Annotated in this window: 205 protein-coding genes, 1 tRNA gene and 2 pseudogenes (2 of these 208 cut by a window edge); 114 read left to right on the top strand and 94 right to left on the bottom strand. The window is 68.7% G+C overall.

Translation table 11 applies throughout. The annotated features are described in order from the left end of the window. The 4 genes in view from BM362_RS19450 to BM362_RS19435 are tightly spaced (at most 17 nt apart) and all read left to right on the top strand, a layout consistent with a single transcriptional unit that may run on beyond the window. Positions 1-8,986, top strand: the 3' portion of a protein-coding gene (locus tag BM362_RS19450) for a non-ribosomal peptide synthetase (RefSeq protein ID WP_093574088.1). 695 nt of this gene lie to the left of the window's left edge; only the last 8,986 of its 9,681 coding nucleotides appear in the window; its start codon lies off the left edge, out of view; the stop codon is at positions 8,984-8,986. 5 nt (positions 8,987-8,991) lie between these two features. Then, the gene (locus tag BM362_RS19445; protein ID WP_067591368.1) at positions 8,992-9,798 is read left to right on the top strand and encodes an ABC transporter permease; all 807 of its coding nucleotides are present in this window, start codon (positions 8,992-8,994) and stop codon (positions 9,796-9,798) included. Between the two features lie 17 nt (positions 9,799-9,815). After that, positions 9,816-10,019 carry an MbtH family protein gene (locus BM362_RS19440; RefSeq protein WP_067591365.1) on the top strand — a complete coding sequence of 68 codons (204 nt, stop codon included), beginning with the start codon at positions 9,816-9,818 and terminating at the stop codon, positions 10,017-10,019. A gap of 1 nt (position 10,020) precedes the next feature. Continuing rightward, positions 10,021-10,977: an ATP-binding cassette domain-containing protein gene (locus tag BM362_RS19435; RefSeq protein ID WP_067591362.1), complete on the top strand. Its 957-nt coding sequence runs from the start codon at positions 10,021-10,023 to the stop codon at positions 10,975-10,977. A 9-nt stretch (positions 10,978-10,986) separates the two neighbouring features. On the opposite strand, the gene BM362_RS19430 is transcribed toward BM362_RS19435, so the two are convergent. The 9 genes from BM362_RS19430 to BM362_RS19390 form a co-directional block, all read right to left on the bottom strand. Beyond that, complete coding sequence (locus BM362_RS19430) at positions 10,987-12,273, bottom strand: MMPL family transporter (RefSeq protein ID WP_093574087.1); 1,287 nt, start codon at positions 12,271-12,273, stop codon at positions 10,987-10,989. A 119-nt stretch (positions 12,274-12,392) separates the two neighbouring features. Further along, complete coding sequence (gene sbnA / locus BM362_RS19425) at positions 12,393-13,370, bottom strand: 2,3-diaminopropionate biosynthesis protein SbnA (RefSeq protein ID WP_067591356.1); 978 nt, start codon at positions 13,368-13,370, stop codon at positions 12,393-12,395. Continuing rightward, complete coding sequence (gene sbnB, locus BM362_RS19420) at positions 13,370-14,407, bottom strand: 2,3-diaminopropionate biosynthesis protein SbnB (protein WP_067591353.1); 1,038 nt, start codon at positions 14,405-14,407, stop codon at positions 13,370-13,372. Before sbnB ends, sbnA begins: the two co-directional genes overlap by 1 nt. A gap of 36 nt (positions 14,408-14,443) precedes the next feature. Continuing rightward, entirely contained in the window at positions 14,444-15,814 is a 1,371-nt protein-coding gene (locus tag BM362_RS19415; protein ID WP_093574086.1) for a preATP grasp domain-containing protein, read from the bottom strand. A 68-nt stretch (positions 15,815-15,882) separates the two neighbouring features. Further along, a complete protein-coding gene (gene fabG, locus BM362_RS19410) occupies positions 15,883-16,617 on the bottom strand; it encodes a 3-oxoacyl-[acyl-carrier-protein] reductase (RefSeq protein ID WP_067591348.1) in 735 nt (244 codons plus the stop codon). Further along, positions 16,614-17,690, bottom strand: a complete 1,077-nt coding sequence (locus tag BM362_RS19405; protein WP_093574085.1) for a beta-ketoacyl synthase N-terminal-like domain-containing protein — start codon at positions 17,688-17,690, stop codon at positions 16,614-16,616. The genes fabG and BM362_RS19405 overlap by 4 nt, the downstream gene beginning before the upstream one ends. Next, a complete protein-coding gene (locus BM362_RS19400; protein ID WP_067591342.1) occupies positions 17,687-18,940 on the bottom strand; it encodes a beta-ketoacyl-[acyl-carrier-protein] synthase family protein in 1,254 nt (417 codons plus the stop codon). The genes BM362_RS19405 and BM362_RS19400 overlap by 4 nt, the downstream gene beginning before the upstream one ends. Before the next feature lie 5 nt (positions 18,941-18,945). Next, positions 18,946-19,197 (bottom strand): acyl carrier protein, encoded by a 252-nt coding sequence (locus BM362_RS19395; RefSeq protein WP_037812007.1) that lies wholly within the window; start codon positions 19,195-19,197, stop codon positions 18,946-18,948. 171 nt (positions 19,198-19,368) lie between these two features. Beyond that, complete coding sequence (locus BM362_RS19390; protein WP_093574084.1) at positions 19,369-20,121, bottom strand: AfsR/SARP family transcriptional regulator; 753 nt, start codon at positions 20,119-20,121, stop codon at positions 19,369-19,371. Between the two features lie 1,381 nt (positions 20,122-21,502). Here BM362_RS19390 and BM362_RS19385 point away from each other — a divergent pair. Beyond that, the gene (locus BM362_RS19385) at positions 21,503-22,147 is read left to right on the top strand and encodes an NB-ARC domain-containing protein (RefSeq protein ID WP_167545368.1); all 645 of its coding nucleotides are present in this window, start codon (positions 21,503-21,505) and stop codon (positions 22,145-22,147) included. Between the two features lie 429 nt (positions 22,148-22,576). Next, on the top strand, positions 22,577-23,167 hold the full coding sequence (locus tag BM362_RS19375) for a tetratricopeptide repeat protein (protein WP_093574081.1): 591 nt from the start codon (positions 22,577-22,579) through the stop codon (positions 23,165-23,167). A 201-nt stretch (positions 23,168-23,368) separates the two neighbouring features. On the opposite strand, the gene BM362_RS19370 is transcribed toward BM362_RS19375, so the two are convergent. The 7 genes from BM362_RS19370 to BM362_RS19335 all read right to left on the bottom strand — a co-directional run bounded on the left by BM362_RS19370 (position 23,369) and on the right by BM362_RS19335 (position 30,968). Beyond that, positions 23,369-23,791, bottom strand: a complete 423-nt coding sequence (locus tag BM362_RS19370; protein ID WP_093574080.1) for a hypothetical protein — start codon at positions 23,789-23,791, stop codon at positions 23,369-23,371. A gap of 92 nt (positions 23,792-23,883) precedes the next feature. Then, complete coding sequence (locus BM362_RS19365) at positions 23,884-25,545, bottom strand: alpha/beta hydrolase (protein WP_093574079.1); 1,662 nt, start codon at positions 25,543-25,545, stop codon at positions 23,884-23,886. Next, a complete protein-coding gene (locus tag BM362_RS19360) occupies positions 25,545-25,847 on the bottom strand; it encodes a type VII secretion target (protein WP_167545367.1) in 303 nt (100 codons plus the stop codon). The genes BM362_RS19365 and BM362_RS19360 overlap by 1 nt, the downstream gene beginning before the upstream one ends. Before the next feature lie 602 nt (positions 25,848-26,449). After that, positions 26,450-27,280, bottom strand: a complete 831-nt coding sequence (locus BM362_RS19350) for a GntR family transcriptional regulator (protein ID WP_093574076.1) — start codon at positions 27,278-27,280, stop codon at positions 26,450-26,452. After that, a complete protein-coding gene (locus BM362_RS19345) occupies positions 27,277-28,434 on the bottom strand; it encodes an acyl-CoA dehydrogenase family protein (RefSeq protein WP_093574075.1) in 1,158 nt (385 codons plus the stop codon). The genes BM362_RS19350 and BM362_RS19345 overlap by 4 nt, the downstream gene beginning before the upstream one ends. A 52-nt stretch (positions 28,435-28,486) precedes the next feature. Further along, positions 28,487-29,731 (bottom strand): CaiB/BaiF CoA transferase family protein, encoded by a 1,245-nt coding sequence (locus tag BM362_RS19340; RefSeq protein ID WP_093574074.1) that lies wholly within the window; start codon positions 29,729-29,731, stop codon positions 28,487-28,489. Position 29,732: 1 nt separating this feature from the next. Beyond that, positions 29,733-30,968, bottom strand: a complete 1,236-nt coding sequence (locus tag BM362_RS19335; RefSeq protein ID WP_093574073.1) for an MmgE/PrpD family protein — start codon at positions 30,966-30,968, stop codon at positions 29,733-29,735. 356 nt (positions 30,969-31,324) lie between these two features. Here BM362_RS19335 and BM362_RS19330 point away from each other — a divergent pair, with 356 nt between their 5' ends. The 3 genes from BM362_RS19330 (at position 31,325) to BM362_RS19320 (ending at position 34,969) form a co-directional block, all read left to right on the top strand. Beyond that, positions 31,325-32,347 carry a hotdog family protein gene (locus BM362_RS19330; protein WP_093574072.1) on the top strand — a complete coding sequence of 341 codons (1,023 nt, stop codon included), beginning with the start codon at positions 31,325-31,327 and terminating at the stop codon, positions 32,345-32,347. Between the two features lie 55 nt (positions 32,348-32,402). Beyond that, positions 32,403-33,398, top strand: coding sequence for an AraC family transcriptional regulator (locus BM362_RS19325; protein ID WP_244287209.1), 996 nt, complete (start codon positions 32,403-32,405; stop codon positions 33,396-33,398). 65 nt (positions 33,399-33,463) lie between these two features. Further along, positions 33,464-34,969 carry an aldehyde dehydrogenase gene (locus BM362_RS19320; protein ID WP_093574071.1) on the top strand — a complete coding sequence of 502 codons (1,506 nt, stop codon included), beginning with the start codon at positions 33,464-33,466 and terminating at the stop codon, positions 34,967-34,969. 603 nt (positions 34,970-35,572) lie between these two features. Here the strand turns inward: BM362_RS19320 and BM362_RS19315 are convergent. Beyond that, positions 35,573-36,280, bottom strand: a complete 708-nt coding sequence (locus BM362_RS19315) for a type 1 glutamine amidotransferase domain-containing protein (protein WP_093574070.1) — start codon at positions 36,278-36,280, stop codon at positions 35,573-35,575. Positions 36,281-36,662: 382 nt separating this feature from the next. On the opposite strand from BM362_RS19315, the gene BM362_RS19310 reads away from it, so the two are divergent. The 15 genes from BM362_RS19310 (at position 36,663) to BM362_RS19245 (ending at position 46,246) form a co-directional block, all read left to right on the top strand. Continuing rightward, the gene (locus tag BM362_RS19310; protein WP_093574069.1) at positions 36,663-37,682 is read left to right on the top strand and encodes a DJ-1/PfpI family protein; all 1,020 of its coding nucleotides are present in this window, start codon (positions 36,663-36,665) and stop codon (positions 37,680-37,682) included. Positions 37,683-37,694: 12 nt separating this feature from the next. Next, positions 37,695-38,222 carry a nuclear transport factor 2 family protein gene (locus tag BM362_RS19305; RefSeq protein WP_093574068.1) on the top strand — a complete coding sequence of 176 codons (528 nt, stop codon included), beginning with the start codon at positions 37,695-37,697 and terminating at the stop codon, positions 38,220-38,222. Between the two features lie 21 nt (positions 38,223-38,243). Beyond that, complete coding sequence (locus BM362_RS19300) at positions 38,244-38,720, top strand: nuclear transport factor 2 family protein (protein WP_093574067.1); 477 nt, start codon at positions 38,244-38,246, stop codon at positions 38,718-38,720. 15 nt (positions 38,721-38,735) lie between these two features. Continuing rightward, positions 38,736-40,262 (top strand): ferritin family protein, encoded by a 1,527-nt coding sequence (locus tag BM362_RS19295; protein ID WP_093574066.1) that lies wholly within the window; start codon positions 38,736-38,738, stop codon positions 40,260-40,262. Continuing rightward, entirely contained in the window at positions 40,262-40,570 is a 309-nt protein-coding gene (locus BM362_RS19290; RefSeq protein ID WP_093574065.1) for a toluene-4-monooxygenase system B family protein, read from the top strand. The genes BM362_RS19295 and BM362_RS19290 overlap by 1 nt, the downstream gene beginning before the upstream one ends. Before the next feature lies 1 nt (position 40,571). Beyond that, complete coding sequence (locus BM362_RS19285) at positions 40,572-40,877, top strand: MmoB/DmpM family protein (protein ID WP_244287208.1); 306 nt, start codon at positions 40,572-40,574, stop codon at positions 40,875-40,877. A 16-nt stretch (positions 40,878-40,893) separates the two neighbouring features. Beyond that, positions 40,894-41,934, top strand: coding sequence for a ferritin family protein (locus BM362_RS19280; RefSeq protein ID WP_093574064.1), 1,041 nt, complete (start codon positions 40,894-40,896; stop codon positions 41,932-41,934). A 118-nt stretch (positions 41,935-42,052) separates the two neighbouring features. Further along, the gene (locus BM362_RS19275) at positions 42,053-42,391 is read left to right on the top strand and encodes a Rieske 2Fe-2S domain-containing protein (protein ID WP_093574225.1); all 339 of its coding nucleotides are present in this window, start codon (positions 42,053-42,055) and stop codon (positions 42,389-42,391) included. Continuing rightward, positions 42,276-42,734 carry a putative quinol monooxygenase gene (locus BM362_RS49060; RefSeq protein ID WP_244287221.1) on the top strand — a complete coding sequence of 153 codons (459 nt, stop codon included), beginning with the start codon at positions 42,276-42,278 and terminating at the stop codon, positions 42,732-42,734. The genes BM362_RS19275 and BM362_RS49060 overlap by 116 nt, the downstream gene beginning before the upstream one ends. Positions 42,735-42,787: 53 nt before the next feature. Then, the gene (locus tag BM362_RS19265) at positions 42,788-44,032 is read left to right on the top strand and encodes an NAD(P)/FAD-dependent oxidoreductase (protein ID WP_093574062.1); all 1,245 of its coding nucleotides are present in this window, start codon (positions 42,788-42,790) and stop codon (positions 44,030-44,032) included. Between the two features lie 3 nt (positions 44,033-44,035). Further along, positions 44,036-44,449 (top strand): uL22 family ribosomal protein, encoded by a 414-nt coding sequence (locus BM362_RS19260; RefSeq protein ID WP_093574061.1) that lies wholly within the window; start codon positions 44,036-44,038, stop codon positions 44,447-44,449. Then, positions 44,449-44,811 carry a metal-sulfur cluster assembly factor gene (locus BM362_RS19255; RefSeq protein WP_093574224.1) on the top strand — a complete coding sequence of 121 codons (363 nt, stop codon included), beginning with the start codon at positions 44,449-44,451 and terminating at the stop codon, positions 44,809-44,811. The genes BM362_RS19260 and BM362_RS19255 overlap by 1 nt, the downstream gene beginning before the upstream one ends. A gap of 127 nt (positions 44,812-44,938) precedes the next feature. Then, on the top strand, positions 44,939-45,124 hold the full coding sequence (locus BM362_RS50590) for a hypothetical protein (RefSeq protein WP_208865271.1): 186 nt from the start codon (positions 44,939-44,941) through the stop codon (positions 45,122-45,124). Beyond that, a complete protein-coding gene (locus BM362_RS19250) occupies positions 45,121-45,909 on the top strand; it encodes a metal-sulfur cluster assembly factor (protein ID WP_093574060.1) in 789 nt (262 codons plus the stop codon). Before BM362_RS50590 ends, BM362_RS19250 begins: the two co-directional genes overlap by 4 nt. A 46-nt stretch (positions 45,910-45,955) precedes the next feature. Next, the gene (locus BM362_RS19245) at positions 45,956-46,246 is read left to right on the top strand and encodes a putative quinol monooxygenase (RefSeq protein ID WP_067591336.1); all 291 of its coding nucleotides are present in this window, start codon (positions 45,956-45,958) and stop codon (positions 46,244-46,246) included. Positions 46,247-46,452: 206 nt separating this feature from the next. On the opposite strand, the gene BM362_RS19240 is transcribed toward BM362_RS19245, so the two are convergent. Beyond that, positions 46,453-47,742 carry an alpha/beta hydrolase gene (locus tag BM362_RS19240; protein WP_157905083.1) on the bottom strand — a complete coding sequence of 430 codons (1,290 nt, stop codon included), beginning with the start codon at positions 47,740-47,742 and terminating at the stop codon, positions 46,453-46,455. 321 nt (positions 47,743-48,063) lie between these two features. On the opposite strand from BM362_RS19240, the gene BM362_RS19235 reads away from it, so the two are divergent. Further along, positions 48,064-48,699 (top strand): TetR/AcrR family transcriptional regulator, encoded by a 636-nt coding sequence (locus tag BM362_RS19235; RefSeq protein WP_067591330.1) that lies wholly within the window; start codon positions 48,064-48,066, stop codon positions 48,697-48,699. A 1-nt stretch (position 48,700) separates the two neighbouring features. On the opposite strand, the gene BM362_RS19230 is transcribed toward BM362_RS19235, so the two are convergent. Genes BM362_RS19230 through BM362_RS19220 form a run of 3 tightly spaced genes read right to left on the bottom strand, consistent with a single transcriptional unit; the run spans position 48,701 to position 53,097 of the window. Next, positions 48,701-49,501: an enoyl-CoA hydratase/isomerase family protein gene (locus tag BM362_RS19230; RefSeq protein WP_067591328.1), complete on the bottom strand. Its 801-nt coding sequence runs from the start codon at positions 49,499-49,501 to the stop codon at positions 48,701-48,703. Next, a complete protein-coding gene (locus BM362_RS19225) occupies positions 49,498-51,393 on the bottom strand; it encodes an AMP-binding protein (RefSeq protein ID WP_093574058.1) in 1,896 nt (631 codons plus the stop codon). The genes BM362_RS19230 and BM362_RS19225 overlap by 4 nt, the downstream gene beginning before the upstream one ends. A gap of 30 nt (positions 51,394-51,423) precedes the next feature. Then, on the bottom strand, positions 51,424-53,097 hold the full coding sequence (locus tag BM362_RS19220) for an AMP-binding protein (RefSeq protein WP_093574057.1): 1,674 nt from the start codon (positions 53,095-53,097) through the stop codon (positions 51,424-51,426). 142 nt (positions 53,098-53,239) lie between these two features. Here BM362_RS19220 and BM362_RS19215 point away from each other — a divergent pair, with 142 nt between their 5' ends. Further along, positions 53,240-54,271, top strand: a complete 1,032-nt coding sequence (locus BM362_RS19215; protein ID WP_067591320.1) for an LLM class F420-dependent oxidoreductase — start codon at positions 53,240-53,242, stop codon at positions 54,269-54,271. A gap of 7 nt (positions 54,272-54,278) precedes the next feature. Here BM362_RS19215 and BM362_RS19210 read toward each other — a convergent pair whose 3' ends face one another. The 7 genes from BM362_RS19210 to BM362_RS19180 are packed head-to-tail and all read right to left on the bottom strand — an operon-like array spanning position 54,279 to position 63,029. Further along, the gene (locus BM362_RS19210; protein WP_093574056.1) at positions 54,279-54,866 is read right to left on the bottom strand and encodes a TetR/AcrR family transcriptional regulator; all 588 of its coding nucleotides are present in this window, start codon (positions 54,864-54,866) and stop codon (positions 54,279-54,281) included. Positions 54,867-54,871: 5 nt separating this feature from the next. Then, the gene (locus BM362_RS19205; RefSeq protein WP_280142737.1) at positions 54,872-56,641 is read right to left on the bottom strand and encodes an acyclic terpene utilization AtuA family protein; all 1,770 of its coding nucleotides are present in this window, start codon (positions 56,639-56,641) and stop codon (positions 54,872-54,874) included. Positions 56,642-56,646: 5 nt separating this feature from the next. Next, complete coding sequence (locus BM362_RS19200; RefSeq protein WP_093574054.1) at positions 56,647-57,462, bottom strand: TIGR03084 family metal-binding protein; 816 nt, start codon at positions 57,460-57,462, stop codon at positions 56,647-56,649. Position 57,463: 1 nt separating this feature from the next. Further along, positions 57,464-58,225, bottom strand: a complete 762-nt coding sequence (locus BM362_RS19195) for an enoyl-CoA hydratase/isomerase family protein (protein ID WP_067591314.1) — start codon at positions 58,223-58,225, stop codon at positions 57,464-57,466. Then, a complete protein-coding gene (locus BM362_RS19190) occupies positions 58,225-60,240 on the bottom strand; it encodes an acetyl/propionyl/methylcrotonyl-CoA carboxylase subunit alpha (protein ID WP_067591311.1) in 2,016 nt (671 codons plus the stop codon). Before BM362_RS19190 ends, BM362_RS19195 begins: the two co-directional genes overlap by 1 nt. Before the next feature lie 11 nt (positions 60,241-60,251). Beyond that, positions 60,252-61,850 carry an acyl-CoA carboxylase subunit beta gene (locus tag BM362_RS19185; RefSeq protein WP_067591308.1) on the bottom strand — a complete coding sequence of 533 codons (1,599 nt, stop codon included), beginning with the start codon at positions 61,848-61,850 and terminating at the stop codon, positions 60,252-60,254. Positions 61,851-61,874: 24 nt separating this feature from the next. Next, positions 61,875-63,029 (bottom strand): acyl-CoA dehydrogenase family protein, encoded by a 1,155-nt coding sequence (locus BM362_RS19180; protein WP_093574053.1) that lies wholly within the window; start codon positions 63,027-63,029, stop codon positions 61,875-61,877. Between the two features lie 614 nt (positions 63,030-63,643). Between BM362_RS19180 and BM362_RS19175 the strand changes: the two genes are divergently transcribed. Together BM362_RS19175 and BM362_RS46890 are read left to right on the top strand one after the other, a co-directional pair. Continuing rightward, a complete protein-coding gene (locus BM362_RS19175; protein ID WP_093574052.1) occupies positions 63,644-63,892 on the top strand; it encodes a hypothetical protein in 249 nt (82 codons plus the stop codon). Between the two features lie 235 nt (positions 63,893-64,127). Further along, on the top strand, positions 64,128-64,460 hold the full coding sequence (locus BM362_RS46890) for a hypothetical protein (protein WP_093574051.1): 333 nt from the start codon (positions 64,128-64,130) through the stop codon (positions 64,458-64,460). On the opposite strand, the gene BM362_RS46290 is transcribed toward BM362_RS46890, so the two are convergent. Together BM362_RS46290 and BM362_RS19165 are read right to left on the bottom strand one after the other, a co-directional pair. Then, on the bottom strand, positions 64,361-64,909 hold the full coding sequence (locus BM362_RS46290; RefSeq protein WP_425285712.1) for an IS30 family transposase: 549 nt from the start codon (positions 64,907-64,909) through the stop codon (positions 64,361-64,363). The genes BM362_RS46890 and BM362_RS46290 overlap by 100 nt on opposite strands. A gap of 488 nt (positions 64,910-65,397) precedes the next feature. Next, positions 65,398-65,470: transfer RNA gene (locus BM362_RS19165), tRNA-Ala, on the bottom strand. Positions 65,471-66,389: 919 nt separating this feature from the next. On the opposite strand from BM362_RS19165, the gene BM362_RS19160 reads away from it, so the two are divergent. From BM362_RS19160 to BM362_RS19150, 3 genes are all read left to right on the top strand, one after another. Beyond that, positions 66,390-67,997 carry a coagulation factor 5/8 type domain-containing protein gene (locus BM362_RS19160; protein ID WP_208865269.1) on the top strand — a complete coding sequence of 536 codons (1,608 nt, stop codon included), beginning with the start codon at positions 66,390-66,392 and terminating at the stop codon, positions 67,995-67,997. A gap of 108 nt (positions 67,998-68,105) precedes the next feature. Continuing rightward, the gene (locus tag BM362_RS19155) at positions 68,106-69,758 is read left to right on the top strand and encodes an NAD(P)/FAD-dependent oxidoreductase (protein ID WP_067592182.1); all 1,653 of its coding nucleotides are present in this window, start codon (positions 68,106-68,108) and stop codon (positions 69,756-69,758) included. Next, the gene (locus tag BM362_RS19150; RefSeq protein WP_093574049.1) at positions 69,755-71,182 is read left to right on the top strand and encodes an ATP-binding protein; all 1,428 of its coding nucleotides are present in this window, start codon (positions 69,755-69,757) and stop codon (positions 71,180-71,182) included. Before BM362_RS19155 ends, BM362_RS19150 begins: the two co-directional genes overlap by 4 nt. 300 nt (positions 71,183-71,482) lie before the next feature. On the opposite strand, the gene BM362_RS49055 is transcribed toward BM362_RS19150, so the two are convergent. Then, positions 71,483-72,802 carry a hypothetical protein gene (locus tag BM362_RS49055; protein WP_244287207.1) on the bottom strand — a complete coding sequence of 440 codons (1,320 nt, stop codon included), beginning with the start codon at positions 72,800-72,802 and terminating at the stop codon, positions 71,483-71,485. A gap of 224 nt (positions 72,803-73,026) precedes the next feature. Between BM362_RS49055 and BM362_RS19135 the strand changes: the two genes are divergently transcribed. The 3 genes from BM362_RS19135 to BM362_RS19125 are packed head-to-tail and all read left to right on the top strand — an operon-like array spanning position 73,027 to position 74,999. After that, positions 73,027-73,650 carry a pentapeptide repeat-containing protein gene (locus BM362_RS19135; protein WP_093574048.1) on the top strand — a complete coding sequence of 208 codons (624 nt, stop codon included), beginning with the start codon at positions 73,027-73,029 and terminating at the stop codon, positions 73,648-73,650. Positions 73,651-73,698: 48 nt separating this feature from the next. Then, on the top strand, positions 73,699-74,298 hold the full coding sequence (locus tag BM362_RS19130; protein WP_067592191.1) for a molybdopterin-dependent oxidoreductase: 600 nt from the start codon (positions 73,699-73,701) through the stop codon (positions 74,296-74,298). Further along, entirely contained in the window at positions 74,268-74,999 is a 732-nt protein-coding gene (locus BM362_RS19125; RefSeq protein ID WP_093574047.1) for a ferredoxin reductase, read from the top strand. The genes BM362_RS19130 and BM362_RS19125 overlap by 31 nt, the downstream gene beginning before the upstream one ends. Before the next feature lie 13 nt (positions 75,000-75,012). Here the strand turns inward: BM362_RS19125 and BM362_RS19120 are convergent, their stop codons facing one another. Beyond that, on the bottom strand, positions 75,013-77,694 hold the full coding sequence (locus BM362_RS19120; RefSeq protein WP_208865257.1) for a helix-turn-helix transcriptional regulator: 2,682 nt from the start codon (positions 77,692-77,694) through the stop codon (positions 75,013-75,015). Next, complete coding sequence (locus BM362_RS19115; protein ID WP_093574046.1) at positions 77,691-78,833, bottom strand: Hsp70 family protein; 1,143 nt, start codon at positions 78,831-78,833, stop codon at positions 77,691-77,693. Before BM362_RS19115 ends, BM362_RS19120 begins: the two co-directional genes overlap by 4 nt. A gap of 304 nt (positions 78,834-79,137) precedes the next feature. Between BM362_RS19115 and BM362_RS19110 the strand changes: the two genes are divergently transcribed. The 3 genes from BM362_RS19110 (at position 79,138) to BM362_RS19100 (ending at position 84,233) form a co-directional block, all read left to right on the top strand. Then, positions 79,138-80,475: an IniB N-terminal domain-containing protein gene (locus BM362_RS19110; RefSeq protein ID WP_208865256.1), complete on the top strand. Its 1,338-nt coding sequence runs from the start codon at positions 79,138-79,140 to the stop codon at positions 80,473-80,475. Positions 80,476-80,572: 97 nt separating this feature from the next. Then, on the top strand, positions 80,573-82,345 hold the full coding sequence (locus BM362_RS19105; RefSeq protein WP_167545366.1) for a dynamin family protein: 1,773 nt from the start codon (positions 80,573-80,575) through the stop codon (positions 82,343-82,345). Positions 82,346-83,033: 688 nt separating this feature from the next. Next, positions 83,034-84,233, top strand: coding sequence for a GTPase (locus tag BM362_RS19100; RefSeq protein WP_167545365.1), 1,200 nt, complete (start codon positions 83,034-83,036; stop codon positions 84,231-84,233). Positions 84,234-84,627: 394 nt separating this feature from the next. Here BM362_RS19100 and BM362_RS19095 read toward each other — a convergent pair whose 3' ends face one another. Beyond that, positions 84,628-85,014, bottom strand: a complete 387-nt coding sequence (locus BM362_RS19095; RefSeq protein ID WP_093574043.1) for a pyridoxamine 5'-phosphate oxidase family protein — start codon at positions 85,012-85,014, stop codon at positions 84,628-84,630. A 99-nt stretch (positions 85,015-85,113) separates the two neighbouring features. On the opposite strand from BM362_RS19095, the gene BM362_RS19090 reads away from it, so the two are divergent. The 5 genes from BM362_RS19090 to BM362_RS19065 all read left to right on the top strand — a co-directional run bounded on the left by BM362_RS19090 (position 85,114) and on the right by BM362_RS19065 (position 90,285). After that, entirely contained in the window at positions 85,114-86,061 is a 948-nt protein-coding gene (locus tag BM362_RS19090) for an ABC transporter substrate-binding protein (protein WP_093574042.1), read from the top strand. Continuing rightward, a complete protein-coding gene (locus tag BM362_RS19085; RefSeq protein WP_093574041.1) occupies positions 86,048-86,941 on the top strand; it encodes an amino acid ABC transporter permease in 894 nt (297 codons plus the stop codon). Before BM362_RS19090 ends, BM362_RS19085 begins: the two co-directional genes overlap by 14 nt. Continuing rightward, entirely contained in the window at positions 86,934-87,701 is a 768-nt protein-coding gene (locus tag BM362_RS19080; RefSeq protein WP_067592391.1) for an amino acid ABC transporter ATP-binding protein, read from the top strand. The genes BM362_RS19085 and BM362_RS19080 overlap by 8 nt, the downstream gene beginning before the upstream one ends. Then, a complete protein-coding gene (locus tag BM362_RS19075; RefSeq protein WP_093574040.1) occupies positions 87,698-89,425 on the top strand; it encodes an aminotransferase class V-fold PLP-dependent enzyme in 1,728 nt (575 codons plus the stop codon). Before BM362_RS19080 ends, BM362_RS19075 begins: the two co-directional genes overlap by 4 nt. 464 nt (positions 89,426-89,889) lie before the next feature. Next, positions 89,890-90,285 carry a hypothetical protein gene (locus BM362_RS19065; protein WP_093574038.1) on the top strand — a complete coding sequence of 132 codons (396 nt, stop codon included), beginning with the start codon at positions 89,890-89,892 and terminating at the stop codon, positions 90,283-90,285. Here the strand turns inward: BM362_RS19065 and BM362_RS19060 are convergent. Beyond that, a complete protein-coding gene (locus tag BM362_RS19060) occupies positions 90,245-91,411 on the bottom strand; it encodes a macrolide family glycosyltransferase (RefSeq protein ID WP_067592218.1) in 1,167 nt (388 codons plus the stop codon). The two genes, BM362_RS19065 and BM362_RS19060, sit on opposite strands and share 41 nt — an antisense overlap. 285 nt (positions 91,412-91,696) lie before the next feature. Here BM362_RS19060 and BM362_RS19055 point away from each other — a divergent pair, with 285 nt between their 5' ends. From BM362_RS19055 to BM362_RS19030, 6 genes are all read left to right on the top strand, one after another. Further along, a complete protein-coding gene (locus BM362_RS19055; protein WP_067592221.1) occupies positions 91,697-92,599 on the top strand; it encodes an ABC transporter ATP-binding protein in 903 nt (300 codons plus the stop codon). Next, on the top strand, positions 92,596-93,330 hold the full coding sequence (locus BM362_RS19050; RefSeq protein ID WP_093574037.1) for an ABC transporter permease: 735 nt from the start codon (positions 92,596-92,598) through the stop codon (positions 93,328-93,330). The genes BM362_RS19055 and BM362_RS19050 overlap by 4 nt, the downstream gene beginning before the upstream one ends. A gap of 54 nt (positions 93,331-93,384) precedes the next feature. Further along, positions 93,385-94,032: a hypothetical protein gene (locus BM362_RS19045; RefSeq protein WP_093574036.1), complete on the top strand. Its 648-nt coding sequence runs from the start codon at positions 93,385-93,387 to the stop codon at positions 94,030-94,032. After that, positions 94,025-94,330: a winged helix-turn-helix domain-containing protein gene (locus tag BM362_RS19040; RefSeq protein WP_067592229.1), complete on the top strand. Its 306-nt coding sequence runs from the start codon at positions 94,025-94,027 to the stop codon at positions 94,328-94,330. Before BM362_RS19045 ends, BM362_RS19040 begins: the two co-directional genes overlap by 8 nt. 1 nt (position 94,331) lies before the next feature. Continuing rightward, a complete protein-coding gene (locus tag BM362_RS19035; protein WP_093574035.1) occupies positions 94,332-95,651 on the top strand; it encodes a DNA polymerase IV in 1,320 nt (439 codons plus the stop codon). A gap of 79 nt (positions 95,652-95,730) precedes the next feature. After that, positions 95,731-96,858: a CapA family protein gene (locus tag BM362_RS19030; RefSeq protein WP_425285711.1), complete on the top strand. Its 1,128-nt coding sequence runs from the start codon at positions 95,731-95,733 to the stop codon at positions 96,856-96,858. A 616-nt stretch (positions 96,859-97,474) separates the two neighbouring features. Here the strand turns inward: BM362_RS19030 and BM362_RS19025 are convergent. Beyond that, a complete protein-coding gene (locus BM362_RS19025; RefSeq protein ID WP_093574034.1) occupies positions 97,475-98,497 on the bottom strand; it encodes a family 2 encapsulin nanocompartment cargo protein polyprenyl transferase in 1,023 nt (340 codons plus the stop codon). Positions 98,498-99,010: 513 nt separating this feature from the next. Between BM362_RS19025 and BM362_RS19020 the strand changes: the two genes are divergently transcribed. From BM362_RS19020 to BM362_RS19010, 3 genes are all read left to right on the top strand, one after another. Further along, positions 99,011-99,772: a bestrophin-like domain gene (locus BM362_RS19020; protein ID WP_093574033.1), complete on the top strand. Its 762-nt coding sequence runs from the start codon at positions 99,011-99,013 to the stop codon at positions 99,770-99,772. A gap of 3 nt (positions 99,773-99,775) precedes the next feature. Continuing rightward, complete coding sequence (locus BM362_RS19015) at positions 99,776-101,056, top strand: DUF6923 family protein (RefSeq protein WP_107309545.1); 1,281 nt, start codon at positions 99,776-99,778, stop codon at positions 101,054-101,056. Between the two features lie 90 nt (positions 101,057-101,146). Further along, on the top strand, positions 101,147-102,706 hold the full coding sequence (locus BM362_RS19010; protein WP_167545364.1) for an esterase-like activity of phytase family protein: 1,560 nt from the start codon (positions 101,147-101,149) through the stop codon (positions 102,704-102,706). Positions 102,707-102,712: 6 nt separating this feature from the next. On the opposite strand, the gene BM362_RS19005 is transcribed toward BM362_RS19010, so the two are convergent. Both BM362_RS19005 and BM362_RS19000 read right to left on the bottom strand, forming a co-directional pair. Continuing rightward, the gene (locus BM362_RS19005) at positions 102,713-103,726 is read right to left on the bottom strand and encodes an autoinducer 2 ABC transporter substrate-binding protein (RefSeq protein WP_093574031.1); all 1,014 of its coding nucleotides are present in this window, start codon (positions 103,724-103,726) and stop codon (positions 102,713-102,715) included. A gap of 98 nt (positions 103,727-103,824) precedes the next feature. Beyond that, positions 103,825-105,291, bottom strand: coding sequence for an alpha/beta hydrolase (locus BM362_RS19000; RefSeq protein WP_208865255.1), 1,467 nt, complete (start codon positions 105,289-105,291; stop codon positions 103,825-103,827). A 97-nt stretch (positions 105,292-105,388) separates the two neighbouring features. On the opposite strand from BM362_RS19000, the gene BM362_RS18995 reads away from it, so the two are divergent. Beyond that, positions 105,389-105,847, top strand: a complete 459-nt coding sequence (locus BM362_RS18995) for a DUF4396 domain-containing protein (protein ID WP_093574218.1) — start codon at positions 105,389-105,391, stop codon at positions 105,845-105,847. A 3-nt stretch (positions 105,848-105,850) separates the two neighbouring features. On the opposite strand, the gene BM362_RS18990 is transcribed toward BM362_RS18995, so the two are convergent. After that, entirely contained in the window at positions 105,851-106,537 is a 687-nt protein-coding gene (locus BM362_RS18990; protein WP_342029807.1) for a hypothetical protein, read from the bottom strand. 154 nt (positions 106,538-106,691) lie between these two features. Continuing rightward, on the bottom strand, positions 106,692-109,568 hold the full coding sequence (locus tag BM362_RS18985; protein WP_093574028.1) for an AfsR/SARP family transcriptional regulator: 2,877 nt from the start codon (positions 109,566-109,568) through the stop codon (positions 106,692-106,694). A 926-nt stretch (positions 109,569-110,494) separates the two neighbouring features. On the opposite strand from BM362_RS18985, the gene BM362_RS18980 reads away from it, so the two are divergent. After that, positions 110,495-112,465, top strand: a complete 1,971-nt coding sequence (locus BM362_RS18980) for a S53 family peptidase (RefSeq protein ID WP_093574027.1) — start codon at positions 110,495-110,497, stop codon at positions 112,463-112,465. A gap of 62 nt (positions 112,466-112,527) precedes the next feature. Here BM362_RS18980 and BM362_RS18975 read toward each other — a convergent pair whose 3' ends face one another. Then, positions 112,528-113,748 (bottom strand): MFS transporter, encoded by a 1,221-nt coding sequence (locus BM362_RS18975; protein ID WP_093574026.1) that lies wholly within the window; start codon positions 113,746-113,748, stop codon positions 112,528-112,530. A 101-nt stretch (positions 113,749-113,849) separates the two neighbouring features. Here BM362_RS18975 and BM362_RS18970 point away from each other — a divergent pair, with 101 nt between their 5' ends. The 7 genes from BM362_RS18970 (at position 113,850) to BM362_RS18940 (ending at position 120,842) form a co-directional block, all read left to right on the top strand. Further along, entirely contained in the window at positions 113,850-115,223 is a 1,374-nt protein-coding gene (locus tag BM362_RS18970) for a purine-cytosine permease family protein (protein WP_093574025.1), read from the top strand. Between the two features lie 43 nt (positions 115,224-115,266). Further along, positions 115,267-115,941 (top strand): SDR family NAD(P)-dependent oxidoreductase, encoded by a 675-nt coding sequence (locus tag BM362_RS18965; protein WP_067592263.1) that lies wholly within the window; start codon positions 115,267-115,269, stop codon positions 115,939-115,941. Beyond that, positions 115,938-116,963, top strand: a complete 1,026-nt coding sequence (locus BM362_RS18960) for an S-adenosylmethionine:tRNA ribosyltransferase-isomerase (protein ID WP_093574024.1) — start codon at positions 115,938-115,940, stop codon at positions 116,961-116,963. The genes BM362_RS18965 and BM362_RS18960 overlap by 4 nt, the downstream gene beginning before the upstream one ends. Before the next feature lie 114 nt (positions 116,964-117,077). Further along, positions 117,078-118,133: an ABC transporter substrate-binding protein gene (locus tag BM362_RS18955; RefSeq protein WP_093574023.1), complete on the top strand. Its 1,056-nt coding sequence runs from the start codon at positions 117,078-117,080 to the stop codon at positions 118,131-118,133. Positions 118,134-118,158: 25 nt separating this feature from the next. Continuing rightward, positions 118,159-118,935: an ABC transporter ATP-binding protein gene (locus BM362_RS18950; RefSeq protein WP_067592269.1), complete on the top strand. Its 777-nt coding sequence runs from the start codon at positions 118,159-118,161 to the stop codon at positions 118,933-118,935. Further along, positions 118,922-119,806, top strand: coding sequence for an ABC transporter permease (locus BM362_RS18945; RefSeq protein WP_067592271.1), 885 nt, complete (start codon positions 118,922-118,924; stop codon positions 119,804-119,806). The genes BM362_RS18950 and BM362_RS18945 overlap by 14 nt, the downstream gene beginning before the upstream one ends. A 46-nt stretch (positions 119,807-119,852) precedes the next feature. Further along, the gene (locus tag BM362_RS18940) at positions 119,853-120,842 is read left to right on the top strand and encodes a YdcF family protein (RefSeq protein ID WP_093574217.1); all 990 of its coding nucleotides are present in this window, start codon (positions 119,853-119,855) and stop codon (positions 120,840-120,842) included. Here the strand turns inward: BM362_RS18940 and BM362_RS18935 are convergent, their stop codons facing one another. From BM362_RS18935 to BM362_RS50585, 3 genes and pseudogenes are all read right to left on the bottom strand, one after another. Beyond that, on the bottom strand, positions 120,843-121,058 hold the full coding sequence (locus BM362_RS18935; RefSeq protein ID WP_093574216.1) for a cold-shock protein: 216 nt from the start codon (positions 121,056-121,058) through the stop codon (positions 120,843-120,845). Between the two features lie 133 nt (positions 121,059-121,191). Then, complete coding sequence (locus BM362_RS18930) at positions 121,192-121,758, bottom strand: tachylectin-related carbohydrate-binding protein (RefSeq protein ID WP_167545362.1); 567 nt, start codon at positions 121,756-121,758, stop codon at positions 121,192-121,194. An 89-nt stretch (positions 121,759-121,847) separates the two neighbouring features. Continuing rightward, positions 121,848-122,147: pseudogene (locus BM362_RS50585) on the bottom strand (trypsin-like serine protease); the annotation flags it as partial. Between the two features lie 311 nt (positions 122,148-122,458). On the opposite strand from BM362_RS50585, the gene BM362_RS46885 reads away from it, so the two are divergent. Further along, positions 122,459-122,767 carry a hypothetical protein gene (locus BM362_RS46885; RefSeq protein ID WP_143132452.1) on the top strand — a complete coding sequence of 103 codons (309 nt, stop codon included), beginning with the start codon at positions 122,459-122,461 and terminating at the stop codon, positions 122,765-122,767. Between the two features lie 159 nt (positions 122,768-122,926). On the opposite strand, the gene BM362_RS18920 is transcribed toward BM362_RS46885, so the two are convergent. Continuing rightward, positions 122,927-124,459 (bottom strand): DEAD/DEAH box helicase, encoded by a 1,533-nt coding sequence (locus tag BM362_RS18920; RefSeq protein ID WP_067592281.1) that lies wholly within the window; start codon positions 124,457-124,459, stop codon positions 122,927-122,929. Between the two features lie 277 nt (positions 124,460-124,736). Between BM362_RS18920 and BM362_RS18915 the strand changes: the two genes are divergently transcribed. Together BM362_RS18915 and BM362_RS18910 are read left to right on the top strand one after the other, a co-directional pair. Beyond that, positions 124,737-126,065: a serine hydrolase domain-containing protein gene (locus tag BM362_RS18915; protein WP_167545361.1), complete on the top strand. Its 1,329-nt coding sequence runs from the start codon at positions 124,737-124,739 to the stop codon at positions 126,063-126,065. A gap of 12 nt (positions 126,066-126,077) precedes the next feature. Then, positions 126,078-127,805: an acyl-CoA dehydrogenase family protein gene (locus tag BM362_RS18910; protein WP_067592287.1), complete on the top strand. Its 1,728-nt coding sequence runs from the start codon at positions 126,078-126,080 to the stop codon at positions 127,803-127,805. Positions 127,806-127,862: 57 nt separating this feature from the next. Here BM362_RS18910 and BM362_RS18905 read toward each other — a convergent pair whose 3' ends face one another. Then, positions 127,863-130,265 (bottom strand): Tex family protein, encoded by a 2,403-nt coding sequence (locus tag BM362_RS18905; protein ID WP_208865254.1) that lies wholly within the window; start codon positions 130,263-130,265, stop codon positions 127,863-127,865. A 126-nt stretch (positions 130,266-130,391) separates the two neighbouring features. On the opposite strand from BM362_RS18905, the gene BM362_RS18900 reads away from it, so the two are divergent. Beyond that, positions 130,392-131,879: a chitinase gene (locus BM362_RS18900; RefSeq protein ID WP_208865253.1), complete on the top strand. Its 1,488-nt coding sequence runs from the start codon at positions 130,392-130,394 to the stop codon at positions 131,877-131,879. Between the two features lie 8 nt (positions 131,880-131,887). On the opposite strand, the gene BM362_RS18895 is transcribed toward BM362_RS18900, so the two are convergent. Both BM362_RS18895 and BM362_RS18890 read right to left on the bottom strand, forming a co-directional pair. Next, positions 131,888-133,336, bottom strand: a complete 1,449-nt coding sequence (locus BM362_RS18895; protein WP_093574019.1) for a flavin-containing monooxygenase — start codon at positions 133,334-133,336, stop codon at positions 131,888-131,890. 98 nt (positions 133,337-133,434) lie between these two features. Next, a complete protein-coding gene (locus BM362_RS18890; RefSeq protein ID WP_093574018.1) occupies positions 133,435-134,529 on the bottom strand; it encodes a winged helix DNA-binding domain-containing protein in 1,095 nt (364 codons plus the stop codon). A gap of 80 nt (positions 134,530-134,609) precedes the next feature. Between BM362_RS18890 and BM362_RS18885 the strand changes: the two genes are divergently transcribed. The 3 genes from BM362_RS18885 to BM362_RS18875 all read left to right on the top strand — a co-directional run bounded on the left by BM362_RS18885 (position 134,610) and on the right by BM362_RS18875 (position 137,521). After that, the gene (locus BM362_RS18885; protein ID WP_067592304.1) at positions 134,610-135,626 is read left to right on the top strand and encodes an AraC family transcriptional regulator; all 1,017 of its coding nucleotides are present in this window, start codon (positions 134,610-134,612) and stop codon (positions 135,624-135,626) included. A gap of 42 nt (positions 135,627-135,668) precedes the next feature. Further along, on the top strand, positions 135,669-136,268 hold the full coding sequence (locus BM362_RS18880; protein ID WP_067592306.1) for a TetR/AcrR family transcriptional regulator: 600 nt from the start codon (positions 135,669-135,671) through the stop codon (positions 136,266-136,268). Between the two features lie 68 nt (positions 136,269-136,336). Beyond that, entirely contained in the window at positions 136,337-137,521 is a 1,185-nt protein-coding gene (locus BM362_RS18875) for an MFS transporter (RefSeq protein WP_244287205.1), read from the top strand. Here BM362_RS18875 and BM362_RS18870 read toward each other — a convergent pair. Beyond that, a complete protein-coding gene (locus tag BM362_RS18870) occupies positions 137,479-138,093 on the bottom strand; it encodes a TetR/AcrR family transcriptional regulator (RefSeq protein ID WP_067592312.1) in 615 nt (204 codons plus the stop codon). The genes BM362_RS18875 and BM362_RS18870 overlap by 43 nt on opposite strands. Positions 138,094-138,163: 70 nt before the next feature. Between BM362_RS18870 and BM362_RS18865 the strand changes: the two genes are divergently transcribed. Further along, positions 138,164-138,547: a hypothetical protein gene (locus tag BM362_RS18865; RefSeq protein ID WP_425285710.1), complete on the top strand. Its 384-nt coding sequence runs from the start codon at positions 138,164-138,166 to the stop codon at positions 138,545-138,547. Positions 138,548-138,561: 14 nt separating this feature from the next. Here BM362_RS18865 and BM362_RS18860 read toward each other — a convergent pair whose 3' ends face one another. Continuing rightward, positions 138,562-139,863 (bottom strand): MFS transporter, encoded by a 1,302-nt coding sequence (locus BM362_RS18860; protein WP_093574016.1) that lies wholly within the window; start codon positions 139,861-139,863, stop codon positions 138,562-138,564. Continuing rightward, positions 139,860-141,086 carry a M20 metallopeptidase family protein gene (locus BM362_RS18855; protein WP_067592327.1) on the bottom strand — a complete coding sequence of 409 codons (1,227 nt, stop codon included), beginning with the start codon at positions 141,084-141,086 and terminating at the stop codon, positions 139,860-139,862. The genes BM362_RS18860 and BM362_RS18855 overlap by 4 nt, the downstream gene beginning before the upstream one ends. A 43-nt stretch (positions 141,087-141,129) precedes the next feature. Between BM362_RS18855 and BM362_RS18850 the strand changes: the two genes are divergently transcribed. After that, the gene (locus BM362_RS18850; protein WP_244287204.1) at positions 141,130-142,239 is read left to right on the top strand and encodes an Lrp/AsnC family transcriptional regulator; all 1,110 of its coding nucleotides are present in this window, start codon (positions 141,130-141,132) and stop codon (positions 142,237-142,239) included. On the opposite strand, the pseudogene BM362_RS50580 reads toward BM362_RS18850, so the two are convergent. Beyond that, positions 142,236-143,167: pseudogene (locus BM362_RS50580) on the bottom strand (GlxA family transcriptional regulator). The gene BM362_RS18850 and the pseudogene BM362_RS50580 sit on opposite strands and share 4 nt — an antisense overlap. A gap of 242 nt (positions 143,168-143,409) precedes the next feature. On the opposite strand from BM362_RS50580, the gene BM362_RS18840 reads away from it, so the two are divergent. After that, on the top strand, positions 143,410-144,234 hold the full coding sequence (locus tag BM362_RS18840) for a saccharopine dehydrogenase NADP-binding domain-containing protein (RefSeq protein WP_208865252.1): 825 nt from the start codon (positions 143,410-143,412) through the stop codon (positions 144,232-144,234). A 4-nt stretch (positions 144,235-144,238) separates the two neighbouring features. On the opposite strand, the gene BM362_RS18835 is transcribed toward BM362_RS18840, so the two are convergent. Genes BM362_RS18835 through paaI form a run of 3 tightly spaced genes read right to left on the bottom strand, consistent with a single transcriptional unit; the run spans position 144,239 to position 146,507 of the window. After that, positions 144,239-144,829, bottom strand: coding sequence for a TetR/AcrR family transcriptional regulator (locus BM362_RS18835; RefSeq protein ID WP_067592331.1), 591 nt, complete (start codon positions 144,827-144,829; stop codon positions 144,239-144,241). After that, positions 144,826-146,115: a phenylacetate--CoA ligase PaaK gene (paaK, locus tag BM362_RS18830; protein WP_198545618.1), complete on the bottom strand. Its 1,290-nt coding sequence runs from the start codon at positions 146,113-146,115 to the stop codon at positions 144,826-144,828. Before paaK ends, BM362_RS18835 begins: the two co-directional genes overlap by 4 nt. Next, the gene (gene paaI, locus BM362_RS18825) at positions 146,112-146,507 is read right to left on the bottom strand and encodes a hydroxyphenylacetyl-CoA thioesterase PaaI (protein WP_067592400.1); all 396 of its coding nucleotides are present in this window, start codon (positions 146,505-146,507) and stop codon (positions 146,112-146,114) included. The genes paaK and paaI overlap by 4 nt, the downstream gene beginning before the upstream one ends. Before the next feature lie 200 nt (positions 146,508-146,707). Between paaI and paaZ the strand changes: the two genes are divergently transcribed. From paaZ to paaE, 6 genes are read left to right on the top strand one after another with little or no spacing between them, the layout of a single operon-like run. Then, positions 146,708-148,735, top strand: a complete 2,028-nt coding sequence (paaZ, locus tag BM362_RS18820; RefSeq protein ID WP_067592333.1) for a phenylacetic acid degradation bifunctional protein PaaZ — start codon at positions 146,708-146,710, stop codon at positions 148,733-148,735. Continuing rightward, positions 148,732-149,667: a 1,2-phenylacetyl-CoA epoxidase subunit PaaA gene (gene paaA, locus BM362_RS18815; protein ID WP_093574015.1), complete on the top strand. Its 936-nt coding sequence runs from the start codon at positions 148,732-148,734 to the stop codon at positions 149,665-149,667. Before paaZ ends, paaA begins: the two co-directional genes overlap by 4 nt. Then, positions 149,664-149,948 carry a 1,2-phenylacetyl-CoA epoxidase subunit PaaB gene (gene paaB, locus BM362_RS18810; RefSeq protein ID WP_009073848.1) on the top strand — a complete coding sequence of 95 codons (285 nt, stop codon included), beginning with the start codon at positions 149,664-149,666 and terminating at the stop codon, positions 149,946-149,948. Before paaA ends, paaB begins: the two co-directional genes overlap by 4 nt. A 13-nt stretch (positions 149,949-149,961) precedes the next feature. Continuing rightward, positions 149,962-150,819 (top strand): 1,2-phenylacetyl-CoA epoxidase subunit PaaC, encoded by an 858-nt coding sequence (paaC, locus tag BM362_RS18805; RefSeq protein ID WP_067592346.1) that lies wholly within the window; start codon positions 149,962-149,964, stop codon positions 150,817-150,819. A gap of 47 nt (positions 150,820-150,866) precedes the next feature. Then, positions 150,867-151,382, top strand: coding sequence for a 1,2-phenylacetyl-CoA epoxidase subunit PaaD (paaD, locus tag BM362_RS18800; RefSeq protein ID WP_093574214.1), 516 nt, complete (start codon positions 150,867-150,869; stop codon positions 151,380-151,382). After that, positions 151,383-152,459 (top strand): 1,2-phenylacetyl-CoA epoxidase subunit PaaE, encoded by a 1,077-nt coding sequence (gene paaE, locus BM362_RS18795; protein WP_093574014.1) that lies wholly within the window; start codon positions 151,383-151,385, stop codon positions 152,457-152,459. 184 nt (positions 152,460-152,643) lie between these two features. On the opposite strand, the gene BM362_RS18790 is transcribed toward paaE, so the two are convergent. From BM362_RS18790 to ccrA, 4 genes are all read right to left on the bottom strand, one after another. Beyond that, entirely contained in the window at positions 152,644-153,753 is a 1,110-nt protein-coding gene (locus BM362_RS18790; RefSeq protein ID WP_093574013.1) for an adenylate/guanylate cyclase domain-containing protein, read from the bottom strand. Positions 153,754-153,757: 4 nt separating this feature from the next. Next, on the bottom strand, positions 153,758-154,207 hold the full coding sequence (locus tag BM362_RS18785) for a universal stress protein (protein WP_093574012.1): 450 nt from the start codon (positions 154,205-154,207) through the stop codon (positions 153,758-153,760). 57 nt (positions 154,208-154,264) lie between these two features. Beyond that, positions 154,265-155,536, bottom strand: coding sequence for a coiled-coil domain-containing protein (locus BM362_RS18780; RefSeq protein ID WP_067592406.1), 1,272 nt, complete (start codon positions 155,534-155,536; stop codon positions 154,265-154,267). Positions 155,537-155,665: 129 nt separating this feature from the next. Further along, positions 155,666-157,006: a crotonyl-CoA carboxylase/reductase gene (gene ccrA, locus BM362_RS18775; protein ID WP_093574011.1), complete on the bottom strand. Its 1,341-nt coding sequence runs from the start codon at positions 157,004-157,006 to the stop codon at positions 155,666-155,668. A gap of 199 nt (positions 157,007-157,205) precedes the next feature. Between ccrA and BM362_RS18770 the strand changes: the two genes are divergently transcribed. Both BM362_RS18770 and BM362_RS18765 read left to right on the top strand, forming a co-directional pair. After that, on the top strand, positions 157,206-157,574 hold the full coding sequence (locus BM362_RS18770) for an SPW repeat domain-containing protein (protein ID WP_067592353.1): 369 nt from the start codon (positions 157,206-157,208) through the stop codon (positions 157,572-157,574). 32 nt (positions 157,575-157,606) lie between these two features. Beyond that, positions 157,607-158,200 (top strand): TetR/AcrR family transcriptional regulator, encoded by a 594-nt coding sequence (locus tag BM362_RS18765; protein ID WP_067592354.1) that lies wholly within the window; start codon positions 157,607-157,609, stop codon positions 158,198-158,200. A gap of 105 nt (positions 158,201-158,305) precedes the next feature. Here BM362_RS18765 and mce read toward each other — a convergent pair whose 3' ends face one another. Further along, positions 158,306-158,770: a methylmalonyl-CoA epimerase gene (gene mce, locus BM362_RS18760; RefSeq protein ID WP_093574010.1), complete on the bottom strand. Its 465-nt coding sequence runs from the start codon at positions 158,768-158,770 to the stop codon at positions 158,306-158,308. A gap of 140 nt (positions 158,771-158,910) precedes the next feature. Between mce and BM362_RS18755 the strand changes: the two genes are divergently transcribed. Both BM362_RS18755 and meaB read left to right on the top strand, forming a co-directional pair. Next, positions 158,911-160,098, top strand: a complete 1,188-nt coding sequence (locus tag BM362_RS18755; RefSeq protein WP_093574213.1) for an acetyl-CoA C-acetyltransferase — start codon at positions 158,911-158,913, stop codon at positions 160,096-160,098. Position 160,099: 1 nt separating this feature from the next. Further along, complete coding sequence (meaB, locus tag BM362_RS18750; RefSeq protein WP_067592356.1) at positions 160,100-161,065, top strand: methylmalonyl Co-A mutase-associated GTPase MeaB; 966 nt, start codon at positions 160,100-160,102, stop codon at positions 161,063-161,065. Between the two features lie 32 nt (positions 161,066-161,097). On the opposite strand, the gene BM362_RS18745 is transcribed toward meaB, so the two are convergent. Next, on the bottom strand, positions 161,098-162,066 hold the full coding sequence (locus BM362_RS18745) for a trypsin-like serine peptidase (protein ID WP_093574009.1): 969 nt from the start codon (positions 162,064-162,066) through the stop codon (positions 161,098-161,100). 117 nt (positions 162,067-162,183) lie between these two features. Between BM362_RS18745 and BM362_RS18740 the strand changes: the two genes are divergently transcribed. The 5 genes from BM362_RS18740 (at position 162,184) to BM362_RS18725 (ending at position 164,680) form a co-directional block, all read left to right on the top strand. Further along, the gene (locus tag BM362_RS18740) at positions 162,184-162,924 is read left to right on the top strand and encodes a peptidylprolyl isomerase (RefSeq protein ID WP_067592357.1); all 741 of its coding nucleotides are present in this window, start codon (positions 162,184-162,186) and stop codon (positions 162,922-162,924) included. 79 nt (positions 162,925-163,003) lie between these two features. Beyond that, positions 163,004-163,291, top strand: coding sequence for a DUF6886 family protein (locus BM362_RS50575; protein ID WP_425285709.1), 288 nt, complete (start codon positions 163,004-163,006; stop codon positions 163,289-163,291). Further along, entirely contained in the window at positions 163,212-163,427 is a 216-nt protein-coding gene (locus BM362_RS50570; protein WP_425285716.1) for a DUF6886 family protein, read from the top strand. The genes BM362_RS50575 and BM362_RS50570 overlap by 80 nt, the downstream gene beginning before the upstream one ends. Positions 163,428-163,493: 66 nt before the next feature. Continuing rightward, positions 163,494-163,943 (top strand): carboxymuconolactone decarboxylase family protein, encoded by a 450-nt coding sequence (locus BM362_RS18730; RefSeq protein WP_067592361.1) that lies wholly within the window; start codon positions 163,494-163,496, stop codon positions 163,941-163,943. Then, complete coding sequence (locus BM362_RS18725; protein ID WP_093574008.1) at positions 163,940-164,680, top strand: isocitrate lyase/PEP mutase family protein; 741 nt, start codon at positions 163,940-163,942, stop codon at positions 164,678-164,680. The genes BM362_RS18730 and BM362_RS18725 overlap by 4 nt, the downstream gene beginning before the upstream one ends. A 56-nt stretch (positions 164,681-164,736) precedes the next feature. Here BM362_RS18725 and BM362_RS18720 read toward each other — a convergent pair whose 3' ends face one another. The 11 genes from BM362_RS18720 to BM362_RS18665 all read right to left on the bottom strand — a co-directional run bounded on the left by BM362_RS18720 (position 164,737) and on the right by BM362_RS18665 (position 176,433). After that, positions 164,737-166,368, bottom strand: a complete 1,632-nt coding sequence (locus tag BM362_RS18720; protein WP_093574007.1) for a solute symporter family protein — start codon at positions 166,366-166,368, stop codon at positions 164,737-164,739. Beyond that, entirely contained in the window at positions 166,365-166,715 is a 351-nt protein-coding gene (locus BM362_RS18715; protein WP_067592372.1) for a DUF485 domain-containing protein, read from the bottom strand. The genes BM362_RS18720 and BM362_RS18715 overlap by 4 nt, the downstream gene beginning before the upstream one ends. Before the next feature lie 72 nt (positions 166,716-166,787). Then, complete coding sequence (locus tag BM362_RS18710) at positions 166,788-168,500, bottom strand: sodium/solute symporter (RefSeq protein WP_093574006.1); 1,713 nt, start codon at positions 168,498-168,500, stop codon at positions 166,788-166,790. An 824-nt stretch (positions 168,501-169,324) separates the two neighbouring features. Next, positions 169,325-169,675: a DUF485 domain-containing protein gene (locus BM362_RS18700; RefSeq protein WP_093574005.1), complete on the bottom strand. Its 351-nt coding sequence runs from the start codon at positions 169,673-169,675 to the stop codon at positions 169,325-169,327. Beyond that, entirely contained in the window at positions 169,672-170,427 is a 756-nt protein-coding gene (locus tag BM362_RS18695) for a LytR/AlgR family response regulator transcription factor (protein ID WP_067583422.1), read from the bottom strand. The genes BM362_RS18700 and BM362_RS18695 overlap by 4 nt, the downstream gene beginning before the upstream one ends. After that, a complete protein-coding gene (locus BM362_RS18690; RefSeq protein ID WP_067583419.1) occupies positions 170,424-171,473 on the bottom strand; it encodes a sensor histidine kinase in 1,050 nt (349 codons plus the stop codon). The genes BM362_RS18695 and BM362_RS18690 overlap by 4 nt, the downstream gene beginning before the upstream one ends. 99 nt (positions 171,474-171,572) lie before the next feature. Then, complete coding sequence (locus BM362_RS18685) at positions 171,573-172,574, bottom strand: ABC transporter substrate-binding protein (protein WP_067583416.1); 1,002 nt, start codon at positions 172,572-172,574, stop codon at positions 171,573-171,575. A gap of 31 nt (positions 172,575-172,605) precedes the next feature. Next, positions 172,606-173,649 carry an ABC transporter permease gene (locus BM362_RS18680; RefSeq protein ID WP_067583413.1) on the bottom strand — a complete coding sequence of 348 codons (1,044 nt, stop codon included), beginning with the start codon at positions 173,647-173,649 and terminating at the stop codon, positions 172,606-172,608. Then, a complete protein-coding gene (locus BM362_RS18675; RefSeq protein ID WP_067583410.1) occupies positions 173,646-174,410 on the bottom strand; it encodes an ATP-binding cassette domain-containing protein in 765 nt (254 codons plus the stop codon). Before BM362_RS18675 ends, BM362_RS18680 begins: the two co-directional genes overlap by 4 nt. A gap of 5 nt (positions 174,411-174,415) precedes the next feature. Then, positions 174,416-175,453 carry a class I mannose-6-phosphate isomerase gene (locus BM362_RS18670; protein ID WP_093574004.1) on the bottom strand — a complete coding sequence of 346 codons (1,038 nt, stop codon included), beginning with the start codon at positions 175,451-175,453 and terminating at the stop codon, positions 174,416-174,418. Next, entirely contained in the window at positions 175,450-176,433 is a 984-nt protein-coding gene (locus tag BM362_RS18665) for a LacI family DNA-binding transcriptional regulator (protein WP_067583404.1), read from the bottom strand. Before BM362_RS18665 ends, BM362_RS18670 begins: the two co-directional genes overlap by 4 nt. A gap of 317 nt (positions 176,434-176,750) precedes the next feature. On the opposite strand from BM362_RS18665, the gene BM362_RS18660 reads away from it, so the two are divergent. The 3 genes from BM362_RS18660 to BM362_RS18650 all read left to right on the top strand — a co-directional run bounded on the left by BM362_RS18660 (position 176,751) and on the right by BM362_RS18650 (position 183,146). Further along, a complete protein-coding gene (locus BM362_RS18660; protein WP_093574003.1) occupies positions 176,751-179,999 on the top strand; it encodes a GH92 family glycosyl hydrolase in 3,249 nt (1,082 codons plus the stop codon). A gap of 75 nt (positions 180,000-180,074) precedes the next feature. After that, a complete protein-coding gene (locus BM362_RS18655) occupies positions 180,075-182,462 on the top strand; it encodes a GH92 family glycosyl hydrolase (protein WP_093574002.1) in 2,388 nt (795 codons plus the stop codon). 315 nt (positions 182,463-182,777) lie between these two features. Beyond that, a complete protein-coding gene (locus tag BM362_RS18650; RefSeq protein ID WP_067583398.1) occupies positions 182,778-183,146 on the top strand; it encodes a DUF3817 domain-containing protein in 369 nt (122 codons plus the stop codon). Between the two features lie 77 nt (positions 183,147-183,223). On the opposite strand, the gene BM362_RS18645 is transcribed toward BM362_RS18650, so the two are convergent. Continuing rightward, positions 183,224-183,724, bottom strand: a complete 501-nt coding sequence (locus tag BM362_RS18645) for a MarR family winged helix-turn-helix transcriptional regulator (protein ID WP_067583395.1) — start codon at positions 183,722-183,724, stop codon at positions 183,224-183,226. 71 nt (positions 183,725-183,795) lie between these two features. On the opposite strand from BM362_RS18645, the gene BM362_RS18640 reads away from it, so the two are divergent. Next, on the top strand, positions 183,796-184,101 hold the full coding sequence (locus BM362_RS18640; RefSeq protein WP_067583392.1) for a thiamine-binding protein: 306 nt from the start codon (positions 183,796-183,798) through the stop codon (positions 184,099-184,101). A gap of 1 nt (position 184,102) precedes the next feature. Here the strand turns inward: BM362_RS18640 and BM362_RS18635 are convergent, their stop codons facing one another. Further along, positions 184,103-184,510, bottom strand: coding sequence for a hypothetical protein (locus BM362_RS18635; RefSeq protein WP_067583389.1), 408 nt, complete (start codon positions 184,508-184,510; stop codon positions 184,103-184,105). A gap of 155 nt (positions 184,511-184,665) precedes the next feature. On the opposite strand from BM362_RS18635, the gene BM362_RS18630 reads away from it, so the two are divergent. After that, a complete protein-coding gene (locus BM362_RS18630; RefSeq protein ID WP_208865251.1) occupies positions 184,666-185,586 on the top strand; it encodes a tetratricopeptide repeat protein in 921 nt (306 codons plus the stop codon). A gap of 56 nt (positions 185,587-185,642) precedes the next feature. On the opposite strand, the gene BM362_RS18625 is transcribed toward BM362_RS18630, so the two are convergent. Further along, a complete protein-coding gene (locus BM362_RS18625) occupies positions 185,643-187,085 on the bottom strand; it encodes a neutral zinc metallopeptidase (RefSeq protein WP_067583385.1) in 1,443 nt (480 codons plus the stop codon). Between the two features lie 128 nt (positions 187,086-187,213). On the opposite strand from BM362_RS18625, the gene glgP reads away from it, so the two are divergent. Further along, complete coding sequence (gene glgP, locus BM362_RS18620) at positions 187,214-189,757, top strand: alpha-glucan family phosphorylase (RefSeq protein WP_093574001.1); 2,544 nt, start codon at positions 187,214-187,216, stop codon at positions 189,755-189,757. Positions 189,758-189,901: 144 nt separating this feature from the next. On the opposite strand, the gene BM362_RS18615 is transcribed toward glgP, so the two are convergent. Both BM362_RS18615 and BM362_RS18610 read right to left on the bottom strand, forming a co-directional pair. Then, positions 189,902-190,297, bottom strand: a complete 396-nt coding sequence (locus tag BM362_RS18615) for a rhodanese-like domain-containing protein (protein ID WP_093574000.1) — start codon at positions 190,295-190,297, stop codon at positions 189,902-189,904. Next, the gene (locus BM362_RS18610; protein ID WP_093573999.1) at positions 190,294-190,839 is read right to left on the bottom strand and encodes a cysteine dioxygenase; all 546 of its coding nucleotides are present in this window, start codon (positions 190,837-190,839) and stop codon (positions 190,294-190,296) included. Before BM362_RS18610 ends, BM362_RS18615 begins: the two co-directional genes overlap by 4 nt. 282 nt (positions 190,840-191,121) lie before the next feature. Between BM362_RS18610 and BM362_RS18605 the strand changes: the two genes are divergently transcribed. The 5 genes from BM362_RS18605 to BM362_RS18585 are packed head-to-tail and all read left to right on the top strand — an operon-like array spanning position 191,122 to position 195,725. Continuing rightward, positions 191,122-191,934, top strand: a complete 813-nt coding sequence (locus BM362_RS18605; protein ID WP_067583375.1) for an ABC transporter ATP-binding protein — start codon at positions 191,122-191,124, stop codon at positions 191,932-191,934. 54 nt (positions 191,935-191,988) lie between these two features. Beyond that, complete coding sequence (locus BM362_RS18600) at positions 191,989-192,768, top strand: enoyl-CoA hydratase/isomerase family protein (RefSeq protein WP_093573998.1); 780 nt, start codon at positions 191,989-191,991, stop codon at positions 192,766-192,768. After that, positions 192,765-193,730: a class I SAM-dependent methyltransferase gene (locus tag BM362_RS18595; RefSeq protein WP_093573997.1), complete on the top strand. Its 966-nt coding sequence runs from the start codon at positions 192,765-192,767 to the stop codon at positions 193,728-193,730. Before BM362_RS18600 ends, BM362_RS18595 begins: the two co-directional genes overlap by 4 nt. A gap of 1 nt (position 193,731) precedes the next feature. Then, positions 193,732-194,940 (top strand): class I SAM-dependent methyltransferase, encoded by a 1,209-nt coding sequence (locus tag BM362_RS18590; protein ID WP_093573996.1) that lies wholly within the window; start codon positions 193,732-193,734, stop codon positions 194,938-194,940. A 23-nt stretch (positions 194,941-194,963) separates the two neighbouring features. Further along, on the top strand, positions 194,964-195,725 hold the full coding sequence (locus tag BM362_RS18585) for an HAD family acid phosphatase (protein WP_067583367.1): 762 nt from the start codon (positions 194,964-194,966) through the stop codon (positions 195,723-195,725). A gap of 54 nt (positions 195,726-195,779) precedes the next feature. Here the strand turns inward: BM362_RS18585 and BM362_RS18580 are convergent, their stop codons facing one another. The 3 genes from BM362_RS18580 to BM362_RS18570 form a co-directional block, all read right to left on the bottom strand. Then, complete coding sequence (locus tag BM362_RS18580) at positions 195,780-196,760, bottom strand: chitinase (protein WP_093573995.1); 981 nt, start codon at positions 196,758-196,760, stop codon at positions 195,780-195,782. Between the two features lie 119 nt (positions 196,761-196,879). Next, the gene (locus tag BM362_RS18575; RefSeq protein WP_067583359.1) at positions 196,880-197,434 is read right to left on the bottom strand and encodes a dihydrofolate reductase family protein; all 555 of its coding nucleotides are present in this window, start codon (positions 197,432-197,434) and stop codon (positions 196,880-196,882) included. A 52-nt stretch (positions 197,435-197,486) separates the two neighbouring features. Beyond that, entirely contained in the window at positions 197,487-197,918 is a 432-nt protein-coding gene (locus BM362_RS18570) for a MarR family winged helix-turn-helix transcriptional regulator (protein ID WP_093573994.1), read from the bottom strand. A gap of 58 nt (positions 197,919-197,976) precedes the next feature. Between BM362_RS18570 and BM362_RS18565 the strand changes: the two genes are divergently transcribed. Beyond that, a complete protein-coding gene (locus tag BM362_RS18565) occupies positions 197,977-198,297 on the top strand; it encodes an antibiotic biosynthesis monooxygenase family protein (protein WP_067583353.1) in 321 nt (106 codons plus the stop codon). Positions 198,298-198,305: 8 nt separating this feature from the next. On the opposite strand, the gene BM362_RS18560 is transcribed toward BM362_RS18565, so the two are convergent. Then, positions 198,306-199,097 carry a molybdopterin-binding protein gene (locus BM362_RS18560; RefSeq protein ID WP_093573993.1) on the bottom strand — a complete coding sequence of 264 codons (792 nt, stop codon included), beginning with the start codon at positions 199,095-199,097 and terminating at the stop codon, positions 198,306-198,308. Positions 199,098-199,408: 311 nt separating this feature from the next. Next, the gene (locus tag BM362_RS18555; protein WP_093573992.1) at positions 199,409-201,004 is read right to left on the bottom strand and encodes a bifunctional NAD(P)/FAD-dependent oxidoreductase/class I SAM-dependent methyltransferase; all 1,596 of its coding nucleotides are present in this window, start codon (positions 201,002-201,004) and stop codon (positions 199,409-199,411) included. Between the two features lie 91 nt (positions 201,005-201,095). Here BM362_RS18555 and BM362_RS18550 point away from each other — a divergent pair, with 91 nt between their 5' ends. Genes BM362_RS18550 through BM362_RS18540 form a run of 3 tightly spaced genes read left to right on the top strand, consistent with a single transcriptional unit; the run spans position 201,096 to position 202,551 of the window. Next, a complete protein-coding gene (locus BM362_RS18550) occupies positions 201,096-201,686 on the top strand; it encodes a helix-turn-helix domain-containing protein (protein ID WP_093573991.1) in 591 nt (196 codons plus the stop codon). 30 nt (positions 201,687-201,716) lie between these two features. Then, positions 201,717-202,103 (top strand): ArsR/SmtB family transcription factor, encoded by a 387-nt coding sequence (locus BM362_RS18545; RefSeq protein WP_093573990.1) that lies wholly within the window; start codon positions 201,717-201,719, stop codon positions 202,101-202,103. Next, entirely contained in the window at positions 202,057-202,551 is a 495-nt protein-coding gene (locus tag BM362_RS18540; RefSeq protein WP_093573989.1) for an SRPBCC family protein, read from the top strand. Before BM362_RS18545 ends, BM362_RS18540 begins: the two co-directional genes overlap by 47 nt. 381 nt (positions 202,552-202,932) lie before the next feature. Here BM362_RS18540 and mptB read toward each other — a convergent pair whose 3' ends face one another. Beyond that, positions 202,933-204,702, bottom strand: a complete 1,770-nt coding sequence (gene mptB / locus BM362_RS46880) for a polyprenol phosphomannose-dependent alpha 1,6 mannosyltransferase MptB (protein ID WP_143132451.1) — start codon at positions 204,700-204,702, stop codon at positions 202,933-202,935. Between the two features lie 524 nt (positions 204,703-205,226). On the opposite strand from mptB, the gene BM362_RS18535 reads away from it, so the two are divergent. Next, on the top strand, positions 205,227-205,886 hold the full coding sequence (locus BM362_RS18535; protein ID WP_093573988.1) for a response regulator transcription factor: 660 nt from the start codon (positions 205,227-205,229) through the stop codon (positions 205,884-205,886). 38 nt (positions 205,887-205,924) lie between these two features. Next, on the top strand, positions 205,925-206,932 hold the full coding sequence (locus BM362_RS18530) for a sensor histidine kinase (protein WP_244287203.1): 1,008 nt from the start codon (positions 205,925-205,927) through the stop codon (positions 206,930-206,932). A 1-nt stretch (position 206,933) separates the two neighbouring features. Here the strand turns inward: BM362_RS18530 and BM362_RS18525 are convergent, their stop codons facing one another. From BM362_RS18525 to BM362_RS18505, 4 genes are all read right to left on the bottom strand, one after another. Beyond that, complete coding sequence (locus BM362_RS18525) at positions 206,934-207,797, bottom strand: 3-hydroxyacyl-CoA dehydrogenase family protein (RefSeq protein WP_093573987.1); 864 nt, start codon at positions 207,795-207,797, stop codon at positions 206,934-206,936. Positions 207,798-208,279: 482 nt separating this feature from the next. Continuing rightward, entirely contained in the window at positions 208,280-209,185 is a 906-nt protein-coding gene (locus BM362_RS18515; protein ID WP_093573986.1) for a carboxymuconolactone decarboxylase family protein, read from the bottom strand. A gap of 1 nt (position 209,186) precedes the next feature. Further along, positions 209,187-209,813 (bottom strand): TetR/AcrR family transcriptional regulator, encoded by a 627-nt coding sequence (locus tag BM362_RS18510; RefSeq protein ID WP_093573985.1) that lies wholly within the window; start codon positions 209,811-209,813, stop codon positions 209,187-209,189. 100 nt (positions 209,814-209,913) lie between these two features. Then, positions 209,914-210,657, bottom strand: a complete 744-nt coding sequence (locus BM362_RS18505; protein WP_093573984.1) for an SDR family oxidoreductase — start codon at positions 210,655-210,657, stop codon at positions 209,914-209,916. 91 nt (positions 210,658-210,748) lie between these two features. Here BM362_RS18505 and BM362_RS18500 point away from each other — a divergent pair, with 91 nt between their 5' ends. Then, the gene (locus BM362_RS18500) at positions 210,749-211,357 is read left to right on the top strand and encodes a TetR/AcrR family transcriptional regulator (RefSeq protein ID WP_093573983.1); all 609 of its coding nucleotides are present in this window, start codon (positions 210,749-210,751) and stop codon (positions 211,355-211,357) included. 3 nt (positions 211,358-211,360) lie between these two features. Here the strand turns inward: BM362_RS18500 and BM362_RS18495 are convergent, their stop codons facing one another. Next, positions 211,361-211,885, bottom strand: a complete 525-nt coding sequence (locus tag BM362_RS18495; RefSeq protein WP_093573982.1) for a TetR/AcrR family transcriptional regulator — start codon at positions 211,883-211,885, stop codon at positions 211,361-211,363. 43 nt (positions 211,886-211,928) lie between these two features. Between BM362_RS18495 and BM362_RS18490 the strand changes: the two genes are divergently transcribed. Further along, positions 211,929-212,903, top strand: a complete 975-nt coding sequence (locus tag BM362_RS18490; RefSeq protein ID WP_093573981.1) for an SDR family NAD(P)-dependent oxidoreductase — start codon at positions 211,929-211,931, stop codon at positions 212,901-212,903. Between the two features lie 652 nt (positions 212,904-213,555). Here BM362_RS18490 and BM362_RS18485 read toward each other — a convergent pair. Then, entirely contained in the window at positions 213,556-214,644 is a 1,089-nt protein-coding gene (locus BM362_RS18485; protein WP_244287219.1) for a C40 family peptidase, read from the bottom strand. On the opposite strand from BM362_RS18485, the gene BM362_RS49045 reads away from it, so the two are divergent. Beyond that, complete coding sequence (locus BM362_RS49045) at positions 214,526-214,939, top strand: hypothetical protein (RefSeq protein ID WP_244287223.1); 414 nt, start codon at positions 214,526-214,528, stop codon at positions 214,937-214,939. The two genes, BM362_RS18485 and BM362_RS49045, sit on opposite strands and share 119 nt — an antisense overlap. A gap of 331 nt (positions 214,940-215,270) precedes the next feature. Here the strand turns inward: BM362_RS49045 and BM362_RS18480 are convergent, their stop codons facing one another. Then, positions 215,271-216,218: a nucleoside hydrolase gene (locus BM362_RS18480; RefSeq protein ID WP_093573979.1), complete on the bottom strand. Its 948-nt coding sequence runs from the start codon at positions 216,216-216,218 to the stop codon at positions 215,271-215,273. Positions 216,219-216,270: 52 nt separating this feature from the next. On the opposite strand from BM362_RS18480, the gene BM362_RS18475 reads away from it, so the two are divergent. Continuing rightward, on the top strand, positions 216,271-217,026 hold the full coding sequence (locus tag BM362_RS18475) for an acyltransferase (RefSeq protein WP_067583297.1): 756 nt from the start codon (positions 216,271-216,273) through the stop codon (positions 217,024-217,026). Positions 217,027-217,090: 64 nt separating this feature from the next. Next, the gene (locus tag BM362_RS18470) at positions 217,091-217,435 is read left to right on the top strand and encodes a nuclear transport factor 2 family protein (protein WP_093573978.1); all 345 of its coding nucleotides are present in this window, start codon (positions 217,091-217,093) and stop codon (positions 217,433-217,435) included. A 206-nt stretch (positions 217,436-217,641) separates the two neighbouring features. Here BM362_RS18470 and BM362_RS46875 read toward each other — a convergent pair whose 3' ends face one another. The 3 genes from BM362_RS46875 to BM362_RS18460 form a co-directional block, all read right to left on the bottom strand. Continuing rightward, positions 217,642-217,881: a GrpB family protein gene (locus tag BM362_RS46875; RefSeq protein WP_143132450.1), complete on the bottom strand. Its 240-nt coding sequence runs from the start codon at positions 217,879-217,881 to the stop codon at positions 217,642-217,644. A 32-nt stretch (positions 217,882-217,913) separates the two neighbouring features. Beyond that, positions 217,914-219,170, bottom strand: a complete 1,257-nt coding sequence (gene ilvA, locus BM362_RS18465) for a threonine ammonia-lyase IlvA (RefSeq protein ID WP_093573977.1) — start codon at positions 219,168-219,170, stop codon at positions 217,914-217,916. A 61-nt stretch (positions 219,171-219,231) separates the two neighbouring features. Further along, positions 219,232-220,656, bottom strand: a complete 1,425-nt coding sequence (locus BM362_RS18460; protein ID WP_067583291.1) for a short-chain fatty acyl-CoA regulator family protein — start codon at positions 220,654-220,656, stop codon at positions 219,232-219,234. Positions 220,657-220,885: 229 nt separating this feature from the next. Between BM362_RS18460 and aceA the strand changes: the two genes are divergently transcribed. The 6 genes from aceA to BM362_RS18430 all read left to right on the top strand — a co-directional run bounded on the left by aceA (position 220,886) and on the right by BM362_RS18430 (position 227,063). Beyond that, positions 220,886-222,175: an isocitrate lyase gene (gene aceA / locus BM362_RS18455; protein WP_067583288.1), complete on the top strand. Its 1,290-nt coding sequence runs from the start codon at positions 220,886-220,888 to the stop codon at positions 222,173-222,175. A 70-nt stretch (positions 222,176-222,245) separates the two neighbouring features. Next, a complete protein-coding gene (gene aceB, locus BM362_RS18450) occupies positions 222,246-223,850 on the top strand; it encodes a malate synthase A (RefSeq protein WP_067583285.1) in 1,605 nt (534 codons plus the stop codon). Between the two features lie 858 nt (positions 223,851-224,708). Next, positions 224,709-225,026, top strand: a complete 318-nt coding sequence (locus BM362_RS18445; protein WP_093573976.1) for a DMT family transporter — start codon at positions 224,709-224,711, stop codon at positions 225,024-225,026. Between the two features lie 35 nt (positions 225,027-225,061). After that, on the top strand, positions 225,062-225,466 hold the full coding sequence (locus tag BM362_RS18440; RefSeq protein ID WP_067583278.1) for a DMT family transporter: 405 nt from the start codon (positions 225,062-225,064) through the stop codon (positions 225,464-225,466). Between the two features lie 147 nt (positions 225,467-225,613). Further along, positions 225,614-226,399, top strand: coding sequence for an alpha/beta fold hydrolase (locus tag BM362_RS18435; RefSeq protein ID WP_232791700.1), 786 nt, complete (start codon positions 225,614-225,616; stop codon positions 226,397-226,399). Between the two features lie 202 nt (positions 226,400-226,601). After that, positions 226,602-227,063, top strand: a complete 462-nt coding sequence (locus BM362_RS18430) for a MarR family winged helix-turn-helix transcriptional regulator (RefSeq protein ID WP_093573975.1) — start codon at positions 226,602-226,604, stop codon at positions 227,061-227,063. Positions 227,064-227,132: 69 nt separating this feature from the next. Here BM362_RS18430 and BM362_RS18425 read toward each other — a convergent pair whose 3' ends face one another. Next, positions 227,133-228,386, bottom strand: a complete 1,254-nt coding sequence (locus BM362_RS18425) for a glycosyltransferase family 4 protein (RefSeq protein WP_093573974.1) — start codon at positions 228,384-228,386, stop codon at positions 227,133-227,135. Between the two features lie 517 nt (positions 228,387-228,903). On the opposite strand from BM362_RS18425, the gene BM362_RS18420 reads away from it, so the two are divergent. Further along, positions 228,904-230,686: the 5' portion of a glycoside hydrolase family 2 protein gene (locus tag BM362_RS18420; RefSeq protein ID WP_093573973.1), read on the top strand. It continues 32 nt past the right edge of the window; only the first 1,783 of its 1,815 coding nucleotides appear in the window; it begins with the start codon at positions 228,904-228,906; its stop codon lies beyond the right edge, outside the window.

The raw sequence follows: 230,686 nt of genomic DNA, 5'->3' as shown, positions 1-230,686 counted from the left end.
CGCGGCCGCCGCCGCGCGCGAGGCGGTGGCACAGGCCGGGGTGACCCTGCCGACCTTCCTGCTCGCCGCGATGGCCGCCTACACCGAGCGCCTTTCCGGGATCCAGGACCTGATGCTGACCGTCCCGGTCGCCGCCCGCGCGGGGGTCCGGACGCGGACGATTCCGGGGATGATGGCGAACTACCTGCCGTTGAAAATGCAGGTCACGCCCGCGATGACGCCGCAGCTGCTGCTGAAGCAGGCTTCGCGCGAACTCGCTCGCACGCTCAAGCACCAGCGGTACCACGTCAACCAGATCCGCCGCGACATCGGCGTGCGCAGCGACGAGCGGCGGCCGTTCGGCGGCCCCTTCGTCAACGTGCTGCCCGCGGACCCCGGGCTGCGGCTGGGCGACTGCGTGACCCGGGTGCGGAACCTGTCCACCGGGATCACCAACGACCTGTCGATCACCGTACTCGACGAGCCCGGCGGCGGGATCGAACTGCATCTCAACGGAAACCCGGACCTCTACGACAAGTCCGGAGTGGACACTCATCTGTACCGGTTCGCCGGATTCCTGGACCGCTTCGCGCGCGCCGATCCGGAGGCACCGCTCGCACACATCGATGTCGCCGATGCGCAGGAGCGCGAGGAACTGCTCGCGGCCGGGTTGGGCGCCAGTGGTTCGGTGGGCGCGGGTGTGGTGGAGCGGGTGCGCGCGCAGGCTCCGGACGCGGTGGCGGTGGTCGATGCCGCCGGTTCGGTGAGCTATGCGGACCTGGTCGGGATGGCCTCGGCGTTGTCGCGGCGGTTGCCTGCCGGACGCGTGGTCGGCGTGCTCGCTGGCCCGGGGAGCGGCTTCATCTCGGCGGTTCTTGGCGTGCTCGGTGCTGGTGGCGCTTACGTGCCGCTGGATCCGACGCTGCCGTTGGCGCGGTTGCGCGATCTGGTGGCGGACAGCGGCGCGGCCTGTGTGGTCGCGGCGCCGGAGTTTCGGGACGTCGCGGCGGAGCTGCCGGTGGCCGCCGTGGAGCTGGACGGGACGGTTGACCCCGAGCTGGCACCGGTGGCCGGCGCGGACGACGACGTGGCGTACGTGATCTTCACCTCGGGTTCGACCGGCCGTCCGAAGGGCGCGATGGTTTCGCGGCTCGGGATGATGAACCACCTGCTGGCGAAGGTGGAAGACCTCGGGCTGGGCGAGTCGGATGTGGTGGTGCAGAACGCGCCGCTGACGTTCGACGTGTCGGTGTGGCAGATGCTCGCGCCGCTGGTGGCCGGCGGTCAGGTCCGCGTGGTGGACCGGCGGGTCGCGGCGGATCCGGAGACGCTGTTCGGCTTGGGCATGTCGGTGCTGGAAGTCGTGCCGTCGTTGCTGCGGGCCGCGTTGGACTTCTGGGACGCGGGCGGCCCGCCGGAGCTGGCCGGTCTGCGGTGGCTGGTGGTGACCGGCGAAGCGTTGCCGCCGGACCTGTGCGTGCGCTGGTTCGGGTACTTCCCGGAGATCCCTCTGGTGAACGCCTACGGTCCGACGGAGTGTTCGGACGACGTAACCCACGCGGTTCTGTCCAGTGTGGACGATGTGCGTGGGCTGCGGACGCCGATCGGTCTCCCGGTCCGGAACACCCGGCTGTACGTCCTGAGCGACGAGCTGCGGCCGGTCCCGGCGGGCGCGGCCGGCGAGCTGTATGTCGGCGGTCTGGTGGTCGGCCGCGGCTACGTGGGCGACCCGGGCAAGACGGGTTCGGTGTTCGTCGCGGACCCGTTCGGCGAGCCGGGCGCCCGGATGTACCGGACCGGCGACCGCGTCGTGCGCCGCTCCGACGGGGCGCTGGAGTTCATCGAGCGCCGCGACTTCCAGGTCAAGATCCGCGGTCACCGCATCGAACTCGGCGAGATCGAAGCCACCCTGCGCGAGCTGCCCGAGATCGCGGACGCGGTCGTGGTGGTGCGCGACGATTCCGGGGCCAAACGGCTCGCTGCGTACCTGGTCGGCACGGAGCCGGTCGACATCCCGTCCGTGCGCAGCGAACTGCAGCAGCGGCTGCCGGACTATTTGGTGCCGCCCGCGATGGTCGTGCTCGACGCGATGCCGCTGACCGTCCACGGCAAGGTCGACCGGGACGCGCTGCCCGAGCCCGATTTCGCCGCCGAGGCGGTCGGCCGGTCGCCGCGCAACGCCGTCGAGGCGATCCTGTGCGACGTGCTGGCCGAGGTGCTGACGGTGCCGAAGGTCTACATCGACGACAACTTCTTCGCGCTCGGTGGCGACAGCGTCAGCTCGATCCAGGTGGTCAGCCGCGCGCGCAAGGCCGGGCTGGTCATCACCCCGCGCGATCTGCTGGAAGCCCGCACCCCGGCGGCGATCGCGGAGAACGCGGTCCCGATCGGGGACGATGTCGCCGCGGAACCCGCCGCCGCGCTGGTCGAACTCGAACCGGGCGAACTCGACGAGCTGCGGGCGGGGCCGGTCGAGGAAGTGCTTCCGCTCGCGCCGTTGCAGCAGGGCATGCTCTTCCACGCCGAACTGGACGCCGAGGGAGTCGATTTCTATGCCGTGCAAGCGATCGCGGACCTCGAAGGACCGCTGGACACCGCCGCGGTCCGGGACGCCTGCGCCACGCTGCTGACCCGCCACACCGCCTTGCGCGGATACTTCCGGCGTCGCCGCAACGGGGAACCGGTGCAGCTGGTCGCGGAATCGGTCGAGCTGCCCTGGACCGAAATCGACCTGACCGTCCTGCCGGAGGAGGACCGCGAAGCGGAGCTGCGGCGACTGGTCGAACAGGACCGGTTGCGCCGTTTCGACTTGGCGTACCCGCCGCTGGTCCGCTTCACGCTGATCCGGGTCGCCGCCGAGCGCTATCGGTTCCTGTGGAGCGCACACCACATCGCCACCGACGGCTGGTCGGTGCCCATCCTCATCGACGAACTGGCCCAGCTCTACGCAGGCGGCGCGAGGACCGCGCTGCCCGAGGTGCCGCAGATGCGCGACTACCTCGCCTGGCTGTCCCGCCAAGACGAGGAGACTGGACGGAAAGCCTGGCAGGACCTGCTTGACGGGCTGCCCGGACCGACCCGCGTCGCACCAGATCTGCCCGCCGCCGCGGCCCTGCCCGCGACTGTCGAGTTAGCACTGTCCGAAAGCGACACTGCGCACCTCTACGCCTGGGCACGGGAACACGAGGTGACCGTCAGCACGATCGTGCAAGCCTGCTGGGCGATTCTGGTCGGCCGCTTGGCCGGGCAGCAGGACGTGGTCTTCGGCGCAGTGGCCTCCGGACGTCCCGCGGAACTGCCGGGCGTCGAAACGATGGTCGGCATGTTCGTGAACACCGTGCCGGTCCGGGCCCGCCTCGACCCGGCCCGCCCGGTCCGCGAACTGCTCGCCGGACTGGGCCATCAGCAAGCCTCGATGGTGTCCTACCAGCACATCGGTCAAGCGCAGTTGAGCGGAGCCATCCCGGACAGCGGCGAACTCTTCGACACCGCAGTGGTGTTCGAGAACGTCCCAGCCGGCGACGGCGGCCCGCTGGTGAAGCTCGGCGAGGACGTCCGCGTAGTCGACGCAGTCACGCTCGACTCCCGGCACTACCCGCTCAGCCTCGTGGTGGAACCGCACGCCTCGCTCGCCTTCCGCTTCGACTACCTCCGCGAGGCCTTCGGCGAGGACCGCGTTCGCGAGCTGGCGCAGCAATTCCGGGCGCTGCTCGACACGGTCCTCGACGACCCGGACCGCCTGCTCGGCCGGATCGACGTGGTGGCCGAACCGGCGCAGACCTTCCTGCTCGGCGCTACTGGCCCGGTCGGCACGGGCGTGGTCGAACGGGTGCGCGCGCAGGCCCCCGACGCGATCGCAGTGGTCGACGACTCCGGTTCGGTCAGCTATGCGGACCTGGTCGGCTTGGCTTCGGCGCTTTCCCGCCGGTTGCCTCCGGGACGGGTGGCGGGGGTGCTCGCCGGTCCCGGGATCGGCTTCGTCTCCGCGGTTCTCGGCGTTCTGGGCGCAGGCGGTGCTTACGTGCCGCTGGATCCGACCGTGCCGCTCGCCCGGCTGCAAGGCTTGGTGGAGGACAGCGGTGCGGCGTGCGTGATCGCGGCCCCGGAGTTCCGGGAGCTTGCGGCCAGCCTGCCAGTAGCGGTCATCGAGCTGGACCAAACTGTCGACACCGAGTTGGCCCCGGTCGTCGGTGCTGACGACGATGTCGCGTACCTGATCTTCACCTCCGGCTCCACCGGCCGCCCCAAGGGCGCGATGGTGTCGCGCCTCGGGATGGTCAACCACCTGCTGGCCAAGGTGGAAGACCTGGCGTTGAAGCCGTCGGACATCCTGGTGCAGAACGCCCCGCTGACGTTCGACGTCTCGGTGTGGCAGATGCTGGCCCCGCTGCTGGCCGGCGCTCAAGTCCGAGCAGTCAGCCGCGAGACAGCGGCGGATCCGGACGCGTTGTTCGGTTTGGGCATGTCGGTGCTGGAAGTCGTGCCGTCGTTGCTGCGGGCCGCGTTGGACTTCTGGGACGCGGGCAGCCCGCCGGACCTGACCGGTCTGCGGTGGCTGGTGGTGACCGGCGAAGCGTTGCCGCCCGATCTGTGTGTGCGCTGGTTCGAGTATTTCCCGGCCATCCCGATGGTGAACGCCTACGGCCCGACCGAGTGCTCGGACGACGTCACGCACGCCGTGCTGTCCAGTGTGGACGATGCGCAGGGCCTGCGGGTGCCGATCGGCCTGCCGGTGCGGAACACCCGGCTGTACGTGCTGGGCGACGAGCTGCGCCCGGTCCCGCCAGGTGCCGCAGGCGAACTGTACGTCGGCGGGCTGGTGGTCGGACGCGGTTACGTCGGCGATCCGGTCAAGACGGGCTCGGTGTTCGTGGCAGATCCCTTCGGCGAGCCGGGCACCCGGATGTACCGCACCGGTGACCGGGTGGTCTGCCGGGCCGATGGCGCGCTGGAATTCGTGGAACGACGCGACTTCCAGGTCAAGATCCGCGGCCATCGCATCGAACTCGGCGAAATCGAAGCCGGTCTGCTCTCGCAGGAATCCGTCACCGACGCGGTAGCGGTCGTGCAAGGCTCCGACGCGGCCAACCGGCACCTGGTCGGCTATGTCGCGGGAACCGCCCGCCCCGAGGACCTGCAGGCCCAGCTGGCCGAACTGCTGCCCGCGTACATGGTGCCGAGCGCGATCGTCGTACTCGACCGGCTCCCGCTCACCGCGCACGGCAAGGTCGACCGCAAAGCCCTGCCTGCCCCGGAAAACCTGACCGGTCCGGAGAAACGCGGCCCACGCACCCCCGTCGAGGAACAGCTGACCCGGCTCTACGCCGAGGTGCTGGGGTTGCCCGAAGCCGGTATCGACGACGACTTCTTCGAGCGCGGCGGCCATTCCCTCCTCGCCACCGCGCTGGTCAGCCGGATCCGGTCGGAACTGAACGTCGAACTGCCGCTGCGGGACCTGTTCGAGGCGCGCACCGTCGCCGCACTGGCCGGACGGCTCGCGTCGGCAGGCCAGGCACGCGCGGCGTTCCGCAAGCTGGACCGTCCCGATCCGCTGCCGTTGTCCTACGCTCAACAACGCATGTGGTTCCTGAACCGGCTCGAAGGCGAACACGGCGGATACACCATCCCCCTCGCCGTGCGGCTTTCCGGAGAGCTGGACCGTTCGGCGCTCGCCGCAGCCGTCGACGATCTGACCGCACGCCACGAAATCCTGCGCACTGTCTTCCCGGACACCGACGGCGTCCCGTTCCAGCGCGTCCTCGACGCGGGGGAGTCCCTGCGCACCGCACCGATGCCCGAGGACCTCGCCGCCGCACTGGCAGAGGAAGTCGCCCGCGGCTTCGATCTGGCCGTCGACCTCCCGTTGCGCAGCAAACTGTTCGGCCCCGGCAGCAACGGCGACCACGTCCTCTTGCTGGTGCTGCACCACATCGCCGGAGACGCTTGGTCCGTCGACGTGCTCGCCCTCGACCTCGCCACCGCTTACGAAGCGCGGTTGTCCGGGGACAGTCCACAGTGGACCGAACTGCCCGTCCAGTACGCGGACTACTCGGTCTGGCAGCACTGCCTGCTGGACGACACCAAGGACGGCGAATCCGCCCGCCTGCTGAAACACTGGCGGGAAGCACTCGACGGAATCCCCGGCGAGCTGGCGCTGCCGGTCGACCTGCCGCGCCGTTCCTCCGGCGGATACCGCGGCGGAACCATCGAGTTCGAGCTGCCCTCCACCGTGCATCAAGCCCTCGCACGGCTCGCGCACGACCAAGGGGCGAGTCTGTTCATGGTCGTCCAGGCCGCGCTGGCCACGCTGCTCACCCGCCTGGGCGCGGGAACCGACATCCCGCTCGGCAGCCTGGTCGCCGGACGCCCGGACGAAGCCGTGCACGACCTCGTCGGCTTCTTCGTCAACACGCTCGTCCTGCGCACCGACACCAGCGGCGACCCGCGCTTCACCGAACTGGTCGCGCGAGTCCGCGACGCCGACCTCACCACGTACGCCCACCAGGACCTGCCCTTCGAACTGCTGCTGGAGGCGACGCAACCGGCACGGTCGATGTCGCGGCAGCCGTTGTTCGGAGTGCTGCTGTCCTTCTACGACGTCCCGCCGTCCGAAGTCAGCCTCGGCAGCCTCACCGCGCGACCCGAAATGCTCGCCCCGACGCACAAGAAGTTCAAGTTCGACCTGACCTTCCAGCTGGGCCAGCACAAGGGCGAGCGCGGTCTGGAAGGCACGCTCGAATACAACGCCGAAGCGTTCACCGCGGAAGCCGCACAGTTGCTCGTCGACCGGCTGACGCTCCTCCTGACGGCCGCCGCCGAAGACCCCGGGCAGCCGCTGAGCCGGATCGACCTGCGCACTCCTGCCGAACGAGCCACCTCGGCCGTGCCTGCTGCCGAGGTTCCCGACGGTTTGCTGGTGCCGGGGGACATCGGTCTGCGCGAGCAAGCCAACCGGCTGGCCCGGGCTTTGCAGGCGCAAGGCGCGGGGCCGGGGCAGACGGTGACCGTCGACCTGCCGCCGGGTCGCGATCGCTGGGCAGCGATCTTCGCCGTCCTCGCCGTCGGCGCAGCTTGGACGCCGAGCGGGCCGTCTCGCCGCACAGTCCCCGCGGACGTGTCCGGATTCGCCGACACCGACCTGGAGGTGTCGCTGTCCGGGGCGGAGCTGGCCTATCGCGGAGAAGCGGTCTTCAGCCGAGATGCCCTGGCCGCGACGATCGCCGCCCTGCTGACCGAATTGCCGCTCACGGCCAGCGACCGCGTACTGGCACCGGACACCGAGTTCGCGCTGCCGGTCGTGCTGGCCGCGTTGCATGTCGGCGCGGTGGTGACTGTCGCGCCCGCCGCCGAGATCGCGGAACTGGCCTCGTCGGTGGACCCGAGCGTCGTGGTCCTGACTCCGAGCATCGCGAAAATGCTGGCGCTGCGTCCGGGCACCCGGGTGCTGAACTTCGGCGAGAGATTCCTCGACGGAGCACTCAACTGTGACGGCACCGCGGCATCCGGCTGGCTCTCGCTGGTCAACGGACGCCCGTTCGCGCACAGCCGCGCCAACGTCCTCGACCAGAGCCAGCAGCCAGTGCCTCGCGGTGGCCGAGGAGAGCTGTACTTGGCTGGCGCGTCCACCGGCCTCCCCGCCCGCACCCGCTTGGACGGAACCGTCGAAGTGATCCGCGAGGCCCAGGTACGCGGCTTCGCGATCCCGCTCGGGCAGATCGAATCCGCCTTGCACCGGCAGCCCTCGGTCGCCGCGGCCGCCGTAATCGCTGAGGACGATGCGCTGATCGCCTATGTCGTCCCGCAATGGGAGCGCGGCGTCGACCCGCTAGCCCTGCGTGAGGCACTGGCCGCTGACCTGCCCGACTACCTGATCCCGACCGCCTTCGCGGAACTGGACACCATCCCAGTCGCCCCGGACGGCACGCTGGACCGCTCCGCCCTGCCCGCTCCCGCCGCACAAACCAGTCAGGACACCAGCGAAGCCGTCGAGCTGCTGCGTACTGCTTTCGCCGAAACCCTCGGCATCGCCGACGTCGACGCCCAGACCGGTTTCTTCGAACTGGGCGGCAACAGCCTGCAGTCCGTCCGCCTGGTCGCGCTGGCCCGACGAGCCGGACTACGGCTGACGGTCGCCGACGTCCTGACGCACGGCAGCGTCGAACGCCTGGCCGCACTCGCCGAACGAGCCGAACCGGATCTCGCCGGCCCGCCGGACCCGTTCGCGCCGGTGCTGCCGATCCGTCCGACCGGGACGAACCCGCCGCTGTTCTGCCTGCACGCCGGACTCGGCCTGAGCCTGCCCTACCTCGGCCTGGCCGCCCACTTGCCGGACCGTCCGGTCTACGGCTTGCAATCGCCGGGAATCAGCGGCGCCGAACAGTTCCCGGACTCGGTCGAGCAGGTCGCCGAGGACTACCTGAAACACCTCCGCCGCATCCAACCGCACGGCCCGTACCACCTGCTCGGCTGGTCCTACGGCGGCTTGCTGGCCTTCGAACTGGCCGTACGCCTGGAATCCGAAGGCGAAACGGTCGGCTTGCTGTCCATCTTGGACAGTTACCCGCAGGACGGGACCGAAGCCGCACTGTCCCGGCACGAACTGCTCGTCGACTTCCTGGAGCACGTCGGTTTCCACGACACCGAAGACGGCGCCGAGCTGACCCCCGCCGACGTCATCGCCGTGCTGCGGCAGGGGGACAGCCGACTGGCCGACATCGGAGAGGAACGCATGGCGCGCGTCCTCGCCGTGATGGACAACAACGCCGCGCTAGCCCACCGGTACCGTCCGGCGCGGTTCACCGGCGCGGTCGAACTGTTCGTCGCCGCCGAGGGCCTGACCGACGCCGAGGTGGCCGAACGAGCAGGCCGCTGGGCGCCGCACGTGTCCGGCCCAGTGCGGGCGCACCGGATCGAGTGCGGTCACGAATACCTGATGGACCCCAGGCCGCAGGCGGAGATCGGTGCCGCGGTGGCCGGAACGCTGGCGAGCAACGAGGAGTCGCAGTGACCACAATGACCACCCCGACGGAGCCCCCACGGGCAATGGCCGCGGCCGTCGAAACACTCGCCCTGGCCGGTCGCCGGCTGACCCACCTGCGCAAAGTCCCCGGCCGGCTTCTCGCGATCACGTTGAATTCGCTGATCACGATGCTGGCCATCGGCTACGTCTTCAAAGGCGCGGTGAGCGTCGAAGGCGGCGGCAGCTATCCGGAGTTCCTCTTCCCGGCCGCGCTCATGCAGGTGGGCCTCGCCGGCATCGCACCGACCGCGATCGCGGTAGCGATGGACCTCAAAGGCGGGCTGACCGACCGGTTCCGTTCCCTGCCGATCTCCCGTCCCGCCGTGCTGTTCGGCCACACCATCGGCGACGCGCTGGTCGGCTTGGTCGCGCTGGCGATCGTCGCCGGGATCGGACTGGCGGTCGGCGGCCGCGTGCACGCCGGATTCCCCGCGCTGCTCGCCGGATTGGCCGTGCTCGCGCTCTTTCTCTACGTGATGATCTGGGTCGGCGTGCTGCTCGGGCTGTCCATGGGCAATCCCGAATCCATCGACGGCGTCGGCGCGGTGCTGACGCTCGGGCTCTCCTTCCTGTCCAACGCGTTCATGGCGGTCAGCCAGCTGCCGTCGTGGGTCCGGCCGATCGCCGAGTGGAACCCGGTCAGCTCCGTCACCACGCTGTGCCGCCAGCTGTGGGGCGTGCCGGTGCCCGCGGACAGTTCGTTCCCCGCCCAGCATCCCGGCGTCGTCGTCGCGGTGACGCTGGTCGTGCTCTTCGCCGCGGCGACCCTGCTGAGCTTCCGCCGTTACCGCCTCGCCTAACCGATCCGGAGTACGCAATGACAAACCCGTTTGACGACCAGAACGGCGCTTTCCTCGTCCTGGTCAACGACGCCAAGCAGTACAGCCTTTGGCCGTCCTTCGCGGAAATCCCGTCCGGCTGGCGGGTTTCGCTCGGGGAGAGCAGCCGTGAAGAAGCCCTCGCGCACATTTCGGGCCACTGGACCGATCTGTCGCCCGAGAACATCCGGGAAGCAGGCTGACATGACACCGCACGGAGAACTCGCGATCGAAGCCGAAGGGCTGCGCAAACGCTACGGCGACCACGAAGCGCTCGCCGGCGTCGACCTCGCCGTTCCGCCCGGCACCGTGCTGGGCTTGCTCGGCCCCAACGGCGCGGGCAAGACCACGACCGTCCGGATGCTCGCGACCCTGCTCCCGCCGGACGGCGGGAGCGCGCTGGTCGCCGGACACGACATCGTGCGGGAACGCAAACAGGTCCAGCGGCACATCGCCCTCGCGGGCCAGTACGCCGCCGTCGACGAACTGTTGACTGGCAGACAGAACCTGGTGCTGCTGGGCCGTCTTCTGCACCTCGGCCGTCGAGGAGCACGCGCCCGCGCCGGCGAACTGCTGGAGCGGTTCAACCTCGTCGAGGCGGCGGATCGGGCGGTCGGGACGTACTCCGGCGGAATGCGTCGCCGGCTGGACCTCGCGACCTGTCTCGTGGCGCGTCCCTCGGTGCTCTTCCTGGACGAACCGACCACGGGACTCGACCCGGCGAGCCGCATGGGCTTGTGGACGATGGTCCGCGAGTTGGTCAGCGAAGGCGTGACGGTCCTGCTCACCACGCAGTACCTCGAAGAAGCCGACTACCTCGCCGACCGGATCGTGGTCATCGACAAGGGCCGGAGCGTCGCGGAAGGAACCGCGGACGAACTCAAGCGCAAGGTCGGCCGGGAACGGCTGGAAGTCGCTGTCGCCCACCCCGAAGGTCTCGCGGACGCGGTGGCGGCGCTGACGCCGGTCGCGGTCGGCGTCCCGGTCGTCGACGAACGCCGGTGCAGCATCTCGCTCGAACTGCTCGACGAGAGCGGCGGAATCGCCGCGGCGGCGAGCGCGTTGCACGAACGCGGCGTCGCGCTGGCGGACTTCGCGCTCCGCAGGCCGACCCTCGACGAAGCCTTCCTCGACCTCACCGGGCACCCGACCACGGGGTGAGGCCCCGGCTCACTTTCGCGCAGCCCCCGGCCCGGTCCGCCGCCACCAGCGGACCGGGCCGGCTAGCGAGAGCAGCAAGGGAAGCAGCACCAACCGGATCACCAGCACGTCCATCGCCAGCGCCGCGGCGGCGGCCCAGCCGAACTCGCTCAGCTCGCCGGGGCCGGCGATCCCGAGCGCGCTGAAGATCCCGATCGACACCACGCTCGCGCTGGAGATCGCCACGGTGCCGCGCCGCAGTCCCTCCGCGAGCACGTGCTGCGGGGACATCCCGGTCAGCGCCTCGACACGGAAGTGGTGCAGCAGGCAGACATGCATGTCAGTCGTGGGCGCGGCGAGCACCGCCACCAGCGCCACTGGCAGCCAGGTCGGGGTCGGCGGATCCATGCAGGTGAGCATGGTCAGCGCGAAAAGCGCGGACAGTACGGAAAGCACCGCGGTCGTCAGTGCGACCACGACCGGCCGGAAAGCTGTGATCACTGCCAACGAGGTCAGCCCGATCAGCATCGCCAGCGGCAACGGCGGCAGCGCCGGCGATTCGAGGTAGCGGTAGACGACGTAGCCGAGTGCAGCGGCAGTGCAGGCCAGCGCGCCGATGAGCCCCGCCGCGTTGCGGTAACGCCAGGTCGCGGGCAGGCGGGCGACGAACCGGGGCAGCCAGTGCCACTGGAACGACCTCTTCACCGGAAGCGCGATCCGGGTCAGCAGCACCGGGAGCAACGTCAGCGCCGCGGCGGCCTCCACCAGAACGACCAGGACCACGGCTGCCGCCAATCGCATGACGTGCGGCTCCCCGGTCAGACACAACCCGGTCATCGCGGAAAGCATCGCGAGTCCGGTGACGAGCGCGGTCCGCCCGGCGGTCGAGGCGACGATCTGCGCGGTGTCGGACGCGTCGTGCTTGCCCGGCGGCATCTCCTGCCGCCTGCGGACCGCGAACAGCAGATGGTTGGCCGCGCTCGTGATGCCGGGCAGGAGAACGAGGTTCCAGCTGCCGAACGAACCCGCTCGTTCGGCGACCGCCATCAGCGCGCCGAGCGCGCCGACCCCGACGGTCGCGAGATATCCGAACGCGATCGCGGCCAGCCGCAGCGAACCCAGCACCAGCAACAACAGCAGTGCGGTGAGCAGGCAGCCGACCGTGAGGACGGAACCGGCGGGTGCCGCGGAGCTGCCGGTCGTGGCGGCGAGCCCTTCGCTCGCCGCCACGGCCAGGAACAGCAGCCACGCGCACAGGACCGGACCGGGGTGTCCGGCACACCAGCGCGCGAGACGGAGCAGAGGTAGCGTTCGCAATGCCGCACTCCTTGGGCCGCTTCAGGCCTCCCGCCGCGCAGGCGGCAAGCCGGACGGTCTAAGGATGGCTCCTCGTGATCGTGCGCACACTGGGCGTGGCACCTCGATTTCGAGTGGTACTAGCTCCCGAGCGCGGCGGGCGGGGCGAGCGCCGCGTCTCCGTAGAGGTCGGCCACCCACTGGTCGTGGTAAACCGTGTCCAGGTAGCGGTCGCCGAGATCGGGGGAGACCGCCACCGCGGTGAGGCTTTCGCCGTGCTCGTGCCGGTCGAGCCAGTTCAGCGCCCCGGCCACCACGGTGCCGGTCGAGCCGCCGAACAGGAACCCCGCCCGGACGAGCCTGCGGCACATGCGCACGGTGTCGAGTTCCGGCACGTGCACCACATCGTCCACATAGGACTCGTCGAGCAGCGCGGGCCGGACGCCGGTGCCGAGACCGGGGATCATCCGCGGGGCGGCCGGGGTTCCGAAGGTCACCGAACCCACGGTGTCGATGGCCACCACGCGCATTCCGGGGCAGTGCTCGCGCAGATACCGCGCGCAGCCCATCAGCGTGCCGGTCGTGCCCGCTCCGATGAACGCCACGTCGGCGCCCGGGAACGAGTTCGCGATCTGCGGTCCGGTGGTGCGGTAGTGCGCCTGCCAGTTTCCCGCGTTCGCGTACTGATTGAGCCACACCCGGTCGTCGCCCTCGGCGCACAGCCGCCGCACGTGCGCGATCCGCGCGCCGAGCAGCCCGTCTTCCGGATGCGGCTCGGTGATCACGTGCACCTCGGCGCCGAGCGTTTGCATCAGCTGCCGGGCACCGAGGGTGCAGCGTGAATCGGTGACGCAGATGAACCGGTAACCCCGGCTGGTGGCGACGAGGCTCAGCGCCACCCCGAGGTTGCCGGACGAACTCTCCACCAGGGTCGCGCCCGGCCTCAGCGTGCCGTCCAGTTCGGCCGCGTCGATCATCTCGGTCGCGGCCTTGATCTTGATCGAACCGGCGAAGTTGAAGCCCTCGCATTTGAGGTAGAGCGATCGCCCTGTACACCCGTTCAGATCGACGAACAGGTCCTCGACGTTGAACTCGTGCGGACTGGTGATGATCGGCATCAGCGCTGGCCGTAGCGGTCGAGTTCGAAGAAGAAGTCGCCGACCTCGTGCAGTTCGCCCCGGCGGCGCAGTTCGTCCAGGACGTGTTTGCCGACCGCGAGGTCCAGCACGCCGAGGCCGAACGGCGAGAACACCAGCGGCCGGTCAGCGTCCAGGGCGAGTGCCCCGGTCAGCACGTCGAAGAGGGTGCCGTCGAGGAAGTCGCGTCCGCCGGTGGCCTGTTCGGCCAGGTGCACCGAGGTGTTGGCCTTGAGGCAGTGCTCGACGTCGTCGACCACGTTGGCCGAGGCCAGGATGACCTCGGTGGACAGATCGCGCAGGGAGACGTTCAGCACGAGCGGGTTGTGGCTGAACCAGGCCGGATCGTGCACGTGCGGCTCCCCGGCCACGGTGGCGAACACGATCAGGTCGCTGCCGCGGATCAGTTCCTCGGCGCTTTCGCGCACCGCGATCCCGCTCGCGCCGGTGCTCTCCAGGTAGCCCCGGAAGCCGGCGGCGTGCTCGGCGGAGAGGTCGAACACCGCGGTCTCGTCGAAGTCCCAGCCGGTGCCGAGCAGGAACCGGTGCACGTAACGCGCGATGAGCCCGGTGCCGACGAACCCGAGCCGCCGCGGCCGTTCGCCGCGCCTGCTGAGCCAGTCGGCCGCCAGCGCCGCCGACGCCGCGGTCCGGCTGGCGCTGATGATCGAGCTTTCCATGCAGGCCAGCGGGTAACCGGTCGCCTGGTCGTTGAGGATCAGCACGGCCGAGGCGCGCGGCAGCCCGGTGCGGACGTTCTCCGGGAAACTGGAGATCCACTTGACCCCGTCCACCGCGACCTCCCCGCCGACCGAGGCGGGCAGCGCGATGATCCGCGCGGACGGCCGGTCCGGGAACCGGAGGAAGTAGGAGGGCGGGTTGACGGTCGCCTGCTGCCCGTGCAGCCGGTAGGCCGCCTCGATCAGTTCGGCCAGCTGCTTCTCGGCGCCGTCGAGCACCTGGTGCACCTGTGCTCCGGACACGACGGCGAACTCCGGAACGGTAGCGGTTTCGGTCACAGCACTTCCTTATTCTTCGGCTGGGCGGAAATGGGGCTAGTCCTGCTGCAGGACGGCCAGCGCGCGTTCGACCCGCGCGTCGATCCGGTCGACCTCGGCGACCGAATCCCCGATGAGCACGCCGTAGAGGCGGCCGGCGAACGGGGCCCCGTCCGCGGTCTGCGCGCCGGCGTTGACGGTGGCGAAGTTGTTCACCAGCAGGCCGCTGCCCGCGCCGTCGAAAAGCAGGTCGCCGAGCACCTCGCGGAACCGGTCGAAGCCGACGCTGGTGCCGAGCCGCAGCGAGTAGTGCCGGGCCATCGCGGTCTCGCCCGCGGTGACGAAGCGTTCCTGGATCGGCACCTGATAGGTGGACATGTTGTTGCGGGCGTTGATTTCCAGCACCGGGAAGATGCCGCCGTCCGGTTCGACGATCGCGTCCACTCCGACGACGCCGTAGTAGCCGTCGGCGGCGAGCTGCCCGCCGAGCGCCTGCGCCGCGGACCGGATGGTCTCCAGCTGCGCCTCGTCCAGCCGCGGCGGGATCCGGTGCCCCTTGTGGACGCCGTTCTCGGTGATCAGCTCCTTGACGAAGTCGAAATGCACCGAACCGTCGCGGCTCACGGTGAACTGGTAGTTGAGGTCGGCGCGCTTGTCGACCCACTCCTCGACGACGAACGCGATCCGGTCCCGGCCCTTCCGGCGGGCGGTCGCGGAGATCATCCGGCGCAACCGGTCGAGACGGCGTTCGTCGGAGACCACCGAGATCCCCTTGCCGGAAACCCCGAACGCCTCCTTGACGACGACCTTTCGCCCGGTGGCGAGCACGGCGGCGGCCTCGGTGACGGCCTCGTCGAGCAGGTCGAGCGTGTCGCACGCCCAGCCGTTCGGCTGCCGCAACCCGAGCTTCGTCGCGATGCGGCGGCTGTAGATCTTGCTGTTCACCGCCTTGCACCGAGCCGCGTCCGGAGCGGCCAACGGCAACCCAGTCGCAGTAGACAGTTCTTCTTCCACCGCGGAGACACCGTGCGCGAGCAGACACGCTTCATCGGTGCGCAACGCGGACAGCGCGGCGATCAACCACGGATCGTGCAGCGCGTCCTGGCTGACCGTGCGCGCCGGATCCGGGTCCGCGATCACGTGGATCTGCGGCAGGTCGAGACCGAGCCCTTCCAGATAGCCGCGGTAACCGGGGTCGGGCGCGTGCTTGAGCACCACGTGGTCCCGCTTCCCGCCCAGCAGCAACGCGAACTCGTCCATGCTGTTGACGACCGCCATGCCGCCCGGGGCGGACACCCGGGGCAGCCCCTGCTCGTCGACCGCCCACTGCTCTTCGACCTCGAAGTTGCCGACGAACACCAGCGGGCGGTCGGCCGTGCCCAGAACCGCGGTCTTGAGCCGCGGGATGAAACCGTTGTCGGCGCTCATGACGTCCTTTCGCCAGCGCACGGATAGGACGCGGCACGCGCTGCCAGCGCTGCCGCGGGAGAGAGCAGCTAGACGACGAAGCCGCCGTCGACCTCGAAGACGCTGCCGGTGATGTAGGAAGCGCGGTCGGAAACCAGGAACGACACCAGGTCCGCGACCTCTTCCGGCTTGCCGAACCGGCGCAGCGGGACAGCCCGCAGCATCTTCTCGCGAGTCGCTTCGCTGAGCTTGCCGAGCATGTCGGTCTCGATCAGGCCCGGCGCGACGGAGTTGACCCGCACCCCGTACCGGCCGACTTCCTTGGCCAGCGCCTTGGTGAAGCCGAGCACGCCGCTCTTGGCCGCCGAGTAGTTGGTCTGCGTCGGATTGCCGTGCACACCGGACACCGAGGACAGCGTCACGACGCTTCCGGCGCGGCGTTTGATCATCCGGAACACCGCGGGGCGGCACGCGTGGAAGACGCCGTCGAGATTGGTGCGCAGGACACTCGACCAGTCCGGTTCGGCCATCAGCGCGAGCGAACCGTCCCGGGTGATCCCGGCCGAGGTGACCAGCGCGTCCGGCGGCCCGAACTCGTCGGCCGTGCGCTCCACCCATGCCGTGACCGCCTCGCCGTCGGCGACGTCGACCTGAGTCGCCTCGACGCGCACGCCCAGGTCGAGGACTTCCTTGACGAGAACGTCCGCTGCGGTCTGGTTGCTGTGGTAGCAGAAAGCGACGTCGAACCCGTCCTGTGCCAGGCGGAGCACGACCGCCCGGCCGATCCCGCGGGAGCCGCCGGTCACGAGCGCGGTTCTGCTCATCGCGCACCGCCGAGCTGCAGCAGCGCACAGGCCACCGAACCGTCGTCATCGCAAGCGGTCACGACGATGTGGTCCTGGTCGCCGTGGTCGGCGCCGTCGGCGATGCTGAGCACCGACGCCAGACCGAACAACGCGGTCGCCGCCGAGGTGTCGCCGATGAGATCCACCGGCGGCACGCGATCCGTCACTTCGTCTCCGAACAGCTGCCGCAGCGTGGCGTCCTCGGGACGGTCCGATCCCGCCGGGAAGCCACTGCCGACCGCCGCCCACACTTGGTCCGCGTTGACGCCAGACCGTTTCAGCAGCGAGGACACGGTGGCGTGCAAGGTTCCGGCGAGGTCACCGTCGAGGCAGATCCGCGAGTCGATGCCGGTCAGTGTCGCCAGCACGGTGCGCGGATTGGCCGAGTCCGCCGGTTCGAGCAGGAACATCGCACAGCCTTCGCCGAGCGTCGCCGCTCCGCCGCGCCGGTGGTGTTCAAGCCAGGACCGCGCGTCGGAATGCTCCTCGGCCGCACCGCACAACACCTGAGCCGCACGTTCGGTCATCAGCAGCCGGCGCGCGTAGTTCAACGCCTGCAACCCAGTGGTGCGCCCCGCGGCGATCGTCGCGTTGGGCCCCTTGAGCCCGTGCCAGATCGCGGCCTGCCCCGCCGCGCAGTTCATCACGGTGCCGGGGACCGCGGCGGGTTCGACGTGGTCGGGCTGTTCGCCGGTGATCGACGCGCGGGTCAGGTCCATCATGCTCTGCGCACTGCCGGTCGTGGTGCCGAGCACGAAACCGATGTGCTCGCGGTCGCCGTCCGGGGCCAGTTCCATGTCGGCGAGCAGCTGCTGCGCCGCCGCGACGGTCAGCCCGCTGACCCGGTTCATCGCCCGGGTCTTCTTGCGGCCGAACCTCTCGCGCACGTCGAAGCTGGGCACGACGGCCGCCGGGTCGTTCGGCCCGCCCGGTTCGACGGTGGGCTCGCGCCGGGAGCGAACGCCCTCGGCGAACGCTTCCCGGCCGTAGCCGAAGGGGGAGATGGCGGTCCAGGCCGAGATGACCGGACGGCGCCGAGCCGGTGCGGTCACCGTACGGCCTCCTCTCGGGGTTGCCGCTCGTACCGGCCGAGCAGGACCACGGCGTTGTTGCCGCCGAAGGCCCAGCCGTTGTTCTGCACGATGTCGAGGTCGGCGTCGACGGATTCGTTGGGCACGCAGTCCACCGGGCAGTCCGGGTCGGTGTCGCGGTGGTTGATGGTGGGCGGGATGAACTGCTCGGTGAGCGCGATCGAACAGCCGATCGCGGCCAGCGCGCTCGCCGCGCCCATCGAGTGCCCCAGCATGGATTTCATCGACACGGTGCGCGGCGGCTTCGGCCCGAAGAGGTCGCGGATCGCCGCGGACTCGGTCATGTCGTTGGCTTTGGTCCCGGTGCCGTGCGCCGAGATCAGGTCGATTTCGGCGGGTTTGACCCCGGCGTCGGCCAGCGCCAGCTCCATGCAGCGGGCGATCCCGGCCTGATGCGGCGCCACCGGATGGTGCGCGTCGCAGGACATGCCGTACCCCAGCACTTCCGCGTAGATCCGGGCGCCGCGGGCGAGCGCGGAGTCGAGGCTCTCCAGCAGAAGAATGCCCGCGCCCTCGCCGGTGAGGATGCCCATCCGGTTGCGGTCGAAGGGACGGCAGCAGTCCGGGGCGATGCTGCGCAACCGGTAGAACGAGGTGAACGTCTTGCGGCACAGCGCATCGGCGCCGCCGCAGAGGGCGAACTCGGCGTCCCCGCACCGGATCGCGTCGAGCGAGTTGCCGATGGCGTAGTTCCCCGCCGAGCACGCCGTCGCGATGGTCCCGGTCTCGACGTCGGTCAGTTCGAGTTCGCGCGCGATCGACGTGGCCAGCCGTCCCGCGGAGGTGCGGCGCACCAGCTTCGGGTCGAGACCGGCCAGCCCGGCGGAGAGTTCCCGCGCCACGAGACCGTCGAGTTCGTGCGCCTCGCCGTCGGTGCTGCCCACCGAGACCAGCGTGCGCGCGGCGCGAAGGGTTTCCAGCGGCAGCCCTGAATCCTCGACGGCGAGGCGGGCGGCCGCGGTGGAGAACCGGCTCGCCCGGCCGAGATCGCCGGGGTCGAGCGTGCGGATCCACCGGGCGGGCTCGAAGTCGGCGACCTCGCAGCCGTTGTCGTGGGCGAACCCGGTGGTGTCGAACACCGAGATCGGCCGGACGTTGCTGCGCCCGGCGCGCAGTGCCGAGGTGAACTCCCGGACCCCGATGCCGATGCTCGACACGACACCGCATCCGGTGATGACCACCCGTCGTCCGATACTGGTCGGCTGCGACATGTCCGCTACCAGCTCGCGGATTCCGAGACGACCTCGTACACCGCGCGCAGGTTGGTCATCCGGGCGAACTGGGCCTGGTCGATCGTGACGCCGAACTTCTTCTCCAGCGCGGCCAGCACGTCCATCAGCGACAGCGAATCGGCCTCGTGGTCGTCGGCGAAATCGCTGGTTTCGGTGAGCTCCGCGTCGTCGAGTTCGAGGTGCGTGCAGACGATCTCGCGGATCTGCTGCATGCGTTCGGAGACGGCTGTCGTCATGGGGGTCACTTCCGATCGTCTGGGACCGTTGCAAGGGATCGGCCCGAAAACTAGCGGCGAGCGGTGACACCCTTCTGACAGCGCCCTGACGCGGCGGGCCCCGTAGGCGCGGTGTCAGCAGGCGGTCATCGGGGACTGCCATGCTGACGCCGTGGAAGAGAAAACGACGGTTCAGTCGAGAACCTGGTCCTGCATCAGGATGGACTGGTACAGCCGGCGCAGCCCCGGTCCGGGCTCCAGCCCGAGTTCGGCGCTCAGCCACTTCCGGGTGCTGTGGAAAACGGAGACCGCCTCACCCTGCCTGCCGTCGCGGTAAAGCGAGATCATCAGGTACTCGCTGAGCCGCTCGCGGGCCGGGTTCTCCGCGACGAGTTGTTTCAGATCGTGGGAAAGCCCATGATGTTCCCCGACCTGAAGACGTGCGGAGATCAGGTCCTCCTGCACAGTGAGCCGATGCTCGTTGAGCTGCCCGGCGGCCATCCGGCAGCGAGTGCAATCGGCCACGTCGAGCAATGCGGGCCCGCGCCAGAGCCGCAGTGCTTGTTCGAAGGCCGTGATGGCACCACGCGGATCCTGCCCGAGCAGCGTGGCACCACGCTGTGCCAAGGCGGAAAACCGATGCGCGTCGACGGCCTCGGCAGGCACGGTCATCAGATACCCGCTGCTGACCGTGCGCACCACCTCGCGCTCGCCGGTCACGTTGAACACGAGCTTCCGCAACCGCGCGATGTTGGCCTGCAAAGCATTGCGCACGTTGGAGACCGGTTTGTCGGCCCACAGCTCGTCCGCGAGCGTGTCCAGGGACAACGGAACCCCCGGCGACAACGCCAGCAACGCCAGCACAGTCCGCACCTTTCGCGACGCGACTCCGTGTCCGCGGCCGGCTTGCCTGAGCGTGACCGATCCCAATAGCTCAATTTCCATATCTACCCCTGAGGAAAAATAGCCCGTCTCAAGTGACCCCACGCACCGAGCTGTCGGCCGAGCCGAGCATGTCAGACATTGAAAAGACGGTCTACCTCCGATCGGGGTAATGCGTTGGCGTCATGCGCGACAGTTTCTCGTCGGCAATAGGCAGGCCGTTCCCATTTGTCGCCTCCGACCTCCCGATGGTGGTGCTGGCACCAGGTGCGACAGTGGTGCTACCTCCACCAGAAGGGCCTTCTTCGGCGAATACCTTGTCGTACTCGCCGGTACGGTGTTGGATCAATTATCGCGGCCGGGGTGGAGCTGCGTTTTTCGGAATGGGGTGAGTTCTATTTGCAGTTCCGGGCAACATTTCTGCCCGTTGCTGCCGAGTTGACGAAAGGTTATTTATTAGCGAGCTGGCGACGCAGAGTGTTTCTGTTGTTCCCCAGCGTCGCTCCACGGCATTCGGCATCATGAACGCCGCCGCCCGACTGCTGGGACACAATCCCGCTTTTGCGCCAGTGTGCAATCCGCGGCATCGACTGGCCGGGTCGTGACCGGGGAATTTTGCGAACTTCCGCACTTTCGACGGAGTCACCTCTGCGCGCGGCCGATCCCCGCCTTCCCCCGAGACGCATCCGGCCCCAGTCCACGTCTCGTCCCCCGGAGAAGTCGCGAACCACCGCACCGATCTTCGCGCTGGAGCGACCCAGCCCGGTGCGAGCCCAACCGGACGAGCCGGAACGGGATCCCGCGACGACCAACGCCGCGCCCATCTTCTCCCTGCCCCCGTCTGCCCCGATCTCCAGCACTAACTGCCATGCGCCTTCCATCGCCCGCCGGAGACAATCCGGAAGCCGGTCTCCGCGCGAAAAGCCCCCCGCCTATCAGCTCCACGCCGTCGCTGCCGGATCACGCCCAGCTGGCGATGCTCCGCACCACGCCCCAGCGCCGCCAGCTAGCTCCGCGCGTTAGCCACCAAACGGCACGAATCGGCGTTTCCCCAACCGCGCTTCCTCGATGACCGTGGTCGAGTCCATGAACCGGCTGCCAGCCAACGCCATCCACATGCCGCCACCTAACCCAAGACGACCCTCCGGCCAGCAGACGCGCGAGTTCCGTACCCCCGCTCGACACTTCTGCCCTGCCAGCCAGCTGACCCCTTCCCCCGCGACCACACCTGGTCCCCACCCGGATGCGGCAACCGCCCCAGGCGGGCCTCTGCGTTGCGAGAAGAACTGGGCACCTGCCCGAGACGCGGCAGAATTACGCGCCTTAGCCGTAGTGAGCCCGCTAGCCGCCACCACGACAACCAGTACGGACCTGTCGCCGGCAGCCGTGGCCTAAAGGGCCACCTGCTGCAGCTTTTCAAAGACGCGCGGACACGGTGCGCGCGTTGGAGCAGGCGCTGGAACACGGGGATGCTGCGGTGCTGACCGGCCGACCCTGGCCGCACACCGGCGTGGTGTCGGGGCTGGGAGGGGCCGGCAAGACACAGGTTGCTCTGGACTACGCCGAGCGGTGGTGGGCGGCAGCCGAAGCGGGAGTGTGGGTCTGGGTGACGGCGGCGTCGCGGGAGGCGGTGGTGTCCAGCTACGCCCGCGTGGCCGCAGATTTGACCGGAGTCGAGGACCCGGATCCCGAGCAGGGTGCGCGACGGTTGCTGGAATGGCTCGCCGCCGCCTCGGCGCGGTGGCTGATCGTGCTGGATGATGTTCAGAACCCGGCTGACCTGCGGGTTTTGTGGCCGCCGGCCAGTGCGAGCGGGTGGGTGGTGGTGACCACTCGCCGCCGCGACGCCGCGCTGCGGACGCAAGGTCGACGCCTGGTCGAGGTCGACGTGTTCACTGCGGAAGAAGCGGCGGCCTATTTGCGCACGGCGCTGGCCGACCAGCCGCACCTGGTCGAGGGCTCGGCTGAGTTGGCGGTCGAGTTGGGGTGTCTGCCGTTGGCGCTGGCGCAAGCCGTGCGTACATGCTGGACTGGGACCTGTCCTGCGCTGACTATCGCAGCCGTTGGAAGGATCGCCAGCGCCGCCTGACGTCGCTGCTGCCCGAGTCTGAGGGGCTGCCCGACGATCACCGCGCCACGGTGGCGACCACATGGTCGTTGTCGGTGGAGCAAGCCGACCGGCTGGAACCGGCGGGGGTTGCTGGAGGTGTCCAGTGTGCTGGGCCCCAACGGCATTCCCTCCGCGCTGTTCGCGTCCTCCGCAGTCGTCCAGTTCGTTGCGGCTCGTACGGGAGGCGAGGCCGCCGCGGAGCTTGCGCGGGACGGACTGGGGTGCCTGCACCGGTTGAATCTGATCACCCGCGACCTGCGGCAGGGGATTGTGCGGATGCACGCAATGGTTCAGCGCGCTACCTGCGACGCATTGCCGAGCGGACGGTGTCGGGACCTGGCGCGGACGGCAGCAGACGCGCTCCTGCAGATCTGACCGAACGACGAACGGGACGCACTGCTGGGACAGATGCTGCGTGCCAACGCCGCCGCGCTCGCCGAGACGGGAAGCGACCACCCGTGGGAGCCTGCCGGGCACGAGGTATTTCGGCGTGCAGGGAAGAGCCTGGGCAACATCGGATTGGCCGCCGACGCCAGGGAACACTTCCAGCGCCTCTGCACCACCGTCACACGCCAGCTGGGCCCGGACCACCCTGACACGTTGACCACACGCCACAGCCTCGCGACCTGGCGCGGCCTGGCAGGCGATCCGGCCGGTGCTGTCTCCGAGTTCGAGGAGCTGTTGTCGGACCAGCTGCGCGTGCTGGGCCCGGACCACCCCGATACCTTGAACGGCAGCGCCGCCCTCGCGAACTCGCGCGGCCTGGCGGGCGACCCTGCCGGTGCCGCGGCCGCGTCCGAAGAACTCCTTGCCAACCAGTTGCGCGTTCTAGGCCAGGAACACCCTCATACGTTGGCAGCCCGCGCCGCCCTCGCGACCTGGCGCGGCCGGGCAGGCGACCCGGCCGACGCTGTATCCGCATTGGAAGAGCTGCTGGCAGACCGACTCCGCCTGGCGAGCCCGGACGACCACCAAGTACGACAACTCACAACAGTCTAGCGCGTGTTATGCCTGCGGTACCTGACCGTCCAGCGGACCACCCGAACCGCGCCGAGTTTGTGCGCTGACGTCGACTGCGAAAGCCACGCCTTATCTCTTGGGGAACGTGCGTGCGGCTATTCGGATGTGGGGAACAGGTCAACTCTCCTGGTCGAGAGCCCGCCCTCGTTCATGCCCCTCTTACGCGGAGCTGCTTCGAGGTCACGATGCAGGTTCGGGCGTGCCGTTGGGCCAGACGCACGGGGAACTTGCACCGATGTTCAGGCGCTCCTTGTTCGGGCCGGTCGCAGTGCCTTCAAGGCTCATGAGGTAGCCGTCACGCTGAGCATTAGCGAATAGGTCTCGTGGACGGCTGTCGGTTTCAAGTGACCAGCCATTCTCGCTCCACCACTTTTTAAGGTTATCGTAGTACTTATTGTTTTGAGAACGATCGGGTCCATCCACCCAGAAGTCGGCGCTTACGCTGACTTGGCCCGTTGGCTGGTTGGAATCATCAGTGCATGGCCTTGACTGGAGCGGGCTATCCGCAAGTTTGTACCCGGCAGGGAAGATTGCAGCCGCGGCAGCGTGCACTGCGGCCTGTGCTTTTTCTCGCGCTTGATCGGCGGTGTCTGTCGGCTGCATGGACGCTCCTCCGCAGGCGGTCAGTGTCAGCAGGATTAAACTCGACGCAGCAATCGATAAGCGCCGATTTGGGTTGCGAGTGTGATTCCAGTTCATGGTTTGTTTCCGGCGATGATGTTGCCCATGCTGCGCAAGGAGGAGGACCGATCTTGCCAGTAGTCGCTGTGGGAAGTAAGCGGATTGCCAGCGTCGGAGTTGAATGTTTGTCCACCGAACCAGTCAGTGGTGGGGTCGGGGCCGAGGGGGTCGACGTTGTCAAGTCCGATGTCAGGTCCGTCGAAGTTTGTGAGAGCAGGGATGGGGTCGGTGACGGATTTAGTGGAGTAGACGTGCTGCCCGACTTGGTCTTGCGGGATTCCGTCGAGATGGAGCTGGTTCGCGTGGTCTACGCCGACGCCGGGGCTGGCGACCATGACGACGTTGTTGGCGGGCAAGCCGAGGTCGCGGGCGGTCTGGCCGACGACCGTGGTGCCGTAGCTGTGTCCGATCACGGTGCTGTTCATAGGGCCGTGATGGGCGGCTCCGAGCCCGCCTTGGAAGTCGCGGAGTGGGTGTTCGGCGTTGTTGGCGAAGCCCGTGCTTGCGGCGTCGGGGACGATGCTCTGTGGCGCGTCATATCCGACCCAGGTAATCACGGACGTCGAGGGCGATCCCGCTTTGTTCGCCGCGGCCAACATCGCGTCTGAGCGATAGATGTCGGTGGCCATGCCATGGTTAAGTCCGGCGGTGGTGCCGGGGACGTAGGTCGCGACGTTGGCGGCACTATCTGGGTCGCCGATGGCGACGATGGCTTGCCCGGAGTTAGCGGAGTTGATGCCCAGCAGGTATGCGGTGGGCTGCCCGGGCAAGGCATGGTCGAGGCGGTTCTTAATCTGGTCCATGCCGGTGATCTTGCTGTTCAGCGCGTCTAGTTGTCGGTCCAGGGATATGTATTCTTCCTGCTGTTGCGGATCACTGCGTTTCATTCCGTCCAGCCGGTGGCGGATGTCGTCCCGCTGGTGCTGCAAGTCCTGGTAATCGCGGTCGAGGGAAATCCGGTTCGCGCGGTCGCGGTCGACTGCGGGCAGGCCGTTCATCGCCCCGATCGCGCCGGGTCGGTCGCGGATGAGAATGTTCCGTCCCGCTGCGGAGAGGGTGGCCCACCATGCGGCGTTTTGCGACGGGGTCGCGTTGGGCGGTGGTTCGGGCAGTGTGAGACCAGGGTCTTTCACGCCGTCTGCGGCAGCGGCGGCGATAGTGGATTCGTCTCCAGTGCCGAACTGACCGGCCGCTGCGCGGTCGAGCACTGACGCGAGGTCGGCATCGATGTCGTTCGCGGTGCGCAGGATCTGCGCGACCTCGTCGGTCAACTGCGCCTCTGCGCGTGCCCGGTCTTGAGGATGCAGCTCAGGCGGCGGCTGACCTGCGTAGATGCAGACGATCGCGCCGTCTGCGGTGATCGCGAACCCGTACTTGCGGGCCAGTTCATCGGCATTCTTCAGCGCGCTCTGGACTCCCAAGATGGTGTCGGCTGCCTGTCCGATGGCTTTGCCCAGCGCGGCGGCTCCGGCGGCGATCGTGTCGAGTTGCCGCATCAACGCGCAGTGCTGGCCGGCCGCGTTGTCGGCGGCAGGCCCGGTCCAGCACTCGACCGGCAAGACCTTGCCGTAGTCGTCCCCGTCATTGACGAGGACCTGCGTCCGGGCTTGCAAGAGTGAGCAGATTTCGTCCAACGCGCCATGATTCCATGCGCGGACATCGGCGAGCGACACCATCAGCCCGGCCCATGCATCGTCGGCGCGACAGACGGGAACACCCCGGCGGCCGTGTGGTCGCCCTGTTGATACCGGTCGGCTGCTACGCCGAGGTTATCGGCGAGACGCTGGGCTTCTGTGCACCATTCGGTGAAGGTGGCGGACAAGGCGTCCTGACAGTGCGCGGCGGCAGGCGCTGCGCATCCGCCGGGCATCGCGCCTGCCACCCGGCCGACCGGCTCCGCGTAATTCGTGCCGCGCAGACTGCCCACCTTCTCGCCAGCGGCGCTGCGTGCCCCGCGCAGGGCGTCTGGCACCGTCATGAAACCCATACTCGATCCCTCCCCGTGACCATTCCGTCACAGGATATGGGACCAAAGACCAGGCTATACACGACTGTGGGCTCAGTCGGGTGAACCTACCCGCGCACTCAGGCGCAACTACTCAAGAGGCGGATGAGTAGTTCTACTCATCCCCAGCTTGCTCGCCGCCGGATTCCCGGAGTTCGGGCAGTTGCGCAGTGAGCGAGTCCAGGCACTCCGCGAGCGATGCTCCGATTCGAGGCGGCACCGCGCGCGCGGTTACTTCTCGCATGCGTTGTTGACCGCGCCCCTCGGCAGGGCGCGGGGCATCCAGTCGCGTGGCGTCGAGCTTGGATAGGTCAGCTCGCGTGGCGGCTTGCAATTCGGAGATCGGGGAGGGATTCCCTTCGGCTGACCAGTTCGCACATATCGTCGACGACTAGGTGGAATGGGCACGAGGACTGATCGGGCGACGTGATTCTGGTCGGCGACAGCTTGTGGGACTCTGGACCGGCGGGCGAAGACACGACGGACGCTCTGAGCGCAAACGGCGTTGCGATGAAGGCCGCCAACGGCGAGTTGGTGGAGGCGCAGCAGGGCGAGGCGGGGTCAAACGCGATCGGCTACATGCTGCGGCGGAGTTTGACGCGGTAGGAGTATTGCTCGGGCAGGAAGTGGCTGATGGCGAGTTCGACGGGTTGGCCGTCAGTGGCGAGGTAGATCCGATCGACTCGGAGTAAAGGCGCACCGGGTGGACAGCCGAGGGCCTCAGCGAGGGTGTCGGTGGCCGCGGCCGCGGTGATGCTCTGCTCTGCTTCGGCGATCGGAGCGGGCAACCGGGTGTCGAGCAGGCCGATGATGGTGACGTCGCTGGTAGCCCCCGGTTCGGTCAGCTCGGGGATCTCCCCGAGAGCTGCGCCGGCTGCCGGGTGCAGGTGGACGGTGGTGTGGCAGAAGGGTTCGGCGTTGTGGGTGCGGCGGAACACGAGGGTGTGGACGGCATCGCTGTCGAGCCGTAGCCGGCTGGCGGCCTCGACGTTGACTTGGCGGCGCAGGGGGCGGAGGACTTCGAGCCGAGTGTCCAGCGACAGGCCCATGAGGTCTTCGATGGAGCCGAATTGCCGCAGGTACTGGCCGTCGCGGGGGGCGGCGAACGTGCCGCGGCCAGGGACGCGGTGGACCATGCCTTCGGCGACGAGGTCGTGGAACGCTCGTCGGACGGTTTGGCGGCTGACCTGGTATTCGGCGGCGAGTTCGGCTTCGGTGGGCAGGCGCGCGCCGTCGGCATAGCGGCGTTGGAGGATCGCTGTGCGCAACATGCGGGCGAGTACTTTGTAGGCTGCTTCGCCTGCCTGTTCCTTGATGCTCGCGCCATCCTGCTGTGGCTCATGGTCCGCACTGGTGGTGTCGGTGTCAGCGCGGTGAGCCGGTAGGCGGGTGGTTGCGCTGGTCATGTGGTGACTCCTCCACGGGCGACGAGTTGCGAGGCGATGACATTACGCTGGATCTCGTTGGTTCCTTCACCGACGATCATCAGTGGAGCGTCCCTGAAGTAGCGTTCCACGTCGAATTCGGTGGAGTAGCCGTAGCCGCCGTGGACTCGTACCGCGTTGAGCGCCATTTCCATCGCGGTTTCCGAGGCGAACAACTTGGCCATACCTGCTTCCATGTCGCAGCGGTCTCCGGCGTCGTAGCGCTCGGCGGCGAACAACACGAGCTGGCGGGCGGCGGTGTATTTGGTGGCCATGTCGGCCAGGTAGTTGCCGATGGACTGGTGGCGCCAGATCGGCTTGCCGAACGATTCGCGTTCCTGGGCGTAGCGCAGGGCGTCGTCGAGGGCGGCGCGGGCGACGCCGAGGGCGCGGGAGGCGACCTGGATGCGGCCGATCTCCAGGCCCTTCATCATCTGGGTGAACCCGTGGCCTTCCTGCCCGCCGAGCAGCGTGTCGGCAGGGGCGCGGTAGTCGGTGAAGGACAGTTCGCAGCTCTCGACGCCCTTGTAGCCGAGTTTCGGCAGGTCCTTGGACACGGCGAATCCGTCGCCGGGTTCGACGAGCAGGATGCTGATACCCCGGTGCTGGGGTTCGGCCTGGGGGTCGGTTTTGCAGAGCAGTGCGATGAGCTGTGAGCGGCGGGCGTTGGTGATCCACGTCTTGGCGCCGTTGACGACGTAGTGCTCGCCGTCGTGGCGCGCGCTGGTGGTCAGGGCTTGCAGGTCGGAGCCGCCGCCGGGCTCGGTCAGCGCCATGGTGGCGCGGATTTCGCCGCTGGCCATCTTCGGCAGGTAGCGCTGTTTCTGTTGATCGGTGCCGAAGGTCAGGATGAGCTTGGCGACGACGGTGTGTCCGCCCATGGCGCCGGCCAGGCTCATCCAGCCGCGGGCGAGCTGTTCGGTGACCTGGACGTAGCAGGGGGTGGAGACGGCGACGTCGCCGTAGGGTTCGGGGATCGCCAGGCCGAAGATGCCGAGTTGGTTCATTTGCTCGATGAGTTTCTCGGGGTATTCGTTGGCGTGTTCGAGATCGTGGGCGGCCGGGCGGACGTCACGGTCGACGAAGTCGCGCACGGTGTCGACGATCGCCTGTTCTTCTTCGTTGAGGGTGCTCACAGGGATCCTTGTCGGGAAGTGTCGGACGGTGCCGGAAAATCCGGTGGGTGGGTTAGATGACGCCGTTGGTGCGCAGGGCGGCGATGGTGGTGTCGGTGCGGCCCAGGCCGCGCAGGATGTCCTCGGTGTGCTCGCCCAGGGCTGGGACCGGGTTCATGGCGGGATCGAGGCCGGTGAGGCTGGTGGGCGGGAGGAGGGCCTGGATGTCGCCGCCGGGAGTGGCGACAGTGCGCCAGCGGTTGCGTCCGGCGAGGACAGGGTGGTCGAGGAACTGGGCGACGGTGTTGAGCCGGGCGTTGGCGACTCCGGCCTTGTCCAGCAGCGTCAGGACGGTGTCGGTGTCCAGGGCGGCGAATCGGGCCGCGATCACGCTGTTGACTTGGTCGCGGTGGGCCACGCGGGCCGAGTTCGTGGCGAACCTCGGGTCCTGGGGCAGTGCGGGGTCGTCGAGGGCGATCCGGCAGAACGCGTGCCATTCGCGTTCGTTCTGGATGGCCAGCAGCACGGTCTGGTCCTCGGCAGTGGTGAAGGGGCCGTAGGGCGCGATGGTGGCGTGCTGGGCGCCGACTCGCGCCGGTTGCTGTCCGCTGTACTGGGTGTAGTAGGCCGGGGAGCCCATCCATTCGGCCAGCGCTTCGAACAGCGACACCTCGACCGCGGCGACCGAGCCGGTGATGGCGCGCTGGTAGAGGGCGGTGAGGATGCCGCTGTAGGCGTACATTCCGGCGGCGATGTCGGCCACGGATATGCCGGCCTTGGCCATCTCCTCGGGGCTGCCGGTCAGCGACACGAGCCCGGTTTCGCACTGCACGAGTAGGTCGTAGGCCTTGCGGTCGGCCCACGGTCCGTCGGTGCCATAGCCGGAGATCGTGCAGGGGATCACTCGCGGGTGCCGCGCGGCCAGCGACGCCGCGTCGATACTCAGCCGTGCGGCGGCGCCGGGGCCGAGATTCTGTACCAGGACGTCCGCCTCGCCGAGCAGTTCCTCCAGCACCGCGCGCCCGTCGGGGTTCTTCACGTCCAGGGTCAGGGACTGCTTGGAGCGGTTGAGCCACACGAAGTAGCTGGACTGCCCCTGGACGGACTCGTCGTAGCGGCGGGCGAAATCCCCGCCGTCGGGCCGTTCGATCTTGATCACGCGGGCGCCGAGGTCTGCCAGCTGGCGAGTGGCGAACGGTGCCGCGACAGCCTGCTCCAAGCTGACCACGGTCACCCCGGCCAACGGCAGGGCAAGCGGCGTATCTCCCGAAGCCGCGCGCGGTACAGCGGCCGAGGCGGGGCGCAGGTGCTCGGTCATCTCAGGCGGCTCCTCGACGTGTCAGCGAGAACGTGGCCGGCACGGCTGGCAGCTGGTCGGCCAGGATGGCCGCCGCGCGCGCCCAGTCCAGCTCGGTGAGCAGGGTGGGTATGTCGGGGCCGCAGTCGGCGGCCTTGGCGCGCATGTCCTGAGCCGAGGGCGGTCGCGCTGGGGAACCGGGCGGCAGCTGTTGGCGCACCGCGTGTTGGGTGCCGTCGTGCAGGGTGAGGACGATGTCGACGTGGCCGGCGAGCAGCCCGTCGCCGCCCGGAGCCGCGGTCAGGTTCACCAGCTGCAGCAAGCGCTGGGCCTCCGGCCTGGTCACGGCGCGGTCGGTGAAGCTCTCGAAGCCGGGCCGGGAATCCAGCAGCGCGGCGGCGATGGCGTACTCCAGACTGAACTTGCCCTGCAATCCAGTACTGGGCCGACGGTGGATCAGCGGCCGCACCGTCCCCTCCGGAGTGTTCACCTCGATGCCGGTCACGGCGGACGGTGCGATTCCTTCGGGGAGTTGTTCGCGTAATGCACTGATCGGGCGCTGCAACGCGTAGCAGCAGGGAAACATCTTGATCGCCAGGCCACCAGGAATCGCCGGGCCCGCCGTGTCGACGCGGCCGGGATCACCGCCGACCAGCCGGAGCCAGGCGTCCAGCGCGGCCGGGTCGGCGACGGCTCCGGCGGCGGCGAGCCGGGCGGCACGCACGCCGGCGTCGGCGGCGAAGCCTACCTGCAGGGACTTGCCCGCGGACCCGAATGCCCGCTGCACCCCGCCCGCGGCCGGTACGGCCAGAGCGATTGCCGTGGCGATCTGCTCGGACGACAGGTCCAGCGCGACCGCCGCCGCGACCGCGGCCGCCGGAGCACCGGCAGTACAGGTCGTGTGCCAGCCACTGGCGTAGTGCGACCACCCCAGCGCCACCCCGAGCCGAGCCATGACCCCGGCGCCGGCGAGGTAGGCGCGGGCGTCGCCGCCGACGGCGAGCGTCGCCGGCACGCAGACCACGCTGATGTGGGTGGTGGACTCCATGTGCAGGTCGTCGAAATCCAGTACGTGACCGACCGCCGCCCAGCGCGCCGCGTCCGGGAGCCCCGCCGACAGCCTCACCAGGTCATCGTGGCGGGCGGCGAGCGTGACGGCCATCGTGTCGAGCAGCGAACGCTGCGCCAGTTCGAGGTCGTCGGTGTCTGGCACGTAGTCGTGCGCCCACCGCGCCAACGTCTCGGCGGTCGATTCCATCCTCAACTCCCGGATCCTGCTTGGTGAAAGGCCCACCCGAGCGGTGAGTGCCTGACGTCGCCGCCGGCCTGCTTGGGCCCCGATGAGCATTAATGTACGGCCAATACTGCAAGGGCAGGCCTGGCCTGTCAACGTCCGATGAGACGAACCACCGATGCCTCTGACTCACCTCCATCCTCGATGGTCTGCATTGAATCGTGGCAGGCCGTCTCAATGCGGGTCAGCGCGCGAACGCCATCGCGTGTTGACAGTGCCACGCCCCTAAGGAAGACTCTCCGCAGAATTGGCCGTACATATCTGGACTGGGTCGGACATCGACAGCAACGAGGAGTCGAAGAGTGGTCAGCAGCGTGCCTATGACCAAGGCGGCGGGACCGTTGGTGGCCGCACAGGGCCCGTTCTTCGAACAGCTGGCTGTCGGACAGGTCTTCGACACCGCTCCATCGGTGGCCCTGAGCAACGGGCACGCGGTGACCCATCAGGCGATCGTCGGCGACCGGCTGCGGTTGCCGCCGGATGATCGCCTGGCGGCCGCGGTGGTGGGTCAAGAATCGCTGGTGCACCCGGCGCTGGTGTGGGATGTCGCGATCGGGCAGTCGACACTTCCGACGCATCACGTGCGGGCCAACCTGTTCTACCGCGGTTTCGTGTTCCGTCGATTTCCGATGATCGGCGACACGCTGACCACTGCCACCGAGGTCGTCGCGCTGCGGCAGAACCGGCCCCGTCCTGAGCGCCGCCCTACCGGACTGGCTGTCCCGCGGGTCAGCACGGTAGATCAGGAACACCGCCCGGTGCTGGATTTCTGGCGCTGCGCGATGCTGCCGCTCGGTGACCCCGCCGCTGATACCGGCCATCGCGACGATCTGGATGCTGTCGGTGTCCGGCCCGGCCCGGCGGAGTTCGCCGCGGCGGTCGCGCACTGGCGACTGGACCTGTTCCGGCGGCAGGTGCGAGGCGGTGAGCATTTCACCGACATCGGGGTGGGTCGCCAGTGGAAGGTCGTCGGTGCCGACGTCGTGTCCTCGGCACCGGAATTGGCGCGATTAACCTTGAATATCGCGACGGTGCATCATGACGAGATCGCCGCAGGCGGGCAGCGCTTGGTGTACGGCGGGCACACCATCGGGCTGGCCTTGGCGCAGGTCAGCCGTGCGATACCCAACATCGTCACCGTCGCCGGCTGGGACGGCTGCGATCACGTCGGCCCCGTGCGCGAGGGCGACTCGCTCGCCAGCACGGTGACCGTGGAATCCACCGAGCCGCTCGTCACCGGAGGCGGGCTGGCGTGGCTGCGTGTTGAGGTTGACGCCCGGGCCGGGCCGGCTGGTCGGCTGCGTCCGGTGCTGCTGTGGCGGTGCGCGGTGATCCTGTCCTGACACGCGAGCCGGCGGTCTCCGGCTGTGGTACAGCACGAGTGCAACAACCCTCATCGTGGAGGTGGCGGCAGTGTCGACATCAGACTTGTTCCCCGAGGAGCGGCTCACTGTCGGTGATCTCATCGCCGAAATCTCCGCCGCCGCCTCCCAGGTGGGCCCCAACCGGTCGGTGTGGCAGGGCCTGACGGTGTACAAATTCACCTCGCCGATGGTTCCGCAGTGGGACGAGGTCCGGTCGTTGGCGCTCTGTTTCGTCGCACAGGGACGCAAACGCGTCGCGGTCGAGGGCGGTATCGACCACTTCTACGACCCGTTCCGCTATTTGGTTTTCACCCGGGGCCAGCGATTCCAGGCTGAGATCCTTGAAGCCAGTGCGGAGAAGCCGTTCTTGTCGTTCGTGCTGCAGATCGATCCCGGCATTGTGCGCCAGGTGTCCTCCGACATGCTGGAGCGCTCCACTACCACTTTTCACCGACCGGTGTCTCCTCCGGTCGCTCCCGCGTATGTGTCTACTGTGGATATTCCATTGACGGGTGCGATCCTGCGGTTTCTGCGTTCGATCACCTCCGGTGCCGACCGCCGGGTGCTGGCACCGATGTATCTGCAGGAGATCTGCTACCGGCTCTTGCAGGCTGAGCAGTGTTCCCGCCTGCTCGCGGCGGCGGCCACCGAGCACGAACTCAACCCCGTCTCACAAGTGATCCGCTATGTCCAGGAACACATGAACGAACCGGTCACCGTCGCCGATCTCGCCGACCACGTCGCGATGAGCCCCTCGGCCTTCGCACACTTGTTCCGGGAAGTGACCGGCATGTCTCCGTACCAGTTCGTCAAACGGATGCGTTTGGACCGGGCCCGTACCTTGCTCGTCGAGGAGGGCCTGAGCGTGAGTGAGGTGGCCCGTGAGGTCGGCTACACCAGCCTGTCGCACTTCATTACCGAGTTCAAACGCCACTTCGGCGTGACCCCGCGCGCGTACGCCGAAACCCAGCGCACCGCCGTGGCCTTGCAGGTCGACCGAGCCACCAGCCGCGTCCGCACCATGCCCTGACCACCGCATCCGAGATCCCCAGCGCCGATCAAGCGATCCACCTGACTACGAGGAGACTGCCGATCATGTCCACCACCACCGACGCTCCGGTCACCGCGGCGGAGGTCGCCTATTATCAGATGGTCATCAACGGTGAGCGCGTCGAGGCGCACTCCGGCGCCCGGTTCGACACGCTCGACCCCTACGCACAGAAGGCCTGGGCCAGCGCCCCGGACGCCGGCGCCTCCGATGTGGATGCCGCGGTCGCCGCCGCTCGTGCCGCGCTGTCCGGCCCCTGGGGTGCGATGACTGGCTTTCAACGGGCCGTGCTCATGCGGCGTCTGGGTGACCTCATCGCCCGCGACGCCGACACGTTGGCCGTGCTGGAAACCCGCGACTCCGGCAAGCTGCTGCGCGAGATGTCCGGGCAGTTGTCGTATATCCCGCAATGGTTCTACTATTATTCTGGGCTGGCGGACAAACTCGAAGGCTCCGCGATTCCCAGCGACAAACCGAACTTCTTCGCCTACACCCGGCACGAGCCACTCGGTGTGGTCGCTGCGATCGTGCCCTGGAACTCGCCGTTGCTGTTGCTGGCCTGGAAACTGGCCCCCGCGTTGGCGGCAGGTTGCACCTTCGTGGTCAAACCCAGCGATCACACCCCGATCACCGCGATCGCACTTGCCGCACTGGTGGAGGAGGCCGGGTTCCCGCCCGGCGTGTTCAACGTGATCACCGGATACGGCCCGGCCACAGGTCAGGCGCTCGCCGCTCACCCCGATGTGGACAAGGTCGCGTTCACCGGTTCCACCACGACCGGGATCAGCGTCGCCCACGCCGCCGCCGACCACCTTTCCCGCGTCACCCTCGAACTCGGCGGCAAATCGGCTCAGCTGGTGTTTCCCGACGCCGATATCGACGCCGCCGCCAACGGCGTGATCGCCGGGGTGTTCGCCGCTTCCGGGCAGACCTGCATGGCCGGCGCGCGGCTGCTGGTGCACCGCTCGGTCCACGACGAACTGGTCGCGAAAGTCGTCGCCCGCGCCGAGACGATCACTTTGGGAAACCCCGCCGACCCGGCCACCGAGATGGGCCCGATGGCCAACGCCCCGCAGTTCGAGAAGGTCACCGGCATGCTTGCCGCCGCCCGGAAGGAGGGCGCCACCATCGCCACCGGAGGTGGACCCGATTCCGGACTCGGCGGGTTCTTCATCCGGCCGACCGTGCTGACCGGGGTCGCCCCGACCAGCGAGATCGTGTGCGAGGAAGTCTTCGGGCCCGTGCTCACGGTGCTGCCGTTCGACACCGAGGACGAGGCCATTGCGCTGGCCAACGCCTCCCGCTACGGCCTGGCGGGGTCGGTGTGGACCAAGGACATCCACCGCGGGCACCGCGTCGCGCACCGGCTGCGGGCCGGGACGGTGTGGATCAACGCCTACCGGACCGTCGGACCGAACGTCCCCTTCGGCGGCCTGAAATACAGTGGCGTCGGCCGGGAGAACGGGATCGATGCTGTCTACGAATACACGGAGACCAAGTCGATCTGGGTCGAACTGACCGGCGACACCCGCGATCCGTTCACGCTGGGCTGAAGGGCCCGACCTGGGCTGTCCGGGTCGCGATGGGCCGGATGTTCGGCCGCCGGCATCCTCGGATCGCAAGGCCGGACGAAATGGCGGTGGACCGTGCTGGCCGCGCACGGTTGCCGCCGCGAGCCCTGGACAGGGCGCACGAGAAGCAGGTTCAGCGGCAGGACCGCACGCTGTCGGCTCTGGTGCTCGCACCAAGTGCCGACAGCGACTTGGGCACGAGTACCAGAGCGCCACGACGTGCGGCGCTACTCCGGAGGTCTGTCGGCGGCAGGGATTCCGACCTCCGTGGCTGGCCGGTGCCGGTCCGAGGAAGTCCTCGCCTTCCGGACCAGGTTCGACCAGAAACCTATCTGCCGGCCGCCCCGCACAAGCATTTCACCGGGGGACCGCGACACGGTCCACGTCCGCAGGACTGACGACATCCGACCCGGGAGCCGGCGCTTCAGGACCGCATGACAGGCGCCGGGGAGCCCCTAGCCTGTTGTCTGCACAGAATTTCTGGGTCCGGAGACCTGGAGATACGGGTGTGGTCCGCCGCTTCATGGCGGAGGACCACACCCGCGGATCGGACCGGCCGGGGTGGTGAGCGGTCCCTGAGGATCGTCAAGCGGTCAGGTCCTGAACCAGCCGGTCGGCCAGTGGCTGTGAGGAAGCCGGGTTCTGTCCGGTGTAGAGCCCTCGGTCGACCACGACATGTGGTCCCCAGGGCTGGTCGGCGTTGCTGAACGTCGCCCCGTATTCCTTGAGCCGGTCTTCCAGCAACCACGCCGCCCTGTCGGCATAGCCGACCTGGCCTTCTTCGATGTTGGTGAACGCGGTCAGCTGATAGCCCTCGAACAACCACTTCCCGGCATCGTCCTTGGCCGGCAGGAGCGACGCCGGACCGTGGCACACCGCGGCGACCGGCTTGCCCGCGTCGGCGAACTCCCGGACCAGCGCTCCGAACGCCGGAGAAGCCGCGAGGTCCTCCATCGGCCCGTGCCCGCCGGGGACGAAGATGACGTCGAAGTCCCCGGCGTGCTGCTCCTCCAGCACCTTCGGTGTGGACAGCTCGCCGGCGATACCGGCGAGGTAGCCACGCAGCTTCTGCCCGGTCTCGGCCGAACCGTTGTTCATCTCCGGGGTGAACCCGGCCTCGTCCGCGGTCGGCACCACTCCGCCGGGGGTGGCCACCGTGATGTCCAGTCCGGCCTCCCGGAAGATCCGATGGGGCTCGGCCAGTTCCTCCGGCCAGTAGCCGCACGGGTGCTTGGTGCCGTCGGCGAACGTCCAGTGGTCGGATCCGGTCACGGCCAGCAGTACCGACGTCATGGAACAACCTCCCTGAAATTGTGCGCGCAAATGCGCAGAGCATCGCCGACGGTACGAGCGTCGAGCGGCCGGCGGGGCAGCTGCGGCGGAATCCGAAAGAACTCAGCGACAATCGGCAACCCGCGCTGCTGCGATGGCCGCTACCAAGGCCCATCTGGGCACGGTGGATGACCTCACCCCCGCGACCCGCCCTGTGTCGCGGCGGTGCGCGCCGAGGATGTGCCACCCGAACAACGCGGAGTGTGACCGTTGCGCCCGCAGGACCTGCACGTTGCGGTCGAGAGAAATGGGCAACTCTTCAGCAGAAATGTGCGTAGGCAGCCGCAGGCCACCTCCCTAGTGTTGCTGATCACAAGCAACGTCGCTGCCTTGGGAGTTCCGTATGCCCCGTGTCCTGTTTCTGGTCTCCAGCGCCCGCGAGTTGACCTTCGCTGACGGCTCGACGCACGTCACCGGCTACTTCGCCGAGGAGGCGCTGACCCCGTACGAGCGATTCACCGAGGCGGGAGTCGAGGTCGTGGTCACCACCGCCGACGGGAGGCCACCGCTGGCCGACCCTTACGGTCTCGAGCCGTTCTTCCATTACCCCGACGAGGACGAGGACTTCCTCGCCTCGATCACTCGCACCTTCGCCCACGATGTGGACGACATCCGCCTGACCCTGCGGCACATGACCGAACTCGGGCTGGCCGCGGCGCGCAGGGTCTACTTCGCGTTGCGCGACCACGGCCTGGACGATGCGGGTGCCCGTGAGCTGATCAACAAAGCCGCACAGATCACCTGGCTCGGCGACCGTCCGTTCGCCGAGGTCCTGATCGACGACGGCCTCGCGGGCCCGCTGAGCAAGGCTGACGTCGAGGACGCCGTCGCCGCGGTGAACGCCGACGCACAGGCCGAGTCCGACCGGGTTGCGGCGCGACTGGCCGAGATCACCGGATTCCAGCATCCGGTGAACCTCGCCGAGCTCTCCGACGCCCAGCTGGCCGAGTTCGACGCGGTGTTCGTTCCCGGCGGGCACGGCCCGATGGTCGATCTGGCCGACAACCCCGACGTGACAAGGATTCTGCGGGTACTGCACGAGAAGAACGCACCGATCGCGTCCCTGTGCCACGGCCCTGCGTTCCTGCTCTCCGCCGGAGCCAACAGTGAGGGGCAGTGGCTGTTCGACGGCTATCGGATGACCTCGTTCACCGACGAGGAGGAGGCGCAGACTCCGCAGGGCAAGGCGGGGATGCAGTGGTGGCTGGAGACCGCGCTCAAGGGCGCCGGTGCGGTATTCGACGACTCCCCGGCGGCCTGGACATCGCACGTCGTGGTCGACCGCAACCTCATCACCGCACAGAACCCGAACTCGGCCGACGCCGCGGCGGACGCGGTGCTCAAAGCACTCGAAGTGCTGTAGGAGGACATCGGCATGGGAATCAAGTCCCTGTTCACGCGCGGCCGGAATACCCGCTCCGAACAGGCCGGCAGCAACGAGGAGAACGCAGCAGATGGGAGTAGCACGGTGAGCCAGGAGCCAGGCAAGGTCGCCGAGGAGTTCCTGCGCGCCTTCGCCGACGGCGATGTCGACGCGGCGCTGGGACGGCTCGCACAGGACGCGAGGGTCGAGATCCCCCCGGCAGGAGTTCTCGGCACCGCCGAGAAGCAGGGTCGCGAGTTCATCGCCGCCACCGTCGCGGCGTTCCCGGACCTGCGGTTGACGGTGCGCAAGTCGTTCACTGGGGCCGACGGAACGGTTATCGCCGAGCTGACGCTGGAAGGCACCCAGACCGCGAGCTACCTCGGTGTGATCAACCAGGAGAAGCATCTCGACCTCGACCAGGTGTGGGTGTTCACCATCGCCGATGGGCGGATCACCACGATCAAGGCGTTCTGGTGCCAGAACCAGCTCTACCGCCGCCTGGCCGTGAAACGCCTCGATCAACTGTCCATCGTTTGATCCGGGAAGGACGCAAACACCATGACTGTGGCCAGCGAGCAGGCCAGTGACAGGCGCACCGCGACCGAGACAGTGGAGGCGTTCTTCGCCGCTTACCGCGACCAGGACGTCAACGCGATGGTCACATTGTGCACACCCGGCGCGGACTTCCATTACGTGCCGTTCGAGATGTGGGGCAAACAGCGTGTCCTGCGCGGTGACGGGAAGGTCCGCACCATCGGCAAGCCGATGTGGGTGGGCCTGATCGGCGCGTTCCCCGATCTGACCAACACCGTCAAGACGATCACCGCAGACGCTCACGGTGATGTCGCTGCCGAAGTTGTCATCGGCGGTACGCAGGCCGGCCCGTGGGGTGTGATCGCTCCGCGGGGACGGGTGTTCTCCGAACCGCATCTGTTCGTGCTCCACGTCGACGAGGACGGGTTGATCGACTCGATCACCGCGTACTGGGACAACGCGAGCATCTACCGCCAGCTCGGTCACCTCGAAGTCGACTAACGAGAAAGGACAGCGATGACCCTGTTGAAGAGGGAAGAGTGGCAAGACATCGTGCGTGATGTCGCCTGGACCTACAGCTTCGTCGACGACGAGACCGTCTATCCGGACTGGCAGAGCGGCACCGGGAAGGTCCCGCGCGAAGCGTGGGACGCCTGGGAGGAAAGCTACAAGGTCGTCTACCCCGAATACGTCTCCACCCAGCACGACAAGGAGGGCGCGGCTTACGCTGTCAAAGCCGCGTTGCAGCGCTCCACCGCGTTCGAGACGCTGTCGGAGGGCTGGAAGTCCGCGACGAAGATGCACTACGGCGGTGTCAGCCTCGTGGAATACGCCGGCCTCATCGGTGAGCTGCGAATGGCCCGATTCGGGCTGAACCCCGGTTGGCAGAACATGGCGATCTTCGGAGCCTTGGACGAGATCCGGCACGCCCAGATCACGATGTTCTTCGGCCACGAATTCGTCGGCAAGGACCCGCAGTACGACTGGACGCAGAAAGCGTTCCACACCAACGACTGGGTCATGATCTCCTTGCGCAGCCTGTTCGACGCGATGATCATCTCGCCGAACGCGGTCGACTTGGCCATCCAGCTGCCGATGACGTTCGAAACCGGATTCACCAACCTGCAGTTCGTCGCGCTTTCCTCGGACGCGCTGGAGTCCGGGGACGTGAATTTCGCGAACATGATCTCCTCGATCCAGACCGACGAGGCACGCCACTCCCAGCAGGGCGGTCCGACGCTGGAAATCCTCGTCGAGCACGATCCGGTCCGCGCGCAGTGGGTGGTGGACAAGTTCTTCTGGCTCACCGCGCGCGCGTTCTCCGCGCTGACCGGGCCGCCGATGGACTACTACACCCCCGTCGAGCACCGCAAGCAGTCCTACCGGGAGTTCATGGAGGAATGGATCGTCGACCAGTTCGTCCGCACTCTCAACGACTACGGGCTGCGCAAACCGTGGTACTGGGACGAGTTCATGGAAGGTCTCGACGTCTGGCACCACTCGTTGCACATGGGCTTGTGGTACTGGAGGCCGACCACGTGGTGGAAGCCCGCGGCCGGGGTGGATGCCGCGTCGGTGGAGTGGCTGCGGGAGAAGTATCCGAACTGGGACACACTCTATGGCGACAAGTGGAAGGTACTGGCCGAAGCCATCAATTCCGGCAACATGGAAGCCACCCTGCCGGAGACACTTCCGTGGCTGTGCAACATGTGTCACCTGCCGTGCTGCAATGCCACCTACGGCCGGGACGGAACCTGGCGGGTGCGCAACCACTCGCTCAAGCACAACGGCACGACATATCACTTCTGTTCCAAGACCTGCCGTCAGATCTGGTGGGAAGACCGCGACAACATCAACCACACCACCCTGGTCGAGCGGTTCCTGCTCGGCGAAATCCAGCCGATGGACGTCCCCGGCCTGCTGGCCTACATGGGCATCACTCCCGATGTCGCCGGCGACGACGCGGACGGATACGCCTGGGCCCGGGACTACGCGACCGGCTCCGGCGCACCGGAGCTGATCATCGCCGGAGGGGGCAGCTGATGACCGACACCGCAACGGACCTCGTGGCCGAGACCGGCGGGACTGCGGCCGAACCGCAGTTGGTGCCGGTGAACGCGATCTTCGCCGACGACTTCACCGAGATCCTCGTGCCGGTGATGAGCAACTGCACCATGACCGAAGTCGCAGGGCTCGTCGCCCACCACGTCGAAGGTCGGCGGGTGCGCGCCAGGGACCTGCCCAAGGCCGTTTTTCACCACGGCCGAGAGGTTCCCGCGGACGTCACCGTGGCTCAGGCGGGTATCGGCCCGATGGATCACATTCGCGTGGATTACCAGGAGCAGGACTGACATGGCCATCGACAACGCCGTGGGCCCGGTCTTGCGGATGTGCGAGGAAGTGGACGCGGTCGTCGCCGCGATCCGCGACGACAATCCCGACACCGAAATCGAGGTCATCGACCGCGGCTCCTACGTCCGGGTCCAGGCCACCGACAAACTGGTCGTCACCGAGGCCACCCTGCAAGAGCATCTTGGCGGCGGATTCCAGATCCGCTCGCTGGAAGGCATGTTGTCCTCCTTCGCCGGGCGGATCACGACCTCCAGCGACCGTATCGAATGGCAGACCGGCGCCAGCCGCAAGACGGCGGTCCGCTGAGACAAGGCAGGAGACCATGACCGACAACACGAAGAAACCACGCCGTCAGCGCACCTGGAGCGCCTTCGGCGACGTCAAGCGGCGCCCCAGCGAGTACGAGATCGTCACCCACGGAACCAACTGGACCACACGCCAGGGGCGCAAGGCGCCACTGGAACAGAACCCGTCGTCCCCGGCGAACCTCTGGTTCCGCACTTATCGCGACGGATCGCCGCTCTCGGTGGAGGACTGGGAGAGCTTCCGGGACCCCGACAAGATGACCTACCGGCAGTATGTGGCGGTCCAGAACGAGCAGGAGACCAAGGTCCGCGGCGTCTTGGACCAGTATGCCGATTCGAACGCCGACGCCAGGCTGCACCCGCGGTGGCGGAGCGTGCTGGCCAGGCTGTTCACCCCGACGCGCTACCCGCTGCACGGGCTGCAGCAGATTCACGCCTACTTCGGGTACATGGCGCCCTCGGCCTACATCACCAACGCCGCGACGTTCGCTGCCGCAGACGTGCTGCGCCGGGTGTCGCTGGTCGCTTACCGCACCCGTGAACTGCAGATGGCCTGGCCGGAGGAGGGTTTTGCCACCGGAGAACGGGAGATCTGGGAGAACGACGCGGCCTGGCAACCAGCCCGCAAGGCAGTCGAGAACGCGCTGGTCACCTACGACTGGGCCGAAGCGTTCACCGCGGTCAACCTGGTGCTGCTGCCCAGCCTGGACGATCTGCTGCTGCGGCAACTGCGCGAGATCGCGCACGCCAACGGCGACGACCTGACCTGGCTGCTCATGTCTTTCCTGCAGGTCGACAGCAAGCGCCGGGACCGGTGGAGTGGTGCGCTAGCCAAGTTCGCGGTCACCGAAGGGCCCGGCAACGCCAGCGTCCTGCAGGGCTGGATCGATCAGTGGTCCCCATTGGCCGACGCCGCCGTGGAAGGGCTCGCCCATGTCCTCGCCGCGGCACCGGAACACCCGCACCGCGTCATGGACATGGTCGACGCTGCACGCCGTGCCCGCGCCGAGCTGATCGACCAGATCGGACTCGCGCAACCGGATACCGCCGCCGGATGAGCGTCCCGCCGTGGCGGGTGGTGACGCAACCTGGGCCACCATCCGCCGCGGCACGACCTCGGAGATCACGACAATCCCGGCCGCACGAGTGCGGCCGGCACTCAAGGCAGGAAGACTCATGACGAACGCGGGCTCCGCGCAAGCCACCGGAACATGGCGCAAGGCCATCGAACTCGACGAACTCTGGGAAGGCGAGATGACCGGCGTCGAGGTCGCCGGCACGAAAGTCTTGCTCGTCAACCTCGACGGTGACGTCCGCGCCTACGAGAACCGATGCCCGCACCAGGAATGGGCACTCGACGAAGGCGACTTCGACGGAGAGAAGATCACCTGCTCCCGGCATCTGTGGGAGTTCGACGCCGCCAGCGGCGCCGGAGTCAATCCCACCGACTGCCGGCTCAAGGCCTTCCCGTGCCGGGTCACCAGCGACGACACCGTCGAAGTCGACGTTCCCTGACCATACCGACCAGTCCCCGGGCCACCCACGAGGGAAGGAGGCACGTACGTCGACCTTCGCCGTACTCGCCCACTACCGAGTCCAACCAGGTCGTGGTGATGAGGTCGCCGCGGCGCTGCGACCCCACATCGTCGCGACCCGCGCCGAACCGGGCTGTGTCGGGTTCACCGTCAACCGTTCCGCCGACGACCCAGACGTGTTCGTGCTCTACGAGCAGTACCACGACAGCAACGCATTCCAGGCCCACGTCGACAGCCGGCACTACCAGGACTATGTCGCCCGACGGGTCCGGCCCCTGCTGGCCGACCGGCAGGTGTCGTTCTATACCACCGTGGAGCCCTGAGCCCGCGGAGACAAGCCGCCAACCGAGGCGCACTACCAGCAGAGGAGAGGACCGTGGACTCGCGGCACTTCGTGATCGTCGGAGGGGGAACCTGCGCCGGCGCAGCGGCCCGCACGCTGCGCGCCGAAGGCTTCGACGGTCAACTCACCATCATCAGCAACGAGCCGGTGCCCCCCTACGAGCGTCCCCCACTGTCCAAACAATTCCTCACCGGCGAGGTCGCTGCCGACGACCTCGCGATCAACCCCGTCGGCTGGTACGCCGAAAACAAGGTAGACCTGCTCCTCGAAACTGAAGCGTCCACACTGGACACCACGGCGAAGACGATGACACTCGACGACGGACGGCGCCTGGGCTACGACACGCTGCTGCTGGCCACAGGCGGCCGGCCACGAAGACTGCCGGACCTCGACAGCGACCGGGTGCTGTACCTGCGTGGGATCGAGGACGCCCGGCGCCTGGCCGAACACATGTCCACGGGTGACCGCGTCGTGGTACTCGGCGGAGGGTTCATCGGCTGCGAAGTAGCCGCCTCCGCGCGAGGTCTCGGCCTGGAAGCGACCATGCTGGAAATGCTGGATGTTCCCCTGCAGCGGGTACTCGGCGCCGAACTCGGTGAGATCATCGCCCAAGTGCACCGCGACGCCGGTGTCGACGTGCGCACAGGCGAGCGCGTGGAGTCCGTCCGCGACACCGGCTCCGGTCTGCGGATCACCACCGACCGGGCCGTTCTCGACTGCGGCGCACTGCTGGTCGCCGTCGGCTTGCAACCCAACACCGAACTCGCCGAAGCAGCCGGGATCGCATGCGACAACGGCATTCTTGTCGATGCCCACTGCCGCACCAGCGCCACCGACGTCTACGCCGCAGGCGACGTTGCGAGTCACTTCCACACCTCCTACAACCGACACGTCCGTGTGGAGCACCACGACAACGCGATCAAGCAGGGCGCCGCCGCAGCCAAGAACATGCTCGGGCGGCAGACTCCGTTCACCGACCAGCACTGGTTCTGGTCGGACCAGTACGACCACAGCCTGCAATCGGTAGGTATCGCCACCGGTCATGACGAAATCGTGCTCCGCGGAGACACCGCGACCCGGCAGTTCTCGGCGTTCTTCTGCAAGGACGGACAAGTCCTCTCGGTGTTCGCTCTCGACCGCGGCAAGGACATCATCGGCGGCCGCAAGCTCATCACTGCCGGCCTTTCGGTCACCGCCGAGCAGTTGCGGGACGAAAGCGTCAACCTCGCCCGACTTGTTCCCCGGCCCACGAGCCAACAGGCCCCCCAAGGAGCGTGAGCGGTGATCGAGGAGAGCCTCGGAGAACGCTACATCGGTCACGACGGCGAAGCCCGCATCAGCCCCGCGTACGCTGCCCGAGTCCTGGCCCACATCCACGGCATGCCGGTCCCGCGCGCCCTGCACGTGCTCCGGTTCAACCCGGCCGTGATCTGCCCGCAGATCGCCCGCATCGTCCAAAGAGCAGCGGCCGATGCCGCCCGCCGCAGCCACCATCGACCCGAAACTCTCGTCGTCGGCGACGGTCTCGTCGGTGACGGCCAGGACGTTATCCGGGTCCGCCGGCAGGCACACGGTACGGCCGACTGGATCACCACCAAGACCACCGAGATCACCGTCGAGGTTCGACCCAACGACCGGAATCCGACCGGCTCTCGTGTCGCTACCGGTGACACCACCAGGAAGGAGTCACTGTGATGACCACCTCTGCCGCTCCCGTTGATCCCCGTTCCCTCGACCCCGGCACACCACGGGGCCAGATTGTCGAAGCCCTGTACGAGGTCATCGACCCCGATCTCGGTATCAACATCGTTGACCTCGGCTTCGTCCTCGATGTCGCCCTCGACGACGATCGCCATGCCATCCTCACCATGACTCTCACCTCCGCCGCTTGCCCGCTGACCGGCATCATGGAAGACCAAATCCGCACCACGCTCGTCGGCGGCCTTGGCCTCGCCACCGGGTTCCACATCGACTGGATCTGGACTCCGGCGTGGACACCCGCACGCATCACCGACGAGGGGCGCGAACAACTGCGGGCCATCGGCTTCACCATGTGACCGGACCACGGCCGACGACACCGGCAGGAGTCTCTGATGCTGAGGACCGACACACTCGCCACCGCACGCACACTGCTGTTCGTTCCCGGCGACCGCGCAGGCCGGTTCGACAAGGCAGCCGCCAGCCATCGTCCTCGACCTCGAAGACGCCGTCAGCGCCGACGCCGAAGACCTCGATCGCCCGCGCGACATCATCGACACCCGACGGCTGCTCGCCCGGCCGCACCAGGCCAGCGCGGACGAGCTGCGTGACGAATCGGTACGCCTCAAACGACTGGCCCCGCCCGACGCCCCGGTGGTGAGCACGCCATGACCCCTGCCGTTACCGCATTTCCCGCCGAAAGCGCGACCGACTGGGCGGTCCTGCGCACCAGCGAGGATCGCGTGCACGTCGAAGCCGCGGACGCGGAGGCTGCCCTGGGCACCGTGTGCGGGCTGGCGGCACCGGAGGCACTGGCCAGGTTGCGGTTCGGCCCCGGCCGCACCTGCGAGCCGGTGGCAAGGGTGCTGGACATCGCGCTGGCCAGTGCCGGGCGGGCCGGTATCCAGCCCGCCCGGCTCGTGCTGGTCGAAGGAAGCGCCCGGCCAGGGCAGGACCTCTTGCGCGAATCCCGCAAACTGGGCGCGGGCAGCTGGTTCTCCCGGCCCACCGCCACCGTTTCGCTGACCCTCCAGCCAGCGGGCACGCGTCCCGCGGCACCCCGGGCGTTCCAGCCCGCGGCCGAGCCGTCAGCAGCGGCACCGGCCGTGACCGCGGCCGGAACGCGCACCGTGGAACCGGAACCCGGCAGCGCGGCCGAGGCCGTTCGCGAGGCGCTCTACGACGTCCTCGACCCCGATCTCGGCGTCAACATCGTCGATCTCGGATTTATCCGGGGAATCGGCCTCGACGAGGCGGGAATCGTGAGCCTGACCATGACGCTGACGTCCGCGGCCTGTCCGCTGACCGGGATCACGACCGACCAGATCAACCGGGTGCTCGTCGACGAGCCGGAAGCTCCGGCGAAGGGCGTTCACATCGAGTGGGCGTGGACACCCGGCGACAGCAGCGCCGAGGGCCGCGAGCAGTTGCGCGCCATCGGTTTCACCCGCTTCTGATCCCCTCGTTTCCGTATTCGCCGACTCATGAGCAGGAGAACACGTCATGGCGTTCGTGGTGATCGCGACCTGGAAGGCCAAGCCCGGCCAGGCCGAGCGCATCCGCGACATCCTCCGCACCGTCGCCCCGTTGAACCGGCGGGAGGAGAAGTCGCTCGAATTCCAGGCCCACGTCAGCGCGGAAGACCCGGATACCTTCGTGCTGTACGAGAAGTACGTCGACGCGTCGGGCTACGACGACCACAAGGCAGGCGAGCCCTTTCGCAAGTACGTTCTCGGCGAGGCCATCCCGAACCTCGCCGACCGCAGCGTCACGACACTGGAAACTCTTGACTGAGCGAGTTTTCCCGTTGTCGGCAACGGCTTGACCCGGCACAGCACTTCACGGCCGGGCCGTGGTGAGCCGCGGCGGACGGATCCGACGAGAACCGGCGCCGGCGGAGCTGCGTCCGGCAGCGGCCTCCCGCTGTGCTTTGTCCAGCACTGCTGACCACGACCGACGAGCCGCGCGCCGGAGCATGCCGGCGCGCGGCCCCGGTCGCGTCAGGTCCCGGCGATGACCCCCTCGGGGAAGGTCCCCACCAGCGAGTCGGTCAGATTGCCGATCGTGGACAGTGCCTGTGCCATGCCCGGAATCGGATCCTTGTTGTCGCCGATCCCAGGGACGACGTTGCTCGCCCGCTGCAGAAGCGCGACAGCCGGCACGACGGCTTGGACGACCGTCGCGTTGACCGCCTTCGCGGCGAGGCTGGGCGCCGGGGCTTGCGGAACGGCCGTCGCGGCCGCCGCGCCGGGGGCGGTGTTCCGCACGGCGTTGCCCGCCCCGACATACTTGTCGGCGAAGTCGAGCATGCGTGCGTTGCTCTCCGGTGCGCTCTTCTCCAGCTGCAGATCGTGGGCGGTGTTCGGCACGACGTCCGCGACGACCGTCGCCTGCGGACCGTAGAACGGGCGTTCGAAATCGGCCAGCGCCTTGGAGTCCGAGCAGCTCGGCCCCAGCAGCCCGCAGATGAACGGGTCGTGCTGCCCGACGACGGTGTAGACCGGGATGTTCAGCGTGCGGTCGACGTTCAGGACGTTGTAGCCCGCCAGAGTGGCCAGCTCCACGAGATTGCCGGTGTCCTTGAGCTGCTCGTCCTTCGCGACCACGCCGGGATCGGTCGAGGAGGGGGAGCCGAGATAGAACCCGCCGCGAGTGCCCGGATAACTGGTCAGGTAGGCGGGATCGAGCCCGGCCGCGGCGAACTTCGGATCGAGCGCCGCCGGGTAGTCGTCGGCGATGATCTTGCTGACGACGTTGACGTAGTTGAGGGAATGGGCGATCGCCGTCGGCATGATGGCGTCGACGTCTTTGTACAGGCCCGCTTCGGTCATCGTGACGATGCCGCCAAGGCTGTGCCCGACCTCGATCACCTTGCTGAACGGGGTGCCGAGCCTGCCGTCCCGCAAGGCCGTGATGACCTGGTGGACGGTACTGACATCGGCGTAGAAGTTGTCGAAGGCGCTCAACGGCCGGGTGGACTGGCCGTCACCGAGCCGGTCGATGTTCAGGGTGGCGTAGCCGCGCTTGTTCGCCGCACGCACGTAGGAGTAAGTGTCGGGCTCGTAGGGCGCGTCCCAGTAGTACCGCGCGTACGACCAGCCGTGAACGAGTATCTGCACCGTCGTGGCACCAGGCGGAGTGCACAGCGTGCCGGCGATCGTGGCCGCCTGCCCGGCCGCGGTGACCGGCACCGCGACGTTCTGGCAAGTGGTGGCGGCAGGTTCCGCCGCGCCGGCCGGAGCTACGGCGGCGCTCGCGCCGAGCAGCAGTCCGCCGGCCAGCGTCACCACCCGCCGGAACACATTTTGTGAACGAAGATTCTTTAAAGCAGCCAAGGTTGACCTCATTGTCGTCCCGAAATGTGGGCAGCTTGAAAGAAACTCGCCCGCCAGGGCGGGTATCTATGCTCGGCAGCCCAGTCGAGTTAGTGATTAGACGTTCACTAGCCAGCTGAAGCTACCACGTGGAACCCGACGTGTCCTCACATGAACGGGTTATTTTGCGTCCGGAAAGCGCGGAACCCGCTCGCCGCGGGGCTTGCCCGGCCGCGCACGGCGTCTTCGCGGGGCGTCAGCGGTAGCATCGAGGGCAACGACCGTCAGGAGGTACCGGTGAAGGAAGCGCGGCGGCGCGATCCCGCGAGGAAGGCGCTGATCTTGACCGCGGCGGCCGAGCTGATCTCGCGAAACGGCTATCACACCGTGGGCATGGCCGATATCGGCCGGGCCGCGGGCATCGTGGGATCCGGGATATACCGGCACTTCGACAGCAAGTCCGCGATTCTCGCGGACCTGCTTGAGCAGGTCATGGACCAGCTCTCGCACGCGGCTTCGACCATCGTGGACAAAGCGGGCGACGATCGGCTCGCGGTGAGCGAGCTGATCGCCAACCACGCGAGAGTGGCCATTCACGACCGTCGGATCCTGCAGGTGTACCACCGGGAAGCCCGCAACCTGCCGGAGAACGACCTGCGCCGCCTGCGCCGTGCGCAGCGCCACTACATCGAGGAATGGGTCGCCGCGGTGGCGCCGTTGCGCCCAGGCCTGGCCGACGGCGAGATCCGGGTGCTGGTCCACGCGGCGATCGGCAGCATCCAGTCCATCCTGTTCTACAACTCCGGACTGCCGGAGCCACAGCTGACGGAGTTGCTGACCGGCACCGCCCACGCGTGCCTCGGAGTCGACGCGGCCCCCGCGGCGCACCTCGTCGAGCCCGCCGAGGAATGGCACGACGAGCAGGGAGCCTGACTCACCGGCCCGCGAAGCGAGGTGCGCGCCGCTCGTGGAACGCCGTCAGCCCTTCCCTGAGGTCGTGGGAGCGGCTGTAGCGCGCGAAGGTGTCGAACTCGAACTCGAGCGCCTCGGCCGTGGGCAGGTCCCTGGCCGCGTTCGCCACGCGTTTGCACTCGGCCAGTCCCAGCGAACTCCGTCGGGCGCATCGCCGCGCGAGGGCCAGCGCGGTGTCCAGAAGCCGCTCGGCGGGCACGATCTCGTCGATCAGCCCCCAGTCGCGAAAGCGTTCCGCCGGTTCGAGATCACCGGTGAGCAGCAGGCGGCGGGCGACGTTCGCGGGAACCTTGCGTTCCAGCCGGACCGTGCCCCCGCCGCCCGGGAGAACGCCGTAGCGCAGGTGCCCGTCACCGAGCAGCGCTCCCTCGGCCGCGATCACGACATCGGCGGCCAGCGCCAGCTCGAACCCGCCCGCGACGGCGTGCCCGTGCACCGCGGCGACCACCGGCAGCGGTGAGTTTTCGAGACGACTGAACACTTTCCCGGCCCGCCGCACGAACGAAAGGATCTTCTCCGCGTCGCCGTCCAGCCGGCCGAGCAGCTGCCGCAGATCCGCGCCGGCGCAGAAAGCCCGTCCGTTGCCGGTGATGACGATCGCGCGGCAGGAGACGTGGGTGTCGATGCGGTCGAGTGTGGTTTCGAGGTCACCGAGCAACTCGTCGGACAACGCGTTGAGGCTGTCCGGCCGGTTCAGTGTCACGACGGCGATCGAGTCCTGGACGGTCAGTTCCACCAGGCGGTGTGTCGTGTCGGGGATCATCGGGTATCCCCGCGGAGAACGGCTCGCAGCGCGTCGAGCACGCTCCGGTCTTCGATCGTGGACGGCACCGGCTCGTCGAGGCCGTCGGCGATGCCGCGCATCGTCTTGCGCAGGATCTTGCCGGAGCGCGTCTTGGGCAGGGCCGGCACGATGTCGATCTCCTTGAGCGACGCCACCGCGCCGAGCCGGTCCCGCACCAGTGCCACCAGTTCCTTTCGCAGACCGGCGCCGTAGCCCTCGGCGGAGTCGTCGACCCCGGCCTTGAGCACCACGAACCCGCGCGGGAGCTGTCCCTTCAGCGCGTCGGCCACGCCGATCACCGCGCATTCGGCGACGTCGGGATGCATGGCGAGGATCTCTTCCATGCCCCCGGTGGACAGGCGGTGCCCGGCGACGTTGATGACGTCGTCGGTGCGTCCCATGACGAACACGTAGCCGTCCTTGTCGATCCGCCCGCCGTCGCCGGTGAGGTAATAGCCCTCGAACGCCGCCAGGTACGAGTCGACGAACCGTCCGTCGTCGTTCCACAGCGTCGAAAAAGCACCAGGGGGCAAGGGCAGCTTGGCGACGATGGCCCCGTCCTGGCCGGCCGGAACCTGCGCCCCGTTGGCGTCCAGCACCCGGATGTCCCATCCTGGCAAGGGTTTTGTCGGCGAACCGGGCTTGACCGGCAGCAGCTCGATGCCCGCCGGGTCGGCCACGATCGGCCAGCCCGTCTCGGTCTGCCACCAGTGGTCGATGACGGGGATCTCCAGCAGCTCCGAAGCCCAGTGGTAGGTCTCCGGGTCGAGTCTTTCCCCGGCGAGGAACAGATAGCGCAGCCCGGACAGATCGTGCTGGCGGGCGTACTCGCCCTCCGGGTCCTCCTTCCGGAGCGCACGGAAGGCGGTCGGCGCGGTGAACAGGGACCGCACCCCGTTTTCGGCGCATACCCGCCAGAACTGGCCCGCGTCCGGCGTGCCGACCGGCTTGCCCTCGTAGAGGACCGTCGTCGCACCGGCCAGCAGCGGCGCGTAGACGATGTAGGAGTGCCCGACCACCCAGCCGACGTCGGACGCGGTGAAGATCGTCTGCCCGGGTCCGACGTCGTAGACGTTGGGCATCGACCACGCCAGCGCGGTGGCATAGCCGCCGGAGTCCCGGACCACGCCCTTGGGCTTGCCGGTCGTGCCCGAGGTGTAGAGCACGTAGAGCGGGTCGGTGCTCTTCACCGGCACCGGGTCCGCCGGTGCCGCGCTCGCCACGGCCTCGGCCCAGTCGAGGTCTCCGGGCCCCAGTGTGGCTTTCGCTTGCGGCCGTTGAAGAATCACGCAGTTGCCGGGCCGGTGCGTGGCGAGTTCGAGCGCGCGATCCAGCAACGGTTTGTACTCGATGACCCGCTTGCCTTCAATGCCGCAGGACGCGGAGACGACGACTTTCGGGGTGGCGTCGTCGATCCGGACCGCGAGCTCGTTGGCCGCGAACCCGCCGAACACGACGGAATGCACCGCGCCGATCCTCGCGCACGCGAGCATGGCGATCACCGCCTCCGGGACCATCGGCAGGTACACCACGACCCGATCGCCGGCGACCACGCCGAGACCGCGCAATACTCCGGCGAAAGCCGCCACCTCCTGGGTCAGCCTCGCGTAGGTATAAGTGAGCCGGGTGCCCGTCACGGGGGAGTCGTAGACCAGCGCCGCCTGCTCGCCCCGGCCGGCCGCGACGTGCCGGTCGAGCGCGTTGTGCGCGACGTTCAGCTCACCGTCGGGGAACCAGCGGTAGAACGGCGGGCGCCCGTCGTCGAGCGCCCTGGTGGGGGTGCGGTGCCAGTCCAGCGCTTCGGCGGCGGCGAGCCAGAACCCCTCCCGGTCCGCCACGCTCGCCGCATAGACCTCGTCGTAGCCACCCACGTCAGCATCGCTCCTTGTCGTCGCGGTCGGTCAGGCCTGGCCGCGGAAGAGGTCCGCGTGGTGCCTGCGGAGCTTGTACTTGAGGATCTTGCCGCCAACCGTTTCGGGCAGTGCGTCGGTGAAGACGACCGCCTTCGGCGTCTCGTAGCCGCCGAGCGACGCCCGGCAGTGCGCGATGATCGCCGCTTCGTCCGCATCGGCCCCAGGCCGGAGCACTACGACGGCCGTCACCGCCTCACCCCAGTGCTCGTGCGGAAGACCGATCACCGCCGCCTTCTCGACTGCGGGATGGCCCAGCAGCACCGACTCCACCCGCAGGCTGGACACGTTCTCCCCGCCCGACTTCACGATGTCCTTGAACCGGTCGACCATGACGCGCAGACCGTCGGCGTCCACCGCGGCGCTGTCGCCGGAGTGGAACCAGCCGCCGCGGAACGCCTCTCGCGTCGCCTCCTCGTTGAGGTAGTAGCCGGCCGTGACGATCGGGCTTCGGTAGACGGCTTCGCCAGGGGTGTCCGGCTTGTCGCGCAACGACTCGCCGGCCTCGTCGACGACATCCGAGGCGAGCAGCGGGCTCGGCACGCCGACGTAGTTCACGGCGGGCGCGGTGCGTTCGTAGACCTCCGGCCACTTCGCGGGCCAGAACCGGTGACAGGCGATCGCCTCGGTCTGCCCGAAGATGCCCAGTACCACCAGCCCTGGCGCTTTGCCTCGCAGGTACTCGTACACCGCCGGGGCGAGCGCGCCCCAGCCGTAGACGAGGACGGTCAGGCTCGACAGGTCGCGACCGGATTTGTCCGCTTCGGCCGTCAACGCGGCGACGAACTGCGGGGAGCCAGCCCACACCGCGGTCGGCCGTTCTTCTTCGATCGCGAGGGCGATCTGGTCCGGAGCCGGACGGCGGCCCAGCACCAGCGAACCGCCGGCGAGGAACGCCGACAGGGAGAAGATCTGGTCGCCGACGTGGTAGATCATCGGCAGCGAGGTCAGCACCTTCAGTTCCGTCTCCACCCGCAGCCCGCGGGTGAGGGAGACCGCGAAGTTCAGCGCCGCGAAATGGCTGGCGCTGTGGGAGGTCATGACGCCCTTGGGCATGGCGGTCGTGCCCGAGGTGTAGAGCAGCTGCCAGATGTCGTCCCCGTGGATCTCGACGACCGGCTCGGTGCTCGGCTGTCCCTCGATGAAGTCGCCGAAGCTCGGGCTCGCGGCGACCGGGCCGCCGCCGACGGTGACGGTCGCCGCGACCGCCAGACCAGTCGCGGCGAAGGCGCTTTCCGCGCGGGGCCACAGTTCGGCGTCGACGATCGCCGCCGCCGGCTCCGCCTGCCGAACCAGGTACTCCAGTACGTCCGCGGCCAACGCGGGGTTGACGGGCATCGCGACCATCCCGGCTTTCGCGATGCCGATCTTGGCGAGATAGGCCTCGACCGAGTTCTCGCAGAACAGCACGACCCGGGCGCCGGGGCGGAGGCCGCGGGCCGCCAGCGCGTGCGCGAGCTGGTTCGCGATTTCGTCGGCCTGCCGGTAGGTGACCGAGGCGAACCTCTCCTCGCCGTAGGCCCCTTGGCGACCGGTGATCGCGACCTTGTCCGGGTAGCTCCACGTCAGCCGCTCGAACACGTCGCCGACCGAGGTCCGCTCCCAGCGGTTCACGGCACGACGGCCCCGCAACGTCGTGACATCGATCTTCCCGTTCAGGTCCACGTCAGCCTCCTTGCTGCCTGCCCGATGACCGACAGCATCCAACTCCGCGGGCACAACCGCAAGTCCTAAGTAACTACCAGTTCACATATTTTCCCCATAGTGGCAGGTTGATCCCGCGTAAAAAGTGAATGACAATGCACTAATGACCTTTCCGGTAGGCATCAACGTCGGCCAGTTCTTCAGCGGTCCGCCGCCCCGCTGGGGTGAGCGGGTCAGGCGGATCGAGGACCTCGGCTTCGACGGCATCTGGTTCGCCGAGGCCTACGGGTCGGACGTGTTCACCCCGCTCGCGTGGTGCGCGGCCCGCACCACGCGCGTGCGGCTGGGCACCGCGGTCGCGCAGATTCCCGCTCGCACCCCCGCCGCGACCGCGATGGCCGCGGCGACTCTCGACCACCTTTCCGGCGGACGGGTGGTGCTCGGGCTCGGCGCCTCCGGGCCCCAGGTGTCCGAGGGCTGGCACGGTGTCGCCTTTCCCCGGCCGCTGGCACGGACCCGGGAGTACGTCGGCGTGGTCCAGCAGGTGCTCGCCCGGGAACGGCCGCTCACCTACGACGGAGAGTTCCAGCAGCTCCCGTCCCCCGGCGGCACCGGGCTCGGCAAGCCGTTGCGTTCGTCCCTGCACCCGCTCCGGCCCAGCCTGCCGATCCAGCTGGGTGCCGAAGGCCCGCGCAATGTCGCGCTCGCCGCCGAAATCGCCGACGGCTGGCACGCGATGTTCTTCAGCCCCCACGACGACGAGCGCTACCGGCAGGCGCTGGCGGCCGGGTTCGCGCGCCGGCCCGGCGGTCGCCCCGAGAACTTCGAGGTTGTCGCCACCGTGCCCGTCGTCGTGGACGGGGACGTCGAACGTGCCGCCGACCGGGTCCGGCCGGACCTTGCGCGGTATCTCGGCGGCATGGGCGCGCGTGGCGCGAACTTCCACCACGACGTCTTCGCCCGCCGGGGCCACGCCGAACTCGCTGCCCGGGTGCAGGATCTGTACCTGCGCGGGGAAAAGCGCGCGGCGGCCTCCGCGATCCCCACCGCCGTCGTCGAGGACGTCGCGCTCATCGGCCCCGCGCGCAAGATCCGCGAAGACCTGGGGCGGTGGGAATCCACCGTGATCGACTCGATCGCGGTGCAGGGACTGCCCGACGACCTCGACGCGGTCGCACAAGCGCTGCTGGCGTGACCCGGCGTCAGTTCGGCACGACCCCGAGACACGCGTGTGCGGTATGGCTGAGCAGGCAGGTCAGCTGCTGTTCGGTCAGTCCGGAATCGTGGAACAGGATCGACTGGACGCTGCCGATCGCCGCGTGGACCAGCACCCGTGCCTCGCCGTCGGCGAGACCGGGCCGCAGCGGCATCACCACGGCGACCCAGTCCTCGAGGTAATGGCGCTGCGCCCGGCGAAGCCTGCGCAGGTTCTCGGCCGGGAGGCTTCGCGCCTCCAGATGGTAGACCTGCAGGACGCGCCGATCATGGATCGCGACTTGGACGTGGTGGCTGATGAGCCGGGCGAGCGCGGTCCGGTCGTCGGGTGCGGTCGCGACGATCTCGCTGGCCGTCGCGCCCAGCAGCTGCATCACCTGCTCCAGCAGCGCGGCCAGGATCGCCGACTTGCTCGGGAAGTGCCGGTAGATCCCGGTACTCACGATGCCTGCCGCGGTGCCGATCTCGGCCAGCCCGACAGCGTGGTACCCGTGTCGCGAGATCAGCTCGGCCGACGCGGCCAGTATCCGCGCCTTGCGCTCGGGATCCCGTCGTGGCGTCCGTGCCTGTGCCACGGCGATCAGCCCCGCAGCAGGCTTTCCGGGATATCGGCCGACCTGCTGCGCAGGTATTCGCCGAGCCCCTTGGCCTGGGGATCGGGCCGGGTCGCCGAAGCGACACCCGCGCCGAGGATGCCCACGATCACGAAGTTGACCGCACTGAGGTTCGGCAGATCGAACCGCCGGATTTCCAGTTCGGCCGCTTCCGGGATCAGCTCCCGCATCCGCTCGGCGGTGAGATACCCGCGCAGCCACGTGTATGCGTCGGCCGTCCTGGCCCATACGCCGATGTTGGCGTTGCCGCCCTTGTCCCCGGACCGCGCTCCGGCGATGGTACCCAGCGGCACTCGACGGGTCGGCCCGTCGAGTGCCGCCGGAAGGGTGGGAGCCGCCGGGGCGGGCACGGATGCGGTCACGGTGCTGTGCGGGATGGCGCGGACGGAGCCGTCGGGCAGGGTGACCCGGTGCGCCACCTCCGAGGCCGGGACCAGCGCCGGCCAGTAGACGCCGTAAGCGCTTTCCGCCGACGGCGGCGTGGTGGTGTGGAAGCCCGGGTAGCCGCCGAGCGCCAGCTCCATGACCGTGTTGGAGAACGCCCGCCCGACCTTGCGCCGGTCGGCGTCCTTCACCGTGACTCGCAGATGGGCGGTGGCCTCGGCGTTGGTCTCGGCGTCGGGGTGGTCGAACCGCAGCAACTGCGCGTCGAACTCCGCGAACCGGTCCCGTCCGCCGAGCAGCTCGCTCAGTTGCTGCTGTGCCCACGCGGCCTTCTCTTCGATGCGGGTTCCGGTCAGCACGAGCGTCATGGTGTTGCGGTAGCCGCCCTCGTAGTTGAGCGCGACCTTGAGCTGGTCGGTGGGGGCGCTGCCGCGCGTGCCGCTGATGCGAACGCGGTGCGGGCCCTGTTCAGTCAGCTCGATGGTGTCGAAGTGGGCGACCGCGTCGGGGCCGAGGTACGCCGGCTCGCCGATCTCGTACAGCAGTTGCGCGGTCACCGTCCCGGCCGAGACGAGACCGCCGGTGCCGTCGTGCTTGGTGATCACGCTGGAGCCGTCGGCATCGACCTCGGCGATCGGGAAGCCGGGGTAGCGGCGGTCGGTCACCTCCTCGAAGAAGGCGTAGTTTCCGCCGGTGGCCTGCGGACCGCATTCGATCACGTGCCCCGCGGCCATCGCGCCGGCGATCTTGTCGTGGATCTGGTCGTCTTCCCGCGTCCAGCCGTGCCACCAAGCCGCGGGGCCGACCACCACCGAGGCGTCGGTGACCCGGCCGGTGACCACGACGTCGGCGTCCGCCCGCAGCGCTTCGGTGATTCCCCACGCGCCGAGATAAGCGTTGGCCGACACCGGGCTCACGCCGGCGTCGGCAAGCTTGCGGCCGGTGTCCAGATGCGCCAGCGAATGCCCGGCCGCCTGCAGGTCGTCGAGGCGGCCGACGAGGTCGTCACCGTCGACATAGGCGATTCGCGGGTGCAGGCCGAGCCGCTCGGCCAGTGTCCCCAGCTCCGCGGCGAGTCCCGCCGGGTTGAGGCCGCCGGCGTTGGACACGATCCGGATGCCGCGGTCCAAGCACGTGCCCAGCACGTGTTCCATCTGGGTGAGAAAGGTCTTCGCGTAGCCGGTGGCGGGGTCCTTCTGCCTGGCCTTCCACAGGATCAGCATCGTCAGCTCGGCCAGGTAGTCGCCGGTGAGCACGTCGATCGGGCCGCCCTCGACCATTTCCCGGGCCGCCTGCAGCCGGTCGCCGTAGAAACCCGAGCAGTTGCCGATCCGGACTGCCCGGCCGCCGATGGTGGTCACGATGGTCCTCCTGGTTGCGTAGTCGCGGACAACGGCGCGCGGCCCGTGCCGGGGGCTCCGGCGAAGGTCTGGGCGATGGACAGCCATTCGGCCGCCACCGGCCCGGTCACCCGGAGCGCGGTGTCGTCGAGGTGACGGCGCTGGGTCACGGCGAGGCAGAAGTCGAGCGCGGTCCCGGCGACCCGGTCCTCGGCGGCGTCCGGTCCCCACGCCCAACGATCGCCGGACGGCGCGTCGAGCTCGACCCGGATCGGCACCGAGGGTGCCGGTTTGCCGTTGAGGGCAAAGGAAAACGCGGTGGTCCGCACACCGAGGTGGGCGATGTGGCGCAGCCGGTCGGTCGGCTCCCGGTCCCGGCCCAGCGTGTCGGCGACGTCTTGCCCGTGTGCCCAGGTTTCCATCAACCGGGCGGTGGCCGAGGACAGCGCGCTCATGTCCGGTCCGTACCACGGCAGCCGCGCCTTCGGCTCCAGCCCGCGGAAAACCGCGACCAGTTCAGTACGCGCCCGCGCGAACCACGCACGGACGTCGGCCGCGGGCAGCTTCGCGTGCTCGGCCGCGACGCGATCGGGGAAGTCCATGCCGCCCGCCAGCAACGCCTCGGCGTCGCGCCGGAACGCCGCGGGATCGACGGCGGCCTGGGTCGCGGTCTCGTCGAAGTAGGCGAGATGGGTCAGCTGGTCGCGCACGGTCCACCCGGCGGCGGGGGTGGAAGCGGAGATTCCCGTGTCGTCGAGGTCCGCGATCAACTCCCGCAGTACCTCGGTTTCGGCCATGAGATCGTCGAGGACCTGGTCCATCGAGACGCCCACGTCAGCGGCCCTGCCAGACCGGAGCGCGCTTTTCCCGGAACGACAGCGGCCCTTCCTGCGCGTCCGCCGACCGGTAGACCGGCTCCCAGATCTCCTCGGCCCGGTCGTAGGCCTCGGCCCGGTCGTGACTGGCGGAGAGGTACGCGGTGCGTTTGGCGGCGAGCACGGACAGCGGGGCGTTCGCGGCGATCCGTTCCGCGAGCTGCTGTGCGCGCTCGGCCAGTCCCGCTGCCGGCACGACGTCGTTGACCAGCCCGTACTGCTGGGCGCGTCCGGCGCTGATCGGGTCACCGGTCAGCAGGATCTCCATCGCGATCCGCGGCGGTACGAGCCACGACAGCGGCGCGGCCCATGGCGAACCCCGGCCGATCTTGACCTCGGAGACGGCGAACCGGGCGTGCTCGGCGGCGACGACGAGGTCGCACTGCTGGGCGAGCAGGAACCCGCCGCCGTAGGCGATGCCGTTGACCGCGGCGATCGTCGGCTTCGGCACGTCGATGTTGCGGCCCAGCTGGGGCAGGAAGTCCGGTGGCGGAACGGTCAGCGCGTTCTCGTTCATCTCCTTGAGATCGCCGCCGGCGCAGAACGCCTTCTCCCCGGTGCCGGTGAGGACGAGAACCTTGGCCGCGTCATCGGCGTTGAACCGGCGCACCCCCTCGAACAGTCCTTTTCGGACGGACTCGCTCAGCGCGTTGCGTGCCTCCGGGCGGTCGATGATGAGCCAGGCGACTCCGTTGGTCAGCTCGTAGCGCACGGGCGACATCACGCCTCCTCCTCGGTGAGCACGGCGACGATCTCGCCGGATTCGACGGTCTGTCCCAGCTGGACGGAAAGTTCGGCGACGACGCCGGCGACCGGCGCGCGCACCGAGTGCTCCATCTTCATGGCCTCGAACACGAGGATCACCGCACCCGCGTCCACCCGCTGCCCCGGTTCCGCGACGACGCGGACAACCGTGCCGGGCATCGGGGCCAGCAAGGAACCGGGCGTGGCGTCGATCCCGGGTTCGGGCAGCCGGGGCCGTTCGACGAGTGCGGTGCTGCCGAGCACGCTGTCGCAGTAGACGGTGTCGCCGACCTGATGCGTGTGGACCCTGCGCCGCACCCCTTCGACCCGGAGATCGACCTGGTCCGGGGCGGCGTCGAGGACGGCCGGACCGGCCAGCGGTGTCCCGTCGACGCTGGCCTCCACCCCGTCGCGGGTGAAGCGGTAGGTCAGCTCCACCTCGGCCTCGCCGACGCGGTATCCGGCAAGCTGGGGCGCGCTGGGGACGTTGCGCCAGCCCGTGGGGACGGCCCGCTGCACGCGGGTCCGCGCCCGGCGGTCGGCCTGGCCCGAGACAGCTGCGGCCAACGCGTGCACGGCCACGGTGGTCTTGTCGGGGACACCGATCAACGCGGCGGGTTCGTGCCGCGTGAGGTATCCGGTGTCGGTGGCTCCCGCGATGAATTCCGGCTCGCGCAAGATCGCGACGAGCAGGTCGCGGTTCGTCACCAGACCGTGGATCCTGGTTTCCGCCAGCGCTCTGGCCAGCTTGCGCACGGCCTCGGAACGGGTCTTCCCGTGCGCGATGACTTTGGCGAGCATCGGGTCGTAGTTCGTGCCCACGACCGAGCCGTCGCGGACCCCGGTGTCGACGCGCACGCCCGGCAGCTTCGGAACGCGGAAGCGGTGCAGCGTTCCGCTGCCCGGCAGGTAGTCCGCGGCGGGGTCTTCCGCGTAGAGGCGGGCCTCGACGGCGTGCCCGGTGATCGTCGCCTCGCGGACCTCGCGCGGGAGCGGTTCGCCCTCGGCGACCTGGATCTGCAGGGCGACGAGATCGAGTCCGGTGATCGCCTCGGTGACCGGGTGCTCGACCTGCAGGCGGGTGTTCACCTCGAGGAAGAAGAACTCGCCGTCGGCGGCCATGACGAACTCGACCGTGCCCGCACCGGTGTAACCGATCGCGGCACCCGCGGCCACCGCCGCGGCGCCGAGCTGCTCGCGCAGCGCCTCGTCCACGGCGGGAGAGGGCGCCTCCTCGATGATCTTCTGGTAGCGCCGCTGGATGGAGCATTCGCGTTCGAAGAGGTGCACGACGGTGCCGTGGGCGTCGCCGAAGATCTGCACCTCGACGTGGCGGGGGTTCTCCACGAACCGTTCGAGGAACACGGTCCCGTTGCCGAACGCCGACGCCGCTTCGCGCCGCGCGCCGGTCACGGCCTCGACGACCGCACCGGATTCCCGGACGATCCGCATCCCCCGGCCTCCGCCGCCGAAAGCGGCCTTGACCAGCAGCGGGTAGCCGATCTCGGCGGCCATCGCGGTGACGGCCGCGGCGTCGACGTCCTCGGCGTCGTCGACTGTGGCGCCCGGCAGCACCGGCACGCCTGCCTTGGCCATCAGCTCTTTCGCGGCGATCTTCGAGCCCATCGCCTCGATCGCCTCGACCGGCGGGCCGACGAAGAGCAGGCCGGCCTCGGCGCAGGCACGGGCGAAACCGGCGTTCTCGGACAGGAATCCGTACCCGGGGTGGATCGCGTCCGCCCCGGTGGCCAGCGCCGCCTCGATGATGCGGTCGGCGCGCAGGTAGGTGTCCGACGAGGCCGCGCCCGGCAGCAGGACCGCCTCGTCGGCGGCCTCGACGAACAAGGCGTCGGCGTCGGGGTCGGAGTGCACCGCGACGGTGGCGATGTCCATGGCGCGCGCGGAGCGGATGACCCGTTCGGCGATCTCGCCGCGGTTGGCCACGAGCAGTTTCCGGATCGGGCGGCGGGTCGCCGCGGTTCGGGTGGTCATCAGGTTGGTCCTCACATCCGGAATACGCCGTAGCCACGCTGGCCGGCGACGATGTTGGAGTGCGCGGCGGACAGCGCGATGCCGAGCACGGTGCGGGTGTCCCGGGGGTCGATGAGCCCGTCGTCGTAGAGCCGCGCGGTGACGAAGAAGGCGTGCGACTCCTGCTCGATCTGCGCCTCGATCGCCGCGCGGTTGCGCTCGTCGGCCTCGGTGTCGAACTCGCGCCCGGCGGCCGCCGCCGACGACTTGGCCACGATGGACATCACGCCGGCCAGCTGGGTCGCTCCCATCACCGCGAGCCGAGACCCGGCCCACGCGAACATCAGCCGCGGGTCGTAGGCACGGCCCGACATGCCGTAGTTGCCCGCGCCGAAGGACGCTGCGAGGTTCACGGTGAGGTGCGGGACCTTGCTGTTCGCGACGGAATTGATCATCTTGGACCCGTCCTTGATGATCCCGCCCTGCTCGTACTGCTTGCCGACCATGTAGCCGGTGGTGTTCTGCAGGAACAGCAACGGCGTGTCGGTCTGGTTCGCGAGCTGGATGAACTCGCTGGCCTTCTTGGCCTCCTCGTTGAACAGCACGCCCCTGGCGTTGGCGAGGATGCCGACCGGGTAGCCGTGTACCGACGCCCAGCCGGTGACAAGACTGGTGCCCCACAAGGCTTTGTACTCCCCGAACCGGGAGCCGTCGACCACCCGGGCGATCACCTCGCGCGGGTCGAAGGGAACCTTGATGTCCGACGGCGCGATGCCCAGCAGCTCGTCGGGGTCGTAGAGCGGCTCGTCGGCAGGCATCGTCGGGCCGGGGCCGAGCTTGTGCCAGTTGAGTTCGGACACGATCTGCCGCCCGATGCGGATGCAGTCGCGCTCGTCGACGGCGAAGTGGTCGCACAGCCCGGAAACCTTGGCGTGCATGGACGCGCCGCCGAGTTCCTCGTCGTCCGCGTCCTCCCCGGTCGCCATCTTCACCAGCGGCGGACCGCCGAGGAAGACCTTCGCCTGCCGGTCGACCATCACCGCGTAGTCACACATCCCCGGCACATACGCGCCACCCGCCGTGGAGTTGCCGAACACCAGCGCGATCGTGGGAATCGCGAGTGCCGACAGCTCGGTCAGATCGTGGAAGATCTTGCCCGCGTGCACGAACAGCTCGGACTGGGTCGGCAGATCCGCGCCGCCGGACTCCACCAGGTTGATCACCGGCAACCGGTTGATCCGCGCGATCTCCAGTGCCCGCAGGGTTTTCTTCAGCGAGTACGGGTTCATCGCGCCGCCGCGCACCGTCGGATCGTGCGCGATCAGCATGCACTCGACACCCGAAACGACTCCGATGCCGGTCACCACCGAGGCGCCGACGGCGAACTGTGTTCCCCAGGCCGCCAGCGACGACAGTTCGAGGAACGACGCGTCCCGGTCGAGCAGCAGCTCGATACGTTCCCGCACGAGCAGGCGGCCGCGGTCGCGGTGTCGTTTCTGGTAACGCTGCCCGCCGCCTTCGATGGCGGCCTGGACCTGCTCTTCGAGCTCGGCCAGTACCTGCTTCTGGTGCCGGTAGTTGGTTCGGAAGGTGTCGTCCGCGGTATTGAGCGCGGAACGCAGGACAGTCATTGCGGGAGGGTCCGTTCTGTCGGATCAGTAGGAGCGGGGCAGCCCCAGGCTGTGCTGGGCGACGAAGTTGAGGACCATCTCCCGGCTCACCGGCGCGATCCTCAGCAGCCGTGCGATGCCCCAGTACGGCAGCAGTCCGTATTCCGTGGCGAGCCCGTTGCCGCCGTGGGTCTGGATGGCTGCTTCGACCGCCGCGCCCGCCGCATCGGCCGCCGCGTACTTGGCGACGTTGGCCGCCTCGCCCGCGGGCAGGTCGTTGTCGTGCGACCACGCCGCCTTGGCTGTCATCAGCGCCGCGAGGTCGGTCTCCATCCGGGCCTTCGCCAGCGGATGCGCGACCCCCTGGTGCGCGCCGATCGGCGCGCCCCAGACCTCGCGCGTCGTGGCGTAGGCCGCAGCCTGCGCCAGTACGTGCCGTGCGATGCCGACGCACACGGCCGCGCCGGTGATCCGTTCCGGGTTCAGCCCGTGGAACACCTGCTGGAAGCCGTTGCCCTCTTCTCCCAGCAGCGCACTGGCAGGCAGCCGCATATCGTCGAAATGCAGGACGAACTGCTTCTCCGGCAGCTTCGCCGAAACCGGCAACGGGGTCGCGACCAGGCCGGGAGTGTCCGTGGGGACGAGGAACAGCGACAACTTGCCGCGACCGGTGGCGTCGTCCCGCCCGGACCGGGTGACGAGCAGGATCGCCTCGGCCTCGTCCACGCCGGAGATGTAGTGCTTGGTGCCGGTGACGACGAAGTCGTCACCGTCCCGCCGGGCGACGGTCGAGAGCTGGTGGGTGTTCGACCCCGCTTCCGGTTCGGTGATCCCGAAGACCACCTTCGCCTCGCCCGAAGCCATCCGCGGCAACCAGTACCGCTTCTGCTCGTCGGTGCCGAAGCCCGAGATCATCTCGCCCGAGATCGCCGCCGACACCAGCAGCAACAGGAGCGGACACCCCGCGGCGGCGGTCTCCTCGCACACGATGGCCAGCTCGGTCAGCCCCGCGCCGCCTCCGCCGTATTCCTCGGGCAGGTTGATCCCCAGGAAACCGTTCCGTCCCAGCTCGGCCCACAGCTCGGCGGTCGGCTCGCCGGCCTCGGCCAGCGGCACGTAGTACTCCGGCCCGAACTTCGCGGTGATCGCCCGCACCGTAGCGCGGAGATCCCGGTGTTCCGCGCGCTCACCAAAGTCCACACCGGCTCCTTTGCCCATCGCATCCCTGCGCCGCACCCCGCGACCTTAGTGCATCATCATTCACTATATGACGGTTTGGCAAGCCGGTAGCGGTTGTCAACTTCGAGACTTTGGTCTGCATGTCCACGACGTTGCACGGCCACGACGTGAATGGCGGAGGGAAGCTCCAGTGAAGTGAATCACAGATAACTACCTAGCTGGCCGAGACGCTTGCCCGGAGATCTGTCGGCAGCGAGCTGCGCAAGCCCGCAGCACAGCGGACATCTACGACCGCAAGCGCGTCAGCGCCTTCGTGCGGAGCGGGATCTGTGCGAAGGGTGTTGGCCCGTGCGCGTCTGAACATGCGAGCCCGGTGCGCGGCATCAGGCCTGAGCGTGGGGTGCGCCTGCCGGGCCTGGCGACCACTTGCTGCGTGGCCCCCGCGAACCCTCGCAAGGCACCTGCCTCGGCCCGCCGCCGCGACCACGCCCAACTGGCCAGAAATTCGCTCTGACCTGCGCAACTTGGGTGGAACTACCGTGTCAGCAGGCGAACCGGGAAGTGCTGGTCGAGTGTCGTGAGATCACGGTTCGTCCGGTCGGCACGCGGTGGGTAGCGGTGGGCGGTGGTACCCGATGAGCGCGACGACGGAGCCCGGCAGGTCCTCGGGGCGGGCGTTGTGGGTGCAGTGCGGCTGTACGGCTCCGGTCGCGCTCGGCGCGGACGCGACGGCGGCGGCTATCTGGCCGCTGATCGTGGACGGGCTGCTCACGATGGCCACGGTGGAGTTGTGGAAGACGACCGGGCGCGCTCGGTCTGCTGGTGCGATCGACTGGCTCTTCGGGGCACAGCTGCAGCATGGCTCACGGGCATTGCGTTTGTGACTACACACGTCAGATTGACGCCGCCCCTCAACCAGGGAGGCCTCGCAGCGCGGTTGCGGGGCGGCCGGTTCGGGATTCGTGGGATGGCGACACCGCAGGCTGCGCGGCGGCCTTGCTGACGTGGCGTCACCCCGGTATCGGACACCGCAATAGGTCAGCAGAACTAGCTGCTGTTGAGCATGTCGGTGCGAGACGTTGCCACCCGAGCTGGGCGTGGTTGTCGAGGAAGGCCGTCATGCCAGTGCAGCCGGTCGTGTCCCGCTGGGCTGACCTGCCCGCCGCAACACAGGCGCAGAAGTGGGAGAACATCAGCCCAGGCACTTTCGAGCGCATTCTGATCGGTGTCGAACGAGCCGAACGACACGACCGCCGCATGGATTGGGCCGACGTCGGTCTCCGGCTGCTGGGCATGGCCACCGGACTTGGCGCAGTCGTCATTCTCGGCGTCACCGCGCTGCACTTCGCATCTCACGGGGCCCCCACCCAAGGCCTCGGCGTCTTCGGCACCGGCAGCGCGTCGATCATCGGAGCCTTCGTGACGACACGGCGCTCGAAGAAAGGAGACTGACCCGCGTAGCCTCGCGAACGGCATCGCCTCGCGATGGCGAATTCAAGGGGTCGTTGCAACACAAGTTGATCAACTGGCTTCGGAGAGAAGCTTAGCGAGGCGCTTGGTTGGAGGTTCCCAGCCGAGCGTTTTGCGTGGTCGCGAGTTGAGTTCGGCGGCGGTGTCGTCGGGGCCTGGCGGGTGTGGCCAGCGAGGTCAGTGCGCTTGGGAAAGTACTGACGCAGCAGGCTGTTCGTGTTCTCGTTCGATCCGTGTTGCCAAGGGCTGCCGGGGTTGCAGAAGTAGATCGGCATGCCGGTAGCGATGGCGAAAGCCTTGTGCGCGGCCAGTTTGGAACCCTGGTCCCAGGCCAGGGACCGCCGCAGGTGGGAGGGCAGGGTCGACGCGGTGGCGATGAGGGCGTCGCGGGCGAGGCGACGGAGTGGTAGGGCGGCCCGGTGGGCCAGCATCACGTAACAGGAGAAGCGCTCGACCAGGGTGCCGATGGCGGTTTGTGGTCTTTGTCGATGATCAGGTTGCCTGTCCAGTGTCCGGGACCGCCCGGTCGGAGACCTCGGCCGGGCGGTCGCTGATCAGGACCCTGCTGCGGATCGCGCGAGGCGCGCTTGTAGGACTGTCGGTGCGGTCGGCGTTGGGCGGGGCGAGTTCGCCGCGCCAAGGCACCTGTCTTGCGGCTGGTTTGGTTGCCGGTTGAGCAAGTAGTGCAGCGGGCACCAGCTTGTCGCATGCAGAAGAAACGTCGGGTCAACCACCCGATCGGCGACATGTTCTGGAGCGGAACTTGCGCCCGATCCGAAACGGGGTCACGGGCTGCTCCAGGATTGCTCCAGCTACTGAACGGTAGCTGAAGTTCGAGAGCCCAAAAATCAAGATTTGGCAGAATGAAAAAACCGCCCTGCCTGGACCATTGGACCCAGCGGGCGGTGTTTCATCACGGTGGAGCTAAGGGGACTCGAACCCCTGACCCCCTCACTGCCAGTGAGGTGCGCTACCAGCTGCGCCATAGCCCCGAAGCAGAGGTGAACTCCGCATCTCGTATGGACATACAGTACACCCCGCCTTCAGCTCCTTCGTCAGGGGGTCGGTTACGTGCCGCGGTCACGCCGGAACGGCGTGCCGAGCCGGTTCAACCCGCACCTTCGTCGCCTGCTCTGGGCGCATTAGTGCAGGTCGACTGCCCTTCCTGACTTTTCTTCAGGTTTGCGTTGAGTGTCAGTGTGTCCGCGATTACATTCCTTCGCAGTCGCGATGGCCGAGCCGGCCCCCGCCGCGAGGCGAACCGCGTCTCCGGCAGAGGTCGCCCGGTGGTCTTGTCTCGGCAAGGAGGTGACGATGAATCCCGAATCACGGAGAGTGGCCGCTCTAGCGCTGACGCCTCCGAGTTCGGTCGGCTACCTCCCCGGCCGGAACAGCGGGACGCCTTCCCGTCAGCCCCTCGAGACCAACGCTGATGCGTGGCCCGCTCAAACGGGGACGGCGAACACCCGGCGAGCCGCTACTCGTCCGCCCGCCACGCCCGCCGCGCTGGCCCGCTCGTACACCGGCACCGGAACAAACGCGCACGATTGGCACTTCCACCTCACCCGCAAGGGCGATGCAGAGACGACCACCCGACCCTCCCGCCCTCTCTCGCCGGCGGACAAGAACGCCTCGGAAACCAGCTGTGCCGCAGCCCCGCCGCGACTGCCGTCCGCCGAGTCTGACCCGCAATGGCCAGCACATCCGACCGCTGCGGTTGTCGATCTTGCCCCCGGCCGAGACCGCGAACCTCGCCCGGCCGGGTTGGCAGCCGACCGCGAGAAGCCGCAGCAGTACGGCCGTCATGACGGCACTGACCGGTCGTTCACACTGATCTCCGTGGGTGGCACTACTTCTCCGCCGCCGGGACAAGTGGACCTGGGGCCGAACGTCGTCGTTTTCGATCCGTCGATGCCGAGCGCGAGCATCCAGCGCGAGCTAGACGCGATCTTCGCGGAGCAGGAGAAGAACCAGTTCGGCAGTCAGCGCTACGCGGTGCTGTTCAAACCGGGCACTTACTCCAACGACGTGAACGTCGGCTTCTACACCCAAATCCTCGGACTGGGCAGCACGCCCGACGCCGTGACGATCAACGGCGCAGTGCACGTTGAGGCAGACTGGTTTCCCCCGAACAACGCGACCCAGAACTTCTGGCGCGGCGCGGAAAACCTGTCCGTGAACCCCGTCGGGGGCGCGGACCAATGGGCCGTTTCGCAGGCGAGCCCGTACCGGCGCATGCACGTCCGCGGCGACCTTCGCCTCGACGACGGCGGCGGCTGGTCGAGCGGGGGCTGGATCTCGGACACAAAGATCGACGGCCAGATCCGTTCCGGATCGCAGCAGCAATGGATCTCGCGCGCTTCGCACTTCGGCGGCTGGACCGGGTCCACTTGGAACATGGTGTTCGTCGGAGTGGACGGCGCTCCTGCCAGCACCTTCCCGGATCCGCCTTACACGACGATCGATCAGGTCCCGGTCGTCCGCGAGAAGCCGTGCCTCCAGGTCGACGAATCCGGTCACTACCGGGTGTTCGTGCCCGCCCTGCGAAGCAACACTTCCGGGGTCACCTGGGAACACGACAGCGCCCCAGGCGCTTCACTGCCGGTCGACCAGTTCTTCATCGCGAAGCCAGGCGCTACCGCGTCCGAGATGAACGAGGCTTTGACGGCGGGCCAGAACCTGCTGATCACCCCAGGCGTGTATCACCTTGAACAGCCGCTCCACGTGACTCGCCCGGACACGGTCGTCCTCGGCCTTGGCATCGCGACCTTGATCCCGGACGGCGGGATCACTGCGATCAACGTCGACGACGTGGACGGGGTGAAGATCGCCGGCCTGCTGATCGACGCCGGAACGACTTCGTCGGCCACGCTTATGCAGGTCGGCGATCCAGGGTCGGACGCGGACCATTCGGCGAACCCGACCTCGCTGCACGACGTGTTCTTCCGCGTCGGCGGCGCCGCGGCGGGCAAAGCTCGCATCAGCCTCGTCGTCAACAGCAACGACGTGATCGGCGACCACCTGTGGCTCTGGCGAGCCGACCACGGTGCCGACGACAGCCGCGTTGGCTGGAGTGCCAACACTGCCGACACCGGCCTGGTGGTGAACGGCAACGACGTGACCGTCTACGGGTTGTTCGTCGAGCACTTCCAGGAGACGCAGGTGACCTGGAACGGAAACGGCGGGCGCACCTACTTCTTCCAGAACGAGATGCCCTACGACGTCCCCGACCAGGCAGCCTGGATGAACAGCGGGACCGCGGGCTACGCCGCGTACCAGGTCGCCCCAGACGTGACCAGCCACGAAGCCTGGGGCCTTGGCAGCTACTGCTTTTTCAGCACGAACCCGTCGGTGTCCTGCTCGCGCGCCTTCGCCGCTCCGGTCGCCCCCGACGTGCGGTTCCACGGCATGGTGACGGTTTCGCTCAACCACCAGGGAACGATCACCCACGTGATCAACGACGTCGGTGCGACTACCCCGCCGGGGACGAAACCGGTGAACTTGGTGCGCTACCCGTAGCCGCCACCTGAACAACCGGTGCCCGCCGCGGTGGCGGCTGCGACGGGCACCGGTCCCTGGTTCTGTTCCTTGCCGTGACAGCTGGCAGGACACCGTAGGCTGTGCCGTGTGAGCCAGCCGATCCTGATGACCGTCGACGACGACCCCGCCGTTTCGCGGTCGGTGGCGCGCGACCTGCGTCGCCGCTACGGCAGGGACTACCGCGTCATCCGTGCCGATTCGGGTGCCGACGCCCTCGACGCACTTCGCGAGATCAAGCTGCGCGGCGACGCCGTCGCGGCGATCCTCGCCGACTACCGCATGCCGCACATGGACGGCATCGTCTTCCTGGAGAAGGCGATGGACCTGTTCCCGAACGCCCGGCGGGCGCTGCTGACGGCCTACGCCGACACCGATGCCGCGATCCAGGCGATCAACGTGGTCGACGTCGACCACTACCTGCTCAAGCCCTGGGACCCGCCCGAGGAGAAGCTGTACCCGGTCATCGACTCGCTCGTCGAGACCTGGCTTGCGGTAGGCGACCGTCCGGTCGAAGAGACGAAGCTGATCGGGCACCGGTACTCGGCACCTTCGTTCCGGATGCGCGACTTCCTGGCCCGCAACGCCGTCCCGTACCGCTGGTACTCGGTCGACGACGAAGAAGCTGGCCGCATTCTCCAAGCTGCTGGCGCGTGCGAGACCGACATCCCGGTCGTGGTGACGCCGGACGGCACGGTGCTGAAACAGCCATCGGGAAGCGAGATCGCCGATGCGGTGGGCCTTTCCACGCAGCCCGCGCAGGACTTTTACGACCTGGTGGTGATCGGCGGCGGTCCGGCTGGACTCGGTGCCGCCGTTTACGGCGCTTCCGAGGGACTGCGGACCGTGCTGGTCGAGCGCAAGGCCACCGGCGGTCAGGCCGGAACCAGCTCCAGGATCGAGAACTATCTTGGCTTCCCGGACGGAGTGTCCGGCGCACAGCTCACGGATCGAGCCCGCCGCCAAGCGCAGAAGTTCGGTGCCGAAGTGCTTACGGCCCGCGATGTCGTGGGTCTGGAAGCGCGCGGATCGAGCCGGGTCGTGACCTTCGGCGACGGATCCGAGATCGCCGCGCACTCCGTGATCCTTTCCAGCGGCGTCAACTACCGAGCGCTGGAAGCCGACGGAATCGCGGCGCTGACTGGCCGGGGCGTCTACTACGGCTCTGCCGCGACGGAAGCGCCTGAGTGCTCGAACGACCACGTGTACATCGTCGGCGGCGCGAACTCTGCGGGGCAGGCGGCTGTGTTCTTCGCCCAGCACGCCACCGACGTGACGCTCCTGGTGCGCGGCGCGTCGCTGGAGTCGTCGATGTCGCACTACCTCATCGAGCAGATCGCTGCCATCGAAAACGTCCACGTCCGCACGCACACCACCGTGGTCAAGGCGCACGGGGACGATCACCTCGAGTCCATCACGGTCTGCAAAGACGGCGTGACCGAGAAACTGGACACGGAACACCTCTTCATCTTCATCGGAGCCGCTCCGCGCACAGAGTGGCTGGGGAAGAGCGTCCTCAGGGACGCCCACGGATTCGTCCGGACCGGCCCAGACCTCGTGGAGGACGGGCGCAGGCCGCCGGGATGGACCCTTGACCGCGATCCGCACTACCTGGAGTCGTCCGTACCCGGCGTGTTCGTGGCCGGAGACGTGCGCTCGCAGTCGGTGAAACGCGTGGCGTCCGCCGTCGGCGAGGGCGCCATGGCCGTGACCCTGGTCCACCGTTACTTGGAGGAACAGTGACTCAGCCCGCTTTGCCGCGCGAGGAACTCCGCAGCTTGTTCTTGTTCGAACATCTCTCCGACGCGCAGCTCGACTGGATCGAGCAGAACGCGGTGCGCGAGGAGTTCAAGGCCGACTCCGTGGTGATCCGCGAGGGCGACCCGGCCACGTGCTTCTACGTCCTGCTCAACGGCGCGTTGCGGATGACCCGCGTGGTGGCCGGTGCCGAGGTCGAGATGAAGCGGTCCGATCAGCGCGGTTCCTACTGCGGCGCAACGCAATTCCTGGCATACCAGGCCAGCGAAGCCACGTACGGCGCGACGATTTACGCCGTCAGCGACCTGACCTTCCTCACACTTCCCGCGGCGGAGTTCGCCGTCGAATTCCGGCAATGGTTCCCGATGGCGGCGCACTTGCTGGAGGGGATGTATCTCGGCTGGCGGCACACCGACGCACTGGTGTCGTCGCGCCGCAGGCTCGTCGCGCTCGGCGAGTTGTCCGCGGGGCTCATGCACGAACTCAACAACCCGGCCGCGGCTGCGGTACGGGCGACAGCCGCGCTGCGCGAGCGAGTCGCCGGCATGCGGCACAAGCTGGCGATCCTGGCGAAGAAGGATATCGACCCGGATCTGCTCGAGCTGCTCCTCGACGTGCAGGAACGCTTGGTGAAGCAGGTCGGCGACGCGCCCAAGCTCTCCGCGATGCAGCAAGCCGACCGCGAGGACGAGATCGGCGATTGGTTCGATGACCATGGCATCGACCAGGGCTGGGACCTCGCCAGCATCTTCGTCGCTGCCGGGCTCACCCCGACGAACCTCGACCATGTGCTGGAGTCGGTGGGCGAAGGATTGCTCGACGGCGCGATCCGCTGGCTCGCGTACGCGCTCGAAACCGAGATGCTGATGGGCGAGATCGAAGACTCGACCAGCCGGGTTTCCACGCTCGTGGGCGCGGCGAAGCAGTACTCGCAAATGGATCGCGCCCCGCACCAGTTCATTGACGTCCACGAAGGGCTCAACTCCACGCTGGTGATGATGTCGGGCAAGCTCGGTGAGGGAATCCGTGTGGTCAAGGAATACGACTGCTCGATCGACCGGGTCCCTGCCTACGCCGCCGAACTGAACCAGGTGTGGACCAACATCATCGACAACGCCGTCGGTGCCATGGGCGGCGAGGGAACGCTGACTCTGCGCACGTGGCAGGTCGGCAAACAGGTGCGCGTCGAGATCGGCGACACCGGTCCAGGGATCCCGGAGGAGGTGCGCCAGCGCATCTTCGAGCCGTTCTTCACGACCAAAGGCGTCGGCGAAGGCACCGGTCTCGGGCTGGACATCTCGTGGCGGATCGTCGTGGAACGGCACTCGGGCGACATCAAGGTGACGTCGGAACCGGGTGACACGCGGTTCGAAGTTTGCCTTCCGGTGGAGGAACAAGCGTCGCTCTGAACCCGCGATTGCCCGCGGATGTCCGGCATGGTGCCGGGATCTTCGGGCTCTTCGGAGCAGTTCTGCGGTGGCTGTCATCGGCGGTATCCCCTCGGAGCGAATCGACGGCTCGATTCCGAGGCTAGCGGACCGCACCGACAGGATTTCGAGCTGTTTTCGAACTTCCCTTATGCGCCAACGGTTTTCGATCTTTCCCTGATCGGGTGATGATTGGGAACGCATGTTCGAGCACTCTGGAGCACGGCAGCACCGCGTCCATCGCTCGGGCCTAGAAGGGGTCCGGTGGGCGTCGCCGCCGGTTCAGGGGAGGGACCGTGATCCGAATCCGGGAAGTGTCAGTGTCATTGCCGCTGTCGTCAGCCAGGTCAGCAAGTCCGGCAAGGGAATCCGGGCGAGCCGTCCAGGCCATTCGTCGGCTGCGATCGTCAGCGAGAGCTCGTCTTCGCCAGGTCGGATTCCGGTCAGGCGCAAGCCTTTCGGCAGATTCGGGAGGGGGAGCACGATCGGCCGGATCCGCTTCGGCGGACGCCTCGTCCGCCGTCCGAGGCAGAGCGCGGTCGGGGTCAGCACTATCGCTTCGTCTTCGATGCCTGCGACGAGAGTCAAATATCCCCAGCGCGGATGTTTCCGCCAGTGCAGACGGAATCCTTCCGGATGCGGTGTCGCGATCAGGTCCGGACGTGCCGTGGCGACCCGATCCCGCACCACGGTCCCGCTCACTTCTATCTCGAGTTCGACAGATCCGGGAATTGCCGCTGGCGAAGGCAGTCCTCGAAGCCGTACGTCTTTGGCGAGCACGGTCACGCGCCGCAGCGGAATGCGGTCGACATCTGGCTGCGCAGGCGGTCCGACAGTTGGCCACGTTTCAGGACCGGCTTCGCGACCGGTGGACGCCCGTCTGGAGCCGCGTCGAGAAGTCGGTCGTTCGGATTCATGCGGTCCCGTGTTTGTTGCGCCAGATCCCGAGATGGGGTTCCATGCTGCGGCACCTGGTGTGGCTTCCGCAACTCGGCGATCGCCTTGCGCCTGAACAGAATCCGACGATGCTGTGTTCTCTCGTGGACCGGATGGGTGTGCGTCAGCTCGGCCGCCGGCGGTCTGTGCGATGCGGCCAGGCGAAACACCGCCCGCATCCGGCGGGTCGTCTGTCTTGCTTGTTTCGTCGGCGGGGGACCGAGTGCTCGTCGCAGCAGGCATGCCGGGCGCGTCCGCGGTGGTCGGGCCCTTCGTTTCGCCACGCGCGTTCGACGCTGCTCCGGCCGTTGCAGTTCGAGACGAGCGAGCAGTGCCGGCAAGGCTGCCAGCGCCGTGCTCAACGGGGGCCGCCGAGTTGTTCGGAACGGGCCAGTCGACGTCTTCCGCGACAATGCGGACGTCTCCGACCCGACCGGTGGCCAGACGAAGCGAGTCCGCCGGGTAATCAAGTTCGGTGAGGGTCAGGCCGACTTCGTGGCCTTGCACTGTGGTCGTCAGGCGACGGCCCACCAGTTGCTCGGTGACGGTCCGGGCGATCGCGGCCGGAGTCGTGGGCACTGCGGGCAGCAGTGCCCGGCCCGCGGCGGCCAGGCCCGACAGTTCGGGCCAGGGCACCCAGGCATCGAACCATCGGCCTTCGCTCATCCGGCCATCGTATGGCTGTCCTGAGGAGACCGCTCCTTCCTGTGGCATGAGCCGCGTAACGGACGGGAACGGGCCGATTACGCAAGCCGCCCGAGTAACCGGCGGCTCGGCAGGTGCTGCGGTCTCGGTGATCCTGGCCGCCACCAGCCAGAATTCCGCGTCAGCGAGGCGCTTGACGTCGCGTCCGGCACCCGATCGGCGGGGCAGCGAACTAGGCTTGACGAATGTCTGAACACGACCACGAGCCGTCTGACATCGAGACGGTCGAAGACCGCGTCTACCGGCGAGAAGACTGGTACGCGGAGGAGTTCACGGCGCGTCGGTTCGTGCGCTGTGAGTTCCACCAGGTCGATCTCACGGAAGCAGTCACGCGCGGTGTCTCCTTCCTGGACTGTGTGTTCGGAAACGTCCAGTTGAACGCTTCCCGGCACACCGACTCTGCGTTCACCGGTTGCGTGTTCAAAGGGTGCAACCTGTTCGACGCTGAGTTCACCGGGTGCAAGCTGGTCGGCAGTCGATTCCAGGACTGCGACCTGCGGCCGTTGCGTGTGACGGGCGGAGACTGGTCTTTCGTCGGCTTGAACGGTGCCGACCTGCGTGGAGTCACGTTCCAACAGATGCGGATGCGCGAAGCGGACCTCACCAAGGCGAAGTGTTCGGGAGCTGTGCTCACCGACCTGGATCTGTCCGGGGCGGAGCTGCAGGACATCGATCTCACGCGCGCCGAACTCCGGGGAAGTGATCTGTCGGCCCTCGACCTCACTCGTGCATCGCTGGCCGGCGCAATCGTGTCTCCGGAACAGGCGGCGGTGCTCGTCACGTCGCTCGGGCTGCAGATACGCGGGTAGTCTCGCGTCTGAGGAACCGAGCTGTCGGGTATGTCCGGAGGGAGCGCGATGGGAGTCGTCACACCAGGCTTCACCGGACGCGCCCGCGGTGCCAATCCGCGGCTGCCACCAGGGCAGTATCTCGCCGAGGACTTCCCGGTTCTCTCGGCTGGGCCCACCCCCAGAGTGAGCACAGAGCGGTGGGAGTTCGCGGTAGTGACCGAGCGCGGCGAACGCCGCTCATGGTCGTGGCCGGAACTGATGGCGCTGCCGGGCGAGAAGGTCACGGTCGACATCCATTGCGTCACCCAATGGTCCAAACTGGACACTCGTTGGCGCGGTGTCCCAGTGGATGCGCTCGTCGGGGATCTCGAGACGGCCGCTGATTACGTTATGGCGCATTCCTACGGCGGTTACACCACAAACTTTCCCCTCGCGGATGTCCTGGGCGGACAAGCTTGGATCGCCTACGAGTACGGCGGCAAACCGCTCACTCCGGAACACGGCGGCCCGGCTCGGCTCTTGGTGCCGCACCTCTACCTCTGGAAGTCCGCGAAGTGGGTGCGCGAGTTGCGACTCGCGACGAAGGACGATCCAGGCTTCTGGGAAGCGGCCGGCTACCACGACTACGGAGATCCATGGCGGGAACAGCGGTATCAGGGCGACTAGCGTGGCGCGTCGCCCGGCTCGCCGAAGTCCGGCAGGAGACACCGACCGCGCGCACCCTGGTCTTCGACATCCCAGGTTGGCCGGGCCATCTCGCGGGACAGCACGTTGACGTTCGCCTCACCGCAACTGACGGCTACACGGCACAACGCAGCTACTCGCTCGCTGCACCGGCGAACGGAGACCGGATCGAACTGACCGTGCAACGAGTAGCCGACGGTGAAGTGTCCGAACATCTCACCGGCCCGTACTCGATCGGTGACCCGGTTGAAATCGGTGGCTGGTTCGTGTGGCGTCCCACCGACTCAGCACCGGTGCTGCTCGTTGCCGGTGGCGCAGGCATCGCCCCGCTGATGGCGATGATCCGGGCTCGTCGCGAAGCTGGCAGCAAAGCACTGTTCCGGCTGGTCTATTCGCTGCGCACCCCGGCAGAGCTGTACTACGCCGAGGAACTCCGCCGACCTTACGCAGGCTTGGACATCACTTACGTCTACACGCGGGAGCTCCCGGAAGGGCGATCCGGCATTCCGCGGCGCATCGACGTCGCCACATTGAACACCGCTGCGTGGCCAGCTGACTTCGATGCCACCACGTACATTTGCGGACCTACCGGGTTCGTAGAGACCGCCGCGGACATCATGCTCGCGTTAGGACATTCGCTGCAGTCGATTCGGACCGAGCGTTTTGGCCCCAGCCGGGACTGAAGCCGTCCACGAATCAGTGCGCGGTCGGTTTGGCGAGGAGCTCGCGCAGGGTCGCGAGCAGCTCGCGACGGTCTGCGGCACCGAGCTTGCCGCGGATGCGGGCCATGTGGTGTTCGACGGTCTTGCCGGAAATGAAGAGTTTGCTACCGGCTTGTTTGTAAGTCAGTCCGTCGACTACTAGGCGGGCGACCTCAAGCTCGCGTTCGCTGAGGGCGCTCAAGCCGGTCGCCGCGCCTGGTGCCGGGGCGGCGGACTCGAGACGTCCAGTCGTGCCTTGGAACTGCCGAGCCGCTTCGAGAAGCTGGACCATCGCCTTGCGGTCAGAGGTGCGAATCGCGGCTTGGCCGGCCAGTCGGGCCGCGTCCCAGCACAGGTCCAGTTCATGAAGTTCCGCGGCTGCTGCGGAGATTTCTCCTGGATCGAACGTCCCACTGAGCACCGCGAGCCAGCACCCAGCGGCGCAGGCGAGCGCGGCCGGGTAGCGGCCGCAGTCAGCGAAGCGGTTCAGCGCTGCCAGTTGCTGTTCGGCGGTGTCGCGGTCTTCCGTGGTGATCGCGGCGTGCAATTCGTGCCAGCACAGCGAGACCGTCCACAAAGGAGGATTACCAAGACGGTCAAGCATCGCGTGCGCGCCTTCTAGCCGACGGGACAGCTTGGCGTGCGCACCGGTCCGAGCGGCTGCGATTGCCAGTTCTCCCAACGGCAGCAACGTGAACAAGTCCACTTGTTGACGCATGGACGCCTGATACGCCCGCTCCCACGACTGCTGCAGCCCGACCAAGTCGCTCGCCCGCCGGGCGAGGCCGAGTTCCAGCGTCGCGAAGAACAGTTCGTCGCGAGCCTCAAGCTTGGTGCCGACGACGGCGTCGCGGTGTTCCGTCGCGGCGGCGAGATGGCCGCCGGTCATCGCGACCCAGCCGAGCAGCAGCCGGTGCCGGGGCGCAAGCAGATCGCCGCCGACGCTGCTGGCCAGTGCTCGTTCCAGTACCGATTCGGCGAGCGCCAGTTCGCCCGCGTGCAGGCCCGCGAGTGCGGCGAGCGCGGCGGGGCTGTCCGGAAGCGGTGCACCGCCGACCGCCGGTTCGAGCATTGCTGCTGCACCTACGAGGGTCGGCAGCGCCTCTGTTCCGCAGCCGGACACCGATTCCACGATCCCGCTTGCTGTTCGCGCTGCGGCACCGGTGAACAACGTCGGCGCGACTCCCGGCATCGGGACGTTGGCGACAGCTTGACCGTCGGTGGCCTGGCCAGTTCCGACGAGGGCGATCGTGGCGAACGCGTCCACTGCGCCAGGGCCGACCCACCGATAGCTTTCGCTATTTGGTTGGGTCGGCGTGAGGAACGAGGGATGGCCGTTGGGAACGTAAGCGGTCGGTGCAACGGAAGTGTGATCGGCGGCGGCTCCGGCAGCGTCCGCGCGGTGGGGGAGCGCGGAGGCTTGAGAATCTGTCGAGTTGGCGAATGTCCGTTGGGCTGCCGCTTGGTGGCTCATTACCGCGGCGTTGGGACTTTCGTTGTCTGGTCGGGTGGAGTCAGGGCCGCCGGAGTTGGATAGCGGAGTGGCCGCGTGTTGACGAGACCAGCTGTCCGTGGCTGCGGCCCAGCGGTACAGCTCGGCAGTTCGGGCCAGTTCGCCGCGGTGGGCCAGGACTGTCGCGGCGATCTCGGCACCGGCGGCTCGGGCTTCGGGGTCTTCGCCGGACAGCATGCCGTCGCCTAGACGGAGGGCCGTGTCCAAGTCTCCGGACAGTGCGGCGGCGCGGGCCCAGCCCGTCGTGGTCGCGGCGTCGCGGGCGCCAGCTTCGGCTGCGGCTTCGAAGAGTCGTGCGGCGTGCTTTGGGTCGGTGGAGAGTGCTTCGCTCGCGGCGGTTGCGAATGCGGTTGCTGCGGAGGCACCAGAACTGCCCGCATCAAGCAGAGACGTCGCGAGGTCTAATACGGGCAGGCCGCGAGTCAGCTGTGCTTCCACGAGCTGTTGCAACACCGCTAGGCGTCGGGCGGGCGGTCCGTAAGCGCGTACTGCTTCTGCGGCGGCAGGAAGAAGAATGTCTTCGGCGTCGAGGAGGCCGGTAGCGCGGGCGCCGTCGACGACTTCGGGCAGTTCGTCTGGTGCGCGCTCCAGCAATGAACACAGCAGGTCGAGGTTGCGGGCCGCACCGGCTTCGGCGGCGATGAGGTAGCGGAGAACGTCGTCGTCGAGTGCCGCCAGCTCAGCGCGGAAGTCCGCGAGACGGGCAGTTACGACCCGTTCCACGAGACGGGGGACACCGCCGGTGCTGGCGTGCAGGGCGGGGGCGTCCGCGGTGCGGCCGGTGAGTTGTTTCGCGAGCTTCCCGACTTCGTCGACGGTCAGCGGCGGCAGCAGCAGGGTTTCGCCGAGGGCCCGCAACGCTTGCGCGCGAGGGTTTGGACGGTGTGCCACCACGAGCGGTCCCTTTTTGGCGGCCGCGAGCATGGTGAGCCTGGTCAGGTCTTCGTCGTCGAGCTGGTCTGCGTCGTCGACGACCGTGGCCTCGACACCTGCTTCGCGGTAGCTGCGATCGAGGGCGCCCAGCAAGGCCGTCTTGCCGTAGCCGCCGGGTGCGACGACCACGAGCCGGACTGGGGCCGCGGGGGCGTCGGCGAGTTGTTCAAGGAGGCGGCGGGCTGCGGGGTGGACGGCGTCGTTGCCGGTTTTCGCCAGCAGTGCGTTCAACAGTGACCTTCACCAGAGGGAGCTGTGGCTGGGTGGGCGCACGAGCTCAGGACAGGGGGACGGGGAGATACGGGTTCCTTGTCGGCGGTCGCTTCGTGGGACGTGAGGACCGCGATCAGGATCGAGGAGCTGATCGCCAGCACCGCCGCCGCGGCGGCGAGCGGTCGCCATCGACGCAACAGTTTGGCAGCGCCCTCGGGCTCCGGCAGCGTGAATGGAGTGATGTCCACCGGCGGTCGCTCGGGTCTTTCCGGAAGTTCGGGTTCGCGGTCGACTCGCGGCAGCAAGGTGGTTTCGGGCGCGGGGGCTTCCCTTCGCGCGAGAGGCCTCGTCCGCTGACTGGCGAGGATCCCGGCGCCGACGGCCGCCGTATCCGCAGGCTGAGGGCCCGTGAAAAACGGACAGGGCAGACGTACAGGGCGAGTGCCCGGGCCGGGTTCGCCGCAGAACACGATGCCGGCCAGCGACTCGGGGGCGACGTTGGCCGCCTGTGCGAGGCCGAACGCGGTCTTGACTGCGGAACCCGGAGCGACGCCTTCGGTGCTGTTCCGGGCTATCCAGCCGCTGGCACCCGAGGCGGTCGCCAAGGTGACGGTGACGCCGTCCGGGCCGAACTCGCACACCGCGGCTGTCCGGTCGCCCGCACCGGGTTCCGGAAGGTGGGCGTAGAGCGCGGCGACCGCGCTGGGAACGAGGGTGACCGCGGTGAAACCGGACTCCGCCAGCGACTGGCGGAGGAGTTCGCGCCGGTAACCGCCCCAGTCACCGGGGTGGGTGACGACGAGTTGGCGCGGCGGTCCGCCGGTCTGGCCGGCTGCGACGTCGGCGATGCCTTCGACGAAGACAGTGGTCAGGGACTCCGGGGTGAACGGTTCGCTGCCGATGAACACCGGCACGTCGTCGCCGATGCGGCGGTGGAAGCCGGTGATCAGGCGGGACGGAACGGCGGTGCCGGCTTGCGTGGCCGCGTCGCCGGTGAGCAGGTAACCCTCGTCGTCGAGGAAGAGTGCGGTCGCGGTCGCCGACGAGATCTCGCCCAGCCACAACGGCTCGGGATCGTCCCACCGGTCACCGTGTCTGCGACGGAGCGCGGCGTGGGTCCGGGCAGCGCCGAGATCGATGCCGAGCACGTAGGGCACCGCCGCTTCCTCCCTTCGTCGCAGTCGGGGTTCGGCCAAGGGGCGTAACTCACTGAACGGATACGCATCCTCACCCGTTCGGGTCAGACGGGCAAGAGTGGGGTGGGATTTAACCCAACCGGGTTCTGCGTGTCCGATCCCCTAACTCCCTAACGATCTCATATCGACCCCCTAACGGCTGAGCGAGGCGCGACTGGGTGTAAACCCCGATGTGAGCGGGGGTGCCCCGTCCCTACCTTGGGCGCCACGCCCGGCCGGGGAGGGCCGGGCATTCCCCGTAATCACTACAAGTGGAGATCCCCCCATGGATTCGGTGCAGACTCTGCACGACTTCACGCTCACCTTGCTCCAAGACCCGTCCGCGCTCGCCGCTTTCGGCCAGGACCCGCAGGCCGCGCTGGCCGCTGCTGGGCTGGGCGACATCAGCGCCGCCGACGTGAACGAGGTCGCGCCGCTGGTGCTCGACTACGTGCCGGTGGACCACCTGGCCTCGCTCGGGCAACTGCCCCAGGCAGGCGACCTGACCACTGCGCTCGGAGACGGTCCGCAGGGCGCTATCGAACAGCTGCAAGCACTCACCGCTTCGCTCGGCGTCTCGGCTGGTGGTGCTGCGGCATCCGCGGGTTCGCCTGGGCTGCCGGGCCTCGGCGAGCTGCCGGCGGTGCCGGGCGTGGGCGAGCTGCCCGGTCTTGGCGAGCTGCCGGGCGCGGGTGCGCTGCCTGCTGTCGACGACCTTCCTGGCCTCGGCGAACTGCCCGTCGTGAGCGACGTGGCTGGTGCTTCGGCGCTGCCCGCCGCCGGTGAGCTTCCGGGCCTTGGCGAGCTGCCGGCAGTGCCGGGTCTCGGTGAACTTCCGGGCGTCGGCCAGCTCCCTGGTCTCGGCGAGCTGCCGGGTGCCGGTGCTCTTCCGGGCGTCGGTGCGCTGCCTGGTGTCGGCGACGTCGCCAGTGCGGTCCCGGCCGTTCCGGCGCTGCCGGTGGCTGGCGAGCTGCCGTCGGTTCCGGCTGTGCCGGGTGTCCCGGCCGTTCCGGGGCTGCCCTCGGTGCCGGGTCTCGGCGACGTGCAGAACGCTGCCGCGTCCGTCACCGCGCTGGTGCAGAACCCGACCAGTGCACTCGCCCTGGGCAGCGACCTGGCCAGCGGCCTGGACTCCAGCGCGGTCGCCCAGGCGAGCGGGCAGGCGGCCACCGCGGCTGACGGTGCCATCTCGCAGGTGCAGCATGTCGGCGGAGAGCTCGCGGCGGCTTCCCCGGTGAACGTCAGCGACCTGCCGGTCGCGAACTCCGCCGCGCAGGTCGCCGACCACGCGACCGAGGCCGGCGGCGGGGTTGCCGGGCACGTCAGCGACGCTGTCGGGACCGTCACCGAGAACGTCGGCAGCCTGAGCAACACGCTCAGCGCCGACGGGCTGAACCACGCGGTAAACGGTGTGACCCAGCAGGCGCACTCGCTCATCTCGCACGGCGAGACCGAGCGTTCCGACGCCGCGACCGAGGCGCACACCGGGACCGACGCTGGTGTCGGCATGGTGCACGACACCGTCTCGACGGTCTCCGATCTCGGGCACCAGGGCCTCGGCCTTGACCTGCACGCCGGTGCGGAGACCTCGCACGGCGGCGGTGAGCTGCACATTTCCCTCTGAGCAAGGGTAATTCGGGGGTGGCTCCGCGGTCTGGGTGCGACCGCGGAGCCACCACCCGGTTCGGATACTCCCCGTACACGGGGGACACTGGTTCGCCGTGACGGCTCCAGCTTGGCTCGAAGTACTCGCCGAGACCGCGGATGCCTGCCGGACGCACGGCCGCGAAGACCTGGCGCAACGCCTTCGCCGACGTCAGGACCGGCCGCCGGGGGGCACGCGGGTCGCTGTGCTCGGCTTTCCCAAGCAAGGCAAGGGATACCTGGTCAACGCGGTGCTCAACGCGCCGGTCTGCCCGGTTGGCGACGCGGCGACCCCCGCGGTGCCGATCGAAGTCGGGTACGCGGCCGAACCCGGCGCGACGCTCGTCGGACGTGCCGACGAACGTCTCCCGGTCGAGATCGAGAAGCTGACCGGCGAGGTCGGTGCCCGGCCAGCCGGGTCGCTGCGCCGGGTCGAGGTCGGGGTTCCGCGCGATTTGCTGTCCGCGGGCTTGGTGCTCATCGACACCCCGGCTATCGGTGACCCGAGGTCGCCGCGCACAGCCGCCGCTCTTGACGTTCTCGCGGACGCCGACGCGGTCATTCTTGTCTCCGACGCAGCCGCTCCGCTGGATCAGGCCGAGCTGGCGTTGGCGCATCACATCCGGACGTGGTGTCCGCACGTGGTCATCGCGCTGACCAAGATCGATGTCAGCGCCGGATGGCGCACGGTCGCCGAACAGAACCGGACCGCGCTGTCCGCGGCCGGGATCGACTCGCCGGTGCTGCCGGTGTCGGCGACGGTTCGGTTCGCCGCCGCTCAGGGCGGCGATCAAGACCTCAACGTGCGGTCCGGATTCCCAGAGCTGCTTTCCTGGATCGCGACGCAGGTTTCGCGACCCGCGGAGAGCACGGCCGCGTTGCTCGCGGCGGTGAGTGTGCGCGCGGCGGCGGCCGAACTGGTCGAGACGTTGCGGGCGCGCGCCGAGGCTGCGGGGCAGGAAGCCGGCGTCGACCAGACGACGTTGCTGCAACGTTCGCAACGTCGCGCCGACGAGCTGCGCCGGCGCAACAGTCGCTGGCAGAACCTGCTGGCGGACGAGATCGCCGACCTGCAGTCCGACGCGGAGTACGACCTGCGCGAACGCACCCGGAAGATCGTCGAGACGATCGACGAGACCTTCGACCGCGGGGATCCGGTGAAGGTGTGGGACGAGTTCGGGCCGTGGCTGGACAGCACGCTCGCGGAAGCGGTCGACACGACCTACACGTTCGCGGCCGAACGCGCGGAGTGGATCGCGCAGGCGGTGGCGGTGAGCTTCGGCGCGCAGTACGACCTGCCGGAACTGACCTTGACCGACTCCGGCGCGGACCGGATCGCCGAGGTGCGGCAGCCGCGGATCGAGCGATTCAAGATCGGGCAGAAGGCGTTCACCGGGCTGCGCGGTTCGTACGGTGGCGTGCTGATGTTCGGTCTGGTGACCGGGCTGGCGGGCCTGCCGTTGATCAACCCGGTGTCGATCGGCGCCGGCGTCGCGTTCGCCGCGAAGACGATCAGCGACGAGGGCGGCATGCGGCTGCAACGTCGGCAGGCAGTGGCCAAGATGACCGCGCAACGGCACGTCGACGACGTGTTCCTGCGGTTCAGCAAGGAGTGCCGCGACGCGATCCGGCACGTGCAGCGACGGTTGCGGGACCACTTCACCGATCTTGCGGACAGTCTCGCCGACGAGCTGACACGGGAACGCGAGATGATCATCGCCGGGTCGGCCGAACGAGAACGGCGCAGTGCGGCGCTGCGGCGGGAGATCGACCGGCTCGCGGGGTTGCACAAGCGGGCTGGGGAGCTGGGGATGCTGGCCAATCGGGCGCCCAAGGAGTTGCCTGCGTGACCTTGGCGTGGCGGGCTTTGGTTCCGCTGGCTCTTCGCGGCTGGACGGATCGGTGATACTGGCCAATCAGGTGCGGAAGAGTTGCCTGCGCGGCTTCGCCTCGGCGGGCTGGGCGCGGGGCGCTTTCGGCGGTGCTGGCGGCTTTCTGCGGGCTGGTGAGGCTGGCCGGTCAGCTGGCTCGCGGAGTGTGCGGTGCTGAGGGGGTTGTCCGCGAGGCCCCGGATGGATGCGCCGTGTTTGGTGGTGCCTTCTTCGGGATTGAGTGGGCTGAGCTTTCGGTGGAGTTCGGTGCTGGCCGGAGGAGGTGGGTTCGGATCGCCGCGTGGCCTCGGGCAGTGGTCCTGAGCGGGTTTCGCATTGTGGGAGCGAATTGGTCTTTGGGGTGTTTTGCTGCAGTGAAGGCGGTTTGGCCCTGGGACAAGTCGCGCGTGGGTGGGATCGGTTAGTGGCGGCGTGCTTCGGCGGGGTTGAATCGCTCCCATCATGGGAGCGGAGCCGGGAGATGCGGCTGCGTGGTGGAAGGTTCGGCCGTCGGGAAAGTGCCGTTATTGGGCGGCTGAGGGTGTTTCGGGAGACGTCTGCGGGTTGATCGTGGTGGGCTTCGGGACTCGGTGAGCGGGGTGTTTGCCGGGTAGTCGAGGATGTTTAGGGCTGTGCCGGGTGAGTCGAGTGAGGAGTGGTGTCGCGCGTGGTTGAGGACGTTCGGGCTCTTCTGGTGGATGCTTGTGCGTACTACCGCGACAGTCCGAGGGCTTCGGCGTTGCTGGGGGAAGCGCTTGACCACCTCGACGAGCCGCTTCGGGTGAGCATTGGAGGAGCTGCGGGGACGGGGAAGTCCACGTTGGCTGCTGCGTTGGCGGATTGGCCGACGCGGGCGTTGCGCGATCTGGAGTTTCTCGATGCGCCGCCTCCGTCGACGCTCACCGACGCATCTGTACGGCTGCTACGCCACCTTGAGCCCGACCAGTTGGCGACGCTGCGTCCGACAACGCCTTCAGCCTTCGCGCGGCAGACGGCCGTTGACACGATCCTTGTGCTTGCGCGCGCGGATGAGACCGGCGCGGGGCGGATTGACGCACTGCTTACCGCGAAGCAGATTGCGCGGCGCGCGTGGCGTGAAGATCCGCTGTGCAGCGGTTTCCAAGGCGTGATCGCCGTGGCGGCACAGCTTGCGTACGGGGCGCGCGCCTTCACCGACGACGAGTTCGAGCTTCTCGCCGCCTTCGCGGCTGTGCCTCGTGAGGAGTTGGAGCGGTATCTGCTCTCGGTGGATTCATTTACTGATCCGGCGTTTCCGGGGCCGGTGTCAGTCGAGACGCGACGGTCGTTGGTGGTGCGCTTCGGGCTGTTCGGGGTGAAGCTTGCGCTGACGCTGATCCGTACGGGCTGCGATGACCGGGTGAAGCTGTCGACGGAACTGGTGCGGCGCAGCGGTCTTGGCGAGCTTCGCGACACTATTGCGGGTTGTTTCGCCGCGCGTGCAGACGCGTTGCGTGCGCGGACTGCGTTGATTCGGTTGGAGACCGTGTTGAACGCGGAGCCCCGACCGCACAGTGATCGGCTTGCGGCGCGGGTTGAGCGGTTCTCGGCCAGCGCGCATGACTTCCGAGAGCTGCGGCTGATCGCGGACATTCGTGGCGGGCGTACGGCGTTGGCAGGGGAGTCTGCGGAAGAAGCTGCGCGGTTACTGGGGGCAGAGGGAACGGCGTCAGAGGAGCGGCTGGGGCTTGTGGCGGGTACGGATCCGCGCGAGATGTACGAGGCCGGTCTGGACGCGGTGATGCGGTGGCGACATGAGGCGGAGCGGCCGGACCGGGCGTTGGCGGAGCGGGCTGCGGCGCAGGTTGTGGTGCGCAGTGCGGAAGGGTTGCTGGCGCAGTTCGTTTGACCGGGGCAGTCGCCCGGGGCGATCGCCCAGGACGGTTGGTCGAGGCGATTGACGAGGCAATTGTCCGACGTTGACGACCAGTGTGGTTGGCCGGGGCAGTTGGCTGAGACGACTGGCTGGGGCAACTGACCGGGTCGACGACCAGGACGGTCGCCCGGGACGTCCGTCCGGGGTGGTCGCCCAGGACGTTCGACCGAGGCGACTGACCTGGGTTGACGACCAGGACTGCTGACCGACTGGGGCGACTGACCAAGGCAACTGGCCGGGGCGGTCGACCAGGGCAACTGACCGGGGCAACTGACCAGGGCGGTTGACCGGGGCAACTGACCGGGGCAACTGACCAGGGCGGTCGACTAGGGCGATCGGCCAGGGCGGTTGGCCGGATCTCGGAAGCTCAGGCGTTGCCCAGCACCCGTCCGATGGTGAGTTCCAGGACCACTCGCTGGGGGTTTTCCCGCGGCTTCCGGTATCGCTGGGCGTAGCGCTCTTCGGCGTCGCGGACGGAAGCAGCGTCGTCGAGGAGGCGGATTCGGCCTTCCAGCGTCGACCAGATCCGGCCCTCGAACTGGCACACCGCGGCGGCCAGCCCAACGTCGTCGGCGGCGCGGATGAGACGGGCCTTGTACGAGGTCCCCGAGGCGATCACGCGGGCGATGCCTTGTTCGAAGTCGACCGTCACGCCGACCGCTACTACGTGCGGCGTTCCGTTGGCGCGCACCGTCGTGAGCGACGCGAGCCGCCGTTCGGTCCAGAACTGGCGGAAGCTCTCGTCGAGGGTCATGTCCGCACGCTAGACGAGACATAAATTCAACTGCTTGTTGACCTCTTTAACAACCAGTTGTAGCGTCCCGCGAAACCAACGACGTCCTGGAGGGCCCGCATGTCGTCGCTTCGTTCCCGTGCCTGGCAGGCCGCGCTGCTGGGCGGCCTGCTCGTGTTCGCTGCCGCCTGTGGGGGAGGTTCTGACGGGGCCGGCGGCGGGCAGCAGCAGAAGCCGAGCGCTGTTCCGGACAACACTGCGTTGCTCGGGGCGATCAAGGCCGACCCGCAGCTCGCCGGAGGGTTGCCGCCAGCGGTTGTGCAGGCCAAGACGTTGCGGCTGGCGTCCAATATCCAATCCGCGCCGAACAACTTCTACGCGGCGGACGGCAAGACGCCGATCGGCTACGAAGTCGATCTGGCCAAGGCGGTCGGGGCGAAGCTCGGGGTGACCGTCGCGTACCAGGACCTGGCGTTCGGTTCGCTGATCACGAGCCTGCAGTCCGGCCGCGTCGATCTGACCATGGCGGCGATGAACGACACCAAGGAACGCCAGCAGCAGATCGACTTCGTCGACTACTTCTCGTCCGGCATCACGATCATGATCCGCAAGGGCAACCCGGACGGCATCACCGGGCCGGACACGTTGTGCGGCAAGAACGTGGCAGTCGTACAGGGCACCAGCCACCAGAAGTTCGCCACGGCGCAGAGCGCGAAATGCACTCAGGCGGGCAAGCCCGCCATCACGGTCACCGCGACTGACAGCGACAACCAGAACCAGAATCAGCTGCGCACCGGTCGCGTCGCGGCGATTCTCAACGACCTGCCGAGTGCGGTCTACATCTCGCGCACCGCGGGCGACGGCAAGTTCTTCGAGGTCGTACCTGGCCAGCCGATCGAGGGCGGGCCGTACGGGATGGGCTTCGCGAAGAACAACTCGAAGCTGCGTGACACCGTCAAGCAAGCGTTGCAGTCGCTCGTCGCCGATGGCACATACGGCAAGATCCTGCAGTCCTGGGGCGTCGAACAGGGTGCGATCAAGGAGGCGGTCGTCAATGGCGGAAGCTGAACCGCTGCCGATCGTCCGGCTGCGGCATTGGGGTCGCTGGGTCAGCGCGGCGGTGATCGTCGCACTCCTGGTACTGCTGGGTTTCGCGCTCGCGCAAGCGCAGATCGAGTGGGGTTCGGTCCCCGACTTCGTGTTCTATCGCGTGATGGCGCTCGGCCTGCTCAACACGGTCGTGCTGGCGGTGATCGCGCAGGCGATCGCGATCGTGCTCGGCATCCTGATCGCGTTGCTGCGGCTCAGCGCCAACCCGGTCGCGAAATGGTTCGCGGCGGCCTACATCTGGCTGTTCCGCGGGCTTCCGGTGCTGTTGCAGATCCTGATTTGGTACAACCTGGCGCTGATCTTCCCGACCGTCTCGATCCCGCTTCCGTTCGGCGGCTACCTCGTCCACGAGCCGACGAACGTGCTGATCAGTGCGTTCACTGCGGCGCTTCTCGGGTTGGCACTGAACGAGAGCGCGTACATGGCGGAGATCGTCCGTGCCGGGCTGACCAGCGTCGACGCCGGGCAGACCGAGGCGGCGAAATCCATCGGCATGACGCCTGGCGCGACGCTGCGCCGGGTCGTGCTGCCGCAGGCGATGCGCGTGATCATCCCGCCGACCGGCAACGACTTCATCAACATGCTCAAGGGCACGTCGATGGCGTCGGTGATCGGCGTGACCGAGCTGATCCACGCGGCCAACAACATCTCGTCCAACAACCTGCTGGTGATGGAGACACTGATCGCCGCGGCGATCTGGTACATGGTCGTGGTGACCGTGGCCGGCGTCGGCCAGCATTACCTTGAACGATCGTTCGGGACAGCTGACCGGGGTCCCGTCGCGCGGGTCGGGAAGGCGTTCAAGGGGATGCCGCTGGTGAGGGGTGCGCGTGTCTGAGCCGCTGCTGAAAGCTGTCGGGGTCCGCAAGAACTACGGGCACACCGAGGTGCTCAAGGGCATCGACCTGGAAGTCCGCAAAGGACAGGTGGTCTGCCTGCTCGGGCCGTCGGGAGCGGGGAAGAGCACGTTTCTCCGCTGCCTGAACCATCTTGAGCCGATCGACGGCGGCCAGGTCTGGGTGGACGGCGAGCCGATCGGGTTCACACTGCGCGGAGGCAAGCTGTACGAGCTGCGGGAGAAGGACGTCGCCCGGCAGCGCCGGGACATCGGCATGGTCTTCCAGCGGTTCAACCTGTTCGGGCACCGGACGGCGCTGGAAAACGTGATCGAGGGACCGGTGCGAGTGCTCGGCGTCGACCCGGCGCAGGCCCGGAAAGAGGCGCTGGACCTGCTCGACCGGGTCGGGCTCGCGGACCGAGCGGGCGCTTACCCAGGGCAACTGTCCGGCGGGCAGCAGCAGCGGGTCGCGATCGCCCGGTCGCTGGCGATGAAGCCGAAGCTCATGCTGTTCGACGAGCCGACGTCGGCGCTGGACCCGGAGCTGGTCGGGGAGGTGCTCGCGGTGATGGGTACGTTGGCTCGGGAGGGGATGACGATGGTGGTCGTGACGCACGAAATGGCTTTCGCCGCGGAGGCCGCCGACGAGGTGGTGTTCCTCGCCGAGGGCGCGGTGGTCGAAACCGGGCCGCCGGAGCGGGTGCTGAAGTCCCCGGAACACGAGCGGACGCGGCAGTTCCTCGCGCGGGTCCTCTCGTGACCCGCATCCCGCCCCGGTACCTGCTCCAGTTCGACGAGCCCGCGGGCTACCTGGATTTCGCGCGGTTCGGGCCGCCGTCGCACGCCGTGCTCGACACCACCGCGCGGCTGCTGGAGGCGACGACCAAGGCCGGGCCGTCCACTGTGGACGAGCTGATGCGGCAGGAGATCCGGGCGAAAGCAGCGGCCGCGCGGCTCTGCGGCAGCGACACCGACCACACCGTGCTGCTTCCGCACACCAGCCTTGGCCTGTTTCAGGCGGCGTTCAACAGCCACGGCGACGTACTCGTGTCGGCCGCGGAGTTCCCGGCCAACACGTACCCGTGGGCGCGTGCCGAGCAGGCCGGACGCGTGCGGATGCGGCGGCTGGAAGGGGGTTACGTCACCGCCGATCGTCTCGCGGCAGCGCTCACGCCGGAAACCACTGTCGTCTCGGTGAGTGCGGTCGATTTCCGCACTGGCTACCGGGCTGATCTCGCCGCGTTGCGCGAGGTCGCGGGCGATCGGCTGCTGGTGGTCGACGGGATCCAGGGCTTCGGGGTCGTCGAAGCGCCGTGGGAGGTCGCCGACGTGCTCGTGGTCGGCGGGCAGAAGTGGCTGCGCGCGGGCTGGGGCACCGGGTTCGCGGTGCTGTCCGACCGGGCGCTGGCGCGGATGGACCCGATCCTGTCCGGCTGGACCGGCGCGCGCGACCCTGGTTTGTTCGACAACGAGATCCACCCGGCCGACCCGACCGCGGCGAGCTGGTCGATCTCGAACCTCAGTCCGGTCACGTCCGGCGCGTTCGCGGCGGCGCTCGAACTGGTCGAGGAAACCGGCGTAGCGGCGATCGCGGGCCGGATCGACGAACGCGTCGGCGAACTTGAAGAAGTGCTGCGCTCGTTCGGCGCGGAGATCGTGTCGGCGACCGAACGGCGGGCCGGGATTCTTGCGTTTTCGCTGCCGGAGAAGCCTGCCGAGCAGGTCGGAGCGGCGTTGACGGCGGCGGGGATCGCGGCGACGGTGCGCCCGGAACACGTCCGGGTGTCGCCGCACGCGTCGACCCCGGCCGCGGCCGCTGAGCTGGTTCGGGACGCGCTGGAGACTCTGCTGCGGCCTCGCCGGGTCGTGCCGGTCGCGTCGGCCGCGGGCGCCGCGACGCATGAGCTGCTCACCGCGCTGATTCCGGCGGTGGACGGGCTGGCGGCGATGCTCGGGCCGGGCAACGAGGTGCTGTTGCACGACCTGTCGCGGCTGCCGGATTCGATCGTCGCGATCGCGGGGAAGCTCACCGGCCGCTCGGTCGGCGGGCCGATGACGGATCTGCTGCTCGGGCTCGTCCGGCGCGGCACGACGCAGGACCTGACCAACTACCGCACGCACAGTCCGGACGGTCGCGAGATCCGTTCGTCCACGTTGTTTCTGCGCGACGCCGAGGGTACGGCGATCGGGTGCCTGTGCGTGAACAGCGAACTGCCCGCGGCGGCGCAGACGTCGGAGGAACGGCGGGAGGAGACGTTCCTGCCGGACGTCGACAGCCTGCAGCGGTTCCTCGTCGGACGCGCGATCGGGAAGTCCGGGATTCCGGTCGAGCTGATGAAGAAGCGGCACAAGTCGGCGGTGGTCCGGGAACTGGACGAGGCCGGGTACTTCCTGATCAAGGACGCGGTGGACCATCTGGCGGGGCAACTCGAGGTGACGCGGTACACGATCTACAACTATCTCAACGAGATCCGGGCTGGATGAGCGTCGTCGTTCCGCCGCAGCTGGTGGCGGCGGCGGCGGAACGAGGGTGCTGCGGGAGAGACTTGGCTGCGGGATCCGCCGGAGTTGATCCCGCAGGCCTGCACACGAGGGGAATGTCAGATCGGGGCTCTCCCCGACACGGGGAGACGGTAGTGGTCCTGCCCGTCAAGCGCGCCGGGGAAGCGGCGGTGCTCAAGATTTCGTTCCCTCATTAGACTTGCGCGACGGAATCGGCAATGTTGCAGCACTTCGCCGGTGTCGTGCGGCTTCTGGCGGCCTCTGCGGACGGCAGCACGCTGTTGCTCGAACGAGCCGGTCCCGCGACGCTGGAAACAGTGCGAGCCGAAGATGCGGCCGAGGTCGCGGGCGAGCTGGCCGCCGCCTGGCAGTGCCCACGCCGATCGGGACGCGGTCGCTTGCCTCACCTGCCGAGCCATGGCTAGCACAGCTGGAACTGCACGCGCGTGCCGATCCGGCCAGTCGACCAGGCACGCGAGCTGATCACGCATCTCGCCGACGATCAGACGGACACCATGCTGCCCGCCGTCCTCCATTTCGGGAATGTGCTGCGGGCGCAACGAGAACCGTGGTTGGCGATCGACCAGATCAGGGGGCGCTGGACGGCGGCGTTCGACGCGTTCGCGGTCGTGGCGCGAGTGCGCTGCAACGATATCGATGCGTTGATCGCGCGGTTTTCCCTTGCCGCGCAGGTAGATACGGGCCCGGCTGCACGATGTTGCCAGACCCAAGCGGTCAGCGCTTACTTGCACCAGGAGCATGCCGGCGGCGAATGGTTCGACCGCGGCGTACTCCTCGCGCTTATTTCAGGAACTTCGCCACCGCGTCCGCAGCCGCGGTAATCCCACCGTTGACACGGATTTCCGCGCGCAGCTCAGCCAGCCTCGCGGCGACGTCCGGCGAACTGCTGACTCCATCGACGGCTTCGCGCAGCGACTTGGCGGTCACCTGGTCCGCGGGCAGATGCTTGCCGACTCCCAGCGCTTCCAGCTGTGCGGCGTTGCCGAACTGGTCGACAGCCTGCGGGATGGCGACCGTCGGGACGCCGTACCACAGGGATTCCGTGCAGCCGCCCATTCCGGCGTGCGTGATGAAGGCGGACGCGACATCGAGAATCGCTAGCTGCGGCACCGTTTCGTGCACCTCGACCGACTCCGGCAGCGGGCCGAGATCGTCCTTCGAGACGTGCTTGCCGATGGAGAGCACGACGTGCCAGTCCTCGAATTCGGTGATGCAGTGCCGGTAGACGTCCAGTTGGTCGTTGTACGCGGTGCCGAACGACACGAGCAGCACGGGTTTGCCGTCGGACGGCGGCGTCCAGTGCTCCGCTGCGCGCGCCGGGTCGAGACACGGGCCGACGAACTGGACACGGTCCTCCGGGACGCGGTCAGCGTTCGGCTGCATCGCGCGCGGGATCAGCGACAGGATCGGCACCGGTCGCGCGAGCCACGTCCAGGCGTCTTCGGCGACTCCGTTTTCCGCCAGCCACTCGGTGAATGCCCGGTTGTAGTCCACTCCGGACGGTGAGGTGCGGATCGGTTTGAGGACGTCGGCGAGTTCTTCCTCATAGCCGTCCCAGGCGACGTAGGTGGGGGAGAGCTGCACCGCGGGCACGTCGTAGCGGAGGCCGAGCAGCGGCGCGCCGAGGCCGCCGATGTCGTAGAGCAACAGGTCTGGCCGGTCGTGGTCGAAGGTTTCGATCAGCCGCGGGTGGATCGCTGCGGCCTCGTCGAGGAAGACGCGCATCGCTTCGGCCGGGTCCGCCGGCCATTCCGCGTCCGGGCCGAGCGGGAAGATCGTGGGATGCGTGACGACGTCCGCGCCGGTCGCCTCGACCAGTTCGGCGAGCGGTTCGCCGACGACGTAGCTGACCCGGTGTCCGCGCCGTACCAGTTCGCGGATGATCCCCAGCGACGGGTAGATGTGGCTCGGCGCGGAACAGCCGACCACGACGATGTGCTTGCCCATGAGGCGAAAGTGTCCTTTCCGGACGAGATGCGGTCCGGCACGCGAAGCGGGGGCCGCCCGGCGGCGGGCGGCCCGGAAGGTCGTGCCGGGATCAGGACCGGCGGCAGCGGGCGAAGATCGTCATGAACCCGGACGGTAGTGCGGCTGGGCGCGGGGAGCAACCGGATTAGCCGGGCGTCGCCGTCACAGACTTTCCGCGGTGAATGACTCGGAATCGCCCACTACTTTTCAACGCAGCTGACTTTGTGTTACAAAGTTCAGGACAGCGAAGCACTGGGGGACGGGATGACGGAAGCGTTCAGGCTGACCGGCCTGGTGAAGCAATTCAAGCAGGTCCGCGCGGTCGACGGCGTGTCGGTGGCCGTGCGGCGGGGCGAGGTCGTCGCACTGCTGGGGCCGAACGGCGCGGGCAAGTCGACCACGATCGACATGCTGCTGGGGCTCGCCTCGCCGGACGAGGGAAGCGTGCGGGTGTTCGGCGGCGCGCCTCGGGCGGCGCTCGACTCCGGGCGGCTCGCGGCGATGGTGCAGAACGGGTTCTTGCTGCGGGACGTCACACCGGCCGAGCTGGTCGAGTTGCATCGGTCGATGTTCGAGAATCCGCTGCCGGTCAAGGAGGTTTACGCGCGGGCCGGGATCGGGGAGTTCGCCAAGCGGCGGTGCGGGAAGTTGTCCGGCGGGCAGCTTCAGCGGGTCCGGTACGCGCTCGCGCTCACTGGCGACCCGGAGCTGCTGATTCTCGATGAGCCGACGGCGGCGCTGGACGTCGACGCCCGGCGTGAATTCTGGACGTCGATGCACGAGTTCACGGCGTCCGGGCGGACCGTTCTCTTCGCAACGCATTACCTCGCCGAGGCGGAGGACTATGCGGACCGCGTCGTGTTGATGCGGCACGGGAAGGTCGTCGCGGACGGGGCGGTCGACGAGGTGCGCGCGAACGTGTCTGGGCAAGTGATCAGGGCAGTCGTACAGGGCGCCTGCCCGGAAGCCCTGGCTGCGCTCGACGGGGTCGCCAGTGCACGTGTACAGGGCGATCGTACGGAGCTGGGCTGCACGGACTCCGACCTGGCGATCCGGGCGTTGCTCGCGGCGTTTCCGCAGGCCCGCTCGATCGAGATCACCTCCGCGGGGCTGGAGGAAGCGTTCCTCGCGCTCACCGCCGACGAGCCGCAGGGAGCGCTCCGATGAACCTCGTCTACCTCCGGCTGGAGATTCTGCGCATCGTCCGCAGCCCGCAGTTCGCGCTGTTCACCATCGCGGTCCCGCTTGGCATGTTTCTCCTGTTCGGCGGGTTGTTCGGCGACCAGGTCGGGTCGGACGGCATCAAGGCGAGCGTCACCACGATGATCAACATGGGCGCGTACGGCGCGATGAGCGGCGCGTTGTTCACCGGCACTCGCGTGGCGACCGAGCGGACGGACGGCTGGCAGCGGCAACTGCGGCTCACGCCGATGCGCGGGCCCGGTTATCTCGCGGTGAAGATCGCGTCCTCGATGGCGATGGCGTTGCCGGTGGTTCTGGTGATCTTCGTGGCCGGCGCGTTGCGCGGGGTACAGCTCACCGCGGCACAGTGGCTGCTCAGCGGGGTCTCGTTGTGGCTGGGCGCGTTGCCGTTCGCGGTGCTCGGCCTGCTGCTCGGGTTGTTCGGCAAGGGCGACACGGTCGGCGCGATGACCGGCGCGTTGATGCTGCCGCTCGGCGTGTTCGGCGGGTTGTGGATGCCGCTGTCGATCTTGCCGGAATGGATGTCCGCGCTCGCGCATTTCTTCCCTACGTACTGGCTCGGCCGCGTCGGCACACTCCCGGTGGATCACGCCGGCGGGCTCGGTCTCGCGGTCGGTGTGCTGGCGGCGTGGCTGGTCGTGCCCGCGCTCGTGGTGGTGCGGCGGTTCCGGCTGGGCCCGGTGAAGGTCGCGTGACGTGTTAGCTTCCGTGCTGCATGAGGGGTCAGTACGGGGGAAGGGCGGGCCGGGGTGAACAACGACGCGGGGGACCCCGTCGAGGACGAAGGCGAGCCGCTGTCGGTGGCGGAATCGCTTGAGCTCATCGCCCGGCAGAACGAGCGGACGCGCCGGGAACTGCGAGTCAGCCCGGCGCGTCTGTTCGCCGTCTGGGCCTTCGCCTGGCTGGTCGGCTGGGGGCTCGTCTACCTCTCCGACGACCGGTCGGCGGCGCTGCTGCCCGGCTGGGTCGCGGGCATCGTCGTCGCGGTGCTCATGGTGGGCGCGATCGTGTACTCCGCTTGGCACGGCAGCAAAGGCGGCCGCGGGATTCGCGGGCCGTCGCGGCGGATCGGTGCGATGTACGGGTGGGCGTGGATGATCTCGTTCGCCGGGATGAGCCTGATCGACATCCGGATCACCAAACTCCTCCCCGAGGGCTCGGATCTGGTGCCTTTGCTGTGGTCCGGCACGTCGCTGCTGCTGACCGGCGCGCTCTACCTCGCGGGCGGGATGCTGTGGCAGGACCTGCGGCAGTACTTCTTCGGCGGCTGGATCATCGTGTGCAGCGGGGCGAGCGTCCTGGTCGGCGTGCCGGGCAACTTCCTCGTCCTCTCGCTCGCGGGCGGCGGCGGATTCGCGGTCGCGGCGCTGGTCTACGTGGTGCGGCCCCGTGATTGAGCTGCCGGAGCTCGACCCCGTCATCCACGCCCAGGCGCGGCTGCGCGTCACGGTCGCCCTCGCCGGGCTCCGTCCGGCCGACCAGATCACCTTCCCCCGGCTGCAGCAGTTGCTGGAGATGACCGCCGGCAATCTCTCGACGCATCTGCGCAAGCTCGAGGACGCCGAGTACGTCGAGATCACCAAGGCTTACGAGCACCGCACACCGGTCACGCTGGTGCGGCTCACGAGCAAGGGCCGCGCCGCGTTCGAGAGCTACACCAAGGCGTTGCAACGGCTCCTGGACGCTGGAACCTGACATGTCTCGCTGGGTCGTGCACTTGGACCTCGACGCGTTCTACGCCTCCGCGGAGCAGCTCACCCGGCCGACGCTGCGCGGGCGCGCGGTGGTCGTCGGCGGCACCGGACATCGCGGCGTCGTCGCTGGCGCGAGCTACGAATCCCGCGAGTACGGCGTGCGGTCGGCGGTGCCGATGTCCCAGGCTCGACGGCTGCTTCCATCCGGCGGCGTGGTGCTGCCGCCGCGGTTCCGGTTGTACGAAGTCTTGAGCAAGCAGGTTTTCGACGTCGTCGGCGAGGTCGCGCCGGTGCTGGAACGGATTTCCCTCGACGAGGCGTTCGCCGAACCGCCCGCGTTGGCTGGCGCGCCGGTCGAGCAGGTGACCGAGTGGGCCGAGGACTTGCGGGCGCGGATCCGGGAGCGGACTGGGCTGACTGCGTCGATCGGCGCGGGGACGGGCAAGCAGGTCGCGAAAATCGGGTCGGATCGTGCGAAGCCGGACGGTCTGCTTGTCGTGCCGCCGGGGACCGAACGCGAGTTTCTGGCTCCGCTGCCCGTGCGCGCGCTGTGGGGGATCGGACCGGTCGCGGAAGCGAAACTGCGCACGATCGGTGTCCTCACCTTGGGCGAGCTTGCCGCGTTGCCGGAGCCGGACGCGGTGTCGACGCTCGGTGGCGTGGTCGGTCGCGACTTGCGGCGGCTGGCGAGCGGGTTCGACGACCGACCGGTCGCGGAACGGGGCGAAGCCAAACAGGTGAGTGCGGAGACGACATTCGACGTCGACGTGGTCGATCTCGTCCGATTGCGCGCCGAGGTGAGGAAAATCGCGGTTGGTGCGCACTCACGGCTGGTTAAAGCGGGCCGCGTCGCGCGCACGGTGGTGATCAAGCTGCGGCATACGGACATGAGCACGGTGACTCGCTCCGAGACCACTGCGTCGCCCACTGATGACCTCGAACAGCTTGCGACTACCGCAGAACGGTTGTTGCTCGACCCGCAAGAGTTCGGCGGAGTACGGCTGGCGGGCGTCGCGTTCAGCGGGCTTTCGGTGCCGCATCAGGATGCGTTGTTCAGCTTGACCGTGCCCGCTGCGGCGGAGGAGCCGGTGGTCACTTCGGCACCGTCGCCGGGCGGGAGCGCGCCGGTGTCGTCGTCGGGATGGCGGCCCGGCGACGACGTGGTGCACGCCGAGTTCGGCACGGGCTGGGTACAGGGTGCGGGGCACGGCCGGGTGACGGTGCGGTTTGAGACGCGCACATCCGGTCCGGGCGTCGCGCGGACGTTCGACCAGACCGACCCGGCGCTGGCTCGCGGAAAGCCCGCCGACTGCCTAGCCTGAGCGTTTCGCCTGGTCACGACCGGGTTGTTAACCCACAAGAGTGATGAGGAAGGATGTGCCGGGCAGTCGGGCAAAGGGGATGATCATGACGAACATGCGCCGCGCCGCCGCCCTCGCCGGGGTCGCGCTGATGCTGGCGGCGTGTGGGAGCGAAGCCGCCCCGCAACGGTCCTCGGCCGGGCCGTCACCGTCGTCGTCGGCGGCCGCTTCGCCGGATTCGTTCACTGTCGTGGCGACCGGGGACGTGCTGATCCACCCGCGGCTCACCGAGCAGGCCGAGGCGGACGGCGGCGGGAAGATCGACTACCGGCAGCTGTTCGCCGGGGTCAAACCGCTGGTGTCCGGCGCGGATCTGGGGATCTGCCACCTCGAAACGCCGCTCGCGCCGGAGGGCGGGCCCTACAGCGGGTATCCGTCGTTCAGCGCGCCGCCGGAGATCGCGGACGCGTTGAAGGACACCGGATACGACACCTGCTCCACCGCGTCGAACCATACGCTCGACCAAGGCGCGGCGGGTGTGCAGCGGACGTTGGACAAGCTCGACCAGACCGGGCTGAAGCACACCGGGTCCGCGCGTTCGGCCGCGGAGGCGGGGAAACCGCTGATCCTGGACGTGCACGGGGTCAAGGTCGCGCAGCTGTCTTACTCGTTCGGGTTCAACGGGATCAAGCGGCCGGCCGGGAAACCGTGGCTGGCCAACGAAATCGACCCCGGCGAGATCCTCTCCGCGGCGCGCGAGGCGAAGGCGGCCGGGGCGGAGGTCGTGATCGCGAGCCTGCATTGGGGCGTTGAGTATCAGCATGACGTGACTGCTGAGCAGAAGCAGCTGGCGCAGAAGCTGACGGCATCGCCGGATCTCGACCTGATCGTCGGGCATCACGCGCATGTGGTGCAGCCGTTCCAGAAAGTCGGCGGCAAGTGGGTGGCGTTCGGGCTCGGCAATGAGGTCGCGCGGCATGACGAACCTCGCGGATCCACGGAGGAGGGGGTCGCGGCTCGGTTCCGGTTCAGCCGGGCAGGCGGGAAGTGGACGGTGGACAAGGCCGAGTATGTGCCGACGCTGATCGACCTCGGACCGCCGATCCGGCTGCGGGACCTGACGACCGCGCCGCCGACTGAGCGCGGGAAGGATGCGCTCGCGAATACCGACAAGGTGGTGCTTTCCCGGGGCGCTGGGGACGACGGGTTGAGCCGACCGGGGCGGTGACGGTTTCTGGGCCGGTCGCGGCCCAGAGCGGTGGGGTGCTGGGCGCTGCGTTGGGTGCGTTGCGTGCACCCGGCGCGGTGTTGGGGCGATCGCTTGGATGCGCTTGAGGTCACCGTGGGATGAGCCCTGTGCCGGTGTCAGGGCGATCGCCCTGGTCGGGCGGTCGTCCGGGGCGGACGATCGATCGAGTTGGGCGGTTGCCCTGGGTGAGTGTCCGTCTTGGTTGGGCGTTCGCCCGGCTCGGATGGGGGTCGGGGGCGGACGATCGTTCGGGTTGGATGGCCGCCCTGGGCAGACGGTCGCCCTGGTTGGGTGGTCGCGGGTGCCGGGTGTGTCGGGCGATTGCCCTGGTTGGGCCGGTCGCCGTGGGTGGGGGATTGGCTGGCGTAGCGCGGTGCTTGGGTTGGGCGATTGCCCGGGGCGGATGGTCGCTCGTCTTGGGCGGTCGCCCGGGGCGGACGATCGTCCTGGTTGGGCGGTCGCCCGGTTCGGGCTGGGGCCTGGGGCGGACGACCGTCCCGCGCTCGCGTGTCAGGTGATTGCCCGGGGCGGACGGCCGTTCAGGTCGGGCGATCGTCCTGGGCAGATGATCGCCCGGGGCGGGCGGTTGTTCCGGTCAGTGGTCCCGGCGGGTGATGAGCTGGGCGATCGCGGTCAGTTCCGCCGTTGCTCGCGGGGCTGGGTTGGCGGCGGTCAGGGCGGTCAACGCGTCAGCGAGCAGTTCGTCCGCTTGGGTGTGGCTCCAAGATCGGCCGCCGGCTTCGTCGACCAGAGTCGCGGCTTTGGCGAGGCAGTCCTCCGGTAGTGGTTGCCGGTACAGCATCGCCAGTTCCTGTCCGGCTGACGTGCCTGAGGTGAGCGCCGCGACCACGGGGAGGGATTTCTTGCGGCTGCGCAGGTCCGAATAAACCGGTTTTCCGGTGACTGCCGGGTCGCCCCAGATGCCGAGGAGGTCGTCGACGTGTTGGAAGGCCAGGCCAAGCGATCGGCCGAAGCGGCCGAAGCGTTCGACGTGCTCGCCGCGGCCTCCGACTACCAGTACGCCGAGTGTGCATGCCGCGCTCAGCAGGGCTGCCGTTTTGCCCTGTGCCATCTGGACGCATTCCGCCACTTCGACGTTCGTTCGCTGTTCGAACGCCAGGTCCTCGTGCTGGCCGTGCAGCAGGTCCAGTACCGCGGTGCTCAGCAGGCGGGCGGCGGCTGGGCCGTCTGGGGACAGGACGTCGAAGGCCAGGGTGAGCAGGGAGTCTCCGGCCAGCACGGCTTGTCCGGTGCCGAAGACGGTCCATGCGGTGGGTCGGTGCCGCCGGGTGCGGTCGCCGTCCATGACGTCGTCGTGCAGCAGCGAAAAATTGTGGGCCAGTTCGACGGCCACCGCGGCGGGGATCGCGTCTTCCGGGTCTCCGCCGCTGGCCTCCGCGCACAGCAGTACCAGTGCCGGGCGCAGGGCCTTGCCGCCGGAGGCGCTCGTGGCGGTTCCGGTTTCGTCCCACCAGCCGAGGTGGTAGCCGGCGATCCGGCGCATCGCCACGGGCAGCCGGTCGACCGCCGCCCGCATCGCCGGTTCCCATCGGCTCCGGCTCCAGTCCAGCACCTCGGTCACGGAGCGGGCCCGGGTGCGCGCGTCCACCGTCGTCATCGGTCTTCCGCTTCCGGACGCAGCGCCGCGGCCACAGTGGACAGTGCGGAGGGGTTCGGGACGATCACTGCGAAACCACCTAACGTCGAAAACGCCGGGACACGGCGGAGCGGTGTTTTCCGGGAGAGGAATGCGAATCGTAAGCGGTGCCGCGCATCAACATAGCAAGGCGGATGATCTCGACAATCACTCGATCGGGTAGCCGAGTGCGATTCACCTGTTTGCCGAACCTCCTTTTCGGACATCGCCGGTGCTGTTGTCCGGTCGACAACGATAAGTGCGTCACCGTGAGTCTGCTGCCGTAACCCGGTCGAGTGCGCGCGACCGGTATCCGAGCTTTTTCCTTGCCAGGCAAGAGCAATGGGGGGAACGCGTATCCGGGCCGCTGCTCCGATCCGGCGAACCCCGGCGGCCGCGGACGGCCACCCGGCTGAATCGCGGGTTTCTCCGTTGTCTGTTCCGGAATCGGCTGGATAGCGTCGGCCAGCGTATTTCCCGCGCGAAAGGAACCGGATGAAAGTCTACGTGACCGGGGTGTTCTGGGTCGTCGGCGCGGCGATCGCGGCCGCGGTGATCGGCTATCTCGTCCGGCGCTTCGGCTGGGACGAGGGCCGCCGCGACAACAACGACGCCGCGGGGCAGGTGTTCACCATCGTCGGCGGGCTGCACGCGGTGCTGGTCGCGTTCGTGCTGATCTCGCTCTTCGACGCCGTCACAGCGACGCGCGAGGGTTCCTACACCGAGGCGGAAGGCCTGGTCGCCGCCACCTGGTCGGCCCAGGCGCTGCCTGGTGACACCGGCGAGCAGGTGCGGCATCTGGCCATCGCGTACGCGACGACGGTGTCGAAGCAGGAATGGCCCCGGCTCATCGACGACGGGCCGCTCCCGGACACCGGCTGGACGCAGCTCGACCAGATGCGCCGCGTCGTCGCCGGCGCACAGGCCAGCGACGACTGGACGAACGACCGGAAGAAGGACGCCGCCGACCAGCTCTGGCAGGTCTACCAGGCCCGGCAGACCCGGCTCACCGGTGCGGAAACCGACGGCGTCGGCTCGGTGATGTGGTTCGCGCTCATCCTCGGCAGCGTCATCTCGATCCTGCTGCCCAACCTCTTCGGCGGCACGCGGATGGCCGCGCACCTGGTGATCGTGTCGACGCTGGCCGGCACGATCGTCCTGCTGTTGTACGCGATTTACCAGCTGCAGAATCCTTATGCCGGAGGCGCGAATGTGCATCCGGACGCGTTCACCTCGGCGATCTCGCGGCTCGGCTGACCGGTGCGAGGTTCCCGGTACCTGACTGTGGTGGCCGCCGCGGCCGCGGTCGCCGGGCTGCTCGTCGCGTCCGGGTGGCTGGCTCCGGCCCGCCAGCGCGCGGCCGCGACGTCCTGCCGGGTGCTCCAGGTCGAAAGCCGTGATGGGAGGTCGTCCGGCATTGTGCGGCTGACCTTGCCCTCCGGCTCGCGACATCTGTTGCACCACAGTCCCTTCGCACTGAATGCCATCGCGTATTCGGCGGCGCAGGACGTGACGTACGGCGTCGCCGACGGACGCTTTCACGACGGCTGGCACGCGGTGCGGATCGACTCCGGCGGCGAGTTGACCGACCTCGGCGCGGTCGGCCGCGAAACGCACCACGGCGTGTGGAGCTGGGTGACCGGCGCGACGGCCGGGGCGATGTCCGGCAATTCTTGGTACGTGAAGCGGGCGACCAGTCTGTACACAGTGGACGTTGACCCTCGCAGCTCCGGCTATCTCACTGCGACCGGGCCGGTGTTGCTGCATCCGTGGTGGCTCGCGGCGGGCGTCGACGATTTCGCGTACAACCCGGAAGACGGTCTGCTGTACGGGGTTTCGTCCACGGGCGAGGGCGCGGTGGTCACGGTGAATCCGGTGAGCGGGAAGGTCGCGAAGGTACCGGGGGAGCAGTTTCCGGAGGCGACTTACGGTGCCGTCGTGTTCGGGCCGGACCGCAAGCTCTACGCGACCGCGAACTGGATCGACGGGAGGAGCGTCACGTACCGGCTGGACGACGACGGCGCAGTGGAGGTGAGTACTGGACCGCCGTTGGCGATGTCCGACGGTGCCGGGTGTTTGGCGGAACCCCCGCCGCCGCCTCCGCCACCCCCACCGCCTCCGTCGTCCTCGGCCCCGCCGACGACCTCGTCGCCACCCTCGTCGCCGACGTCCCCGTCCCCGACGCCGTCGACCACGCCGTCCCCGTCCCCGACGCCGTCGACTACGCCGTCCCCGCCGCCGTCCTCGGCGAGCCCCACGCTGCCGCCCTCATCGTCAACGCCGTCCTCCCTGCCACCCACCATGCCGAATCCGGTCATCCTGTCCCCGCAACCGCCGGACGTGATGATCCGGCAGATACCGATGCCCCAACCCCCGGCACCGCCACGTGCCGAGCCGGTGAAGGCCATCCAGAAACCGCCCGAGAAACGCGCGGCGAAAGCACGGAACAACGTCAAGAAGCAGCGGCGCTGGGGCATTACGGCGGTCCTGCTGATCGTCGGGGGAGGTGCAGTAGCGGCTCGAGCACGGCGTGCTCGTTAACGCGGCAGTCGTCTCGATGACGGACGTTGTCCAACTCGGCCGTCAAGACTTCCTCTGGCGTCGAAACGACGCCAGAGGAGGAGAAAGCCGATGAAAAGCGTGAAGATCGGGTTGGTCGCGCTGGTGCTGCCGCTGGCCGCCGCGGGACCGGCCGAGGCCAAGGGCCGCCCGGACGACCATTACCGGGTGCGGGCCGGGCACACGCTGCAGGTGCGTGGCGACGCTCAGCGCGACGGTGCGGTGGTCCGGCACACCGATCCTGGACACGGCGCACTGGTCATCGGCCCGGACGGATCGTTCCGCTACACGCCCGCCGCCGGGTTCACCGGCCGCGACACGTTCACTTTCACCGTGAGCGACGCGGTCCGGCTGTATCCGACGGACTTGCCGCCGCTCGGCACTGTCGGTGGCGTCAAGATCACCGGCGGCGGGTACGGGTCGGCGCTCACTCCGGTGCCAGGTTCGCGCGACGAGTTCTACGGGCTCACCGACCGCGGGCCGAACGTCGACGCGCCGGATGGGTCCAAAGTGGAACCGCTGCCGTCGTTCACGCCCGCCATCGGCAAGTTCCGGCTCAGGGGCGGGAAAGCCGTACTGGAGCGGAGTATTCCGCTGCGTGCGGCCGACGGGTCCCCGTACAACGGCCAGGTCAACACCCTGGCGAACACCGGCGAGACCATCGTGGACCTCAGCGGCGCGAAACTGCCCGCGTCGCCGAACGGCTACGACTCCGAAGGGCTCGTCGCGCAACGCGACGGGACGTTCTGGGTATCGGACGAGTACGGCCCGTTCATCACGCACTTCCGCGCGGACGGCCGTGCGGTCGAACGGCTCTCGCCGTTCGACGGTTCGCTGCCGGAGGAACTGAAGAACCGCGTGCCGAACAAGGGCATGGAGGGCCTCGCGCTCACGCCGGACGGCCGGACACTCGTCGGAATCATGCAATCCGCGCTGCAGCAGCCGGATCTCACGAAGAAGCCCAGTAAAGTTCCTGCGCTGCGGATCGTGACTGTCGACCTGAAGACCCGTGCCACGCACGAGTACGCCTATCTGCTCGACAACCCGGGCGAGACCAGTACCGCGGTCTCCGAGATCACCGCGCTGTCGGCCACCCGGTTCCTCGTGGACGAGCGTGACGGTAATGCCGGGCCAGGCGCGTACAAGAAGCTGTTCGAGATCGACCTGAGCAAGGCGACCGACCTCGGATCGGCGGCGAAGGTGCCGGGCGCGACTTACGATGCGGCCAAGGGCGGGCTGCTCGTCGACGGTGGCAAGAGCATCGAAGCGTACGTCGGCAAGGCCACCACCGCGGAGGCCGCTGACGCGCTGGCGAAGGTCGGTGTGACGCCCGCGGCGAAGAAGCTGTTCCTCGACGTCGGCGGCCTGGTGACCGGGCTCGACCCGAGCGGCGGCTTCTTCGGTCACGACAAGGTCGAAGGCGTCGCGACGACCGACGGCGGCCGCACCGTGGTGATCAGCAACGACAGCGACTTCGGCATCGACGGTGTCGCGAACTCGGCGGCTCCCTACACCCTGCACGCCAAGACGCAGCCGAACGGCCGTCAGGACGACGGCGAGTACCTGAAGGTGGACATGACGAAGCTGCCGGCGCGGACGCGCACGCTGACGGTGACCGTCGACGTGCGCTGAGGACCGTCAGTACTTGAACTGATCCACGTTGTTCTGCGTGATCAGCAGGGGATCGCCGAGCAGGACCGTCCGGGTGGCCGCGTCGTAGCGCACCGCGGGGAGCTCCGGGCTCACGTTGTTCTTGGGCCGCAGCGGGGTGCCGGTCGCGAGCTGCTCGGCGGTCCAGGCGGTGAGGTAGCCGAGGGATTCGACGTTCCACAGCACCGTCATGGAGCAGGAACCGTCGACCAGGTACGGCTTCATCGTCTGCGGCGTGCCGGTGCCGACGGTGAAGACCTGGCCGATCTTTTGCTGATCACGCACCGCTCGCGCGATGCCGGGCGTCGCCGTGGTGCACTGGCCGATCATGCCGGTGAGCTTCGGATGTCGGTTGAGGATCTCCTTCGCCAGCTTCGTGGCGGTGGTGGTGTCCTCGTCGGCGTACACCGTCTCGACCAGCTTCGCTTGCGGATAGCGTTGTGCCGCATACGTTTTCTCGGCTTCGATCCACCAGTTGAGGTTCGCCGCGGCGTGCCCGCACGAGACGATCGCGTACTCGCCGGTCCCGCCGGTTTTCTTCATCAGCGAGTCGACCAGCGCCGAGCCGATGCCCTCGGCCGTCGTCTGGTTCACGAAGACCTCGCGCTGGGAGCCGGCGGCGTCGGTGTCGGTGGTGAGCACGTGAATGCCCTTCGCCCGTGCCTCCGCGATCGTCGGGGCCAGCTCCGCCGGATCGTTCGGGGCGACCGCGATGACGTCCACGCGTTCGGCGATGAGCTGGCGCAGGATCGCCGTCTGTGCGGCCGGATCGACCGACGCGGGGGCGCGGAGGGACCACTTCGCGCCGAGCCGGTTGGCGGCCGCCATGCCGCCGGCATTCATCGCGTCGAAGTACGGGATGCCGCCGATTTTCGGCACGAAGGCGATTTTCGCCGGCTCCGGGGCCGAGTCCGACAGGACCGGCGAGCAACTGCCCGCCACCGCCGCCGCGGTCGCCACCAGCGCCGCGCCCAGCACGAGCGTTGTGGTCCGCCCTCGCATCCCCCACCGTTCCCCGGCTATGTGACCTGGCAGCCGAAGGTAGGGCCAGTGGCGGCAGGGGGTCAACCGAACGCGACCAAACGGTTACGCAAGCGAGTTCAACCGCCGGACGGCGCAGCCTCCTCTCCGCCCGCCGGACACGTCCCGTCCTGGGGGAGTTCACCGGTCAGCAGGTAGTGCGCGGCCTTGTCGTCGACGCACGGGTTGGGCTCGTTGAGGTAGGCCGCGTGGTTGCCGCCGCCGTCGACGAGCAGGCTCGACCCGCGCAGCACCCGGTGCATCCGCTGTGCGCCGACCAGTGGCGTCGCTGGGTCGTCCTTCCCCTGCAGCAACAGGATCGGCGGAACGGAAGCCGACCCGATCCGGACCTCGGGCGTCGCCGGGACCTGCCAGAACGCGCACGGCGCGCTGTACCAGCTGTTGAGCCAGGCGAACAGCGGCGCGGACGTCGCCGACTTCGCGGTGTCCGCGTGCCAGGCCGCCCAGGTGCGCGGCCAGCCCGCGTCGGCGCAGTTGTAGGCGAGCTGACCGGGATCGACCGCGTACTGGGCCTGTCCGGCGGCGACGTTCAGCCCGGCCGAATCCCCGCCGCGGTGGCTCGCGACCGCCTGCATCAGCGACGGCCAGGCCCAGTCGCCGTACATCGCGGACGCCAGCAGATCGTCCAATTCGGACACTCCGGTCTTGCCGTCCGCCGGTTGTGCCGCGAGTTTCTCGCGCAGCTCGCTCCACGCGGCCTTGACCTCGGCCGCGGTGGTGCCGAGGTGATACGTGCTGTCGCGCGCCGCGGTCCAGGCGAACAGTTGCCCGGCCCGCGCTTGCAGGGCCGCGTTTTGCTGGAATTGCGTGTGATACGTGGTGACCGTCGGGTCGACGACGCTGTCCAGGATCATCCGGCCGGTGTGCGCCGGGAACAGGGTCGCGTACGTGGCGCCGAGCTTGGTGCCGTAGGAGTAACCGAGGTAGTCGATCTTGTCCTTGCCGAGCGCTTCGCGGATCCGATCCATGTCGCGCGCCGCGTTCTCGGTGGTGACCTGCTGCAGCAGGTCTTTCCCGTTCGCCGCGCAGTATGCCGCGATCTGCTTGGCCAGGTCCTCGCGGTGCCGCTCCTGCGGCAGGTCTGCCGGTTGGTACGGCGCCGCCGGATGCGGCGCGAGTTTCGAGGTGTCGCCACAGGAAACCGGTGTGCTCGCCCCGATTCCGCGCGGATCGAAGCTGAACACCGCGTACTGCTGAGCGACGTCCTGCGGCAGCTGGCTGAACACGAGCTTCTCGGTGCCCAGCCCGGACGCGCCCGGTCCGCCAGGGTTCACCAGCAGGAAATGCGGCGAGCTGAGACTGCCCATGCCGGACACGGTGAGGGTGATCTGCTTCCCGTCCGGTTTCGCGTAGTCGAGCGGCACCCGCAGGCTCGCGCACGACACCTGCCGCGGCGTCCCGGCCGGGCACGCGCCCCACTTGAGCGAGGACGTGCGCGCGCTGGCGGCCGGGGCGCTGAGGAAGCTTCCTAGAAGGAGAACGAGGACGAATGCGGTGGCGCACCGACGCGCCGAGTTGATCACCACACTTCCGGTTATACCGATTCGCCGCAGCGGCCGGGCGACAGTCATCACATCGGGCGACCTTGTGCGGCATATACCCCGCAGGGGTATAGTCGGCGGCATGAACGAACACCAGCACGGCGCGTCTTGGTCCACCGCCGCCCAAGCGACGCTGCACTGCCTCACCGGCTGTGCCATCGGCGAAGTGCTCGGCATGGTTCTCGGCACCGCGTTCGGCCTGCACAACGCGGCCACTGTGGTGCTGTCCATCGTGCTGGCGTTCGTCTTCGGCTACGCCCTCACCATGCGCGGCGTGCTCAAGTCGGGCCTCGCGCTCGGTGCAGCTTTCAAGGTCGCGCTCGCCGCCGACACGGTGTCGATCGCGGTCATGGAAGTCATCGACAACACCGTCGTCGTGGCGATTCCGGGAGCGATGGACGCGGGATTGTCGAGCGGTTTGTTCTGGCTGTCGCTGGCGTTGTCGCTCGCGATCGCCTTCGTGGTCACGGTTCCGGTCAACAAGTGGATGATCGGCCGCGGACGCGGGCACGCCGTCGTGCATGCCCACCACCATCACTGAGCCTCAGCAGGCGGGCACGGCCGCGTCGGCTCGGAGGTGGGCCCCGGACACATAGTGCCCGGGGCCGATCCGGTTCCAGCGGGTCGTTCCGTCCACCGAATCACCTCGCACGGAACACTCGATCGGCACCTGAGCGGCATCGGCGGCCAATCCGGCTGGCGGCGCGTCGTTGCTCGCGGACGTGCGCACGACCAGCGGGGCTCCGCCGGTTACCACGCCGGTGGCCGGCGCACTGCCGGTCCACAGGAAAGTGACGTCCACGTAGCTGTTGCCGTTGAGGCCGAGACCGTCCCAGAACGTGCCGTCGGCCAGGTCGAGACCGGCTGGATTGCGCACGGTGCGGCCGCGTTCGTCCTTGCCGCCGTTGAAACCGTCTTGGAAGGCCGCTTGTGCTTCCGGCACGCCTTGCGGCAGCGAACCGAACGTCGCGCGCCGATCGGCGGGGTTCCAGTAGTCGTCGTGTTCGTTCCACGGCCCGACATCCCACACGGGCGCGTATTCGCAGCGCGTGCCGTCGGTGCGGCAGACCCGGACGGTGAAGGTCCCTCTTCCCTTGGCGGACACCGTTTTCGTCGACGGGAGCGCGACGAAATGGTCTCGTTCGGTGATCCGGTGCCCGCTCGAGGTGGTGCCGCCGACGAGTCCTTCGCGGGTCGCGTAGAGGCGGTAGGTCAGCGGTCTGTCCAGCACTCTCCTGCCGTGCTGGGGTTTGGCCCAGGCGGGAGCTGGAGTCGACAAAGCGATAACAGTCGCTGCGAGAAGGACGTGACCAGCCGCTTTCGGAGTGTTCATCAGCGCATCGTGGCCCGGCGCGCGGGTTTGGCCGCGCAACCGGGCCCGCGCGTCAGGCGGACACGATCCGGTGCGGTCCGGTCTTGCGCGGCCGGTCGTCGACCGGGGTGTCGGCGGACAGTTCGCGGCGGATGGCCCGCGCGCGTTCGGCGTAGCCGCGGGACCGTTCCGGCTGGCTGAGCGCGGAGTGGAGTTCGCCGAGGAGCTGAGATACTTCGGCTTCGGATCGGCGGTCGCCGTTGCGGCGGTGCACGCTCAGCGAGTTCACCAGCAGCAGCTGCGCGTGTGCGAGATCGCCGCTGTACAGGCACAGCGCGCCCAGGTTCTGGTTCGCGTAGCCGACGCAGTGGTCGTCGCCGAGATCGGTGAACACGGCGATGGCGCGCGTGACGTGTTCGCGGGCTTCGGCGAGGTTGCCCTCGCGCTGGTGCAGGAGCCCGAGTCGTTGCAGCGCATGGGCTTCCCGGTGCCGGTCGCCGATTTCGCAGGACAGCTCAAGGGCGTCGGTGTACCAGCGGCGCGCGGTCGCGTAGCACTTGCGCGCGACCCAGATCGAGCCGACCGCGATCCGGATCACCGCTTCGCCGTGCGGATCGCCCGCCTCGCCGAACAGCCGGAGCGCTTCGTGGCAGGGTTCGAGCGCGCGGTCGGTCTGGCCTTGCATTCGCAGCACGGTGCCGAGGCCGGCGTAGGCCTCGCCGAGTCCTTGCTGGTCGCCGATTCGGTGGTACAGCTCGCGTGCTGCCTCGAAGGCGACCATCGCGTCCGCGTCGTTGTCTTGGTACAGCAGGACTTGGCCGAGGTTGCGCTGGACGACTGCCTCGCCGCGGATCGCGCCTGCCCGGCGCGCCGCTTCCAGTGCGATCAGGTGGGTGGCGTGCCAGTCGTCTTGGTGGCCGCGGAGGTCGAAGTACGGCGTGAGGGCCACGGTGAGCCGCCAGGTCAGGTCGTCGAAACCGCGTTCGGCGGCGAGCCCGACGGCGGCGACGCAGGTGGCGCGTTCGGCGGCGAACCAGGCGGCGGGGTCGGTCAGCAGCCGGTCCGCTTCCGGCGGCGGGGCCAGGTCGGTGTCGTCGTGGTACTGGCCGAAGAAGTGGATCGGCATGCGTTCGGCGGCTTCTACCGCCAGCGCCAGATATCCCTCCAGCACGCGGCCGATCGCGGTGCGGGTTTCGCCGGGCTCGGCCAGTTCCGCGGCGTAGACGCGCAGAAGGTCGTGCAGGCGGTAGCGCGGCTGTCCCGCGACGTCGGTGGCGACCAGTTCCACCAGGTGGGCGTCGACGAGCACGTCGAGCACGTCGTCGGCGGACGGGCGGCCCAGGACCGCGGCGACTGCCCAGGCGGGGAACTGCACTGGGCCCAGCGCGCCCAAGCGGCGGAAGGCCGCGGCGGCGGACATCGGCAGGAGGTCGTAGCTCAGGGTCACGCTCGCCCGGACGGCCAGATCGCCGACGCGCAGCTCGTCCAGGCGGCGGTGCTCGTCGTGGAGACGGTCGGCGAGGATGCGCAGGGACCAGGTCGGCCGGTGGGTGAGCTTGGCTCCGGCTACCCGGATCGCGAGCGGCAGATGCCCGCATTGGCGCAGGATCGCCGCGGCGTCTTCGGGTTCGGCGGCGACCCGTTCGCGGCCGACGATGCCTTCCAGCAGGCGCGCGGCTTCCGGCTCGGGCAGGAGGTCGACGTCGACCGGCATCGCGCCGGCGAGATCGGGCAGGCGGATTCGGCTGGTGACCACTACGGCGGACGCGCCCGCGCCGGGCAGCAGCGGACGTACTTGGGCGGCGCCGCCCGCGTCGTCGAGGACGATGCACATCCGGCGGCAGGCGAGCTGGGAACGCAGGAGTGCGGAGCGTTCGGCCAGATCTCGGGGGAGGCCGGAGTCGGGGATGCCCAAGGCGCGCAGGAGTTCGGCCAGTACGCTCATGGGCGAGCGTGGCGACGACGAGGTTCCGGCCAGGTCTACGTGTAACTGCCCGTCTGGGAAAACGGTGCGGACGGCGTGCGCTACCCGTACGGCGATCGAGGACTTGCCGATGCCTGGTGCTCCGGAGAGGACGACGATCGTGGGGCGTTCCGCTTCGGCGTGCTGGCGGAGTTTCGCGACCAGGTGCTCGGTTACTTCGCCGCGGCCGGTGAAATCGGGCAGATCCAAGGGGAGTTGGCAGATCGGCGGGACCTTGGCGCAGGGGACTTCGAGGGTGGTGCGGAGTTCGCGGAGTGCGGCACCGGGGCTCGCGGACAGTTCGTCGGCGAGGGTTTGCTCGACTAGCTCGTAGGCTTCCGCGGCTTCGGTGGTGCGGCCCGCGTCGCGTAGTGCGGTGATCAGGTGGTGCCAGAGTTCTTCGCGCAGCGGGTGTTCGGTGACCAGGGCGCGGAGTTCGGCGATGACTTCGTTGTGCCGGCCCAGATCTAGCCGGGCGCGCAGGCGTTGTTCTTGTACAGCCAGGCGTAGTTCGTCCAGGCGAGCGACGGCGGGGCCCCAGGTGGGGTCGTGGGGGAGGCCTTCCAGTACTTCGCCGCGCCAGAGCGAGTGTGCTTGATCCAGCAGGGCCAAGGCGGTTTCCGGGTGGTCTTGGGATTCCCAGGCTTGGGTGGCGAGGCGGGTGAAGAGCAGGTGGTCGAGTTCGTCTTCCGGGACGGTGAGGAGATAGCCCGAGGCGCGGCTGGTGATGCGGTCGGCCAGGTCGGGGGAGGTTTCCGCCAGGCGGCGGCGGAGGGAGTGGACGTAGGTGCGGATGTTGGCGGCCGCGGAGCGGGGGGCGGTGGTCGGCCAGAGGACCTCGACCAGGGCTTCGGTGGACACGACGATGTTCGGCTGGAGGGCCAGTGCGGCCAGCAGCAGGCGGGGCTTCGGGCCGCCCAGCGGTACGGCCCTGCCCTCGGCGATGACCTCCAGCGGCCCCAGGATCCGGAAGGTCAGCGAAATCAATTTACCCGCCTTGGCGGCAAGGTCCCCATGGTCGGCATGCTAGGAGCGTTTGGGTCGGTTAGCTAGATCCGCTGGGGGAGGAATACCCCATATGGGGTGATATCGGGGGTGGATGTCATCAGGTGTTCGGCTGGGGTGGGGTGAATTGTTTTCATGTGCGGGCTGAGGGGGCTCGTCGCCTGGCGGCGACATTGGCCCGGTCGCTGGCGTGGGGCACCCCGAAGGTTGAGTGTGCTGACGGGCGGCGGGTGCTTGTCAAGGCGGGAAAGATGCCTTGACAAGCACCCGCCGCCCGCAGGGGGCTTCGGATCGGGGTGCGGGGGAGGGGCTGGGTGTCTCGACAGTTGGGTGCGTTGGTGCGGTTGGGGGTCTTGATGGTCGGGTGCGTTGGTGCGGTTGGGGCGCGTCAGATGCACCGAACGCCACATTGGGTGCGTGGGATGCACCCGCCACATTGGGCGCATGCGGTGGTGGCCGGGGGGAGCGGTCGGCGAAGGGGGCGTTGCGGGAATCTGGGTCTGTGAAGGGGTCCCTCGCGGGGGTGGCGGCAGGTCGTGAGGGGGGCCTCAGGGAATCAGGGTCTGTGAGGGCTCCCCTCACGGACGCTTCGGGGGGCGGCGTGGCGGACGGGTGAGGGTTTGGTGGGGGTGATCGAGATTGTGCGACCTTCGTAGGTGGTGTCGTGGGCTGTCTAGTGCTGTGCGGGGATTGCGGGAAACGGGCATTTTTCCGATTTAGCTACATTCCGCTGTGGACAGTGCGGATGAAACGGACTTTGGTCGCAGTTGTCCCTTGTGTCGCGATGAGGGGAGCAGATAACGGTTCCGCACCGGGAAGCCGGACGCTTCCCTGGCGGGCGGGGGCAGTCCTAATCTCGTTCCGGCGGCAGGCGGGGGTCGAGGGCCGCGCAACACGAGGGAGTTGCTGTGCGTAGAAGCGTCACCATGTTTCTTTCGCTGGCGGTGGTGGGCGGTTTAGCCGCTTCGCCTGCCGTGGCGTCGGCTCAGGGGCGGGCGGACATTCCGCAATCGCATCCGGTGTGGGCCAAACCGCAGTCCAAGGTGGCCGACACGGCCGGGTCGTCCACTATGGACTTTCGGGTTTACTTGAACCTCAAGGACCAGGGCGCGGCCGAAGCCGCCGCGCAGTCGGTGTCCGATCCGAACAGTCGCGGCTACCGGCGTTATCTGTCGCCGGATCAGGTGCGGGACCAGTTCGCGGCTACCGACCAGACCGTCTCGGCAGTGAAGAATTGGCTGTCCGCAAGCGGATTCGGCATCGGCGAGGTGCCGTCCAACCGAGCGTACGTCGAGGCCACCGGTACCGCCGATCAGGTGCAGCGCGCGTTCGCCGTGACCCTGGGCAAGTACCAGGTCAAGGGGCAGACGCTGCGGGCGGCGGACAAGGACCTGTCCGTTCCGGCGGCGCTGGCGAACGACGTGCTCGGCGTCGTCGGCGTCGACCAGGCGACGAACCTGTTCAAGCCGGACCACACCGACGGTGCGGACGCGCCGGCGAAGAAGCAGTCCCGGGCACAGGCCAGCCCGTCGACCGCGCCGCCCAGCAACGGGTTCCGCAACTCGGGTCCGTGCAGCGCTTACTACGGCGAGAAGACCGACACGACTGACCCGGCGTACAACGGCAAGCAGCTTCCGTACGCGCCGTGCGGTTACACGCCCGCGCAGTTGCGTTCGGCGTACGGGCTGGACCAGGTCGCGAAGTTCGGCGCGGACGGCCGCGGCACCACGATCGCCATCGTGGACGCGTTCGCGTCGCCGACGATCTACGCCGACGCCTCGGAGTACGCCAAGCGCAACGACCCGGCGCACCCGCTGACCAAGAAGCAGTTCAGCCAGCACATCTTCCCGGCGAACCCGGTGCTGGAGCCGCCGGACCAGTGCGACGCTTCCGGCTGGTACGGCGAGGAAACCCTGGACGTCGAGGCCGCGCACGGGCTCGCGCCGGGCGCGAACATCCTGTACGTCGGCGGGCAGGACTGTGAGGACCTGTCGCTGGACACCGCGCTGAACTACGTCGTCGCGGGGCACAAGGCCGACATCATCTCCAACTCCTATGGCGACACCGGCGAGGACATTCCGGCCGCCGAGGTCAAGGTGTTCAACCAGATCTCGCTGCAGGCGGTGCTTGAGGGCATCGGCGTGTACTTCTCCTCCGGCGACAACGGGGACGAGGTCGCCCGCCTGGGCACGCCGTCGCCGGACTTCTCCGCCTCGGCTCCGTGGGTGACCGCGGTCGGCGGCACGTCGCTGGCGGTCGGCAAGGACGGCAAGCGGATCTTCGAAACCGGCTGGGAGACCGGCAAGTCGACGCTGGCCAACGGTGCCTACGCCCCGGCGTTCCCGGGCGTGTTCAACGGCGGCGCGGGCGGCGGCACGAGCCGGCTGTTCGGCCAGCCCTTCTACCAGAAGGGAATCGTGCCGGACGCGCTGTCCACGAAGAACCAGACCGGCGGCGCGAAGGGCCGCGTGGTCCCGGACATCTCCGCGATCGCCGACCCCAACACCGGCTTCCTGGTCGGCCAGACGCAGACCTTCCCGGACGGCGTCTACTACGACCAGTACCGGATCGGCGGCACGAGCCTCGCGTCGCCGGTGTTCGCGGGCGTGATGGCGGTGGCCGACAGTCTCGACCACTACCACCACGGGTTCATCAACCCGGTGCTGTACCAGCTGACGTCGGCGATCCACGACGTGCAGCACGTCGACGGCGCGGTGCAGCGGGTGGACTTCGCCAACGGGACCGACGCCAAGGACGGCCTGCTGACCTCGGCGCGGGTGCTCGACTACCCGAACCTGACGATCCACACGACCAAGGGCTACGACGACGTGACGGGCCTCGGCTCGCCCAACGGAGTGGCGTTCCTGTTGCTGGTGTGACCGAGGGGTGAAGGAAGGGCCTGCCGGGAATCCCGGCGGGCCCTTCCTTTCGAAGCCGTCCTTCACGGCACGCGGACCGGCGGGTGCCGCAGCGCGCGGACGGCGGGCGAGCGCAGCGGGGACAGCGCGGCGACGGCGATGACGATCCCGCCGACGAGGACTACCTGCGGCGCGCCGAACGCCGCGGCGAGCGGTCCGGCCAGCAGTTCGCCCACGGGAATGCCCGCGTAAGAACCGAAATCGTCGAACGCGGCCATCCGCGACAGCACATGCCCGGGGATGTTCTCCTGTATCGTCGTGTCCCAGGCGACGCTCATGACGCCCGCGCAGAACCCGGCGACGAAGGTCGACCCCGCCAGCACCGCGAACCCCGCGTGCAGGCCGAGCGCGATCAGCGGCAGCACAGTCAGGGCGGCACTCGCCAGTCCCGCCGGCAGCAGCCGTCGCGGTGCGAGCCGGTACATCACGAGCCCGGACAGCAACGCTCCCACCGCGCGCACGCTCAGCACCACGCCCCATCCGGCCGCGCCGATCGTGTCCTGCGCGATGCCGGGCCCGAGCACCAGCCAGCCACCGGTGAACACGATGTTGTAGACGGTGAACGCGGTGACCACCCGCCACAGCCACGGGATCCGCCAGAACTGCCGCCAGCCGGTTCGCACACTGTGCAAGACACTGTCTTGCACAGTGTGCTCCGCCGGGGGCAGCGTGATCGCCTGGTAGAGCAGGGCGGCGAGCACGAACGACACCCCGTCGGCGGCGATCGCCCAGCCGCCGCCGACCGTGCCGACGAGAACGCCGGCGACGGCCGGACCGGCCACCTTGGTGATGTTCCGTCCGGTGGCCAGCAGCGAGTTCGCCTGGCGCAGCGATTCCGCCGGAACGATCTGCGGCACGATCCCGCGCAGCACCGGCGTGGTGAACGCGGTGCAGACGCCGCCGAGGAACTCGGTGACGGCGATGGCGGCCAGCGAGTAGTTGCCGGTGAGCAGGATGGTCGCGGCGACCAGTTGCGCCGCACCCGCGCCGAGGTTCGACAGCCGCAGCACGCGGTTGCGCGGGAACCGGTCGCCGACCGCGCCGCCGACGAGCAGGAACGTCAGCAGCGGCACGATCCCGGCGGCGAGCACGACGCCGAGGTCGGTCGGGCTGTGGCTGCTGCCCAGCACCGCGAACGCCAGTGCGACCGGGGTCATGGCGCTGCCCAGCAGCGAGACCAGCCGTCCGGTGTAGAAAACGGCGAATGCGCGCTGGCGCAGCGGAGTGCGCGGTCTTTCCCCCACCCCGCGATCCTGACGGGAACGGGTCGGGAACGCCACAGAGTATTGGCGCGGCCGGGCGCTCCGGTTCAGACTCACGGGTCAGCCGGGAGAAAGGACAGCGCATGAGCGGGATCGACGCCGAGGTCTTCGGCGGCCGAATGCCCTCCGGAGCAGGGGATTTCGCGATCGAAACGCACGGAATCGCCCCGATCCCGCCCGCGAACCGGTTCGGGCGGCCGTGGCGGCTCGCGGGCGTGTGGTTCGCCCCGAACCTCACCATGACCGCCGTCTTCACCGGCACCCTCGGCGCGACGCTCGGGCTCGGCTTCACCACCGGGTTCGTCATCGCGCTGATCGGCACCGTGGTCGGTTCGCTGCCGGTCGCGTGGCTGTCCACCTGGGGGCCGCGCACCGGCACTGGTCAGCTGCCGCTCGCGCGGCTGCCGTTCGGCCGCGGCGTCGTGCTGCCCGGCCTGGTGCAATGGCTCGGTTCGATCGCCTGGGACGCGCTGGTCGGGCTGTTCGGCGGCGAAGCACTGGCACAGCTGACCGGCTTGCCGTTCTGGGCGGCGGTGCTCGTGGTGCTGGTGTTGCAGTGCACGCTCGGCGTGTTCGGCTACGCGGTGATTCACCGGGTCCAGGCCGTGATGAGTGTGGTGCTGGTTGTCGCGTTTGTCGCGCTCGCGGTAAAGGTGGTGCTTGATCACCCGATCACGTTCGCCGATTCCGCGACTGGCGGCGATTTCGCCGGAGCCGTCGTGCTGTTTTCCACAATCACGCTCAGCCTCGCTATTTCCTGGGCTCCTTATGCGTCGGATTTCAGCCGTTACTTGCCCGCTTCGACGCGGCCGAGCGGCGTCTTTTGGTTCACGCTGCTCGGCCTGACCGCGTCGTACGCGCTCGGCGAGGGCATTGGTCTCGCCCTCGGCACCGCGCTGGGCGACCAGACCGCCGCCGGGGTGTCGACGCTGCTCGGCGGTGGCGTGCTGGGTGCGGTGGCGTTGCTGGTGATCGCGCTGGCGGCGGTGTCGTCCAACGCGATGAACGACTACAGCGGTTCGCTCGCGTTGCAAACTGTCGGCGTTCGGGTGCGTCGTCCGGTATCCGCGGTGGTCGTGACGGTGCTGGCGTTCGCCTTGATCCTCTGGATGCACAGCGGCGACCTGGCGGCGAAATTTCAGAACGTGCTGCTGGTGGTGAGTTACTGGATCCCGCCGTTCCTCGGTGTCGTCGTGCCGGATTGGCTGCGGCGCACGCGTCGTGGTCGCGAGGTCGATGTGCTGGCTGAGCTGCGCCGACCGGTGCGCAGCTGGGCCGCGCTGGCGGCGTTCGTGGCGGGCTTCGCGGCGGCGGTGCCGTTCATGAACACGACTGTCTACACCGGACCGGTCGCCGCGGCGCTGCACGGGGCGGATCTGGCCTACTACGCCGGGTTCGTGGTTTCGCTGGCGGCGTACACACTGCTGCGCGGACGACGGACGGTTGACCTCCAGTAAGGTAGAGGTCGCACGCTGGCAGGTGCCTACTCCTGGAGGGACCATGCCAGTAGCTGTTGTCACCGGCGCTTCCGCCGGTCTTGGCCGGGCGCTCGCCGCGGCTCTCGTCCGTCGCGAATGGACAGTGCTGGGCACCGGGCGAGACCCGGGCACGCTGCGCGCGGCCGCGGCGGACCTCGGGTTCGCCCCGGTGCCCGGCGACGTCACCGATCCCGTGCACCGCGCCCAGCTCGCCGAAGCCGCCGGATCCCGGCTCGACCTGCTTGTCAACAATGCCAGCACGCTCGGGGCCAGCCCGCTGCCCCCGCTGGCCGAGTATCCGCCGGACGAGCTGGAAACGGTCTTCCGCACCAACGTTTTCGCGCCGCTCGCGCTCACTCGGCTGCTGTTGCCCGCGCTCACTGCGGCAAAGGGAGTGCTGGTGAACATCAGCTCCGACGCCGCCGTGGAGGCGTACGAGGGTTGGGGCGGCTACGGTTCGGCGAAGGCCGCGCTGGACCAGGTGAGCGCGGTGCTGGGCGTGGAGAACCCGGACATCGCGGTTTACGCCGTCGATCCCGGGGATCTGCGCACCGCCATGCACCAGGCCGCTTTCCCGGGCGAGGACATCTCGGACCGGCCGCTGCCGGAGGCCGCGGTACCGGCTTTCCTGCGGCTGCTGGAGGAACGTCCGGCGAGCGGCCGGTTCCGGGCAGCGGATCTGCAGGTGCGGTCATGACCGCACCGCGCACCCGGTTCGACCTGGCCGAGGACCGCAGCGCGTCCGCGCCGCCCGAAGCGCGCGGCCTCGCCCGGGACGAAGTGCGGCTGCTCGCGGCCGGTCCAGAGGGCGTGCGGCACGCCGCTTTCCGCGAGCTGGCGGCGTTCTTGCACCCCGGAGATCTGGTGGTAATCAACACTTCTGGCACGCTGCCGGCTGCGGTCGACGCCATCCGGGACGACTACGTCATCACCATCCACTTCTCCACTGAACTCGACGACGGCACCTGGGTGGTCGAACTCCGCGCCCCTGGAGGTCCTCTTCTCGACGGGCGCGTGGGGGAGCGGCTCCGCCTGCCCGCCGGTGCCGTCGTCACGCTGCGGGAGCCGCACGTCGCCGATGCGCAACGACTGTGGCGCGCGAAGATCGAAGTGGAAGGCGAGGTCCCGCGGTATCTCGCGAAGGTCGGGCGGCCGATCCGCTACGGCTATGTCCCGCGTGCGTGGCCGTTGCCGAATTACCAGACTGTGTTCGCGCTCGATCCGGGTTCGGCGGAGATGCCGAGCGCGGCCCGGCCGTTCACTGCGGAGCTGGTCACTCAACTCGTCTCGCGCGGTGTGCTGTTCGCGCCGATCCTGTTGCACACCGGCGTCTCGTCGCCGGAAGCCGGGGAACCGCCCTACGGTGAGCGATTTCGCGTTCCGGCAACAACTGCCGCGTTGGTCAATTGGGTGCGTGACCAGGGTGGACGTGTTATCGCAGTAGGGACAACGGCGGTGCGCGCGATCGAATCGGCCGCGAATCCCGGGGGGCTCGTCACCGCGGCGGCGGGGTGGACCGAACTGGTGCTCGGCCCGGACCGGCCGGCGCGCGCGGTCGACGGTTTGCTTACCGGATTGCACGCGCCGGAGGCTTCTCACCTGCTGCTGCTCGAAGCGGTCGTGGGTCCGGAGCTGGTGCAACGGGCTTACGACGCGGCAGTGCGGCGGGAGTATCTGTGGCACGAGTTCGGCGACGTCTCGCTCCTGGCAAGCAGGTGAGGCCCGGGCCTGTCAAGTAATCCCACACAATTTCCCGGGATGCGGATGCATATGCAGTCTCGCGGGTGAACGTGTCATTCTCGCCCCGTTCCGCTGACCGCGAAAGGGCCATTTGTGCGTACATTTCCGCGAACCCGATTGCTCGCTTCCGCACTCGCCGCGCTGACGGTGCTCGGGGCGCTCGCCGGGTGTTCCCGCGCGGACCGCACTGAGGCCGCGACCGACCAGGGCGCCGCCGGGGAGGTGCGCGTCGGCTTCTTCCCGAACGTGACGCACACCCCCGCGCTGATCGGGGTCAAGAAGAACTTCTTCGCGCAGAACCTCGGCGGCGCCAAGCTCACGACCCAGACGTTCAACGCCGGTCCCACCGAAGTGAACGCGCTGCTCGGCGGTTCGCTGGACGTCGCGTTCATCGGCTCCGGGCCCGCGATCAACGCGTTCACCAAGTCCAAGGGCGCGATCCAGCTCGTGTCCGGCGCGGTCACCGGCGGCGCGCAGCTGGTGGTGAAGCCCGGGATCACCTCGGTCGACCAGCTCAAGGGCAAGACGATCGCGACGCCGCAGCTGGCCAACACCCAGGACGTCGCGCTCAAGAAGTTCCTCGCCGAGAAGCACCTGGCCGGCCAGGTGAACGTGACCAACCTGGACAACCCGAAGACGCTCGACGCGTTCCGCAAGGGCGAGGTCGACGGCGGCTGGCTGCCCGAGCCGTGGTCGTCGCGGCTGGTCACCGACGCGGGCGCGAAGGTGCTGGTCGACGAGAAGTCGCTGTGGCCGGAAGGCCGGTTCCCGACCACTGTCGCGATCGTGCGCAGCGAATTCCTCAAGCAGCACCCGGACACCGTGCGCGCGCTGCTGAAGGGCGAACTGCAGGCGATCGACTGGGCGAAGAAGAACCCGGCCGAGGCGAAGACCGTCGTCAACGGCGCGCTCAAGGAGCTGTCCGGCAGCTCGCTCAGCCCGGCCGTGCTCGACCGCGCGTTCGCGAACATCGAACTGACCACCGACCCGGTGCCCGCGCAGTTCCCGCAGCTGGCCAAGGACTCGGTGACCGCGGGCGTCGTCGACCAGGTGGCGGACCTGAAGGGGTTCGCCGACTTCGGCCCGCTCAACGAGGTCCTCAAGGCACAGCAGCTGCCCGCCGTCAACGCGCCCGAACTGGCGAAGTGACGTCCCGACCGGAAGGCGATCCGCGATGACCACCACCCTGGCGCGACCAGTGACCGCCGCCGTGCATCTCGACCGCGTGGGCAAGGTGTTCGGCTCCGCCGGCAGTGCCGTGACCGCGCTCGACGGGGTCGACCTCACCGTCGAACCGGGCGAGTTCGTCTGCCTGCTCGGCGCGTCCGGCTGCGGCAAGAGCACGCTGTTGAACCTCGTCGCCGGTCTCGACCAGCCGTCCGCCGGTGAGATCACTCTCACCACTTCGCGGCCCGCGGTGATGTTCCAGGAGGCCGCGCTGATGCCGTGGCTGACCGCCTCCCGGAACGTGGAACTGCCGCTGCGTCTCGCTGGCTTCGGCCGCTCCGAGCGTCGTGAGAAGGCCGCTGAGCTGCTGGATCTGGTGCGGTTGAGCGACGCGGCAGGCAAGCGTCCGCACGAGCTGTCCGGCGGGATGCGGCAGCGGGTCGCGCTGGCCCGCGCGCTGGCCGCGACCCACCGCGTCGGCGGCGACGACGGCAACGCGCTGCTGCTCATGGACGAACCGTTCGCGGCGCTCGACGCGATCACCCGCGACGTGCTGCAGAGCGAGCTGCTGCGGGTGTGGCGCAGCACCGGTACGTCGGTGCTGTTCGTGACCCACGACGTGCGCGAGGCGGTCCGGCTCGGACAGCGAGTGGTGCTGCTGTCGTCGCGTCCGGGCCGCGTGGTCCGCGAGTGGCACGACGTGCCGTCCGCCGACGCTGAACTGCTTGCCGAGGAGATCACGGCCGATCTGCGAAAGGTGATCAGCACCCATGCCGCAGCCTGACCAGGCGGCCCCCGACCTAGACGAAGCCGTCGGCGCCGGTCTGGACCGGCTCGACACCCCCACCGGCGCGCGGCCCACGTCGCTGCGCCGTCGCTTCGTGCGCGGCTTCCTGCCGCCGGTCGGCGCGCTCGTGCTGCTGGTGATCATCTGGCAGATCCTGTGGGCCGCCGCGTTCTGGCCGGAGACCACGCTGCCCGCGCCGCTGGACGTCTGGGCCGAGTTCTGGAGCACGGTCACCGACGGTTCGGTGTTCGGCTTCATCTGGACTTCGGTGCACCGCGCCGCTTTGGGCTTCGCCGCCGGGGTCGTGATCGGCACGCCGCTGGGCATCCTGGTGGCGAAGGTCCGCGTGGTGCGCGCCGCGATCGGCCCGCTGCTGAGCGGATTGCAGAGCCTGCCGTCGGTGGCCTGGGTGCCCGCCGCGGTGATCTGGTTCGGCATCAACGACGCGGCGATCTACTTCGTCGTGCTGCTCGGCTCGGTCCCGTCGATCGCGAACGGCCTCGTGTCCGGCATCGACCAGATCCCGCCGATCCTGCCGCGCGTCGGCAAGGTGATGGGCGCCGGCCGCTTCGCCGCGGCCCGGCACATCCTGCTGCCCGCCGCGCTGCCCGGGTTCCTGGCCGGGCTCAAGCAGGGCTGGGCGTTCTCGTGGCGCTCGCTGATGGCCGCGGAACTGATCGCGCGTTCGCCGAGCCTCGGCGTCGGGCTGGGGACGTATCTGAACGACGGTTCGTCGTACAACTCGATGCCCAAGGTGATCGCGGCGATTTTCCTGATTCTGTTCGTCGGCGTGGCGATCGAGTTGATCGTGTTCCGTCCGCTGGAGCGGTCGGTGCTGCGGTCGCGGGGCCTGACGGCGTCACTCTGAGTACCTGCCCGCGCGCAGCCCGGACGCGGCAGACAGAATGCCGACCATGACATCCGGGCTGTTCGCGATCGCATCCGTGCTCGTCTTCGTCGTCCGGTTCGCGCGCGAGCCGCGGCGGGTCGGCAACGCGGTGTGGTTCCTGGTCGCGCTCGGGTTCACCGGCCTGTGGCTGCTGACGTTTTTCAACCACGTCGAATGGGCTCAGTTCGCGATCATCGCGGTGGTGGCGATCGTCGGCGGGCTCGGCGCTTTGGCCCTGCCGTGGGCGCTGATCGCGAACGGCGTCGTGATGCTGCGGCGCGAGGGACGGCGGCTGGCGAACCTGTTGTCGCTGCTGGCCGGACTGGGCCTGCTCGCGGTGTACGGCCTCGCGCTGAGTTCGCTGGTCTTCGACGACCAGCCGTTGCTGCGGGTGGCCGCGATGGCGGTGCTGTTCGTGACGGGTTACCTCGCGTTCCTGTTCACGGCGCTGCTGCTGTACTCGATTCTCTACAGCCGGGTCACCCGGCGCGCCCGCGCCGGAGCGGTGGTCGTCCTCGGCTCCGGGTTGCGGGGCGACCGGGTCCCGCCGTTGCTGGCCAGCAGGCTCGACCGCGGGGTGCAGGTGCAGCAGCGGTCTCCGGGCGCGTTGCTGGTGGTGTCCGGCGGGCAGGGCGCGGACGAACAGACGTCCGAGGCGGACGCGATGGCGCGGTATCTGATCGAGGCCGGGGTTCCGCCGGAACAGATCGTGCTGGAGGACCGGGCGACGACCACCGGCGAGAACCTGCGGTTCAGCGTCGCTTTGCTTGCGCGGCGGGGGTTTTCCGGGCCGATTCTCGCGGTGACGAACAACTACCACGTCTTCCGCACGGCGGTGCTGGCGCGGCAGCTGGGGTTGCGGCTCAACGTGATCGGGGCGAGGACGGCGTCGTACTTTGTGCCCAGTGCGTTCTTGCGGGAGTTCGTGGCGTTGCTGCTGGAGTACCGGAAGACGAACGCGGCGGCGTTGCTGTTGTTGGGAGCGGGGCCGTTTTTGCTGTACCTGCTCAGCTGATCAGACGGCGCGAACCCGGATCGCGCGCCAGCGGCAGCTGTCCTGTTCGGCGCGTTCGGCGGTGAACCGCACGTTGTCGCCTACGGTCAGGAACCGGAATCCCTCGGCCTCGATCATCGAGAAATGCGCCCAGACCGGACCGTCGACGGCCGCTGATTCAAGGACGCCCCAGCCCTCTTCGACTTCCCAGCGCACAACCTTCCCGAGATGTTCCACGATGGCCAGCTTAGGGAAGGACCGCCGTGCCGCACAGGGAATCGCGGCACGGCGATCTTTTCCTAGCGAACCACGGTGCAGGAGTTGCGCTGCGCCTCCACGTCGGAGAACTTCTGCCGTCCGCCGTCGCCGATCACGGTCGGGCCGGGGACCAGGTGCCGCGGTAGGGCAGGTAGCGGTACCAGCGCAGTTCGCCCTTGTCGGTGACGGTGTAGAGGACGTCCGCGCCCGCGGAGGTGATGCGGGTGAACGCGTTCCGGCTGCCGTTGCCGACGAGCTTCGGGTGTAGAGCACGCCGTCGCCGCCGGTGATGAGGTTGTAGGAATTCCAGCCGGTGCCGAGGGGTTCGGTCAACCAGGTCGTAGCGGCGGCGGGAGAGCGAGCCGTCCGCGTTGACCATGTAGATGTCGCCGCGGCTGTCGATGGTGATGCGGTTGTGGTTGGCCGCGTTGTCGAACCCGGTCCAGCCGGTGGCGAGGACGGTGCGCGAGTCGGCCGTCCAGCCGGTGCCGTTCCATTGGTAGCGGTAGCCGTTGTCGTTCGCGCGGATGCCGTAGACCAGTCCGTCGGGTCCAGCGAGGAGACGGACGTAGCCGTTCCAGCCGCCGGCACCGATCGTGGACTGCTGGGGTGCCGGTTCGGATGCTGGTAGAGCTGCGGGTCGCTGGTGACGGCGAAGAGCGGAACCGTTGCCTGGCACTGGATTGCCAGCTCGGGTGCCTGCGCGCGGATCCAGTCGACGAGGTCGTCGGTGCGGGTTTCGACGCTGCCCTGGCGGGTCTCGGTGACGGTGCGGCAGCCGTGCTGCCACGACCGCGAGTTGATCCCGGCGAGCTGGGGAGTGTCGTTCGCGGTGGTGCGGATCGCGTCGCCGAGGCAAGCGTCGTGCCCGTCGGCGTTGGTGAGGCCGAAGGTGGTGGCGGCGACCGACGCGGTGGTGAAGAGCGAGGTCGTGGCCTTGTCCGGAACCCAGGTGTCGGAGGTACGGCCGAACCCGGCGACGGTGAGCGTTTCGCCCGCCGCTGGAGCGGTCCGTCCTAGGGCGATCGGGGTGACGTTGCCGATCGGGGCGGCGAGCTCGGCCAGCACCAGATCCCGATCCGGCCGCGGGACCGGCGCGACGACCTTCGCGGTGTGACGGTGACCGGACTGGCCGGCGACCCGGACCAGCCGGCACGCAACCGCTGGCGGTGACGATCCACTGCGGTCCTAGGAGAACGCCGCTGCAGCCGTGCCCTTCGGCAGCGACGGCCAGCCTGAAGCGTGGGGGAGTAGTCACGGCAACGTTATCGAGCGCGGAGTGCGGTATTACCGGGCGGTGCCGGTGAGCGGGAGTGCCGTTGCTGCGCCAGTATCCTGACTGCGAAGCGGCGCACATGATCTCGGCAGCGAGAGGCTCTGTGCGACGAGATCTTGTCGAGCGCGGCGAGGACGCCGCGGCGGAATGGGTCGTTTCGTGCACCGACGCCGAACTGCTTCGGCCGCGCGTGCATCGCTCATTGGGTGTTGCTGAAGGGGCCGTCGACGCGGTGTGCGTGCACGAGGGGAAGCCGCGGAAATTGGCGCGGGCTCCGCGGAAGAAGCCGCCAGAGTTGTCGGCGGGGGAGCTTCGCCGACGCTTCGGCGGATCCCGGGCCTGCGCGGTGAAGGCGACGTTGCGGGCGTCCAACGGCGTCCGGGCGATCGCGACAACGGCGGGTACCAGCTGAAATACCGAACCGGGGTGCCGACGACTCCTGGAGAGAAGCCTTCCAGTGGAAGGACATCGGTGACTGGTTCGCCGACGAGGAAGCGGGCTGACTTCCCCCGCACAGCAAAGCGGGCCGGGGGACCGGACAAACCGATCCCCGACCCGCCTGGCGCGCACCTCAGGACTCCGTCTGCCGCCGTCCGCTCGTGCCGTTCCGGCGGTTCCGCGGCGGTTGGCCCGATCCGCGACGGTCGGCGCCAGCTGCGCGACGGCCAGCGCCCTCCGCGCCTCGGCGACCGGCGCCCGTGCCGCGGCGCTGGTCTTCCCTGCGGGCCTGACCTGGCTGCCGCTCCGAAGAGCGAGTCTCACTGCCCTGCCGAGGACCGCCGCGGCCGCCGGAGCGTCGGGACTGCGTGCCGGTCCGGGCGCCAAGCCCGCCTCGGTTCTCCGAGGGCGCGCCGCGGCGTCGGCCAGTGCCGGGGGCGGCACCGGAGGCGGTCACCGTTTTCGGGCGGTTGTCCACCACGGGGCGGCGCGGCGAAGCGGTGAACGAACGGTCGCCAGGGGCCAGTTCGGCCAGCAGCGGGTGCGTGGGCGAGATTCGCGTGGTGGTCGGCGAGATCCCTGCCTTCCGGGTCAGTGCGCGGACGTCCGCGACCTGCTCGTCGGTCATCAGGGTCACCACGGTGCCCGACGCGCCGGCCCGCGCGGTGCGGCCGGAACGGTGCAGGTACGCCTTGTGCTCGACCGGCGGGTCGGCGTGGATCACCAGCGTGACGTCGTCCACGTGGATGCCGCGGGCGGCGATGTCGGTGGCCACGAGGGTTTTCGCGGTGCCCGACGAGAAGGCTTCCAGGTTGCGCGTGCGCGCGTTCTGGCCGAGGTTGCCGTGCAGTTCCACCGCGGGGACACCGCTCGCGACGAGTTTGCGCGTGAGGGCCTTCGCCCGGTGCTTCGTGCGGGTGAAGACCAGGGTGCGGCCGGGAGCCGCGGTCAGGTCGACCAGGACGGGCAGCCGGTGGGTTTCCTCAAGGTGCAGCACGTGGTGCGTCATCGTCGAGACCGGGGACTGCGCCGAGTCGACGCTGTGCAGCATCGGGTCGTTCATGAAGCGCTTCGCGAGCACGTCGATGCCGCCGTCGAGCGTCGCGGAGAACAGCAGGCGCTGGCCGCGCTCGGGGGTCGCCGCCATGATGCGGCGGACCTCGGGCAGGAAGCCGAGGTCGGCCATGTGGTCGGCCTCGTCGAGCACGGTGATCTCGATCTTGTCCAGCTTCGCTTCGCCGGAGCGCATGTGGTCGGCGAGCCTGCCGGGGCAGGCGACGACGATGTCGACGCCGTCGCGAAGGCGGGTGATCTGCGGGTTCGCGCTCACGCCGCCGAAAATCGTGGTCGCCTTGAGGCCGAGCGGGCGCGCCAGCGGCACGATCGCGGCCTCGATCTGGGTGGCCAGTTCGCGCGTCGGGGCGAGAATCAGCGCCCGCGGGCGGCCGGGGCGGCGGCGCGTCGGGCCCGCGGCGAGGCGGGCCAGCACGGGCAGCACGAAGCCGTAGGTCTTGCCGGAGCCGGTGCGGCCGCGGCCGAGCACGTCGCGGCCGGCGAGGGTGTGCGGGAGCGTGGCGGCCTGGATCGGGAAGGGCTCGGTGACCCCCTGCGCGGCGAGCGCGTCGACAAGGGGCTTGGGCAGGCCGAGTTCAGTGAAAGTCGTCATGGTTGGTGCGGACGCGAAAGCGTCCCGTATCTCCGTACGTAGCGCGGTTGTCCTGCCCGGCGCGGCCTCGGGTGGCTGCGGCGCGTGGTCGTCGACAACAGTGAAACGCGGTCCGAGGCAGAACTGAGCGGACCGCACCGGCCACTATACCGTCCCAAGATCCGGCGGGCTACGTGATATCGCCCGCAGCCCGCCACACGCGGCCCGACGAAGCGGGCGCGCGATGTTCGTTCGGTTCCGCCATCGCCGCCGCGCACGCGGGTGCGAGGCTGGCCGCATGAGCGCAGACGAACTCCGGGGACTGCTGGCCGAATGGGCGCGAGAGGCGGGAGTGCCCGGTGTCTCGGCCGGGATTTTCCACGAGGGCAAGGAAACCTTGCTGACCGCGGGAGTGTCCAGTGTGGACACCGGAACGCCGGTCGACGACGGCACCCTGTTCATGATCGTCTCCACCAGCAAGACGTTCGCCGCCACCGCGGTGCTCGTGCTCGTCGAGGACGGCGTGCTCGAACTGGACCGGCCGGTGGCCGAGTACCTCGCGGATTTGAGGCTCGCCGACCCGCTCGCCCGCAAGACCGTGACGCTGCGCCACCTCCTCACGCATTCGTCCGGCTTCCTCGGCGACATCGAGGTCGACACCGGCTGGGGCGACGACGCGCTCGCCCGCGCGGTGCAGCGGTTCGACGAGCTGCCGCAGGTGTTCCCGGTCGGCGAGGTGTTCTCCTACTGCAACGCCGGATTCCTGCTGGCCGGCCGCGTCGCCGAGGCGGTGTCCGGCACCGCCTACGAGGACTTGGTCCGCACCCGGCTGCTCGAACCGCTCGGCATGACGGACTCGTACTTCCAGCCCTGGGAGGTGCTGACCCGGCGGCACGCGGTCGGGCACGCACTGCGCGAGGACGGCCCGGCGGTCGCGCACACCGTCGGCCTCGCCCGGGCGGACGCTCCGGCAGGCGGTCTCTGGTCGACCGCCCGTGACCAGCTGAAATGGGCTCGATTCCAGCTGGCCGGCGCGGACGTGCTGAGTGACGGGACTCGCCGCCTCATGCACGCCGCACAGCGCGAGGGCGCGCTGCCGTTCGAGGAGGCCGGGCTGTCCTGGCTGCGGCTGAGCCACGGCGACGCACAGCTGGTGCGGCACGGCGGGAACGTGAGCAACCTGCAGCTGTCGGAGTTCGTCATGGTGCCGAGCGAGAACTTCGCGGTCACCGTCCTCACGAACAGCGCGGGCGGCGGCGCGCTCGGCCCGCGGATCGTCGACTGGTGCCTGGAGAACGTGGCTGACCTGCCGAAACTGGGCAGTCGTCCGTCCAGGGCAGTCGACCCGGGCGACTGCCCTGGACGGTACCGGACGGGCTCGCTGATCTTTGACTTCACCGAACGCGACGGCTCGCTCTGGGCGCAGATGCTCCTCGACACCGATCAGCCGGACGTCCTCTCGGCCCCGCCGTTCGAGGTCGCCTTCGTCGCCGAGGACGTGGTCGCGCGCGCGTCGGACACCCGCAGGCCGAGCGCGCGTTTCCGGCGCGACGACCACGGCCGGGTGGACGCGGTGGAGTCCGGCGGCCGCACCGCGCTAAAGTTACCGGGCAGTAATATCAGCTGACCTGGAGATGCGATGAGCGAAACGGCGACAGCGCTGCTGAACCCGCGCGACTACGACGCCCGGAGGTTCGACCCGGAGACCCAGCGGCTGCTGCGAGCGACGATCGGCTGGTTCGAAGCGCGCGGCAAACGCCGTCTCGCGCAGGCGTATCACGACCGGGAGTTCTACGCCGACTTCCTGGAGTTCGCCGGCAAGGAAGGCCTGTTCGCCACCTTCCTCACCCCGGCCGCGGATTCGGCCGGCAACCCGGGCAAGCGCTGGGACACCAGCCGGATCGCCGCGCTGGCGGAGATCCTCGGCTTCTACGGCCTCAACTACTGGTACCCGTTCCAGGTCACCGTCCTCGGCCTCGGACCGGTGTGGCAGAGCGGGAACGCGGCCGCCCGCAAGCGTGCCGCGGAAGCGCTGGCCGAGGGCGGCGTCGGCGCGTTCGGACTGTCCGAAAAGGAGCACGGCGCGGACATCTACTCCTCCGACCTCGTGCTCACTCCGGACGGCGAGGGCGGCTACCGCGCGAACGGGTCGAAGTACTACATCGGCAACGGGAACTGCGCACGCACGGTTTCGGTGTTCGGCCGGATCGACGGCGTCGAAGGGCCCGAGCAGTACGTGTTCTTCTACGCCGACTCCGAGCATCCGAACTACCACGTCGTGAAGAACATCGTGCCGTCGCAGATGTATGTCGCGGAGTTCCGGCTTGAGGACTACCCGGTGCGCGCCGAGGACATCCTCCACACCGGAGCCGAAGCCTTCAGCGCCGCGCTGAACACGGTCAACATCGGCAAGTTCAACCTGTGCTTCGGCGGCATCGGGATGGCGACGCATTCGCTGTACGAGGCGATCACGCACGCGCAGAACCGGATCCTGTACGGCAACCCGGTCACCGATTTCCCGCACGTGCGCCGCGAATTCGTCGAGGCCTACGCGCGGCTGACCGGGATGAAATTGTTCTCCGACCGCGCGATCGACTACTTCCGCTCGGCGAACCAGCAGGACCGCCGCTACCTGCTGTACAACCCGATCACCAAGATGAAGGTGACCACCGAGGCGCAGAAGGTGATCGGGCTGGTCGCGGACGTTGTGGCGGCCAAGGGTTTCGAGGCAGGCACCTACCTCGCGATGGCCAAGAACGACATCGACGGCCTGCCCAAGCTGGAGGGCACGGTCGCGGTGAACCTCGCGCTGATCGCGAAGTTCATGCCCGCGTACCTGTTCGCGCCGCAGGAGTACCCGGCGGTGCCGACTCGGGACGACGCCTCCGACGACGATTTCCTGTTCCGGCAGGGCCCGGCGCGCGGACTGTCGAAGATCCGCTTCCACGACTGGAAGCCGGCGTACGAGAACGCGAAGCACCTGCCGAACGTCGCCCGGTTCACCGAACAGGCCGACGTGCTGGTGCGGCTGCTTTCCGAGGCGACCCCGGACGAGGCGCAGCAGAAGGACCTGGACTTCGGTCTCGCGCTGACCGAGTTGTTCACGCTCGTCGTGTACGGGCAGCTGATTCTGGAGCAGGCTGAGCTGACCGGCGTGTCAGACGATGTGCTGGACCAGCTGTTCGCGGTGCTGGTGCAGGACTTCAGCGTCGCCGCGGTCGATTTGCACGGCAAGCCGAGTTCCACCGAGGAGCAGCAGGAACTGGCACTGGCCGGGCTGCGGAAGCCGGTGGTGGACGGCGACCGGTTCGATCGCGTGTGGGCGATCGTGCGCGAGCTTTCCGGCGCGTATGAGATGAATCCCTGAGCCAAGACCACGAAAACGGCCTCCGCGCTCGAAAGCGCGGAGGCCGTTTTCGTGGGGCTACTTGCCGAATCCGGCGCGCCGGAGAGCGTCCGCCATCGAGCCGTTGCCGCCGGAATCACGACGGTCCCGGCCACCGCCGCCACCGCGCTGCTGCTGGTTCCGCCGCTGACCGCCGCCCTGGCCGCGGTCCCGGCCGCCGCCACCGCCGCGGTTGGTGCCCGCGCCGGGCTCGTCGTCCAGGCGCAGCGTCAGCGAGATCCGCTTGCGCGGCACGTCGACCTCCAGCACCTTCACCTTGACGATGTCGCCCGGTTTCACGACGTCGCGCGGGTCCTTCACGAAGTTCTTCGACAGCGCCGAAACGTGCGCGAGGCCGTCCTGGTGCACGCCGACGTCGATGAACGCGCCGAACGCGGCCACGTTGGTCACCACGCCCTCCAGGCGCATGCCCGGCTTGAGGTCGCCGATCTTCTCGACGCCCTCGGCGAAGGTCGCGGTCTTGAACGCCGGCCGCGGGTCGCGGCCCGGCTTCTCCAGCTCGGACAGGATGTCGGTGACGGTCGGGAGCCCGAAGGTGTCGTCGACGAACTCGGTGGGCTTCAGCGCCTGCAGAGTCCGGGCGTTGCCGATCAGCTCGCGGATGCCGCTGCCGGTGCGGTCGAGGATCCGCCGCACCACCGGGTACGCCTCCGGGTGCACCGAGGACGCGTCGAGCGGGTCGTCGCCGTCCGGGATGCGCAGGAAGCCCGCGCACTGCTCGAACGCTTTCGGGCCGAGCCGCGCGACGTCCTTGAGCGAGGTCCGCGAGCGGAACGGGCCGTTGGAGTCGCGGTGCGCCACGATGTTCTCCGCGAGCGAGGTCGTGATGCCCGAAACCCGGGTCAGCAGCGGGGCGGACGCGGTGTTCACGTCCACGCCGACCGCGTTCACGCAGTCCTCGACCACCGCGTCCAGCGAACGCGACAGCGACACCTCGGACAGGTCGTGCTGGTACTGGCCGACGCCGATCGACTTCGGGTCGATCTTCACCAGTTCGGCGAGCGGGTCCTGCAGCCGGCGCGCGATCGAGACCGCGCCGCGCAGCGAGACGTCCATGCCCGGCAGTTCCTGCGAAGCGAACGCCGAAGCCGAGTACACCGACGCGCCCGCCTCGGAGACCACGGCCTTGGTGAGCTTCAGCTCCGGGTGCTTCTTGATCAGCTCGATCGCCAGCTTGTCGGTCTCGCGCGAGGCGGTGCCGTTGCCGATCGAGATCAGGTCGACGTTGTGCTTCCCGGCCAGCACGGCCAGTTCGGCGATCGACTGGTCCCACTTGTTCGCGGGCTGGTGCGGGTAGATGACATGGGTGTCGACGACCTTGCCGGTCGCGTCGACCACGGCCACCTTCACGCCGGTGCGGAAGCCCGGGTCGAGACCCATCGTCGCGCGGGTGCCCGCCGGGGCGGCCAGCAGCAGGTCGCGCAGGTTCGCCGCGAACACGCGCACGGCGTCGTCCTCGGCCGACTGGCGCAGCCGCATCCGCAGGTCGATGCCCAGGTGCAGCAGGATCTTCGTGCGCCAGGCCCAGCGCACGGTGTCGCCGAGCCACTTGTCCGCCGGACGGTCTTCCTGCCGGACGCCGAAGCGGGCGGCGATGCGCTGCTCGTACTCGGTCGGGCCGACGCGCGGCGGAGCGTCTTCGGCGACCGGCTCGGACGGCTCCATCGTGAGGTCGAGGATCTCTTCCTTCTCGCCGCGGAGCATCGCGAGGATCCGGTGCGAGGGGAGCTTGGTGTAGGGCTCGGAGAAGGCGAAGTAGTCGGAGAACTTGGCCCCGTCGGTCTCCTTGCCCGCGCGGACCTTCGAGGTCAGGTGGCCCTCGGTCCACATCTTCTCGCGCAGCTCGCCGATCAGGTCGGCGTCCTCGGCGAAGCGCTCGACCAGGATGGCGCGCGCCCCGTCGAGGGCAGCCTGCGTGTCCGCGACGCCCTTGTCCGCGTCGACGAACACCGCGGCGGCCGCCTGCGGGTCGGTCGACGGGTCGCTCAGCAGGCCGTCGGCCAGCGGCTCCAGACCGGCCTCGCGGGCGATCTGCGCCTTGGTCCGCCGCTTCGGCTTGTAGGGCAGATAGATGTCCTCCAGCCGCGACTTCGTGTCCGCGGCGAGGATCTGCGCTTCCAGCGCCTCGTCCAGCTTGCCCTGACTCCGGATGGACTCCAGGACCGCGGCGCGGCGCTCGTCGAGCTCGCGCAGGTAGCGCAGCCGCTCCTCAAGCGTGCGCAGCTGGGCGTCGTCCAGCTCTCCGGTGACTTCCTTGCGGTACCGGGCGATGAACGGCACCGTGGACCCCTCGTCGAGGAGGGTGACGGCGGCCTTGACCTGCCCTTGCAGCACCCCCAGCTCTTCGGCGATCCGCTGCTCGACCGACTGCACGCTCAAAACCAGGCTCCTGCTTCGTCTCGGGTTGCTCCGAGCCTGCATTGTGCCGCTGCCCGCCCCGCCCGCTGCGGATGGCCCGCCGAAGCACCTCCGGAAGTTCCTTGACATCCGCATTGGTCTAGTCCATTTTGAGGTGATCTGGCTCACTGCCCCTGCGGAGGTCTGCCCGTGTCCCCACACCCGTCCCCCCGGCGGCTGCCCGCCCTGGTGTCCCTGCTGGCCTCGGTCGCGCTCGCGCTCGGAGTCACGCTGGCCCTCGGCACCAGCAGCGCGTCGGCCGCGAACATCCTCGCCAATCCCGGCTTCGAGAGCGGCTCGCTCTCCGGCTGGACCTGCAACGCGACCGCGTCGGTCGTCTCGACCCAGGCGCACAACGGCAGCCACTCGCTGAGCGCGGCACCGTCTGGCTCCGACACCGGGCAGTGCTCCCAGCAGGTCACCGTGCAGCCCAATACCGCGTACAAGCTGTCCGCGTGGGTGCAGGGCAGCTACGTCTACCTCGGCGTCTCCGGCTCGGCCGTGCAGAACACCTGGACGCCCGGTGCGACCGGCTGGCAGCAGCTCAGCCTGAGCTTCACCACCGGCTCGTCCACCAGCCTCACGGTGTACCTGCACGGCTGGTACGGCCAGCCCGCCTACCTCGCCGACGACGTCAGCCTCGACGGTCCGGGCACCCCGCCCACGACCTCCACGAGCCCCACGACGTCGACCACGCCGACAACCCCGCCGACGACCACCGCGACCAGCACGCCGCCGCACAACGGCGACCTGCCGAAGCACATCCTCACCGGCTACTGGCAGAACTTCGACAACGGCGCGAAGACACTGAAGCTCGCTGACGTGCCCACGACGTACAACGTCATCGCGGTCGCCTTCGCCGACGCCACCACGACGCCCGGCGCGGTGAGCTTCACGCTCGACCCGGCGTTGTCGTCCAAGCTCGGCGGCTACACCGACGCGCAGTTCCGCGCGGACATCAAGACCGTGCAGGCGCGCGGCCAGAAGGTGATCATCTCGGTCGGCGGCGAGAAGGGCACGATCAGCGTCGGCGACAGCCAGTCAGCGAGCAACTTCGCCAACTCGGTGAAGCAGCTGATCTCCACCTACGGCTTCGACGGCGTCGACATCGACCTGGAGAACGGCATCAACGCCACCTACATGGGGCAGGCGCTGCGCAGCATCCACGACGGCGGCGGCTCGGTGATCACCATGGCACCGCAGACGATCGACATGCAGTCCACCCAGGGCGGCTACTTCCAGCTGGCGTTGAACGTCAAGGACATCCTCACCGTCGTCAACATGCAGTACTACAACTCGGGCGCGATGAACGGCTGCAACGGGAACGTCTACTCCCAGGGCACCGTCGACTTCCTCACCGCGCTCTCGTGCATCCAGTTGCAGGGCGGCCTGCGGGCCGACCAGGTCGCGTTCGGGCTGCCGTCCTCGGGCTCGGCGGCCGGCGGCGGGTACCAGCCGCCGTCGAACGTCGTGTCGGCGATGAACTGCATGGCCAAGGGCACCGGTTGCGCGTCGTTCAAGCCGCCGGCCACGTATCCGGAGTTCCGCGGCGCGATGACCTGGTCCATCAACTGGGACGCGTCGAACGGTTACGGGTTTGCCAACACGGTCAGCGCGGGGCTGAAGAACCTGCCCTGAGCAGCCACTCACGAGCGCACCAGGTAGTCGGCCGGGTCGAGTGTCCTGGTCCGGCGGTCGTATTCGGTGACCAGCCCGGGCCAGTTGGTGCTCACCCGGCCGTTTTCCTGCCGGTACCAGCTTGTGCAACCGCTCCAGACGCTGTGCGAGAGCCGCGCTTGCACCTCGCGGTCGTAGCGTTCTTCGACTTCGGCGCGCACCTCCAGCGACGTCACGTCCGGCCGGGCGAGGTGTTCGACGGCCTGGCGGAGGTAGCGCGCTTGCCGTTCGATCATGTAGATGATCGAGCCCGCGCCGAGGTTGGTGTTGGGGCCGTAGACGCAGAACAGGTTCGGGAATCCCGGCACCGTCATGCCGAGGTACGCCCGCGCGCCGCCGCTCCACGCCTCGGCCAGCGACCGGCCGTCGCGGCCGAACACCTTCAGCGGGCCGAGGAATTCCGTCGCTTTGAACCCGGTGCCGTAGATCAGCACGTCCGCCTCGTGCTCCGCGCCGTCCTCGGTGCGCACGCCGCGCGGGGTGATTTCCTTGATCGAGGACGTTTCGACGGAGACGTTCGGCTGGGCGAGCGCGGGCAGGTAGTCGTTGGTGAACAAGATCCGCTTGCAGCCCAGCGGGTAGTCCGGCTTGACCTTGCGGCGCAGCGTGCGGTCCTTGAGGTGACGGCGGCGCAGTTGAGCGGTCCGCAGTTCGAAGATCTTGGTCAGCAACGGGTATCGCGTCATGCCGTAGGTCGCGTACTCGGCGAGCAGGAAGATCCGCGCGCGGCCGAACAGCTGCGTCTTCGGCAGGCGGCGGAAAAGCCTCTTCTGCCACGGTTTGTAGCGGCCGTCGTTCTTGGCCATGATGTACGGCGGCGTGCGCTGGAAGACGGTGACGTGCGCGACTTCCTTGCGGATCTCCGGCACGAACTGGATCGCGCTCGCGCCGGTGCCGATCACCGCGACGCGCTTGCCCGCCAACGGGATTTCGTGGTTCCACTCAGCGGAGTGGAAAGCCGCGCCGGCGAAGGTTTCGCGGCCGGGGATCGACGGCCGAGCGGGCTGGGAGAGCTGGCCGACAGCGGGCACGAAGACGTCTGCCTCGAAGGTTTCGCCCTGTGCGGTCTCGACGCGCCAGCGGCCGTTGCCGTAGGTCGCGGACGTGACCTCGCGGCCGTACCGGATGTGCGGTTCGATGCCGTGCTTCGTGATCACGCGCTTGAGATAGGCGTGGATGTCCGGCTGCATCGCGTATCGCTTCGGCCAGTCCGGATTGGGCTCGAAGGAGAACGAGTACAGCGGCGACGGGACGTCGCAGGCCGCGCCGGGATAGGTGTTCTCGCGCCACACGCCGCCCGGCTCGGCCGCCCGCTCAAGGATCGTGACGTTCGGGAAACCGGCGCGCTTCAGCTCGATCGCGGTGCCGATTCCGCCGAACCCGGTGCCCGCTATCAGCACCGACGGGGTGTCGTCCATAGGCCGAAGCTACGCAGGCGGGTGCGGGGCCGGAAGGGGAAGCGCGGCCAGCCGATCGAGAAGTTCGGCCAGGGGGCTCGCGAGTGGCGATCGCGGTTCTAACCGGGATCGCCACTCACGACCTCGTGTGTCTTGCCGGGCTCGGCCCACGCGAGCAGCTTCCGCCCGGCGCTCTCCAGCGCGGCGGTGTCGCGTTTCGCGAGCCGTTCGAACGGCGTGAGGACCAGCGTCGCCGACTCGCGGGTGGTCGTGGTCTCCCAGATTCCGCGGACCCGGCCGTCGACCAGCAGGGTGCCTTTGACCAGGCCGTTGATGGTGATCACGCGTTTGCGGTGCTCGTCGCTGATCATCCGCGTGCGTTCGGCGTAGGCCAGCAGCGTCTGGTCGAACGGACCGAGCAGCTTCGTCGGCGCGGGCGTGTCCTCGCCGGGCAGCGTGGCGTCCGGCAGGTCGTAGAGCGTGCGGCCTTCGGGGTCGAGGTACGTGCGCAGGTCCATTCCCTCGATCACCTCGCCGAGCTTCGTGACGCCCGCCCAGGCCTGCACGTCGGCCACCGTCGCCGGGCCGAACGCGGCGAGATAGCGGCGGACCAGTTCGGCCGCCGACGGCTCCGGCGCGGGGACGCCGTCGAGCCAGTGGTCCGCGACCTGATAAGTCGGCTGCCCGGCCTTGCCCCACACGCCGCGCGGCGGGATCTGGACGAGCGGCAGGATGGCGCGGACCAGGAACATCAGCGACCCGGCCGGCGTCTCCGGATAGTGCTCGACCAGCGCTTTGCCGAGCTGATCGCTCGAATACGGCCGTTCGCGCAGCAGTTCGCCGGTCGTCCTCGCCACGGCGTCGTGGTCGAGTTTGGCCAGCGGCTCCCGATGCTGGTTGGCCGCCGTGAGGGCGCGGTCCATGACGATCTGCACCAGCGGACGCCACGCGAGCGCGTCGGCGGCGGGGACGAGGTGCACCGTGCCGCGCATCAGCACCATCCGCACCACGCTGCGGTCGAGCAGCAGGCTCGCGAGATCGTCCGGCCGGAAACCCCGCAGCCGGCACCACAGCGCGTAGTACGGCGGGAACGGCGCTTGCGCTTGCAGCCCGGCGAGATGGGTGACGGCGTCGAGAACCGGCATCTTGGCGGGCTTGAGGAGCAGTTGCCGGTCGAGGGTCGCGCGGTTGAGGACGCGGCGGGAAAGGCGCACGGCGGGAGCTTAACGAGCAACCCGGACAGTTTTGGCCCTCGAACGGCACGCGGGCGGCCGGTTGATCCATAATTCCGGCCATGGCCGAGCTAGCCGTACCCGCCATCCGCGACTGGGACTACCCGCGCGGCACGGCGAGTGTGCTGCTGATGCACCGATTCGCCGAGGAACGCGGCGTTTCGCTGCCCGGGGTGCCGGTCGAGGAACTGCGCGCGCCGGACCGGCAGCTCGACGCGCGGCAGGAGCTGGCTGTCGTGCGGGCATTGCTCTCGACGGTCGGCTCCGGTGACGACGTCGCGCTCAGCCTCGGCTGCCGGTACCGCGTGACGACGTTCGGCATCTTCGGTTTCGCCTGTATCAGCAGTCCGACGATGCGCGACGCGATGGTGTTCGCCTTGCGCTACCTGGATTTGTCCTTCACCTTCTGCGTTCCGCACGTCGAGCTGGACTCCGCCGGACTCCGCCTGGTGCTGGACGATTCGCGGGTGCCGGACGACGTCGCCCGGTTCCTCGCGCTGCGCGACCTGTCCGCGATCTGCACCGTGATGCGCGACCTGCTGCCGGAGATCTCCTGGGAAAGCCTGGAGTTCCGCTTCCCGTCGTCGTCCTTTGCGGACGCTTACCGGACGGCTTTCGGCCTCGCCCCGGTTTTCGGCGCGGCCGAGCACCGGGCCACCCTCGATCCGGAGCTGCTGGACCTTCCGTTGCCGCAGGCCAACGAGCAAACCGTCGCCTTGTGCGCCGCGCAATGCGACGCCCTCGTCGCCCGCCGCCGCAGGCGTTCGGGAGTCCCGCAGCTGGTGCGGGAACGACTGGTGCGGCTCGGCGGCGCGGACGCCGGGATGGCCGAGATCGCCCGCCAGCTCACCCTCAGCACGCGAACCCTGCGACGGCGGTTGACCGAGGCGGGCACCGGCTACCGGCAGCTGCTGGACGAAGTCCGCCAGACGCTCGCGGAAGAAATGCTCGACACCGGTGTGCTGTCCGTCGACGACGTCGCCCTGCGCCTGGGCTATGCCGAAGCGTCGAGCTTCATCTACGCCTTCAAACGCTGGACTGGTACGACTCCCGCCGCGTACGCCCGGCGCAATCGCTAGCAGTTATGGACAATGCGTTACACAATGCCGTAAGCTGCCCGCATGGCTCGACCGCGTACCTTTGCTCGCGAGCAAGTGCTCACCGCGGCCACTGAGCTGTTCTGGCGGCGGGGCTTCCACGCGACCAGTGCCGAAGAACTGTGCCAGGCAACCGGTCTCGGCCGCAGCAGCCTGTACAACACCTTCGGCAGCAAAGGCGCGCTGTTCGCGGAATGCCTCGCCCGCTATCTCGACACGACAGCGCAGGCTGCGGCCGAGGTGATGGCGAAGAAGGGTGACGCGGTGGCGCGAATCGAGGCTTACCTGACGAAGGTGGTCCTTGAGGAAGCCGAGCGGTCGAGCACCGGTGCGCCGAGCGGATGTCTCGCCGTCAATTCCGTTGCCGAGCTGGCTGGCGACACCGAGAACGCGGCGTTCCTGGAGCAGGTCGCCCGCGATACCGATGCTCGGCTGCGCCTGCTGACCGACCTGTTGCGGGCAGGTCAAGCGGCTGGCGAAGTCACCGCCGAGGTTCCCGCGGAGGGACTGGCCGCGTATGTGAACGCCAGCGTCGCCGGGCTGCGGATCTCCGCACAGGGCGGCGCGCCGCTGGCTCGGCTGGCCGACATCGTCCAGGCATCCACCCGGGCGCTTCGTCCGTAACCATCCCCGCTCCTCCCGGCTTAACGTCGGCTAAGTTTTGAAACGATCGTTACACGAAAGGGTCTCCCATGTCCTCGCCCCGAGTGCCGTCCGCGGTCTATGTACTGGCCGCTGGCATCTTCGCCATGGTCACCAGCGAGTTCGCGGTCGCCGGGCTGATGCCGCAGCTCGCCGCCGGACTCGGCGTCGACGTCGCGCGGATCGGTTACCTCATCACGGTGTTCGCCGTCGCGATGGCGGTCGGCGGCCCGGTGCTGACGCTGGCGTTGCTGCGCATCCGGCCGAAAGCCGCGCTGATGGTCGTCTTCGCGGTGTTCCTGGCCGGCAACGTGCTGGCCGCGCTCGCGACGACGTACTCGGTGCTGGTCGTCGCCCGGGTGATCAGCGGCGTCGCGTCGCAAGCGTTCTTCGGCATCGCGATTTCCTTGTGCGGGCAGCTGGTCGACGAACGCGTGCGCGGCCGGGCGATCGGCGTCGCGATGAACGGCTTGATGCTCGGCACCCTGCTCGGGCTGCCGCTGGCGACCTTCGCGGGCGGACATTACGGCTGGCGGGCGGCGTTCTGGACGATCACCCTGCTGACCGTGCTCGCCGCGCTGCTGACCCAGTTCCAGGTCCGCGACCCCGGACAGGCCGAGCGCCGGGAAGCGGACTTCAGCGTTTTCCGCCGTCCGAAGCTGCTTCTCGCGCTCGTCTCCAGCACACTGATCATCGGCGCGACCTTTTCCGCGTTCAGCTTCTTCACCCCGATCCTGACCGAGGTCAGCGGGTTCTCGCCGGACACGGTCCCGGTGCTGCTGCTCGGTTACGGCGCGGCCACGGTGGTCGGCAACAGCATCGTCGGCCGGCTCGCTGACCGGCACACCGTGCCGGCACTCGTGGCCGGCACGCTCCTGAACGCGGTGTTCCTCACCGGATTCGCGTTGTTCACCGACCTGCCCGCGGCCGCGCTGGCGTTCATGCTCGCGATCGGGCTGGCCGGCGTGACGATGAACCCCGCGATGGCGGTGCGGGTGCAGCGGGCCGGGAACACCAGTCCGCTGGTCAACACGGTGCACTCGTCGTTCATCACGCTCGGGGTCATGATCGGCTCGTTCGCCGGGGCCTGCCTGATCGAGCCGTACGGCCTGCGCGCGCCCATCGTTCTCGGCGCCGCGATGGCCGTGGCCGCGGTCGTGACCATCCTGCCCGCGTTCGGCCGGCGCGCTGCTCAGCCGGCGGTGGAGGTCTGCTGCGCCAGCACCGCCGGATAGGTGGTTTCCAGCAGCTGCACCAGCGATTCCACCAGGAACGCGCGCAGTTCGGCCCGCTCCAGCGTGCCGCGGACCAGCCATTCCCGGGACGCGGCGCGCACCATCCCGCCGTAAGCGCGGATCATCGCCCGCAGCTGCGGATGCCCGTTCCCGGGCAATTGGGCGGCGGCGAGCACGCGGTCGGCGGCGATCTCGTCCGCCTCGCGCATGATCCGCTCGACCTCCGGGTCGTGCGCCGCGTCGATCACGGTGAGCCAGGCGTCGCGGTTGCGTTCCACGACGTCGATCCACCGGTCGATGCCGACCTCCAGGCGCAGCCGGGGCGGGCCGTCCGGCAGCGCGTCGACGACCGGGGCGGGCACGATCGTCATCTGCCGCACCACTTCGAGATACAGCTCGCGTTTGCCGCCGAAATAGTGGTTGATCAGCGGCCGGGCGACGCCCGCGGCGGCCGCGATGTCCGAAGTGGACACCGAGGAGTAGCTGCCCGCGCCGAAGCACCGCCGGGCAGCGGCGAGGATCTCGGCCCGGCGCTGCGCGGGGTCCAGCCGCCGCCGGGGTCCGCTGCTCACCGGGCCAGCCTCGCCGCCGGGCGAGGTCGTTGTCAACACGGTGCCAAACGCGCGGCGGTGCCGTCACCGGATGCCGTTACCCAACCGGAACAACCCGCCGGTAACTCCGGCCGCCCCGGCCGCGACCTTCAGCCGGGGGACCTGGGGCGAGCGGGAGCGGGCGATGGACGGCACGGACCAGCAGCCGCGGCCGTCCGGCCGATGGGTCGGGGTGCGGCTGCACCACCGGCATGTGCGGATGGACGACCGGCCGTGCGCGACCGGCTGCCCGGAGGACGAGCTGACGGTGTCGTATCCGGGGATACTGATCAGCAGCTACGACGACGGCGAACTGGTGGAGGAACGCTGGGTCCCGCTGGGAGCGGACCCGAGCGAGGAGGACGACGAGACGCTCATCGAACGGCTGCGCGCGGCGCTGTGGTGGCAGCTCGGCGAGACTCGGCCCGACAGCTGAGCCGCGCCAGCGGTTCAGTCCACTATGGATGGTTTGCGAACAGCCTTCTCCCGCAGGTCCACGCCCCGCGTCTCCGGCAGCGTGAACACGACCAGCGCGCTGATCACCATCAGCACGATCCCGTAGATGACGAACAGCGACGGATGCCCGTTCCCGGCGAACAGGGTCTGCAAGTACGGCGCCGTGCCGCCGAACGCCGCGACCGCGATCGAGTACGGCACTCCGACGCCGACCGCGCGGATGCGGGTCGGGAAGATCTCCGCGTAGACCGCCGGGCCGATGGCGGAGAACCCGGCCATGAACAGCAGCGCGATCGACATCGCCACGAACAGCTGCCACGGCTCGCGCCCGACCATCGCGTTCAGCGGGAAGCTCAGCAGGAGCAGGCCGGCGATCGCGATGAACAACACCGGCTTGCGGCCGATGCGGTCGGACAGGATTCCCCACAACGGCAGGGCGATCAGGAAGACCACGTTCGCGAACACGCCCGCCCACAGCGCGCCGGTCGGGTCGACACCGCGCACGGTGATCGCGTACGACGGCGCGGCGACGGCCCACATGTAGTAGATGACCGTCGCGCCGACAGTCAGCCCGACGACCTGTGCGAGCAGTTTCGGGTTCTGCTTGATCGTGTGCCAGATCTGGCCCTTTTCCTTCGCCGCGTTCTTCTTCGCCGCCTGGAACACCTCGGTCTCGCGCATGCGGAGCCGCACGTAGAGCGAGTAGATCCCGAAGACGCCGCCGAGGATGAACGGGATCCGCCAGCCGAAGGAGAGCATCTGCTCGTGGGTCAGCACGCCGGAGAGGACCGCGCCAAGCAGGGTGCCCACGAGCACGCCGCAGGTGCCGGAGAAGTAGATGAGGCTCGACCACAGTCCGCGGCGGGCCGGCGGGGCGACCTCGGCGATGTAGGTCTGCGCGGACGGCAGTTCGCCGCCGTGCGCGAGGCCCTGGGCCAGTCGCGCGACCACCAGGATCACCGACGCCCACACGCCGATTTGGCCGTACGTCGGGGAAAGGCCGATGACCAGGCTGCCCGCGGCGGCGATCGCGACGGTCAGCGCCATCGCGAGCTGACGGCCCTTGCGGTCGGCGATCCAGCCGAACAGCCAGCCGCCGATCGGCCGCGCGGCGAAGCCGACCGCGAACACCGCGAGCGTGCTCAGCAGAGCCGAAACCGCGCTGTCGGCGTTGAAGAACTGCGCGGCGAAGAACGACGCGAACGTGGCGTAGACGTTCCAGTCGAACCATTCCATCGCGTTGCCGGCGCCGAGCCCGAACAGGGTACGGCGACGGTCTGGGGCCACAGAAGTCATCGCAGTGCTCCTTCGGCGAATCGGTCGAGACGGCGGACGGCGAGTTCGGCGTAGACGGTGGCGGCGCGCGACAGCACGGACGGGTCGAAATCGGCGTACGGGCTGTGATTGTTGGGCGCGGTGTGCGGTTCGAGGCCCGGCATCAGCGCGCCGAGGCCGAGGAATGTGCCGGGCACCGCGGCGAGGACACGCGAGAAGTCCTCCGAACCGGCGACTGGGTTGGGCAGGTCGGTGTAGTACTGCTCGCCGATCGTCTCTCGGACGACCTCGGCACCAAACGCCGTCTCGTCGGCATCCGTTACGGTCACTGGATATTCGTTCTCGAACACGACGTCCGCGGTGACGCCGTTCGCCCGCGCGGCGCCGTCGATCGTCTCGCGGATGGTGGTGTCGAGCAGGGCGGCGGTGTCGTCGGAGAAGCAGCGGACGGTGGCTTCGAACTCGGCGGTCGCGGGGATGACATTGCGCTTCGTGCCGCCGCGGATGACACCGACGGTGAGCACCGCCGGGTCGAAGATGTCCAGGCGGCGCGTGATCATCGTCTGCAGCGCGGTGATCATCGCCGCGGCAGCGGAGATCGGGTCCTTCGCGCGGTGCGGCATCGACCCGTGGCCGCCTTCGCCGTGCACGGTCACGAGCAGCTTGTGCGAGGCCGACATCAGCGTCCCGGGGCGGCTCGCGAACTGACCGCTGGGCAGCATCGACGAGAAAACGTGAAGCCCGTACGCGGTGTCAACGCGTTGGCCGGCGGCGTCGAGCACGCCTTCCTTCAGCATCACGCCAGCGCCGTCCCATCCTTCTTCGCCGGGCTGGAACATCAGGACGACGTCGCCGTTGATCCGATCGCGGTGCGTGTGCAGCAGCCGAGCCGCGCCGACCAGTGACGTGGTGTGCAAATCGTGGCCACACGCGTGCATCGCGCCGTTGGCAGCGGCGAAATCGAGCCCGGTCGCTTCCTGGACCGGGAGCGCGTCCATGTCGGCGCGCAGCAGAACCGTGCGCGGTTGAGCCGAATCGCGGGCGGCTCCTTCGCCGCGGAGTACCGCGGTCACGGACGTCGTGTCGGTTCCGGTGGAGATCTCCAGCCCGAGCCCGTCGAGTTCGCGCAGGACCCGTTCCTGGGTGCGCGGCAGGTCGAGGCCGATCTCAGGCTCGCGGTGCAGTTCGCGGCGCAGCTGCGCCAGGTCGTCCTGCTGGCTGCGGGCGTCTTCGTGGAGGTCCACCGGTTCGGCTCCTCTTCGTCGGGAACGGCGTCTTGGTGGTCGAGTGTGGGAACTCGCGCCTGATATCGCGTTAGAGTTGTCGGAATCGCTCGCGAACCCGTTATCTGGAGAAGAAATAATGATCGAGTCACTGGAGGAGGAAGACTTTTCGCTCATCCACGCACTGCAACTGCGTCCCCGTGCCACCTGGACGCAACTGGCCGCGGCGCTCGACTCCTCCCCGGTGACGCTGGCGCGGCGCTGGGAGCGGCTGCGCGACGGGGGAGCGGCGTGGGTGACGGCCTATCCGCACGTGCCCGGGCTGTATCAGGTGCAGGCCGCGTACGTGGAAATCCGCTGCGCGAGCGGCCAGGTGCGCGAGCTGATCCGAGAGCTGTCGACGTGGTCTTCGGTGGCCAGCATCGAGGAGGCTTCGCGGGAATACAGCCTGGTACTGACCGTTTTCGGCCTCGGCCTGCGTGACCTGTCCGCCTTGCTGCTGGACGCGATCCCCAGCCTGCCCGGCGTGCTCAACACGCGCTCGCACCTGGCTTCGCGGCTGCATGTCGAAGGCAGTTCGTGGCGAGTGGGCGCCTTGGATCGGCGGCGCGTGCAGGCACTGTCGCAACTACCGGCCATCGGCGGCGGGCGGATGGCCACACTGCAGCCGTGGGAAGAGCCTTACGCCCCGCTGACTAGTGCGCTGGGCGAGGACGGCCGCCACAGTGCCGCGGACCTGGCGCGGATCACCGGGCGTCCGGTGTCGACCGTGCGCCGCCAGCTCGGGCGCCTGCTGAATGCCGACGCGTTGACGTTCCGCTGCGAGATCGCGCAGGGGCTGACGCCGTCGCCGGTTGTCGTGAACTGGTGGTGCCAGGTGCCGGTGGCGCACGTGTCGACGTGCGTGGACCGGTTGCGGGCCAACCCGGCTGTGCGGCAGATGGCGAGTCTGCCGGGGCCGGCGAATCTTCTGGTGACCACGTGGACGCGGTCGATCGAGGAATCGATGCGGATGCAGGAACATCTGGAACAGGACCTGGCGCCGCTGTCGGTGGTGGATTCGGCGCTGATCCTGCGGACGGTCAAGCGGATGGGGTGGCTGCTGGACGATGTGGGGCGCAGCACGGGGTTCGTGGTGACGATGCCCGCTCCGGCCCGGGAGGAAACGTCCTAGGTCAGCCGGAACGTCGCGCGGTATTCGGACGGGGAGACGCCGAGTGCGTCGCGGAAGTGGCGGCGGTGGGTGGCGGCGCTGCCCATTCCGCAGCTGGCGGAGATCTGATCGATCGAGGAATCGGTGCGTTCGAGCAGTTCCCGCGCGCGGGCGAGGCGTTGCTGATGCAGCCAGTTCAGCGGCGCGGAACCGAATTCGGCGCGCATCCGGCGGGCGAGCTGCCGGGAGCTGAGGCCCGCGCGGCGCGCGAGGCCGGCGACCGTGAGCGGTTGCTCCAGCTGGACCCGCGCCCACTCCGCGGTACGGGCTAGGCCAGAACCGTCCGGAGAAGGCGGCGGGGACACGAATTGCGCCTGGCCGCCGTGTCGATGCGGCGGGACGACCAGCCTGCGCCCTAGGTCGTTGGCGACCGCCGCGCCCAGGTCTCGGCGCACCAGGTGCAGGCACAGGTCGAGGGCGGCCGTTTTGCCCGCCGAGGTGAGGATGTCGCCCTCGTCGGCGTAGAGCACGTCGGCGCGTACTTTCAGGCGCGGATAGCGGCGGGCCAGGTCGTCGGCGTGCATCCAGTGGGTGGTCGCGATCCGGTCATCCAGCAGGCCCGCCTCGGCGAGGACGAACGAGCGATCCGGACCCCGCTCGCGTGCGCGTCCCGGAGAGCGGCCGCGAGCGCCGGATCGATCTCCTCGCCGGGGGAATCCGTGGAGGGGACCACGATCAGGTCAGCGGCGGCCTCGCCGATCTCCGAGACGCCGATCGCGGGCAGATGCGGCAGCCAGTGCCGCGGCGACCGTTCGGGGCAGGCCACGACGACGTCGTACCAGGCGCCGGTGGGGGAGAGGGCCGAACGGTCGACGCCGAAGACTTCCGCCGCGATCGCGACCTCGTACAGCATCGCGTGCTCGTGGAGGACGAGCACCAATCGAGGCATGTCCGATACTGTACGCAACTCGTCCTTTCAGACACTCACCAGTGGCGTGCGGGAGTGTCCAGAATCGAGGGCAGGACAGATTCTCAGCGGGTCCTGGTCTACGGAGCCAGCGGTCACACCGGAAAGTTCGTGATCGGCGAGTTGCTGCGACGCGGTCTTCAACCGGTCGTCGCGGGGCGCAGTCTCTCGCGGCTCGCGCAGTTCGCGGATCTGGACCGGCGAGCATCGACGACGACGCAGGGTTGCGGGCGCTGCTGAACGACGTCGCGGTGGTGCTCAACTGCGCTGGCCCGTTCCTGGACACCGCGCTCCCGCTCGCGACGGCGGCGGTCGAGACCGGCACTCACTACCTGGACGTCACCGCGGAGCAGCCAGCCGTCCAGCAGCTCGATCGCGAACTCGACGCACCCGCCCGCTCGGCGGGGACAGCCGTAGTGCCCGCCATGGCGTTCTACGGCGGACTGGCCGATTTGCTTCTCACCGCCATGCTCGGTCCCGAGAAGTCCGCCGCCGAGGTCGAGATCGCCGTCGGACTGGACCGGTGGTGGCCCACGGAGGGAACCCGGGTCACCGGCGCCCGCAACACCGCGACCCGGCTGGTGATCCGCGACGGCGTCCTCGCCCCGATCGCTGATCCGGCAGCGACCGGCACCTGGGACTTCCCGGAGCCGATCGGCGCACAGTCCACTGTGGAGCTGCCGTTCTCCGAGGTGGTCACCATCGACCGGCATCTCGCGGTGGGAACCCTGCGTTCCTGGCTGAACACCGCCCCGCTCGACGACCTCCACGACCCGGACACCCCGGCCCCGCAAGCCCACGACGAGCACGGACGCTCGGCACGACGCTTCGCCGTCGAAGTCACCGTCGGGCCCGGCACGCAGACTCGCCGCGCCACCGCGACCGGGCGCGACATCTACGCCACGACCGCACCGATCCTGGTCGAGGCCACGGTCCGGCTTCTCGACGGCCGGTACCGCGGCTCGGGCGCGCTGGCACCAGGCGAGGCGTTCGCCGCCGCCTTTCTGACGGCGCTACCGGACGCCGATTTCAAAGCTGTCTGGCACTGAGCCGCTAGGCGCGCAACCCGTCGAACGCCATCTTGCACACCGCGTCCGCCAGTTCCCCCGGAGACGCTCCCCGGCGCGGCCGGTACCACTCGATCAGCGAGTTCACCGTGCCGAACAACAGCCGCGCCGCGATCGCCGGGTCGATATCCGGCCGGACATCCCCTTCGGCTTCGGCCTGCTTGACCAGATCCGTCACCAGATGATCGAACTCGCGCCGCCGCGCCAACGCCGCCCGCTCGGCCTTCGTATTGCCCCGCACCCGCAGCAGCAACGTCACGAACGGCAACCGATCCGCGAGCACCAGCACACTCCCGCGCACCAGGTGCTCCAAGCGGTCAATGGCGCGCCCGTCCAGTGCCTCGGTGGACTCCGCGACCTCGAACAGCCCGTCCAGCGCCCGGTCCACCGCCAGCCGCAGCAGTTCCTCCTTGCTCGGCACGTGGTGGTAGATCGCGGATTTCGTGATGCCGAGCTTGCGCGACAGGTCCTCCATGCTGGTCCCGTCGTAGCCGCGGTCGTTGAACAGCTTGACCGCGACCAGGAGCAGCGACTCCAGGTCGTAGCCGGGCCGGCCGCGGCGGGCGGGGGCAGTCACGAGCGTTCGTCCAGCACGCGGCGCATTTTACCGAGCGAGCGCTCCAGCGTGTCCGGGTCGACGACCTCCACCGAAACGCTTACGCCGACGCCGTCCTTCACTCCGGCAGTCACCACAGCGGCGGCGGCGGTCCTGGCTTCGGCGGTCGTGCCGGCGCGGGCTTCGACGCGCACCGTCAGATGGTCCAGGCGGCCGCGGGTCGAGCGGACCAGCTGGAAGTGCGGGCTCAATCCCTCGGTGCGCAGCACGACTTCCTCGATCTGCGTGGGGAAGACGTTGACCCCGCGCAGAATGATGAGGTCGTCGCTGCGGCCGGTCACCTTCTCCATCCGGCGGAACGCGGGACGCGCGGTGCCGGGCAGCAGGCGGGTCAGGTCGCGGGTGCGGTAGCGGATGATCGGCAGCGCCTGCTTGGTCAGCGACGTGAACAGCAGTTCGCCGCGTTCGCCCTCGGGCAGCACCTGTTCGGTGAACGGGTCGATCACCTCGGGGAAGAAGTGGTCCTCCCAGATGTGCAGGCCGTCCTTGGTCTCCACGCATTCCTGCGCGACGCCCGGGCCCATCACCTCGGACAGGCCGTAGATGTCGACCGCGTCCAGCGCGAACCGTTCCTCGATCTCGGACCGCATCTGCTCGGTCCACGGCTCCGCGCCGAAAATGCCCACCTTCAGCGAACTGGCCCGCGGATCCACGCCCTGGCGCTCGAATTCGTCGAGCAGCGTCAGCAGATACGAGGGCGTGATCATGATGACTTCCGGCTTGAAGTCCGTGATCAGCTGGACCTGCCGGGCGGTCATCCCGCCGGACGCCGGAATCACCGTGCAGCCGAGCTTTTCCGCACCGTAGTGCGCGCCGAGCCCGCCAGTGAACAGGCCGTATCCGTACGCGACATGTACCTTGTGCCCCGGCCGCCCGCCCGCGGCGTGGATCGAGCGCGCCATCACGGTGGCCCAGGTGTCGATGTCGTCCTCGGTGTAGCCGACGACGGTCGGCTTCCCGGTGGTGCCGCTGGACGCGTGCAGCCTGCGGATCTGGTCCTGCGGCACGGCGAACATCCCGAACGGGTAGCTCTCGCGCAGGTCGGCCTTGGTGGTGAAGGGGAACTTCGCCAGGTCGCCCAGCTCGCGGCAGTCGTCGGGGTGCACGCCCGCTTCGGCGAACTTCTTGCGGTACAGCGGGACGTTCTCGTACGCGTGCCGCAGGGTCCACTGCAGCCGTTCCAGCTGGAGCGCGGCCAGCTCGTCGGCGCTGACGGTTTCGGCGAGGTCTGCGGTCAGGGGAGTCACTGTGTTTCCCGGGTCTTCTCGATGACGCGGCTGCGGCCGCGGAATTCGGCGACGACCTCGGGCCCTTCGGGGGTCTCCCGGTGCACCGTGACGTCGTAGATGCCGTTGCGGCCGTAGCGGGTGCGCTCGGCGGCCGTCGCGACGAGGTGATCGCCCAGTTTCCCGGCGGCGACGAACGAGATCTCCGCGCCCGCGGCGACGGTGACCGGCCCGTGCGTGTTGCAGGCGAGGGCGAAAGCGGTGTCGGCGAGCAGGAACACGTAACCGCCGTGGGCGATGTCGTGTCCGTTGACCATCGTCTCGGTGACCTTCATCGTGGCCACCGCCCTGCCGTCGGCCGCTTCGACGAGTTCGATGCCGAGGGAGCGGGACGCCGCGTCGGTGTCGAACATGGCGTGCGCGGCGTTGCGGGTCACGAGCTAGGCCTCCGGGACGGTGACTTACTGACCGATTGGCCGGTAATCCCGGCTGGAGCCCAGTAAAGGCCGCGACCCGTTCGGTGTCAAGCAATGCGGGGGTTCCGATCAGCCGGGAGACCGGCTATCCTGCGAATTACTGAACGTCCGGTTGGTAATTCGGCGAGAGGGTCGGCATGGTTCTGCTCCGCAGCTACGTCTCCGGGGGATGGCACACGGCGCCGGGCGAGGGCGCCCCGCTGCACGACGCGGCGACCGGGGAGGAAGTGGCCCGGATTTCGTCGGAGGGGATCGACTTCGCCGCCGCGCTCGAGTACGGGCGCAGCGTCGGCGGCCCGGCGCTGCGGAAGCTGACGTTCCATCAGCGAGCCGCGCTGCTGAAATCGCTCGCCTCGCACCTGCGCGAGCACCGCGAAGAGCTGTACGAGCTGTCGGCCCGTACGGGCGCGACGCTGGGCGACTCCAAGTTCGACATCGACGGCGGCATCGGCGTCCTGTTCAGCTACGGCTCGAAGGGCAAGCGCGAACTGCCGAACGACACCGTGTACGTCGAGGGCGCGGTCGAGCCGCTGAGCCGCGGCGGCACGTTCGTCGCACAGCACATCGCGACCCCGCTGCAGGGCGTCGCGATCCAGATCAACGCCTTCAACTTCCCGGTGTGGGGTCCGCTGGAGAAGCTCGCACCCGCGTTCCTCGCCGGGGTGCCGAGCCTGATCAAGCCGGCCAGCCAGACCGCGTACCTGACCGCGCGGCTCGTGGAGCTGATCGTCGAATCCGGCATCCTGCCCGAGGGCACAGTGCAGTTCGTCGCGGGCAGCGTCGGCGACCTGCTCGACCACGTCACCGCGCAGGACCTGGTGTCGTTCACCGGTTCCGCGTCCACCGCGCAGAAGCTGCGCGCGCACCCGGCGATCGTGCGGAATTCGGTGCGGTTCAACGCCGAGGCCGACTCGCTGAACTGCTCGATTCTCGCTCCGGACGCCCGGCCGTCGACGCCGGAGTTCGACCTTTTCGTCAAGCAGCTGACTACCGAGATGACGGTGAAGGCGGGCCAGAAGTGCACCGCCATCCGCCGCGCGTTCGTTCCGGCGGAGATGCTGGACGACGTTGCGGAGGCGGTCAGCGCCCGGCTCGCCAAGGTGACGGTGGGCAATCCGAACGCTGAAGGCGTCCGGATGGGTGCGCTGGCCAGCCTGGAACAGCGTGAAGAGGTGCGTCGTTCGCTGAAGGCCCTGCTCGACGCGGGCAGCGTCGTCTTCGGCGACCCGGAGCACGTCGACGTCGTGGACGGCGACGAGGCGACCGGCGCGTTCATCTCGCCGATCCTGCTCAAGGCCGACCCGGAGCGCGCCGAACCGCACGAGGTCGAGGCGTTCGGCCCGGTGTCCACGCTGATGCCGTACACGTCGGTCAAGCAGGTCATCGAGTTCGCGGCACGGGGCGGCGGCAGCCTGGCCGGGTCGGTCGTGACCGGTGACCCGGTGTTCGCCCGCGAGATCGTGCTGGGCGTCGCGCCGTACCACGGCCGTCTGCTCGTGCTCGACAGCGAAGACGCGAAGGAATCAACCGGGCACGGTTCGCCGATGCCGCAGCTGGTGCACGGCGGCCCCGGCCGCGCGGGCGGCGGCGAGGAAATGGGTGGTATCCGCGGCGTGCTGCACCACATGCAGCGCACGGCCGTGCAGGGCAGCCCGAAGGTGCTCGGCGCTGTCACCGGCCGGTGGGTCGAGGGCGGTCCGCGCGTCGAAGGCGAGCACCCGTTCCGGAAGTCGCTGGCAGAGCTGAGCATCGGCGACACCGTGGTGGCTGGCCCGCGCACCGTCACTCGCGCCGACATCGACCACTTCGCCGAGTTCACCGGCGACACTTTCTACGCGCACACCGACGAGGCGGCGGCCGCGGCGAACCCGCTGTTCGGCGGCATCGTGGCGCACGGCTACCTGGTCGTCTCGTTCGCGGCGGGCCTGTTCGTCTCGCCCGAGCCGGGTCCGGTGCTGGCCAACTACGGCCTGGAGAACCTGCGGTTCCTGACGCCGGTGAAGGTCGGCGACGCGCTGACGGTCACCTTGACAGCCAAGCAGATCACGCCGCGGATCGACCAGGAGTACGGCGAAGTCCGCTGGGACGCCGACGTCACCAACTCCGACGGCGACTCGGTCGCGAAGTACGACGTGCTCACCCTCGTCTCGAAGGAGCGGCCGTGACCGCTGTAGCCGATCTGGAGACCCAGTTCGAGCACACCATCGAACGGGACCAGCGCATCGAACCGCGCGACTGGATTCCCGAGGCCTACCGCAAGACGATGATCCGCCAGATCGCGCAGCACGCGCATTCGGAGATCATCGGCATGCAGCCGGAGGGCAACTGGATCACGCGCGCGCCTTCCTTGCGGCGCAAGGCGATTCTGCTCGCGAAGGTGCAGGACGAGGCGGGGCACGGGCTGTACCTGTACTCCGCGGCGGCGACGCTCGGCGCGGACCGCGCGGACCTCACCGACAAGCTCATCACCGGCAGGCAGAAGTACTCGTCGATCTTCAACTACCCGACGCTGACCTTCGCCGACGTCGGCGTGATCGGCTGGCTGGTGGACGGCGCGGCGATCTGCAACCAGGTGCCGCTGTGCCGGTCGTCGTACGGGCCCTACGCGCGGGCGATGATCCGGATCTGCAAGGAGGAGTCCTTCCACCAGCGACAGGGCTACGAGCTGCTGATGACCATGATGAAGGGCACCCAGCAGCAGCGGGACATGGTGCAGGAGGCGGTGAACCGCTGGTGGTGGCCGTCGTTGATGATGTTCGGCCCGCCGGACGCGGATTCGCCGAACACCGCGCAGTCGATGGCGTGGAAGATCAAGCGGCACACCAACGACGAGCTGCGGCAGCGTTTTGTCGACATGTCCGTCCCGCAGGCCGAGGCGCTCGGCGTGACCTTCCCGGACCCGGAGCTGAAGTGGAACGCCTCGCGCGAGCACTACGACTTCGGTGCGGTCGACTGGGACGAGTTCAAGAACGTGCTCAAGGGCAACGGCCCGTGCAACGCGGAGCGGATCGCACACCGGCGTCGCGCGCACGACGAAGGCGCCTGGGTCCGGGAAGCCGCGGCGGCGCACGCGGCCAAGAAAGAGGTTTCGGCATGAAGCACGACTGGCCGCTGTACGAGGTCTTCGTCCGCGGGAAACGGGGACTGAACCACGTCCACGTGGGTTCGCTGCACGCGGCGGACGACGAGATGGCGCTGCACCACGCGCGCGATCTCTACACGCGCCGCAACGAGGGGGTGTCGATCTGGGTCGTTCGCGCCTCGGACATCACCGCGTCGTCGCCGGACGAGAAGGACCCGTTCTTCGCGCCAAGCGGGGACAAGGTGTACCGGCACCCGACGTTCTACGACATTCCCGACAACGTTCCCCACATGTAAGGGATGTCTTGCTGTGTCCTTTGACAACGTCTACGAAGCCATCACCGAGGACAACGACGCGCGGTGGGCCTTCGGCACCGGGTTCGCCGATCCTTTGTCCGGTGTGGACACTTCGGTCCCGTCCGGAGTGGACGGTGCGCGGCTCGCCGCGTATTGCTTGATGCTGGGCGATGACGCGTTGATCTTCTCGCACCGGTTGCAGGAGTGGGTCGCGGGCGCGCCGGAGCTGGAGGACGAGGTCGCGATCGCGAACATCGGCCTCGATCTGCTCGGCCAGGCGCGGTTGCTGCTCGCTCGTTCGGGCAAGGCTGACGGTACGGACCGTTCTGAGGACACGTTCGCGTTTCTGCGCGCCGAGAACGAGTTCCGCAACGTTCGGCTGGCTGAGCTGGGCGGCGGGCACTTCGGGCACCTGATCGCGCAGCTGTTCGTGTTCTCGACGTGGCGGCTCGCGTTGTTCCAGCGGCTGGAGTCCAGTGCGGACCCGGTGCTGGCGGCTATCGCGGCCAAGGGCGTGAAGGAACTGGCCTATCACCGGGATTATGCCGCGCAGTGGCTGGTGCGGCTGGGTGACGGGACGCCGTTGTCGCACGAGCGGATGGCCGAGGGGCTGGCCGCGGTGTGGCCGTATGTCGAGGAGTTGTTCTCGACGCATCCGGTCGAGCTGGTGGATGCGGCTTCGGTGCGGCCGGAGTTCGACGCTGTCCTGGATCAGGCGTTCGCGGCGGCAACGATGGACCGGCCGGAGATCGGGGCCATTGCCGGGGTTTCCGGCCGGATGGGGCGCGACGGCGTGCATACCGAGCAGATGGGGTTCCTGCTGGCCGAGATGCAGAGTGTGGCTCGGGCGATGCCTGGAGCGTCGTGGTGAGCGCCGACGTGTTCTTTCCCTCGGAGGCGGCGTCCAGCACCGCCGACGTGTTCTTTCCCCCGGAGGCGGCGGCCAGCACCGCGGCCGCGGTGGCTTCCACGGTCACGGATCCGGAGCTGCCGATGCTGACGCTCGCGGATCTGGGTGTGCTGCGCGAAGTGTCCGAAGAGGACGGTCGAGTTACCGTTTCTATTACGCCGACCTATTCCGGTTGCCCGGCGATGGACACCATGCGCGACGATCTCGAACACGCGTTGCGCGGCGCGGGATATGTCGAGATCGACATCCGCACTGTGCTGGAACCGGCTTGGACCTCGGATTGGATCAGCGCGGACGGGCGGCGGAAGTTGGCGGAGGCCGGGATCGCGCCGCCGGGGTCCGCGCCGCGGCGGGCTGCCGGGCCGATTCCGCTGACGCTGGGACCTTCTGTGCGGCGGGTGGCTTGCCCGCATTGCGGGTCCTTGGATACGGAGGAGCAGTCCCGGTTCAGTGCGACCGCGTGCAAAGCGTTGCGGCGGTGCCGGGCTTGCTGGGAGCCGTTCGAACACGTCAAGGAGATTTGAGTGACTGCCACCGTTTCCCGCCGTGCCGGGTTCCATCCGTTGCGGGTGGCTGAGGTCGAGCGGCTCTGCGACGACGCTGTGGCCGTCACCTTCGACGTGCCTGAGGAGTTGTCCGAAACCTACGCCTTCGCGCCCGGTCAATCGCTCACCCTGCGGCGGATGGTGGAGGGGCGGGACGAGCGGCGGTCGTACTCCATTTGCGCTCCGGCGGGGGAGCGGCCTCGGGTCGGGGTGCGGTTGGTGCCGGACGGAGTGTTCTCCTCGTGGCTGGTCAATGAGGTTCGTGCGGGGGATACAGTTGAGGTATCCGCGCCCACGGGTTCGTTTACTCCGGACCTGGCCGCCGGCGGCCACCACGTGCTGATCGCCGCCGGGTCCGGGATTACCCCGGTGTTGTCGATCGCGGCCTCGTTGCTTGCCACGCCGGATGCTTCGGTGACGGTGCTGTATGGGAATCGGCGTACTGACACGGTGATGTTCGCTGACGAGCTGGCTGATTTGAAAGACCGGTATCCGGCGCGGCTGGAACTCGTGCATGTGCTGTCCCGGGAGCCTCGTGAGGCTGAGTTGTTCACCGGACGGCTGGATGCGGACAAGCTGCGTGCGCTCTTCGGGTCGATCGTGCCGGTCGAGGATGTTGACCATTTCTGGCTGTGCGGGCCGTTCGGGATGGTGACTTCGGCGCAGGATCTTCTTGGTTCGCTGGGAGTTCCCGGGGAGCGGATTCATCAGGAACTGTTCTATGTGGACGATGTGCCGCCGGAGCCGGTCAAGCATGCCGACCCCGCTGTCGCCGGGGCTTCGTCCGAGGTGACGTTGGTGCTGGACGGTCGGTCTACGACGATGAATCTGCCCCGGGAATCTTCGGTCTTGGACGGGGCGCAGCGGTTTCGGCCGGATTTGCCGTTTGCCTGCAAGGGCGGGGTGTGCGGTACCTGCCGGGCGCGGGTGACCGAGGGGGCCGTGGACATGCGGCGGAATTTCGCGCTGGAGAAGGCTGAAGTGGATGCTGGGTTTGTGCTGACGTGCCAGTCGCATCCGGTTTCTGAGCGGGTTACTGTGGATTTTGATGCTTGAGGGGTGCGGTTCGCAGGCGGGGTGGTTGCGCGGTGCGCTGGTGCGGCTGGGTGCCTCGACGGCGGGCGGGTTGTGAAGGGCTCCCTGAGGGATTCCAAGTACGTGAGGCCCCTCCCGGCCGGTGGAGGGTCGTGCGGGGAACCCTGAGGGAATCAGAGTCGGTGCGGGTTCCCCTCACGGACGGTCAGCGGCGTCGGCGGCGTTTGCGTGGGGCGGCGGGGAAGTCGTCTGGTACGGGGGTTTCGGGCGGGGTGGGGTCGCCCAGGCCCAGCATTTCCGCGGCCAGTTGCTGGGACGACGCGAAGCGGCCGGTGGGTTTGTCCTTCGCCCTCCGTAGTGCGGAGGGGCGGAGGCGGTTGTAGCCGCGCACTGCGATGGGGCGGCGGGTGCGGAGATCGAACTGTGGCAAGGATTCCAGTTCCCCGGCCAGTTCTCGGTCGACCAGCACGGTCCCGGGGCGAGCGGCTGACGTGAGCCGTGCGGCTAGGTTCACTACGGAGCCGTAGACGTCGCCGAAGCGGGACAGGACCCGGCCGGTGGCCATTCCGGCTCGGACTGCGGGGAGGCCGCCGTCCTCGCCGGTGCGCTCGGCTAGCGTCAGGGCGATTTCCGCGCCGTCGGCGGGAGTGTCGGTGACGAAGAGGACTTCGTCGCCGATCATCTTTACTACTCGGCCGTGGTGTTCCGCGATGACTTCAGTGGCCAGGGATTCGAAGCCGTCCAGGACTTGGGTCAGTTCTTCTTCGTCGGCTTCTCTCGTGAAACGCGTGTAGCCGACCATGTCCACGAAGCCGACTACCAGGGCGCGCGTTTCCAGGTCCTCGTCGGGGCTGGCGAAGGCGCGGCCGGCGAACGCGGCCAGGTGGCGGCGCCAGACGTAGTTCTGTACTCGCTCCAGTTCGGGGAGCAGGCGCTCGACCAGGCGGGTGACCTGGCGGTCGCTGCGGGCCAGTTCCGGGTTTTCGGTGATCAGCCGCCACAGCATGTGGACCTGCCACTCGGCCAGCCGGGACAGATGCTGGCCGAGGGCACGGGTCACCGCGACTTCCATGCCGGGCGCGACGAGCCCGGAACTCACCAGACCGTCGGCGATGCGCATGGCTTCGACGTCCGCGTCGGTGAACACCATCTCGTCGTCTTCGACGGTGGCGAAACCCAGCGCCCGCCACAGCCGGCGCGAGCGTTCTTCGGGTACTCCGGCCCGTTTCGCCACTTCGAGCCGGGTGTAGCGGCGGGGTCCGCCCAGCAGGGCGCGTTCCAGCCGCTGCTGCAGGTCCCGGGAAGAATCGGCCACGGCCTCAGGTGGTGTGCACGATCAGCACGTCGACGCCCGACTTCCGGGCCACCTCCGACGGCACCGAGCCCAGGATCCGCCCGGCCAGGGTGTTGAGCCCGCGGTTGCCGACCACCAGAAGATCGGCCTCGCGGTCCTTCACGACCTTGCGCAGCGTGTCGACCGGCTGACCCTCCAGCGCGACCGTCTCGATGTTCTTGGCTCCGGCCTTCGTCGCACGGTCCCGCGCGGACTGCAGCGAGTCCTCGGCGGGCGCGGACCCGACTACCTGGTAGGCCTCGTCGCCCAGTTCGTCCTGCGCGCGTTCCACGTCTTGGCGGCTGGCCGGGTGGTACGCGCAGACGACGACGAGCGTCGCCCCCGCGTCGGCAGCCACCCCGGCGGCCTTGTCCACCGCGGCGAAGGACGAGTCGGACCCGTCCGTGCCCACCACCACAGTCCGATAGACAGCCATCCACAACCTCCCGGCGAATCGGTCAGCGGGGCGGCGCGGCCCCTTCGCGGGGGAAGGTTACTCGCCAGTCGGTTTTCCCGCCGGGCGCGGTTTCGGTTGCGGCTTGGGCACGTCGGACGTACGCAGCCGGACGGTCTGCTCGACGTCGCCGCTCGCCGCGGGCTTTCCGCTGTTCGCCGGGGCGTTCTTGCCGCCCTGACCAGCGGATTTCTGCCCGGCTGGAGCGCTGGTCCTGCTGTTGTGCGCACCCGCGTTGCCGCCTGGCTGGGTGCCGCTCGCCTTCGCGCCGCCGGCCGGCGAGCCGTTCGTGCCGGACCCGTTGGCGGTCTCCGCCGCGGCCTTGATGTCCGCGGGCACCTCGCCGTCCATCTCGCCGAGCACGTGCTGCGCCTCGGCCAGCACCGTGCGCGCCGACCGGACCTGCTCGGCCAGGCTCGCCCGGACGCCGCGCAGGGCCTCGACCCGCTCGTTGGCCTGGGTGATCCGGCGGTTGGACTCGTCGGTGGCGGTGCGGACGCGGCGGCGGGCCTCGTCGGCCGCTTCCGCGAGCCGCGCGTTGGCCTCGGTGATCGAGTCCTGGCGGCGCTTGTTCGCGTCGGCGACCGATTCGCGCTGGCGCCGGTCGATGTCGGCCTTCGCGGCCGTCTCCTCTTCCAGCACCTTCGCCCGGATCGCGGCCGCGTCTTCGGCGGCCTCGCGGACCCGGCGCTCGGCCTCCGCCTTGCTGGCCGCCTCCTGCTCGGCAAGCACGCGCATCGCCTCGGCGCGGCGGGTGGCCATGGCGATCTCGAAGTCTTCCTCGACCTGCGTGCGGCGGGCCTCGGACTCCGCGTCGAGCTTCTTGCGCTCGGCCTCGGCCTCGTCGGTGATCCGCTTGGCCTCGGCGCGCGCGTCCTCAAGCACCTTGCGGTGCTCGGCTTCCATTTCCTTGCGGCGCAGATCGAGCTCGGTGAGCAGTTGCTCGTACCGGGCGCGCATGGCGCTGGCGTCGGTCTCCGCCTTGGCCCGGATGTGACCGGCTTCGGCCTCGGCGCGGGCCCGCGTGTCGGCGGCCTCGTCCTGCGCCAGCCGCAGCATCCGCTGGAGGCGTTCGGACAGGCCCTCGACGCTCGTCGGCGGCTGCGCGAGCCGGTCGACCTGACCGCGCAGATCGGCGATCTCGCCGCGCGCGACTTCCAGCTGCCGGGCCAGGTCGCCGGCTTGGGCGATGGCGGCGTCGCGGTCGGCGGTGAGCATCTTCAGGTCGCCGTCGAGCCGTTCCAGGTGCTCGTCGACCTGGGCCCGGCTGTACCCCCGCTTCGCTACGTCGAAGCCGGCTCCCAGCGGCACGAGTTCGCGTTCATCGCCAAGACTCATGACACCACCGTAGTCGCTCCGCGGTCACGGACGGGTGAGCACCCACGGGGTCCGGCCGCTCGTGCGGCGAGCGGCCGGACCGAAGAGGCAGGTGGTCTGCCCTCACGCGCCGCGGAAGGCGTTGATGCCGTCCAGGTGCTTCGCGCGCAACTCCTCGTCGCGCACGCCGAGTCCTTCTTCCGGAGCGAGCGCGAGCACGCCGACCTTGCCCTGGTGCGCGTTGCGGTGCACGTCAAGGGCGGCCTGGCCGGTTTCTTCCAGCGAGTACGTCTTCGACAGCGTCGGGTGGATGAGGCCCTTCGCGATCAGCCGGTTCGCCTCCCATGATTCGCGGTAGTTCGCGAAGTGCGAGCCGATGATCCGCTTCAGGTTCATCCACAGGTACCGGTTGTCGTACTGGTGCAGATAGCCCGAGGTCGACGCGCAGGTGACGATCGTGCCGCCCTTGCGCGCGGCGTAGACGGACGCGCCGAAGGTCTCGCGGCCCGGGTGCTCGAACACGATGTCCGGGTCCTCGCCGCCGGTCAGCTCGCGGATCTTCGCGCCGAACCGCTGCCATTCCTTGGGGTCCTGCTCGTTCTCGTTCTTCCAGAACTGGTAGCCCTCGGCGGTGCGGTCGATGATCAGCTCCGCGCCGAGCTTCCGGCAGATCTCCGCCTTCTCCGGGCTGGACACGACGCACACCGGGATCGCGCCGCCGTTGAGCGCGTACTGCGTCGCGTACGAGCCGAGGCCGCCCGACGCGCCCCAGATCAGCACGACGTCGCCCTGCTTCATGTCCGCGCCGTTGCGCGACACCAGCTGCCGGTACGCGGTCGAGTTCACCAGGCCGGGGGAGGCGGCTTCCTCCCAGGTCAGGTGGGCTGGCTTCGGCATCAGCTGGTTGGCCTTGACCAGCGCGACCTCGGCGAGCCCGCCGAAGTTCGTCTCGAAGCCCCAGATCCGCTGCTCGGTGTCGAGCATCGTGTCGTTGTGCCCGTCCGGGCCTTCCAGCTCGACGTTCAGGCAGTGCGCGACGACCTCGTCGCCGGGCTTCCAGTTGTGCACGCCCGCGCCGGTGCGCAGCACGACGCCGGACAGGTCGGAGCCGACCACGTGATACGGCAGGTCGTGCCGTTTGGCCAGCGGCGAGAGCTTCCCGTACTTGCGCAGGAACGTGAACGTCGGGATCGGCTCGAAGATCGACGTCCAGACGGTGTTGTAGTTGATCGCGCTGGCCATCACCGCGACCAGCGCCTCGCCGGGGCCCAGCTCCGGCGTCGGGACCTCGTCGACGTGCAGCGAGCGGCGCGGGTCCTTGTCCTGGCTTTCGAGGCCCTCGAACATGTCGACCTCGTCGGCGTGCACGGTGACGCCCCGGTAGCTCTCGGGCACGGGCAGCTCGGCGATCGCGTCGAGGCGGCCGTCGAGGATCGCCTGCTGGATCTCGTCGAGGTGCGGCATCGGGAACCTCCAGGGGTCGGTCGCGGCGCGACAGGACGAAATTACTCGTCGGTAACCGGGGGCCTCACTGTACGAGACGCAGACCCCGCACACGAGTCGAAGTGTGACGCACCAATCTTGACCGGCTGGCCAGTCAAGGAGCATAGTCGGAGATGGGAAATCTCCCTGAACGGCTCTTTTCCGGCGGAGGTGAGCACGAATGAGTGAAGTCTCGACGCGCGCCTGGACGCGGCCCTACGACTGGGCCGAGGTCGTGATTGGTGTTGTCGCCGCTCTTTCACCCCTTTGGCTGAGCACGAACACCACGATGGTGTGGACGATGGTGGTCCTCGGTGCGCTGATCGCGATCGACGGCCTGGTGTCGCTCGCGGCGCCGAGCATGGTTTACGGCGAGGGCGTGCAGATCGTCCTCGGCGCGTTGCTGTTCATCGCGCCGTGGGTGATGGGGTATACGGAATTCAACGGGGCGTCGTGGACGTCCTGGGTCGGCGGTGCGCTGGTGATCATCGCCGGTGCGGCCGCGATGCCGGAGGCCAACGCCGCCCACCGGATGGCGGGCCAGCACTGACGGGGCGAAGGAGCCCCGCGAGGAAGGCGGAGATGACCGACGACTCGGCGAAAGAACGGATCCTGTGCGCGGCGGAGGAGCTGTTCGCCGAGTCCGGCTTCGAGGCGACCCCGACGTCCCGCATCGCGGAGCGCGCCGGGGTCCCGAAGGGCCTGGTCCACTACTACTTCCGCCGCAAGTCCGACCTGCTGGCCGCCTTGGTCGACCGGCTGCCGGACGAACGCATCGAACCCGCCGCGGTCGTCGTTCCCGGCGACCTGGCGGGTTCCCTGCGCGGGCTGGTCGGCGAACTCGACCGCCGGTTCACCGGTTCTCTGGGCCTGTCGCACCTGCTCTGGCGCGAGGCCGACACCCATCACGTGGTCCGCGACGCGCTGTCCGAACGATTCCAGCAGCTGGTCCGGCTGATGCGGTCGGTGATCGTGGCCGCGACCGGCGGACGGCTCGCCGGAGCGGACATCGACAACGCGTCCGGGCTGCTGGCGCGTGCTGTCACACATCGGCACGCGACGGCCCGGCACACCGGGGACGACCGGCCCGCCGAGTTCGACGGCGAGCTGACGTTCGTGGCGAACGCGTTGTCGGCCCGGGTGGGCAAGGGGAAGCCGCCCGCTTCGGCGGTGTGAGGGTGGTCGTGAGTGTTTGTGCCGGCGAGAACCGGGATTGCCGCTCACGAGCCCACCTCCGGCCTCGACGCTCGGCGCTGGCTCGCTCCCGCCTCCGCCCGGCGGTCAGTGCGCGGAGGAGGCGGGCTCCACCAGCTCGACCAAAACCCCGCCCGCGTCCTTCGGGTGCACGAAATTCACGCGGCTGTTCGACGTCCCGCGCTTGGCCGCGTCGTACAGCAACCGCAGCCCCTGCGCGCGAAGCGCCTCCGCCGCGGCGTCCACATCGGACACTCGCAGCGCGAGCTGTTGCAGGCCGGGGCCGTTGCGGCCGATGAACTTCGCGATCGTCGAATCGTCCCGGGACGGGGCCAGCAGCTGGATCATCGTCTCGGTGCCCGCGGCGGCGGGGGCGCGCAGCATCGCCTCGCGCACGCCCTGCTCGTCGTTCACCTCCTCGTGCGCGACCTCCAGGCCGAAGTGGTCGCGGTGGAAGGCGATGGCCGCGTCGAGGTCGGGCACGGCGATGCCGACGTGGTCGATCGCGGTCACGAACGGCTTGAGCACGGATGCGCTGGGCTCGGTGTCCATACCGGGGAGGATAAGCCCCGTCCGGCCTCGCGGAACCCCGCGTGCGCCCCCTCACACTGGCTCCATCAAGACGCGCCGGGAACCCCGCGCAGGCCGTATCGTGGGAACACTGCCAGTGCGCCGATGCTTTGGAGGACGTCGTGTCCGGTTCCGTGATCCTGGGCGCTGCCCGTACCCCGATCGGGCGGCTGCTCGGCTCGTTGAAGGACTTCTCGGGAGCCCAGCTGGGCGGGATCGCGATCAAGGCCGCGCTCGAACGCGCGGGCGTCTCCCCGGACCAGGTCGAGTACACGATCATGGGCCAGGTGCTTACCGCGGGCGCGGGCCAGATCCCGGCACGCCAGGCCGCGGTCGCCGCGGGCATCCCGATGGACGTCCCGGCGCTGACCGTCAACAAGGTCTGCCTGTCCGGCCTCGACGCGATCGCGCTCGCCGACCAGCTGATCCGCGCGGGCGAGTTCGACCTCGTCGTCGCGGGCGGCCAGGAGTCGATGACGCAGGCGCCGCATCTGCTGCCGAAGTCGCGTTCCGGGTTCAAGTACGGCGACACGACGCTGGTCGACCACATGGCCTACGACGGCCTGTTCTGCGCGTTCGACCAGGTCGCGATGGGTGTTTCGACGGAGAAGCACAACGGCCGCTACAGCGTGACCCGCGAGCGGCAGGACGCGTTCTCGGCACGCTCGCACCAGCGGGCCGCGGCGGCGATCGAGGCCGGGTTCTTCCGCGAGGAGATCGTGCCGGTGCCGATCCCGCAGCGCAAGGGCGACCCGGTCGTGTTCTCCACCGACGAGGGCGTGCGGGCCGACACCACTGACGAGAGCCTCGCGAAGCTGCGTCCGGCGTTCGCCTCGGACGGCACCATCACCGCCGGTTCGGCGTCGCAGATTTCCGACGGCGCGGCCGCGGTGATCGTGGCCAGCCCGGAGAAGGCGGCCGAGCTGGGCATCACGCCGCTGGCCGAGATCGGCGCGCACGGCGTCGTCGCCGGTCCGGACGCGAGCCTGCACGAGCAGCCGTCGAACGCGATCCGCGCCGCGCTGAAGAAGGCGAAGCTGGACGTGGGCGATCTGGACCTGGTGGAGATCAACGAGGCGTTCGCCGCGGTCGGCCTGGTGTCGAGCGAGAAGCTCGGGCTGGACGAGTCGAAGGTGAACGTCAACGGCGGCGCGATCGCGCTCGGCCACCCGATCGGCGCTTCCGGCGCGCGGCTGGCCGTGCACCTGGTGCACGAGCTGCGCCGGCGCGGCGGCGGTCTCGGCGCGGCCGCGCTGTGCGGCGGCGGCGGACAGGGCGACGCGCTGCTGATCCGCGTCCCGTCGGCGTAAGTTGGCCGGCCCGGACCTCGATGAGCTGGTCGCCCGCGCGCGGGAAGGACAACCGCGCGCGGTCGCCCGGCTCATTTCGCTGGTGGAGGATTCTTCGCCGCGAGTGGCGGACATCGCCCGCGCTTTGACGCCCTACACCGGGCGCGCCCGGGTCGCCGGGCTCACCGGCCCGCCCGGAGTCGGCAAGTCGACCTCGACGTCCGCGCTGCTCACCGCCTTGCGCGGCGAGGGTTTGCGCGTCGGGGTGCTGGCGATCGACCCGTCGTCGCCGTTCTCCGGCGGCGCGTTGCTCGGCGACCGGATCCGGATGACCGAGCACGCCACGGATCCCGGTGTGTTCATCCGCTCGATGGCGACCCGAGGCCACCTCGGCGGCCTTTCGTGGGCGACCCCGCAGGCAGTGCGAGTGCTGGACGCCGCGGGGTTCGACGTGGTGCTGATCGAGACGGTCGGAGTTGGACAGTCCGAAGTGGACGTGGTGAAGCTGGCCGACACCACCGTGGTGCTGCTGGCTCCGGGAATGGGCGACGGCATCCAGGCGGCGAAAGCCGGGGTGCTGGAGATCGCGGACGTGTTCGTGGTCAACAAAGCCGACCGCGACGGCGCCGACGCGACGGTGCACGACCTCAAGCAGATGATCACCCTGGCCCGCCGCGAATTGCGCGGACCGAGCTGGCGGCAGCCGATCGTGCGCACGGTGGCGGCTAAGGGCGAGGGTGTCGACGAGGTGGTGTCGGCATTGCGGACGCACTATGAATGGCTTGTGGCGCACGGGGAACTGGACCGCCGCCGCGCCGCTCGCGCCCGGGAGGAGGTCGCCGCGATCGCGTTGCGGAGGCTGCACGCGGAGCTGGCGGATCTCCGGGACGGCGATCGGCTGGGCGACTTGGCGGCGCGAGTGGCGGCCCGGGAGCTGGACCCGTTCACGGCGGCGGACCGGTTGATCGCGGAGCTGAAGGGCTCGTGAGCGGCGATGCCGGTTAGACCGGCATCGGCGCTCTACGAGCCTTGCGCAGCCTCGTAGAGCGGCTTCGTCACCTTGCTGCTGAACTGCGGCCCCACCAGATACCGCGTGCAGCCGGCATCACGCGCGCACGGTTTCCCGTCCGCGGCGAAGAATCCCGCGTGCGTATTGTCGCCGACGACCGTTCCCCGTCCCGTTTCCGGGTTGAAGTCGCGCAACCGGGGACCGCCGCTGGAACCGCCGCCCATGACGCACGCCGTGCCCCACTGGTCGGGGGAGTCCGGATCAGTCGGCGTGCCGGTCCAATGCCGTGCGGTGCCGGTGCAATACGCCAGCCTCGCCCCGGTGTACTCCGGCAGCCCCTCACGGGCCGGGTCGGATGCCGCCCTCGGGTAGCCGAACTGCGTCACCTTCGCCGCGCCCGCCCGGTCGAAACCGATCTCTTGCGCGCCGACCGCGTCCTGCGCCAGCTGTCCGGATTCGTTCGGCCCGAGGACCGCGAACGCTTGGTCGTAGGTGTCGAATTCCCGTGCGTTCTGCTGATCGTTGGCGAGCCAAGTGCGGTCGGCGACGCCGAGCCGGGCGGCGAACTTCCCGTACGGCGCCTGGCCGTCGTGGTAGCCGGGGACGAACATGACGTGTGCGTTCCAGGCGTTGTGCTCGCCGATGAGGTCGGTGTCGTTGACGCAGTGCCCGGCCGTGACGATCGTGCCGCGGTTCTCGCTGCGGACGACGGTCGCGGTGCAGCTCGCGTCCTCGCCGTGGTCGGTGTAGAAGAGCCGGCCGACCGTCTTCGGAAGCGGGTCCGGCCAGGGGGCTCCGTCGGGTCCGCTCTTCGGCGGATTCTCTGACGACGGCTGGGTCAGCGCGGCCAGGCGCTGCGGGGTCCAGTAGGCGAGCACCGCCTGCTGTTCGGCGGCGGAGGAGGCCAGCGGCTGCTGCACCGGACCGGCGGGGACGGCCAGCAGCCCGGCGACCAGCCCGGAGAGAAGGGGAGTGATCATGAAACCGCACGGTAGGACGTGGGTGTCAGGAACCGGTCAGGATGCGACTTTCGCCGGAAGCGCGGGCGGTTTCCCGTCCCTATACTGCGGTCCTCCGTGCACTGGGAGGGAACCGGAATGAAAAGACTGCTCGTGTCCGTGCTGACCGCGTTGTCGCTGGTCGCGGTAGCCGCACCGGCTTCGGCGGCGGAAGCGGCGCCGCCGAAGGTCACCTCAGGGCCGTGCCAGTACACCTCGACTCCGGACGATCCCGCCGTGCGCCCGGTTTCCCTGCCGCGCGACCCGAAGCACACGCCGGACCACGGCAGCGTCGACGTCGCCGTGTTCTCCAACCAGGGTCTGCTCCCGCTGCGGCTCGACCGCGCGCAGGCGCCGTGCACCGTGCAGAGCTTCCTGCACCTGGCCGCCCGCGGCTTCTACAACCAGACGACCTGCCACCGGCTCACCGCATACCCGACGCTGAAGGTCCTGCAGTGCGGCGACCCGTCCGGCACCGGCGAGGGCGGTCCGGGCTACAAGTTCCGCGACGAACTCCCGACGACGCTCCCGCCCGCCCCGTCCGACCCGACCGGCAAGCGCCGCACGTACGCGCGCGGCCTGCTGGCCATGGCGAACGCCGGCCCGGACACGAACGGGTCGCAGTTCTTCGTGGTGTACGGGGATTCCAGCCTGCTGCCGGACTACACGGTCTTCGGCACGGTCGGCTCGGCCGGTTTGCGCACCCTGGACCGCGTCGCGGCGGGCGGCATCCAGCCGTCGGCGGACACCCCGCCGGGGACGGCTCCGGTGGACGGGAAGCCGGTGCGGAAGACGGATCTGGCGCTGGTTCTGCCGTTGTGCCTGTTCTGCGGCCGCTGAACGAGGAACAGAACGGGCGGATGCGACCCGAGCCTGGTCAGGTACTGCACTTTTCCGAGGACCCGGGATCACGCGTTTCGTGCCCCATGCCGCGGCGACCGCACGACAGCCGCAGCCCTACGTCTGGGCGGCCGGCTCCGCCCGCTGCCCGGAGTATTGGTTCCCGCGGCAGTGCCCGTGGTCGACCGGGACCGGATCCTCGGTGCCGCCGACCGGGTCCACGCCGTCGAGTACCGCTGGCTGGATGCGCTCCGGAGGGGCGAAGTTGTTCGCCTGCCGGCTCCCCGCTGCCGGTTTCCGGCCGTTCGGCAAGCCCGTCCCGCACGCCCAGGGTCGAGCCGCTCGGTCCTGCCGAACCGGTCGGTGATCTCCTGCGCCTGCACGAGGGGGCGGGGATTCAGCTGCGGGTGCTCGCGAATCCCTGGCCGTTCTGGGACGCGGCGACCGCCAGCACGGCGGGGTTCAGCGGGATCCGGCTCCGCAACGCGCGGCCGCGGAACTGACTGGCCCACGGTGCCCAGCCCGAACTGGACCACCCGGCTAGGCCAGTCCCGATTAGCGTAAACGGCATGACGAAGCGAATCGCGCTCGCGACGGGCGGGTTGTATCAAGCGATGTCCCACCTGCAAGGCGAGGTGAAGAAGGCCAGCGCGAACGCGGGGCTCGACGCGAAGCTCATCGAGCTGGTCAAGATGCGCGCGTCGCAGATCAACGGATGCGCTTATTGTCTCGACATGCACGCGGCGGAGGCCGTCGCGGCCGGGGAATCGCCGCGGCGGCTCTATGTGCTTGAGGGGTGGCGTGAGACCGAGCTGTTCACCGAGCAGGAACGCGCCGCGCTCGCCTACACCGAGGCGATGACGTTGATCTCGGACCGCAAGGACGTTCCCGAGGACGTCTACGCCGAGGCGGTCCGCGTGTTCACCGAGGACCAGTACCGCGCGCTGGCGTGGTGCGTCGTCGCCATCAACACCTGGAACCGGCTCATGGTCGCGAGCCACGCCGAGTTGCCGGAATGAGCGCCGGGGCGCTGCGGGCGCTGCAGGTGCCCGGGAAGCCGCTGATTCTGCCGAACGCTTGGGACGCGGATACCGCGAAGGCGGTGGAAGCCGCCGGATTCCCGGTGGTGGCGACGAGTTCCGCGGCGGTCGCGGCGGCGCTCGGGCAGGCGGACCACGAAGGCGCGCCGGCGGACGAGATGCTCGCGGCGGCCAAGCGGATCGTGGACGCGGTGTCGGTGCCGGTGACGGTGGACGCCGAGGCCGGTTACGGCTTGGCTCCGGCGGATCTCGCTGCCCGGCTGAAGGAAATCGGTGCGATCGGCTGCAACATCGAGGACACCGACCACGGCAAGGGTGCGCTGCGGCCGGCGGCGGAGCAAGCGGAGCGGCTCGCCGAGTTGCGGCGGGCGGCCGGCGACGGGCTGGTGGTCAACGCGCGCGTGGATTCGTTCCTCGGCGCACCGGACGAGCAGGCGGTGCTCGACGACGCGGTGGCTCGCGGGCGGGCGTATCTCGAAGCGGGGGCCGACTGTGTGTACCCGATTCTCGTGCGTTCGCCGGAAGTGCTGGCCGAATTCGTCCGTCAGGTGGGCGGTCCGGTCAATGCTTCGGCGCTTCCCGGCGGTCCGGGTCTGGCCGGGCTTGCCGAACTGGGGGTAGCCCGGGTTTCGCTGGGGGCCGGATTGTGGCGGTGTCTCCGTCGCGTGCTGGAGGACACGCTCGACGGGATCGCGCGGGGGAAGCTGCCGTACTGAAAAACCGCTGGGTGCCGCGGCGAAAGCGGCACCCAGCGGTTTCCGCGGGGCGAAACTCAGTGCTGCACGGCCTTTTCCGCGCCAGCGCCGGTGAGCGCCCGTACTTCCATTTCGGCGAACTTCGCCTTGTCGTGTTCCTTCGACAGGATCGTGCCGAGCCAGCCGAGGACGAACGCGATCGGAATCGACACCAGACCCGGGTTGTCGAGCGGGAACCAGTGGAAGTCGACGCCCTGCAGCATCGACGCGCTCTTGCCTGTCTTCGGGTCGACCGGCTTCCCGGAAACAGCGGGCGAGAACACGATGAGCACGATCGTCACGATCAGCCCGCCGTAAATGCTCCACAGCGCGCCCTGGGTGTTGAACCGCTTCCAGAACAGCGAGTACAGAATCGTCGGCAGGTTCGCCGAGGCCGCCACCGCGAAGGCCAGCGCCACCAGGAACGCGACGTTCTGCCCGTTCGCCAGAATGCCGCCGAGAATAGCGACGATGCCGATCACCACGGCGGTGATCCGCGCGACGCGCACCTCCGAACCGGTGTTGGCTTTGCCCCTCTTCAGCACGTTCGCGTAAACGTCGTGCGCGAACGAGGCGGACGCGGTGATCGTCAATCCCGCGACCACGGCGAGGATGGTGGCGAACGCGATCGCCGAGATCAGCCCGAGCAGGATCGGGCCGCCGAGGTTCAGTGCCAGCAACGGGGCCGCGGAGTTCACGCCGCCGGGCGCCTTCTTGATCGCGTCCGGTCCGACCAGCGCGCCCGCGCCGTAGCCGAGCACCAGGGTGAACAGGTAGAACACGCCGATCAGCACGATCGCCCACACCACCGAACGACGCGCCTCGCGCGCGGTCGGCACCGTGTAGAAGCGCATCAGCACGTGCGGGAGACCCGCGGTGCCCAGCACCAGCGCGATGCCGAGGGAGAAGAAGTCCAGCTTCGTCGTGCCATTGGTGCCGTACTGCTTGCCCGGCCCGAGCAGCGCTTCGCCCCCTTGGCCCGCCTTGTCGACCGCGCCCTGCAGCAGCGAGGAGAAGTTGAAGCCGTACTTGCCGAGCACCCACAGCGTCATCGCCAGCGCGCCGATGATCAGCAGCGCAGCCTTGATGATCTGCACCCAGGTGGTGCCTTTCATGCCGCCGATCAGGACGTAGGCGATCATGATCACGCCGACCACCGCGATCACCAGCGACTGCGCGGCCTTGCCGTCGATGCCCAGCAGCAGCGCGACCAGCCCGCCCGCGCCCGCCATCTGCGCCAGCAGGTAGAAGAACGACACCACGAGCGTCGAAATCGCCGCCGCCGCGCGCACCGGACGCTGTTTCATCCGGAACGCCAGCACGTCGCCCATGGTGAACTTGCCGGTGTTGCGCAGCAGTTCCGCCACGAGCAGCAGCGCGACCAGCCACGCCACCAGGAAGCCGATCGAGTACAGGAACCCGTCGTAGCCGTACACCGCGATGGCGCCGGCGATGCCGAGGAACGACGCCGCCGACAGGTAGTCGCCAGAAATCGCGATGCCGTTCTGCGGGCCGGTGAACGCGCGGCCGGCCGCGTAGTAATCGGACGCGGTCTTCGTGTTGCGGCTCGCGCGGAACACGATCACCAGCGTGATGACCACGAACAGCGCGAAGATCAGGATGTTGAGAGTCGGGTTGCTGCCCTCGACGCTCGCGGCGAGCGTGCTCATGCGCCCTCCTTCGCCGGGTTCTCGATGTCGTCCTTGATCCGTTCGGCGAGCGGGTCGAGGTTCTTGTTGGCGTAGCGGACGTACAGCCACGTGATGAGGAACGTGGACACGAACTGCAGCAGCCCGAAGAGGAGGCCGACGGTGAAGTTGCCGGTGATCTTCGTGCTCATGAAGCCGTGCGCGTAGTCGGCGAGCAGGACGTAGAGCAGGTACCAGGCGAGGAACAGTCCGGCCATCGGGAACACGAACCGGCGGAGCCTGCCGCGGAGTTGGCGGAACTCGGCGCTGTCGTGCACCTGCTCCCAGGCCGGGTCCGGCGGGGCGCCGGACGGGTCGCCTGCGCTCATGGGATCTCCCTTGTGCGACGCTGCGGATGTGGTCCGCGACACAGTAGGGAGGACTCCGAGCCGGGGAAACCGTCAGCGGCTCAAACGCCTCGCCGCACGACGAACGGTTGACGAACGGTCACCGGGCGCGGACGAAGGGCGTTCGTCGAGGTGCAGCCGCAGCATCGCGGCCCCGGCCCAGGACGGTGGGCGCCCGCGCAGTGACACCGTGATCATCACGCCGAACGCGAGCGGTACCGACCAGGGTGCCGGTTGCGCGACCAGGATCGCCACCCAACCCTGCATCGAAGGTCCCGCCAGCGCGAACAGGATCGACCCGGACGAGGCAGCCAGACCCGTCAGCACTCCGGCGATCGCGCCCGCCGCGGTGAGCCGCTGCCACCAGATGCCGAGCACGAGCAGCGGGCAGAACGTGGACGCCGCGACGGTGAACCCCCACGTCACCAGCACCCCGGCGTCGAGCCGAGCGGACGGCAGCGCGAGCAGCACCATCGCGATCGCGGCGAACACGACCGTCACCCGCAGCCGGCGCAGGCCCCCGGGCATCAGGTCGTAGGCGAGCGCGCCGGACATCACCAGCAGCAACCCCAGCGACGTCGCGAGAAACGCGGCGAACGCGCCCGCGGTCAGCAACGCGGTGAACAACTGCCCGGCCCAGCTGTGGTCGACCTGCGAGGGGAGCGCGACGACCACGGTGTCGGTGTTGCCGGACAAGTACAGCTGCGGCACAAGCACTCGGCCGAGGACGCCGTAGACGCCGGGGAAGAGGTAGAAGACTCCGAGCAGCGCCACGGTGATCGCGGCGGTGCGGCGTGCGGCGCGGCCGTCCGGGCTGGTGTGGAAGCGCATCAGGACGTGGGGGAGGCCCATCGTGCCGAGGACGGTTGCGATGAGGACCGCCCAGGTGCCGAGCAGCGGGTACCCCTTGTCGATTTCCAGCAGCGGACGCTGCCAGTCCGGCCCGCCGAGCGCGATCTCTCCGCTGACGCCGGGGACCTGCGCACCGGCGGCGAAGGTGAGCTGTTCTCCCTTGTGCGCCACCAGTTGCCCGGGCGGCACCGTGCCGCGGCCCTCGATCGCGGTGGGCTCGCGGAAGGTCAGGGTGACGTCGTGGTCGAACTGCACCGGGGTGGCGTGCGAGAAGCGGGTGAACTCGACCGGGGTGAGGCTCGCGTCGCGGGTTTCGGCCCCGATCTGGAGCACCAGCCACAACGCGGGAACGAGGAACAGCACGAGTTTCAGGAAGAACTGGAACGCCTGGACGTACGTCGCCGCGCGCATCCCGCCGAGCGCGAGCGTGACGCTGACCGCGGTGCCCGCGATGACCACGCCGACCCAGTACGGGGTCCCGCCGACCGCGGTGAGCACCAGCCCGGCGGTACGGAATTGCGGGACTACGTAGATGGTTCCGATCACCAGCACGACAACCGCGGCGAGACGGCGTAGTGCGGGAGAGGCGAGGCGTGCTTCGGCGAAGTCGGGGACGGTGAGTGCGCCGGATCTGCGCATGGGCGCGGCGACAAGGACCAGCATCGCCACGTATCCCGCGGTGAAGCCGACCGGGTACCAGAGCGCGCCGACGCCGTCCTTCACCATCAGCCCGGCGACGCCGAGGAACGACGCTGCGGAGAGGTATTCGCCGGAGACCGCGGCGGAGTTGACGAAGGGCGAGATTCGCCGGGAAGCCACCAGGAAGTCGGACGTGGTGCGCATGGCGGCGACCCCGCGCACGCCGATGAGCAGCGTGACGAGGACGACCGGGGCTACCGCGAGCGCGATGTCCATCTATCCGCCCCCGCCCGCCGCTCCGGCTGCGCCCCTCAATGAGGTTTTCTCGGTAGCGCGGTGGGCGGGTTCGCGGTCGGGGCGCTGCGGCGCACCGGCCGACGAGACGCACCGGGCGGCTTTCCTCCTGCTGAGGTCCGCGGTGGGCTCCTTGAGGGAACCAGACTCCCTCAAGGAGCCCACTGCGGACCTCGCTACTGCGGACCTCGCTACTGCGGACCTCGCTACTGCGGACCTCGCTACTGCGGACCTCGCTACTGCGGACCTCGCTACTGCGGACCTCGCTACTGCGGACCTCGCTACTGCGGACCTCGCTACTGCGGACCTCGCTACTGCGGACTTCGCTACTGCGGACTTCGCGACTGCGGACTTCGCTACTGCGGACTTCGCTACTGCGGACTTCGCTACTGCGGACCTCGCTACTGCGGACCTCGCTACTGCGGACTTCGCCACCGCGACCCGGGCCCGCCGTGGCCGGGGCGAGAGCCCGCGCGGGCGTGGTGCGCGGAGCCGCCCCTGGCCACTGACCCTGGCCGGGTTGGTGCGAACGTCTGTGAGGGGAACCACGCGACCCGGCCGGATGCTGCGCATCGCCGCAGCGGAGCCCGCGCACCACAGCTGCTGAGAAACCCCAATGCCACAGTGGGCGCAGGCAATCTCCAGGCCGCGCCGGACATTACTGCGGCGAAGGCAACGGGTACCGCCGAAGGGGGCAAACCGTGTCCGGTTCGTCGCCTCCGTGTTCCGCCACGCCGGGCGGCGGAACACGCGCCACGCCGGGCCGACGCACCCAATGCCACATCGGAGCGCTGCGGGCACTCGGCTCACCGATCGTCCTCGATCTTTTCCGCGCGGCGCAGCTGCCACCACGAGAGCCCGGCCAGCACCGGATACGGCAGGACCGCGATCAGCAGCCAGGACAGCGGAATTCCCCACAGTCGCACGCTGTCGAGCGACGGGGCGAGCGAGAACAGCACCGGCAGACCCAGCACCAGCACGAACATCGCCACCAGCGCGGGGATCCCGCGCTTGCGCTGGATCCGGTACAGCACCGCCGCGCGTTCCGCTTCCGGCGCGCGCAGGCGCGGCATCCGCCACCGGCCGCGTTCGAGCCGCCGCGACCGGGCGAGCCTCGTCTGCGGGCTGGTGACGGCGACGCGTTTGGTGCGGCTCACCGGGCACTCCCGAGCTGCCCGCGCTGCGCCGCTTCCAGCAACCGGTCCCGGAGATCCCGCGCATGCCGTCGGCTCACCGGCACGTCCCCGGCCTCGGTGTGCGCCAGCAACCCGCCTGTCGTGTCGCTCCGCAGTTCCAGCACCGCACTGACCGCGAGCAGGAATCCGCGGTGCACCCGGGTAAACCCAGTGCCTTCCCAATATTCTTCGAGCCGCGAGATCGGCATCCGCACCGGGTGCACGCCGTCGCGCGTGTGGAGCCGGACGTAGTCGCCGTTGGCTTCGGCGAACAGCACGTCGTCGCGCCGGACGTACCGCGTGCGGCCGCCGGAATCGACCGGCAGCGCGGCCATCGCGTCCGGAGCGGACTGTCGACGGCCGCTCGGCACCAGCCGCGTCACCTTCGCGAGTGCGGCGGAAAGCCGTTCCGTGCGCACCGGCTTGAGGAGATAGTCGACCGCGCCGATGCCGTACGCGGTCACTGCGTGCCCGTCGTGCGCGGTGACGAACACGATCACCGGCGGTTCGGACAGTTTCGCCAGCAGCGACGCGAGTTCGAGCCCGTCCAAGCCGGGCATCGAAATGTCGAGGAAGACCGCGTCGAAATGGTCTGCCTGCAACAGTTTCAGTGCCTTCAGCGCATCACTCGCGCCGACGACCTCGCCGACCTCCGGCGCCTCGCGCAGCATCCGGCACAGTTCGTCCAAGGCCGGCGCGAGGTCGTCGACCGCCAGCACCCGCAGCCCGCTCACGGCAGCACCCCCGGCTGGAACCGCGGCACGCGCAGCACGACCCGGGTGCCTTCGCCGGCCGCCGTTTCCACGGTCAGCCCGTACCAGGCCCCGTACACGGTGCGCAATCGTCTGTCCACATTGGCCAGTCCGAGTCCGGTGCCGTCGCCGCTGCCCGCGAGGATGGCCGCGGCGCGCTCGGGCTCCATGCCGACCCCGTCGTCCTCGACGCTGATCACGCAGTCGTTCCCTTCCGCCTGTCCGTGCACCTGGACGAGCCCGGTGCCCGACCGCGGCTCGATGCCGTGCCGGATCGCGTTTTCCACGAGGGGTTCGAGTACCAGGTACGGCACCGCCACCGCAAGCACTTCCGGCGCGACCCGCACCTGCACCTTCAGTCTTTCGCCCAGCACCGCCCGCTGCAGCGCGAGATACGTTTCCACCGCGCGGAACTCCTCCGCGACGACGGTGTACTCGCCGTGCCTGGAGAGGCTGTAGCGGGTGTAGTCGGCGAAATCAAGCATCAGATCGCGGGCGCGATCCGGTTCCGACCGGACGAACGAGGCGATCACGGTGAGCGCGTTGTAGACGAAATGCGGCGACATCTCCGCCCGCAGGGCCCGGAGTTCGGCTTGCGCGGCCTGGTCCGCCGAAGCTTCGAGCCGACCCCGCTCCAAAGACTGCACGACCAGGTCCGCCGCCTGCCGCGTCACCGCGCCGGGCACCTCGCCGACCAGCAGCAACGCGCCCGTCAGCTCGTCGTGGACGTGCAACGGAACTGCCGTCACGCCACGCGAGGTGATCGGCTCTTCCTGATGCAGCACGTCGTCCAGGATTTGGGACACCGCTTCGTCGGCGCCGGGGCGGCCGGACCACATCAAGGCGCCGGACAAATCCGCGAGCCCCAGCCCGGCGACGTCGAAAAGCCGTCGCAGCCCGTGTGCGGCGCGTCGGGCACGGACTCCGGACAGGCCGTCCTTGAGGTCGTCGGCGACTTTCCGCGCCGCGCCGAGCACGCCGACGGCGTCCGGGCGGGAGCGCCACGGCAGCCGGGCACTCTCGGTCATCGACGGCCTCCCCTCGGGTACCTGGGGGAGTAGATAGTAGCGCCGAACACGGCGAAGGGGACTTTCCGTGCGGAAAGTCCCCTTCGGCCGGACCTTAAGCTAGCACTTCTGCTTGTAGAAGTACTTCGAACTGGCGTCCAGATCGTCCTTGGTGATCGAGTGCAGCTGCGCGGTCAGGTCCCGCTCGGTCGGCTTGCCCTCGAGCGCGGCCACCGCCTGGTCGACTCCCTTGGTGCCGATCTGCGCCGGGTCCTGCGCGATGAGCGCCTGGTACTCGCCCTTCTTCAGACCGTCCACTTCGGACGGGCTGGCGTCGAAGCCGACCAGGTTCACCTTGCCGATCTTGCCCGCGTTGCGCAGGCCGGTCGCCGCGCCCTCGCCGGTGTTGAGGTTGGTGGCGAAGATCCCGGCCAGGTCCGGCGTCGAGACCAGCGCCGCGGTCACCTTCGCCGCGGCTTGCTCCGGTTCGTTCTGGGTGAACTGGATGCCCGTCGACTTGAGGTTCGGGTGGTTCTTGAGCTCGTCCTCGAAGCCCTTCGCGCGGGCGGCGGTGGTGGAGGTGCCCGCGATGGTGTCGAGGATCAGCACCGATCCCGGCTTGTCGCCGACCAGCTTCGCCATGGTCTGCGCGGCGAGCTTGCCGCCCTCGGCGTTGTCCGAGGAAACCGACGACACCGCGACGCTCTTGTCCTTGAGCGAAGTGTCGACCTCGACGATCTTCGCGCCGCGGTTGCGCACCTGCTGGATCGGGGCGAGCATCGCCTGGTCGTCGGTCGGCGCGATGAGCAGCGCGGCGGGCGGATTGGAACCCATCGCGTTGACGATCGAGGTCTGCATGGCCGCGTCGAACTTCTGCGGGGCCTGCGTGGTCAGCTCGTAGCCGAGTTTTTTCGCTTCCTCCTGCGCGCCGCACTGCATTGAGATGTAGAACGGCTCCGCCTGCACACCCGGCACCAGTGCCAGCTTCTTGCTGTTCGCCGAGTTGCCGCCGGGCTGGTCCCCGGACCCGCTCTGTCCCACCTGCCCGGCGCCGCACGCGGCCACCAGCATCGCCGCGGACGCGAGCGTTCCCGCGGCGAGAACGGTTTTGCTGAACTTCATCGTAAGCACCTCTTTGTACTCGGGGATCGATTCAGCGGGAGTTGCGCTTGCGGCGATGGCGCTGGTCGAACCACACCGCCGCGATCAGGACCGCGCCGACGGCGATCTGCTGCCAGTAATCCTGCACGTGCGTGATGTTGAAGCCCTTCCGCAGCACCGCCGGGATGAACACCCCGATCACCGTGCCCAGCATGGAGCCGATGCCGCCGAAGAGACTCGTGCCGCCCATCACCGTCGCGGAGATGGAGTTGAGGTTGTCGGTGGCGTGCGCCGAGACCGTGGTCGACGCGTAATAGGCGAGCGACATGAAACCCGCGATTCCGGCGAGGAAACCGGTGAGCAGGTACACCTTCAGCAGGTGCGCGGTCACGCCGATGCCCGACCGCCGCGCCGCCTCGGCGTTCGAGCCGACCGCGTACGTGTAGCGGCCGAACCGCGTGGTGTGCAGCAGCCACGCGCCGATCAGCGTGATCACCACGGCCACCAGAACGAGGTTCGGGATCCCGCCGAACAGCGTGCCGTAGCCGAGGGTCTTGGTCAGCTGGGCGGGCACGGTGCGCACGTCCGACCCGTTGTTGAGCAGGAGCGACACGCCGAGTGCGGCGCCCATGGTGCCGAGCGTGACGATCAGCGGCGGGATGCCCGCCACCGCGATGAGGAATCCGTTGATCAGGCCCCAGACCGCCCCCGCGAGCACCGCGGCGACCAATCCGGCGAGGATCACGCCCCATCCGGCGTTCGAGGCGTCGCCGCCGCTGAGCGCTTCCATGGTCTTTCCCGCGACCATGCCGGCGAAGATCAGCACCGACCCGACGGACAGATCGATGCCGGAGGTGATGATCACGAAGGTCATGCCGACCGAAAGCACCAGCAGCACGGACGTTTCGATCAGCAGCGTCTGGAAGGTGAACACCGTCGCGAACTCGGCCGGGGCGATGGCGGTGAAGACCGCGATCAGCGCGATCAGCACCAGCGCGATCCAGAATGTGTTGGCTCCGACGAGCCGTTTCCCCAGCGGCGGCTTGACGAATTCGCCGTCCACAGTGGTCTGGATGTCCTTCGTGGGAGCGCTCATGCCGCCTCCTCCTGGACCAGCGCACCGGTCATGGCCGCGACGAGGTCTTCGAGTTTCGTGTCCGCACCGGTGAACCGGGCGACGCGCTTGCCCTGCAACAGCACCTCGATCCGGTCCGAAACCGACAGCACCTCAGGCATGTTGTGACTGATCAGCACCACTGCGATGCCCTTGTCCCTGACCTTCCTGATCACGTCCAGTACGCGTTCGCGCTGCCGCACGCCCAGCGCCGCGGTCGGTTCGTCCATGAACACGACCTTCGACGCCCACGCCACCGACCGCGCCACCGCGACGCTTTGCCGCTGCCCGCCGGACAACGAGCCGATCGACACTTCGCTGCTCTGCAGCTTGACGCCGAGCTTCTCGAACTCGGTGACCGCCTGGCGGCGCATCTCCGCCTTGTCGAGCATGCCGAGTTTGCCGAGGATGCCCTTGCGCGGGATTTCCCTGCCCAGGAAAAGATTCGCCGCCGGGTCCAGCTCCGGCGCGACGGCGAGATCCTGGTACACGGTCTCGATGCCCGCCCGGCGCGCGGCCACTGGCGAATCGAGGCGGACTTCCTTGCCGTCGAGCAAGATCCGGCCCGACGTCGGCTGTTCGGCTCCGGACAGGCACTTCACGAGCGTGGACTTGCCCGCGCCGTTGTCGCCGATCAGCGCGGTCACCTCGCCCGCGCGCGCCTGGAAAGACGCACCGCGCAAGGCTTCCACCGATCCGTAGTGCTTGGTCAGGTCCACCGCGTCGAGCAGGATCTCGCTCATCGGCGCTAACTCCTTTCCGGGGCGGGCGGGCGGCAGCGGATGACGGTGAGCGAGCCGGACAGTTCGGTCTGGCCCGCGGAGAACGGCACCGCGTAGGTGTCGCCCTTGGCCACCGGGAACTCGCCGCCGTGCTCGGTGCGCAAGGTGCCCTCGCCGTCGAGCGCGACGAGCACGCTGAACGACGGGTCGAGGGAGAACACGTCGCCGGACAACTGAATGCGGTCCGCGCGGAAGAACTCCGCCGAGTCCGGCGCGAGCAAGTCCACTGTGGTCGCTTCGTCGCCGGAGGTGTGCTTCACGATCGTCTTGAGCCGGTCGTCGTCCCAGCCGGAGGTGTCGAGCGTTTCGATCGCGGTGTCGAAGCCGATTCCGAGGTGGCCCTTTTCCGGCGAGGCAAGGAAATCACGCCACTCCAGAGTCAGCGAGAAGTCCGTCGGCTGCTGGAGCTCGACCACGAACACGCCCTCGCCGATCGCGTGCGGCAGGCCCGCCGGGATGTAGACCGTGTCACCGGCCCGCACCGGGATGCTGTTGAGCGCGCCCAGCATGCTCGGCGCGTCCTGTTCGCGGGTCCACTCGGCGACGGTTTCCTTGCTCAGCGTCTCCCGGAAACCTGGATACACGCGCGGGTCGTCGCCGTAGGTGCCGACCACGATCCACGCCTCGGTCTTGCCGAAGTGCGAGTCGAAGTGCTTGCGGGCGAAGGAATCCGACGGGTGGAAGTGCACCGGAAGCCGCTGTCCGGCGTCGAGCAGCTTGACCAGCAGGCCGGTCGAGTCGCCGAGCTTGGCGACGTGCGCGGCGCCGAGCCACGCGTCCGCGTCCGCGCTGACCGCGTCGCGCAGCCAGATCCCGCTGGGCAGCTTGGTGAGACCGTTGGTCTCCTGGCCGAACATGGTGGTGACGGAACCGACCCAGTCCTCCGGCCCGAATTTCGAGTCGGTGCCGGTCGCGCCGCGCAGGGCGGCGATGGCGTCGCCGCCCCGATAGAACTGCGGCGGCTGGTTGGCCGGGAGCGCGACCGGTTCGAGATGCTTGGTCACAGGGCGGCCTCACCGGAACCGCGGGCGACTAGGTGCACGGGCAGAACTACCTTTCTCGGGGCGGACTGATCTCCCTGGATGCGGGCGAACAGCAGCTCGGCCGCTGCGTGCCCGAGGGCGCTGACGTCGTGGGCGATCACGGTGACCGGCGGGTCGAGCAGGTCCGCCAGTTCGAAATCGTCGAAGCTCACCAGCGCGGGCCGGTGCTCGGCGTGCGCGAGCGCGCGCAGCAGGTGCACCGCGACCCGGTTGTTTCCCGCGATCACGGCGGTGGCCGGATTCGGCCCGCCGATCAGCTTGCGCACGGCCTGGCCGACGGTTTCCGGTGTCGGCGTCTGCATCGCCACGAGGCTCTCGTCGTAGGAGATCCCGTTGCGCACACAGCCTTCCCGGAACCCGCGGAGCCGTTCGGCGGCGGTGAAGATGTCCGGGCTGTCGCCGAGGAACGCGATCCGGCGGTGGCCGTGCCGCACGAGGTGGCCGACCGCCTCGATGGTGCCGCCGAGGTTGTCCACGAGCACGGTGTCGGCCACGATGTCGCCGGCCGGCCGGTCGAGGAACACCACCGGCGTGCCCGCGCGCATTTCCGGCACGAGATAGCCGTGCTGCAGCCCGGCGGGCACGATCAGCAGCCCGTCCACCCGCCGCGCGCAGAACTCCAGCGACAGTTCGCGTTCGCGGTCGGAATTCTCGCCGGACGACCCGGTCAGCACGTGTCTGCCGAACGACGTCGCGATCCGTTCCACCGCGCGGTTCAGCTCGGAGTAGAAGGGGTTGCCGACGTCCTCGACGACCAGGCCGATGGTGCCGGTGGTCGAGCCGCGGCGCAGGTTGCGGGCGCCGAGGTTCCGGCGGAACCCCAGCTGTTCGATCGCGGCCACCACGCGTTCGGCGGTGTCCGGATGCACCGCGGGCTCGTCGTTGACGACCCGCGACACCGTTTTGATGCTGACGCCGGCCAGCCGGGCCACATCGCTCATCGTGGCCCGCCTGCTGGCGGGGCGGGGAAGCCCGTCCGCGTCCCGGCCCGAGTGAGACAACGTTGTCATAATGCGGGGGATTGGACACCATCCGCCCGCTCTGTGTCAATGGCCGCCGGTTGTCCTTGCCCCAGCCGACGAAGGCGCTGGTGCGGATGGTGGACATCGTTGTCTCGAATCGGACAGGCTCTCACCGCGGTCTTGACGATCCGGTGAGACATTGCCGAAGGTAGCCCGCATCGACGGTGCGCGACAAGGTTGTCATCGATGCCTCGAGGTCGGTGACGGCGGGTTCGCGCCGGACAACTGGAGAGGCGATGGCGATGGCGCGAGCGCGCTGGAGAGCCGGACTGATCTTCCTGACCTCGGCGGTCGTGGCGGCGGTGGCCCCCGCCGCCCCCGCACTGGCCGATCCCGCGGCGGGCGCCGCGAAGACCGCGGACCTGGCGAAGTGGGTGAACCCGTTCGTCGGCACCCGGCCCGGCGGCGCGGACCACGGGACCGGCGGCGGCGCGGGCAACACCTTCCCCGGCGCGGTCGCGCCGTTCGGCATGGTGCAGTGGAGCCCGGACACGAAGAAATCCCAGCCGGGCGGCTATTTCTACGACGACAACACGATCACCGGGTTCAGCCTCACGCACCTTTCCGGCGCGGGCTGCACCACATATCAGGACCTGCCGTTCATGCCCTACGTCGGCGAGATCAGCACGTCGCCCGCGACCGATCCGGGCCGCTACACCTCGACCTTCGACCACAAGAACGAGCACGCGACCGCCGGCGCGTACGACGTCGCCCTCGACAACGGCGCGAAGGTCGAACTGAGCGCGACCCAGCGCACCGGCTCCGGCCGCTTCACCTACCCGGCGGGCGCGGCGTCGACGTTGCTGGTCAACACTTCCGGCTCGATCAACGGCACCGACGACGCGTCGATCAGCATCGGCAAGGACACCATCAGCGGCTGGGCGACCAGCGGCCGGTTCTGCGGCGCGAAGAATTCCTACCGGGTCTACTTCTCGGCGAAGTTCGACACCCCGTTCGAGGCGAGCGGGACGTGGAAGAACGGAGCGGTGACGCCGGGCAAGACCGCGGAGACCGGCGGGGCCAAGGCGAAGGTCGCGCAGCCCAACGGCATCGGCTCCACAATGGCGCGCCCAGCGAAAGCCAAGCCGCAGGACACGACGGTGAGCGGGCCGGGCAGCGGCGGGTACGTGACCTTCCCGAACCTCAACGGCGCGCAGGTCAACGTCCAGGTAGGACTGTCCTTTGTGTCCGTCGACGGGGCGAAGGCGAACCTGAAGGCGGAGAACAACGGCAGGAAGTCGTTCGACCAGGTGGCCGCGTCCGCGCGGAAGGCGTGGAACGACCAGCTCGGCAAGATCCAGGTCAGCGGCGGCAGCGACGCCGACACCACGACGTTCTACACCTCGCTGTACCACTCGCTGGTCCAGCCGAACGTGTTTTCCGATGTGGACGGTCGCTACCCGGGCTTCGACGGCCGGATCCACCAGGCCGAACGCGGCCACGCGGTGTACACCAACATCTCCGGCTGGGACATCTACCGTTCGGAGGTCCCGCTGCTGGCTACGATCGCGCCGAAGCAGACCTCGGACCTCGTGCGCTCGATGATGGCCTTCGCCGAACAAGGCGGTTCGTGGGACCGCTGGACGGTGGCGAACGACTACACCGGCGTGATGAACGGGGACCCGTACCACATCATCATTTCCAGCGCCTACGCGTTCGGCGCGCGTGACTTCGACGCGCAGAAAGCGTTGCTGCTCATGATCAAGGGCGCGACGCAGCCGACGCAGGGCTACACCGAGCGGCCGGGTCTGCAGGACTACCAGCGGCTCGGCTACGTGCCCGGCGCGGCGGCGGACACCTTGGAGTACGCGAGCGCGGACTTCGCCATCGCCCAGTTCGCGAAGCGGCTCGGCGACAGCGCCACGTACACGACGTTCATGAAGCGCGCGCAGAACTGGCAGAACCTCTACAACCCGGGCAGCGGACATCTGCAGCCGCGCAACGCGGACGGTTCGTTCTCCGGGAACTACGACCCGGCCAGCTCGCAGGGCTGGGTCGAGGGCAACGGCGCGCAGTACGACTGGATGGTCCCGTACGACCTCGCCGGTCTCGTGACCGCGTTCGGCGGCACCACCGCCACGCAGTCGCGTTTGGACACCTTCTTCACGAAGCTGAACGCCGGAACCCATGAGCCGTACGCGTTCCTGGGCAACGAGCCGAACTCGAACGCGCCGTACGTGTACTCGTTCGCCGGTGCTCCGGCGAAGACGCAGAACATCGTGCGCCGGGCGATGGACGAGCTGTACAACCCGCGTCCGGAAGGCCTGATCGGCAACGACGACCTCGGGCAGATGTCGTCCTGGTACGTCTGGTCCGCGCTCGGCGTCTACCCGGAGATCCCGGGCCGCGCCGAAACCGTGCTGACCACGCCGCGATTCGCGCACGCCGAGGTGACCACCGGAGCGGGCAAGAAGATCACCGTCAACGCTCCCGGCACCGGTGAGTACACCAGCAGCCTGAAGGTGAACGGCGGTGCGGCCAGCAAGGCGTGGCTGTCGGAGGGGCTGCTCTCGCAGGGCGGCAAGCTGGACTTCACTCGCTCGACGTCCGCGACCGCGTGGGGTTCCGCTCCGGCTGACGCACCGCCGTCGTTCCGCGAACAGGAGAAGCCGAGCCTGTCCTTTGTGGACCCGGCACGCGCGGTGGTGCCCGCTGGCACGACCTCGACCGCCTCGGTGGGCGTGCAGGATCTGTCCGGCACGGCGAAGACCTGGACCTACTCCGCGGGCAGCGCGGACGGCATCACGCTCACGCCCGCGACCGGTTCCGTCCAGGTCCCGGCGGCGGGCAAGGGCCACGCTGAGGTGACGGTGAGCGTTCCGGCGGGCACCTCCGACGGTCCGCGCCGGATCCCGGTCACCTTCTCCTCTCCGGGCCTGGCGGACGTCCAGGCGGTGCTGACCGTCCTGGTGGCGAAGCCGAACAGCTGGCTGGCCACGGTGAACAACACGGGCCTGTCGCCGGACGCGAACTCGGCGGCCGGGAACTTCGACGGCGGCGGCTGGAGCTATTCGACGGACGCGCTGGCCAAGGCCGGTGCCAAGCCAGGCGGCACAGTGTCGAGCGACGGGCTGAACTTCACCTGGCCGTCGTTCCCGGCAGGCGATCCGGACAACGTCGTGGCCGCGGGCCAGACGGTCAACCTGACCGGTTCGGGACGGCTCGCGCTGCTCGGCTCCGCCAGCAACGGCAACGCCCAAGGCACGCTCACCGTCACCTACACCGACGGCAGCAAGTCCACCGCCACCGTCGGGTTCTCCGACTGGACCCTTGGCGGCGGCGGAGCGCAGCCGGCGTTCGGCAACCGGATCGTCCTGTCCACCCCGTACCGCAACTCCGCGGGCGGCGACCCGCAGCAGATCCGCACGATGGTGTTCGCCACCGCGCCGATCACGCTGGACGCGGGCAAAACCGTCGCGAGCGTGACACTGCCGAGCGGCGTCACCGGCGGCTCGATGCACGTGTTCGCCATCGCCGCGGGCTGACCTTCGGTGAGGGGAACCCTGAGGGAATCAGATTCCCTCAGGGTTCCCCTCACGGACTTTTCCCAGAGGAGTTCCATGAGGAGCAGGGTTTTGGCGGGTGCGATGGCGCTCGCTGTCACCGCGGCGGCGCTCACGCCCGTCGCGGCACAAGCGCGACCGGCCGATCCGCTGGACGCGGTGAACACGTTCATCGGCACGCAGGACGAGGGCAACACCTTCCCGGGAGCGTCCGCGCCGTTCGGCATGGTGCAATCCAGCCCGATCACCACGCATTACGCCGGATATCTCTACACCGACACCGCGATCCGCGGCTTCGGCCATTTCTTCCTGTCCGGCGCGGGCTGCTGGGAACAGGGCGGCCTGGTGTCCATGTTGCCCACCACCGGAGACATCGGCCCGGGCGCGGCGTTCGACACCAGCAAACCAGCGACCTTCGACCAAGCCAAGTACGCCGCGCCGTACACGCACGAAGGCGAGGTCGGCAAACCCGGCTACTACAAGGTGCATCTCACTGGCTACGGCGGCATCGACGTCGAAACGACGGCCAGCACCCGCAGCGGCGTTGAACGGTATTCCTTCGACAAATCCGGTCCGGCGAACGTTTTCGTGAACGTCGGGCAGGCCAACGCGAAGGAACCGGTCAGCGGCAGCAGCGTCCGGATCGTCGACGACCACACCATCGCGGGTACTGTCGAATCGCAGGCCTTCTGCGGCGGCAAGCCCTACACCACTTACTTCACCACGAAATTCGACCAGCCGTTCTCCTCCTACGGCACCTGGTCGCCGGACGGCGGCACACCCGGAAGCCGCTCGGCACAAGGCGGTGCGGGCCTGCGCGGCGCGTGGCTGACCTTCCCGAAGGGCGGCCAAGTCACGGCCACCACGTCGATTTCCCAAGTGGACGCTCGCGGCGCGGACACGAACCTCGCCGCCTCGCGCGTCCGCCCGTTCGAGGCCGTGAAGAACGACGTGCAGCGCGCCTGGCGACGCGAACTGTCCAGTGTGGACATCACGGGCGGCAACCCGGACGACCGGACGGTCTTCTACACCTCGCTCTACCACGCCTTCCTGCAACCACTGACCGCGAACGACGCCGACGGCCGGTACTACGGTTTCGACAAGAAGATCCACCGCGCGATCGGCTGGACGTACTACGACTTCTTCTCCCTCTGGGACACCTACCGCTCGCAGAACCAGCTGCTGTCCCTGCTGAAACCGGACCGGGCAAGGGACATCGCGAAGAGCCTCCTCGCCATCCACGACCAAGGTGGCTGGCTCCCGCGCTGGGCGTACGCGAGCCAGGAAACGAACACCATGACGGGCGATCCGGTCACGCCGTTCCTGGTCGACCTGTGGCGGTTCGGCGCGCTGAGCGGCGACGAAATGCACGCCTACCAAGCACTGTTGCAGAACTCCCGCCAGATCCCGCCCGCGTCATCGCCGTTCCAAGGCCGCTCCGGCAACGCGAGCTACCAGGCCGGCGGATTCGTCCAGTACGACCCGGACTTCCCGAAGAAGGGCCAGGACACCGACCCGGCACACGGCGCGTCCGCGACCCTCGAATACGCCCTCGCCGACTGCTCCCTCTCGGTGATGGCCTCCGCGCTCGGCCGCAAGCAAGACGCGAAGCAACTGGCTGCCAAGGGCCGGACGTACTCGACGCTGTGGGATCCGTCCGTGGCCGACCGCGGCTTCACCGGCTACTTCCGTCCGAAGGTCACCGGCGGCAGCTGGTACACCCCAGCCGACGGCCCGTACAGCCCGCAAGGCCAGGACGGCTTCCACGAGGGCACGGCGTGGCAGTACCAGTGGCTGGTGCAGCAGGACGTGCCCGGCCTGGTCGCGAAGATGGGCGGCGCGGCCAACGCGGGCAAACGGCTCGACGACTTCTTCGCCTACGACGACCTCGTGAAGGACCCGGCGAAGACCGCGCACGAGGAGTGGGTCGTCGGCCCGTACGACTATTACAAGCAGTTCCGCTACAACCCCAACAACGAGCCCGATCTGCACTCGCCGTGGATGTACACGCTCACCGGACAGCCGTGGAAGACCTCCGCGGTGGTGCGGGCCGCGCACACGCTGTTCACGAACGCCCCCAACGGCGTCACCGGCAACGACGACCTCGGCACCATGTCCGCCTGGTACGTCTTCAGCGCGCTCGGCCTCTACCCGGCCGTCCCCGGCACCGGCAACTTCGTGCTGAACGCACCGCGGTTCGCCAAGTCCGTGCTGCACCTGTCCAACGGCCGCGACTTCACCATCAACGCGCGCGGCGCGAACGGGGCGCAATTGCAGTACGTCTCCGGGCTGCGTGTCAACGGCACGGCGTCGGACAAAACGTTCGTCAGCCTCGAACAACTGCGCCGCGGGTCCACTCTGGACTTCACCCTGACGGCCGACGCGCCGAAGGCCACGTGGGGAACGTCACGCTCCTCCGCACCGCCTTCTCCTTGTGCCGGTTAGTGATCGCTGTAGGACAGTCGGTGAAGACCGCCTCCCGGATCCTGGGATCGGGAGGCGGTCTTCCCCGTTAACCGGGCATTTCCCGCCCGTTCTCCGCCCCTGCCCGGAATTGGTGCAGACCTTTGCCGCGATCGCTCGTGACCAGAGTCACGGGCCCCGGTGTTCCGGTGAGGCCGGTCACGCCTCACACTGGTCTCATACCCGTTCGACAGTGCTGTTGACGCCAGGCGGTTTCCGTCCGCCTTGGACAGTCGCGTCGGACGAGTTTTTTGTGTGTGCAGTCAGCACGCACCGGGTGACGCACAGGAGGATGTCGTGTCCAGCAAGGCCGCTCTCGTGTTCCGCGTGGCCGCAGTCGCCGAGGCCCTGTCCTGGCTCGGCTTGCTGATCGGGATGTTTCTCAAGTACGTCGTCGACGCGTCTAACGAGGGCGGCGTGCCCGTCCTCGGCATGGTGCACGGCGTCGTCTTCGCCCTGTACGTGATCGTCTCCCTGTCCGTGGCGAAGCCGCTGGGCTGGCGGGGCAAGACCCTGGTGCTGGCGCTGCTCGCGAGCATTCCGCCGCTGTTCACCTGGCTGTTCGAGAAGTGGGCCCTGCGCAATGGCAAGCTCGACGGCCCGCAGCGGCTGACCCACGGCGGCGTCGGGCTCTTCGTGCGCGCCGCGGAGCCGGTCAGCGCCTGACCTTCCGTTATCCCTCGCGCCTCGTGAGTGCTGGTCCCGGTGAGAACCGGGGTTGCCACTCACGAGGCGCGAGTGCGTTACGAGGTGAAATCGCCCGCGGACTTGCGGACCTTGGTGAGCAGTTCGGTCAGCTGCTCCACCTGCCGCCCGGTGAGCCCGGTGAGCCCGAAATCGATGCCGGTGACCGCGGCGGTGGCGGTTTCCCGCAGCGCGCGGCCCTCCTCGGTGATCTCGACGAGCGTGGTGCGCCGGTCGGTGGGGTGCGGCACGCGCTTCACGAGCCCGTCGCGCTCAAGCCGGTCCACTATGTTGGTGACGCTGGTGGGATGCAGCTGCAGCCGTTCGCCCATCACCCGCATCGGCAGCCGCGCGTTGCGGGAGAAGGTGAGCAGCACTAGCGCCTCGTAGCGGGCGAAGGTGAGGCCGTGCGGCTTGAGAGCGCCGTCGACCGCGGACTGGATGATCTGCTGCACCCGCATCACACCGGTGACCGCGGCCATGGTTCCGGCCGGGCCGATCCGGTCTTCCCACAGCTGCGCGGCACGGGCGATCGGATCGAACGGCAGCGGACGGTTCATGGCAACCGAAGCTACCAGCGGGTACCCCGGTCGTGGGGGTCGCCCTGCGAGAACAGGGAAAGGAAGCCGGCATGATCGTCGCGTTCAGCGTGAGCCCCTCGGCGGGGGAACCGGACGGCGGAGTGAGCGAGGCCGTCTCGCGCGCGGTGAAGGTGGTGCGCGAATCGGGGCTGCCGAACTCGACCAGCTCGATGTTCACCGAGATCGAGGGCGAGTGGGACGAAGTCATGGCCGTGGTGAAGAAGGCGGTGGAGGCCGCGGGCGAGGGCTCGGCGCGCGTCGGGCTGGTGCTGAAGGCCGACCTCCGCCCCGGTTACGACACCGGCCAGCTCACCGCCAAGGTCGAGCGCGTGGAAGCGCACCTGCGCGAGGACTGAGCTACGGAATCGGCGGCGTGAACGCGACGGTCCAGCGTCCCTTGGCGCTGGTCACCGCGAGCCGGTAGCTGAACTGCTCGCCTGCCCCGGTTTTCCCGTGCACGATGGCGGTGGTGGGAGCATGCTCGTCCGGCGCGAGCTGCACGGAGATGTCGCGTGCGTTGCCGTCCTTGAGGACGCTGACGTAGTCCTTGGCGAGGTCGTCGCCGCCGGAGCCGGGGACGTCGAAGAGCCCGGCGAGCGCGTCCGCGTCCCGCCCGCTCAGCGCGGCGCTCAGCTCCGTGCGCAGTTCCGGCGGGGACGCCGCGCCGGGCGGGTCCTGGTGCGCGACGGTCACCGTGATGCTGGCGATCCACGCCACCGCGACCACGACGGCGACGGCCACCGTGACGTTGCGCCGGCTGAGCATCCTGCGGCCTCCTCGTTGTCCTCGCGCAGAGCATGCCTCAGGGAAGTGCTCATGCCAAAAGCGAACCTCGGGGCTGCCGCTGAACTGTCGCGGCGAGGCGTGCCAGGATGGAGGGCGTGACACACCCACGCGGATCTGCAGCGAACTCAGCGGCCATGTCCGCCGCGTTGTCCGGCGCGGTCGACCTGTCCGCGCTCAAAGCCAGGGCGGAGGCGTCCCGGAACCAGCCGCCTTCGGGGGCAGGACAGCCGGGCGGCGCGTCCGCCCCTCCGTCGGACACGGTGCTCGAGGTCACCGAGGCGACCTTCCAGTCCGTCGTCGAACTCTCCCTCAACCAGCTCGTGGTCGTCGACCTGTGGGCCGGGTTCTCCGAACAGTGCCAGCAGCTGACCGAGGTGCTGGAGCGGCTGGCGGGCGAGAGCGGCGGCACCTGGGTGCTCGCGAAGGTCGACGTGGAGGCGAACCCGCGCATCGCGCAGGCGTTCGGCGCGCAATCGGTCCCGACCGTGGTCGCGATCGCGGGCGGCCAGCCCGTGGACGCCTTCTCCGGCGCGCTGCCGGAGCCGGAGATCCGCAAGTGGCTGGGCTCGCTGCTCGACGCCCTGCGCGACCGCCTGCCCGGCATCCGCGCGGCCGAAGAAGCCCGCGGCCCGGTCGAAGAACCGGAAGACCCGCGCTTCACCGAGGCCGAGGAAGCCTTCGAGCAGGGCGACTACGCCGCCGCGCAGGCCGCGTACGAGCGCATCCTGGACGCCGAACCGGCCAACGAACTGGCGAAGAACGCGCTGGCCCAGGTCAAGTTCACCGCTCGCGCCGAAGCCGCCGACCCGAGCGCCCGCGAGAAGGCCGAAGCCGACCCGAAGGACATCGGCGCCCAGCTCGCGGCCGCCGACCTGGACATCGCGGACCAGGACGTGGAAGGCGCGTTCCGCCGCCTGGTCGACGTCGTCCGCCGCACCGCCGGGGACGACCGCAACCGCGTCCGCGAACACCTGGTCGCGCTGTTCGAACTCTTCGACCCCGCGGACGAGCGCGTCGCGAAGGCCCGCCGCGACCTGGCGAGCGCGCTGTTCTGAGCTGACAAGAAGGGCCGCACCGGACAGTTCCGGTGCGGCCCTTTTCGCTGTCTGGCTCAGGCGTACAGCTTCGAGCAGGAAGACGACCCTTCGAGGTAGCCGCGGCGCAGCGCCTCGACCCGGTCGAACCCGCTGTCCGGCCGCTCCCCGTTCACGTTCGCCGACACCAGCCCGTCCGGCCGGAGCAGATCCGCGATCGCCTCGTCCAGGTCCCCGGACGACAGCCGCAGCTTCACCTTCCCGGCCGGGTTGTTCGAGAACGCCGCCCAAGCCCCCACGAGGCAAGCCGTCCGCAACCCGGCGTTGGGCGTGTCGATCGACGCCCCCACGCCCTTCTGAACCCCCACCGCATACCGCGACGCCAGCTCGGCGAAAGCGGCGAAGTCGCCCAGCCCGCCCCCGGCCCGGCCAGCCATCTCGGCTTCCTGGTCCACCGGCTCGGCCAGCTTCTCCAGCGCCCGCTGATCGAAAGTCACCGTGTTGTCGTTCGGGCAATAAGACGCGGGCGGGGTGCTGGGCCCGCCGGGACAGCTGCCCGCCCCGGCCCGGAACTGCGGCCCCTGCACCCCAGCCCCCTTGAACGCCTCGTCGAGGCTGGCCTTCAGATCCGCCACCCGCTGCTCGTCGAACCGGGCGTCGCCCTTGCCCTTGTCGTCGCGGTCGAACGGCCGCTCAGTCAACCGCTTCTGCACGTTCTGCGCGTTCATCCCCGCGCATTCCTTCGGCCCCTTCTCGAACCCGGCCTGGAACGCATACGTCCGGTCGAACGCCGTGCCGTGCGCCTGCCGGTCTGTCGCGCTGGTCCCGGCTTGGTCGCGGATGAAGAACATCGCGGCCAGGATCTGGTCCAGCCCCTCCGCGGTCGACACCCGGTAGAACTTGCTCTTGTCCTCGGCGACCCACCGGAAGTACCCGCCGGCGAAACAGTCCGCCTGCTGCTCCTTCACCACGGTCGGCGTCGACTTCGAAATCCCCGCCGCGGCCCCGAGCCGGTACTGGATCGCGTGGCCGAACTCGTGCGCCAGCACGGTCACCACCGACATCGGCCCGAACCGCTTGCGCAGCATCGGCAGCAGCACGCCGCGGTCCCACGCCACCGAATCGTCACCCGCGCAGTAGAACGCGTTCACCAGCTGCTTGACGCTGCCGCACGCGGTGTCCTCGGTGTCGCGCTTCGAGTCGTACGACAGCAGCGATTTGACCGGCTCGAACCGCTTGCCGCCGAACTCCGCGGGCAGCGCCTCGGTCCAGTACGCCTGCACGTCCGCGATCGCGGCGGTGGCGAGCTGGTCGTCCTCGCCGCCGCTGGCGTTGCGCACCCGCAAGTCCGGCCGCGGCGCGCCGGACCGCAGCCCGCTCTCGAAGTGCGTGACCGGCAGCCCGGCGACGTTCCCGGCGCCCGGCGTCGCCGGAGGAGCCTTGTCCCCGCACCCGGCTGTCCCCAGCACGGTCGCCGCGACCAGCGCGACCAGCGCGTACCGGCGTCCCCCTCGGCTCATGTTCCCTCGTTCCCCATCCGCGTCCGACAACGAACCCGGACATTACTGACCCGGATGGCGGAACGCGCGGACAATCCCCGAAGCGGGGTGCGAGCGCGCGCGAAGCGGGCCGGATATCGTCGCTGACCATGCGTGCAGTCCGCCGGTTCACCGTCCGCGCCAGCCTGCCCGAGCCGCTCGCCGGGCTCGGGGCGCTCGCGACCAACCTTCGCTGGACCTGGCATCCGCCGACGCGCGACCTGTTCGCCTCGATGGACGCCGAACTGTTCAACAAGATCCGCGACCCGCTGCGCATGCTCACCGCGCTGCCGCCGGAGCGGCTCGAGAAACTGGCGAAGGACGAGGACTTCCTGAGCCGCACCCGCGAGGCGGCGGCCGGGCTGGAGCGCTACCTGACCGAACCGCGCTGGTACCAGCGGCGCACCGACGACGGCCTGCCGCGAGCGGTCGCGTACTTCTCGATGGAATTCGGGGTCACCGAGGCGCTGCCCAACTACTCCGGCGGCCTCGGCGTGCTCGCCGGCGACCACCTCAAGGCGGCCTCGGACCTCGGCGTCCCGATGGTCGGCGTCGGCCTGCTGTACCGGTCCGGCTACTTCCGCCAGGGCCTGTCGCTGGACGGCTGGCAGGTCGAGCACTACCCGGTGATCGACCCGAACGCCTTCCCGCTGGAGCTGGTCACCGAGGGCGGCCGCCCGGTGCTGGTCGAGGTCGCCATGCCCGGCGGGCGCGACCTGCGCGCGCAGATGTGGCGGGCGCGCGTCGGCCGGATCCCGCTGCTGCTGCTCGACACCGACATCGAGGCCAACGACGAGGACCTCCGCTCGGTCACCGACCGGCTGTACGGCGGCGACGCCGACCACCGCATCCGGCAGGAGATCCTGGCCGGCATCGGCGGATTCCGCGCGGTGCGGAAGTTCTGCGAGCTGACCGGGCATCCGCAGCCGAAGGTGTTCCACACCAACGAGGGCCACGCCGGATTCCTCGGGCTGGAGCGCGCCCGCGAGATCATCCAGTCCGACGGCCTCGCCTTCGACGAGGCATTACCCGCGGTCCGCGCCGGCACCGTGTTCACCACGCACACGCCGGTCAGCGCGGGCATCGACCGCTTCCCGGTCGATCTCGTGCAGCGCTATTTCTCCGACGGCAGGCTCGTCCCGGACGTCGATGTCCGCCGCGTGCTGCAACTCGGCGCGGAGGACAACCCCGGCTTGTTCAACATGGCGCACATGGGACTGCGTCTGGCACAACGTGCAAACGGCGTCTCCGAGCTGCACGGCCGCGTCACGCGCCGGATGTTTTCCCGCCTGTGGCCCGGTTTCGACGACGCCGAGGTGCCGATCGCGTCCATCACCAACGGCGTGCACGGGCCGACCTGGGTGGCGCGCGAGCTGAGCGCGCTGCTCGGCGGCAACCACGAGGAGTTCGGCCACGAAGGCCGCACGCCGGACAGTTCGCTGCGCGACGGCGTCAGCGACCAGCAGCTGTGGGAACTGCGCCGGGAACTGCGGGAGAAGCTGGTCGGCGAGGTCCGGCGGCGGGTGCGGACGGCGTGGATGCAGCGCGGCGCGTCAGCGCTGGAACTGGGCTGGACCGACCGCGTTTTCGACCCGGACGTGCTGACCGTCGGCTTCGCCCGCCGCGTGCCGACGTACAAGCGGCTCACGCTGATGCTGCGCGACCCGGACCGGCTGCGCGCGCTGCTGCTGGACGAGAAGCGGCCGATCCAGATCGTGATCGGCGGCAAATCGCATCCCGCCGACGAGAACGGCAAGCAGCTGATCCAGCAGATCGTGCGGTTCGTCGACGATCCCGAGGTGCGCCACCGCATCGTGTTCCTGCCGGACTACGACATGTCGATGGCCCGCTACCTCTACCGCGGCTGCGACGTGTGGCTGAACAACCCCGTGCGGACGCTGGAGGCGTGCGGCACGTCGGGCATGAAGTCGGCGCTCAACGGCGGCCTGAACCTGTCCATCAAGGACGGCTGGTGGGACGAGTGCTACGACGGCTCCAACGGCTGGGCCATCCCCACCGCGGACGGCGTCACCGACCCGCTCCGCCGCGACGACCTCGAAGCCGCGGCACTGTATGACCTGCTCGGCCAGCAGATCGCGCCGCTCTACTACGACACCGGCGAGGACGGAGTGCCGACCGGCTGGCTCGCGATGGTCTGGCACACGCTCGAAACGCTGGGCCCGCGCGTGCAGGCGTCGCGAATGGTCCGCGAGTACGTGGATTCCGGCTACCTGCCCGCGTCGAGGATGGTCGCCGCCGCCACCGGCAACGGCCACCAGGGCGCGCTTTCGCTGGCCGACTACCGGACCAAACTGGACGTCGCGTGGCCGCGCGTGCGGATCTTCGACGCCGAACTCCAGTACGACCACACCGAACGCCTCGTGGTGGGCACCGAGGTCACCATCCGCGCCCGGATCGACCTGGCCGGACTCGAACCGTCCGAAGTGGACATCCAAGCCGTGGTGGGCCAGGTCGGCGACGGGGACGAACTCGCGGACGCGGTGCAGGTCCCGATGCCGCCGGACGGAATCGGCGCGTTCGCCGCGACCCTGCGCCTCCCGCGAGCGGGTTCGGTCGGCTACACGGTGCGGGTGCTGCCGAAACACCCGCTGCTGGCCAGCCCGGCGGAGCTGGCCCGAGTCGTGCTCGCTTGATCACCCCAACGGCAGAGTGAGGTTGTCCCCCCGGCCGGGCGCGGCCCGCCGGTTCTGCGCATCGCCGTTGCGAAGCCGCACACCACAGCTGCTGACAATGCCTCGTCGGGTGCCTCAGATGCACCCAACGAGGCATGGAGGCACTCATGGGACCGCGGGCGACCCGCCTTCGCGCACCGGCAGCCCAGCCGCCGCCCAAGCCCGGAACCCGCCCGCGAGATCTGTCGCCTTGACCAGCCCCAGCCGCTGCAGATCCGCCGCCGCCAGGCTGGAGGCGTACCCCTCGTTGCACACCACCACCGCGACCGTCTCCGCCGTAACCCCCGGCAGCCGCCACTCGCTTTCCGGGGCCAGCCGCCACTCCAGATGGATCCGCTCGACCACCACCGACCCGGGAATCTCGCCTTCGGCGAGCCGGTTGGCGTACGGCCGGATGTCGACGATCAGCGCGCCCTCGGCCTGCAAGCCGGCGGCGCGCGCCGGGTTCGCCCGGTCCAAGGCGGACCGGGCGTCGGCGAGAAAACCGTCAAGTGCGGTCATGACCGCACAATGGCAGGAAGCGGCGGGATCTCGTTAGGCACGTCGGCAAGGCTCGTGTACTCGCGCGTCGGCACCAGCGGCGGCGAGTAGGCGTGCACGCTGGCCGCCGGTTCGCTGCCGACGCCGAGCACCTGATGCGCGCGCCCGGCACCGAAGCCGATGCCCTGCCCGGCGGCGTGCGTGCGGCGGCGCACCGGGCCGCCGGGATAGCGGTACTCCTCGCCGAGTTCGCCTTGCAGCACGGTGAACGAGCCCGACGCGCCGCCGTGGTCGTGCGGTTTCGTGTGCTGGCCGGGCAGCCACGACAGCAGCCACAGTTCGACGCCGTCGGTCAGCGCGAGGCGCGCCCACCAGCGCTGGTCCTCGTCGAAGCGCAGGACCTCGCGCAGGCTGGTGGTCAGTTCGGTGGTGATTGTGCGGGTGAGGTCGGCCAGCTCGCGCGGCGTCCACAGCAGCCGCGACGGGTGCAGCAGTTCGGGCAGCAGCGGATCGGTCAGCTGGGGGTGGATTTCGACTTCCGGACGGACGATGGACGTGGTCAACGCGAGTGCTCCTGGAATGAGTCGGTGCCGGGACGCGAGGCAGCGCGGCACGCCGACAAAGGATCAGCGTGCGTGCCGCGCCCGGCTACATCCGCTGGAAGCGACCAGGAGCAGGTCGATCGCGCGACGGCGCCACAACACGGGGCGCGCGGACCTGAACATGCCGGGGATGCTGCCACAGCGCCGCGCTCACGGCCGCTCGTCCCAGCGGCTGGACACCCGGCGCGCCGTTAGCCCCGGGCGGGTGCGCGCCCGCGCCCGGGCGACCGCCACAATAGGCTCGTGAGCGAGCCGATCCTGCCCAGCGATCCTGACGATCTCGTCGTGCGGATGTCCGGTGTCGGCGTCCGCCGTACCGGAAACGACCTCCTCGCGGCCCTCGACTGGGCGGTCGAGCTGGACGAGCGATGGGTGGTGCTCGGCCCGAACGGCGCGGGCAAGACCACCCTGCTGCGCCTGGCCGCCGCCGAACTGCACCCCACCTCCGGCACCGTCGACCTGCTCGGCGACCGCATCGGCAAGGTGAACATCTTCGACCTGCGCCCGCGCATCGGGTTCACCTCCGCCGCGATCGCCCAGCGCGTGCCCGGCGACGAGCTCGTCGGCGACGTGGTGGTCAGCGCCGGGTACGCGGTGATGGGCCGCTGGCGCGAGCAGTACGACCGGATGGACCTCGACCGGGCGACCGAACTGCTCGGCACGCTCGGCATCGCGCACCTGGCCGAGCGCACGTTCGGCACGCTGAGCGAGGGCGAGCGCAAGCGCGTGCTGATCGCCCGTTCGCTGATGACCGACCCGGAGCTGCTGCTGCTCGACGAGCCCGCCGCCGGTCTCGACCTCGGCGGCCGCGAGGACCTCGTGGCCCGGCTGTCGGTGCTCGCGATGGACCCGGACGCGCCGGCGATGGTGCTGGTCACCCACCACGTCGAGGAGATCCCGCCCGGGTTCACCCACGCGCTGCTGCTGCGGGAGGGCCGCGCGGTGGTGTCCGGGCTGGTGGACGAGGTGATCACCAGCGAGAACCTGTCCAAGACGTTCGACCAGGACCTGGTGCTGCAGCGTTCGGGCGAGCGGTTCTTCGCCCGCCGCCGGTAAGTTGTCCTTACCGGCCGGTAGCCTGCTGTCAGATCGTCAACGAGGAGGAATCCCGTGGGAGAGTTCGTAACCCTGGAGGTCGAGGGCGGGGTCGGCACGATCCGGCTGGACCGGCCGCCGGTCAACGCGCTGAACAACCAGGTGCAGGCCGAGCTCGCCGAGGCCGCGCGCGAGGCGTCCGACCGCGACGACGTGCGCGCGGTGATCCTCTACGGCGGCGAGAAGACCTTCGCCGGCGGTGCGGACATCAAGGAGATGGCCTCCCGCGCCTACCCGGAGATCGCGAAGTTCGGCGCCGAGCTGACCGCGTCGCTCGCCCGGGTCGCGAACATCCCGAAGCCGGTCGTCTGCGCGATCACCGGCTACGCCCTCGGCGGCGGCCTCGAACTGGCGCTGACCGCGGACTGGCGGATCGCCGGCGACAACGTCAAGGTCGGCCAGCCGGAGATCCAGCTCGGCATCATCCCCGGCGCGGGCGGCACGCAGCGGCTGACCCGGCTGATCGGCCCGAGCAAGGCCAAGGACCTGATCTTCACCGGCCGGTTCGTGAAGGCCGAGGAGGCGCTCAAGCTGGGCATCGTCGACGAGGTCGTGGCCCCGGACGACGTGTACGCGGCGGCGCGCAAGTGGGCCTCGCAGTTCGCGAACGGCCCGGCGGTGGCGCTGCGCGCGGCCAAGGCCGCCATCGACTCCGGCCTCGACGTCGACCTGGCCACCGGCCTGAAGATCGAAACGCAGCTGTTCACCGCGCTGTGGGCGACCGAGGACCAGCGCAACGGCATGCAGTCGTTCATCGACAACGGCCCCGGCAAAGCCAGTTTCGAGGGGAAGTGACTGCCGTGTCCGACCCGGCGCCGAACCCGCACGCCACCGAAGACGAGGTCAAGGCGGCCTACGCCGACCCGAAGCTCGCGAACGTCCTCTACCACGACTGGGAAGCCGGGACGTACGACGAGAAGTGGTCCATTTCCTACGACGAGCGCTGCATCTCCTACGCCGCTGACGTGTTCAACGCGGTGGCGGGCGACGACGGCCAGCCGTACCAGCACGCGATGGAACTGGGCAGCGGCACCGGGTTCTTCCTGCTGAACCTGATGCAGGGCGGCGTCGCGAAGAAGGGTTCGGTCACCGACCTGTCGCCGGGCATGGTGCAGGTCGCGCTGCGCAACGCCGAAGGCCTCGGTCTGGACGTCGACGGCCGGGTCGCCGACGCGGAGCGGATCCCGTACGACGACAACACGTTCGACCTCGTGGTCGGGCACGCGGTGCTGCACCACATCCCGGACGTGCGCCAGGCGTTCGGCGAGGTGCTGCGCGTGCTCAAGCCGGGCGGGCGGTTCGTGTTCGCCGGCGAGCCGACGAAAATCGGCGACCGCTACGCGCGCCGGCTCGGCCAGTTCACCTGGTACCTCACCACGAACATCACCAAGCTGCCCGCGCTGAGCGGCTGGCGGCGTCCGCAGTCGGAATTGGACGAATCCTCGCGCGCGGCGGCGCTGGAGGCGGTGGTCGACATCCACACCTTCGACCCGTCGGAGCTGGAAACGATGGCGCGCGGCGCCGGCGCGCAGGACGTCCGCGCGGTCACCGAGGAGTTCTCGGCGGCGCTGGCCGGCTGGCCGATCCGCACCTTCGAGGCCGCGGTGCCGCAGGAGAAGCTCACCGTGCGCTGGCGGCTGTTCGCCTACCACCTGTGGCTGCGACTGTCCGCTTTGGACAAGAAGCTGCTGTCGAAGGTGCTGCCGCGCGAGCTGTTCTACAACGTGATGATCACCGGGACCAAGCGGCCGTCCTGAATTGCCCTACAGTTTCACGCTCGACGACGTCGCCTTCCTGCGTTCCGCCGCGGGACGGGCGGCGCTCGCCGAGTGCTCCACATTGGACGGCTCGCGGATCGCGGACGTCACGACGGCTCGTCGTCTCGCCGGGGAGCACGCTTCCCCGGTGCTGGAAACCGTTGCGTTGCGGCGTAAATCGGTGCTGAAACTGGCTTCTTCCGAAGAATGGCTTTTCACTGGCGACGCCTTGCAGCAGGCGAGCGCTACGCCAGTGGCCCGGCATCGGGCTTCGCGGCTGGCGGGCCTCGCCGTGCATGACGTTACGTGCTCGGTAGGCGCGGACCTGGTTGAACTGTCTCAGGTCGCTTCGGTGGCAATCGGGTCCGATGTGGACCCGGTGCGACTGGAAATGGCTCAGCACAACGCTTCCGTCGCCGGAGTCTCGCCGCTCGTCGCGCGGGCCGACGCCTTGCGCCCGGTTTCCCGTGACACCGCCGTGGTCGCCGATCCGGCTCGCCGCGACTCCGCTGGCCGCCGGGTGTGGCGTCCGGCTGACTTCCTGCCGCCGCTCGACGCGCTCGTGGCCGCCTGTCCCGGCCGGGTCCTGTCGGTGAAATGCGCGCCCGGCATGGATTTCTCCATCGCAGCGTGGGCGGACGAGGTGGAACTCGTGTCGCTCGACGGCCAAGTCCGCGAAGCCTGCCTGTGGCGAGGGCTCTCGTCCGGTGTCGCCCGCCGAGCGACAGTGCTGCGTTCGGACGGTGCACAGTGGACTCTCACCGACGCGGAACCGGACGACATTCCCGTGCGGGCGGCGGGGGAGTGGCTCATCGACCCGGACGGCGCGGTCGTGCGGGCCGGACTCGTGCGTCATTACGCGGCGCGGCACGGCTTGTGGCAGCTGGACGAACGCATCGCCTACCTCACCGGCGACACGCCGCCACCCGGCGTGCGCGCCTTCCGGGTGCTGGAGCAATTGCCGTACCGCGAAAAGACGCTCGGGCAGGCGTTGAAGAAGCTCGACGTCGGACGGCTGGAAATCCTGGTCCGCGGTCTCGATGTGGATCCGGACGCCCTGCGTCGCAAGCTGAAACCGCGCGGTCGCGAAGAGTCCACTGTGGTGCTGACCCGGATCGGCCGGTCGCCGGTGGCGTTCGTATGCCGGGCCGAACGCATCCCAACGGAGGGTTTTCAAGCCGGGGAACGCGGCGTAAGTTCTGCGGGTTGACGAATCATCACTGGAGGGTCGCTGTGTCTCGTTTTCCCGCTCTCGTCAAATTGGCCGCCGCCGCGGCCGTCGGCGCCACTGTCGCAGGCGGCGCGACCGCGCTCGCCGGGTCGGACGCCGTCACCGCGGCGCACGGCCGCGAACCGGCCAACATCGGCCAGGTGAAGAACGACGTCAAGGCGTACTACGGCGACTGGCTCGACGCGTCCGGCAAGCACCACTACTCCGAGACCAGCCGGTTCGTCACCGACACGAAGCGCGTGGTCGCCGACGCGAAGCGGTACCTGCAGCAGAAGCTGGGGAAGGTGAAGAACCCGGCGATCGTGCTCGACGTGGACGACACGTCCGAGGTCACCTACGGCTGGGAGGCCGACAACGACTTCGGTTTCGACCCGGTGAAGCAGCAGAAAGCCATCGACGACGGCACATTCGAGGCCAACAAGCCGGTGCTGGAGCTGACGAAGTGGGCCGCCGACCGCGGCGTGCGGGTTTACTTCCTGACCGGCCGCAACGACCAGCAGGGCCCGCAGTCGCTCAAGAACCTCGCCAACGAGGGCTACCCGACGCCGGCCGGCGCGTACTTCAAGCCGAAGACCACCCCGCCGGACTATCTGCCGTGCGGGCTGAACTGCGACACCGTGCAGTACAAGTCGGGCACCCGAGCGCACATCCAGTCGACCGGCGCGCACATCGTGCTCAACGTCGGCGACCAGTTCAGCGACCTCGAAGGCGGCTACGCGGACCACCCGGTGAAGCTGCCGAACCCGATGTACTACCTGCCCTGATCTCGTGCCGGAGTCAGCCCGGGTCCCGCGCCGGGCCCGGGCTGCTCGGCATCGTCAGCCGGAATACCCGGCGAAGATCTTCGAGAATTCGTACGGCTGCTGGGAAATGTTCGTGCACCGGTACAGCGGGCCGCTGCACGCGTTCGCGTCCCGGCCGAGTTCCCAGAACGACAGCATTCCCATGTGGACACTCTGCGCGAAGCTCACGACCGCGCTGGCGTCCTTCTGGTAGAAGATCTCGTTCTGCGAATCGTTGGCGCCCAGCATCGGCGTGAGGCCCACCTTCTGCCAAGCGTCGGCATCGGACAGCCCGAGCGCCGATTTCAGTTGCGCCTGTGTGGATCGCGCCGCCTGGATCGCCTTGGCCCCTTGGTCGCCGGGACCCTGGTAGTAGTCCATCGCCATGACGTTCACCAGGTCGAGATTGACGCCCGCGTCCCGGGCCGAGGTCACGACGTTCAGCCCGTCCGAGGTGAGCCCGGTCGGAAGCACCGGCAGTGTCAGGGAAATCTTGAGCCCGGGATTGTCGTCCTGCACCTTTTTCAGTGCCTGCGAACGCAGTTTGATCGAACCGGGGTCGGCGACCGCCGCACCCTCGATGTCGACGTCGATGTACTTGAGGTCGTAGGCTTTGATCACCGCTTCGTACTCGCCGACCAGCGAAGTGACGTCGCCGCACGCCTGCGCGAGTTCGACGCCGGACGCGCCGCCGAAGGAGACCTTGACGTCCCCGCCGGCCGCGCGGATCTTCGCGATTTCGTCGGACTGCCATCCCTGGCGAGGGTCGTAGGCGGCGAACCAGCTGGCCTTGCAGGCGGCTCCGGTGACGAAGCCGAGGGTGAAACTCTTGATGCCGCTCTGCTCGGCCATCGAAGACAGCACGGGCGACGGCCACGCGCCCATGTCCACATAGGGCGCGAGCGCGATCGACGAGTCGCTCGCCGCAGCCGCGGTGCTCTGCGGGACCGCGAGTCCGGCTACGGCCAGCAACCCGCCGAGCGCGACCGCCAGTTTCCGGGGGGAGGGGAGACGCATAGGTGGAACCTCCACGGTGAGGACCGAGGGGCGGTAAACCCCTGTCCAAATGGTATAGACCAATAATCCCGTGGTGGCCATACGCCATTAGGATGCCGATCCGTCCCGCTGACCGGGATTCAGTGTCCCGCGGCGAGCCGATACCGCAGGTCGGCCGCGAGCGCGGGATCCCCGTCGTGCACTCGATCCCACCGAACCGGTTTCCCGCCCGGATTGTCGAACAACCGCACCCCGGACCCCAGCATCACCGGCAGGAGATGCACCCGGAACTCCTCGACAATCCCCAGCTCAACGCATTGCCGCGCGATATCCTGGCTGTGCAGCTCAAGATCTTTCCCCCTCGCCGCCGCGAGCCCGATCTCGACCGCTTCCCGGACGTCGCAGTCGAGAACAGTGACCCCGTCCTCGGCCGGGGCGTCCTCCGGATGATGCGTGAGCACGAAAACCGGCCCGCTCCACGCTCCGCCGTACGGCTGCTTGGCGACCTCCCCGGGCACCCGGGCGGCTAGCGCGTCAAAGCCGCGCCGTCCACCCAGAATCGCCCCGACCCGCGCGATGGATTCCTCGTGCGCCCCCGGCGTGACGCGCGCGCCCGACATCCAATCCATCGCATGCCCGTCCGCGGCGACGAACCCGTCCAGCGACATCGCGACGTGCCACAGCACCTTGCCCATGGATCCTCCTCGTGTGCTCCGATACGAGGCAGACCGGCAGGGTGCCGAAAACTCATCGGTCCGTGAGGTTGTCCGAGCAGATGCTCAGCAGCTCGGCCAGCCGGTGCCGCTCGTCCTCCGGCATCCCGGCGAGCATCCGCTCCTCGACCTCGTCGACCACCCGATGCGCCTCCTCCAGCCGGGCCTCGCCGGACGTCGTGAGCCGCACCGGCCGCGCCCGCCCGGCCGACGCTTCCTCGGCAACCGCGACCAACCCGGCCGTCTTCAGTCCGGTCAGGACGTCCCGCAACGACTGCCGCGTCACGAAACAACGCCGCGCCAGCTCGGCCGAGGACGCCCCCGGGTTCTCCGCCAGTGCCGCCAGCACCGCGTACTGCGCCATCGACAGCCCGATCGGCCGCAAGAGCTCGTCGGAGGCCTGCCGGAACGCCTGCTGTACCCGTTTCACGAGATGCCCCGGCCGTCGCGTGGTCTCTTGACCCATGACAGGAACCTTACACATAATGGCGGTTGCCGGTCACGAGCATTCCCGAGGAGAAGCCATGACGACCATCAGCACCGACGCCGACGTAGTCACCCTGGTGAACGTCTTCACCGTCGCCCCGGAGAAACAGCAGGCCCTGATCAAAGTCCTGACCACGGCCACCGAGGAAGCCATGAGCCACCAGGCGGGCTATGTGTCCGCGAACATCCATGCCAGCACCGACGGCACGCGCGTGGTGAACTACTCCCAGTGGGCGAGCGCCGACGCTTTCCACGCCATGACGGCCGACCCGGAATGCCGCGAGCACATGTCCGCCGCCCTGGCCCTGGCCGAGTGCGACCCGCACCTGTACACCGTGGAATCCGTGCACCACATTTGATTTCCCGGTCAGCCGACCGCCAGCGCGGTGACTCCGGAGACATATCGTCCGCCCTTCACGTCGCCCAGCGGCACCAGCCGCGGCTCCGCGAGGGGCTTGCCATCCTCCATGACGGACAGCAGCAGGGGCCGCCCGCCCGTCCACGCTTCGGCGAGCGTCACCGCCGCGCCGTAGCCGTCCGCCCCCACCGCGACCACCGAGGTGTCCGGTTTCGGCAGCACTCCGGCCAGCGCGAGCACGAGCGCGAGGGGCGGTCCGGATTCCTGATGCGTCTGCGTTCCGGCGTCGGAGGCGAATCGCGCGGTCACCGTTCGCCGCGGCAGTTTCGCCAGCAACGCGGGCGGCAACGTCACTGATCGGCCGTGCGTGGTGACCTGGACCGGCTGTGCGGCCGGTCGCGCGGCGGAAACCGCGACGGAGACCGCGCGGACGTCGCGAACCGTCCGTGATCCGTCGCGATCGCCCGGCACGGTCAGGTCGACTCCGCGTCGTCCGTCGCGGAACACCGCCGGATGATTGCCGAACGAGGGGTCCAGTTCGGCAAGCGCGAACGTCACTGTCCGATGTGCCGCGCCGGTGACCCGGACTGTCACCCGCAGGATGGTGTGCTTCCCGGGCGGCAACACCGGCGACGCGTCGTTCACGACCTGATCGAGCCGCGCGCCGTCCAACTGTGCCGTGCTGAGATCCCCGGGCTTGGCGACAGCACCGCCGACCTCGACGCCGACAGCCGCTTCGGCGGGTGCTACGACTACAGCCAGGAGAGCGGCTGTCATCAGTGCGAGCAGAGTCTTGCGCATCCGCGTCCCCTTTTTGCCGTGAACTCCGCAGCTGCGGATCCGGACCCGGATTCTAGCCGCTTATCGGGCCGGCTGGTCCTCGGCGACCGCGCCGTCTTGCCGGGCAGCTCTGCCCGCCGCGCCGCGACCGGCGATTTCCGCACTCCGAACACCCTGACGGCTTTGCCGGAATCCTCGGTGCGGCAACGGGAATCGGCGGCCTCAAACGAGGACGACCGTGCGCGCCATGCTGAAATCGCTCGCCCGCGGCTGTTTCGCGCTGCTGGTGGGACGGAGCCCCGGTCCGGGTTCCGGCCAGACCGGGGGAGCTGTCACTTCTTCCGAGCCGCCAGCACCGTGTCCCGAACCACCGTCTCCGCCCCGACCGCGGTCCGTTCGCGAAGGTCCGCCGCCACCGAAGCCCACGACTGATCCAACGTCTCCGCCACTTCCTCGGCCGTGAACATCATGTCCGCCATATGCGGCCGCCCGGCGTGGTGATCCGCGGGGTCGTGGCCCACCACCAGCAGCGTCCCGCCCGGTGCCACCGCGTCCGCGAGCCGCGCGAACGCCACCGTCCGGGCCGCCGCCGGTATGTGCAGGAAATGCGACGTCACCAGGTCGAACTTCGACTCCGGCACCCACTCGCCCAAGTCCGCCGCGACCCACGTGATCCGGTCCGCCACCCCGAGTTCTGCCGCCTGCGCGCGCCCGCGTTCGATGGCCGTCGTGGAGAAGTCGACTGCCGTCACGTGCCAGCCCTGCTGCGCGAGCCACAGCGCGTCGCCGCCCTCGCCGCAGCCGGCGTCCAGCGCGTGGCCCGGTTCGAGGCCGCGAGCCTCGGTCACGAGCTGATCGTTCGGCCGCCCGCTCCACATCTCGTCCTGCGAGCGGTACCGCTCCTCCCAGGAAGCACGGTCGAACGGCGGCGCCTCCGCGTGGTGCTCGTTGGCCCGCGCGACCTCCCGCTCCATCTCGTGCGAGAACGGCTCTTCCCGCAGCCGCAGGGCTTCCGCGACCTCCTCCTCGACCAGCTCGCCGTTGATCGCCGCCCCGGCCATCAATCCCGCCGCGGCCGAAACCACGACCTGCGCCCGCATGTCCGTGACGTTCCCCGCCACCCACAAACCGGGCACGGAGGTCCGTCCGGCCGCGTCCGCGGGAACCCGCGTGCCGATCACGAAACCGTTGAACTCCACCGGTTCCGGCTCGATCCCGAGCGGCGCGAGAAAGTCCGCCCGCGTCCTGGCCTGCGCCGCGACCGCCAACGCCTCCCGCGCCACGACCTCACCCGATTCAAGCCGCACCCCGGTCAGCTGGTCGTCCTCGGCCTCGACCGCCGCGACCGCTCCGTCCACGATCCGGATCCCGCGAGCCAGCAGCGGAGCCTCGTCGAAATCCCCGTGCGTGTGCCGGAAAACGACCACGTCGCCGGTCAGCTGCCGCCACATCAGCGCCTGGTGCCCGGTCATCGGACCGGTCGACAGCACGCCGACCGCCCGGTCGCGCACTTCCCAGCCGTGGCAGTACGGGCAATGCAGTACGTCACGCCCCCACCGCGCCGCCAGCCCGGCGACGTCGGGAAGCTCGTCGACGAGACCGGTCGCGACCAGCACCCGCCGCGCGTGCGTGCGCCGCCCGTCGGCCAGCGAGATCTCGAACCCGTTGTCCCCCTTGGCAACCGACGTCACCGTCTGCGCGATCACCTCGCCGCCGTACCCGGCCAGCTCCGCGCGCCCGAGCGAGAGCAACTCGGCAGGCGGCGTGCTCTCGCGGCCAAGATAGTTGTGCACATGCCCGGCCGGCGCGTTGCGCGGCTCACCGGAATCCACGACCAGCACCGACCGCCGCGACCGAGCGAGCGCCACCGCTCCGCTGAGCCCGGCCGCACCGCCGCCGACCACCACCACGTCGTACTTCTCGTCCACTGGATCCTCCTGTCGGTCCCCTTGCCACCGGACTATCCGGAGAACGCGCCAACTTGACAAAGTTCTTTGCCGAAGTGGCAAATTGAACGGCATGAGCGAAGACGACCAGGAGCTCGGCGAGGTCCTGCACGCGGTCGGCCCGAGGCTGCGCGCCCTGCGCAAACAACGCAACGCGACGCTGACCGGTCTTTCGGAAACGACCGGCATCTCGGTGAGCACCCTGTCGCGACTTGAGGCCGGCCAGCGCAAACCGACCCTGGAACTGCTGCTGGCCCTGGCCCGCGCCTACCAGGTCCCGCTGGACGAACTGGTCGGCGCACCGCCGACCGGCGACCCGCGCCTGCACCCGAAACCGTTCGTCCGGCACGGCCGGACCTACCTGCCGCTCACCCGCCGCCCCGGCGGCCTGCGCGCCTACAAGATGATCCTCCCGCCAGAACGAACCCCCGAACCCCCCGACCAGCGGGTCCACGAGGGATACGAGTGGATGTACGTCCTGTCCGGACAGCTGCGCCTGATGCTCGGCGACCACGACGTAATCCTCCGTCCAGGAGAGGTCGCCGAGTTCGACACCCACGTCCCGCACTGGTTCGGCAACGCGGGGGACGAGGTCTGCGAGGTCCTGGCCCTGTTCGGTCCGCAAGGAGAACGCTTCCACGTCCGCGCCCGCCCGACCTCTTGACGTATACCCATATCGGCATATTATTGCCGGATGGCACGGGCAGCAACCACCGCGGACGTCTTCAACGCCGTCGCCGAACCACGGCGCCGGGAAATCCTGGACGTCCTCGCCGAGGGCGAACGCCCAGTGAACGACCTGGTCCGCATGCTGGGCTTGGGCCAACCGCAAGTGTCGAAGCACCTCCGAGTATTGCGCGAGGTAGGCGCGGTCGAGGTGCGGGACGAGGGCAGGCAGCGCCTCTACAGCTTGAACGGCCGCGCCCTCAAACCGATCCACGACTGGGTGCGCCGCTACGAACGTTCCTGGGAGGAACGGTTCGCCTCGCTGGACGCCGTCCTGGAAGAAATGGACCCGACCGAGGAGGAAAACCATGACCGGCACGACGACCGGCACCGCGAAGGTGACCCTGCCCGCTGACGACCAGATCCTGATCACCCGCGATTTCGCCGCCCCAAGACAGCGCGTCTACCGCGCCTGGACCACGCCAGACCTGGTGAAACGCTGGTGGGCAGGCAACCGGGGCACCGTGACGTCCGTGGACATCGACCTGCGCGTCGGCGGCCAATGGCGCTACGTGATGCTGGCGAACGGCGATTTCGAGGTCGCTTTTCACGGCGAATATCGCGAGATAACGCCCAGCGAACGCCTGGTCCACACCGAGGTCTACGAAACCCCAGGAGCCTCGGACGCGGACGCCCCCGTGGTCACCGTGACGTTCGCCGAATCGAGCAACCGCACCACGGTGACCATGCTGACCGAAACGCATACCAAGCAACTCCGCGACGCCATCCTGGAGTCCGGTATGGAGGGTGGCATGCAGGAGTCGATGGACGCACTGGAGCAAGTCGCGGTTTCGCTGGATTGAGTTCTCTGGCGTTCTCCTCTCTGGACCTTGGTCCTGTCATGCCCGTGCCGTGCCGTGCCGTGCTGTCCCGTCCCGTCCCGTGCCATGCCGTGCCGGGTTGGGCTGGCCGGGCTGGGCCGGGCTTGTGCCGGTGCCTGGCTGAGCGTGGAGCCATTCCGAGCCCGCCCTCAGCCAGGCGTGCTCGGCCTGTCGTTCTTTTGCGCCAGCGCGACGGTCGCGTGACGCCCGGCCTTCTGTGTCAGCGCGACGGTCGTGTGGTGCTCGGCCTTCTGTGTCAGCGCGACGGTCGTGTGGTGCTCGGCCTTCTGTGTCAGCGCGACGGTCGTGTGACGCTCGGCCTTCGCGTCTGCGCGGCGGCTGTGTGAAGCTCAGCCTTCCGCGTCAGCACGACGGCCGTGTAACGCCCGGCTCAGCCGAGCACCCGCGTTCCTCGGCGCATCCGTCTCCATCCGCCAGGGCCGACCGTGGTGCAGTAACAGCGACACGGTCACGATCCTTGAGCGTCACACCCAGACCGGCACGCAGATTCGCACGAATGGCAAGAAATCCATTGATGGGTAACGAAGAACCTTCGAAGGTTGATGCCACCACTCTACCACCGCCAGCATCACCCGGGCGTGCGAACTTCCCGTGCATCGTCAGCACGCCCACGACGATCGACGCCACCGCCAGCACCCCGAATCCCCAAGGCGGCAGCAAACTTTTCCCGTCAGGATGAGTGCTGACCACCAGCCACGCGGACGCAGCAGCCGCGACGGCGACCCGGGAAACAGGCCACGCAGCAGCACTTCCCAGAACCAGCGGCCACGTGAAATACCAGGGAAGAGCCACCGGTGCCAGCACAACAGTCGCAAACAGGGCCGCAGCAGCACCACGCACCACGCCCGCGCCGCCCGCTCGCGAACGCCACCACAGCCAAGTGACCACAACCACAAGCGCGACGCAGCCCGCAATCCGGCTCACCGCAACGGCTTCCGCGGGATCATCCGTCAGAACGCCCACAATCTTCCCGGCCGAAGTCGAAGCCGACAGCCAAGGCTTCAGCATCGAATTTCCGCTCAGCGCACGAATCCATCCGAGGCCGACCCCGGCGACGACACTGCAGAGGCCTATCGTAGCGACCACAACGGACACTGCGGCGACGAACGTGAATCCATAGCCACGAACAGAAATCCGCCCGCCCGATCGACGGCGCGCCCACTCCCACCAGAGAAACGGCAACGCCACCGCGGCCGGAGCTTTCACCGCCGCGGCAAGCGCTACCAAGACGAACCCCAACCCTGGTAGAGTGGTGATCACCAACGCAGCGCCCGCACTCAAGAGCCCGATCATCAGCAAGTCGTTGTGCCCGCCTGAAACCACGCACAGCACCGTCAACGGGTTCGCGGTTGCCAGCCACAGCGCACACTCCGCCCGCGCGCCCAGTCGCCGGCACAGGATCGGCACCGCGACGAACATCAGCGCCAGACCCGCCGTCATGGCAAGGCGGGTCAGCAGCGCCCCGAGTATCACGTTGTCACCAGTCACCGAGAGGACGCTTTTCACGATCAGGATATGCAACGGCCCGTAGGGCGACGGAATACGCAGCCAGTCACCGGCCGCGTTGTCGGTGATCGGACCCGGAAAGTCAGCCGCAACGCGGGTATAGGGATCGAGGCCGGCATGTGCCACCACGCCCTGTGCGAGATACGTGTACAGGTCCGTGCTGAACAACGGTGGTGCGCAGAGCAGCGGCACGCACCACATCCAGGTCGTCCGCACGATCTTCCGTGCATTCACCTGGCCCGCGCGCGCAGAATGTCCCAATCGGACCCAAGCTGATATCAGGAGGAAAATGCCGAGATAGACAACAGCAGTCGCCAGCAGGCGGCCATGGCCGAACCGCACGGCGCTCAACACGGTCCCCGACAGCACGGGGTCGTGCCGCAGCGTCGCGCCCGCGCCGAACGCGCCGAGCGAAACCAGTACCGATCCGGCGAGCCCAACGGCAGACGCTCCCCGTCCGGGAGACCGTGCCGCCGAGGCGCGTTTCCTGGTGTGCGCTGGGAGGGACGCGTTTCTTCTGCCGAGTGCTGGTGTGGACACGCGCTTCCCGGAGAGTCCGGAGGCAGGCTCGTTCGCTCCGGAAGACTTCACGGCGAAGGTGCGCATTCCCGGACGCGCTGAGGCAGGCGCGTGCTTTCCGGTGAGCATCGGGACGGACACGCGTTTCCCGGCGGCTCGCGCGACGGGCCATACCCGTGCCATCGATCCCGGCCATGTGACGAACCCGGATAGCCCAAGGGGCCCAGGCTGTGCCAAGAATCCGGACTGCGCGGCCGGTTCGAGCCGTCCGGTGCTCCCGGAGCCTGCGGGCGGCCTGGACGATGGGCTGGACGCGACGATCGCGACCCCGCTGACTGACCCGAGCTGTGAGGTGGATCCGCCCGGCTCGAGCAGTGCGCGAGGCCGGATTCGCGCACTCGGCTCAAGCCGTGCGCTGCGCTGGAACCGCGCGGCAGACCAGCGTCTCGCGACCGGCCCGCCCGCCCCCGCGAACCGTGTACCAGACGCGCGTTTCCTGGCGAAGATCATCCCGCAGGTCTAGTCAGCGCGTGATCCCGAGCAGTTAAGATCGGCGTTTATCCGGTCTTTATCCGCCCGGCGGTGTACTGGCGCTCGTGAGGGGAAACTGAATGCGAGTGCTCGTGGCCGAGGACGAGCGGATGCTGGCCGACTCTGTCACGGAGGGATTGCGGCATCTGGGCATGGCAGTCGACGTCTGCTACGACGGCGACGCCGCGCTCGAACGCGTCGCCGTCCATCGGTACGACGTCGTGCTGCTGGACCGCGACCTGCCCCGGGTGCACGGCGACGAGATCTGCCGCAGGATCGCCGGCGACGGCGGCGAGACCCGGGTGCTGATGCTGACCGCCGCGGCGGGTATTCGCGACCGGGTCGAAGGGCTCGGCCTGGGCGCGGACGACTATCTCACGAAGCCGTTCGCGTTCGCCGAACTCGTCGCCAGGGTGCACGCGCTGGCGAGGCGGGCACGACCCTCGTTGCCGCCGGTGCTGTGCGGCGCGGGCGTCGAACTGGATCCGGCCAAGAGGTTCGCGTCGCGCGACGGCCGGCCGTTGTCCTTGTCTCCCAAGCAATTCGCCGTGCTGGAGGTGCTGCTGCGGGCCGAGGAGCGGGTCGTCAGCCCGGAAGAGCTGCTGGAGAAGGCATGGGACGAACACGCCGATCCGTTCACGAACACAGTGCGGATGACGGTCATGACGCTGCGGAAGAAACTCGGCCCGCCGCCGATAGTCCACACAGTTCCCGGCGCTGGCTACCGTTTGGCTACCTGAAACGGGCCCGGGCCTCGCTGCGCGGTCGCATCGAGCTGGTGTTCCTCGGCGGACTGCTGGTCGCGCTGGTGCTGGCCTACCCGGTCGGCAAAGGAGCCGCCATGGTGCTCGGGACCTACGTGGACAGTTCGTTCTGCCCTCGCGGTACCGCTTGCCGCAACCCGCTGGGCACGATCTGGTGGTTCCTGCCGCTGGTCCTCGTCGTCGTTGTGGCGATTCGCGGGTGGCGTCCGGTGGTGTCGTGGGTGGTGCGGCCGTTGCTGGATCTTTCGTCCACCATCGACCAGCTGGGGCCGCAGAACCTGGGTCAGCGCATGCCCCCGCACCAGACCGAGCGCGAGCTGCGGGTCCTCTCGACGGCGGTCAACGGAATGCTCGACCGCGTCGCAGCCGGCTTCGAAGGCCAGCGCCGATTCGCCGCGAACGCGTCACACGAGCTGCGCACGCCGCTTGCCGTGCAGCGGACGCTCGCAGAGGTCGCGATCGTCACCGGCGGGGGAGAGGACGTGCGGCGGCTCGCGGCACAGCTGCTCGTCGTCAACGAACGCAACGAGCAGCTGATCGAGGGCCTGCTGGTGCTGGCCGAAGCCGACCGCGGACTGCCCGGCACGATCCCGGTCCGGCTTGACGAACTGGTGGACGCCGTCGTCGCCCGGTACGGCGACCAGCTGACCGAGCACGAACTGACCCTGCGCCGTCACTCCGCCGAGCGCGCGGTATCCGGCGATCCCGTCCTGCTCGAACGGATGATCGCCAACCTCGTGCACAACGCGATCAAGTACAACCGCCCCGGCGGATGGGTCGAGGTGCACGTCGGCGGCGAGCCGGCACTGAGCGTCCGCAACTCCGGCGACCGAGTGCCTGCCGAGGCGGTCGATTCGCTGTTCCAGCCGTTCCGCAGGCTGACCGCCGAACGCCTGAACCATCGCGACGGAGCCGGCCTCGGATTGTCGATTGTGAACTCGGTAGCCACCGCGCACGGCGGTCGCGTCTCCGCGGTCGCGGTGGCGGACGGCGGGCTGCAGGTCGACGTCGTGCTGCCGTGATTCAGCCGTACGAGTAAAACCCCTCGCCGGTCTTGATCCCGAGCTTCCCCGCCTCGACGTAGCTGCGCAGCAGGTCCCTCGGCCCGGTCGGGAGGTGCGGATTCTCGTCCGCGTAATGGTTTTCGATGTCCAGCACGACGTCCAGTCCGACCTGGTCCATCATCTGGAACGGCCCGTACGGCAGATGCCAGTTGATTTTGAACATCCCGTCCACATCCTCCGGCCGGGCGACGCCCTCCGCGACTACGGCCAGCGATTCCCGTTTGATCGCCGCCCACACGCGGTTGAAAATGAAGCCGACGCTTTCCTTGCGCGCCTCGAACGGATGAATGCCGAACTCCGGCAACACTCCGAGCAGCGTGTCGAGCACGGTCCGGCCGGTTTCGCCGTCGGACATGAGGTCGACCGCGTTCGCCGTCGGCGGCATGTAGAAGTGGATGTTGCACAGCCGCGATTTGTCACGCACCTTCTCGGCCATCATCCGCGACGGATACGACGACGAGTTCGTGGCGAAGATGGCGTCGGCAGGCGCGGCTTCGTCGATCTGACCCCACAGCGGGATTTTGATGTCCAGCCGCTCCGGCACCGCCTCCACGACAAGCCACGCGTCGCGCAGGGCGTCCTCGATCGACGTCGCGTCCTCGACCTGGCCGATCTCGCCGTTGCCGCGTTTTTCCAGCAGGACAGGCAACGCCTCCGCCACGTATTCGGCTGCGGCAGCGACCTGTTCGGCGCTCGGGTCGCTGATCCGCACGGTCCCGCCGCGTGAGGCGAACATCAGCGCGATGCGCCTGCCCAACGTCCCGGCACCGAACACGGTGACCGGCCGGTCGCGGATCTGGTCGAATGTGTACGCGTACGGCATGGCGGCTCACCTTTCGATCTTGAGCCAAGAAGACCACCCGTCCTCGTCCGCCGCAATTCCGCGCCCCCTGCCGGGGGAACGGCCGCGCAGGATGCGGCAGTGGCCGAGGTTCGCCGTCTCTGTTACGACTTCGTCCGTCGTGCCGGCGGAACCTTGACCGATTCTCGTGTCCCGTCGGTCACGCCGAACTTCCGTCAAGCTGTCATCGAGCAGCCTGACCGCACGATCTCGGTCGTCGCTGCCAACGACGCACCGGTGGTCGCGCTCGCTCGCCTCGCTCATTGGACTTCGCGCCGGCGCGGGAACGGGGACCGTCGGAGTTCGCCGACGAATCGGACCTGACCGCGGTGCTGGCGGAAACAGGGCAGTTCCAAGTGCTCACGCCAGCGACCTCGACCGGTCCTTCGCCGCCAAAGATCGGCCACACCTCACGCGGTCCGACGTCGCCTACTGGAAACCATCGACGGTCGGCGAAGCCTTCTTCAACTACTGGGACTGACCTCCCGAACCCCGGTCAGCGGAAAGGTGCCGCCACCGGACACCGTGACGGAGCCGGAGAACGCATCCCCGTCAACCGTGCCGGTCACGCTCACCTCGAAGCGCGCCGGATCAGTCACCAGCGCGGTGAAGGTGACCTTTTGACCGTCGACTGTCCCCGACACGATGGGGACCGTGACCTTCAGCTGCGTGTCGAAAATGGAACCGGACACCTTGGTGCCGTCGGTCCCGAGGTCGAGGAGCAGGTCCTTGCTTCCCGCCGGATGGGTGAACGTGATCTTCCAGCTGCCGTCCGGGCCGGTTTCGCCGCTGGCGGGCCGAACCTGCTGAGCCGGGGCAACCACGGGCGCCGGTGGTTCGCCGAGCGCCGGCTGCCCGGGCTTCACCGGGACGCCCGCGGAATTGAGGAACCCCGCCATCATCCGGTAGTAGCCGACGAGGAACAGAATCTCGATGATCTCGGCGTGGTCGCGGGTCGCGGCGAGAGCTGTCCAGGTTCCGTCGGACACAAAGACATCCGCGCACAGTTCATCGACGGCGCGCAGCACCGCGTCGTCCTCGGGCGGCCAACTGGCGTCCGGATCGGAGAGAGCCCCGATCTCCGCGTCCGTCGCGCCACCGCCGAGTGCGGCGGGCGCGTGGTTGGCCCACTCATACGGAGCGTCGCACCGGAGCGCGACGCGAAGAATCGCCAGTTCGCGGATCCGCGGATGCAGTTTCCCTCGGCTCAACAGGTAACCGCCCAATGCACCGGACGCCTGCAGCACTTCCGGCGCGCGGGCGAGAACCTGGATCACGGTGTCCGCGCCGAGTTTCGCCAGTTTTTGCCGCTCGGGATCCATCTCGTCGAGTTCGAGCGGCGGGATGCGGGGAATCGTCGCGTGCGGCATGTCAGTTTCCTTCCGCCGGCAGGCGGTCGAGCGCCGCCTGCGCTTCGTCGAGGCTGAGCTGCGGATGCGAGTAGATGTCGATCAGCGCGCGGGCGAGCATGTTGTCGCCCGCCGGGCTGAGGATGTCGATGCCTGCCGCACGGGAAATATGCTGGTGCAGCACGGTGATCGACAACGCCATCGCGGTGCCGATCGCGGCGCGGACCTTGGGGTCGACCGTCGGCGGGTGCGTCCGTTGCCGATCAGTGGCGACAAGCCGGCTCGTGCCGAGTTCGACCATCTCGTCGAACAACGGCGCGACGCCGCCTTCGACCAGCGCCCGGACGAGATAGTCCCGGTAGGGCCCGACGGCGACCCGCGCCGCCGCGACGGGATTCGCGGTGACGCTGGCGGCCAGGTCGTCCGGCACCTGGTCGTTGAGCTGGCGGAGGAGCTTGATCAGGTGCGCGTCGCACGCCTCGCGGAGCGCCTGCTTGGACCCGAAGTGGTGCCGCACCAATCCCAACGACACTCCGGCTTCCACCGCGATGCCCCGGATCGTCGCGCGCTCGAAGCCGTGCTCGCCGAAGTGCCGCATCGCCGCGTCGCGGATACGGGCACGCGCGGTCAGGTCGTCGGGGTCAGTCATGACGTCGTCGCTATACGCATGAATAGCAGACTACACGTTCGTATAGTATCCGCGCCAGTACGAAACGGCGGGAACGTCGTTGTCCCCGCGCTGCCGCTGGTCAGAACTGCTTTTCGCCACCGTCGACGTAGATGTTCGCGCCAAGGATGAAGCTGCTCTGGTCAGAGGCGAGGAACAGCACGGCATCGGCGACCTCGCGCGGTGTTCCCATCCTGCCGAGCGGAACGCGTGCCGCGAAACTCGCCCGAGCCTCGTCGACTTTGTCCGCGCCAACCGCCTTTTCGAGCACCGGCGTGTCGATGGTGCCGGGCGACACCACGTTGACCCTGATGCCACGGTCCTTCAGTTCGTTGGCCCAAGTTCGGCCGTAGGAGCGGAGGGCGGCTTTGGACGCCGAATACGTCCCGAACGACGCGAGGCCGTCGTCCGCGCGTACCGACGAGTTCAGGATCACCGACGCGCCTTTGTTGAGCAGCGGCAACGCTTTCTGCACGGTGAAGAGCGTGCCGCGGACGTTGGTGGCGAAGGCCTGGTCGAAGTGCTCTGGGGTGGTCTCCTCCAGGCTTGCGAAAGATCCCGCTGCCGCGTTGGCGAAAACGATGTCGAGACCCTTGCCGCGGGCGCGAACCGCGGCGTAAAGCCGATCGAGGTCCGCCAGATCGGCGATGTCGCCCGCTACCGCGGTGGCCGAACCGATGGTCTTCACGGCGGACTCCAGCGCGTCCTGATTCCGGCCGGTGATGAAGACATGCGCGCCCTCGGCGGCGAGCCGCTCGGCCGCGGCCAGGCCGATCCCGCTGCTTCCGCCGGTGACGACCGCTGTCTTGCCCTCAAGCTGTCCCATTCCTGACCTCCGGATAGTTAAGTACCGATCGGTACTTAAAGTGACCGTATCACTTCTGAACCGATCGGTACCGAAGGGGTATGCTGGCGAGGTGACCAGTCAGGGCAAGGCGCACATCGGCCGTCCGCGCGGATTCGACGCCGACGAGGCATTGCGGCGCGCGATGCTGGTGTTCTGGGAGCAGGGCTACGAAGGGGCCAGCTTGGCCGACCTGACCGAGGCCATGGGCATCACGAAAACCAGCATGTACGCGGCTTTTGGCAACAAAGAGCAGCTGTTCCGCAAGGCTTTGGCGCTGTACGACGAAGGCCCTGCCTCCTACGGCCCGCGAGCGTGGGCCGAGCCGACCGCCGCCAAGGTGGCCGCCGCGATACTCAACGGTGCCGTCCGAGCGACGACCGATCCCGGCTGCCCGCCCGGATGCCTGGGCGTCCAAGGCTCGTTGGCAGCTGGCGAACTAGGCCACCCCGCGCGCGAATTGCTCTTCGAGTGGCGAAACGCCGCGCGCCGAGCCCTTGAGAAGCGATTTCGACGCGCCATCGAGGAACGCGATTTGCCACCGGACGCCGATGCGGCGCGGCTGGCTCGCTACGTCATGACGGTCGCGTTCGGAATCGCCGTCGAAGCGGCAAGCGGCGCAACCCGTGAAGAGCTGCAGAAAGTCGCCGACGCGGCCCTGTGCAACTGGCCGCCTGCCTGAGTTTCAGCGTTTGCGGTAAAGGTCGACCGCGATGGTCATCCGAGCGCGGAACTCGTCGCGGGTCTCCGCGTCGTGCTTGATCCCGATCGCGGTGCTGATCAGTGTTCCTGCGACGTCTGCGGGGGAGCGTCCCCCGATCGCCTCGATGACCAGCGCGCGGAACCGTTTCGGGTACTCGGCTGGCATCGTGCCGAGCAGGTCGGGATTCGAGTCGATCAGAACGCCGATCTCCGCGGCCATCGGTCCCACGTAGCGACCGGCCCAGTGATCGAACGCCTCGACCAGCCGCTCGCGCAGCGGTTGCCGCGAATCGGCGAGAGCGCGCCGGGCTGCCTCGATGCTGTCGTCGAGCGAATGCCGCACGGTGGCGCGGAACAGTTCCGGCTTGGACGAGAAGTAGAAGTACAAACCAGGACGCGAGATGTCCGCGGCATTCGCGACGTCGTCCATGGACGCCTTGCGATAGCCGTAGCGCGCGAACACCTCCAAGGCCGAGTCCAGTACGTGCGTGCGCCGATCACTGCCCATAGACACACTATACAAAGAAGGCCAAATACGTATAGTCCGAAGGGTGTCTCGAACCTCCTTGATCCGCACGGCCTTCGACGCCACCAGCACCGCCGATGACGTCATCGCAGGCCAGAGCCTCATCGGCGTCCGCGCAATCGTCACCGGTGCCACGTCCGGCCTCGGCCGCGAAACAGCCCGCGTGCTCGCGTCCGCCGGCGCAGACGTCACCCTGGCCGTACGCAATACTGCCCTCGGCACGAGCGTCGCCGAGGAGATCACCGCCTCCACCGGAAACCGCGCCGTCCGCATCGCGCACCTCGAACTGGCCGACCTCGCCGCCGTCACCCGCTTCACCGACAGCTGGGACGGCCCGCTGCACCTGTTGATCAACAATGCCGGCGTCATGCGTCCAACCCTGGGCCGCACTCCGCAGGGTTGGGAACTGCAGTTCGCGACCAATCACGTCGGCCACTTCGCGCTGGCGCTGGGACTGCACGACGCCCTAGCCACAGGCGCGAACCAGCGAGGAACGGCCCGGATCGTCGCGGTGACCTCCGGCGCGCACATGTACTCACCCGTTGTCTTCGATGACATCCACTTTACCCGCCGCGCCTACGACCCCCAATTGGCTTACGGGCAGTCGAAAACGGCCAACTCGCTGTTCGCTGTCGAGGCGACTCGCCGGTGGGCAGCCGACGGAATCATCGCCAACGCGGTCAACCCCGGCGGAGTTTCCACTGGCCTGCAACGGGATTTCACCCAAGACATGAAGGACCACCTAGATCGGCTCGAAGCCGCCGGAGTCTTCGCATACAAGACCGTCGGACAAGGCGCGGCCACCACTCTCGTCGCCGCGACCGCCCCAGAATTCGCCCATAACGGTGGCCATTACCTGGACGACGGCAACGAAGCCGCGACAGTTCCCGACGACGTCGACTTGGCAGGAAACAGTCATGCAGTCAAACGCTGGGCCCGCGACGCCGCGGCCGCGCACCAGCTATGGGAGGTGTCCCTAAATCTGGTCCGTCAACGCTGACGGACCCACTGAATACCCAACACGGTCCGCGAAAGCGCGTAATTGTGTTGCCACAAGGGCGGTTTCCTCGCATTTGCAAGGTTCTGCTGTGAACACGAGAGCTTGAGCCGCATATCTGTGGTTGTCATTGCGAGTGGCAGGCGCTATGGACCACGGCACGTGAGCGAACCACGCTGCTGACCGACGCAGTGCGAAGGGCCAACCTTCGGCACCGCGACCTGCTTGCTGACAACTACCGCCACCTTAGATGACCACCGCGCGGGCCTCCGCGACTGCTGCCGCCTCGGCGACGATGGAGGCACCGGGTTTCGTCGCAGGCACCGCTTTGCCGAAGCGCACAGGCATCACCTACTAGTCGAGCAAGCACCGCCTGGCTGCCTGCACTTTTGCTCAGCCGTGCTTTGGCCCTCGGATGCCGAGATTTCACAACGACACTCAAACGACAAAGCTGGCCAATGACCACGTCGTGCGCTGCTCCACAGACTCCGCGCCCAGGCGGCGACATCATCTCGCCACCCCCCCGGATCAGCGGTCCCGAACCCCAGGCTCTCGCCGCTGAACGGCGAAAGCGCCGCCCAACGCGAGCCTCATCCGGAAACCCCGCCGGCCCTCAGGACGGCAGGCCTTGGTTCTCGAGACGTCACCGCGCAGGTCAGGCCGTCGGCCGCCCCGCGCCCGCGTAGTCGTCGCCAGGCTTCCGATACGGATGAACCTGCACCGCCTGCCCGGTCTGCGGCGCGTCGATCATCTGCTGATTCCCGATGTACAGCCCTACATGATGGATCTTCGTAGCGGGCGCGCCGTAGAAGATCAAATCGCCTAATTGGGGTTCGCTCACATGGGCAACGCTGCGGAATTGCGTGTCCGCCGTCCGCATCAGCTTGACGTCAGCGCTGGCGTAAGCCGCGGTCGTCAGACCGGAACAGTCGAACCCCGGGTCGGCGTCGCGAGTGCCGTTGCCGCCCCAGACGTACGGCAGGCCAATCTGGTCGATCGCGAAGCCGACCGCAGTGAGCACCGCGGGATTGGGCGGCTGATCGCTTTGGCCGACCGTGCCGTAGACGTTGGTCGTCGCAAGCGTCCGATGCAAGACGACCGGAGCCGGCTCCAACGTGGCGACCCCGTTCCACCAGTCCGTCGCCAGATCGCGGCCATTCGCACAGAGCGTGCGCCCAGCCGCGAGCGCCGAGTCATCGATGTTCTGAATGTCAGGCTTACCGCCGGACGCGCTGCGCTGCCACTTGCTCCACACCGCGGGGGAGAGCTGCAACGGCCCAGCGGCCCCCGGCGTCGAAACGGGCCGGTGATAGAAGTCGAGAACCTCCACCGTGCCAAGCGGTTTCGCGAGAGTCCCGTTCTCCCCGACTCGATTACCCTGCGCCCGTCCATGATCGCTGGCGATCTTCCCGATCGCGGCGAGAGTGATCCAGGACAGGTGACAGCCGGGCTGTTCCTTGCCGAGCGTGACGGTCGCCTGCGCGTACCCGTTCATCGCCCGCAACGGAATGTCGAGCCACTGACTGGTCCGCGACGCCCACGCCCCGAACTCCCCAGCCCGCGGCACCCCAGGCTGGCTCGGCACCGCCGACGTCGGCGCAGTCGAAACCGGAGCCGTCTTCGAGGTGCTCGGGACCAACGATGACGTCGCCGCGACGTTCCCGGAATTCGCATCACCGGCACCGCTCGGCAAAACCCGCACCGCGACGACCAACGCCGCGACGACCGCCACAACCGCCGCCAACGCCACCACGGCCCGCCGATTCCGCGCGAGAAACCCCTGCCTCGCAGAACGCGCGGCCCCGTCGTCCTCCGAGGACTGGACCCCGTCGCCATTTAACGGCGACGCGCTGTTCAGCTCAGGCGAGTCGCCTCCCAACGAGGACTCAGCAGCCCGCCCGGAGGTTTCGCCACTGAGCGGCGACAAACTGGTCGACGCAGGATTTTCGCCACTTGCTGGCGACGATTCACCGACCGGCGAACGTCCGGGGCCGACTGTTTCGGCGCCCACCGGCGACGCCTCACCCGCGGCAGAATGACCGGAGCTGGCTGATTCGGCACTTACCGGCGACGCCTCACCGGCAGGCGAATCACTCGCGCCGACTGTTTCGCCGCTCAGCGGCGACTCACTGGTCGACCCAGGATTTTCGCCACGCGCTGGCGACGATTCACCGACCGGCGAACGTCCGGAACCGACAGATTCGCCGCCCACCGGCGACGCCTCACCTGCGGATGAATCATCCGCGCCAACCGATTCGCCACTAACCGGCAACGAACCCGCACCCCCGGGCTCCCCGCCGCCCGCACCCGCCGTCGCACCAGGCGTGACCTGCGATTCGCCGTCCAGCGGCGATCTCCCGGCCCCGTCCATCACCGGCCCCCGGCGAGTCTCGACAACACGAACTCGCGCAGCACATCCAGTTCCGTGTCCACTGCCACCTCGACCGGCCGCCCGGTCGAGATGTTCGGGACCGCCCGCCGGTCGACGATCGTCATACCGCGAGTCGGGCCGAGGCCGGAGTCGATGTCGACCGGGTAGGTCTCCGCGCGCAGGATGCCCGGGTGGATTGCCTCGGCGACAGCCACCGCGTCGTGCAGGACGATGCCTTCATAGCCGAGCACTTGCCGGTAGTGCGCCAGGTAGTCCGGAGTGAACGAGTTCAGCGCCTGCCCGACCGGTCCGGACGCCGCGAGTTTCGCCAGCCACGTGCTGTCGACCGCGCACCGGTGTGTGAGATCGAGGGGGACCATCACGCACGGAACGTCGTCCTCGGCGATCACGCGTCGTGCCGCGTCTGGGTCGGCCCAGATGTTGAATTCGGAGACCGCGGTCGAGTTGCCGAGGGTGATCGCGCCGCCCATCAGGACAATGCGCGCGATCTTCGAACGCACCCCGGGGTGGGCCGCGAGCAAGGCGGCGATGTTGGTGAGCGGGCCGATCGGCGCGATGGTCACCGGCTCGTCCGAGGCTTCGAGCAGCGACACCATCAGGCTGACCGCGTCGGAATCCTCGAGCGGGCGGGTGGCGTCGGGCAGCGAAGCGGCGTGCCCGGAAAGTCCGTCGGAGCCGTGGACGGTGCTCGACCGGTGCAGTTCGCGGTAGAGGAGGGGCCTCGACGCGCCTGCGGCGACCGGCACGTCCGGGCGGTCGCACAGCTGCAGCAGACGGCGTGCATTCGAGGTTGTCGTGGCCAGCGGTACGTTGCCGAAGACAGTCGTCACGCCCAGCAGGTCGACGTCCGCCGACCTCGCGGCCAGTGCGATCGCGAAGGCATCATCGACGCCGGGGTCGGTGTCGATGATCAGCTTGGTCCCCATCCTGCTCCCCTTGCCTGTGGCCGGCCGTCGCCCACAGGTTACGGTCAAGAGCATGACGTCGATGTGGGGTGCGCCCGCGTTGTCGCGCGTGCGCGCCTGGCGGCGGGCCCGGCGGGACCCGCACCAGGCGAAGTTCCTGACGGCCGACTCGCTGCGCTGGATCCTGCGCAATCGCGCATACACGCCGTGGTACCTCGTGCGCTACTACCGGCTGCTCAAATTCCGCATCGCGAACCCGCACATCATCCTGCGCGGCATGCTGTTCCTCGGAAAGAACGTCGAGATCCACTGCCGTCCCGGATACGGCCGGATGGAGATTGGCCGCTGGGTGCACATCGGTGACGGCAACGCCATCCGCTGTCACGAGGGGTCCCTTCGCATCGGCGACAAGTCGGTGTTCGGCCGGCAGAACGTGATCAACTGCTACCTCGACATCGAGCTCGGTGCCGCCACGCTCGTCGCCGACTGGGTGTACATCTGCGACTTCGACCATGTGACCGCGGACATCCACGTGCCGATCAAGGACCAGGGCATCGTCAAGTCTCCGGTCCGGATCGGTCCGGACACGTGGCTCGGCACGAAGGTCAGCATCCTCAAGGGCACGCGCGTCGGCCGCGGCAGCGTGCTCGGTGCGCACGCGGTGGTGCGGGGTGACATCCCGGACTACTCGATCGCGGTCGGTTCACCGGCCCGGGTGGTCCGCAACCGCGAGGACGACTACGCGGCGGATGCCGCCCGGCGCGAGGCCGTCGCCGACATGGCGCGCAAGGCGAACAAGGCGCTGCAGAAGACACTCGGCGACAGCTGAGGTCAGCGAGCCGGTCGTCGGTTCGTCGGCGAAAATGACCTGACAATGTCGATAGCCTCGCCTTATGAGCGAAGCCCTGCGTAGGCATGTCGCCGCCTTCAACAACCGTGACCTGCAAGCCCTCCTCGATGGCTTCACCGAGGACGCGGTCTGGATCACCGGCAGCAGCGTCGCGCGCGGACGCGACGAACTAACCGAACTGTTCAGCGGTGCGATGGTGCAGCTTCTCCCGACGTTGACGGTCGAGAACGTCCTCGCGGACGGTCACCAGGTCGCCGCCCAATTGACTGAGCGGCTCACCCACAACGGCAAGGACCACGGTTTCGCCATCGCCGGCTTCTATCGGCTGTCCGGAGACCGCATCAAGTCGGCGAAGATCTACCGCGAGGGCAGCGCCGAGCTCGGCTGAGTGGTGTTGCCGTTTTTTGGCGAATCGCACTGACCTGCATAAACGATCCCTCATGAAGCTCGATTGGTCGGTCGCCGGCAGGGATCGAGACGCCTGAAAGCCCGCGCTCGGCGATGGGCGGGCGAACGCTCCAGCGTCGCGTCGGTCTGCGCGGCGTCCGAGTGGGTGCGGCGAAGGCCCCGGAACGCGCGTACTCGACTGAGATTTTATCCCGGAACGGAAATGCCGAGAACGTCATCGTGCCAGTAGCCGATTGCCTGAAAACTGGCGACAACGGCTGGCAGGTCGTCGCGAGTCGCGATCACGACGGCCAGGTCGATGACCGGCAACGGCCAGTCCGGGGACCTCTGTAGTGCCAAGGTGCTCGACGCGTTCGCGCGAGTCCGCCCGCGGATGTTGTTGAGGTGGGACGAACGCGGCGGCAAATGCCGCAAAGCCGCAGGCACCCAATCGTCGTGCTGGCCAGACCAGCGGCACCTCAGAGCAGGAAGTGGAACAACGGACTCCCCGGCTCCACCCGCTCAACCTGCAGCGGGCTCTTCTCCAGCCGCGCCAGCAGCCCGGGCAGGTCCGCGCGCCGCGGGATCTCGACGCCGATCAGCGCGGGACCGATCTCCCGGTTGTTGCGCTTCACGTACTCGAACCGCGTGATGTCGTCTTCCGGACCGAGGATTTCGTCAAGGAACCGCCGGAGCGCGCCGGGTTCCTGCGGGAAGCTGACGAGGAAGTAGTGCTTCAGCCCCTCGTGCATCAGCGAGCGTTCGAGGATTTCGCTGTACCGGCTGACGTCGTTGTTGCCGCCGGACACGATGCACACCACCGTCTGCTCCGGCTCGACCTGCACGCTGATCCCGAGCGAGGCGGCCGCGAGCGCACCCGCAGGTTCGGCGATGATGCCGTCTGACTGGTACATCGACAGCATTTCCGTGCACACCGCGCCCTCGGCGACGGACGTCAGTTCCGCGCTGCTGTCGCGGATCAACGGGAACGTCACTTGGCCGGCCTCGCGCACGGCGGCACCGTCCACGAACGGGTCCACCGCGTCGATCCGCACCGGTTCGCCCGCTTCGAGGGCTGCCGCCATGCACATCGCGCCTGCCGGTTCGACGCCGACGACCCGGATGTCCGGATGCCGCTCGCGGACCCACGTCGCGATCCCGGCCAGCAACCCACCGCCGCCAACAGGCACCACCAGGACATCCGGCACGAAGCCGAGCTGCGAAACCACTTCAAGCGCGACAGTGCCCTGGCCGGCGACAGTGCGTACGTCGTCGAACGCCGGCACGAGCGTCGCTCCACTGCTGTGGGCGTCGTCTTTAGCCGCGGCGAAGGCGTCTTCGTACGTCTCGCCGACGACGATGACCTCGATGTGCGCGCCGCCGAGAGCCGCAATGCGTTCACGCTTCTGTCGAGGCGTCGTGCCCGGCACGTACACGCGACCGTTCGCCCCTAAACGGCGACACGCGTACGCGACGCCTTGTGCGTGGTTACCGGCGCTCGCACATACGACACCGGCCGCCCGCGTCTCAGCGTCGAGCTGCACGATGAAGTTGTATGCACCGCGGATCTTGTACGAGCGGACCGTCTGCTGGTCTTCGCGCTTAAGCCAGACGCGCGCGTCTACGCGGGACGAGAGACGCGCGTTGGGCTCCAAGGGCGTGCGTGTGACCACGCCCGCGAGCCGTTCGGCGGCCTGTTCGACCAGTTCTGCGTTCACCGTGTCGATGTCGTGCACTCGGGTGAATGTACTTCGCACCCGGTGAACACGTCCGGGGCACTCACGTCACGGGCTGCGTTCACGTCTTCGGCACCGCCGGGTACGGGACGAACGTGCTGGTGTTTTCGTCCACTGTGAGCGGTTTGCCGATGGCCGGAAACGCGCGTTGTGAACAAGCGGGCCGGTCGCACACCTTGCACCCCATGCCGATCGGCGTCGCGGCGGCGGGTTCGTCCAGGTCGAGGCCGGTCGAGTAGATCAGCCGGCCAGCGTGCCGCAGTTCACAGCCGAGGCCGACGGTGAACGTCTTGCCCGGGCTGCCATACCCGCCGATATTGCGCGACACCGTCCGCGCGACCCAGAAGTACCGCTTGCCGTCCGGCAGCGCCGCGATCTGCGTGAGGATCTTGCCCGGCGAGGTGAAGGCCTCGTAGATGTTCCACAACGGGCAGGCGCCGCCGACACGCGAGAAGTGGAAACCCGCCGCTGACTGGCGTTTCGACATGTTCCCGGCCCGGTCGACGCGCACGAACGAGAACGGCACGCCGCGCTGTTTTGGCCGCTGAAGCGTCGACAGCCGGTGGCACGTCGTCTCGAACCCGACACCGAAGTGGTCGCAAAGGCGCTCGATGTCGTACCGGAACTCTTCGGCCGCGGCCAGGAACGGGCTGTACGGCAGGATCAGCGCGCCGGCGAAGTAGTTCGCCAGGCCGACGCGCGCGAGCGTCCGCGCGGCCGGGCCGGAAAATGCCCACGAATCGGCGAGTTCGGTGATCAGATCGTCGTATTCCAGCAACGCGATCTGGGACGCCATCCGGAAAGCCTGCTGTCCGACCCGGAGGCTCGGGGCCAGCCGCAACACTCGCGTCGCCGGCTCGTACCGATGCTGCTCACCTGCGGATTCGTTGATGCCCTCGTTGGACACCTCGACGCCGTAGCGTTGCCACAGCCGTTCCTTGAGCGACCCCAGCACCGCTCCGCGCCGCAGCGGGATCTGCGCGGCCATCCGCTCGGCTCGTTCGTCCAGTTCGGCGACGTAGTTCTCCCGCTCGTAGAAGAAGTCGCGGACCTCCTCGTGCGGCAGCGGCGCGGCGGCGCTCCCGTGCAGGCCGAGGCCGTTTTCCGTGGTCAGTGCGGCCGTGCTCTCGACCGCGTTGCGGTAGCTGCGATGCAGTTTCACCAGCGCCTGGGCGATGGACGGCAGGTTGCTGGCCAGGTCGTTCAGCTCGCTCGTGGTCGCTTCGACGCCCACCGCCTCGTCGAGCAGGGCTTCTTTCACGTCGGCGACGAGCCGCGAGGTGTCGTTGTTGGCGAAGAACTCGGTGTCGACGCCGAACGCCTGCGTGATCCGCATCAGCACCGGCACGGTCAATGGGCGCGAGTTGTGCTCGATCTGATTGAGGTAACTGGGTGAGATCTCGAGCACACGGGCGAGATCCGCTTGGCTCATCGACCGGCTTTCGCGCAGATGCCGCAGCCGCGCCCCGGCGAAAGTTTTGTCCATGGGTGCTCCGTCCGGCCGGAAGGTTTCCGGGCCTGAACGATTACGTGAACGATCAAGCCCGCGAATTTTCGCTGCGGTTGCGAACGGCAGATTCGCAACCTTTGCAACATGCTAGGCAACCTTCGCAGAAATTGGCAAATTGGAGCAGTAGACCGAGTTTTCCCGCTCGTGCCAGGGTCGTGACCAGGCAAGGCGAGCAATCGCAAACTTCGCAACACGGGAGAGTCCGATGACCGAGCAGGCCAATCAGCTCGAGCAGGCGGCGGCCGAGCTGGCCGAGCAGTGGAAGACCGACCCCCGCTGGGCGGGTGTCCAGCGGACCTACTCCGCCGCCGACGTGGTGAAGCTTCGCGGTTCTGTCGTCGAAGAGCACACCCTCGCCCGCCGCGGCGCCGAGAAGCTGTGGGAGCTGCTGCACAGCGAGGACTACGTGCACGCGCTGGGCGCCCTCACCGGCAACCAGGCCGTGCAGCAGGTGCGCGCCGGCCTGAAGGCCATCTACCTGTCCGGCTGGCAGGTCGCCGCCGACGCCAACCTCTCCGGCCAGACCTACCCGGACCAGAGCCTCTACCCGGCCAACTCGGTCCCGGCCGTCGTCCGCCGCATCAACAACGCGCTGGGCCGCGCCGACCAGATCAACTGGGCCGAAGGCAACGGTGACATCGACTGGTTCGCCCCGATCGTCGCCGACGCGGAAGCAGGCTTCGGCGGTCCGCTGAACGCGTTCGAGCTGATGAAGGGCATGATCGCGGCCGGTGCCGCGGGCGTGCACTGGGAAGACCAGCTCGCGTCCGAGAAGAAGTGCGGCCACCTTGGCGGCAAGGTCCTCATCCCGACCAAGCAGCACGAGCGCACCCTGAACGCCGCCCGTCTCGCCGCCGACGTGCTGAACGTGCCGTCCCTGGTCGTCGCCCGCACCGACGCGCAGGCCGCGACCCTGCTGACCAGCGACGTCGACGAGCGCGACCAGAAGTACCTGACCGGCGGCCGCACCGCCGAGGGCTTCTACGAGGTCAACAACGGCATCGAGCCGTGCATCGACCGCGGCCTGGCCTACGCGCAGTACGCCGACCTGCTGTGGATGGAGACCTCCACGCCGGACCTCGAGGTCGCCCGCAAGTACGCCGAGGCGATCAAGGCGCAGTACCCGGACCAGATGCTGGCCTACAACTGCTCGCCGTCGTTCAACTGGAAGAAGCACCTCGACGACGACACCATCGCGCGGTTCCAGCGCGAACTCGGCGCCATGGGCTACAAGTTCCAGTTCATCACGCTGGCCGGTTTCCACGCGCTGAACTATTCGATGTTCGACCTGGCGCACGGCTACGCCCGCAATGGCATGAGCGCCTACGTCGACCTGCAGGAGCGCGAGTTCGCCTCGGAGGAGCGCGGCTACACCGCGACGAAGCACCAGCGCGAGGTCGGCACCGGCTGGTTCGACCTGGTGTCCACCGCGCTGAACCCGGAGAGCTCGACCACCGCGCTCAAGGGTTCGACCGAAGAAGACCAGTTCCACTGACGCACCCCGCGGGCCGGCGATTCCGGTCGCCGGCCCGCCCCTTCCCTTTCCCCCTTCGCGGAGGTACGAGATGGCTGACACGTTGAACACCCGCATCGAGGTCACCGGGCCCGCCGATGGCCGCTTCGCCGAGATCCTCACCCCGGCAGCACTGGACTTCGTAGCCAAACTCGACAACACCTTCGCCGGACGCCGCCGCGAACTCCTCGACGAGCGCCGCCGCCGTCGCGAGCGGCTGCAGTCGGGGGAGGAGCAGCTGGATTTCCTGCCCGAAACGCGGTCGATCCGGTCGGACGAGAGCTGGCACATCGCCCCCGTCGCGCCCGGCCTGGAGGACCGGCGCGTCGAGATCACCGGTCCGACCGACCGGAAGATGACCGTCAACGCGCTCAACTCCGGCGCGAAGGTCTGGCTGGCCGACTTCGAGGACGCGACCTCGCCGACCTGGCACAACGTCGTCGACGGCCAGCTCAACCTGTTCGACGCGATCCGCCGCAACATCGATTTCACCACCGAGGCCGGCAAGCGCTACACGATCGGCGAGGACCCGGCGACGATCGTCGCCCGCCCCCGCGGCTGGCACCTGGTCGAGAAGCACATCCGCATCGACGGCCGCCCGGTTTCGGCGAGCCTCGTGGACTTCGGCCTGTACTTCTTCCACAACGCCCGGCAGCTCCTGGCGCGCGGCAGCGGCCCGTACTTCTACCTGCCGAAGCTGGAAAGCCACCAGGAAGCGCGCTTGTGGAACGACGTGTTCCTGCTGGCGCAGAAGGAACTCGGCATCCCGCGCGGCACCATCCGCGCGACCGTGCTGATCGAGACGATCACCGCGGCCTTCGAGATGGACGAGATCCTCTACGAACTCCGCGAGCACGCGGCCGGCCTGAACGCCGGACGTTGGGACTACATCTTCAGCGTCATCAAGAACTTCTCCGCGCACGGGGCCGACTTCGTGTTGCCGGACCGTGCTCAGGTGACGATGACGGTCCCCTTCATGCGTGCCTACACCGAACTGCTCGTCAGCACCTGCCACCGCCGCGGGGCGCACGCGATCGGAGGAATGGCCGCGTTCATCCCGAGCAAGGACCCGGTCACCAACGAGAACGCGCTGGAGAAGGTCCGCCAGGACAAGGAACGCGAGGCCGGCGACGGCTTCGACGGCTCCTGGGTCGCGCACCCCGGTCTGGTCTCGGTGTGCCGCGAGGTGTTCGACCAGGTGCTCGGCGGCTGGCCGAACCAGCTCGGCAAGCTGCGCGAAGACGTGACTGTCGACGCTTCGGACTTGCTCGACGTCGCGAGCGCCGGCGGCGAGGTCACCGAAGCGGGCGTGCGGGCGAACATCAACGTCGCCCTCCGCTACATCGACTCCTGGCTGCGTGGCACCGGTGCCGCGGCGATCCACAACCTCATGGAAGACGCCGCGACGGCGGAGATCGCGCGGTGCCAGGTGTGGCAGTGGATCCGCAACGGCACGAAGCTCGAGGACGGCACGGCGCTGACCCACGAGCTCGCCGTCGAGTTCCTGGACGACGAACTGGCGAAGGTCCGCACGGACCTCGACGCGTCGGCCCGCCTCGACGATGCCCGTGCGATCTTCACCGAGACCGCCCTCGGCGAGAAGCTGCCGAGCTTCCTCACGACTGTCGCCTACGCCCGCTACCTGACCGAGCGGTGACAGGCTCCGGTCGCCAGTGACCTGACCACCGGCGACCGGTTACCCCGCACCACATTTTGGGATGGTGCAGGGGACGGGTCCGGTGGCGGAGGCTCCCCGCCACCGGGCCCGGGTCTTTCCGGACCCGCGCTCCTTCGCCGTCGACAGGCGAGGGGCGCGGGTTTTCGGTTTCACGGGTTTCGATGCTTCAGCCTTGGACATTGCCTGGCTTGGGGTTCGCGCCCACTTCCGCTCGCGCGCTGCCCGAACCCTGCGGAAGCCTCGGTGCTGTTCGGAGCGGTGTTGTCGTGGCCGGTCAGTGGCGAATCCCCGCACGACGCTAGAACTCGTTTGATCCCGCCTCTCGTCCGGACCTCACCGATCACTGCGGCCGGTTTGACCGCATCGCCCAGTTCGGACACGCGCTCCAGCCCCAGACTCCTCTGCCGCCGGGTCCGTGACACCTCCGTCCCGGATGGATCTCGCCCGCTCCGTTCGACCGGTCTCCAGACCGTGGCCGCGCCCAGCCGTCGCGCTCTCTGAACGGACTATCCAGCCGAGATCCCGGTTCCTCGACTGGTCTGACCGGTGATGCGAACGGGCGGCGTCGAACTTTCCGACTCCAGCCTCGTCCCGGCCGAACGCCGTTGCCGCTCAGTGGCGAATGCCTGCTCAACGCCCATTTTCAAGCGTTCGATCGCCCTCTTGGCCACCCACGGCTCCCTTCCTCGGCAGGCACCCGGCATCGCTCCGCCCACCTGACGAACCCCTCTTGCTTATTTGATTCGACATACATATATTGCACAAGTAACTACCTGGGGGAGCGTCGCCGGCGAGGGCGCCGAGCAGCTTCCGACCTCACTCGCACCCGGAGAAATCATGCATTGGCTTTACCTCGGCATCGCTGTGCTCTTCGAGATCGCCTTCGCACTCGGAGCCAACGCCACGAACGGGTTCACCAAGCTGTGGCCGTCGGTGTTCACGCTGGTCATGGCGGCCGGCGGCATCTTCTTCCTCAGCCGGGCCCTGCTGACCCTGGACGTCGGCGCCGGCTATGCGATCTGGACCGGTCTCGGCTCGGTGGGCATCGTGCTGCTGGGCGCGCTGATCTTCAATGAGAAGCTCAACTGGCGCAAACTCATCGGCTTCGGCCTGGTGATCTGCGGCATCATCGGCCTCCAGCTGACCGGTGCCTGAACGCTCGTCTTCCCGCTCCCGAAAGGATTTCCGCCGTGTCCGTTCAGTCCGAAGCCGCACCAGTCAGCACACCGGAGAAGTCGCAGACCACTCGCCGAGCATGGGGCATTCTTCTCTTCGCCGGAGTCTGCGAAATCGCGTTCGCCGTCAGCACGGACGGCAGCCGAGGCTTCACCAATCTGCCGTGGTCGATCGCCACAGTGATTACGGCCGCCGCGACGATCTTCACGCTCAGCCTGGCCTTGCGCACTATCGACGTCGGCGTCGGCTACGCGGTCTGGACCGGTATCGGCGCGAGCGGTGCCGCGATCTTCGGCGCGATCATCTTCGGCGAAAGTCTGGGGCCGCTGCGCATCCTGTTCCTGGCAGTGATCATTACCGGAGTCATCTGCCTCAAACTCGCCGGCGGTTCAACCGAATCGGCGAAGGCTGACGACTGACCGTATCCAGCCCGACATCCCCAGTTCCGCCGACTGGCAGCGAACCTGCCTGGTTCTGGCCGCGGGCACTGTGAACGCGTTTTCGTCACTACGCTGCACCGGCGCGGCACCGTAGCTTGCGACGAACTTGGAGGCCAGCCAATGCCCATGGCGACCGTCAACGACCGCCCGATCTTCTTCGCCGACACCGGGGGAGACGGACCGGTGTTGCTTCTGGGACATGGCTACTTCCTGGACCACTCAACGTTCTCGCCACAAGCAGCGGTGCTCGCGCCAGAGTGGCGCTTGATCAGCTGGGACGCCCGCGGCCACGGGCAAACCCCGGACGACCATCCCGGCACGTCATACACCTACTGGGACCAAGCAAGAGACGCGCTCGGTCTGCTCGACCACCTAGGCATCGAACGCACCGTCGCAGGCGGACTGTCCCAAGGCGGCTTCACAGCGCTGCGAATTGCATTGCTGGCGCCCGAACGGGTCGCAGGCCTGGTGCTATGGGACACCGAAGCAACACCGTGCGACCCGGCCGACAAAGCAGCCTATGGCGACATGTTCGCCGCATTGCGCGAATACGGCCCAATTGATGACCTCATCATACCGCTGTCGACACAACTCCTCGGAGAATCCGACCTGCGCGACGAGTTGCGCACACGATGGCGTGCCACACCCGCACTACCGCTGGGCCCGGCCGCGCACTGCCTGCTGGAACGAGACGACGTCTCGGGCCGTCTGAACGAAATTACCTGCCCGACGTTGCTGATGTGGGGCGAGCAAGACGTTTCCCTTCCGCGCGACCGCATGGACCTGCTGAGCGAACGCCTCCCGAATGCCAGCAATGTGCACGTAGTCCACGGCGCGGCCCACACCCCGACACTGACGCATCCAGAGCAGGTCAACCCGTTGCTGCAACAGTTCCTGCGGACGTTGGCCTGACCGGTTCCGCCGAGCGGTCGAGACTTCCGCACAGCCAGAAACGCCGGGTTCTCCCGCCGCCCGAGACCATGCAGGTCACCCGCGACCCCGGACAGCGAGAGGCTTGACGAACGCCCAATTGCATGCGCGCACATGTGCTATACAAGAGGTCTCGGCGTCATTTGTCGACGCCGGACAAGGCTTTGCCGGAGAGGTCGTTCGCGTGACCACCACACCTTCCCCCGGCCGCAAGCAGGCAGGGGCGGAACTCACCACCCTCGGCGCGATGTGGCCCCGCATGATGGCACTTCGCAGCCGCATCGACCATGAGGTAGAGCAGGCCTTGCAACGGCAGCTGCACCTGGGCTTCTCGGAATTCGTCGCCCTGATGTCGCTGGCCGATCGCCCCGACGGCGAGCTCCGCATGCAGGAGCTCGCGGACGCGACGTCACTCAACCAGAGCTCCGCGACCCGCCTGGTGGGCCGGCTCGAACGGACCGGTCTGACCGAACGACGTCTCTGCGAATACGACCGCCGAGGCGTCTACACCGGAATCACCGACGCCGGACGGGTCACGTTGCGCAAAGCCGTTCCGGTCTACGAAGCCGCCTTGGCGAACGCTTTCGACCGCGTGGCAGCAGACCCCGACTACCGCGACCTCATCGCCGCCGTCGACCCCCGCTGAAAGCACCCTGACCAGGTATTCGCCACTAAGCGGCGAATCACGCGAGCCACCGCTGACCAAACGCTTATCTTACACCTCGAACGCGTTGCCAGTCGCGATCTTCGGTCGCCCCAACTCTGCTGGCTCGCCGACCCGAGCCCGCCGATAAACCTCGACGGTCGCCTCCGCGATCCGCCCCCAATCGAAGTCCGCGCCAAGCCGAGCCTGCGCCGCACGCGCGCGCCGGGTCGCGGCCGGGACGTCACTCAAGACTGTCGTCACGGATGAGGCGAGACCAGCGACGTCACCCGGCGCGAAAGCCAAACCGGTCTCCCCATTGATGACAACCTCGCCGAGCCCGCCCGCGGTCGACGCCACCAACGGCGCTTTCGCGGCGGCAGCCTCCAGCGCGACGATCCCGAACGGCTCGTACCGGCTCGGCAGCACGACCGCATCGGCTGCGGCGAGAAGAGCTCGCAGGTCACGGTCGGAGAGATGGCCGACGAAGTCCACGGCCCGGCGAATCCGCAGCTTTCGAGCCTGCGCGACGAGTTCGTCATGATGTCGCCCTTTTCCGGCGACGACCACCCGAGTCCCGGGGAACCGTCGGCGGATCCGCGGCAGTGCGGCCAGCAGGTCCTGCACGCCCTTTTCCCACTCCAGCCGGCCGAAGAACAGCAGGAACGGAGCCCCGTCCGGACTGTGCTGCTCTCGCATCCTCACGACCTCGGCGGACGACACGCGCCAGCTGCGCCCCTCGATGCCGTTGTGGATCACCGCGACGTCGGCCGGGTCGATCTCGAAAAGGTGCGCGACTTCCTTGCGCATGGCCTGCGAACAGGTGATCACCGCGTCGGCGCGGTTGGCAAGCCACCATTCGACCGAATGCACCTGCTGGTTGAGCGGATGCGACAGCCACCCCGAATGCCGGCCCGCTTCGGTCGCGTGGATGGTCCCGACGAGCGGCACCCGAGCAGCCTCGGCGACCGCGATCGCCGGATGCGTGACCAGCCAGTCGTGGGCATGGACGACGTCAGGTTGCCATGTGCGGAGCAAATCCTGCGCCGCCCGGATCATGGCGTGGCCCATGGCGAGCGTCCACGCGACAAGATCCCGCTCGAAAGTCAGGTGCATCGGATCCTCAGCCACACGGACGACGCGGACCCCCTCGATGACCCGGTCGCTGCGCGGATGCGTCGAGGCGTCGGTACCTGCGGTGTGCCGACAGAGGACGACGACATCGTGGCCCTGCTGCGCGAGGTGTCTCGCCAGCGCGTGAACGTGCCGGGCCAGCCCGCCGATGACCACCGGCGGATACTCCCAGGACAACATCAGCACGCGCATGGCCCGAGGTTACTCGCCAGTCGCTTACTCCGGGGCGGCCGCCCGAACGACCGACGGAAAGCCTTGTCGCGACCTCGCGCAAGAGTGCTAGCGCTGGGGAGAATCCGCTGGTCAGAGCGTTTCGCCAAAAAACGGCAACAGTCCTGTCTGGTCGTTCTGCCAGCTTGCGACGACCGCATCCCCGCAGCTCAGCACGCCTATGCGGGCAGTGGCGACCACCAGGCTGAAGTGCGAGTTTCCTGCTAGGGCCCCTGCCGCGACGAGTAACTCTCTCGTGCCGCCGCACACCCTCTGCACCCGAGGTTGAATCGCGCTGACCAGCGGTTAGCCGCTGATCGGCGAGGAGGTCGCCGACAGCAGTTCCGCTGATTCGCCCGAGGAACCTCCACCGAGGACCAGTTGCCAGCCAGCGACCACAGACGGCTGACGTAGCCGTCGAGCAGCACCTGGGTGCCACCTGTCCGAGCAGCCCTGAAGCCATGTCGCGGACCGCGATTCTCTGCCACCATGACCGGCGATGACTCCAACAGAGCCCGAATGGCAGCGAGCGGATCCGCCACTGACTACCCCGTGGACCGACCGAGTCGACCCGGCCGCGGTGCTGCCCGAGTACCCGCGACCCCAGCTCCGCCGGTCAGAATGGCTGAGCCTTAACGGCATCTGGGAGTACGCAGGATGGCCTGCTTCGCCCGCGGCACCACGACCTGTTGGGTACAGCGAGCGCATCTTGGTTCCCTTCGCCCCGGAATCGGCCCTCTCCGGAATCGGCCGACGCGACGAAGTGCTGTGGTACCGGCGGCTGTTCGAGGTCCCGAAAAGCTGGAGCGGGCGGCGGGTGTTGCTGCATTTCGGTGCAGTCGACCAGAAAGCCGAGGTGCGGGTCAACAACCAGACGGTGGTCACCCATGAGGGCGGGTACACGTCGTTCTCCGCGGACATCACAGACGCGCTCCGTGCATCGGGACCGCAGGAAATTACCGTTCGCGCAGAGGACCGTACGGACATCGAGCCGTACCCGATCGGCAAGCAGCGCAACGCCCCCGGCGGTATCTGCTACACCCCGACGTCGGGCATTTGGCAGACCGTCTGGGTCGAGCCGGTGCCGAACGAGCGCATTTCCTCCATCGAAGTCACCTCGGACCTGTCCGGCGTGTCTGTGTTCCCGCAGGTCACCGGTGGCGCTCAAACGGAGCTGATCGTTTCGCCGCCAAACGGCGACGAGGCAGTACGCATTCGGGGTGCCGCTGGCTCGCGGCTGCGGGCCAACCTTCCGGAACCGCATCCGTGGTCTCCCGACGATCCGTTTCTCTACGACATCACCGTCCGTCTTCTCGATGCGCACGGTGATGTATTGGACGAAGTCGCCAGTTATTGCGGCCTGCGAACGGTAGAAATTGTCCCGGATGTCGACGGACGGCCACGGATCGCTGTGAACGGCCGAATGACCTTCCTGCACGGACCACTCGACCAGGGCTACTGGCCGGACGGCGGCTACACCGCGCCGACAGACGAGGCGCTCCGGTTCGATCTGGAGAAGACGAAGGAACTCGGGTTCAACCTGGTCCGCAAGCACGTCAAGGTCGAACCCGCGCGCTGGTACTACTGGGCGGACCGGCTGGGGTTGGCGGTCTGGCAGGACATGCCGTCGCTGGTCGTCTCGTTCGCCGGTCCGCCCGGCCACGCGCCGGATCCGTTGCCCGAGGGGCAACAGCGATTCGAGGCCGAGTTGCGGGAAATGGTCGCGCAGCTGAGCAACGTCCCGTCGATCGTCGCCTGGGTGCCGTTCAACGAAGGATGGGGAGAATTCGACACGGCCCGGATCGCGGCGCTCGTGAAGGAACTCGACCCGACTCGGCTGGTGATCGCCAACAGCGGAGTGAACTGCTGTTTCTCTCGCACAGACACTGGTGCTGGCGACATCTACGACGATCACACGTACGTCGGGCCGGGGGAGCCGCACGAGGGGGACCATCGCGCATTGGTGGACGGCGAATACGGCGGCCTGGGCTTGGTACTCGAAGATCACATTTGGCCAGGCCCGCCCAATGCCTACGAAATGGCGACTGATTCGGCGCACCTCACTCGCCGGTACGCGGAGGTGAGTGAACGCCTCGAACGGTTGGTTTCCGATCTGGGGTTGTCCGGCGCGATCTATACTCAGACCACTGATGTGGAGAACGAAGTGAACGGCCTCCTCACCTACGACCGCCGAGTGCAGAAGCTCGACTTCGCCGACGCCGCGAACCACAACCGAGCGGTGATCGCGCGTGGTTCGCACCCCGAGGTGAAGACCGCTGCCG

The sequence above is a fragment of the Amycolatopsis rubida genome, from assembly GCF_900115345.1.
Lineage (GTDB): Bacteria > Actinomycetota > Actinomycetes > Mycobacteriales > Pseudonocardiaceae > Amycolatopsis > Amycolatopsis rubida.
This window is presented reverse-complemented; position numbering and strand designations above follow the sequence as displayed.

Excerpts from the sequence above, each read along its gene's own strand:
- BM362_RS18625 (WP_067583385.1), bottom strand. The coding sequence starts at position 187,085 with ATGAGCCGAGGGGGACGCCGGTACGCGCTGGTCGCGCTGGTCGCGGCG.
- BM362_RS18675 (WP_067583410.1), bottom strand. The coding sequence starts at position 174,410 with ATGAGCGAGATCCTGCTCGACGCGGTGGACCTGACCAAGCACTACGGA.
- BM362_RS18710 (WP_093574006.1), bottom strand. The coding sequence starts at position 168,500 with ATGGACATCGCGCTCGCGGTAGCCCCGGTCGTCCTCGTCACGCTGCTC.
- BM362_RS19250 (WP_093574060.1), top strand. The coding sequence starts at position 45,121 with ATGACCCCTGCCGTTACCGCATTTCCCGCCGAAAGCGCGACCGACTGG.
- BM362_RS19050 (WP_093574037.1), top strand. The coding sequence starts at position 92,596 with ATGAACCTCGTCTACCTCCGGCTGGAGATTCTGCGCATCGTCCGCAGC.
- BM362_RS19290 (WP_093574065.1), top strand. The coding sequence starts at position 40,262 with ATGACCGACACCGCAACGGACCTCGTGGCCGAGACCGGCGGGACTGCG.
- BM362_RS18940 (WP_093574217.1), top strand. The coding sequence starts at position 119,853 with ATGACATCCGGGCTGTTCGCGATCGCATCCGTGCTCGTCTTCGTCGTC.
- BM362_RS18640 (WP_067583392.1), top strand. The coding sequence starts at position 183,796 with ATGATCGTCGCGTTCAGCGTGAGCCCCTCGGCGGGGGAACCGGACGGC.
- BM362_RS18965 (WP_067592263.1), top strand. The coding sequence starts at position 115,267 with ATGCCAGTAGCTGTTGTCACCGGCGCTTCCGCCGGTCTTGGCCGGGCG.
- BM362_RS18865 (WP_425285710.1), top strand. The coding sequence starts at position 138,164 with ATGCCGTTACCCAACCGGAACAACCCGCCGGTAACTCCGGCCGCCCCG.
- fabG (WP_067591348.1), bottom strand. The coding sequence starts at position 16,617 with ATGAGCAGAACCGCGCTCGTGACCGGCGGCTCCCGCGGGATCGGCCGG.
- BM362_RS18725 (WP_093574008.1), top strand. The coding sequence starts at position 163,940 with ATGAGCGCCGGGGCGCTGCGGGCGCTGCAGGTGCCCGGGAAGCCGCTG.
- BM362_RS19445 (WP_067591368.1), top strand. The coding sequence starts at position 8,992 with ATGACCACCCCGACGGAGCCCCCACGGGCAATGGCCGCGGCCGTCGAA.
- BM362_RS18560 (WP_093573993.1), bottom strand. The coding sequence starts at position 199,097 with ATGCGCAAGACTCTGCTCGCACTGATGACAGCCGCTCTCCTGGCTGTA.
- BM362_RS18425 (WP_093573974.1), bottom strand. The coding sequence starts at position 228,386 with ATGCGCGTGCTGATGTTGTCCTGGGAGTATCCGCCGGTGGTCATCGGC.
- BM362_RS18655 (WP_093574002.1), top strand. The coding sequence starts at position 180,075 with ATGAGGAGCAGGGTTTTGGCGGGTGCGATGGCGCTCGCTGTCACCGCG.
- BM362_RS18435 (WP_232791700.1), top strand. The coding sequence starts at position 225,614 with ATGGCGACCGTCAACGACCGCCCGATCTTCTTCGCCGACACCGGGGGA.
- BM362_RS18915 (WP_167545361.1), top strand. The coding sequence starts at position 124,737 with ATGAGCGCAGACGAACTCCGGGGACTGCTGGCCGAATGGGCGCGAGAG.
- BM362_RS19365 (WP_093574079.1), bottom strand. The coding sequence starts at position 25,545 with ATGGTGTCGCTCGCCGATGTCCGCGCATGGAATCATGGCGCGTTGGAC.
- BM362_RS18665 (WP_067583404.1), bottom strand. The coding sequence starts at position 176,433 with ATGAGCGATGTGGCCCGGCTGGCCGGCGTCAGCATCAAAACGGTGTCG.
- BM362_RS18535 (WP_093573988.1), top strand. The coding sequence starts at position 205,227 with ATGCGAGTGCTCGTGGCCGAGGACGAGCGGATGCTGGCCGACTCTGTC.
- BM362_RS19330 (WP_093574072.1), top strand. The coding sequence starts at position 31,325 with ATGACCAAGGCGGCGGGACCGTTGGTGGCCGCACAGGGCCCGTTCTTC.
- BM362_RS19375 (WP_093574081.1), top strand. The coding sequence starts at position 22,577 with ATGCTGCGTGCCAACGCCGCCGCGCTCGCCGAGACGGGAAGCGACCAC.
- BM362_RS19285 (WP_244287208.1), top strand. The coding sequence starts at position 40,572 with ATGGCCATCGACAACGCCGTGGGCCCGGTCTTGCGGATGTGCGAGGAA.
- BM362_RS18475 (WP_067583297.1), top strand. The coding sequence starts at position 216,271 with ATGACGTCGATGTGGGGTGCGCCCGCGTTGTCGCGCGTGCGCGCCTGG.
- BM362_RS19215 (WP_067591320.1), top strand. The coding sequence starts at position 53,240 with ATGACCTTTCCGGTAGGCATCAACGTCGGCCAGTTCTTCAGCGGTCCG.
- BM362_RS19275 (WP_093574225.1), top strand. The coding sequence starts at position 42,053 with ATGACGAACGCGGGCTCCGCGCAAGCCACCGGAACATGGCGCAAGGCC.
- BM362_RS18720 (WP_093574007.1), bottom strand. The coding sequence starts at position 166,368 with ATGAGCACGCTCGCCGCGAGCGTCGAGGGCAGCAACCCGACTCTCAAC.
- BM362_RS18685 (WP_067583416.1), bottom strand. The coding sequence starts at position 172,574 with ATGAAGTTCAGCAAAACCGTTCTCGCCGCGGGAACGCTCGCGTCCGCG.
- BM362_RS18645 (WP_067583395.1), bottom strand. The coding sequence starts at position 183,724 with ATGAACCGTCCGCTGCCGTTCGATCCGATCGCCCGTGCCGCGCAGCTG.
- BM362_RS19125 (WP_093574047.1), top strand. The coding sequence starts at position 74,268 with ATGGCGGGAACAGCGGTATCAGGGCGACTAGCGTGGCGCGTCGCCCGG.
- BM362_RS18905 (WP_208865254.1), bottom strand. The coding sequence starts at position 130,265 with ATGCAGGCTCGGAGCAACCCGAGACGAAGCAGGAGCCTGGTTTTGAGC.
- BM362_RS19160 (WP_208865269.1), top strand. The coding sequence starts at position 66,390 with ATGCCGAGCGCGAGCATCCAGCGCGAGCTAGACGCGATCTTCGCGGAG.
- BM362_RS18860 (WP_093574016.1), bottom strand. The coding sequence starts at position 139,863 with ATGACTTCTGTGGCCCCAGACCGTCGCCGTACCCTGTTCGGGCTCGGC.
- BM362_RS18540 (WP_093573989.1), top strand. The coding sequence starts at position 202,057 with ATGACCGGCACGACGACCGGCACCGCGAAGGTGACCCTGCCCGCTGAC.
- BM362_RS18580 (WP_093573995.1), bottom strand. The coding sequence starts at position 196,760 with ATGCGTCTCCCCTCCCCCCGGAAACTGGCGGTCGCGCTCGGCGGGTTG.
- BM362_RS19305 (WP_093574068.1), top strand. The coding sequence starts at position 37,695 with ATGGGAATCAAGTCCCTGTTCACGCGCGGCCGGAATACCCGCTCCGAA.
- BM362_RS18785 (WP_093574012.1), bottom strand. The coding sequence starts at position 154,207 with ATGGCTGTCTATCGGACTGTGGTGGTGGGCACGGACGGGTCCGACTCG.
- BM362_RS18945 (WP_067592271.1), top strand. The coding sequence starts at position 118,922 with ATGCCGCAGCCTGACCAGGCGGCCCCCGACCTAGACGAAGCCGTCGGC.
- BM362_RS19010 (WP_167545364.1), top strand. The coding sequence starts at position 101,147 with ATGAAAAGCGTGAAGATCGGGTTGGTCGCGCTGGTGCTGCCGCTGGCC.
- BM362_RS18630 (WP_208865251.1), top strand. The coding sequence starts at position 184,666 with ATGTCCGCCGCGTTGTCCGGCGCGGTCGACCTGTCCGCGCTCAAAGCC.
- BM362_RS19085 (WP_093574041.1), top strand. The coding sequence starts at position 86,048 with ATGGCGGAAGCTGAACCGCTGCCGATCGTCCGGCTGCGGCATTGGGGT.
- BM362_RS46890 (WP_093574051.1), top strand. The coding sequence starts at position 64,128 with ATGCCAGTGCAGCCGGTCGTGTCCCGCTGGGCTGACCTGCCCGCCGCA.
- BM362_RS19060 (WP_067592218.1), bottom strand. The coding sequence starts at position 91,411 with ATGGGCAAGCACATCGTCGTGGTCGGCTGTTCCGCGCCGAGCCACATC.
- BM362_RS19025 (WP_093574034.1), bottom strand. The coding sequence starts at position 98,497 with ATGACGACGGTGGACGCGCGCACCCGGGCCCGCTCCGTGACCGAGGTG.
- BM362_RS19035 (WP_093574035.1), top strand. The coding sequence starts at position 94,332 with ATGTCTCGCTGGGTCGTGCACTTGGACCTCGACGCGTTCTACGCCTCC.
- BM362_RS19400 (WP_067591342.1), bottom strand. The coding sequence starts at position 18,940 with ATGTCGCAGCCGACCAGTATCGGACGACGGGTGGTCATCACCGGATGC.
- BM362_RS18480 (WP_093573979.1), bottom strand. The coding sequence starts at position 216,218 with ATGGGGACCAAGCTGATCATCGACACCGACCCCGGCGTCGATGATGCC.
- BM362_RS19130 (WP_067592191.1), top strand. The coding sequence starts at position 73,699 with ATGGGAGTCGTCACACCAGGCTTCACCGGACGCGCCCGCGGTGCCAAT.
- BM362_RS19190 (WP_067591311.1), bottom strand. The coding sequence starts at position 60,240 with ATGACCACCCGAACCGCGGCGACCCGCCGCCCGATCCGGAAACTGCTC.
- BM362_RS19360 (WP_167545367.1), bottom strand. The coding sequence starts at position 25,847 with ATGACGGTGCCAGACGCCCTGCGCGGGGCACGCAGCGCCGCTGGCGAG.
- BM362_RS18660 (WP_093574003.1), top strand. The coding sequence starts at position 176,751 with ATGGCGATGGCGCGAGCGCGCTGGAGAGCCGGACTGATCTTCCTGACC.
- BM362_RS18885 (WP_067592304.1), top strand. The coding sequence starts at position 134,610 with ATGGCCGAGCTAGCCGTACCCGCCATCCGCGACTGGGACTACCCGCGC.
- BM362_RS19175 (WP_093574052.1), top strand. The coding sequence starts at position 63,644 with ATGAGCGCGACGACGGAGCCCGGCAGGTCCTCGGGGCGGGCGTTGTGG.
- BM362_RS18715 (WP_067592372.1), bottom strand. The coding sequence starts at position 166,715 with ATGAGCGCAGGCGACCCGTCCGGCGCCCCGCCGGACCCGGCCTGGGAG.
- BM362_RS19185 (WP_067591308.1), bottom strand. The coding sequence starts at position 61,850 with ATGACTGTCCTGCGTTCCGCGCTCAATACCGCGGACGACACCTTCCGA.
- BM362_RS19005 (WP_093574031.1), bottom strand. The coding sequence starts at position 103,726 with ATGCGAGGGCGGACCACAACGCTCGTGCTGGGCGCGGCGCTGGTGGCG.
- BM362_RS19095 (WP_093574043.1), bottom strand. The coding sequence starts at position 85,014 with ATGACCCTCGACGAGAGCTTCCGCCAGTTCTGGACCGAACGGCGGCTC.
- BM362_RS18515 (WP_093573986.1), bottom strand. The coding sequence starts at position 209,185 with ATGCCGCACGCGACGATTCCCCGCATCCCGCCGCTCGAACTCGACGAG.
- BM362_RS18565 (WP_067583353.1), top strand. The coding sequence starts at position 197,977 with ATGACGACCATCAGCACCGACGCCGACGTAGTCACCCTGGTGAACGTC.
- BM362_RS49055 (WP_244287207.1), bottom strand. The coding sequence starts at position 72,802 with ATGAGCGAAGGCCGATGGTTCGATGCCTGGGTGCCCTGGCCCGAACTG.
- BM362_RS19110 (WP_208865256.1), top strand. The coding sequence starts at position 79,138 with ATGGATTCGGTGCAGACTCTGCACGACTTCACGCTCACCTTGCTCCAA.
- BM362_RS19020 (WP_093574033.1), top strand. The coding sequence starts at position 99,011 with ATGAAAGTCTACGTGACCGGGGTGTTCTGGGTCGTCGGCGCGGCGATC.
- BM362_RS19300 (WP_093574067.1), top strand. The coding sequence starts at position 38,244 with ATGACTGTGGCCAGCGAGCAGGCCAGTGACAGGCGCACCGCGACCGAG.
- BM362_RS19230 (WP_067591328.1), bottom strand. The coding sequence starts at position 49,501 with ATGATCCCCGACACGACACACCGCCTGGTGGAACTGACCGTCCAGGAC.
- BM362_RS18550 (WP_093573991.1), top strand. The coding sequence starts at position 201,096 with ATGAGCGAAGACGACCAGGAGCTCGGCGAGGTCCTGCACGCGGTCGGC.
- BM362_RS18960 (WP_093574024.1), top strand. The coding sequence starts at position 115,938 with ATGACCGCACCGCGCACCCGGTTCGACCTGGCCGAGGACCGCAGCGCG.
- BM362_RS18745 (WP_093574009.1), bottom strand. The coding sequence starts at position 162,066 with ATGATCACTCCCCTTCTCTCCGGGCTGGTCGCCGGGCTGCTGGCCGTC.
- BM362_RS19030 (WP_425285711.1), top strand. The coding sequence starts at position 95,731 with ATGATCATGACGAACATGCGCCGCGCCGCCGCCCTCGCCGGGGTCGCG.
- BM362_RS18895 (WP_093574019.1), bottom strand. The coding sequence starts at position 133,336 with ATGGACGACACCCCGTCGGTGCTGATAGCGGGCACCGGGTTCGGCGGA.
- BM362_RS19090 (WP_093574042.1), top strand. The coding sequence starts at position 85,114 with ATGTCGTCGCTTCGTTCCCGTGCCTGGCAGGCCGCGCTGCTGGGCGGC.
- BM362_RS18740 (WP_067592357.1), top strand. The coding sequence starts at position 162,184 with ATGAAAAGACTGCTCGTGTCCGTGCTGACCGCGTTGTCGCTGGTCGCG.
- paaZ (WP_067592333.1), top strand. The coding sequence starts at position 146,708 with ATGGTTCTGCTCCGCAGCTACGTCTCCGGGGGATGGCACACGGCGCCG.
- BM362_RS18875 (WP_244287205.1), top strand. The coding sequence starts at position 136,337 with ATGTCCTCGCCCCGAGTGCCGTCCGCGGTCTATGTACTGGCCGCTGGC.
- BM362_RS19370 (WP_093574080.1), bottom strand. The coding sequence starts at position 23,791 with ATGCAGCCGACAGACACCGCCGATCAAGCGCGAGAAAAAGCACAGGCC.
- paaB (WP_009073848.1), top strand. The coding sequence starts at position 149,664 with ATGAAGCACGACTGGCCGCTGTACGAGGTCTTCGTCCGCGGGAAACGG.
- BM362_RS19280 (WP_093574064.1), top strand. The coding sequence starts at position 40,894 with ATGACCGACAACACGAAGAAACCACGCCGTCAGCGCACCTGGAGCGCC.
- BM362_RS18680 (WP_067583413.1), bottom strand. The coding sequence starts at position 173,649 with ATGAGCGCTCCCACGAAGGACATCCAGACCACTGTGGACGGCGAATTC.
- BM362_RS18510 (WP_093573985.1), bottom strand. The coding sequence starts at position 209,813 with ATGACTGACCCCGACGACCTGACCGCGCGTGCCCGTATCCGCGACGCG.
- ccrA (WP_093574011.1), bottom strand. The coding sequence starts at position 157,006 with ATGCCGCACCTCGACGAGATCCAGCAGGCGATCCTCGACGGCCGCCTC.
- glgP (WP_093574001.1), top strand. The coding sequence starts at position 187,214 with ATGCGTGCAGTCCGCCGGTTCACCGTCCGCGCCAGCCTGCCCGAGCCG.
- BM362_RS46290 (WP_425285712.1), bottom strand. The coding sequence starts at position 64,909 with ATGCTGGCCCACCGGGCCGCCCTACCACTCCGTCGCCTCGCCCGCGAC.
- aceB (WP_067583285.1), top strand. The coding sequence starts at position 222,246 with ATGGCTGACACGTTGAACACCCGCATCGAGGTCACCGGGCCCGCCGAT.
- mce (WP_093574010.1), bottom strand. The coding sequence starts at position 158,770 with ATGGACACCGAGCCCAGCGCATCCGTGCTCAAGCCGTTCGTGACCGCG.
- BM362_RS18570 (WP_093573994.1), bottom strand. The coding sequence starts at position 197,918 with ATGGGTCAAGAGACCACGCGACGGCCGGGGCATCTCGTGAAACGGGTA.
- BM362_RS19440 (WP_067591365.1), top strand. The coding sequence starts at position 9,816 with ATGACAAACCCGTTTGACGACCAGAACGGCGCTTTCCTCGTCCTGGTC.
- BM362_RS19055 (WP_067592221.1), top strand. The coding sequence starts at position 91,697 with ATGACGGAAGCGTTCAGGCTGACCGGCCTGGTGAAGCAATTCAAGCAG.
- BM362_RS19295 (WP_093574066.1), top strand. The coding sequence starts at position 38,736 with ATGACCCTGTTGAAGAGGGAAGAGTGGCAAGACATCGTGCGTGATGTC.
- BM362_RS18770 (WP_067592353.1), top strand. The coding sequence starts at position 157,206 with ATGAGTGAAGTCTCGACGCGCGCCTGGACGCGGCCCTACGACTGGGCC.
- BM362_RS19315 (WP_093574070.1), bottom strand. The coding sequence starts at position 36,280 with ATGACGTCGGTACTGCTGGCCGTGACCGGATCCGACCACTGGACGTTC.
- BM362_RS19395 (WP_037812007.1), bottom strand. The coding sequence starts at position 19,197 with ATGACGACAGCCGTCTCCGAACGCATGCAGCAGATCCGCGAGATCGTC.
- aceA (WP_067583288.1), top strand. The coding sequence starts at position 220,886 with ATGACCGAGCAGGCCAATCAGCTCGAGCAGGCGGCGGCCGAGCTGGCC.
- BM362_RS18505 (WP_093573984.1), bottom strand. The coding sequence starts at position 210,657 with ATGGGACAGCTTGAGGGCAAGACAGCGGTCGTCACCGGCGGAAGCAGC.
- BM362_RS19435 (WP_067591362.1), top strand. The coding sequence starts at position 10,021 with ATGACACCGCACGGAGAACTCGCGATCGAAGCCGAAGGGCTGCGCAAA.
- BM362_RS18970 (WP_093574025.1), top strand. The coding sequence starts at position 113,850 with ATGAGCGGGATCGACGCCGAGGTCTTCGGCGGCCGAATGCCCTCCGGA.
- BM362_RS18525 (WP_093573987.1), bottom strand. The coding sequence starts at position 207,797 with ATGCCGTACGCGTACACATTCGACCAGATCCGCGACCGGCCGGTCACC.
- BM362_RS18920 (WP_067592281.1), bottom strand. The coding sequence starts at position 124,459 with ATGACGACTTTCACTGAACTCGGCCTGCCCAAGCCCCTTGTCGACGCG.
- BM362_RS19335 (WP_093574073.1), bottom strand. The coding sequence starts at position 30,968 with ATGGAATCGACCGCCGAGACGTTGGCGCGGTGGGCGCACGACTACGTG.
- BM362_RS18575 (WP_067583359.1), bottom strand. The coding sequence starts at position 197,434 with ATGGGCAAGGTGCTGTGGCACGTCGCGATGTCGCTGGACGGGTTCGTC.
- BM362_RS18880 (WP_067592306.1), top strand. The coding sequence starts at position 135,669 with ATGGCTCGACCGCGTACCTTTGCTCGCGAGCAAGTGCTCACCGCGGCC.
- BM362_RS18995 (WP_093574218.1), top strand. The coding sequence starts at position 105,389 with ATGAACGAACACCAGCACGGCGCGTCTTGGTCCACCGCCGCCCAAGCG.
- BM362_RS18950 (WP_067592269.1), top strand. The coding sequence starts at position 118,159 with ATGACCACCACCCTGGCGCGACCAGTGACCGCCGCCGTGCATCTCGAC.
- BM362_RS18615 (WP_093574000.1), bottom strand. The coding sequence starts at position 190,297 with ATGACCGCACTTGACGGTTTTCTCGCCGACGCCCGGTCCGCCTTGGAC.
- BM362_RS18910 (WP_067592287.1), top strand. The coding sequence starts at position 126,078 with ATGAGCGAAACGGCGACAGCGCTGCTGAACCCGCGCGACTACGACGCC.
- BM362_RS19415 (WP_093574086.1), bottom strand. The coding sequence starts at position 15,814 with ATGAGCGCCGACAACGGTTTCATCCCGCGGCTCAAGACCGCGGTTCTG.
- BM362_RS18765 (WP_067592354.1), top strand. The coding sequence starts at position 157,607 with ATGACCGACGACTCGGCGAAAGAACGGATCCTGTGCGCGGCGGAGGAG.
- BM362_RS18635 (WP_067583389.1), bottom strand. The coding sequence starts at position 184,510 with ATGCTCAGCCGGCGCAACGTCACGGTGGCCGTCGCCGTCGTGGTCGCG.
- BM362_RS19390 (WP_093574084.1), bottom strand. The coding sequence starts at position 20,121 with ATGGAAATTGAGCTATTGGGATCGGTCACGCTCAGGCAAGCCGGCCGC.
- mptB (WP_143132451.1), bottom strand. The coding sequence starts at position 204,702 with ATGCGCACCTTCGCCGTGAAGTCTTCCGGAGCGAACGAGCCTGCCTCC.
- BM362_RS19350 (WP_093574076.1), bottom strand. The coding sequence starts at position 27,280 with ATGACCAGCGCAACCACCCGCCTACCGGCTCACCGCGCTGACACCGAC.
- BM362_RS19320 (WP_093574071.1), top strand. The coding sequence starts at position 33,464 with ATGTCCACCACCACCGACGCTCCGGTCACCGCGGCGGAGGTCGCCTAT.
- BM362_RS18730 (WP_067592361.1), top strand. The coding sequence starts at position 163,494 with ATGACGAAGCGAATCGCGCTCGCGACGGGCGGGTTGTATCAAGCGATG.
- BM362_RS18545 (WP_093573990.1), top strand. The coding sequence starts at position 201,717 with ATGGCACGGGCAGCAACCACCGCGGACGTCTTCAACGCCGTCGCCGAA.
- BM362_RS18460 (WP_067583291.1), bottom strand. The coding sequence starts at position 220,656 with ATGGACAAAACTTTCGCCGGGGCGCGGCTGCGGCATCTGCGCGAAAGC.
- BM362_RS18445 (WP_093573976.1), top strand. The coding sequence starts at position 224,709 with ATGCATTGGCTTTACCTCGGCATCGCTGTGCTCTTCGAGATCGCCTTC.
- sbnA (WP_067591356.1), bottom strand. The coding sequence starts at position 13,370 with ATGCCGATCATCACCAGTCCGCACGAGTTCAACGTCGAGGACCTGTTC.
- BM362_RS18495 (WP_093573982.1), bottom strand. The coding sequence starts at position 211,885 with ATGGGCAGTGATCGGCGCACGCACGTACTGGACTCGGCCTTGGAGGTG.
- BM362_RS19245 (WP_067591336.1), top strand. The coding sequence starts at position 45,956 with ATGGCGTTCGTGGTGATCGCGACCTGGAAGGCCAAGCCCGGCCAGGCC.
- BM362_RS19310 (WP_093574069.1), top strand. The coding sequence starts at position 36,663 with ATGCCCCGTGTCCTGTTTCTGGTCTCCAGCGCCCGCGAGTTGACCTTC.
- BM362_RS19340 (WP_093574074.1), bottom strand. The coding sequence starts at position 29,731 with ATGACCGAGCACCTGCGCCCCGCCTCGGCCGCTGTACCGCGCGCGGCT.
- paaI (WP_067592400.1), bottom strand. The coding sequence starts at position 146,507 with ATGTTCGACACCGACGCGGCGTCCCGCTCCCTCGGCATCGAACTCGTC.
- BM362_RS19195 (WP_067591314.1), bottom strand. The coding sequence starts at position 58,225 with ATGTCGCCCGTGCGCTACGAGCTGACCAACGGAGTCGCCTGGCTCATC.
- BM362_RS18470 (WP_093573978.1), top strand. The coding sequence starts at position 217,091 with ATGAGCGAAGCCCTGCGTAGGCATGTCGCCGCCTTCAACAACCGTGAC.
- BM362_RS19135 (WP_093574048.1), top strand. The coding sequence starts at position 73,027 with ATGTCTGAACACGACCACGAGCCGTCTGACATCGAGACGGTCGAAGAC.
- BM362_RS19255 (WP_093574224.1), top strand. The coding sequence starts at position 44,449 with ATGACCACCTCTGCCGCTCCCGTTGATCCCCGTTCCCTCGACCCCGGC.
- BM362_RS18690 (WP_067583419.1), bottom strand. The coding sequence starts at position 171,473 with ATGACCGAGAGTGCCCGGCTGCCGTGGCGCTCCCGCCCGGACGCCGTC.